Consider the following 230,686-nt stretch of genomic DNA (forward strand, 5'->3'; position numbering starts at 1 on the left):
CGACCGACGCCGATCGAATCGCGCGACTGATGCCCGGCGGGCTGGCGGGCATGGGTGTCATGCCGATGGGCGGCGGGATGCCGGATATGAATGCGATGATGGCTCAGGCCATGGCCATGAGCGGCGGACGAGGCGGTTTCGGCGGCATGCAGATGCCGCAAGCTCCGAAAGAAGAGGGCGTGATCTATCTCTGTGTGGCCGATGTACAGATTACCGATCGGAAGTTGGGCAAGCCCTTAGGGCGACCCGCCGACATGACGGGCGCAGCCACCGACCGGAAGGGTGACGGCTCCCTACCCAAAGTACAACAGATGCGGACGGTGGGCCACGTCCGGCAAAAAGATCTGGACATTCCTGAAGCCACGCCGATCATTCAAGAAAAGATTTCGACCGGGATCGCCGGGCTCTTTTAGCCTACTCGCGGTATCAAGTGAACGGCCCCGGCCTTGATCGCGGCGACGACGGACGATCCGGGTGTCAGCTGCAAGTCTTCCAGCGCCCCGCGCGTCACCATCGCGGTGAGGGGGAAGCCGCAATCAATTTTCACCTGGACCATCACGCCGCACAGCGCAACCTCACCGACGACGCCGACAAGGTGATTGCGCGCACTCGTCATACCGCTTCCCGCCTGTTCCAAGACCACGTCTTCCGCACGAATACAGACATAGACGCCTGCCCCGCATAGGCCTTGCCCCAGCCCTCTCAACGTGATTCCATTCACTGCGACGGTCGCCAACCCGTTGTCATTCGCCACCACCTGACCCTGCACGACGGTTTCAACCCCGACGACTTTGGCTACTTCCGCATCGGCCGGACGACTGAACACTTCCTGCGGTGTCCCCAGTTGCAGCACGGTTCCCTCGCTTATCACCGCCATCAGATCCCCCAGCGTCAGCGCTTCCTCCCAATCGTGCGTCACGATGATCGACGGCAAGGCCAATTGTTTCAGGAGGCTTCGCAATTCACCGCGAAGCTGAAGTCTGGTCGGCGCGTCCAGCGCCGACAGCGGCTCGTCAAGCAACAGCAACTGGGGTCTCGGCGCGACCGCTCGCGCGAGGGCGACCCGCTGCTGTTGCCCGCCGGAGAGCTCACGCGGCATCGCCGACTCCAGCCCGTGCAGTTGAAGCAACTCCAGCACCTCGCTCACCCGCCGCTTTCGATCCGACACGCTGAGGTGGCTCAACCCATACGCGATATTGCCCGCAACCGTATAGGTGGGGAACAGCGCGTATTCCTGGGCCATGTACCCGATCTGGCGAGCTTGCGGGGGAACGTTGACCCGAGCCGCCGTATCCAGCCAGGTGCGCGAGATGAAGCGGATCGTCCCCTGCTCCGGACATTCAAGTCCCGCGACCGATCGGAGGACCGTGGTCTTGCCTGATCCGGACGGACCGAACAGAATCAACACCGTGGAGGCCTCGACTGGATAGCGGATCCGTGCGCGGATCGTCGCGCGGCCTGTAAAGGTCTTGCTGATGTCGATGGCTATTTCCGCGGCCATGCCGTCCACATGTTCCGATTGACTGCATACACGAGGAGCAAGACCAGATAGGAAATCACCAGAAGAAAGGCGGAGGTTTTTGAGGCCTGGGCATAATTCAGGGCCTGCACCTCATCATAGATATCGATGGAGACGGTTCGCGTCACGCCTTCGAGGTTGCCGCCTACCATCAGCACGACGCCGAATTCACCGAGGGTGTGGGCAAAACTCAACACGACTCCCGTCACGAGACCGGCGGTGGAAAGCGGCACGATCAGCTTGAAGAAGGTCTTGAGCCGAGACAAGCCCAGCGTCCAAGACGCCTCGATCAGCTTGCGGTCGACTTGATCGAAGGCCGACGCGAACGGCTGGACGGCAAACGGCAGGCTATAGAGGATGGACGCCAGCAGCAGTCCCTGAAAAGTGAACGGCAACGATTGGCCGACGACGTCGGTGTAGAATCGCCCGAAGGGACTGTGCGGGCCGATGGCGACCAGGATGTAGAATCCCAGCACGGTGGGGGGAAGCACGAGCGGAAGGGCCACCACGGACTCGACGAGAAATTTCCATCGTCGCCTTGAATAGGCCAGCCAGTAGGCGATCGGCAATCCGAGGACGAGTAGGACCGCAGACGTCAGGGAAGCCAGCTTGAAAGTGACCCAAATCGCCGTCCAATTCACGATACCGCCCCGGTCTTCATCAGAGCCGGTGCCCGTTCCCCCACAACGGGATGCCGCGGGGAAACGGGCGCCGAATGCTACTTGCCGATCATGACTTCGGTGGCCTTCACGGCGACCGTTACCGAGTCGTTGACCTTCAGGCCCATGTTCTTGACCGATCCCTCCGTGATGGCCGCAACAAATTCCAGTTGTCCGACCTTGACGATGACTTCAGCCATCGCCTGTCCGTCCGTGATCCGAGTGACGGTTCCCTGAAATTGATTCCGCGCGCTGAGCTTCATGATCAACCTCCTGTACGGTTATGAACGGTGATAATTGGGCCTTGCTGTGGCTACTTGCATCGAAACTGTATACCCCAGCGCCGCCCGGTGATCTCACCTTCCTGACCTTCCGAGCTTGACATGCCGGAGTAACCCTTCACCTCTCCGTCCCGCACGACAGTATAGCCGGAGGGACATTTCTTCTCGATGACCTTCAATGCCTCCTTTCGATGCGGTGATCCCATGGGACCTCCCCGGTCCTCTTTGAACAAATAGGTCACGACCCCTCCCGTCTCGGTCTCTCCCGCGAGTTGAACCGCGTCGGAACAGCCCGCGCAGGACAGAAACGCCAAGACGCACAGGCGAGCCGGAAGTCGCTTATGCCGGAACGGTAAAACCATAGCGCTTCATGATCTCCTGTCCTGCCGACCCTTTCATGAAGTCAAGGAACTCCTTCGCGACTTGCGGACGCTGCGACGCCTTGAGTATCACGGCGCCCTGTTCCAACGCCGGGTGCGCAGTACTCGGCACCTCCCAGTAGCTGCCCTTGGCTTTCATCGTCGGGGCAAGGGCCAGCGACAGCGCGATGATGCCGATCTCGCAGGCTCCAGACTCGACGAATTGAGCGGCCTGAGAAATATTTTCACCCAAGACCAGCCGGTCTCTGACCTGTTCATAGACGTGAAAATGCTCCATGGCGGAAACGGCGGCGCGTCCGTACGGCGCATGTTTGGGATTCGCGATGGCGATCTTCTTGATGCCCGGCTCTCGCAAGACCTCCATGCCCTTCGTCGCATCGAGCCGCGATTGGTGGCCGGCCCAAATCACGATCCGTCCGACCGCATATCGATAGAGCGACCCGGGCACGACCAAACCGGCTTCTTCCAGCTTCCGAGGATAACCGATATCGGCCGAAAAATAGAGGTCGAAGGGAGCGCCATTTTGGATCTGCGCGTAAAAGTTGCCCGACGATCCCAACGACAATTTGACCTGATGACCCGACGCCTTCTCAAATTCGCCCACGAGTTCCTTGAACGCAAAATTCAAATCCGAGGCGGCGGCGATGGTGAGTTCGTCACCGAATCCAGATGTGGGGAGAGACAAGACTGAAACAACGACCGTGATGATCAATGCAGGATATAGGCTGAAACATCCGCTCAGGCTTCTTATGACCTTCATATGCCCTCCAGTAAAGTTCACTCATAATTCTGACGATAGCAATTTGTCTGTCACCGGTTCAATTTCCCTCGATCTCCCTGGACCCAACTCCGGGCCACGGCTGGTGAGTGTGACGTGTTCATTGCGGATTTGACAATGATGAACGGTCCGGACGCGCCGGTTGATCATGGCCGAGTTCCTGGTCCTCCCCTACTTCGATGTTGTTTCGGTCGTGTGGTCCTCCTCCGTTGGAGGCACTCGTCTCGGTTAGACATGGCGATTCCGGTTCCCGCACATCTGCCTTAGAAAAAGATCTGATACTGAACCCGGATCAGATTCTCGATCAGCGTCCCGCCTCGCGCATCGAGCGGAACCGTCCCTGCTTGTGGGGGAAGGGGTGCGCTCCGACCGATCGCATATCCGCCGGTACCCATCTGAATATTGCTATAGGTGATCATGATTTGATGGTCGTAGGTGCCACCGAGGAACCAGTTCAGTGAGGCGTCGGTCTCGTATATGAGGTCGCCGCCTGAATGGGTATCCGGATCCCAATAGGCAAACCGACCTGCGACTTCCAAGTACCGAGGAATGACATAGTAGCCGCTCTGCACGTACCAGCCGGTGGCGTTCCCTATGAGTCCCGGCGCCGTCACCGTGCAGGCGGTATTCATGCAGGGCAGGCCCTTCTCGTGGCGGTCGATGTTCTTGAAGTACCATTCTGCTTGCAGGGAAAAGCCTCGATACTTGAACACGGCGTCTACCCCATAGCTGAGGAGATCCACCACGCCCCAGCCGAGTTGTCTGCCGTTGCCGAACGCGGCGATCTGCCGGCGGAAATTCAGATTGGCCAAGTCCGTGCCGATGTAGGAGCTGTTGGAGCTGGCATTGACGGCTGGGTTATAGGAGATATCACCGCCGAGAGCCATCTGGGGTTTCTCCGAATACGCATTGTCTCCCTCTCCGTATCCGGGCCTTCCCAATATGTTCCAATTGAGCCGAGCCGTATACATCAACTGGTTGACGTCGAACCGCAGGTTCGCATTGATATTCCGCTGGGGAGGCGGACAACCTGCGGGCGAAGGAAAAGGAGGTTGCCCCGTCGTCCCTCCCGGACACCCCTCCGTCGGCTGCTCGCTGAAGAATCCCCCGAATCGGTTGAAGCTCGGCCCGGCGCCGTTGAAAATTCCGAAGTAATAATTGAGGGGGTACACTTCCTCATCGTTCATGAGAGTGATCCCGATATCCCGCCGATCCAAGCCGCTGGCGGTGAAGGCGTCCATCACCAACGCGCGTTCGGCAAATTGCATGGAGGCGGTGCTGTTGATCTGCGACCGATTGAAGAAGACCTTGTATTGACCGAACATCACATTGAAAAGGGGATAGTGGGTGCTCTGAAAGGCCAGGTCCAGAAGCCGGACGGATCCCGGCGTCTGCGAATTTTCAGCTGTCTCTCCAGACAGCTGAATGAGGTACTTGAAATCGGGATTGAACAAATGCCCCATGAAGTAGAGGCGCGCGCGCCGCACGTTGAACGAGGAGCCTTCGGCGTCCGACCGGTTGGCCCGGTAATCGCCGAACACTCCCAGCAGTTCTGGAAAATTCTTCGCGTCCCCCGGATCACGCCAGGCCTCGTTGCGAGCCCGTTGCGTGAACCGGAATTGGGCGCGGAAGCGGATCTTGAGAAAAAAGGCGTTATCGTTCATCGAGAAATTGAAACCGCGGTCGTACCAGATCTTTGAACTCGGTTGCAGGAGGTAGGCCCGTTCTTCCGACTCCCTTACCACTTGGGAGTACTCTTCCTGTGTGATGACTCCCTGCTTCACCGCCCGGTCGAGCAGGAGCTTGGTGGCCGGGTCCATACTCTCCACAAAAACATGCTTCCCATCCTTCTCCACCAACTTGCCGGTATCCGCCGCGAGCGCGGATCCCGCCCAAGTCATCAAGCCACAGACGATGATCAGAACCCGACGGGCCATCTCCCCAGATGTGATCCGCCGGCGACAGTATAACGTATTATTACGTAATGGTGTTGTCACGGGCATGCTCCTGTGTTGTCTGCCGTTGGGCATCGAACTGCTGTCGGTTGCTGTTACTGGGCGACGGGGGGCGGTTTCGGAGCGCTGGTCGGGCCCGCCTCCCCCGATCTGAGGAATTGCCGGAACTCGACGGCGTGGTTGCCTTTGCCGTCATTGGTCCAGAAGCGGCCCGGCTCGAAATAGAGAATGTAATCGCGCGGCGGAGGGGGCGTGGTGGGATAATTACGATAGTAGAGATCGGATGTTCGAATCGGAATCGGCGTCCTGAACTGTTCGATGGTGAGATAGAGATAGGGGTCTCGAATCGCGAGCCACCCCTCCACGACCACTCGGTCATACTTGGTCAACTGCGGCGTTCGAGTCTGAAAATATACCCGCTCGTTCGGACCGGCTTTCTGCAGGGCCTCTGAAAGGTACGGCGCCAATTCGCGTAGTTCATCCTCCCGCAGCAACGGATTCGGCGGCATCTCCTCGGCAAACCAACGTAGGGGCAGCCGCTGCTGCTCGCGAATCGAGAAGCCCTTCAGGATAGCCGCCATTTCGGCGGGGGGAACCTGCACCGGATGGGTATAGCCGCGGGACTCGACTTCCCGTTGAAGGGTCACCAGGATCTGTTCATCCTCCTGGACCGTTGCCGTCGTGTAGGGCAGCCTGGCGCATCCCACGTTCATGGATCCCACCCCCGCCAGAAGCGACAGACTCAGTAACGCGACCGATCGCACATTCCGCTCAAACCATCTCCCTCGCATTGCACTCCTCCTCCACTGGCACAAGACCTTAGCTTCCCGGCACCGCATAACCGGCCCGGCGCACAGCCGACTGTCCTTCGGCGCTTTGGATAAAATCGAGAAATGTTTCGCAGAGCGTGCGATTCGGGCAATACCGTTCCATGGCCATCGAATGCACGGCCGGTTGGTACCCGTCTTGTATGACCGCAACCACCCGTAACCGCTCCTGTTCTTTGACCGCCTCATGACCGTAGACAATTCCCGCGTCTGCCTGGCCTCCGAGTACATGGTCCACGACTCCTCGTGAATCAGTGGCTTCATGCAGTCGGCCCGCAAAGGTAGAGCCAAGCCCTAGAGAGCTCAGCGCTTCCTGCGTTTGTTTGCCGAGGTAGGTGAGGCCATGGTCTGCGACCGCCAAGCGGGCGGTGCTCCGACTCATCGCTTCCAGGGATTCCGGCGCTTCGACCAACGATTCCGGCACGACTAAGACGAGTTGGTCTTTCGCATAGGATCGTTTCGTGCCCGGCAGCACATAATATTTCGTCTCCAATCGTGAGATGAGCTCATCGCCTCCCGGCGCGACCAGATGGATCGGGCCCGTCTCTATGAAATAGCGGCCCACCATGCTGTTTTGCATTCCTGCAATGCCTTGTCTCATGGCCAATGCCGCATTGAAATGGAGCTTGACCCGAATACCGGGATGAGACCGCTCGAAACTCGTGGCGAGTTGCTCCAAGACCCCCTTAAGGCTGGGGGAAGCCGCGATCACCAGTTGTTCGAAGGCGTGCCCGGAAGTCGCAGAAACGGGAAGGAGAGCGACGGCGAGGAGGAGGAACATGAGCCGAACGAGCTTCATCGGCGGTCTCCCGGGGTGACCCGATTCATGATCGCAAGATGTGCACCTTGCCGGTCTCGCTCGTATCGTAGCCACCGAGGGCTTCGATCTCGTTGCGAAACGGACGGCTGACGATCGTCTCGAAGAGATTGGCCAACGTAGGATGAGACTTCAGATAGGTCTTGGGTACGACGAGGTCGTAGCGGGCCGACTGCAGCGGCACGAAGTCCAGATCGAAGTATTGCGCCGCCGAGCGAATACCGATGCCGACATCCGCGTGGTGCCCCGCAATCGCCCGAGCCACTTCGAAGTGAGAGAACACCATTCGGTCATAGCCCCGCACCTGTGCGGGGTCGACCCCTGCCTCGCGCAATTGCCGATCGAGAAGGAGACGCGCCCCCGACCCTTCTTCCCGATTCAGGAATGTCACCGTGGCGTCGGCAAGGTCGACGGCTGCGCGAATCGACTTGGGATTCCCCTTGCGAACAAGAAACCCTTCCTCCCAGGTTGCGAAGGTGACCACGTCGTAGGCGGAACCTTTTAGGGCACGCCGAACAAAGGGAAGGTTTGACTCTCCGGTGGCGGGATCAAATAAGTGCAACCCAGCGACGTGAACCTCTCCACGCTGGAGCGAACGAAGCGCCGCCATACTGCCCATAGTCCAGCCGACGACCGACGTCTGGTCCTTCCGCCTCCTCATATGTTCGCCCGCGAGGAAGATGGCCGGATCGCAGCCGGCCACGGAAATTTGCTGTTCGATCACGTGGCGGTCACGCGACAGCATGACTTCCACCGTGGCTCCTTCACCCGGGGAAAGAGGCTCGCTCAGATAGCCATCCGCGCCCACGGTGCAGGACAGGACGTCGCCAAGCCCTGTCACGGGACGCACGACGATTCGGGACCCCACCATCGCGACCTTGACGCGAACCGGCGGGCGTGAAGGATCTCGTTCGGAGACCGTGCCGATGAAAGTGCCCCGGATCGGTTCGATGGGCCGGGCAAGACTAAACAGGTCTTCGACTCGACAGGAGAGAACGGCTGCAAGCCTGAGGGCGACAGCAGTGGTGGGCAGATAGAGGTTGGATTCGATCGACGACACAGCCTGACGGGTGACGCCGGCTCTTGAGGCCAACTCACCTTGCGACAGACCGCGCGCCGTGCGCAGCTTCTTCAACTCGTTCCGAAAATGGTCGGCGGATTCAGCCTGGTGTCTGACGCCCATGACGGGGCCATATAGCAAGTATACATTTATAATGTCAAGTATACTGTCCTATTTTTTTCTTGTCTCTCCACTTTCGTCCTCAAACAGTGGTTGTACTTTCTGTCTCTTGCTTGGTTGAACAGAATCTATTGTTGACAAACTAGATTCAGTTAATTTATAAATGGCGAACTTAATTCCAATCGGAATAGTAGGAATTATGCTGCATCAAGCCAATATTGCTCTTCGGAAGCATCCGCTCCGACTCGTGCTCCTCGTCTTCGTTGTATTGGCACTCACGATTTCGCCACAACCGGCCATCGCGTTCAATTGGGTCCCGACTGACGAGGAATTAAAGAAGTACCGCCAGGGTTGGAATCCATTTTCCGAGGGACCGTTGCTGATCCAGTCCGTGGATATTCATCCAAAGGGCCAGCTCTCAGTCCGCCCCTTCGTCTTTTCGTCGATCTCCGAGAAGAGCTACGGCAATACGCTGTCTTTGCCGAACCATGCCAATCCGGGACCGGTCCACACCTACGCGGTGTCGCCTTTGATTACAGGCGCCTACGGCCTGACCAATCACGTGGAGCTCGGTCTGGCCACCTCGATGATTGCGTTCTGGTCCAAGGACTCTCAGGCCTACAACGAAGGAAAAGGCGGCCCCTGGTTTACCGACACGGGCATGGGCGATACCTCGATCGTCATGAAGTACCGACCGGTCGTCCAGGATCCCGATACCGCGCGACCTTCGTTTACGCTGTACTCGCAAATCGTGCTCCCTACCAGTCGATGGACCGATACCAACCGGCCTCCCGGCGGTTTCGCGCCTCTTGGCCGTCTCCCCGCCACAAGGTTCGGGGAGTTGGGATTCACCGAAGGGTTGACGTTCAGAAAGAACTTGAAGCCCTTCAGGATCAGCGGAGGGGTCTACTACACCTTTTCGGCACCGGGCAGCGATAACGGCACGACCACCTATGTCGGCGACGTCATCAACACCAGATTGATCTTCGAGCACTTCCTCAATGATAAGCAGGGTCTGGCCTACAACCTCGAATTCGTCACGGTCAGCACCGCGACCTGGCGCGCAGACGGCCACGCGATCAATCGCGGTCCCATCAACGGATCCACCGTGATCGGCGTGGAGCCGGCCATTCAGTTCAAATTCACCGACTCTCTGGTCGGAGCGGTCGGCGTGCTGTTCACGGTTGCGGGCCAGAACGCGGGGGATGCCATTTATCCTAATTTTTCCATGCAGTGGTACTGGAACAAGGGCAAGAAGGTCATCATGCGGTAACCAGTCGCCGACTTGGGATGGGACGCCGGCCGGCTTGATTATGGACGAGCAATCTGGGACACATACGCAGAATCACGCCGGTGTCGAACAGGCCATGCCGGCAGCTTTGAAGGGCATCCGCTTTGGTTCCGTGGAGATCCTCGTTCATGACTCCAACGTGGTCCGGATCGAACGGAAGGAAAAGACACGATTCGACAAGTAGGACGGAAAGACATATGACGGACACTCCTCTTGAGCGGCCCCCTCACATCGGCATCATCGCCGGGACGGCCGAAGGTGCGGCGCTCTGCTATCGGACCTTGTGTCACGAGGCGGAGAAGTTCATGGGCCGTCATGCCCATCCTGAAATCACGCTGCATACGTTCTCGCTGCGTTCGTACTTCGATCTCATCGACCGTGACGATTGGTCCGGTGTCGCAGATCTCTTATCGCGATCGGCGAGCACACTGGCGAACGCGGGGGCAGACCTGATCATCTGCCCGAACAATACGTTGCACCGCGCCTACGATCTGGTCCATTCACCGGTACCCTGGCTCCATATCGCGGCAGTGGTGTCGGAAGAAGCGGCCGGCAGAAAGTTTCAACGCGTGGGACTCCTGGGCACCCAGACCGTGATGGAGGGCACGATCTATCTTCCACACCTGACTCGAAGAGGAATCGAACCGGTGATTCCGGATACTCAAGCGAGGATCCGCATTCAACACATTATCCGGACCGAACTGATCGGAGGGTACAGCAATCCCGAATCACGCTCATATCTGCGGGAAGTCATTGCCGAGCTTGCGGCCACGGGAGCCGAGGCCGTCATCTTGGGCTGCACGGAGCTCCCGTTGATCCTGTCGGACGAGCTGTCGCCGATTCCGCTCTTGGATTCCACACGGTTGCTGGCCGGGTCCGCGCTGCAGCGTGTCACGTCGCGCCGAAGGGATCCTGCCGTTCGTAACAATAGGCCTGTCATCGCCGGACATGAGGAATATTCACGATAAGGAGCACCATGCCTCTCATCATCTCGATTGCATGTGCCGCTTGGTTTATGGTTATCCTTCCGACCTTCGTCGCCGCAGGCGATACGATCCGCGTGGGCCACTTTCCCAACGTGACGCATGTCCAAGGCGTGGTCGCACAGCATCTTTCGCGGACCGGCCGCGGCTGGTTTGAAGAGCGGCTGGGAAAGGACGTCAAAATTGAATGGTACGTCTATAATGCAGGGCCGAGCGCGATGGAGGCGATCCTGGCGGATTCCATCGACCTCGCCTATGTCGGTCCGAGCCCCGCGTTGAACACCTATACGAAATCCGGCGGAGAGGAAATTCGCATCATTGCGGGAGCGGCTGCCGGAGGGGCCGCCCTCGTCGTCCAACCGGATTCCGGCCTCGCGAAGCCGGCGGATTTTCGCGGAAAGACCATCGCCACGCCGCAGCTCGGCAACACCCAGGACGTCGCCTGCCGGGCGTGGCTGAGCAACGGGGGATTGAGGATCACGCAGACCGGCGGTGATGCCTTTATCGTTCCGACGGCAAACCCGGAGCAGTTCGCGCTCTTCAAAAGCAAGAAGCTCGACGCCGTCTGGACCGTGGAACCGTGGGTCTCCCGGTTGGAGCGCGACGCAGGAGGAAAAATCCTCGTGGAGCAATCGAAGGACAGCATCACCGTCCTCGTGTCGAGCGTGAAGTTTCTGAAATCAAAGCGGGAACTGGTCAAACGGTTCGCACAGGCCCATCGAGAACTGACCGCGTGGATTGTCGAGCATCCGGACGAAGCGAAGCGAATGATCCAGCAGGAACTGGTCGCCGAGACCCGCGCAGAGGTGTCCGCGGATTTGATCGGGCTGGCCTGGAAACGGATCGCACTGACCGGCGACGTCGCGCTCGACGAATACCAACACTTCCTTGCGAATGCACAGCGCGCCGGCTTCATCCGTCAGACACCCGACCTCTCCCGGCTCATAGAAAGGCTGCGCTGACATGCTCGCGCCCGAACAGGCTCCTGTACGAGTCGCGGACACGAAACTGGTTCTCGAACACGTGTCGAAGTGGTTCAAGACCCGCTCGTTGAACGTCCACGCGCTCGACGATGTCACGCTTCGGATCGCCGAGGGGGAGTTCGTCTGCCTCGTGGGACCGAGCGGCTGCGGGAAATCGACCTTGCTCAATATCATTGCCGGCCTCGACCGAGCCGACCGCGGCCTCGTGCAAGCCGACGGACAGCCGATCACCGGCCCAGGTCCGCACCGCCTCATGATGTTCCAGGAAGCCGCCCTCTTCCCTTGGCTCACGGTGCTGGGCAACGTGCTGTTCGGTCTGAAGCTCAACAGCGGATTGAATGCGGCAGAACGCCGTGAGAAAGCCGAGTATTTTCTCGAACTCGTCGGCCTGAAGCGCTTCATGCACTCCAACGTCCACGAGCTCTCCGGCGGCATGAAGCAGCGTGTGGCGCTGGCCCGCGCGCTGGCGCCGCAACCGAGCGTGTTGCTGATGGATGAACCGTTCGCCGCGTTGGACGCCTTGACGCGCGAACAACTGTACGGCGACCTCCAGCGCATTTGGAGCCACCATCGTAAAACCATCGTCTTCGTCACACACAACGTGCGCGAAGCCGTGTGTCTCGGAAGCCGTGTCATTCTCTTTTCCCCGCATCCCGGACGGATTCGCGAAGAATTCGCCATTCCCCTGCCGCGGCCCCGCGACATCAACAGCGTCGAACTCGCCCGCTATGCAACGGAGATCACACGGGTCTTGAAAGGATACGTGCAGTCGGAGGTGGCAGGATGATCGTACGATGGCTGGCCGCCATGCTCTTCTTCGTCGGACTGGTCCTGGCGTGGCACCTGGTGGTGCAGGCTCATATTTGGTCCCCGCTCCTGCTCCCTTCCCCGGCCGGCGTCTTCGAGTATCTCCGGAGCGCCGCCCAGGACGGTTCGCTCTTGGAGGCCACGGTCGTGACCGTCCGACGGCTGCTCATCGGGTACGGTTTGGGTATTGTGGTCGGTCTTCCGCTCGGCCTCCTGACGGCATCCTCCCGATGGAGCCACGACACGATCGGCATTCTGGCGCTTGGACTCCAGACGCTTCCCAGCGTCTGTTGGGTGCCGCTGGCCTTGCTCTGGTTCGGGCAGACTGAATCCGCCATGCTCTTTGTGGTCGTGATGGGAACCCTGTGGTCGCTCATCATCGCGACCGACAACGGCGTGAGGACCATCCCGCCCATCTACACACGCGCGGCCCGGAGCATGGGCTCGACCGGCCTGCACACCTGGACTCACGTGGTCCTGCCCGCCGCGCTCCCCTTCCTCCTGAGCGGGATGAAGCAAGGCTGGGCGTTCGCCTGGCGCTCCCTCATGGCCGCCGAAATCTTCGTGACGATCCTGACGGGGTTCGGCCTCGGACATCTGTTGCACTACGGTCGGGAATTGAACGCGATGGATCAAGTCATCGGAGTCATGCTGGTGATCGTGGTGATCGGTCTCGCCGTGGACAAGACCTTGTTCGCTCCGATCGAACGGTTCCTCCATCGACGTTGGGGAACCGCCCAACACTAACCCCAATTCGAACGTAATTCCATCGGCCTGGCCGTGCGCCGCAGCGGGTGTTGCGGCGATTGGGCGCCCATCTCACCCGCCCGCCCCGACCGCGCCAACACGCGGTCTCTACCCGAAGCGCCCAGCGGAAGGAATACGGCGACTCAGGTCGTCGGGTAGCAGGTCAGTGTCCCCTTGCGTCATGCCCGCGAAGGCGGGCATCCACTCCTCGATCAAGACTCCATACGGAGGAGAAGACCTTGACTGGATTCCCGCTTCCGCGGGAATGACAAACTTCAGTGGATCTGATGGCAAACTGACCCGCTGCCGGTCACCGGTTCAACTGGCACCCAATTTGTCGGTATGATACGGTAGCGCCATGAACCGCTCTCCGACGGGGTGGTTTCGCCATCTCTCGATCGGACAAAAGTTTCTCGTCTCCTTTGGGCTGATCCTCTCGCTCTTGGCGCTGAGCCTGACGGCGCTCTTGTTCTATCTCTCCCGCATCAACAGCTATGTCGACCGACATAAGCGGATCACCGTCCCCGCCATCGTCACCGCCGCCGACATGCAGCGGGATGCCTATGACCTGAAGCTGGCCCTGCATCTTCACGTTGAACGGAACTCCTCCGATTCTCTGACCGAGACGCTCGCCGAGATGGATCGCCACACCGCGGATATCCGAAACGCGCTGGACCTTTACAAGCGCACTCATGCGGCGCGCACCCATCCCGTCCTGTACGGGATGTTGGAGGAGCATCGGCGCATCGATCTGGCGGACAGGGAGGATCGGGCGATCGAGGATATCGCCGCGTCGCTGGCTGAACTGACCGCCGCGTGGAAGCGTTTGCCCGTGCAGATCGCCCCAGCCCGACCGGACATGGCGTTGACCGATCGGCTCATGACGCGAGTCCTCGACGGCCTCAATCAACTCGTCGAAGCCCACACACAGATCGACATTGAAATGAAACACGAAGGGGATCGTCTGCTCGGCCGTGCGCGCCTCATCGCGTTGGCTCTGACCCTGTTGCTGGGCCTGGTCATCGCCGCCACCTATGTGCTGGCCACCAGGCACATTGCCCGTCCGCTCACGACGTTGGCCGCAACAGCCGATCAAGTCGCCCATCACGATCTCACAGCCCAGTTCATGCCTTGGCCCAGTCGCGACGAGGTCGGCACGCTCGCGGGCTCGCTGGCTACCATGCTGGCCGGCTTGCGGGAACACAGCACCGCGCTCATCCGCAAAACCAAAGAGCTCGAAGCCTTCACCTATTCGATCGCGCACGACCTCAAAGGTCCATTGCGCGAGATCGAAGGCTTCTCGTCGCTGCTGGAGAAGCAGTTCGCCGATTCCGGAGACGCGCAAGCCAACCATCACATCGGGGTGATCAGGTCCTCGGCCATCCGGCTGACGCACATGATCGACGCGTTATTGAAATATTCCCGGCTCGAGCAGCAGGAACTCCCCAAACAACGGTTCAACGTGCGGGACATGATCCAAAACCTGGTCAACGACCGGTCGGCTTCCGGGCAGATCGCGGATCGGGCGGTTCACGTCGATCTCCCGTTCGATGAGCTCTACGGAGAGCCCGTCAGCGTCCGACAGGCTCTCGCCAATATATTCGACAACGCGGTCAAATTTTCCCGCGGCCGACCGAATCCAGACATTCGTATCAGCGGCGCGGAAGACCCCGTGCAACAGGTGATCCGAATCACGGATAACGGGATCGGCATCGAAGCGGCTCAGACCGAGAAGATCTTCGGGCTATTCGAGCGCCTGCACGGCCCTCAGGACTACGAAGGCACCGGGGTCGGACTGGCGATCGTGAAACTGGTCATGGACAAGCATCACGGTCGAGTCTGGGTCGAATCGACGCCAGGCACTGGGAGTACGTTTTCTCTCGCGTTCCCTCACGGGAACATCGGCACGTGAGTTTTTGAAACCGTCGCTCCGTGCGGGAAGACAGAAAGAGAATAGGAACGGCGACAGACGACATGCGCGCCCTCATCATCGACGACGAAGAATATGTCCGCCTGGTGCTCCAGCAGGCCCTGCGGGAGGAGGGCTGCGAGGTGACCGCGGCCAAGAACGGCAAGATCGGCATCGAACTGCTCCAATCGACCACGTTCGACTTCGTCGTCACCGATCTCCGCATGCCGGGCATCGACGGCAAAGCCGTGTTGAAATGGGTCAAGGAGCACCAGGCCGAGGTCGATGTCGTGGTGCTGACCGGACACGGCGACGTCAAGGATGCCGTCGAGGCCATGCGACGAGGGGCGTGGGACTTTCTGATCAAGGACACGCCGTTCGATGCGACCGTCGTCAAGTCGGCCCTGGCCAAACTGCGCACCATGCGCGCGCTGCGAAAAGAGAATCTCGCGGCTCGCCACGGGGGATTCAGTCGCGACGTGATCGTGGAGGGAACGAGCCACGCCTGGCGGCAGCTCAGAACTCAGATTACGAAGGTCGCTCCCTCGAATGCGCCGATCCTCATTCAGGGCGAGACCGGCTCCGGCAAAGAAGTCGTGGCGCGGCTGCTGCATGATCTCAGCACCCGGGCGAGCGGCCCGTTCTTGTCCGTCAACTGCGGCGCCGTGAACCGGGAACTGCTGGAAAGTGAGCTGTTCGGGCACGAGCGAGGGTCGTTCACGGGCGCAACATCGCCCAAGCAGGGTCTCGTCGAAGCCGCTGAGGGCGGCACACTTTTTCTCGACGAGATCGGCGAGATGCCGGGACCGATGCAGGTGACTCTCCTACGATTTCTCGATCGAGGCGAGTACCGACCGGTGGGCAGCACGAGAACTCTGCACGCCGACGTGCGCCTCGTCGGAGCGACGAATCAGGACATCCAGGCGCTGGTCGGGCAAGGACGCTTCCGCGAAGATCTGTTCTATCGGATCAATACCGTGACCCTGCAGGTCCCGCCGCTTCGTGAGCGCACGGAAGACATTGCGCCCCTGGCCGAACATCTTCTCCACAACGTCCGGGCTCCGGGATCTTCGATCCGCCGACTTTCGGCGAATGCGCTCGGACGGCTGACATCCTACCGGTGGCCCGGCAATATTCGAGAACTGCGCAACGTCATTGAACGCCTCGTGATGCTGGGCACAGGCACGGACGCCATCACGGACGAAGAGGTCAGGCAGGTCTTGCCAAAGCCCCACGACAGGCTTCCGCGAGAGGAGCTGTCGCGCGCCTCGCTCGAGGAAGTCGAACGCCGGCACATCAAGCTGGTGCTCGATGCCTGTGACGGCAACAAGACACAGGCGGCCAAGATCCTGGCCATCGATTACAAGACGTTGCTGAGTAAGTTGAAGAAAGACGACCCGGACCGTTGATTCGACGTCTCTCGCGTTTCGCTCCTTCGGACGGAACGGGGTGTTTCGCTGTTGCGGCTTGCAGAAGATATTCACTTTTTCAATGAGACGCCTGCCTACCGGCCAAACCCATTTTCAGACGTTGCTCTCGCTTCTTGCGTCAGTCTCCCTGTTCGGGACACTCGGCTCATCGCTGTCGCCGGTGTACGCGCAACGCGGGGGCGACGTGTTTTCCAGCGACAGCGGGACCGGCAAGACCTGGTGGGACGTCAAGCGGAAGGACTATCCCGAATGCAAGGGGCTCGTGGACCAGCATGAGGAGATGACCGGTGATCTGTATCGGCTCGATGCCGAGGCCAAGCAGGCGGTCGAGCCCGAACGAAAGCAGATCGTTCAACAGATCAACGATCTCAGCCGTCAACGCACGAAGGTGCAGAAGCAGATCTTTGAGTGCATTCGTAAGCCCAGCAGCAAGGAATCGACCTCGCCCCCCTTGCTGAAAGGCAAAGTCGAGAAGGACGATTCACCTTCCGGCGAACCGGATAGGCCCCAAGCCAAACCTCCTTCCACAAGGGACAACGCGCCTCCTCCAACACGGAAGAGTCCTCCGCCTAAGAGCCCGCCATCTTCGACCAAGCAGGTACAGCCGCCAGGCCACCAACGGGAGCCGGAATCACCGGAATACGGTCTTTTTGGGCCGGGACAGCCTGACCCGATTTTCCTCTTTGCGGACGGCACCTCGAAAGGGATTGCGGAGTGCTTCGAAGAGGACGTGAAGCCTGAAAATATCCTGACCGGCGCCGTGATCGGGAGACTCAAGAAGTTTCAACGAATCGGACAAGCCGTCTCGACCATAGGAAAGGCGAACAACCTCGCGTCGATCTACGACCAGCTGAGGCAGTTCGACCCGACCATGAACGATTACCAGCTTGGCCGGTATCTCGCTCGGCTGTTGTGCGAAGGGCGAGACCTCCCCGACATTGGAGGCGGCACTCGTCGAAACCCGAACGGGTCGGATTCGGGCACACCAGGCAAATCGGCCGGAGTCGAAGACGTCCACAAGAAACGGCCGGATGACGAGGGGCCAGAAACCGGAGACAACGGCAACAACAGGCTCTGGAAGCCGAAGACGCACTTTCCGCCCGCTCGGCCTCCACTCGATCGAGGCATGCCTTTGGAAGACCACAAGCAGCTGATGAAGCTTGCGGTAGAGGAAAAGAAGATCATCATCGTCCGGGATTCGAGTCCCGCGGCCATGCGGTGGGTAGGCCGGCCGCGGCACATCCCGAAACCACAGGACGTCAAGGCCAAAACGATTCCCTATGACCCCGGCAAGACGTGGCAGGAGAATCAGTTCGCAGGTCTGGCCTCGGCCAAGGGACTTTCAGATGCCGATCGGAGAGAGTTACTCAAGAAACGCTACACGATCCGCGGAGAACATGAAATCATCGTGGACCCAAAGGGCAACCGTCTGTACAGCGATACCGATCTTCATGGTGTCTATGACATGAACGGGCAGGATGCCTGGTCGGATGGCATGAAACAGAGGATGAACGATGCATTCCTGGAAAATATGGTCCAGCACGGCCCGCATGACAATTGGCCCATCCGAAACGACAAGGAACTTGCCGGCTCGAACGCCGGGCCACAGATCGGTCAAAAAGACGGCCGACCGCACACGGTCACGGCCTACCTGCCTGACGGCACGACTCAACGCATGGAGACACTCCCCCAATTGAAACAGTTTTACGAAGCCAACGGGATCGATTGGAACTCGATCTACCCAGGCTATTGAAGGCGAGCGTTGGCTTCGGAGGCTCTGAGGATTCACGATGGCGCCATCTCTGTCATTCCCCTTCATAGGCTGGGTTGTCGCAGGGATCTGGCTGCTCGCTTGGCCGGTTTTTGCCGAGCCGCAGGGCTCGGATCAGTTCAGCACATCAGGGGAGTACGATCGATTCGCCGTCGGCAACGCTCACCGCTGGTACGACAAGCACTCCACGGGCGCCAAGCAGAAATCCAGCCACTGTCTTGCGATCCTGGATGAAGCGAAGACGTTTCAAGACAACGGCTTGGCTCTCGATGAAGCAGCGAGACAGCCCGGTTTGGACAGTCGCCAGGCCACTGCGCTCCGTAAGCAGGCCAACGAACAGTTCGGACTCAGAGACAAGAAGATACGCGCCTTTATCGATTGCTTCAATCAAGCGAATCGGAAAAGCAGCCCGGGCTCAGATCAGTTCGCAACCGGCGGAGACGCTCCACGCGGCGACAACCGGCAGGCACAACCAGGAACGCCATCCTCGCCGAGATCTCGCAAGGATGGCGACAACGGTCAGACACAGCCGCCTCGTCCCACGCACAAGCCAGGCAGCACCGATCAGAGGACACCGTCTGATGTCTTCTCTACCAAGGGAGACAAGACACCTTCCGAGGGCATACCGACACAGAAACCATCGGAACAGCCCTACGGATCGGGATCGGACCAGATACGAACAAGACCGGACCCCACTGGAAAGACTCCGCCTGACATCTTCCACACCAGCCCCGGTAAACAGCAGCCCGGTGATGTCTTTGAGACGAATTCATCGGATCGCGCCAAGCCCACCGAACAAAAATCAAATCCGGTACACATTGATACGCAGCCTCGAGAGAAAATCTGGAACCTGCAGCAGCTGGCCGTCTGGGTGTTTGAGAACTACAAGAGCAGCATCGGTCCCATCTCCACCGTTCCCATTAAGAATGCTGCCGAACCGACCTATCTCGTTTTGCTCTCAGGTTTGGATCTCTTCAAGCTTGGCCGAGCCACCAGCACGTTGGTGGATGCAAGAATGGCGTTCACCAATATCGCCGTACTCGACGCCTATTTGGACGCAATATTGGTCGCAACGAAGTCGCTGCCACACAAAGCCAACCTGATCATCGCCGGCCACAGTTTGGGAGGCATCGAAGCACAGAAGGTCGTATCTCGTCTCAGAGAAGCAGGTTTCCATGTGCAGCAGGTCATTACGTATGGTTCGCCCATCACCGCCTTTCGTGATGGCACAACGCAGTATCGCTACGTCACAGCCAAGGGCGACCAGATTGCCGAAATCTATCAGCTTCAGGATAATAATCCTGCGATCGTCCGAATTCCTGGAGGTACGGATCCGTTACCTTTCTCTCCCAACAGCAGCCACCAGATTTATCCTCGTTCTCTGCAGTTGACCTATCGCACGGTGCCCAAGGTCGCCCACATCAGCGCGCCATGCTGGGAGCTCGATCTCCATCAGGTGGTGGAATATTCCGCCCCAGACCTGGCGTCACGAATTCTGCGACTCCCTTCCGGGGACTATAAACGGGCGATGCGAATCTGCCCGCGCAATCCGGGCTCTAGTGATCCCCATTGCGGTTGCGCACGTGACTCAAGGGGCGGACACATGAGCAGCAATTGTTTTTGGGCATCGCTTGCGGAAGATTTGACTCAGGAAACAGGCGGTCGGATTCAATACTGGGCTCCTTGCGAGCCGCAGGGGACACAGGAGGCGGTCATTAATGAGGCGTTGCTCCGGCACTATGGAAGAAATCACCAACAAGTAGTTCACAATCGGAAAGAAATCGACGACGCCTTGAAGAGCCCGGGGAGCAGAGGCGTCGTCTTCTTTACCAACCTCACAAGGGTCCAACCCATCGATCGCTCGGCTCCACGGGAGCCTGGAGCCACCTACAGAGAACTGAGCGGGCAGCTCTATAAAGAGGAGCCTGGGAAATACTACCACGCGATCGGCCACGAGCTCTTCCAAAAGCACCGTCACGTTGTGAACGCCAGAAACAACGGAGTGAAGGTCGTCATTTATGATGCGCAGTCGTCTTCGCCGGAATTTATGTGTGACGCCGGCGACTATTTCAATATGAGAACGCTTGAGATCAAATTCTTCCAGACGAAGTTCGCGCCTCGGGACAACCGGCACAGCGCCAAGCCCACATCACAATCTCAGTAAGCGGGGTCTTCCAAGTTCTAATGCCCTCCCTGAATGTGATCGATCGCCGATCCTCACCTGCACGCTGGCTCTTCTTGATCCTCGTGCTCGTACCTCTTGTTCCAACCTTGATCTCGTCGATCGATACCGTGCGCGCGCAACCCACCGGCGGCGACGTGTTTTCGAGCGACAGCGGGACCGGCAAGACCTGGTGGGACGTCAAGCGGAGGGACTATCCGGAATGCAAGGCTCTCGTGGACCAGCATGAGGAGATGACCGGTGAACTGTATCGGCTCGATGCCGAGGCCAAGCAAGCGGTCGAGCCTGAACGAAAGCAGATCGTTCAACAGATCAACGATCTCAGTCGTCAACGCACGAAGGTGCAAAAGCAAATCTTCGCCTGCATTCGCGAGTCCAGCCGCTCGCGTCGATCAGACCCGCTCGCGGGGGACGCCAATGACGAAGGATCACCAGCCGAGCGATCCGACGGCGCGATTCGGGGTCAGGAGATCCTGACGCCGCAAGGCAGGAAGCTCCTGTTTCAATTGAGCGCCGAGATGAATGAGATCGCCAAGGATCAAGCCGGCCACAGTGACCCAGGCAGCGAATTCCTTGGGGGCTTGGCCGAGTGGGCCGGCGAAACCCTTCAGCTCTTGGCGCAGAAGCCCGGCGCGCCGGTCGAGCAGATGGCCAAGGGCATCATGGACTACCTCACCAATGACAACGCCGCCAATCACGCCGCACTTCGCGCCGCCGCCGAGCAGGCTGTCCGCGAATTCCAGGAGAACCCGGCGCGATTTCTTGGGAAGAATCTGCCCGACGTGCTGCCCACTCCGGGAAGCGCCGCCAACAAGGCCCGCGCGCTTCAGCGGGTTTCGCAAGCTGAGAAGGCCGCCGCCCGCATCAAACGCATGGCCGACGCCAAGAATAAGCTGAAAGAGTTCTACAAAAAGGTCGGCCCACCTGGTCAGGGCTACGGGCCGGACGCCCGGATTCGTGCCTGTTCGGCGATCAACTCGTGCGTGGACAAAGCGCTGGCTGAAGCGCAATTGTTCAAGACCGGAGGCCCTATCGGTGATGGAACGCCCTGGGATATCGTGGGGGTGCACAACCTCCAGACGCCGAAATTCCCCGATGCGCCGAGCGGAAGGCCACCCCTGACGCCCGACTCGCCGAACTGGCCGAAGGGCAGGCCATACGACCCGAACCAGCCGCTGCTCGACTTGCACCACACTCGCGAGCAGCTGTACGCCAAGCTGAAGCCTTACGGTGACGGTTTCAAGCCGCGGCAGACAGGCACCTACAACCCTGAGCAACTCGACATGATCTGGAACGGCGAGCCGATTCCCATGAAGGGACCAGAACACATCGCGACGATCCTGGAGCGCGAGGGTGTCGGAAGTCAGGGGTTGGTGATGGTCGAGTTAAAGCGACCACAAGGCGATGTGGCCGGCCACGTGGTCAATTTCCAGAACCCAAATGGAAAAGTCACTGTCGTCGACAGAACTCGTTTACGAATCGACAGCTCGGAAGTGGAGAACTGGTTCTTCTTCCCAATCTATTAGCCCACATAGTTCCGTGTGCCGTGAAGGGGAAGCGTCCCACCCGTGCGGGTCCTCTCGCAACAAGAGGAACAATTCGTCTGCGTCTACTGCAGCAATCCGCTGCCACGGTTCACGAACCGCGACTTGGCTGGCCCGCTGAATTGATCCCGGATACCGCAGTTGAATTTGGGCCTGAAGTCCCGGACGAGCGATGAGGGCTCCTCCAGTTTGGACATCAGGCGATCAGTCACTGATCGCGTTGTCATTTCGATGATCGGTTGGTCATTTCGAACGGAGTGAGAAATCCTTGTCTCGAGCACAGCGTGAGATCAAAGCAAAGGGGTCGGATCAAAGCAAAGGGGTCGGGAGTCTTTTCTTGACGGTCTACCGAGGAATTAAGACTCCCGACCCCTTTTCCGTCCCTTTTCGTCCCCCTCACCGCAGGGCAGGATCGCCGCAGTTAGACCCTCCCCCTTTAATACAGCTCTCATAGGCACGCTTTCGCGAGATTTGATTCTGTTCAGCCCGTACCGCCTCTTCTTCCCGGTCCGCCTGATGACTGGCCTGGCGCAGGTAGGCCATCCGTTCGGCCGAATTGTTGAACGTCCGGCCGGCCGGTTCGATGTTGAGAACGACCGAGCGCAGCCGGTTGCCCACCACTGCGGCTTGCTCTTGGTCGTTTCGGAAGCCCACGTAGCTGTTCCGTCCTTTCAGATGATTCGAAAAATAATTGGCTTGACTGTGGCCCTGGTCTCCCGCCAGGTCGAACCAGCGAATCGCCTCCTGCCGATTCTGCGGAACGGTCATGCCGAATTGGTAGACACGACCGAGCAGGAATTGCCCCTCGGCATTTCCTTGCTCCGCGCTCTTGCGAATCCACCGGACGGCCTCGGCCCAATCTTCTTTCACGCCGGTCCCGTTTTCATAGATTTGCCCCAGATAGTTTTGCGCTTCCGCATACCCCTGCTCTGCCGACTTGCGATACCACCGAACGGCTTCGTCGTTGCTCTGACGGACCCCCTCGCCGCGTTCATACTGATAGGCGAGCAGATATTGTCCCCTGGGATGGCCTTGGTCGGCTAACTTTTGAAAGACCTTGGCTGCTCCGCCGAAGTCCTTCGCCTTGTACAGCCGTAACCCTTCGTTAATCTGTTCCTGGGTCGGCGTGAGCGTCGCTGGTGCTCGACCGAGACCGGCAAGCGCCAACGAGGCGTCCCGCGCTCCCGCGGTTTCCGCTTTGGTGTAGTAGATCCTCGCTTGCGTCAGATCTTTCGAGACGCCGATACCGTGTTCATACGCGCGCCCCATGTGGAAGAGGCCGTCGGGATTGTTCTGGTCCGCCGATTTTCGATACCATTTCACGGCTTCGACAGGATCAGCTTTCACGCCATTGCCTTTCTCGTAGAAAAAGCCGAGCCACGCTTGCGCGGCAGCGTAGTTCTGCTCAGAGGCTTTCCGAAACCACGTGGCGGCCTTTGCAAAGTCCTTCTTGTGATTGAGGCCATACGCGTACGAAAGCCCCATACAATATTGATCGGCAGGAGCTTTCGAATCATCACCGAGGCGGACAATGATCCGACGACAGGCGGCCAGATCGTCACTGGCGTCGGCATAGGCAATGGCAGGAAGGATGACGCACGACAAGACCAGCCACACGACGATTTGCATAACCACCTCCGATCACCGATCGAGGATCAAAACAACAAAACACCGGGGTCGGGAGTCTTACTTCTTCGCTGGGCCGTCAAGAAAAGACTCCCGACCCCTTTTCTTTGGCCTTTTCTTCTGGCCCGCCGGCGGGTCTTTCCGGCTAATTGCAAGATCCGCCGAAAGTGGCCTGCCTGTCCGGTGTCCATCTGCCGCCGGCCATCGTGCACCCGGTGTCTGTCGTTTGGCTTGAGAGGGCAGCTTGGGCCATCGCCTGCTCGGCTTCGATGCGATCGAACTCTTTGGCCATTCGTCGAATGTAGGCAGTCCGCTCGCCGCTGTTGTGGAATATCACTCCGACCGGATCGGCGGGGCAGCGGAGGCCGCCGATGGCATTCCGTTCCTGCTGATCGCGAAAGCCGATGCAGTTGCTATAGTCGTTCAGCCATTTGGCCCAATAGGCGCCTTTGGGATGTCCGAGCTTATCGGCTTTCTTGAACCATTCAATCGCGATCGCGCGGTTTTGTGGCACGGCCATGCCAAACTCGTACATGCGGCCCACCGCGAAGGCCGAATCTTGGAATTTCTCAGCCCCCTTGAAGTAAAGACGGAACGCCTCGGCCCAATTTTCTGGAACGCCCTTTCCGAGTTCGTAGAGCAATCCAAGTGTCTTCTGGCCGATCGGATTGCCCTGGTCGGCCGATTTCTTGTACCAGAATGCTGCTTGCTTCTCGTTCTTCGGCACCCCGTCGCCGAATTCGGTCAATTGTCCCATAGCCAGCTGACAATCATCGTTACCCATTTCCGCGCATTGTTGATACAGTTTTGCCGCCTGCTCGAATCTTTTCTGCTTATATGAGCGATAGGCTTCGGCTTTGATATTCATGCCCGGCCTGGTGTCCTTCAGATCCTGCTCTCGTTTCTCTATGAATTTCGGAGCGGCCCTGTCACCCATCTCAACCGCTTTCTTGAGGAGTTCGGTGGATTTCGCTTCGTCATGCGGTACGCCGGTCCCGAGATGATACAGATTAGCCAGTCGGCGCGCCGCGGCCGCGTTGCCGTTGTCGATGCCCTTTTGATACCACTTGGCTGCCGTCGCCGGATCTTCCTTCACGCCGCTTCCTTGCTCATAAAGGATTCCCAACACGAGCGGGGCGCGCATGTGACCGGCATTGGCGGCCTGTTCCAACCAAGGTATCGCGTTGTGATATTCCTTCGACACGTACAGTTTGATCGCGCCCGCGCAGAACATCGATTGCGCGTCGCCCGACTTGGCTTCGGCGATGTGCCCTTGCAGCGCAATGCCAGCCGGAGCTTTGTGCAGGCACTCCGTATCAAGAAAGCTCTCGGTGACCTTCGGATCGGAACTGACAATACCTCGGGGAGAGTCAAATGGAGCTGGGCCTTTTTTTTGTGAACCTGTCAGAGGGATGGAAGGTTCAATCGGGCCTGTTCCGCCAGGTTGTCCAGTGGGCCGGCGAGATGACGGTGGGGAGCTGTTCGTGTCCTGACGGGTCAATAAATCAGCGAGCGCCCCTTCTTGGTTGATTCTGGTTGCCTTCACGAAGGACTGGGAAGGGTCCGTACTCACTAGTTTCGTCCCCCCATCGGCAAGAGCAAGCCGGTTGAGGTATCCACCGTGTTTCCATTTGAGCGCGACAGCACCCTTAGCCGCATCCAGGCATTCCCAAGTGCCCGCGTTCCCGGACTGTTGCGTGAACGTCCCGTCGGCGTTGATCGTCACCTCACCGCCGACGAACCAGGCCCACTTGCCGACGACGGCATCACACGAAGCTGTGTACGCAGGGTTTGGGAAAAAGAAACCGGCCAGTCCAGCGGCCAACACGACGAGGGCTGTTCCCGTTCTGATGCTAATCATGGAGAGTCTCTCTTACGGCTTCGACCACCACAATCCGAGTCCAACGCAGGCACGAGCCTTCCCTCCAGTTCCCGCACGACATGTCCTTGGTTGAACGTCGAAACAAATGGGCCGGGCGTCTTAATTGATCGCTGGGCCATCAAGAAACGACTCCCGACCCCGTTTCGTTATCCTTGTGCGCACAGGAGAGCGCAAGCGCCATCGCTGCTGGAACTGTCCAACCACCATTCAATGAGATGGCTCGCGAGGCCGGCATGGTCAACCTCCTGAGCGGGAAGAACGGAAGCCAGGCTACTGCGTTGCCGGAGACCTGTCAATCAGAGAAGCCTCAGAGAAGCCCCGATACCGCCAGTCCCTCGAAAGGGAGGTCATTGAAGTTCGCCGAAAGCGAGAAGTACCATTCCGCCCGGTGCAAAAGCACTCATCGATTACCATCACGCCCAACGCGGGCTTCACGCAGCCGGTCACGTTCAGTTGCGGTGGCTTACCGGTCGGCGCAGCTTGCAGCTTTAACCCGGCCTCGGTCACGCCGGCCGGTGGACCGATCAATCCCACCCTGACGATCAGCTCGAACGGCGGAGCGGTGGCGCTGCTTCCCGGCGCCTCGCCGACGATGTTTGCCTGGCTGCTCCCGGCCATCGGCCTGATCCCGATTGGCTTCCTCGCGCGACGACGTGGGACCGATCATCGCCTGCTTGGCATCCCGGCAGCCTGGTTGATTGCGCTGGCCGTGATCGGTACCTTGAGTTGTAGCAACAGCGATTCCTCGCCGCCGCCTCCGGCAACCAATTCAGGCGGAGGTCCGGCTGCGACCGGAACGTCGGCGGGCACATCGAATGTGACCGTGACTGCGAATTTCGGCTCGGGCAGCAGCGGCGTGCCGGTCACGCTGGTGGTGCCGCGCTGAAGCGGAAAGAGGAAACCGGTGTCAGCAACCGTTTTTGCCTTCGCCCACGTCGTATTGACAGGCTTGATTCGGAAGGCGCATGATGATCAGTTGCTAACCAAGAGGCCACGAATGGAACCGGGGTAACCCTCAAGATTCCTACGAGGCTGAGTCGTTCCGGCACACCATCACGCCCTCGCGGAGGTCTCATCCGCGAGGGCGTTCGCGTTTTCAACACCTTCTCACTTGCTCACTTGAAGCGGAATTCCTACGTACTCAAGGAGGACTGTATGAGATCGGTGCTGACTTTGCTGCTGGGACTGGCCGTCTGGTGGCCTGCATTCGCCTTCGCCGAAGGAGCCGGAGGCGGCTATCGAGGAATCGGCTCCATGTACTACACGCTGATGTGGGTCGTCCTTTGCTACGGGCTGTACGACACCTTCGGCAAAACCGTCATGTACATCGGTGCTCCGATTCTGGCGGTGACCTTTTACTTTCTACTGCCTCCGACATAAGTAACGGCAACGAAGGGTTGAGGGAGACGGCATTCGTCTCCCTCGCTCCTGTATCACCCTCCCGAGCGTAAGAAACCACCGAAGATGTGCGCCGCGGCAATGATTGGGGACGCCGATCATGATGAAGCCCGTCCGCGATTACCGAGCAAGGGCCTTCAGGCGGTCACTCAAGCGGAGATTCTCTTCATAATCCACGGTGCAGTCGATTACGATCGGCTGGGGGCTTTGCAACGCCTCCATTAGCGCGGGGCGAAGTTCCGACAGCTCCGTGACTCGATATCCCCGTGCCCCGAAACTCTCGGCATAGCGAACCAGATCGGGGTTGCCGAAGTCCACCGACGCGCTGCGGCCGAACCGCACCATCTGTTTCCAGCGGATCACCCCGTATCCGTTGTCACGCCAGACCAGTATGACCAGCGGCAGACGAAGCCGCACGGCGGTTTCCAGTTCTTGAGAATTCATCAGAAACCCGCCGTCTCCCGTCACGGCGACCACTCGCCGCTCAGGATGCAGCAGCTTCGCCGAAAGGGCGCCCGGCACGGCCATGCCCATCGCGGCAAAGCCGTTCGAGATGATGCAGGAATTGGGAATCTCACAAGGAAACATCCTTGCCATCCACAGCTTATGCGCGCCGACATCGCAGATGATGAGGTCGTCCGGCCCCAGCGCGGCGCGCAGTTCTTTCATGAGCCACTGAGGTCGTATGGGACCGGACGACCCGCCTTGGAGTTCAGCGGCAAATCCGTCGACGACTGTGGCACGCGCCTCGTTCACCCAGGCGGAGCCGAACGGCTCGAGGTGCGGCGCAATCTGTCCCAACGCGAGCCGGATGTCGCCCAACAGGCCCACGTCCACGATGTAATGTTCGTCCACTTCGGCGGGCGAGGGGTCGATATGCACAATGTGCTTGTTGCGATCCGGATTCCAAAAGCATGGCGCATACTCGACAAAATCGTACCCAAGCGCGATGACGACATCGGCTCGTTCCATCACCGAGGCCGAATAATCTCTGGCTTGCAGCCCCAGCGTATACAGGGACAGCCGATCGCTGTCCGGCATGACCCCCTTGGCCATGAAGGTATGCAGGACGGGAATGTCTAGCTGACGGGCAAACCGTCGAACTTCTTCATGCGCTCGGCCCCGGACGACTCCGTTGCCCGCGAGGATCAGCGGCCGCTGTGCCCGGCGAATCGACTCCGCGGCGCGGGCGACCTGTGTGGGCGACGGCTCCGGCGCAGCCGGCGCCTGCACGAACAGCGGCTTCGATATTCGCTCTGCATCCGTGATCGATTGGTCCGCCACGTCCTCGGGCAATTCCAGGTGCGTTGACCCGGGTTTTTCCATCTGGGCCACTTTGAACGCCTTGCGAATCGCCTCCGGAATGACCTCGCTCTTCGGAATCGACGTATTCCACTTGGTGACCGGCTTCAGCATGGACATGACGTCGATATACTGGTGGGATTCCTTGTGGCGACGATTGAGGGAGGCTTGACCGGTGATGGCGACAAGGGGCGCCCGGTCCAGGTACGCGTCCACTATTCCGGTCATGAGATTGGTGGCCCCGGGCCCCAATGTCGACAGACAGACGCCCGCCTTCCCGGACAGGCGGCCGTACACATCCGCCATGAAGGCGGCGCCTTGCTCGTGCCTGGTGTGCACGACGTGAATGCCGGAGTCGAGAAGCGCGTCGATTAATCCCAGAGTTTCCTCTCCCGGCAGCGCAAAAACGAACTGCACCCCTTCATTCTCCAAACAGCGAACCAACAGTTCCGCAGCCGTCATCTTCTACGAGGCTCCTTTACGTCGCTTCATTCTATCAAGCTCACGGCAAACCGAGCAAAGCATCACGCGGCCCGATTCGCGACGGGCGAGCCGTGGATCGCTCTGAGTCACCGGCGCACATGTGGTCCGACGACGAAGGGATCGAGATCAATCAGGCAGGCGACCGGGCGGCATCCATGCTCCAGATTCCGGATCCTTGCGCGGAGATGGAGAGAAACACGAAGCAGTACAGGGCGGCCAGCTCGCCCATATTTTGAATCGGCAAGGGTGTCTGGAGGCCGTGAGCCATCCAATAGGCGAAGGCCATGAGCCCGCTGCAGAGAAAGGCGGCCCAGCGGGTGAACAGCCCGATCATGATCAGCGTCCCTCCGATCAGCTCGATCGGACCGGCGATGGCGATCACGAAGGAGGGAATCTGCGGAGGCGGCGGCATTGGGAAACTGAACAGCTTCTGCGTGCCGTGCCACAAAAACAGGAATCCGGCCACGATACGCATGAGAGCGTAGGTCTGCTGGGCATAGGCCTGCGGGATCGGGGACATACTCACCTCCTCGGTAGGGCTCGGTAGAAATGAAACCGTCGATCATGACACGGAGGATGTCTCAAGCTACCCAGTTGCTCTGGATCTGTCAACGCCTCCCGCCCCGATACGCCATGATCTCAGCCTTCAAGGCCTGCACCGAATCCCGCCTGGCGGTGATCGAACCCGTATGGTAGGGTGGACAGACTATCCACCCTGTCGGCCGAGCGAGCCGTGACAGGACCGAAAACCACATGAACAGATCACGAATCGGCTCTCTCATCCTCACCGGCGTCCTGCTCCTGCCGGCGGTTCTCACCAGTTGCGCCACATCGCTCCTTTACAACCATGCGGATTGGCTGATCACGCGTCAGATCGACGCCTACTTCGATCTCAACCGTTCGCAACGTTCATTCGTCTCTTCCCGGTTGAACGGAATCCTGAGCCGCCATCGCCGGGAGGCTCTCCCTCAATATGAAACGGTGTTGCATGAGATGGCCGCCAGGGTGCAGCGCGGTCTGACCGATGTCGACGTGCAATGGGCGGCCGCGGAGTATGATCGGTTGAGGGCCGACCTGTTTGGCCGATTCTCCACGGACGGAGCTGAATTCATCCGCCTGGTGAACGATCCACAGATTCCGCACCTCAAGCAATCCCTGCAGGCGCGCCTCTCGAAAGAAGAAGCGCTCTTGCATGACGATCACCGCACGAGACTGTCGAAGCGCACGGAGCGGCTCCTGTCATTGGCGCGCGAGTGGCTTGGAGACCTTTCCCCGTCGCAAGAACGGGACATTGCCGGGGCCGCGATGGATTTGCCGGACATTCTGCCCTCCTGGTACGCGCATCAGATGGAGCGCAATCGGCAACTCATCACCCTGATCGAATCGAGGCGAAACGAAGACACCCCGGGGCGCATGAACGAATGGCTGGTGAATCAGGACAAGACCGCCGATCCGGAGTTCCGAGAGCAGTTGCGCCAGTTCAAAGTACGCATCGGGGACCTGCTCCTCATGATCGATCGGTCGGCGACCGCGGAGCAGCGGCGCCGCGTCGTCGCCAAGCTCGACGACCTGGCTCAGACCGTCCACGGTCTCAGCCGCATCTAGGAGTCTGTCCGCATGATCCCGGATTCCGCAGTTGGATTCGGGCCTGTGGTCGTGAAAGAGCGATGAGGGCTCCTCCAGTCATCACATCAGAGACGATCAACCCCTGATCGCGAGGGCACAGGTTTCTCCCGTTGGCCGTAGCTCCCCCAACCTACCGCTCCGCGCACCGTTGTCCGCCGACACCGTCCGTCGTACAGGGTCTCGATTCGTGGGGGGAAGAGACGGTCGCCGATCGGCCGGACTGATCGGCCTGCATCGCCCGGATCGCGTCAAGGTTTTTCTGTTCGTTGGTTCCGGACTCGACGTCGATCTTCTCCGCCGCCGGGCCGATCATGATCAATCCGCAGCCTGAGGACAGCGCAGACAGGATCAGCACAATGGAGACTCGGACCGCCACCTTGCCTTTCAGCAGCACCATCGCTCACTTCATTCCCACGACCATGCCGTCCGGACCGGCCAGACGCTTCACTTTCGTGCGCTTGAATCCGACTTCCTTCATCCATTTACAGCAATCAGCCCCGGTAAAGTCGAACCCACCCGGGGTCTCGATCAGCATGTTCAGGCTCATCAGGAGACCGAAACCGTTCGTCTTCCTCGCATCGTCGATCAAGGCCTCGTGCACGATCAACGCGCCGCCGGGGGGCAACGCCTCGTAAGCCTTTCGCAGCAACATCATCTTCTCGTCCAGGTTCCAATCATGAAGAATATGCCCCATGATCAAGACATCGGTCCGAGGCAGCGGGTCCTTGAAGAAATCGCCCGGGTGGAACCGCAGCCGTCGATCGAGAGCTTTGCCCTTCACATAGGCTTCGAACACCGGCTGAACGACCGGCAGGTCCATGCCGGCGCCGGTGAGATGCTTGTGAGCCATGGCGATTTCTCCGGCAACGCCGCCCTGCGCGCAGCCGACGTCGACGAACGTCCGGTAGCGTTTCCAGGGAAATGTTCTCGCAAGGACCTGGGCCGTTCCGAGGCTGAGGCCGGTCATGGCCTTGAGAAAGTTCTCGAGCCTGATCGGATCGGCATAGAGGGTTCCGAAAAAATCATCCCCGGTCTTGGCTTCGTTCTGCGGCTGGCCGGTGCGCAGCCCCTCGGTGAGCGCTCCCCAGAACCGGTAGAGCCGGGCATTGGCCATCTCAAGGATGCCACCGACGTATGACGGTTTCGTCCGATCGAGAAAGAGCGCCGCCTCCGCACTGTTGGCGTACCGCATTCCGGTACGTTTGAGCAGACCCAGCGCCACCAACGCGTCGAAGAAATCCCGCGCGCTTCGCTGATGGAGGCCCAGCCTCGTTCTCAACACTTCTCCTTCCAGCGGACCCTGTCGAAGCTCGGTAAAGAGCCCCAATTCCACGGCGCTCAGCAGCGTCTTCGAAGCCAAAAATCCGAGCCCGATCTCCATAATCTTCGCTGGATTGACCCGATGAGCCGCCATACTCCTCCTTTGCTTCTTCAGAAGCGGTGAACTGACGCGCGCAACGCCCCGACCGCCGTCATGAGTCACGCGACCGACGTGCGTAGGACACGTTCGCCGCGGCCGTCATGCCAGTCCATGCTGTTCGCGGCCGATCCGGCCGTCATATCGATTTGTGGACTTGAACAGTTCGAACCGGCCGTCCGCGGCATACCGAGCCGCGCGCGTCCGCAACGCCTCCATGTCGCCGGTCGAGAGCGGACTGAACCGGCGGGCAATGTCGAGATTCTGTCGAAGGACCTGCGCGGAATCCATCCCGCTCACGACAGACGCGATCGGCAGCGTCAATACATACCGCAGCGCTTCTTCCGGGGTGAGAATGCCCTGTTTGATGGGCTCGGCGCTTCCGCTCATGCTCTTCATGCCGATGGGGGCGACCCCGCGCTGATTCAGCACCGGGAGGACCTCGTGTTCGAAACTTCGATAGGTGGCGTCGAAGACGTTCAGCGGCATCTGACAGGTATCGAACGGAAAATCGTGTGAGAGCATCTTCAGATGGATGCGAGGGTGCTTGTGGCCGGTGAATCCGATAAACCGCACCTTGCCCTGCTGTTTGGCCTGGAGCAGAGCTTCAGCGGCTCCACCCTCGGCAAAATGCCGGTCCGGATCGTCCTCATACACGACTTCGTGGATCTGCCAGAGGTCCAGATAGTCCGTCCTGAGACGTCGCAGGGACTCCTCAAGCTGCTGCATCGCCACATGCTTGTCCCGTCCATGCGAGCAGAGCTTGGTCATCAAGACGACCCGCTGCCTGCGCCCCCGGAGCCCCTTCCCCATCAGCTCTTCGGACCGTCCCTGATGGTATTCCCAGGCATTGTCCAGGAAGTTGATCCCGCTGTCGATGGCCTCGTGGAGCAGTCGAACGGCTTCAGCATCGTCCTCGACGCGACCCAAATGGGCTCCCCCGAAACAGATGGCTGAAACCTGGAGCCCGGTCTTTCCCAAGGCACGAGCGGGAATGTTTCCCGTGGAAGGACCGGCCGAAGAAGGCGCCGGCTCAAGCCAATCAACCAGTCCGGAAGACCCCCCGAACGCGAGCGCCGAACCGGCTACACCGAGTATCCTCAGCACCTGTCGGCGATCGATCTCCTGTGACAAGGCGCCTCCTTCCCGGCTCGCGCGTTCGGCATTTCCAGGAGCTGCGGTCCGGCTTCCCCGCACCGCCCTTCGTACCCTTGGGTATCTCTTATCCTCGCCCGGGGCGGTCTGGCCCCATCCCTCATTTCGCGCATCGACCACCCACTCTCACCCCTCGTCCTCACGTCTCCATCATCTCCAAGCGCGCATCGAACTCGTGACCGCAGCTCACGCAGCGAATGCAATCGGACTCAACGGTAAATTCATCGCTCCTGATTCCCATCCCTCCGCAGTCCGGGCATCGGGCCAGGTGGACCCGCCGATCGTCCACCGTTTCGTATTGGCTGCCTCGATAGCAATAGATCGGCTTGCCGTCGAGCAGCCAGGCGTTGCCCGCATTGTCGATCACCGGCAACGCGAGATAATGATGTTTGACATACTCCTCGATTTCATGCCGGCTCGCGAAGCCGTCCTTGATGAATTTGCCCGTAGCGGCTTCGTAGAGGGCTTGATCCCTGATGATGGCTTTCGTCGGTCCCATGGTCCCTCCTCTCCCATCGTAGGAGCCTATCCCGGATAGCTGATGGCGTACGGCGCGAGCGCTCAAGAATCGTCTCGTTCGCGCTCCTGGCTATACGCCGCTCGCTCCCCTTGTTTGATGTCACACGACGCCGGAGTAGTACCGCAGAATATTCGAAACGGAGATGACCCCGATGATCTCTCCGTCTTGCGCCACTGCCAGATGTCTCGTGGCCTGTTCCTTCATCAAACGCACCGCTTCAATGAGCGGGCGATCGCCGCGGATTGCGACTAACGGCGTCCTCGCGCATGTCTGCACCGAAGTCCTGGTCGGGTCAAGGCCGTTGGCGACGACATCGCGTGCGAGAGCGGAATCCGTAATCAACCCGATGTAGGTCCGGCTGTCGGTAACCAATAGAGAGCCGGTCTTCCATTTCTGCATCAATTGGCCCGCTTCGCGTAGGGTGGCGGACTGAGGAATACTCCTCAATTCCGGCGACATATGTTCCGCCACCTGCGGTCCGGTCAGGATCTGCCGTCCGGATTGTCTCTTGGGCACCGCGGCTCGCCGCGCCTCCAATTCTGATACGCAACTCTCCAGTACTCGGCCGCGCTGCATGAGACTTTGTCTTTCGCTGTCCAGACCGACACTTTCCGGAGCTTCCTCCGTCATGTTGACAAGCCCCGCGGCTTCACCCAACTGTGCATACTCGTATGCGTCCACCAACGGAGAGGTTTCTCCGAGCGAATCGGCAATCAGACGCACGGTTTCCAGATCAAATTCCTCCAAAGTACGGCTCGGCTTTCTTTTCTTCACATGTTGCGCAAGATCCGCCAACTGCTTTCGCATGCGCTCGATGCTGAGCTCGATGGAAATGCGAGGTTTTCTGGACATGGTGCGGGCGGCCATGGCACCTCCTCCATATAGGTGAGGGCCCGATATTACGCCCGCCAAGATTGCCTAGGCAAGCAGTCCGATGTCATGGCTCTCTACTATCGAAGGGTCACACCGCGTGATATTTATGCGACGTTCGTGGACTGACAACCGCAATGCTTGGGCGGCATCACACGATTACTCGACCGCGCACAGGGCTTGAACCGGCGGAAACTGCGCACAAAAACATCGTCGATGCCCGCACCGATCATTCCGGTACGGTGATTGCGTAAGTCACGTGAGGCAAAGGAGGCCATATGCGCGACGTCACCGTATGGGCCGCATGGTATCTCTTTCTTCTGGCCGTTCCCCTGTTCATTGTCGCCTCGCTGGTGCGCGAACACCTGCTGCACCGCCGGTCGGTCCGGCGAGCGGGCCTGTTGAAACCCTCGTAAGCTCCGGGCACCCGTTGCCTTGATCCGTTCCAATTTCGGATCACACAAGCGCCGGGAGACCAGCGACAGCATCGGCAACGAACACAACGCCACCCCATCGAATCACGGGATCACGGCCGGAGAGACCTGCCGTCCTGTGCCGCCTTATCCGTCGTGCCTCGGGACGACAAAGGAGCGGCAAGCTCTTCAAGCGGTCGCCCTTCGGCTTGCACCCCCAGCCAGAGTTCTGCCGCCGCGCCCACGAACATCATTCCCGCCCCCAGCAGATACCCGTAAGCGACGCTGGTGGTTGAGGATTCGATCATCTTGCCGTATAGCCAAGGCGCGAGCACGCCGGCCCCCTGGGCGACCATGAAGAAGAAGGCGATCGCCATCGCGCGGATTTCTATCGGGAAGATTTCGCTGACCGTCAAATAGGCGGCGCTCGCTCCCGCCGACGCAAAGAAAAAGACGAGAGACCAGAGCACCATGTGGGTCGACAGTGTGAACGTTCCCTGCGCGAACAGGTAGCCGGTCAGGACCAAAAGCGCACCGGCCACTGCATAGGTCAGGCTGATCATGGGTTTCCGCCCGATCGTGTCGAACAATCGGCCGAGCAAGAGGGGGCCAAGAAAATTGCCCAGGGCGAAGGGCACCACGTACCAGCCAATCCGGTCGGCCGGCACCGCATAGTGCTTCGTCAGGAGGAGCGGATAGGTGAAGGAGACCGCATTGTACATGAAGGATTGGGTCACCATGAGGGCGATGCCCAGCGCCGTCCGTCTGGGGTAGGTCGCGAAGAGTTCCCGTGCCACTGTCGCCGGCGTGGCATGAGTTCTCGGCCGCACGATGAGCGTCCCCCGAGGTTCCGGCAGCGGGCCCTGCTCCCGCACCAGCTGTCTCTCGATGCCGGAGACCACCGCCTCCGCTTCGGCAACCCGACCATGAGTGACGAGCCAACGGGGGCTTTCGGGGATCATCCGGCGGACCAGCGCCACTCCCACCCCGAGCACGCCGCCGAAGAGAAAGCAGAGGCGCCAGCCGAGGTATTCAGGGAACAGCGTCGGGTCCAGCAGCACAAGGGTCAAGAGCGCGCCTCCCGCGGATCCCAGCCACCAGCTGCCGTTGATCGCCAGGTCGGTTTGGCCCCGACGTGACGCCGGAATCAGTTCGTCGATGGCCGAATTGATCGCCGCGTATTCGCCTCCGATGGCCGCACCGGTCAGAAAGCGAAAGACCATGAAGCTCGCCAGGTTCCAAGAGAGAGCGGTCAGCACCGTGGCGGTCAGATACAGCGTCAACGTGATCATGAACCATTTTTTTCGTCCCTGCCGGTCCGTGAGATAGGCGAAGAGGAGCGCGCCGAGCACGGATCCGAAGAGATAGGCCGAGGCCGTGAGTCCGACCTGGGATTCGGTGAGATGCAGGGTCGTCGTGCTCGTCAACATCGGGCCGAGCGAGGCCACGATCGAGACTTCCAGGCCGTCCAGAAGCCAGGTCACGCCCAGCGCGGTGACCACCAGCCAATGCCAGCGCGACCAGGGAAGACGATCCAGACGCTGCGGGATATCGGTGGTGACGGAGACGGCTTGTTCGGCCGGCATGACCTCCTACCACCCCAACTGCCAGCGATGTCCGTTACGTTCCACGACCGCATCCGCTTCCTTCGGCCCCCAAGAACCGGCCGTATAGAAGTGCACATCGTGTTTGCCGGCCAGCAGCGGATCGTAGAGTTGCCAGGCGGTCTGCGTGAAATCCGCGCTGACGAAGAGGGTCTGATCGCCGATCATCACGTCGCGGAGCAGCGTTTCATAGGCATCACGCAGTGCGCCCCCGAACGCCCCGCCGTAGTCGAACTGCAGCGACTGAGAGGTAAAGCCCAGCCGCCTGGCCGGCGTCTTGACGGAGAAGCATAAGGCGAATCCCTCGCTCGGCTGCAACGTGATGAGCAACCGGTTGGAATCGAGGCTTCCCGGTTCGAGCGAACGGAAGACCTGAAAGGGTGCGGGGCGGAAGGTGACAGCCACTTGCGTGAGCTTGCGGGGCAGCCGCTTGCCGGTCCGCAAATAGAAGGGCACGCCCCGCCATCGCCAGTTGTGAATGTCCAGCTTCATCGCGACGAACGTTTCCGTCGTCGAGTCCGGCGATACGCCGCGCTCCTGCCGGTAGCCGGGGATCACGTGGCCGGCTGCCTCCCATGCGGTGTACTGGCCGAAGGCCACGTCTTGCGGATCGATCGGCGCGATGGACTGGAGGACCTTCAGCTTTTCGGCCTGGATCGCCGCCGCATCGAACGAGACGGGCACTTCCATGGCCACGACGGTCATCAGCTGGGTCAGGTGGTTTTGCACCATGTCGCGCAGGGCCCCGGCCTCCTGATAATAGCTCCCGCGATGCTCGACTCCGAGATCTTCGGCAACCGTAATCTGCACGCTTTCCACCATGTCCCGATTCCACAAGGTTTCGAAGATCGGGTTGGCGAATCGAAACGCCAAAAGATTTTGGACCGTTTCTTTCCCCAGATAATGATCAATACGGTAGATTTGCGACTCAGTCAGATGGCGGTGCAGCAGCGCATTGAGCCTCTGCGCGGAGGACAAGTCGTGGCCGAACGGCTTCTCGAACACGACGCGCACCCACCCGTCGCTCTTCAACAGGCCGGCCTGATCCAACCGTTCGACGGTGGACGGCACGGTGGTGGGCGGCAGCGCCAGGTAAAAGATCCGGTTCGCCGGATGCCGGCGGGTTTTTTCCAGCCGAGTCACCAGGGCCGCCAGCGCCTCATAGTCCTCGACCGTACCTTCGTGCACGGTGAGGTAATGCAGATGGTCGTCACACCACCGCCGCAGGTCTAACGCGTCGCGGGCGCCGGAATCCCGCAGGCCTTCGTAGACCCACAAGCGAAAGCCGTCCGCGCTCATCTCCGGCATGGCGGCCCCGACGATGAGGGTGTTCTCTTTGTCCAGTTGTCCCAACGTTCGCAGATGAAAGAGCGCCGGCATCAGTTTCCGGCGCGTCAGGTCACCGGTCGCGCCGAGAATCACGAACAGATGCGGTTCGACCGATTGTTCCGTCATGGTGCCGGTCCTCTGCGACATCCGTCCGGAACCGTTTCACTCTCGAAACAGCCGAACCGGAACTTTGCGCCCTTTGATTCTCGCCCGACTCAACACCTCGACAATCCCTCGCGCCAATGCCTCCGGCACGTCGACGGTCGAATAGCGTGCTTCAATCTCGATCGCCCCGATCACCTTCGGATTCACTTTCGCTTCGTTCGCAATAGCCACGACGAGGTCTCCCGGCCTGATGCCGGCTTCGCTCCCGGCCCCGACATACACTCGTGCCATGCCGGCTTCCTGTCCGCTATGGCCGGACCTTCGCTCCTGCGACCTGACTGGAGCCCCCTGATGACGACCATCAGGGTAGGCGGTGTACCGATGCGGTGGCCGATGTAATTCCGGCGGACGCATCGGCGTGGCCGGAATGTCCTGCTCCATTCGCTCTCCGCCCTGCGCCCGAAAGATCAGTTTCACGGCTGCGGCGGCCACCTTCCCCGGATCACTGGAAGCGGCAAGGGCATCGACGACGGCCTGAAAGCGATCGAGATCCCCCTCGGCCAACGCCTCCTGGACGGCCGCTCTGGTTCGCTCCAATCGCTTCGACCGGAGATCAGCCACCGTCGGCACAGGCGTGACGGTCACCTTGGCTTTCGTATGCTGCTCGATGCTGCGCAGCAACCGCTGCTCACGCGGATCCAGAATGGTGATGGCCGATCCTTCCCGTCCGGCACGGCCGGTTCGGCCGATCCGGTGCACATAGACTTCGGCTGACGACGGCAGATCGTAGTTGATGACGTGCGACACGTGCGGAATGTCCAATCCACGCGCCGCCACATCAGTCGCGACGAGCAATTCGGTTTGGCCGGTCCTGAACGCATTCATCACCCGATCACGTTGCACTTGACTCATTCCGCCGTGAATGGCCTCCGCTCTGTACCCGCGACTGTTCAACATAGCCGTCACCTCATCGACTTCCAGCCTGGTGCGGCAAAACACCAGAACGGATTTGGCGCCTGCCATATCCAAGACCCGCGCGAGGGTCGCGCCCCGGTGCGGCCTCGTCACCACGTACACGGTTTGCTGCACTCGGGGCGCGGCTCCCGCCTTGACCGGTTCCTTGGCGATCGTAATCTCGACGGGATCTTTCAAGTGTCGATGGGCGATCGACTTGATGCGCGGCGGCATCGTGGCGGACAACAACGCCGTCTGCTTGGTGGCAGGCGTCTGCACGAGGATGGCGTCGAGATCCTCGGCAAACCCCATATCGAGCATCTCGTCCGCTTCGTCCAACACCACGATCTGCACATGATTGAGCTTGAGCGTCTGCCGGCGGATATGGTCAAGCGCCCTCCCCGGAGTCGCGACGACGACATCGACGCCCCGCTTCAGCGCGTGGAACTGCGGCGCGATCGCCTGGCCTCCGTACACCGCCAGCACGCTGATCCGCAATTCTTTCCCGTACCGTTGCACCGCTTGGCTGACCTGAATGGCCAACTCACGCGTCGGCACGAGTATCAGCGCAGACGGACGCTGTCTGGTGGAATGGGCGATGCGCTGGAGCATCGGCAGGGTAAAGGCCGCAGTCTTTCCTGTTCCGGTAGCCGCCTGGCCCAGCAGATCACGTCCGGCGAGCAGCGGAGGGATCGCTTCCCGCTGGATCGGCGTGGGTTCCTCGTACCCCAACGTCTCGAGCGAGGCCAGGAGCGAGGCTTCGAGGCCGAGCGCGGCGAAACCCGGCGAAAACCCGGTGGCCGTATGGGCGGCAGGCGGATGAGTCGGATCAATCTTCATATGGAACCTTCACTCTCTTTCTGACGTGAGGCGCTGCGAACTCTTGCTAGAAACTACGATCCGGAGCGAGGGATGTCAACCGCCTTCCCCTCCTCTTGAATCTCACTTTCAGCTCGTTCCATACTTTCCGACCATGACCCCGCCTCATCAAGCTCCGCTTTCGAACATCGAAGCCGATACGGCCCTGCGCGCGATTCTGGAAGGGACCGCAACGGAGACCGGACAGCGGTTTTTCGCCGCCCTGGTGCAGAACCTTGTCAAGGCGCTCGGGACGCACGGAGCCTGGGTGACGGAATATTTCCCCGAGAAGCGCCGCCTCCGGGCCCTCGCCTTCTGGATGGACGGCCGATGGGTGAAGGACTATGAAGTGGATATCGTCGGGACTCCGTGTGAGCGCGTGATCGACACAGCCAAGCTGGTGCATTTTCCCGACCGAGTTCTGGAGATTTATCCGCACGAAGAGGAGTTGAAAGCGGCCGGAGCCGTCAGCTACATGGGCGCGCCGCTGCAGGATACGGACGGTCGCATTCTTGGTCATATGGCGGTGATCGACCGCCGGCCGATTCCGGAGGAGCCGAGGGTTCATGCGATCTTTCAGATCTTCGCCGCGCGGGCTGCGGCGGAACTTCAACGGCTGAGAGCCGAAGCCCAGGTACACGAGCGCGAGGAAAAAGTCGGGCGGCTCCTCAACAGCGCGATGGATGCCATCATCGAGCTGGACGATCACCTCCGCATCACCCGCGTAAATCCCGCCACGGAGAAAGTGTTCCACTGCCCGGCGGAGAAGATGACCGGTCTGGATTTCCGGCAGTTCGTCAGTCGTGGAGACGCAGATCGACTGGTCGCCTTCATCGCCGAACTGGACGGACGTCCTGAAGGACTGCAGGCGCGCTGGATTCCAGGCGGGCTCACCGCTCGTCGTCCCGACGGTGAATCCTTTCCAGCCGAAACGACTCTGTCACGCTTCGAACTGCATGACCGGAAATTCACCACCTTGATCCTCCGCAATGTGCACGATCGCGTGGAAGCGGAGCAGAAGATCCGGTCGCTCACCGCTGAAGCCGAACTGCTACGCGAAGAACTGCAGGCGCTGCATCGGGACGGCGCGTTGATCGGCGATAGCCCGTCCCTCAAGCGCGTCCTGCACGACATCGCCCAGGTCGCAGGCACCGACGCAACGGTGCTCATCACGGGCGAGACCGGCACCGGCAAGGAACTCGCCGCGCGCGCGATCCATGCGGCGAGCAAACGCCGCGAGCGGCCGCTGATTACCGTCAATTGCGCGGCGATTCCCGCCACGTTGATCGAGAGCGAATTGTTCGGACATGAAGCAGGCGCCTTTACCGGGGCGACCAAGAAGCGCGAGGGTCGCTTCGCCCTCGCCGACAAGAGCACCATCTTTCTGGACGAGATCGGAGAATTGCCGCTCGATCTGCAGGCGAAGCTCCTCCGCGTGCTGCAGGAGGGCGAGTTCGATCCTGTCGGGAGTTCCTCCACCAGGCAGGTGAACGTGCGCGTCCTGGCGGCAACGAATCGCGATCTGGACAAATCCGTTCGCGAGGGACGATTCCGCGAGGATCTCTTTTATCGTCTGAACGTCTTTCCGTTGCGCTTGCCCCCGTTACGCGAACGCGGCGACGACGTGGTGCGACTCGCTTCCAGCTTTGCGCAGCGGTTTGCAGGCAGGATGGGCCTGACGATTGCCCCGCTCACGGCGGACTGCGCGCGCCGGCTGAAGTCGTACAATTGGCCGGGTAACGTGCGCGAACTGCAGAATGTGATCGAGCGGGCCGTGATCACGGCCGCAGACGGATGCGTGAATCTGGACCGTGCGTTGCCCGAAGCCACGTCGGTTTCCGTGCCTGCCGCCGAAGAGATTCCCCCCTCCGCAGCGCGGATCAAAACGGCGCAGGAGGTGGAAGAACTCGAACGCGCCAATATCCTGCGCGCGCTGGAATCAGCCCATTGGAAAGTCTCCGGCAAGAAGGGCGCGGCAAGCCTGCTCGGCATGAATGCCTCCACACTCTCGTCGCGGATGAAAGTCTTGAAGCTTCAGAAGCCCCGCTGAGCACCGATCTCTCCCTTCGTTCATCCCGCGCTTCGAATTGACGCACGCCCATCTCCACGAATTACGAGATTTCACAAATCGTCTTACGAGATTTCGCAAATCACGCGTGCTCGACACCGGCCGATTTTCCCTCGCCCGATTCTAAGTCGCTGAACCTGCATGGTCTTGATCGCTTCCATCGTGCTGGCATCGATGCTGCTCTGGAAACCCCGCAGCATGGCAATCATTCACAGCAAGGAGTCGGGCCATGACGACCATTCGGGATCACGGCAGTGAAATGTGGCGAGCGATCGTCCGGGTCTTCGTGCTTGTGACGCCCTCTAGGTGCCGAGTTCTTGGAGTTGAAGCACGATCGAACATGATAGCGACATGTTGCTTACTCACAACGGCGTTTCTCCTGGGTGGTTGCGGGGCGAAGGATGCGCCAGCCATGGCGGTGGTTTCGTCCGCTACGCGGGAGACCATTCAGGCTGAAGTTGTCGAGATCACGCATGCGTCGGTCCCGGTCCGCGTCGAAGTGACCGGTCAGGTGGCGGCAAGCTTCCAGGCTGCGCTCTCCAGCCGCATCCAAGGAACCATCGACAGGCTGTTCGTTCGAGAAGGCACGTCGGTTGTGAAGGGGCAGACGCTCCTTCAATTGGATAACCGTGACGTTCGTGCCGACTTGGCGCGGGTCTCGGCGGAAGTAGAAAGCACGAAGGCTCAGCTCGCGCGCATGACCAACCTGTACGCCCAAGATGCAGTTTCAAAACAAGAACTGGAGAATGCGACTCGTGCCTACAAGGTTGCAGAAGCCGCCCGCAAGGCGGTGCTTGCCCAGCTGAGCTACACGATCGTCAAGGCGCCGTTCGACGGCGTGATCACGGAGAAAATGATGGAGGCGGGTGAATTGGCCTCGCCCGGGCAGCCCCTGGTGAGGATGGAAAATCCCCGACACCTTCAGCTTAAGGCAACCGTGGCGGAGGGAGATTTGAAATCGGTATCTCTCGGAGATGAGATTGCCGTGGTCATTGACGCATTGGATCAGCGAGCGCTGAACGGCGTTGTTGGCCAAATTCTTCCGGCCGGCGATTCGCACACGCACACATTCACCGTGAAAGTAGACTTGCCTGCGGAACCGGGGCTGAAAACCGGCATGTTCGGACGATTTCAATTGGATACGGGAACGAGCAAGACGATTCTCGTACCATGGACCGCGGTGGTCGAACGCGGCGAACTTACAGGTGTCTTTGCCGTTGGATCAGATCGGATTGCTCGTCTTCGGTGGATCAAAACCGGTCGGCGGCTCGGTCAACAGGTCGAAATTCTGTCCGGTGTGAATGTCGGCGAGTCGGTGCTGCTCGATGCGACCCGCGGCATCGACGGCGTCGCAGTCACTCTCGTCGATGCAACGGCATCGCCCGTCGTGCGGACGGCGTGCAGCGTGTCTTGTCAATCGCCGCGGTCACGAGTTGCAAGTTCTGTCTTCCGAATTTCTGAAAGCCGTCTCTCTGACGTGAAACGCCAAGCCTCAACTCCAAACTCGCCACTCGGAACTCAGACGAGAGCGACAACCGAGGATCCATGAGAGACGAACGACGAATGACAACCTACCGCCCAGGCCTTTCAGGCCGTATTGCCGGCCTCTTCATCGGAAACACGCTGACACCGCTCATCATATTGGGGATGCTGCTGTTGGGCCTATTCGCGATCCTCGCCACGCCACGCGAAGAGGAACCGCAGATCGTCGTTCCGATGGCCGACGTCTGGCTGCCCTTTCCCGGCGCTTCCGCCAAAATCGTCGAGGAACAACTGACCAAACCGTTCGAGCGCAAGATTTCCGAAATCAAGGGCGTGGAGTACGTGTATTCGATTTCAAGGCCGGGCGGCGCGCTGATTGTCGTCCGCTTCTATGTCGGCCAGCCCATGGAGAAGAGCCTGGTCGATCTCTACGACAAGCTGATGTCGAATCAGGACCTGCTGCCGCCAGGCGCCGAGCCTTTTCTGGTCAAGCCGAAGGACGTGAACGACATTTCAATCGTGACGATTACTCTGTCGAGCGGACGATATGGGGAATTCGAACTGCATCAATTGGCCGAGCAGGTGTTGGAGGAGGCCAAAAAGGTTGCGGGCACATCCGGAGGTTTCATCGTCGGCGGTCGCGCGCGGGAGCTGCAGGTCCAGATAGACCCGGCAAGGCTGAGGGCGTATGGGTTGACTCCTTTGCAAATCGCGGCCGTCATTCACGGGGAGAATCGCGCGCTGCCCACGGGGCGATTCGACAACCGCAATCAGAACTTCCTCGTGGAAACCGGACAATTCATCCGCTCCCATGAGGATTTGAAGTCGTTAGTGGTCGGAGTACGCGAACAGCGGCCTGTGTACCTCAGGCAGGTGGCCGAGATCATCGACGGACCGCGTGAAGCGACTCAGTACGTCTGGTTCGGTCTTGGCGCCGGTGGCGCGGATGCCGTCTCGCCTGACGCACCACCATTGCCGTCTCACGAATTCCCGGCCGTGACCGTGGCCATCGCCAAGCAGGGCGGCGTCAACGCAGTGACCGTGGCCGAGGACGTCATTCGCAAGGTTGAAGACATGAAAGGCGTGATCGTTCCAGCGGATGTCCGCGTCACCATCACGCGCGATTACGGACAAACCGCGCAAGAGAAGGCCGACGAACTGCTGTGGCACCTCCTTATCGCCGTCGTCGCAGTGGTCGTTTTCCTCGGGGTGACATTAGGACCGCGACCCGCGCTGGTCGTATCCGTCGCGATTCCGCTCACCCTTGCCTTGACGATTTTTACGTCCATGCTGATCGGCTACACGATCAACCGCGCAACGCTCTTCGCGCTGATCTTCTCCATCGGCATTCTGGTCGACGACGCCATTGTCGTCGTCGAGAACACGTACCGACATCTGACGTTGCGCCTTCGTCCCCACGACGAGGCGATCATCTATAGCGTCGATGAAGTAGGAAACCCGACGATTCTGGCAACCTTCACCGTCATCGCCGCGCTCCTGCCGATAGCCTTCGTGTCCGGGTTGATCGGCCCCTACATGAGGCCGATTCCCATCAATGCTTCCATCGCCATGTTCTTCTCCCTGCTCGTCGCTTTCATAGTGATTCCTTGGTTCTGCCGAACCTGTGACCGTCCTGTGGCTCCCGTCACAGGAGTAGCTCACGATGCCAATGAAGCCGGTTCGACGGCGCGACTCTATCGTCGGCTGCTCGCTCCGCTGTTGGCCAGACCGGTCTTAGCCTCCTCCTTCCTCGCCATGGTCGCCCTCTTACTGGTCGGATCATGCCTCTTGTTCTACACCCGCCACGTCGTCATGAAGATGCTGCCGTTCGACAACAAGAGCGAGATCCAGTTGGTGATCGACATGCCGGAAGGGACAACGCTGGAGGAAACCGCCCGGGCGGCCAAGGCCCTGACCCAATATGTCCGCACCGTTCCGGAAGTTCGGGACTACCAGGCCTATGTCGGCACGGCTTCTCCCTTCAACTTCAATGGACTGATGCGACACTACTTTCTGCGCTCGCTGCCGCATGAGGCGGACATTCAGATGAATCTGGTCGCGAAACAGGACCGACCCGCCCAGAGTCATGATATCGCCCGGCGGCTTCGTCCCCCGATCCAGGAGATCGCACGTCAGTATGGCGCGAATGTCAAAGTCGTTGAGGTGCCGCCGGGTCCGCCGGTGCAATCAGTGCTGGTGGCGGAAATTTACGGCCCCGACTATGGCCGGCAGCTTGTTGTAGCGAGCGAAGTTCGAGCGCTGTTCGAGTCCACAGAGGGGGTTGTTGATGTAGACGACTCTATCGAGGCGGATCAGGTGAAGTATGTCTTCGCGGTCGATCAGGCGAAAGCGGCCCTGGCCGGAATTCCATCCGAAGAAATCGTGAAGACGTTGCGCATGGCGCTGGAAGGAACGAAAGCCGGGCTCGTCCATATTCCTCAAGAGCGGAGCCCGGTTCACATCGTGCTCCGCCTGCCGCTCGCCGAACGGACCGGTCTGGAGCATCTCGGCAAGATCGGGCTGCGTACGAGCGGCGGCACCATGGTCCAACTGTCCGAATTGCTCACGATTGAGCAAACAGTCCAAGACAAAGCGATTTATCACAAGAACCAGAAGCCGGTGGTGTATGTCGTCTCCGATATCGGAGGGCCAGGCGCAGAGAATGCGGAGAGTCCCGTGTACGGCGTACTCGGAGTCGGGAAGAAACTGGAAGACTATCGGACGGCCGAGGGATATCGGATCGAGCAATTCTATGCCTCCCAACCCTGGTCGGAAGAGAAGATCGCGATGAAATGGGACGGGGAATGGCACATCACCTATGAGACGTTCCGCGACATGGGCATCGCCTTTGCCGTTGCGATGTTGCTGATCTACCTCCTGATCGTCGGGCAGTTCCAATCCTTTCTTACGCCGCTGATCATCATGGTCCCGATTCCACTCACGCTGATCGGCATTCTGCCCGGCCATTGGTTGACAGGGTCGTATTTCACGGCCCCGTCGATAGTCGGCTTCATCGCGCTCGCCGGCATCATCGTCCGAAACTCGATCTTGCTCGTGGATTTCATCCAGGTGCAAATGCGTCTGGGTGTTCCGTTGCCTGAGGCGGTCATCAGTGCCGGCGCAATCCGTATGCGGCCGATTCTCCTGACGGCCGCCGCACTCATGGTGAGCGCCCTTGTGATCATTCTCGATCCGATCTTCCAAGGGCTGGCTGTATCCCTCCTTTTTGGCGTGGGGACATCGACATTGCTCACCCTGTTCGTGATCCCCTTGCTCTACTACTGGATTGCCGGACACACGGCCCAATCCGGCCGACCTTCCATGGAAACTGCGATGGGAAACGGAGAAACAGTCGCTCATCGCGTAGGGGCAGAAGGAGTGCCGGTTTGAGCGAGCGGGTGCAGGGATGAACTGGGAGCGTTTCTGCCGGAATGCCGACCGGCTCTTATTTCGGCAATTCTTCATCAACCAACACTATAAAGGAGAGTTCCAAATGTCACAGGCAACCATCAGCGGAGCCATCAACGGAGTCGATATCGACCGGATGGGGAAGACGGTTCAAGCGATTCAAGCCGATTCAAGTCTTGCGGCGTTTCAATTCCGCGCGGCGAATCGATGGATCAGCGGCGGGCATAACCGCTCCCAGATCCGGAGTTTCTACGGCGCCGGGCAAGAAGACCGCATTCGCACTGCTCCCTTCGTCCTCGAAGCCGACGAGCCGCCGGTGCTCCTCGGGGATGACCACGGAGCCAATCCGGTGGAATATGTGCTGCACGCGTTGGCGGCCTGCTTGACGACATCGCTCGTCTACCACGCCGCCGCGCGCGGCATAAGGCTGGAATCGGTCGAGTCGAAGCTCGAAGGGGATCTCGATCTTCAGGGATTCCTCGGGATCTCGGATAAGGTTCGGAAGGGTTACAAGCAGATTCGCGTCAACTTTACGATAAAGTCAGACGCCACGCGCGAGCAACTGGCGGAGTTGACGACGTTCTCTCCTGTCCACGACATCGTGTCGAATCCGGTCCCGGTGGAAATCTCCTTCACCGTCGTCTAGGAGTCTGTCCGAGTCATCCTTCGTGGCGAGGCGAAGGAGGTGCAGGCAGATGAGCGGCGCAAGGGGCACCCACTTTCAAAGCGTTTCGTTCATGGTTCGACAGGCTCACCACGAACGAACTTCTTGGACGCAACACTAGGCTAAGGCTGCTCAGGCGCCCGGGCATCACTCCGGGCGCCTGAGTCATTGTCCGCAGTCTCAACTCGACATTCCAGCCGGCCAGAGCGACTCCAACTCGGGAAACTTCACGCGATAGTCGGCATGACTGGCGCGGATGACTTTCAGCGCTTCGTCCCGATCGTAGACGCTGGTGATTTCCACTTTATGCTGCACGGAGCCGGGCGCCTGCTTGTAGGTAAGGAAATAATGCTGCAGGCGATCGATCAGCGAGACCGGCACGTCGCCGATATCCTTGAAGTTCCCATAGGCCGCGTCCTCCTTCATGACGGCGATGATCTTGTCGTCGGCCTCACCGCCATCGGCCATGCTGAACCCTCCGATGGGGATCGCCGTCAACAGAATGTCGCTGTGGGGGATCGTCTTCTCCGTCAGCACGCAGATGTCGAGTGGATCACGGTCGCCCACCATTCCCTTCCGTCGCGCGCGCTTCGAGAAGAGGCCGGCCACCCTATCGCCGCAGTAGGTTTGCGGGACGAGCCCGTAATAGACGGGACAGAAGTTGGAGAATCGTTGCGGGCGGTCTACTTTCAGAAAACCGCTGTCCTTGTCCACCTCGTACTTGACGGTGTCGGTCGGCACGATTTCAATATAAGCGGTCACCACCTCCGGCGCCCGCTCTCCGATGGAGACCCCGTGCCAGGGGTGCGCCTTGAACATCAAACTCATCAACCGTTGTATCGGATCTCCCCCCGCACGTCTCATCTCTCACGCCTCCTGTGCTTTTCTGCTCTCTTCCCTTTCACGGTCGAGTGAAGGGTCATTCTTAGCGGGTGGCGCCAATCTGGGAGATTTTTCTCACCCGCCCAACTCAGCCGCGCCTCGGCGCGCCGTTCCCCAACCGCCGGGAGCGGGGCCCCGCATCCTATTCTTCTGGCTCCTCAATCGGCCCCGCCCATTCTAATGTACGCGCAACTATCTTCTCTTTCTCTTCTCTCGGGCCGATTGGTGCCCTTCATTGTGGGTGGCATCGATCCGGGCGCCCATGCGCCCGCAGCGAAAGGGCCCCACTGGGGGATGGGTGGAGCGAGGACGCATGGGCTGGGTCGATGACAGGACCCGCATCCTATTCTTCTGGCTCCTCAATCGGCCCCGCCCATTCCCCTTTGGCCAGCTTCACTTCCTGATACCCTCCGTCCGGCCATTGAAATTGCCCCGCTGCATCCACAAGAACAATGAACGGATCGGCTTCGTGAATCTGCCCCCGAAACCAATACCAGCCGGCTTTCGTCGGTTTCGCCGTCGTCCAGTGATATTGAGTCATGCCACTCCTGTATCGTCTCGGCTTCTGATACAGTCTCGTTTGGATGAAGGCCTGACCCTATCATGACTCGACTGCCAATAGAAGATGTGCTGCCGGCGCTACGAGCCGCCCTCATGGCCGACCCGAACGCGCTGTTGACCGCCTCGCCGGGCGCCGGGAAAACGACAGGCGTGCCTCCAGCGCTGCTCGCCGCTCCGTGGCTCAGCGGCAAGAAGCTGCTGCTGTTGGAGCCGCGCCGGCTCGCCGCCCGTGCCGCGGCTCATCGTATGGCCGCATCGCTGGGTCAACCGGTCGGCGGTATCGCCGGCTACCGCACCCGTCTCGACACCAAGGTCGGACCGGCGACCCGTATTGAAGTCGTCACCGAAGGCATCTTGTCCAGACTGCTGCTGCACGACCCCTCGCTCGCCGACTACGGTATCGTCATCTTCGACGAGTTCCACGAGCGGAGCCTGCAGGCCGATGCCGGATTGGCCCTCTGCATGGAGACTCAGCGACTCTTCCGTCCGGATCTCCGGCTCTTGGTCATGTCGGCCACGCTGGAGTGCGGACCGATCAGCGAATTGCTCGGCGGTGCACCGGTTCTGGTCTGTGAGGGTCGGCAGTTTCCGGTGGAAACCCGCTACCTCGATCAGCCGCCGGCGGGGCGCCTCGATACCGCCGTCGTCCACACGATCCGCCGATCGCTGGCGCAGGATCGAGGCAGCCTGCTGGTGTTTCTTCCCGGCATGGCCGAGATCCGTCGGGTCGAGCGCCTGCTGCAGAACGCCCGCTTGGACGCGAGCATTCGGGTCGCCCCTCTGCACGGCGACCTGCCGCAAGCGGCGCAGGACGAGGCCATCGCCCCGCCCCAACCGGGCACGAGAAAGGTGGTGTTGGCCACCTCCATCGCGGAAACCAGTCTGACGATCGACGGGGTGCGCGTGGTGATCGACGCCGGTTTATCGCGCATCCCTCGCTTCGATCCGCGCACGGGGTTGACCAGGCTGGACACCGTGCGGGTGACGCAGGATTCGGCGGATCAACGTCGGGGCCGGGCGGGCCGGCTCGAACCGGGCCTCTGCTATCGCCTCTGGCCCGAGAAAGAACAGAGGACGCTGGCGACGCGCAGACCACCCGAGATCCTGGACGCGGACTTGGCTCCGCTGATCCTGGAGCTGGCAGCATGGGGCGTACACGATCCCTTGGAATTACCCTGGCTGACCGCGCCCCCTCCCGCGGCTGTCGCCCACGCCAAGGACCTCCTCAGGCACCTGGATGCCCTGGACGCGGCAGGGTCCATCACCGCGCACGGCCGAGGCATGGCCGAATTGGCGATGCATCCCCGTCTCGCCCACATGCTGATCAAGGCCGATGTGCTCAAGCTGACCGACCTCGCCTGCGACATCGCCGCCTTGCTCGGTGAGCGCGACATTGTGCGGGCGCCGGCCGGCCGACGCCAGACGGATATGCGGCTCAGGTTGGATCTGTTGTGGGGTCACGACAGCCGGATCGGTGAGGTCACGGTCGATCACGGAGCCTGCCGGCGGGTCGCACGCACGTCCGACCTCTATCGACACCGATGGCCTGATGCCGCGAAGAGACGACCCGACGTCTCGTGCGATCCAGGATCTGCCGGCCTGTTGCTCGCCCTCGCCTATCCGGATCGCATCGCACAGCGACAACCGCAGGGCGAGGCTCGCTACCTCCTCGCAAACGGGCGCGGCGCCCTATTCGCCAATCCGGATCACCTGGCCTCGGAACCCTATCTCGTGATCGCCGAACTCGACGCAGGCGCACAATGGGCAAGAATAGACCTGGCCGCTCCCGTGACGCAGAGCGACATCGAAGCGCTGTACGCCGATCAGATCGAAGAGGTCGAGGATGTCGCCTGGGACGAACGGACCCGGAGTGTCCGCGCCGCCAGACGACGGCGGTTCGGAGCGCTGACACTGTCGGAACAGGCCTTGTCGAACCCCGATCCGACGATGATGGCCGGTGCCCTGTCGGTCGGCCTTCGCCGGGCCGGGCTGTCGACATTGGCCTGGACGCCGGAGTTGCGACAGTGGCAGGCCCGAGTTCGATTTCTCAAGGCTCTCGACGGCCCGGATGCTCAATGGCCCGATCTGTCGGACGACACGTTGCTCAAGACGATCGACGAATGGCTCCAGCCATTTCTCGCGGGACTCACCACCCTGGAGCGGGTCACGCGGATGGATCTTGCTCCGGCACTGCAGGCCCGACTCAGTCGCGATCAACAGCATCAATTGGACCGCCGGGCTCCCACACATCTGACGGTCCCCAGCGGATCGAGGCTGCGGCTCGACTATGACCAGCCGGAGGGTCCGGTGCTGGCGGTGCGGCTGCAAGAAATGTTCGGCTGCTCAGACACGCCGAGAGTCGCGGGCGGCAAGGTGCCTGTCCTCTTGCATCTTCTCTCCCCGGCCAAGCGACCGGTCCAGGTTACGAAGGATCTGGCCGGTTTCTGGGCCAATACTTATCGGGACGTCCGCAAAGACCTGCGCGGTCGCTACCCCAAACACCACTGGCCGGAAAATCCGCTCCTCGCCGCGCCGACCGCGAAGGCGAAGCGCCCGGGCCAATGATCCGTCCTGCTCGCTCGCGCCAGGCTCTCGGCCCGTCTGCGCCTCCGTGCGAATCGTCGCCCGCACTTTGGTAGGGCTAGACCGTGGCGTTCCTTCCATCATATGGTGCGGGTCATGCGCATCCTGCTGAATTCGGCCGTGACCGTCATGTGTTGCGCCACACCGTCGTTCGCCGAAACCCCGGAATCGTTGCCTCAACCGGACTTCGTCATCCCATTCGACGAAATCGACGAGGCGGATCTCCAAACGGAAATTTCCACACAGGTCGCGACTTTCCTTCAGACCGTCCACTCACATCAGGGCAAGGACAAGGCGGCGCTTCGTACCTCCGTCACCGGCGAGGCACGCGACGACCAGAGCAAGCTCATCTATCTCCGCAATATCGGCGATCATGGAGTGTTGGAAGGCTACGAGTTCAACCTGGATACGTTGGCCCGCGGCCAGTACATCCTCCTGCAGCGCCCCCTCAACCGGCTCAACGAATTCATCGGCTACTACCTGACGGTGAAACAGACCCTGACGGACACCTATGGAGCACCGGCGGATGACCAGGTCATCTGGGACAACGACCTGTACCAACCCTTACCAGATTACTGGGGCGTGGCGGTGATGATCGGCCATCTCCGTTATCATGCCGCCTGGGACATCCCCGACGGCACGGTGACCCTGGAACTGACGGGCGAGCGGCACAGCCGTCTCTCCGTGGACTACCGCATTCGCCATGCCGGCGCCCTCACCTGATCTGTATCCGGTTCGAGACCCCGCAACCCCCGCCTCTTGACCCGATCTTCGCGGTAAGGCATCTTCGTCGAATCGCAGTCGTTCGGATCATGAGCACTGGGAGGACAATGCAATGGCCGTTGAATCAGGCATGCTGCCGCTCGGGACCCCCGCTCCCGCCTTTCGGCTCCGAGACGTCGACTCCGGGCAGTGGTGGACGCTAGAGTCGTTTGAAGGACACACCGCTCTGTTGATCATGTTCATCTGCCGCCACTGTCCCTACGTCCAACATGTGGAGGGAGAACTGGCGCGGATCGGACGCGACTATCGCGAGCACCGTCTCGGCATCCTGGCCGTCAGCAGCAACGATGCAATCCGATATCCGGACGATGCCCCGCCCCGGCTCAAAGAGATGGCCGATCGGCTCGGCTTCACGTTTCCGTTCTGCTTCGATGAAACTCAACAGACGGCCAAGGCCTACCGGGCCGCCTGCACGCCGGATTTTTACCTGTTCGATCGCGAGCGGCGTCTGAGGTATCGAGGACAGCTTGATGAGAGCCGTCCGGGGAACGGCAAGCCGGTGACCGGACGGGATCTGCGCGCAGCCATTGACGCGCTGCTCGCCGGCAAGCCGGTCGACGGACACCAACGAGCCAGCGTCGGTTGCAGCATCAAGTGGAAACCGGGCAACGAGCCGACCGACTGAGCTGACCAATCCGCCGTCCGGTCTGACCTCCTACGGTCGGAGCCCGTCTATCTGTGTGGACATGACACAGGATCGTCTCTTACAACTCGTCATCGGAGCGGCGCTCCTGTCCTGCTGCGCTTGCGACGGTCCGATGCAGACCGTTTCAGTCACCGCGGAAGATTACCGGTTTGTGCCGGACGTCCTGCGCGTGAAAGCCGGCTCTCCCTTCACCCTCGCACTCTATAACGCCGGTCGCGAGGATCACGATTTCGTCAGTTCGATCTTGGCCTATGGGACCGACACCCGCGGAAAGACGGCGAAAGCTGACGCCTCCACGCCGGGCCTCCTCAGGCCGGGGCGGTCCCTGCGGTTCCTCGTCGCGGCGCCGCCCGGCACGTATCTCTACTTCTGCCGGCGTAAAGGCCATCCGGGCATGACCGGAACTCTGGTCATCGAATAGCGGGTGAGTTCGGCGTCAGACGCTTCTGAGGCCGTGATCGCGGAGCGGCTCAGAGACACGAGAGTCTTGGGCCTGTTGCTGCCGTTCGCGGACTTCTTGGAGGCCCGCCTGAATCATGGCCAGATTCACGACCCAGGATACAAATCCGAGCGCGAGATACTTGAGATAGAACGGCAAGGTCAGGGGAGAGTTCCAGAGCATGTGCAGCAGGATGGCCAGCCCGAAAATGCGGAGGAAACGGGGATCGCGGAGCATCTCGAGACTGAACGATCGATCTCCCCGCACCCGCCACAACGCGGCGCCGACCATGGCGGTCCAAAGGATATGTCCACCCACCATGCTCAACACGCCCCGCAGGGTGATACTGTCGAGCATCGCATCCAGTCCACCGCGAAGGCCGAATTGAAGCGCGTACCCGGCCGACTCGAAGGCAGAGAATCCGGCCCCCACGGCGGCTCCGAACAGGAGCCCGTTCAGCATATAGCGATATTTCAACTTGTTGATGACGAGAAACAGCGCGGCGGCTTTCCCGGTCTCTTCGATCAACCCCGCATCCATGGCTCCCAGCCACGAATCGAGATGGGCCCATCTGAACAAGAAGAGGGACAGGATGAGTGAGGTGATCCCGCCGAACAGGAACAGCTTCACAACCTGGTACAGCGACACATTGCGCAGCACGTTCATTTCGTAGAAGAAGATCAGGAGCGAGACCGGGATCAAGAAGGTGCCCGTCATGATGAGCCCTGGAACCAGGTTTTGGACCTGAAATTCTCTGAAGGCAAAGACGAAGCCCAGGTACGCGATCGCCGACAACGTGAAGGTCTTGAAGAACACCCACGGCTTGGGCCAAGCCGAGCTCACCATCGCCAGTGGAGGCGTGGTCGAAGGCGTGCCGACCGTGAAATATTCCTCGATTTCGTCATCCGTCCGCGAACGCAACACCTCCGAAAACATATCCCGTGCGTCAAATCCCTGGAGCTTGTCGACGCCGGCCACCGAGCTGATCCGGTCACTCAGGTCTCCGATCCAGCGGGACGTGCCGGGATGCGAATCCCGGTCTGTCAGCTGCCAGAGCGAGCGACCGATCCGAAGCTGCTGTTTCGGAATGACGACCGCGTCGGTAATGCGGTGCCCGTCAAGAAACAGGACACCTTGCAGGGAGCGGCAGGACAACCGGCCTTCGTTGAGGACAAGCGCGGCATGCCGTTCGGCCACCTCCTGGTCGTCGCTCAACACTTCGCAAAGCATGGAACGGCCGATAACGACCTCTCCATCGCGAAGCGCGATCCGTTTCCCTTGATCCGGGCCGGAAATACAGATGAACAGCAACGAGGGAGGAGGCGTTGTGGACTGCGTCATCAGCACACCTCGCCGCGAACACAGTGCGAACCGGTGACGGGCGAGCAGCATACACGACAACCGTGCGGGTGTTCAATCGAGCAATGTGATCGGTAGTGGGTCGGTTTGCCGTCAGAAGCACTGAAGTGTGTCGTTCCCGCGGAAGCGGGAATCCGGTCAAGACCGGCTCCTAGCATGAGTCTTGATCGAGGAGTGGATGCCCGGCGAAGCCTGTGCCCTCGACTGCGATCGGGGGCGGGCATGACGCAAGCGAAAACGGACCCACGACCGAGCGGCCTTGACGGGACTCGACGATTGACTCTACCCTCGTGACTCGATTGGGACGGAGCTTGCCGCGGTATCATCCTCGGACTGTTGCGCCATGAGGACTCATCGATCTGTCAGCGCCTTGATTCTTTCGACTGCGCTCTTCCTCGCCGGTTCGACCGATGGTGATGGAAAATCCTGGGAACAGCTCCGGATTGAGAGCGATCCGCAGTCCGCTCAGCTCACGATCCTGCACAAGGACCGCCCCGTCCTCATCTACGCGCATTCCGCCAGACAATTCAAACCGTATATCAAGGCCCTCTTCGACCTGTCGGGATACAACGTCCTACTCGATGCGCCGTCGGACCACCTGCATCACCACGGAATCATGTACGCCGTGATGGTCAACGGCATCAATTACTGGCAGGAACGAGACGATACGGGCATCCAACGTTCGCTCCGGATTGAAGAACAACGGACCGGCGTCGATGAGCGCGGACTACCCTATGCCAGCTTCGTCGATGTGATCGAATGGCTCGACCTGACCGGTCGAGGCGCGGCCGAGGGAGGGGAACCCCTGCTCCATGAACGACGGACCATCACCGTAACCGTGGACGACAAGAATAGAGAAGTTGCGGCGCAGTGGTCCGCCGACTTCGTCGTCGGCAGTCGCGTGAAGTCCGCCGTCCTGACCGGAGATCCATACAACGGGCTCGGCCTTCGACTGTCGAGGGATTTCGATTCCCGAGTTGTGCACCGCAACGCGGAGAAGACGTTGGATCCGCGGCGGGGTGACCCGAATATCTTGAAGGCTCGCTGGAGCGCGGCCAGCGTGAGCCTCCCGGCGCGTGATTCGACCGTGGCTGTATTCGGGGATCAGGCTAACCGGCTGGGAGACCCCGTCTTTTTCCTCATGTACCAGCCTTTCGCATACATCTCGGCCACACAGGCTCTTGATAAGGGCAAGCTGGAATACGAATCCGGCGCTCACTATCGATTGAATTACCTGGTCACGACCTATCCGGAAATACAAAGCTCGGAGTTCCTGCGCCTGAAGGAAGAAGAATGGGAACGCACGAACCGTTCCCGGATGGGCTCACAATAATCGGCTCTGACCGGTGGAGGACCGACCGGAGTCCGGCAGGCAGAAGACGTTGATATAATCTCCTCCCCTCAACAATTCCTTCAGCGGCACCAGCCGATCCCGATCCGCCACCCAGAGACCGTAGCCGAGTTGCCGCAGCAGAACCGCCAGCCGATCCACGGAAGAGCCCGCCCGGACCAGTTTCGGCGGATCGAACTCGATCAGCATCGTCGGAGCGGATCGCTGGATCATCTTCCTGCTCCCCAGAATCATTCTCTCCTCGAATCCTTCAACATCGACCTTGATGAAATCGATCTTGGCGATGGCCTTCCGCTCACAGAACTCGTCCAGCGTGGTGAGCTCAATGTTGTGCGCGGCAACCGATGCCTCGTCCGTAACAGCCAACGTGGCGGCGCCGGAATTATCCGCTCGAATCATCATCTTGCCGATCCCGGCGGCATCAGCCAGGCCGAGCGGATGAACGTGAATGATGCGTTCCAATCCGTTCAAACGAATATTGGTCCGCAGCCGCTCCGCATTGGCGGGAAACGGTTCAAAGGCGTGCACCTCACAGGCACGACCCAGGGCATCGGCCAGCGTGATCGCATAGTGTCCAAAATTGGCGCCGACATCGAACAGGACAGCGGCGGGGCGAATCAGTCGCTTGGCCAGAAGAATATCCCAGGTGTCACGCTCTCCCAGCCAGAAAAACTCCGTTTGCACGAAATCCGAGGGATTGAGCAGCCAACGATGTCCGTCCCGCGTTACTTCGAGATCGACATCGAGGTTGGGCTGCAACCACTTGCGCAACATTGCATGGACTTTCCATTGTCCACGATGGCGCAGACGGGTTCCGTAAAATTCAAGCGACTTGAACAGCCAGGAGTCAGGAGTCATCTCAAGAGGGGCGACACGCCAATCGAACGAGTCCCCTGCCTGTCTCTGCCGAATCGATCCGCACCATACTCCGGCAGCACCGGGAGATCAATAGAGCGGGAACCCAGCATAGTCCTGCACAGCGAAAACCATCGCGTCGCAGGTTCCAGCGGATGTAACCGGCTCACGGGCACCTATCCCGTCGAGGGCCGGACGCTCCACTTTAGTCGAACGGCCGCCACGAAAATGGCCTGTGCGGATGGCATGCGACAAGAACAGGCCTTCCTGGATGCGCTGAGGCATGTCGAAACCTGGAAGGTGATCGGGGAACATCTCGAGCTCTACGACCACCGAGGGACGACGCTGTTGCGGTTCGAAGCCACTCATCTGCGATGAGCGTCCGCCGCCCTCAGGCGACTCAGCGATCCTCTATCGCGTCTGCATCGGACTGTCCACGACCTCTTCTGCGAGTCCGGGATATCGCTGCCGGAGGGCGGCGGTCGCGGTATCGCGCGCATTGGCGATTCGAAACGTGTAGGGTGTGCCGAAACTCACACGGCGAGGCACGTCGAGGATCAACCGGCCGAGATACTGGGTGCGGCCAGGCTCCACGGTGAACTTCACCGCCAAATCTCCTCCGATTGCAGACAGCCCCTCGTGCCGGAACGTCTTGATGAGATAGCTCCCGACCGGAAGTCGGGAAACAAAGGTGCGCTCAACCTTCGGTTTCACCTCCAGCCGGTATTGTTCAGCATAGGGGTGGGACTCCCCCTTGCTATCGGTCCATTCAATCCTGACGATCTGGAACTCATATGTGAAACCCTCCGCATTGCGGCCGAACGTGCGGTTCCACCAGGAATCCGGTGGGTCGTCCTCCGCTTCCACCAACACCGATCCCACGACGACACCCCAACCTGGACCAGGAGGCTCGATCGGTTTGTCCGACATGTCGAGCGGCGTCGTTGAGCAGCCGGCGAACAGGACAAGGACGATCACCTGTATCCAGGCCGGGAGCCGTACTCTTGTGAAGAGCGTCGACATTCCGAGACCCATTCGGACATTGTCGATCTTGCCGTCCGGCCCATGTCCTGCGCGCATCATCCAGCCCCTTTCCCACGCCACGTTGTACGCATTGTACGCATTCGACTGCGAGAGGTCGAGGGGAGACCGTCGCCTTGACTGTAGGCCGGATTCGGGCTACATCCAACCGTGCGCAACGCTCCGATATCACGCTCTTTCTCGGACAGAGGCTGATGATGAGCCGAGTTTGGACTGGAGGGCGGATCACCAACCTACTCACGGCGCTGTCCCTTGCGGCAACGGGTCATGCGGTCGTCACAGCCAGGTGTACACCGGCCGAACAGCATATGATGCCCACGCCGCCCTTATGGAGACGCGCCGTGACGACGGCTCTTCCTGCTTCGCGCCGCCATGGAGCGCGCAATGAGTGAGGACACAGCCATGCCTATTGCCGCCAGGCAGATCCGCATGTTCAGATACGCCATGGTCATGCTCCGACAGCGATATCAGTGGACATCACATCGTACCCTTCCAACATTAGAAGGGCATGAGCGGGATGGGAGCAGGAAGCGGATTGCGCCTTGGCGCTCGGCCTTGTGCGTGGTTGCGATGGCGGCGCTGGCCTCCGCTTGCGCGTCACCGAAGGTCGGCTATGACTACGACCGCAGCGCCGATTTCACCACCTACAGAACCTACGCGTGGATGCCGGATTCGCGAAGTCCGACGGGAGACAGACGGATCGACAATGACCTGGTCGATGCCCGCATTCGCGCGGCGGTCGACAGGCAGCTGCGAGGGAAAGGCTATACGAACCCGGCCGCCGGGAAGCCGGATTTTTATGTGGCCTACCATGCAGCAGTCACGGACATGATGAAGGGCGCCTCAACCCAACGTTACATCGGCGACCGGGCGAGCGGCCTCTATACCACGGTCAGCGACATTCAGCCATACAAAGGCGGAGCGCTCCTGATCGACATCGTCGATGGAGCCACGCAGCGACTGGTCTGGCAAGGCACGGCATCGGCCGAAGTCGACCCGGGGATGACGGCGGCGGAGCGGGATGCACGGATCGCCCGCGTGGTCAATGCCATGTTCGAACAGTTTCCACCCCATTGACCGGAGGAGACGCATCGTGACTTGGACACATATTCTGCTTTCCTGTCTGACCCTGTGGTCGCTGTCGGGATGCGCGTCCCCCAGGATCGGCTACGATTATGACCGCTCCGTGAACTTCAGCGCCTATCGCACTTACGACTGGATGCCGGGCGAACAGGAGAAGACCGGCGACCGGCGCGTCGACAACTCGGGCACCGACCTCCGCTTTCGCACGGCGATAGCCGCGCAACTGCGTCTCAAAGGCTATACGCCCCCAAACGCCGGCCGGCCGGACTTCTTCGTCGCCTATCAACTTCAAGTCAAGGAAGGGGCGGCGGATCAGTCGCAACAGTATTTTTCAGACGGCATGGCGGGTCGACCTTTTGTCCATTCGGTCGACACCAGAAATCCGAGCGGCAAGCCTCACACCGAGCCGGAAGCTCCGTCCTACATGGCGGGTACGCTGCTGGTGGATATCATCGACGCCTCCTCGAACAAACTGGCGTGGCGCGGAACGGCGTCCGGCATGGTCGAACCGGGATTGACTTCCCAGCAGCGCGACGAGCGGATCCGCAAGATCCTTCGCGAGATGCTGGCGCCCTTTCCTCCTCAGTAGCGATCGATCGAAGCGCGTCTTAAAGGGACAGGCTGGTTTCCATCACTTTCATGGCGACCAACAAGTTGGCATGCGCCCACAACAGCGGAGTATGGTCGTTGGCGACGTAGCGCCCGCGCGAAAGATAGTAGGCCTCAGGGCATCGAAACGCCGGGATGCCCGGCGATTGTTCGGTGAGTTGGCCCAGCGCCCGATTGAAATAGTACGTCTGCCGCTCCAGATCGGCTCGGCGCCGCTTGTGGTGAAATCGCCGGCCGTAGGCGGCGGACATGACGGAGTCGAACAGACACCACTGGGCCTCTTCGCCGGGCGACAGCAGTTTGTTCCTCATCTCGACCGTGTCGCTGAAATCGACCGTGCGCTGCGAAGGGCTCAACTTCTCTTTATAGTCGGCGGCCCAGTAGGAGTCGCCGACGTACCGCTTGATGCCGTAGGGGCCTTCAAGCTGCTCGGCGATATCCGCAAGAATCTGCTTACCCATCGCCGGTCCGACGATGTCGAGCGGATAGACGAGAAACAGGAGCGCTGCGTCGGTTCGACGCTTCTTGGTCGGCGCCTTCTGGATACATTCGTGCGGCAGGATCTTTCGCAACTGCGCTCGCCCCCGGCCTTCGAGGACACCTAGCTCGGCATCCGACATGCCCGCCGCCTCGCGTCGGTGCTTCCCTGCCGACAGGAACTCCCGAAGTTTCGCCAATCCGGCGACCACCACGCCGATGCTGGAGGCTTCAATCTTACGCTCCTCCTCCCAATGACCGCAGTCCTCGTCCGTCCAATAGTGAATGGCATCGAAGTAGCGGGCGAATAACCCGAGCACTTCCACCTCTGGGAGAGTCGGTTTGAGCGCACCACGTCTGGCCAATAGGCAGTACATCCACAGAAAGTAGCCGAGCGCGTCGTTCTGCGCATGAGCCCAGGTCTCTCGCGACTCGCGCAGAGTGGCCCCCTCGAACCGCACATGAGGCCGGGACATGATGTCGTCCGGCGTGGACTCGCCGCCGATGATGCACTCGAAGCGGTGCCGATGCCGCGCAAAAAATCTCATGAGAGCCGAGAGGCAGCGACCAGCCGCGCGCACCTCACCGTCGACGTACAATGCGTGACTCACATGCACATTGTCTCTCACCCAGACGTGATGATAGCCGCTGTGTCGATTCAATCGATCGACGACGGCCGCGGGAAACAGATGCGTGCGCAGTGACCTGAACGTAAACACACCCTCACGCTCCAGAAACCGCCTGAGCCGTCTCAAACTCCCAGAATCATATCGATCGGACATGTACGGCAGCAGTGCTCCATTCTGCACGACGATGGGGGGCATGCTTCATCTCCAAATGGGTGGACGATCGGAACGCCGCCGGAATCTACCGTGAGTCGGAACCGACATCAAGAGGGCGAGCACGCGTCGGACGGACAGCGTGAAAGAGGAACGAGGCTGCCGTTACCTGGTCAAGGTTCGCACATACGCGAGGATATCTCGTGCCTGCTCTTCAGAAAGGAGGTTCTTCCAGGCCGGCATGTTGGGCTTGCCGTCATGAATGGTCTTGAGTAACTCGCCGTCGGACTTTGCAGCCGTCCGTCTGGACGTGAGATCCGCCGGATCGGGTCCGAGCAGCTTGTAGCCGTTTCCCTTCCCTTCCGTTCCATGGCAGCCGGCACAATTGCGGTCGAAGAGGACTTTGCCTTTCGACACATCTCCGAGTGCGATGTCGGATTGCGCCATACCGGGCTGAATGGCCACCCAGGCCCATGCAGCGATGAGGCAGTTGATTACAACCAGACCTTTCACCATACTCTCATCCTTTCGGCTCTTCGCGAGGCCACCGGACTATAGTCGGGCGGCAGGGTTACCGTACGCGTGGAGGAGGAGGCGAGCCGGCGTCAGGAGTCTGCAGCGTGATGGTGGCGGCTTGTCCGTCGGAGGTAAGCTGCGCGGCAATCTTGTCTCCGGTCTTGAGCCGTGCCGCCGCGCCTTCAATTTTCGTGTCCGCGGTGACCCGCATCCGGACTTCATGCCCGGACATTTCCCGAACGACCAGTTCTTCCCCCTCCCAATACAGCACATCCCCTTTCACGACGTCGTTCGCAGCCGCTTGTGATCTCGATTGCCCCTGCACCGGAATCACCGCGGCCAACATGAGGAAGAAAGCCAAAATGATCGGCATAGTACCCCTCCTATCCTGTCTATTCTGAGACTACGGATCCTCTGATGCCCTTGTCAATCTGTCGATGCGCCATACACGCCACAGTGGGTCAGCTCTCTCCTGCCTCGTGCCCGCGAAGGCGGGCATCCGCTCCTCGATCCAGTCTCCATCACCGTTCACCGTTTAGGTTTTGGTAGTGGGTCAGTTTGCTATCCAGACGCACTGAAGTCTGTCATTCCCGCCCCCGATCGGTGTCGAGGGCAGGCTCCAGCGGGAATCCAGTCAAGGCCTTCTCTTCAGCAGTTAGGCTTGATCGAGGCGTGGATGCACGCCTTCGCGGGCATGACGCAAGAGGAAACTGACCCATTACCTAGGTTTTGCATTTGGCCGGTCCAATGTCTTAGACTTTCAATTCGACCCATTTCCCCTCAACTTATGGGAGGTCCCGCCATGAGACACACCGGACTCGGAATCGCCACAGCTCTTTTTGCAGTGGTCACGTTTGCCTCATCCGCACTTGCCGGAGAAACCTCCGCCACGATGGAAAAGATGAAGGGCGAAGCCAAGGCCGCGACCGAAGAGGTCAAGGGACAGGCCAAAGGGGCCGTCGAAGACGCCAAAGGCAACAAGATGAGCGCGGAGGCGGAGCGGGCCAAGGGAAATGCGAAAGGCAGCATGGAACGAGCCAAGGGTGAAGCCAACGCCGCAAAGGAAAAGATGAAATAGACGACGAGGTCACGATGGCGGAGCCGCCTGGAACGCATCGCTGACGCCTCCCGGCGGCCCTCCTCGTCGAGGTATGGATGGATCGTTCGCTTGTTCAGACACTGAGGAACGTAGCAGACCCATCGAGGGTCCGCTTCGGGCGATCGTTGGTCAAGACGAGGTTCCTGTTCACGTTCCTGCTGTTGGGCGGATGGACAGTTTTGTCTCCCCTCCCCGCTCTCCCCGTTCCGATGGTGAACGACCCGAAAGGCTTCGAAGGGATTCCCTGGGGAGCGGCCTTTTCCGAGACGCAGGAGTTTCTGCTCGTCGAAAACGGCGCGCGCATCAAAGGCTATGAACTCAAGCAGGGACCGCCGGGTCTCGGATCCGCGAAGGTCGACTCAATGCGCTTTGTGACCTTCGACGGACAGTTCGCGCGGGTCGTCGTCCGCTATCACGGGCATCAGACGCATGAGCAGATCGTGTCGTACCTTCAATCCCGCTATGGACCGCTGGATCGGACGCCAGGCCAGATTTCGAAAGGCGCAGTCCAGCAATTCAACTGGCAGGGAGACGACAGCGAGATCGTTCTCACGTATGAAAGCATGAAAGACCGCGGCATCATCTTCTTCGAGCACCGCCCGTCCGCCTTGAAATTTTCCGAAGGGCAGATGGCTCCTGACCCGGACCTCGGCGGCGCGACCTACTGACGACGCAGCCGTCGCCAGGTCCTCATGACTGTACGGCCCTCATCCGAATCCGATCCTCCGTCTCTTGATGCACGCATCACCGTCCTGTATCACGTCGCCGGCTCAGAGACCGAGGCTCGGGCAAAGGCCGAACTAATCTGCCTGGACCAGACCGTCGAAGCCGGCGACGAGATCCTGACGCCCCCACTTCGACATCGCATCGTGGGGCGGCTTGAAGAATTCCGACCTCGATCGCCCGGCAGCTACGAAGCCCGGATCAGCTATGCCGTTGATCTGATCGGCCTCCATCTCGCCGATCTCTTAAACCTCTTGTTCGGCACCAGTAGCCTGCGCCCCGGCGTCCGGCTTGTCTCGTGGGAGCTTCCGGACTCGGTCCTGTCACAATGGCGTGGTCCCAGATTCGGTCTGGAAGGTCTCAGGAACCTGACTGGGATTCGAGACCGTCCGCTGGTCTGCGCCGTGCTGAAGCCGCTCGGTCGCTCACCGCAGGAGTTGGCGGACCTGGCCACGGCATTCGTGCTGGGCGGCGTGGACTTGATCAAAGACGACCAGGGCCTCGTCGATCAGTCGTTCTGTCCGTTCAACGAACGCATCGCACGATGCGCCGACGCCGCGCTCACCGCTGCGGCGCAACGTGGCAGACCCTGTCCCTATCTGGGCCATATCAGCGGCCCCCTCGACGTCATGAAGGAGCGCGCCTCGCTCGTCAAGAAATGCGGAGCGGGCGGCCTGCTCGTTGCGCCGGGGCTCACCGGATTCGATGCGCTCCGTTCCTTGGCAGAGGATGAGTCGCTGGCACTGCCGATCGCAAGCCATCCCGCGCTGCTGGGCGGCTACACCGTAGATCCGGATCACGGAATCGCTCCTGCAGCTCTGTACGGCCAACTCCCCCGCCTCGCCGGCGCCGATCTGTCCATCTACCCCGGCTATCGCGCCGGCTATGCGATGATGAAAGACGACTGTGCGTTGCTGAAGCAGGCGTGCCGGGCCGCCTGGGGGCACATTCGTCCCATGGCTCCGACGGCAGCGGGACGTATCACTGCCTCGGATATCCCGGAGTTCGGATCCTTCTACGGCCGAGACGTCGTCTTCATCCTCGGCAGCCGCATTCAAACGGACCCTCTCGGCCTCGTAACCGCAACACAGCACTTCGTTCGAGTGCTCCATCGGTACGCCGACGCTTGACCGGATCGACTCCGGTCGGCCCCGCCGCGTACATAACTGGCTCACCGCTCGGCTCTGGTACCGGTTACACTGGTTGTCTTCTATTTTCGATCCGGAAGCGGTCCGGTGACGGGCTTGTCTTTCGGGCCCGGTTTCGCCGCCTGTTCCAGCCTGCACTCGCCCTCTTCGCAGGACTTCGACTTGGCGTCATGTTTCTCGTGGCACGAGGCCTTGTCCTCCGCACTGATGGCGGCTTCCATGCACTGCTTGAATTCATGCTTGGCGGCCTCGTGGCATTGCGAGCACAGACTGTCTGCATAGGCGGCGGAGCCGCTCATCATCAGAAACGACGCCGATGCCAGTACCCCGAATCGTCTCATGACCGTTTCCTCCCGTAGTGAATCGAATTTCGACCCTACCCTTCATTTCCCCTGCACGGACCGCAGAGCGGCAGGCTAGAGCTTGGCCCGTCGTATCAGAAAGGCCGACAACGCGATCGACAGCGCGAGGAGCACCAGGAGGATGACGATCGTCAGCGTTCGATGAATCAGTGGGGAAAACCTGGTCCACTCCTCTCCGGCGACGTACCCGAGGCCGATGAAACTGGCGGACCAGGCCAATGCCCCTGCGTAGGCGAACCTGGCGAACACTGCTGCCGGGAGCATCGAGGCGCCCAGCAGGAGCGCGGCCAGATGGCGGACGCCGGGAATGAAGTAGGCCACGAGGAGGGAGTACTTTCCCCAACGTTCTACCCATCGCCGTGACGAGGCCAGATGCTCCGGTCTCATGTGGACCACATGGCCGAACTTCTCGAGAGCCGGGAGGCCGATGAGCCGCCCGATTGCATAGCTGAGGCTGATTCCGGTTACGCTTCCCAGAAAGGCGGCGACGAAGGCACCCTCAATCCGGAGGGTGCCCTTGCTGCTGAGATAGCCCGCAAACACCAAGAGTGTCTCATCCGACACCGGAAGGCCCAGTACGCCCAGCATCAGCAGGACGAACAAACCGCCGTATCCGTACTGCTCAATCCAATGAAGCCCGGTTTCCATGGCTCGGGTTTCTAGAGGGCATAGGAAATCCGAGATGTCTTACTTCCCGCTGTCGGACAAGGTCACCGGCGACCTGAGCGCCTCCCCTTCCTGCGCAAGAATGAATAGCAGAATTTTCGCCGACGCCTCTCGGCTGGCATTCCTCAGCACCACGTGGGCCTGTCCCGGAGGCTCATACCAGCTCTGCCCCGCGCTGTAGGTCACCGCCTTCTCTCCCTCCAATTGACAGACCATAGTCCCTTCCAAGACATACCCGAACACCGAACCGGGATGTTGGTGCGCATCGGATGCCGTTCCCGGCCCGTACTGCACGGTCAACACCGTGGCGACTCTTCCCTGAATATCCGGGAGGCTTTGCGTGATGAGCACCGATGTGGGATCTCCTGCCAGCACGGTCGTCGGGGTCGCGAGAACCAGTGCGACAAGCACCCGGAGGATCGTCCCAGCTGCAGGGCGGTCTGCGGCTGGTGCAATAGTCGTCGTCATATGAAGTCCTCATGTGGTTGAAGGTTGATGTCACGGGAGTTGCCACGCAATCGACCGACAGGATGAGCGCGCAGGCTACTTCGTGCAGCATCCTGTGTCAACAAGGAGCGGGAACAGTGGTCGGGCGATACCGCTCCGGCTGAGAAAGCTGTGGCCCATCCGTCACACCTGCGCAGTGCCTCGTCTGAGCCGCCGTTCTCGATGGCCTTCACCGGTGGCCACGAATGGACGGGACAACTTGGCCTAGGCAAACGGAGCGGTAGCAAAATCAACGAGGACAGCGTACCGCTTCGGGCATCGGCTCTGCATGCAGGAGTAGAGTGGAGTTGTGGTCCTCCCGGCGTCGATCAACAGAGAGGCATCAATATGGTCATCCGACAACAGCCCCGCTTCCAGGTATCCTTCTTCGGGACGCTGGGATATCAGAACCGCCTGCATCAGATTACCAAGTCCTTTGATCTCTCGCGGAACGGCTGCCGACTCGAAAGTCCTTTCGAAGCCTACGCCGGGATGAAAGTCAATCTCCTGCTCTCCCTCCCGGAAGGCGAGTCGCCGATCCTCATCGAACAAGCGGTGGTCCGGTGGTGCGGCGTCCGAGATATGGGCCTCGAATTTCAATCTCTCTCCTCTCCTCACCGCGAGCGTTTGTACCGGACCCTCCGGCGCTTCGAAACCGCCCTCGACCATGAATATCCCTGCCCCCCTTCCACGAGCACCATGTGACCCATTCGAGACTACCCCTACCGGCCGCCGGAGACCGGTCGGTCTGAAAACAGACCGATGGTCATACACGGGAGCAAGGGAACCTCCCAGGATCGCTTGCGCAAGTTGTTCCTGGTCGAACAAATTGTCCCGCCGCACAACAGGGCACAAACAGGACGCTATTGCCGATTTGCCGCGCGGAATGTCGCCTTCCTGTGCCTCTCCTACGATTGAGTCAGCTGTAAATCACCTCAGCTAACTCCGCACTATCTCGGTCCATTTTGTCGTTCTCCCCGTTGGCAAAGGCCTTGCGGGGTGAATCATGAGGCGAGGGTGCGCGAGCGCGTTGCGGGTTGCATGGACCGAGGAGGACAGCATGAACACATTCCACGATCTGATGATGTCAACCATCTCGGCGGCCATGCTCGGTCTGATCTGGTTGTCCCAGGCCGCGGCCGGCGAGTCCATTCCCATTAGAGAGGGATCGACCGTCACACTGCTGTATCAAATCACCGTACCGGGCAACGAGCAGTTTGAAATCCGAGACCTGAGTCAATTTGTCCAGGGGCGACATCAAATGTTGCCGGCGCTGGAACAGGTCATGGCAGGCATGAAGCGGGGTGACAAAGCGCAGATCGAACTGACTCCCGATCAGGGGTTTGGACCGTACGATCCCAGGAAGAAAACCATCGTTTCAGCCGGCGAACTGCCGGAAGGAACAAAACCCGGCGACATCCTGGAGGATCAGTCGGGGCGCCAGGCCACCGTGACTCAGCTGTCGGAGACGACGGCTGTCGTGGATTTCAATCACCCGCTGGCAGGCAAGCCGCTCATCGTCACATTGACAATCTTGGAGGTCGATAATCCGACATGAGGGGTTCCGCCGAGGGACCGAGGACTCCGGGATCCACCGGCAGTCATGCTGAGCGCGCCTTCCGATTGGCCAGCGTCGCCCCGAGCCGCGCCGCCAGGATGGATGGAATCGACAAAATCGCGAACATGACCAATCCGAGCGGCAGCAAGTTGCCGGCTCCCTGGCTGAGCAACATCCAGGATGCCTGGCCGATGAGCGGAACAATTCCCCATCGCCACGGCCGCTCCGGTTCGACATATCCAAGGATGCACGCCACCAGACAGACTGCAGGGATGCCGACCGAGAAATACAATTCGGAATCCCACGCCTCGAGCCTCCCGGAAAACGAAACGACCAGCATCCAGACGATCATTCCGGCCGCAATGGCGACGCCGTAGAGACCCCATGGCTTGCTCATGATGAAAACCCTACGCCCGTGATTGCCGGGCGTCAAGAAATGCTCGGCGGCAGGGCAGGTCGCTCATATCGCCACTCGCCACGCCGGCGTGCACCGTCCGGGAGAGAGACTGTCGGTGAGAGAGGCTGTCGGATGGACCTCAGGGAAGAATGATGGCTTGTTCGGCGTGACCGATCGCTTTTAGCACGACTTCCAGGGCGTCGACCATCATGGGAGGACCGCAGAGAAACACGACCGTGCCGGGCCCCGGCGCCGGCAGTTGCCGTCGAAGTACCTCCTCGGTGATGCGGCCGACCCCCTGCGACCACCCCGAAGGCGGCTGCTCCAGCACGTGATAGCAGCGAAAGCTTGCGTGTTCACGCGCGTTCTCGTCCCACTCGTCCCGAAAGATGATGTCGGCTTCGGTTTTGTTGGCGTAGACCAGCGACAATTCCACCTTCAGGCTCTTCGCAAGAATCCAACGAATGATCGAAATCATCGGCGTGATGCCGGTGCCACCGGCCACGAATCCGACCTGGGCGGCCATCCCGTCCACCCAGTGACCTCCGGAATAGGGCCCGCTCATGAGCACCCTGTCCCCGACCTTCCGGTCATGGAGGTACTTTGAGACCGTGCCGGTCTCGTATCGCTTCACCGTCAAATCGAAATATCCGGTGGTGCCGGGCGTGGACGACGGCGTATAGGGGCGCTTCACGGCCTTGCCGTTGATCGTCGCATGCACGTAGAGATGGTCACCCGGGAGGAGATCCAGCGTGGCCTCGTCCGGCAGAGCGAAGCAGAACGTCTTCGCGTCGTGCGTATCCTGATGGATGGCCGTCAATTCGTAAGGAGAAGGCGCGGTGGTTTTGATGCGCGCGATCTGGTTCGGATTCATAAGAGTATCTTACGGATCCGTGATGAAGCCTGCAACCGTTCTCAATTCCCTTCACCCCTGTGGCGAGAATGACCCGGTCCTTGGGGCCTCCGAGACGACAACCCAAGAAATCACTAGGAAATTTACACTTCTCGTATCCACAGCCGGTGGCATCAGCTCTGCATTGGCGATAGCATGCCCAGCACTCCATCATGCATATGCGGCTGCCGCTGCGGAAAGGATACGTGTACCACCTTGAGACAAGAACCTCGGTTTCCCGTCACATTTACAGGAACGGTTTCCTATCAGAACTATCCCCATCTCATCACCAAGTCGCTGGACCTTTCCCGAGCAGGCTGCCGTCTCGAAAGCCCTTTGCAACTCTCGGCGGGTATGAAGGTGAACTTGCTCCTGTGCTTCTCAGAGGGCAGCACGCTCATCCTGATCGAACAGGCCGTCGTCCGGTGGTGTCATGCGCGTCAAATCGGCGTTGAATTCCAGGCGGTCTCCGCAACCTATCAAACGCGGTTGAACCGGACGCTGCAGGTGCTTACGACGAGATTCAGCTAGGGCTGCTCAGTAGGCGATCCCCCTGGGCGCCTGAAGCCGATCGATACAGTCTTGCCAAAAGGTGGAGGGATCCCGGTCGAAGAGACCGGCCGAATCAGGGGGTAGTGTCGCCCAGGCCCCTTGATTCATCTCGTAAGCCAATTGCCCCGGGGCCCACCCGGCGGACCCGGCAAAGGCCCTGAATGTCTCGGTCGGTTTGGGCTGCTTGATGACCCGTTCCAACATCGTCGGCGTACCCCCCACATACACCCCGTCGAACACCGATCGTGCCTCGGCCGAAGGCTCCTTCAGACGAAAGAGCACGAGCAGCTGAGTCGGCTGCACCGGTCCTCCGGCGAACAGCCGATAGGTCGTTCCCTTGAGCGCCGCGATGTCCGGAAGGACCTCAGTGAGCAGGACGCCGGTCGGACGATTCACAATGACCCCGAGCGTTCCCTCTTCGCCATGCTCGATGATGAGCACGACCGTCTCACGAAAGTTCGGATCGCCCAGGGTCGGACTGGCCACCAGGAGGACGCCCTTCTTGACGGACGAAGGGACAAAGTTCCCCTCCGCCCCGACCGGCGCAACGACCAGCAGCGCCCAGACCACCATCCCCGCGGCGATCAACCCATACCCCCCATACGCGACGCCGGGCGGAGCGGACAACCGAACTCTCGAAACGGCGAGGACCATGATCGCGTGCTCCGGCTTGTTGATGATACGGTGATGGGACGGGTCGCAAGGCTACGACGCACCGATGCGGCTGTCAACTCGTGGGAGAACGTCCGGTCATGGCCGCTTCGCCGGCATGGACGCTCTCATGCGCGTGCAGTCTCGGAAATACCAACCCTCCGCCTCTGTGTTAAGCTGCTCAGGACGGCATGAGAGGAGCAGGATGTTCGTTTGGACTGCCCGGCTCGGATTGCGGTTCTGGCTCTATCCCGTCATCGCGGCTCTTGCTGCCGCCCACGCTCCGGTGTCCGCTGTAACGACGATCTACACCTATACCGACGACTCCGGCACCCAGAACTTCACCACAGAGCTGAGCTCGATTCCCGAGAAGTACCGGAGCCGGGTCACCCAGCTCGATCTCGGCCCCGTCTCGAATCCGCCCCTCGTACCGGCTGCGCAACGGCCCCCATCCGAACAGGTACGAGTGGTGACGGCGAGCGGCGAATACCGCATGGGAGATCACGACACAAAAAGTGATGCGACCCGCCTGGCCGTCGAAGCGGCGAAGCGCCAAGCTCTTGAACAGGTGGCCACGTATCTGGAAAGCATCACCGAGGTGACGGGGATGGAACTCACCAGGGACGAGATACGCACCTACACGGCCGGGATCGTCATGGTCGTCGATCAAAAGATCAGCACCCTCCTCGATGGGGGCACCGTCGTGATCCGAGCCGATTTGACCGCCCAGGTCGACCCCGCCGAGGTCGCGCAAGCCATCATGGCTCTTCGGGAAAACGAGAGCGCCAAGACCGAACTCATGGCGCTGCGATTGGAGACGGATCAGCTGCGCCGGCAGCTGGAGGTCGCAAACCAGACTCTGGCCGCCGCCGTCTCACCCGAAGAAGTACAGGTGGCAAGCCGCCAACGAGAGGAACTTCTCAACCAACTCCAGGCCAACGCCCTCGTGTCGCAGGCCTGGACCGATTGGGTCTACGTGACGCCGGGCATCTATCCCGCTCCGTCGATCGGCCTGCAGCAGGTTCGTGGACTCTTGGTGCAGGCTCAACGGCTCCAACCGCACAATCGTCACCTGCCCACGGTCCAGCAAGTGATTTCGGCACAATCGACCGGCTCGGCCTCCGCCCCGCTCGGCGTGCCTCCACCGGCTTCATCTTCCGGCTCATTGCTCGTTCCGCCTTCTCTCGCGCCGCCCGCTCCATCCCTGCCCTCAGCGGCGGCCGGCACGAACGCCATGCGGCCTCCGATCCCGACACAGGCGCTCCCTCCCGCCTCTTCCAATGCCGTGACCAACGCTCAAATGCGTCGAGGACCGTCGCTTGCTCCTTTGCCGCCGCTGCCGTCCCCGTTGCCTCCCACGCTGCAGCAGATTCACCCGCCGCATACCGCGCAACCCAATCCCCCGGTGCTCCGTGCTCCTTATACGATTCCCCATCACCTCCAGCAGCAGGGAGGGCGTGCCTTCGGACGGGCCGGTGGCGGCGGCCGCGCTGGAGGGCGGCGGTAGCGCACACGCGGATGCCGCCTGTCGATCCGTGACAGTGCTTCGAGCCGGCAGTAGCAATCATAGGGCCACTCTGCTAAGAAGAGCGCGTGGGGTACATTGACAATAATCTCCTGCCAGGCGAGCGCGTTCACTACCGCGCGCACTTGCACTGGAAACTGTTCGTTGGTCCTGCCCTGCTGACCATCCTCAGCTTCGCGTTCGTTGGATTCGCCATCAGCCAAGGATTCGACCCCTACTGGTCGCTGATCATCCTCGTCATCCCTGCCGGCGCCGTGCTGTCTGCCTACCTGACGTGGCGTTGCTCAGAATTTGCGGTCAGCGACAAACGCGTCTTGATCAAGACCGGCATTGTCGGACGCCGCACTCTGGAAACGCTCCTGACCAAAGTCGAACACATCGGGGTCGACCAAACCCTCTGGGGCCGCCTCTTCAATTTCGGCACGATCTACGTCACCGGCACCGGATCCACGAGAGAAACCTTCGCGGGCATTCATGCACCGCTGGAGTTCCGCAAAGCCATCGAAGCGGCAGCCGTCGCCTTCGAAGAACGGCGGCCCAGCGGACGAGCATCAACCGGCCTGACATAACCGGACCCGATGACCTCAGAGCCGTCTTGACCTGAGACCATTCCTCTCCTAATCACCTCCAGCAGCTATCCGATCGGAGCGAGCGTCGACATGAGACCGATTGGAACACCTTTTCACTCCTCCAGGCGATTGGACCAAACTCGACAGGAACTGCTGGGTTTTCAGGTATACAGGTATAGTTGTGTCATGAGATCTCGCTCGCATCCCCGCGCGAGTCGAGCTGTGCCTCGACGAAGCACTGCGGCGGCCATGACGTCAAAGCCTATCTTGCGAAGATGAACGTGATGAAACGTCAGTTCGCCAGACCGGCAGCGGGGGGCTGACATCCTGCTCTTCGGTCTCTCGCGACCGGTTTCTGTTCCCCTTCTGACGCGTTGATGCTCTCAATTTCGGTTACCCGAGGCAGATACGTAAACTTCAGAATACCTTGGTACCAACATCGATAATGAGTTGGGCAAGAGGCTTGGTGTTCCCTCTATTCGATACCGCAAACGTCTGACCAGGCAATTCCGCAGCTCGGCATAGACTGGTTAGTAGCTCCTTCTCGTTCATCAAGCGACTAGTAGGCTCAGCAGCCAAGAGGAATGCCCGCTGAGTTGGGGCGCTCCGCAATCTCCTCTCGCAGATCCACACGCCCATTGCTCCCTTGACATTTGCGAGCCGGCTGCACAGTCGAGCCATGGGTTCTTCCCCTAGTGCCGTAGGAATCAGATCTTGTCGGGTGGGCAGAGATTGGCATTCCCGCTGAATCGCTACCTGCAGATCCACCTGCTGTTCGCCGCGAAGACGCCATTTTTTCGCCAGTAGCGTGTCTCCGATGCGCAAGGCGTACGTATAGGCGACCTGACTGGCCAGAACGCCAAGGCCGGCGTCAGAGGCAATCTTATCGAGATACGTGAGTCCGCCGGGATCGTCACGCTGAAGCAAGAGACGTCCGATGGCCAGATCGGTCGCACGCTCTTGTGGGTAGACTTCATTAAACTTGCGATACAGCGGCAAGGGATCAGCCGTAGGATCGAATGCTTCCGTCCATGCCGCAAGGTTCCAACTTTCCTCCTTCGTCAGGAGGTCTTCTGGTTTTGCTCGTAGTCCTTCCAGCTGCTTCCGCATTTCAGCAACTTGCTCGTAGCGCTGTTTCCACCCAGCTGAGTTCTCCTTGAGCCACATCTGGTCAAAATCTCTAAGCACCTTCTGAAGATTGGCACCCAGCCATTCATGAGCCGCCGTCTTGCTGGATGATCGACTCATCGGCAGAGGATTTTCCGCAAGGGCTCTCAAACGATCACGTAGAGATGGATGAGTATCAGCGTAACCAGTCTCCTGTGCCATCACTTGACCAAACGCTTCAGCCCACGCGGAAGAGTTTGATCGATCACTCGTCTCAAATTGTTCCAAGCCGCTCATCGGATCTGTTGGGGCGATTGGTTCACGATCCATACGGGCTAACAAGGGTTTCCAATAATATCGATCGTTCACTATTGGTCGGACACCTGTATTCACCAACGCTGTAGCTATCGTGTGCCGTGTCGTCAGCTCAGCGGCAATCATGTCCGCTTGATACTCATTCGTACGTGCCAAGGCGAAGCTGTACGCATTGAAGTACGGCGCATACCATTCAAAGAACCGAGCTAGGATTCGAGCTGCCCAATGCTGTGTTTGACTAAAAGCGCTCATGATTCGGTACCATGAGAGCCTCACCCGATATATCCATCCGCTAAACCGACCGTGTCGTCCTGACAGGTGTCCCATCTCGTGGGCAAGGACGGCCCGCGCTTCTTCAGGCGGGAGACCGAGCAACAGCTGAAGCCCGACAATCAGCGTGTTTCGTGGCCAGCCGAATACTCCTAAGCGAGGGACCTGAGCGATTCCAGCGTTAAAATCATTCGTGAGGACGATGCGATGAATCCTGGGTGCTTTCACCTGTTGTCGAAGTACATCCGCTTCCACAAACAGCCGAGGGTACTGGTGTGACGTCAGTTCATAGCCTATGGGATCACTCATTTGTACCCATAGTGCCCGCGTAATGACATAGACGATCACCAACAGGACAAAGACAAGTTTGGTCTTCACCAGGACCCACCACACATGCCCAGCAATAGCTGCCCAAACGGCAACTGCAACGATTCCCAACAGTAGAAGCAGCATACCGAAGAGCACAGCGTATCCAAGGACCGCCAGAGCGGCCAATTTCACACGGTAGAGGCGCGGATTGGTCTCCATCAGACGTTCGGCCTGTCGGATAGAATCCTCGAAGCGGTGACGTTGCTCAGTGATAGTCATAGTGGTGACCGCTTGTGGCATGAAAAGAGTGTCGAAAACCGCTTTCCTTTCCTATGCCGGGCTGAATCTTCCACCCGCTTCACCGTGCTGCCAATCTAGAGGTGCAGCAAGCGATATACCAAGGGCTGGTCTCTTCGGTATCGGAAATTCTGTCTGAAGACAACCTCACAATTTTGCTGAAGATTAATGCAGAATCCTTCGACGAGCTTCAGGTTGTCGTGAAGAGAGAATTCGACCTTTTCCTGTCAGCTAATGCGATCCAATACTGAATCCATAGAGGTACGGCTCGGCATGCTTAAAGCAAGATTCTCCGTCTGCGGCAACCACCACGCTTTCCTCACATGTTTGTAGAAAGTCATGTACCAATTGAGGAAGGTCGGCGTCTCGCGGTGATACCGTAGGAAGCTTATCCGTTGGCCGGAGCCGCGCAGGCAAGTTGATGGGCTGACTTCGATTCTTCCTTGAAGGCCTCGGCGAGGTTGGCGGCGAGCGGAACCTCCCGCTCATAGACCGTGAAATAGTACGGATCGTCGGCCGTGAGTCCGAACTCTTCGACGAGCATGCGGTGCTGCCGCTCGCTTTGGATGTGGTAGCGCACCGTCGCCTTCAGCTTGAATCCGGCCGGCGCCTTCGGCACCCGGTATGCAAACGAATACTCACGGCTGGCCAGCGGCAGGAGACGATTGTCATAGAGTTCCACGATCGCCGGTTGCCACATGATCCAGCGCCCCATCGTCTCGCGCTGTTCCTTGACCACCTTGCCCTGGAGATCCGTCACGGTGAACTGGACGGTGAAGTGCCGGTCCGGGTCGCCGGTCGGGAGCTTATGGCCGGCCCCGGCGTTGACCAACGTCAGCGTGACCCGCACGTCTTCCCCCGGTTTGGGTTGCAGCGGTTCAGCCGTGACCTGAACAGCCACGGCGCGTTTGACCATTGCAGGATCGTGCCCACCGCGCCAGAGATGCTGGCGTCCGTGTCTGAGGGGACTGTCGGCCGCCATCGGCCTGATGATCTCAGGCATGTGGCAGCTTTGACAGATGAATCCCCGCTCTTTCATGAAATACCTGCCCTCGTACTCCGCATAAGTCCCGCAGGGCCCGACGTTGTAAAACTGCGCCGGACCGGACTGCACGTTGTGACAGCGATAACAGAGCTGCGATGTCCTGAAGTTCGGATCAAACTTGGTCGGATGCGGTGCCGCGGAGTCTTCGTAGGGACCTAGAATCACCCCATCCCGGACGTGGCAGGCGGCGCACGTCACCCCTTCCTGCTGATATTCCGGGTCGTAGTTCCGGTTCAGTTCCTGAACGGCTTTTTCGACCCGCTCGCGCGGAATCTCCTTGATCAAGGTCGGCTGCTGATTTTCCAGGGGTGAGTGGCAATTGAGACAGACCCACACATGCTTGTCCTTGGTCCAATAGGCCTGAAAGAAGGGGTCACGGTAGGCATACGAATGGATACTGGTTTTCCATTCATTGTAGATCTCGGTATGGCACGTCCCGCAGGACTCAGCCTTGAGGCTGGTCAGTCCTTTCGGAATCGTTTGGTATGGGATGGCATGCGCGTAGTCCGAGCGCAATCCGAAGATGACCGTCGGCTTCACCTCCGTGTAGTAGAGGTAGACGAGACCTGCCAGCATCCCCGCACCGAGCGTGAGCTTGACCGTGAGGGACTTCTTCACGTGTCCCGCCTCCGGCCGGGCGACGTCTGAATCAATTGCTTGTAGGCAATCGGCATCAGGAAGAGCAGCCCCAGCGCGGTGAACGCCAGCAGCAAGCGCGGGGACGCCAGCTCACCGAGCGAATTGATGGTGCCCAACTGCCGTCCGGCAAAGGTGTAGACCAGGCTGCCGGGAATGATGCCGAGAGCCGTCGCAGCGACATAGGTAAGAGCGCTGACCCGCGTGAGACCGGACAAGAGGTTCACCAGAAAGAACGGGAAGAGCGGAATCAGCCGTAGAGTCAGCAGATAGGTGAACGCATTCCGTGCAAACCCTTCCTGGAATGCTCCAAGCCGATGCCCGAACCGCCGCTCGACCCAATCGCGCAGCAGATAGCGCGCGGACAGAAAAGCCAGCGTCGCCCCGATCGTGGCTCCGATGTTGACATAGAGCGCCGCCGGCACACTGTCGAAGAGAAAACCTCCGGTGAGCGTCATGAGCGTCGCGCCGGGCAGCGAGAACGCCGTCTGTGCGATGTAGGTCAGGATGAACAGCACCACGGCCGTGACGTAGTGCTTCTCCGTGAACGCAAGCAGCCGGTCTCGATTGGCTTTGAGCAGGTCGAGCGAGAGATAGGTTTTCAGATCGAACAGGTAAAAGGCGCTGATCGCGACCAAGAAGAGCCCCGCAAGGAGGACCTTGCCCGTGATCGACGTCGATACGGGCGCGCTAGGACTCGTCACCTCTTTTTCGACAGGCATCGCGATGCTCTCCGGATCGTTGTCACAGGGCCTTCTACCCCTCAACCGTGGCGACCACCGTCCAAGGCCCGGTCCAGATTGAACGCGGCGCTGATCAACGCGATGTGCGTGAAGGCTTGCGGAAAGTTGCCGAGCGCCTCTCCGCTGTCGCCGATTTCTTCGGCATACAGACCGACATGGTTGGCATGCCCCAGCATCCGCTCGAACAGCTGCCGAGCCTCCGTCAGTTTCGAAGGGTCGAAGCGGCCGGCCCTGGTCAACGCTTCGACGAGCCAAAACGAGCACATCGTAAAGGTCCCTTCCCGTCCTTGGAGACCATCTGTTCCAGTCTCGCTGTCGTACCGATACACGAGACCGTCGGAGACCAACCCCCCGTCTTTCGGAGAACGATTGATCGCCTTCAGCGTACTCAGCATGCGGGGGTCGTTGGGGGCCATGAAAAACACCAGCGGCATGATGAGATTCGACGCGTCGAGGGCATCACCGCCGTAATATTGCACGAAGGCCTGGCGTTCTCGACTCCACCCTTTCGACATGATCTCTTCGTAGATCTGGTCGCGCACCTGCAGCCAACGCTCCTGGTCGGCGGGAAACGAGCGCTTGCCCGCGAGCCGCAGCCCCCGATCCATCGCGACCCAGCACATCAGTTTTGAATAGACGAAATGCCGCCGGCCGCCGCGGACCTCCCAGATGCCCTCGTCGGGCTGCTGCCAGTTGTCGCACAGCCAATTGAGACGCCGGCGAATGCGCAACCAGGCGTCGAACCCGATGGGCATGACGTACTTGTTGTAGAGGTAGAGGCAGTCGAACAATTCGCCGTAGATATCCAGTTGTAGCTGCTGATACGCCCCGTTCCCGATCCGGACCGGCCTTGAGCCTCGGTACCCGTCGAGATGCCCCAGCACCTCTTCCTTGAGATCATGGCGTCCGTCGATGCCGTAGACGATTTGGAGCGACCCATCGGGCTCGATCTCCCCTACCCTGGCTTCCAGCCATCGCATGAAGGCATGCGCCTCTTCGGTGAAGCCGATCCGGAGCAATCCATAGACGGTGAAAGCGGCGTCGCGAATCCACGTGTACCGATAGTCCCAGTTCCGTTCCCCGCCGAGCGTTTCGGGCAGGCTGCAGGTCGGCGCCGCCACGATGGCCCCGGTAGGCTCGTAGGTCATCAACTTCAGGGTCAGGGCCGAGCGGTAGACCATTTCGCGCCAGCGCCCGGCATACGTGCACTTTGAGAGCCACCGATGCCAGTACTCCACCGTGTGATCGAAGACCTGCTGGATTTCGGCGGCGGAGGGACCTCGCCGGCAGGCTTCGCCCGGCTGCAACCGATGCAGCACGAAGACCGTTTCCTGCCCTTCCTGGAGGACAAACGTCGCGGCGGCCGCGTCGTCGAGCGCCTGAAGGGGTACGCTGCTCGACAAGCCGAGACTCAACGGGCTTCCTTCGAAGACCGCGCCATGTTCGCCGATCACCGTTCGGTGTGCCGCACGCGCATAGTCCAGGGCCGGCCGGCATGCCACCCGGAACGCGAGCGCCCCGCGCGCCACCTTCACGCGACGGACCAGTTGATCGTGCCAGGGCGACTCCGGCGGCAAGCCGACCGGCATGAAATCCTCGATCTCCCCGATGCCGTTCGGCGAGAGAAAGCGGGTCACCAAGACATTGGTTTCCGGCCAGTAGAACTGCTTGGTCCGCACGGCCGAATCGTTCGGAGTGATTTCGAACCGCCCGCCTTTTCCATCGTCCAAGATGGCGGCAAATACGCTCGGAGAATCGAACGACGGCATGCAGAGCCAATCGATGGAACCGTTCGTGCTGATGAGGGCCGCCGTGTGCATGTTGCCGATGATGCCGTAGTGTTCGATCGGTTGATAGGCCATGTGAGTGTTCAACTCCTTATGCGTTCGAACCGATTGGCTCGTTTCCGGGCCCATCCTGGACTGTCGGGGAACGCAATAGCAACCCCCGGTTTCGCGGAAGAGGCGACTCTGAACCGCCGGCGCCGGCATTCATTCTCTCTCCGACGATTCGGGGTATAGTGTGGCCATGTCCGCCAGACCAAACCGGCGCTCCGCCACGAAGGCTTACGGGCGAGGAAGCGGTCATCGAAGGAAGCTGGCATGGGTCCGCCGCTTCGTGCGAGCACGATGGGACGAATTCCAGTTGATGAGGGCGGCCCTGGCCGCCTCCCCGTTCCCGTTCCGCCTGATCGTGGGGGGAGTCCTGCTCCTCTTGATCTGGTCCACCGTAAACTGGACCTATCACGCCATCCACAAACCGACTGAACTGTTCTTTCCGCTGGACGACTCGCTGGACAAGAATCCCGCCGACACCTGGCGGCAATACCAGCCGCTCTTCGTGGAACATTCGACGGCCGTCATCAGCCCGGAATTTCTCGCGGCGCTGGCGCAGCTGGAAAGCGGAGGCAACCCCGTGGCCCGCACATACTGGCGATGGCGTCTGACTTGGAATCCATTCGGTGTGTATCGTCCGGCGTCGAGCGCCGTCGGCCTCTATCAGATCACCGATGGAACCTTCCAGGAGGCGAAACGCTATTGCATCCACGAGCATCACGTCGCCGAAGAAGGGCCTTGGCACGATCTCCGTTCGTGCTGGTTTAACGGTCTCTACATGCGCGTGTTGCCGAGTCACGCGATCGAGATGACCGCCGCGCTCCTGGACCGTCGCGTGGCCCAAAGCCTGGGACCCCGTCGCCTCGCCGCAGTATCGCTGCGAAAAAAACAGGAGCTCGCCGCCGTGATTCATCTCTGCGGAGCCGGCGCGGGTCGTGAATTCGTCACCCGTGGGTTCCGGTTGGCGTCCAGACAGCGGTGCGGCGACCATGAGGTCCGCCGTTACGTGGCACGCGTCACGATCTTGATGCGCGAATTCGCGAAGCTGGCGGCCGGCACGGCGGCGCGGAGCGCTCCGTCAGCTATGGCATCATCGGCATCGCGGAACCGAACGTCTCTCGTTCCGGAGCCGACCGCTTGACCTTCCAATCCTTGAAGCGCATGCTTTTCACATGCCTGTCGCCGGCTGGCCTCTCTTGGGGTTTCTCCTGTCGGCCGGACTTTCCGGATGGGAGCCGATTCAGTCCCCGCCCATTCAGCTTGTGTCCTCCGCCGGCCAGTTGACGGGGGACGAGCTGCTCCGAATTGGAGAAATCCACGACCACCAGCACCACTTCCGAGAAACGCTGACCTATTACCAGCTGGCCTTGACGCAATTCCGGAAGGCCAAGCAGCCGCGCGGCGTCGCAGCCGCTCTGGTCAAAATCGCCCTGGTCCATGAGCGGCAAGGCAAGATGCAGGAGGCCTATATCGAGCTTCAGGAAGCCGTCTCGATCTATGCGCGATCGGTCGATCGGCTTGCCCATGCGAGGGCCTTGTTGGCCATGGGGCGGATCGCCGCCGGTCTCGGACAGATCGACGTCGCGCGCGACTCGTTACGACAAGCGACCACGCTCTTCGACCGCGCGAAGGACCGTCGGGGCATACAGGAGGCGGGGATTCAACTGGGGCTGCTGGAGGTCGCCGACGGCTCGGCCGAACCGGGCATGACGCTGCTACAGCAAGCATTGGAAAATGCCCGTGCGAGCCAGGATCCGGCCCAGCAACTTGCGGCGACCGTGGCGCTGGGCGACGCCCAGTGGCTTCTCGATCGGGAATCGGAAGCCCGGGCTTATTACGAAACGAGCCTCCGGTTGGCCCAGGCGGAACGCAATATGGCGATCGAGGCCTCCCTTCGCCTGCGGCTTGCCTATTTGGATAGTGCCGGAGGCCGGGTGAAGGAGGCCCTTGAGTCGAGCAAGCAGGCGATCTTACTTTCCCAGACTCTCCGCGATCCGCTCACGGAGGCAAAAGCTCTGTCGCTCCTGGCCGATCTCTACCGCCAAACGGAGGAAGCGGCAGAAGCGGAGGCCGCCGAGCAGCGCGCCATCTCGATCTATCGCCATCGTCAGATCGTCGTACACGGCATGGCAAGCGCGACTCGCCGCACGGAAGGAGTCGGTCATGCCGACGCTCAGGCGTCCGGTGGCTCACCGGATGCTTCCCGCTGATTCGTCGCCGCCCAGGCAATCGTCATGGCAAGCAGCAGCAGGCATGAGGCAAGGAGGAACGGGGCTCCCGGAAGATGCCACTTCGCCGCCGGGCTGATGAAGTACGCGAACGTTTGCGTGAACAAGCCGGGTCCGACCAAACCGGCAATGCCGATCAAGCTCGCGATGGCCCCTTGCAACCGCCCCTGCTCCATGTGACCGACTCTCCTCGTCATCAAGGATTGGATAGCCGGGCCGGCCAACCCCCAGAAGGCCATGATCGGGATGCCGAGACAATACACCCAGCCGCGCGGCGCCAGGGCATAGATGGAAAATCCCAGCGCGCCGCAGACTAATCCGGCTCGTACGGCCCGCGGCTCCCCATATGCCCGGGTGACCGGGCCCACGAGAACGCCTTGGACGACCATGGCGGAGGCGCCCACAGCGGCGAGGGTGAGTCCGACCGCGGTGCTGTCCCATCCGAACTTGTACCCCAAGTACAATACCGTGACGCTCGGCAGGACCACATGTGCGAGATTCATGAGAAAATTCGCCAAGGCGAGTCCAAAGAGTTCCCGGTGGGATCGGAGCAACGCCAGGGCGCCGATCGGATTCGCCCGCTTCCATGCAAAGGCGCGGCGCTGCTCCGGGTGAAGCGATTCCGGCAGGACGAAATATCCGTAGCAGGCGTTGACCGCGCTGGTCCCCGCCGCTCCCCAGAACGGCACCCGCGGATCGACAGCGCCGAGCAGTCCGCCGACCGCGGGGCCCAGCACGAACCCCAGACCGAACGCCACTCCCATCTGACCGAAGGCGGCCGCCCGCTGCCCGACCGCCGTGACGTCTGCGATGTAGGCCCCCGCGGTGCTGAAGCTGGACGACGCCATGCCCGACAGTACCCGGCCGAGGAACAGCCAGGTGATATCGGGAGCAAGGGCCATGAGGATGTAGTCCATACCCAGTCCGACGTTCGACAGCAGCACCACTGGACGCCGCCCGAATCGGTCGGAGAGGGCTCCTTGAATCGGCGAGCAGACGAACTGCATGAGCGCCCAGGTCGTGCCCATCAAGCCATAGACTTCCGCCGCCCGAGCCGTGTCGCCGGATGTGAATCGCTCCACCAGCACGGGCAGGACGGGAATGACGATGCCGAATGAGAGGACGTCCAACAGGACGGTGACGAGGATGAAGACCACTGCGGCTGGTCTGGGTCCTATCGGCATGGATGAGGGCGTCATGAACGCGGTCCGGCATCGAGAGGAGCGGCCGTACCGGATCAGGTTGGGATATCTCGCGTGCCGTCGTACGACGCTCTGGATTGATAGGACAGTTTCACGACATCGCCGTCTCTAACCGCGCTTTCTTCCGTGCTCACCTTCTTGTTGACGGTGATCAACACCTCCCGGTTGGCCATGAACTGGGCCAGGGCGCCGAGCGTGCCCTGGTTGACCTCGACGAGTTTCCTCACCGTGGTGGGGCCTGGACATTCGACTTCGATTTCATGCTCGCCGACGGCATCACGCAGCGTCAGCCCGAATACCAATACTTTCACCATGTCGTTCGACCTCGTCTCGGCTCCATAGCCGCACTCTCGTTTCGCCTCGCGACCCGGCCATCAGGACCCGGCACTTCGCCCGCGGGGCCGCCGCATCAGGCTCCGCGCGCATGACAACGCAGGCAGTCCTGTCGCTTGGGATGGCGGGCCGGAACCGGCCTGGCGCCGTCTGCCCGGTGACACCCCACACAATTCTTCTCGACCGTGACGGCTTGGTGTTCGGTATTCTCGGGAATTCGAGGGTTGCGGTCCCTCGGCGCCGGCAGCAGCGACACACCGGCGACAACCGCCAGAGCCGCAGCCGCGAAGATCCAATCCACCTTGCGCAGCCTCATGCCCCGCTCTCCTGCGGCGAACGATCGGCGGCTTCATAGGCGTCCTGGAGCACCTGGGCCACGTGCTTGACCTCTGCCGCCCCGCGCAACCCGGTCCGCAGCTGAATCATGCAGGCTGGGCAGCTCGTCGCCACCAGCTCCACCCCGCTCTGCTCAACGGCGCGCTGCTTTCGCTCCACGATGCGCTGGGACGTTTCGAAGTCCTTCACCAGATACGTCCCGGCTCCGCCGGCGCACCGGTCGGCGTCGGGCATCTCGACGTAGTCGACGCCGGGCAGCGCCGCCAGCAGGGCACGAGGCTCTTTCGTCACGCCCGCCGCGCGCAAATGACAGGACGAGTGATACCCCACCCGTCGTCTGCCCGGGCTTGTCGGCGCAGCCTTCGGCTTGACCGGGGACTGTGCCACGAACTCCGAGATGTGCCGCACACGACGAGCCAAAGCCTCAGCCGCCGCTTGTTCCGCTTCGCCGGCGAACCATGTGGGGTAGTCCTTAAGCATCAACGTGCAGGACGCGCAGCCGGTCACGACCGTGTCGTACCCAGCCAAGGCACGCAGATTCACCCGCGCGCCTTCCTTGGCGAGATCGCGATGGCCGTAGGTCTCGATCGGGGTCCCCGAACAGCGCTGAGGCGGCAGGTCCGGGTTGACGCCGTGCCGCCGCAGCACGGCGATGACGGCATCCCCGACTCCATCATCGAAATAATTGGCGGCGCAGCCATGAAAGTAGGCAACGGTGGACCGGGTCCCCCCCGGCTTCGGAATAAGATCCGCATGGCGTTCGCGCAACTGCCGAGTGGCGAGCTTAGGCAGCGCCACGTCGGCCGAGAGTCTGGCCTTGTCGGCCAGCCGGCGCATGATCGGCCTGGTCGCGGCGTCCAGAATTCTCCGGACGATCGGCCGGTCCCACAGCGGCTGCAGCCTGGCCAGGATTCGCAGATACCGGGCAAACTTCTCCGGTCGGGCGTGCAACGCGAAGATGCGTCCAGCCGGCTTGTTCGGACGTTCGGCGCGCCGGTCGAGGATCAATTGCGAGACGTCCACCCCGGCCGGACAGGCGGTGCGGCAGGACTTGCAGTTGAGACAGGCCTCGACCACCCGCTTCGAGTCGTCGTAGGAATAATTTTTGTCCGTCAGGATCTCGAACCAGCCCCGCGAGCTCATGTCCTCGGAGCGGAACACATCGTACACCGGACAGACGGCGTTGCACTTGGCGCAGGTGGCGCAGGGCTTCGACAGTCTGGTGTAGTCGATGTGGTCGGTAAAGGGGCGATCGCTGATCTTGACGCCGGGATTGAGCGTTCCGGCCGGATCGAAGCTCCGTTTCACCCGCACGAAGAGATCGTAGAGTTCCGGCCCGAACATCGCGCGGACGAACTCGGCCCTCACCCGTCCGTCGCCATGCTCGCCGCAAATCGAGCCGTTGAACCGGTCGAGGACGGTCTGATGGATCTCATGATAGCCCCGCACCATCTTCTCGAAATCTCCCTCGTCGTTCACGTCCAGGAGGGGAACGATATGGGCGTTGCCGTTGCCGATGTGGCCGAAGATCGCCACCGGAACGCGCTGGCCGTGAAAGAACTCCTCAAGGTAGCGGATCAACTCGCTGATACGGTCCGCGCGCACCACGACATCGTCCACGAAATTGATCGGCTTCTTGTGCGGGTCAAACCGATAGAGCGTCGGATAGAGAGCCTTGCGCGCCTTCCACAGCTCGTCCCGGCGCTCTTGATCATAGGCGATGGCGATGGCGGAGGCCAGGGGATACCCGCGGCACACCGTCGCCATGCGCTCCGCGCCATCGCGCAGGTCGGCCGCACCATCCTGCGCATCGAATTCGGCCAACAACGTCGCAGCTGCATCGGCGGGAATGCCGTGTTTTGAGCGCCCGATCAAATCGAGTGTGTTGGCATCCATGACTTCCAACGCGCTGGGCGCGAGTTCAAGCAGCTTCGGCACCGCCTCCCCCACGTCCTCCAATCGTTTGAAATGGATCAGGGCCGTGAGGGTTGCGCGCGGCTTGTCGACCAGATCGATCGTGGCTTCGCTGAAGACGCCCAACGTCCCTTCGCTCCCGACGAAAAGCTTCGGCAGATCGCACCGCCCGCGGGCCAGCCCGTCGGCAACTCCGAAGAGGTTATAGCCGCAACTGTTCTTGCTGACGGCCGGACGCGCACGTACCAGCAGGTCGGCATGGCTCCGGATCAACGACCAGGTGTCGCCGACCGGGCGATGCGCGGCCAGCAGTCCGGACAGGGTCGGATCGTCGATCGCATAGTCGCGCGCATCGAGCCAGTCTCCGGATTGGAGACAGACGCGCAGCGCCCGTACATTGTCCTTGACCGACCCGTACCGGAGAGTATGAGGACCGGCCGAATTATTCGCGAGCATCCCGCCGAGCTTGCACATGTCTCCGCTCGATGGATCGGGGCCGAAGAGCAGTCCCTGACGGGCGAGTTGCTTGTTGAGTTCCGCCAGGACAATTCCCGGCTGCACCCTGGCCCAGCGCTCCTCGCGATTGATCTCGAGAATGCGGTGCATGCGCGAGACGTCGAGAATGATCCCCGACCCGATGGCGGAACCGGTGAGATTGGTCCCGGCCGCCCTCGCGGTCACCGGAATGCCCCGCGGTACGGCATAGCGAATGACGGACTGGATATGGGATTCGGTTTCCACCAGCGCAACGGCCTGTGGTATCATCCGGTACATGCTGGCATCCACGGCGTACGCCGTCTTGGTGGCTGCGTCGTCTTTGACGGCGGACGATCCCAAAAGACGACGCAGATCATCGGCGACGGCTCGGGATTTTTCGGGCAGGATCAACGGCATGACCGCGCATTGTAACAGGATGTCGAAAATGACCGCCAGCAATTCAAGAAGGTTCAGGTTGAGGTTGAGGTTCAGGCGCACATTCGGAGTGAGTTCATAACAATGACGGTGCGCCGGACTGTGATCGGAGTCTATATGATGGTGGCGGCCTTCCTGGTCGCTCACACCGTCAATGCGGTGGTAGCCGAGGCGCTGCTTGTGCCGGCCGGTGTGGCGATCCCTCGAACCGCCGACGCCGTCGACCCATCGACGAATCAGTCGGGCGCGTCCCTGGCGAACCACGTACGAACCAGCGGGCTGTTCCCGTTGCCGCCGGACCCGGTCAGCACTGCACCGGATGGGACGCCGGGCGGCGGCGCAAGGGTGGTCCAGCAGCCGCTCAACTTGGCGTCGAAGATGAAGCTGCTGGGCGTCGTGATCGGTGATCAGGGCGGCATTTCGGCCATTGTCGAGATGATCGCCAGCAGGCAACAACTGTTTTTCCGTTTGCATGATCAGGTACCGAATATCGGGGAAGTAGCGGAAATTCGTCGCGACGGGATGTTGATCCGTGAAGGCGAGCAGCAGGAATTCCTTGGGCTCAGCATCGGCGAGGACCAGCCGCCGATGATGCCCAAGCCGCAGGCGGCATCGACACCGGCAGTCCCGGGCGCCCCCATTAAGCAGACACTCGACCGGCGAGAGGTCGACCAGGCGATCGGCGATCTACCGAAATTGCTGTCGCAGGCCCGGGCGGTCCCCGTGATGGCCAACGGCGCCATGAGCGGATTCCGCATGGACTATATTGCACCGTCGAGCTTTTATGAGAAAATCGGCCTGCGCCACGGGGACGTGCTGAAGCAGGTCAACGGGGTGGAGATTCGAGATCCCTCCACCATGCTCACGCTCTTTCAGCAGCTGCGCAACGAGCGCACGGTCAAGCTGGACGTCCTGCGTAACAATCAGCGCGCGACGTTGCTGTACGACATCCGCTGACAGGACGGCGGTGACCCGCCCGTCCGACCTACCCGGCGCGCTGGGATGCCCCCTTGCATCGGCTCAGAAGTGTGTTCGATGGGCTTCGTTACTCGTGTTCACTGCTCATGTGCCCATGCGTCGATCTGTCGATCCAGCGCACAGTGTTGAGGAATTGTGACCTCTTCTGAATCAAACGGCCCTCCGCTGTTGGGGAGCATCCTGGAAGGCAAGTTCGGCGTCCCGGAGGCGAAGCTTCTGGAGGCGCTGAACCTGCAGCAAACCAAGGGCGGCCGGCTCGGGGAACTGCTGATCCGCCTCCGCGCCATCGAGGAGGACCAGCTGCTCCAGGCGCTTGCGCTGCAATTCGGGCTGCCGTGGCTGCCCCATCTCGACACCGCTCAGATCGAGCACGACTGGATCAAGAAAGTCCCGATCCACTTTGCGCGGCGATACCGCGTGCTTCCGATCAAGGCCGAAGAGGGAGCCATTCTGGTCGCGACCATAGACCCGCTGGAAACCGCCGCCCTCGACGATCTGCGTCTCCTGCTGGGTCGGCCGGTCAAGCCGGTGCTGACGACCGCCATCGCCCTCATGGGATGTCTCAACCGAGTCTATGACGAAATCGCCAGTCCGACCGGCGCCGAGCAGGTCATGGAAGACATCGCAGCCAGCGAGAATCTGGATCAGCTGGCCCATGCAATCGACGAGCCGAAGGACCTCCTGGACGCCACCGACGAGGCACCGATCATTCGCCTCGTCAATTCCGTGTTGTTTCAGGCGGCGAGGCAGAGAGCCAGCGACATCCACTTCGAATCCTTCGAGCGCGGCCTGGTCGTCCGCTACCGGATCGACGGCGTGCTGTATCCCGTTCTGACGCCTCCGAAACATCTGCAGTCGAGCATCATCGCGCGGCTGAAGATCATGGCCGGACTGAACATCGCTGAAAAGCGCCTGCCGCAGGACGGACGCTTCGCCATCCGCACGGCCGGCAAAGATATCGATCTGCGCGTGTCGGTGCTCCCGACCTCGCACGGCGAGCGGGTCGTGCTGCGGTTGCTGGAAAAGGAGAATCGCCTTCTGAATCTCTCCGAAATGGGGTTCGCCCAGGATCGGCTCCGCACCATTCAACAACTCATTCAACTGACGCACGGCATCATCCTCGTCACGGGACCGACCGGCAGCGGCAAGACGACCACCCTGTATGCCGCCTTGAGCGAAATCAACGCGCCTGACAAGAACATCATCACGGTCGAAGATCCGGTGGAGTATCAGTTGGTCGGCATCGGACAGATGCAGGTCAATCCCAAGATCAATCTGACGTTCGCCGCCGGACTCCGGTCCATTTTGCGTCAGGATCCCGACGTCATCATGATCGGAGAAATCCGGGATCGTGAGACGGCCGAGATTGCGATCCATGCGTCGTTGACGGGCCATCTCGTGTTCTCCACGCTGCATACCAACGACGCGGCCAGCGCCGCGACGCGTCTGATCGACATGGGGATCGAGCCGTTTCTGGTCGCCTCATCGGTGGTGGCCGTGCTCGCCCAGCGGCTGATCCGCAAGATCTGCCCGGACTGCAAGAAGTCGTATGAACCCGACGACGAGGAGTTGATCCGCCTCGGCGTGGTCCCGGGCAAGAAGCGACCGACGTTCTTCCGAGGCGCCGGGTGTCCCGCCTGCTCCCAGACCGGCTACCGCGGACGAACCGGCATCCATGAACTGCTCGTGATGGACGACGACGTGCGACGCCTCATCGGCAGCAAGGCGGACGCAGCGGCGATCCGACAAGCCGCTCTCGCCAAAGGCATGATCCTGCTCAAGGACGAAGCCGGGGACCGGATCTTTCAAGGCATTACGACCACCGAAGAAGTGTTGCGCATGACCCAGCAGGAAGTGGAAGTGTAATGCCCGTCTATCAATACCGGGGCTACAAGCAAGACGGGGGATCGGCCACCGGGATCATCGACGCCGAAAGCCCCAAGGTCGCCCGGCTCAAGCTGAGGAAGGACGGAGTTTTTCCCACGGAGATGTCGGAGCAGGGCGGCGTCGGCCAAACCCCGTCCGCCTCTCACGCATCGACGAGGCCGTCGTCAGCAGGCGGCCGATCCGCGCTGGGTCCCGGCGACATCGCCATGATGACTCGGCAACTGGCCACGCTGCTCGTTGCGGGCCTGCCCCTCGTCGACGCCCTCGGCGTCCTCCTTGAGCAAACCGACAAGAAGTCCGTCAAGTCGATCCTGGCCGACATTCGCGAGGAAATTCGCGGCGGCAAATCCTACAGCGTCGCCCTCGAACGCTATCCGCGGGAGTTCTCCCAGATCTACGTCCACATGGTCCGAGCCGGCGAAGCCAGCGGCGCGCTGGATCAGATCCTGTTCCGGCTCGCGGAGTTTCTGGAGAAACAGCTCGCACTCAAACACAAGGTGACGAATGCCATCCTCTACCCCGCCCTGATGCTGTTGGTCGGCGTGGCCGTCCTGTTTTTCCTTATGACGTTCGTCGTGCCGAAAATCACGGCCGTCTTCGCAAACCTGAAACAGACGCTCCCCTGGCCGACGGTGGTCCTGATGACGCTCAGCCGCTGGTGCGCGGATTACTGGCCCGTTCTGGTCGGGAGCGCGGTCGTCCTGATGTGGACCGTGCGTCGTACCGTGAGGACGGAGACCGGCCGTATTCTGGCGGACCGCCTCATCCTCAAGCTGCCGCTGATCGGCGACGTGGCGCGGATGGTGTCGATTTCCCGATTGTCCAGCACGCTCGCCACGATGCTTGCAAGCGGCGTCCAGCTGCTGGAAGCCATGGATGTCTCCAGGAGGGTCATGAACAACCGCGTGCTCGAGCACGCGGTCGAAGAGGCGCGCCAGAACATCCGAGAGGGGGAGAGCATCGCCGAGCCGCTGAAGCGAAGCGGCGAATTTCCGTCGCTCGTCACCCACATGATCGCCGTCGGCGAACGGAGCGGCGAGATGGAGGAGATGCTGCGACGAATCGGACAGATCTACGACGGCGAGGTCGACCGGGTGATCACGCGCTTTACCTCGCTGCTTGAACCGGTCATGATCCTCATCATGGGCGTTCTCGTGTTTTTCATCGTCGTCGCCATCTTGCTTCCGATCTTCGAGATGGGCCAAATGGTACGGTGAGCCGGACGAGAGCCGACAACAACGATCACGTCAACGGAGGTGTGCGGTGAGCGACAGGATGGAAGCGAACGACGGACAGACAACAGGGCGGACCGCCCGCGGCTTTCGACCTATGGAGAGGCGGCCGCTTCCCCACCGCGTGCTGCTGGGACAGAGCGGGTTCACGTTCATCGAGATCATGGTCGTGGTGGCGATCCTGGCCATTCTCGCCGCCTTGGTCGTCCCCCGCATCATGGGGAGGACGGACGATGCGAAACGCACTGCCGCCAAGGTGCAGATCCGCAATCTCGAGGGGGCACTGCAACTGTACAAGCTGGACAACGGCGTCTACCCGACGACGGAGCAGGGCCTGAAGGCCTTGGTCGAGAAACCCTCGGTCGGGGTCATTCCCAAGAAATGGAAGCTGGGCGGGTACATTCCGAACGTCCCTGAAGATCCGTGGGGCAATCCATATAAGTATATGAGCCCGGCCCCGGTTCAACAGGGTCAATACGGCCAGATCAAGGGCGACTACCAAATTACGTCGTTCGGCACCGACGGGGAAACCGGCGGAGAAGGCGTGAACGCCGACATCACCAACTGGAACCTCGACAAGGACTGAGCGCCCGGCCGGGAATCCGGATCATCACGGAGGCCACCCCGTAGACTGCGGTGATCAGCTCGGAGCATTTCCATGACAGATCGCCTTTCTCGCGCCGCCAAGCCGGGCCTGCAGGACCGTCCCCCGGAGCGGCTCCGGAGGACGGGCGGCTTCACGATCCTCGAAATCATCATCGTGCTCTTCCTGTTGACCGGATTGCTGACCATCATCATCCCACGCATCGGGATCGGCGAAACCCTTGCATCCAACGGACGCAAGTGGGTCAGCGCCCTTCGAACATTCCAAGAGATGGCCGTCGCCGCACAGAAGCCCGTGCGATTGCACATCGATCTCGAACGAGGACAGTACTGGCCGATGATCCTCCAGGACGGTGAGGAGAGAGTGCCCCTCAATGAAGTCTGGCAGACGCCGGTCAACTTACCCGAATCGATTCACATTACGGACGTCCAGGTCGGACAGAAGAAGAGCAGCGCCGGCCGGGCTGCGCTGCTGTTTTATCCCAACGGTAAAATCGACCCCGTCGTGATGCACCTCACCGACGACAGCAACAATCTGCTCGGGATCCAAGTGGAGCCGGTGACGGCCACCATCCGCGTCAGCGATCAACGAATTGAGCCTCCCCGACCCTGGACGCTGCCGGAACGCATTCGACAGCTGCTGCAGATTCAACAGACCCCTCCTGGGGTCAAGCCCGCCGCGCCCGTGGCGCCGGGTGGGCAGTCATAAGATGCACGACGCTCGAGGTTTCACCCTGCTGGAGGTGCTGATCGCCCTGGCCATCCTGGCGATGGCCCTGCCGATTCTCCTCGGCTTGCGCAACTTCGATTTGGGGCTGTACTCGCGGGCCGACGACATTGTGGCTGCCACCATGCTCGCGCAGGAGAAGCTGATGGAAACGGAGGCGGCCACCGCCTTTCCGCTGGGCGAAACCGGCGGCGATTTTCAGAACCCTCCTCCCGGAGCTCAATCGCCGGCCGGATTCCAGAATCGGGCGGAGAAATACCGCTGGAAACGCTTGGTCACGACCACCATGCTGCCGAACGTTCGCGAAGTGAAGATCCAAATCATCTGGCCGCAGGGGGCTGCGGATGAAATGGTCGAGGTCAGCACCTATGTCTTTTCGTCCGCCTCGCTCTGAGCAGGGATTTACGTTGGTCGAGGTGCTGCTGGCGGTCGCCCTGGTGGCCGTGATCGCCACGATGGTCTTCAGCGCGCTCTATCTGACCGCCAGCGCGATCGACCGGACCCGGGCCGCGGCGACGGAGGAGCAATTGCTGCGGAGCACGCTGCGCGTCATGGCCGACGAACTGGCCATGAGCCTCCAACACCCCGCAAGTCCCTGGATCGGCATCAATGGGCAACAGGGAGGGGAACCGGCCGATACGATCGCGTTCATGACGGTCGGACCGTTTCGCGCGATGAACGCCGCAACCGATACGGAAATGGTCCGCATCGTCTATACCAGGAACGAAACCGCCCTGATGCGGATCGTCCGGCGCAATATCTTCGGCATCAACGACGAATCGCTGGAGCAAATGGAACTGGCGAAGAAGGTGCGGGGGTTCAATGTCCGTTACTACAACCGGACCGGCAATATCTGGTCAGATGAGTGGGACGGGCGGGCCAGGTCCGGGGTCCCGACGGCGATCTTGATCGAGTTGAGCCTCGAGCAGGACGCGCCGGAGCCGCGGATCATCCGCCAGTGGGTGTCCGTCGGAGCCCCGTCATGACCCTGCGCTTGCCCTGGTCCGGCATGGCAACCTCCATGAAGGAGCCGCTCCTCTGGACCGCAGCGGGAGCGCTCAGCTTCGTCGGCTTCCTGTTTCTGACCTTTCCGTTCCAGGCGCTGCAGGCCCGTATCCTGTCCGAAATTACGCGGGCTACCGGATGGGATGTACGGGCGGCAGGGTGGTCCGTCGAATTGCCGCTCGGCGTGGCCTGGCATGACGTGATGGTCTCAAGACCCAACGCCGCTCCGTTTCCGATCGAATCGATGACCATGAAGGTCGGGCTGTGGGCCCAACTCACGGGACGCCACGCGCTGGACGCTTTGGTGCATTTCCCCGGTTCGGGGCAGCCAGGCGCGGCCAGGGCCACGGGAACCATCACGGCCTCGTCCTGGTCCTTTCAAGGACCGACGGCCGTGAAAGTCCACCTCCAGCAGATCGATCTCTCGTTGTTCCTTAAGCCGCTCGTCACAAAAGGTCTCTTCCGAGCCGATGTGGACCAGGCCTGGATCGGCAACGCGGACGGAACCGTCGCATTCAAAGGCAACGGCACCTGGAAGGCAGAAGCAGCGGACCTGACCCTGGAGCAGATCCCGGCGGGGTCCAGCCGGCTTCCCTCGCTGACATTCAACCGTGTCATGCTCACGCTCATGTGCCGCAACGACCAATGCGACGTGAAGGAATTCAACGGAGAGGGTCCTGACGGGACAATTTCCGGACAGGGCCGATTCCGCCTGATGCAACCGATCCAACAAACCGAGCTGGAGTTGAGCGTCACCGTCCAAGCCGGAGCCGGTTGGGCTCAAAAATCCGCCGGACTGGCGCTCCCCCCGTTCCCGCCCGGCACCTCCCTCACGTTTAAAGTGCTCGGGACTATCGCAAATCCCAGGGTGTCGGTGTAGTATCAAAGGTTCTGGTGCCAGGAATCAGCCTGGTCCCCTTGGAACAGTGAAGTTCAGATGGTCGCCGAATGTGTGGGCCTCGATATCGGGCTGACGGCATTTAAGGCTGTGCGATTTCGCCGCCGCCTGACCGGCCGGGAGTCCGTCGAGTACTTTCATCTTCCACTCCCTTTCGGTCGTCCGGAAACCGCCGAACCGGCCAAGCGCGCCGGTCAATTACGAAGCTTCCTCTGGCAGCACGGTCTCTACGGCGGCGGCGACATTGTCACCGCTCTGCCCTGTCAGGACCTGTTCATCCGCACCCTGTCCTTTCCGTTCCGCGACGCCGCAAAACTGGCGCAGGTCGTACCGTTCGAGGTGGAAAATCTCATCCCCATGTCCCTGGAGGACGTGGCCATGGGGAGCATGGTCCTGCCTGCGAGAGAATCGCCGGACGCCCCGCAGAAACCCAAGACCGCCGAAGTCCTCGTGACGGCCGCACCCAAGGAGAAAGTCGCCGAGCATCTTCAATTCCTAGCTGCGGCGGATTTGAAGCCCTCCGCGATCGGCGTGGACGGCATGGCGCTCTATTCGGTCACTCAGTTCCTGCAAGAGGAAGGGGCCCGCGTGCCCGGCGAACTGGCGATCATTGATGTCGGAGCGACAAAGACCACGCTCTGCCTCATTCGAGAAGGGCGCCCGACCCTGCTCCGTACCCTCCTGTGGGGCGGCAATCACCTTACCCATGCCCTGGCCGTCCGTTACGCCTGCAGTTTTGCGGAGGCCGAGCGACGCAAGCGAACCATGGCCGCTCAGGACGTCAATGCCTGGTTGGAGCCTCTGTTGAAGGAACTGCGCGTAACGTTGCACGCCTATGAGGGAAACGGACGCCAGCGTCTCTCCCATTGCTGGGTCTCAGGCGGAGGGTCGAAACTGCGGGAGCTGGGCGGACACGTCGCCCAGGAGCTCGGGCTGATTCCCGTCGGACCGCGGCAGGGATTCGGTGCGTCGTGCCCCAGAGCCTTTTCGATCGCCTTCGGCCTGGCCATCCATCCCAAGATCGTCCGCCCACGCTGGAAAACCAAAGCCATCGGCTCCGACCTTGCCGTCGATCTCAACGCCGGGACTGCCGCCGCCGCCGCACAGGTGGCGGCGTTGCGTCAGGACCGCCGGCTGGCCCTGTGGGGCGCCGTGGTGCTCGGCATTCTGGCGTTGATCGACCTTTCCGTGCGGGTCTACGTCAAGGACCGGGCCTTTACCGACGTCAAGCAAGCGCTTCACGCCGACTTCGTCCGCAGCTTCGGCGAAGGAGCCGGGTCGGGCGAGGAGATCGACGTGGCACGATATCGCGTCGGACAGCTCGAGAAGGGTCTTGCCGTCATCGACGGCAGCCGTTCGAACATGCTGGCCCACCTGTCGAGCCTGGCGAAGCAACTGCCGTCCGGCGTTCCCTTGACCATCCGGGATCTGACGATCGACGGTTCGACCGTCCATCTCGAAGGCGAAACCGCGTCGTTCGACGCGGTGGAAAAAATCAAGCAAGCGTTCTCCGGGAGCGGCAAGTTCCAAGACGTCTCGGTATCGGACACCCGAGTCGGGTCGACCGCCAGCCAAGTCGTCTTTCGCCTGGCCTATGTGGTGCCGCAGCCATGATGATGCAGACCCTCAAAGAGCGATGGCGCCATCTCGCTCCTCGCGAACGGATGATCGTGAGCATCGGGGGAGCGGTGCTCCTGGCGTGCCTTCTGTTACTGGTGCTGATCGATCCGCTGCTCACCACGATGGACCAGCTGGAGAGGAAAACCGTCCGCAAGCAGAAAGAACGATCGGAGCTGACTCTGTTGGCCGCGGAATACGCCGCGAAGCAGGCCAGACTGGCTCAGCGCGAGCAACGGCTCCCACCGACCGAGAGCAATTTCTCCCTGTTGGCCTTCATGGAAGAGGCGGCCACGTCGGCTCAGCTCAGGGACCGTATCGTCGGCATGCAACCCCAGCAGCCGACCACGGTACAAGGCTATCAGGAAACCGCCGTCGATCTCCGCCTTGACGGCGTGGAACTCCCGCAGCTCCTGGCACTCCTGGTCGTGCTGGAGCAGGCACCCTACGATGTTCAAGTGCGACACATCCAGATCAAGCCGAAGTACGACAATCCGGTCAGTTTGGATGCCTCGCTGAGAATCGTCACCTATGTCAAGGTCTGACGAGCGCGGCGTCGCCCTCCTTCTCGCGCTGTTGATCCTCACCCTCCTCGTCGCCTTGATCTTGGAGTTTGACTCCGAGGCGCGGCGTGAATACCGGGACGCGGCAGCCTTCCGAGACAGCTTCAAGGCCACGGTGTTGACGCGCGCTGCGGTACAGGCGGCCAGGGCCGTCCTCCAACAGGATTTCCTCAAGGACCGGCAAGCCGGAAAATTCTACGACGCGCCGACGGACCTCTGGGCCTTTCCGATTCAGCAATACCCCATTGGAGACGGTATGTTGAGCGCACAAATTGAGGACGAGCGCGGCAAGCTGAATCTCAACGACTTGGCGGCGGGAGGGGACCCCAACGCCAGAAAAAACAAGGTGCTCCGGGTGAAGCGCCTGTTCGAACTGATGCAGATCAGCCCCGAAATCGTCGATGCGATCGTCGACTGGATCGACCCCGACGATACCCCTGAGCCGGCCGGCGCCGAAACCCTCTACTACCAATCGCTGCATCCGCCGTATCGGGCCGCGAACGCCCCGCTGCAGACTGTGGAGGAACTCCGGCTCGTCAAGGGGATGACAGCGGACAGCTTCGACAAGATCTCCCGCTATATCACGGTGTATCCTCAGGAGGGCGAGGGCCGCATGAATCTCAATACCGCCGAGTTGATCGTACTGCAGACGTTGGATGCGCGCGTCAGCCAGGCCGTCGCAGGCGAGATCATTCAAGGCCGGCCCTACAAGACCATTCAAGAACTGGATCGCGTCGGAAGCTTCGAGGCGGTGGGAAAGGAACTGCGCCTTCAGAATGCGTACGACATCAAGAGCGACGTGTTTTCCGCCCGCATGACGCTGACCGTCAACGACGTCGTCAGGCACGCCATCGTGACCCTCCGCCGGGACGCCAATACCGGCACCAGCACCGTCCTGTATTACCGCGTCCTCTAGCCTCCGCTCTGCCTTCCCAAGCCGCAGACGCCGGCTCCCCGGTCGATCGCGGCGAGAGTTAACAATCTTGTAACATTCAGGTTACCGGCCGGAAACCCCTGCCCGGTTAAGATGTGACGACGGAACTCGGTTTGATTCGGGCGACTTTACGGAGAAAGGAACCAGGAATGTTGCACACAATGCTCAAACGAGGTGTATGGCTCATCGGTGCCTGTGCGCTCGCCGCAACGGTCGATCCCGCCGCCGCCGAACAGGGAGGGCCATTCGCATCGCTGAGCCCGGACAACGAACTTGCGCGTTACACCCCTCAGAGCCAGGTGAAGGGCAGCCTCAAGATCCAGGGATCGGAAACCATGTACCCGCTGCTCTCCCGCTTGAGTCTCGAATTTCAGCGCCGCCAACCAAACGTCCGCATCGAAGTGCGCGGCGGGGGATCGTCCAAAGCGATCGAGGAATTTCTCCAACCCCCCTTAAGCAAGACCGGCAAAGTGATGCTCAAGGAGGAGCGCTCGCAATATTTCTCCCTGGTCGCGACCTCACGCGAGCTGTTCGATTCGGAACTCAAGGAATTCGTCGCGCAGCATAATTACGAACCGATGGCCGTACCGGTCGCGGTCGACGCCGTGGCCATCTACGTCCACAAGGAGAATCCCTTGACCGCGCTGACGCTCGAGCAGGTGGACGCGATGTTCTCCAGTACCCGCCTGCGCGGGCACAAAACTCCGATCACACAGTGGGGTCAACTCGGGCTTTCCGACGGCTGGACCGATGCCTCGATCCAGCTCTACGGCCGGGACAGGAAGTCCGGCACGCGGGCCTTTTTCCAGGAGCACTGTCTGGGAGGCGGTGAATTCATCCCGGCGGTGCATGAGAATCCGGGAGCGGCCTCGGTGATTCTGAGTCTCAGCCGAGATCAGCTTGGCATCGGATACAGCGGCCTCGGTCTGGAATCCTCGATCGTACGCGCCGTTCCTCTGGCCGAAGCCGCCGGCATGCCCTTCGTCAGTCCCTCGCCCGCCGCCGTCGCCGACCAGTCCTATCCGTTGCGACGCATCCTCTATCTCTACCTGGACAAGTCTCCCAAAACATCCCTCCCGCCTGCCGCCCAGGAGTTCCTGGTCTTCCTGATGAGCCAGGATGGTCAGCAGGCGGTGGTCAAGGCCGGCTTCTTCCCGTTGCCTGCGCAGCAGATCAACAAGAGCGCTGTCGCGTTGGATAGTGCGGCGGGATCGGCTCCGGTTCGGCGTTAGCGCGACAACCCTCACGGGGTGGAGCTCTTGCGGGGAGGCGCCTTGGACGGTTTGGCCTGGTCCATCTCAAGTCGAAGACGATTCATCTCCTCGGTCAACGCCTTCATTTGGTTGGCCTGATCGTCCAGCCGGCCGCGTAGTTCGAGGTTGGAGTTCGTGAGCTCGCGGACTTGGTTCTGCAGATCCTGCCTCGACGGCCCGCCGTCCCCACCGGCCGGAGTCGGCATGGCGGACTCCCGGCCGATCTGGACCGGGGGTTTCGCCGAGCGAAGCGCGATGGCTTCCTTCATATCCAGCGAGACGTGAACCGTCTCGAACGGCGCCCACTTGGGCTCTTCGGCATCGGGAACGACGGCTGCGCGGGCCGGGCTTGCCACCCACAGCTTCATACCTTTGGTATCCCGCGGATCCTTCAGGTCATCGCCGCCGGTGTCGGCACGGGTCAACGACGCATGATCGGTGAGCACGACGTGCAGATACTTGTCCCGGACGAACAGAGAGCCGATCGTTCTGTTGTCGCTGTACTTCACGCCGGGCTTGGGGAACGAAAACGTCACGCGCTCCGCCGCCCCGGCCTGCCGAAGGGCGTCTGACAGGGGACCCGAGTATGCATCAAGCTGTTCATCGGGCAACAACGGCACAGGTCTGGGATTCTCGAAGATTCCGACGATCGTCCCCGTCCAGCCGCTCACTTCGACCGCGCCCAGCAGCGTTCGCACTTCGGCCGCGGCCAAGTTGGCGGGATGAGCATTGTGAACCTCGGTCTTCGCGCGCGCGATCGACGGATCACGCTCAAGACCGACCTTCGCGCCCCCCTGATTGTAGGTCGTCCGCTCACCGGTCAATGCCGCGCAGGCGGACATTCCCGCGACCGTGACGACAAGGCATGCCACGATGACCCATCGCGTGCTCACAAACGGCGCCGTGATTACTGTCCACATGTGAATTGAATCCCCCAGATCCGTTCGGTCCCCATTTGCCCGCGCCAGTTGCGATCGGCGGTCTTGCTGATCTTGGGAATTTCCCCTTCCTTGACGATGCGCGAGCCGTTCGGACACTTGCCGGCGATCACACGAAGCGCATCCCGTCGGCCCGCGGATGACAACACATCTCCCTCGTTCTGGATCGGAAACGTGACGACTCCGCCCGTCTCGGTCTCACGGATGAGAGAGGCCCCATGACCGCAACCGGCCGCTGCAGCGCCGGCCATCAACAACAGGAGAAGCGGACAGCCTCTGTGATACCATGGCCGCATCTGCCACATCCTGGCCCGACGATCTCTATTCAATCAATTCCCACCCTCTCCCACCCTCGCCGCGGTCTCTGCGACGTTTCTATCGGGAGACGCACCACGTCTGGTTTTCGAGCGTTTCGTATCCTGCTCCGAACGAGGGGAAATCGGCAATTTCACGCCCCCCTGTATTCCAAATGTGAAGGCATTTGACCTCCAGGTTCGGAAGGCTGCGCGGAATGTCGTCCACGACGACGACCTTTGCCAATCTGGTTGTTCCAACCACGATCACTCTGTTTCCTCGTTGGAGAAACTTCGGTTCGAGGGTTCCTGAAAAGGTGGCAGCGAACTCGCCGCTCCGTTTTCCGGTATCTTTCGGCCCGTAGGCGGGATGCCTGACGATCGGAAGTTGCCTCAGCACCAGCGTGATCGCGTCGCCTTTCACGTCAGATTGCAGGATGGCGCCGCCAAGTTCCGCTTTCTTGCCCTCATCCTGGTTCGGCAGCGCCCGCCATCGAGAAAAGTCGAACTCCTGATCCACCCCCTCCATGACCTCCGGAGCGAACACTTGAGAGGGCGAGCAGGCACCCCATATCAGAGAGGCCAACAACATCGCAGTCGCTGAGACACGTTTCATATCATTCCTCCTTACTCCCTAGCCGCTTTCCGATGCAATGAGAAACTTTTCACGGACGGCTTCGGCTTCCAGGGTTACATGAACCGGACTTGAAACTGCACGAAGAACGCATTGTTGGCGAAAGGATCCGTGGCCGAATTATAGGGCGGTGTGTCGGGCCCGGTGCCCAGACCTTGGTGATGCCGGAATTCGTAATTGAGCTGGATTTTCGATTGAACCTTGGGTGGAAAATTTTCGAAATAGTAGGTGAGTCCGACGATGGTTCGTTCATACAAATCATTCCCCATGTTGGTATTGGGATCGAACTGCTCCCACATGACGGTCGGCTCGAAATTCTCCAATGGTCCCTCAGTGAAGAGATACTTGCCCAGCACATAATAGGTTCTTCTCATCATGCCGGGCGCTCCCGAACCTCCGCAAACCGCCGTGACTTGACAGTTCCCGTTCGCGCCGATTCCCACCGTGGTGGCGTTGGCGCCGTCGTGCCCTTGCCAGTACTCGCCTTGCACCATGAAGCCCGGCAGGATCTTCGAGGTATAACGGAAATCGACCGCGTAACGATCGAATATCCCCTTTCCTCGTCCGTTGATCAACGTCCCCGCGTTGTTGGATTCGCCTTGGATGGTGGTGAAGCTGACGAAGGACACGTCGTTTCCGAACAGCCGCACACGAGCGTACCAGGCCTTCGGCGAGTTAGCTCCCCCGAGTCCGGAGGTCGTATTCACCAAGGCATTGGCCTGGAAGTTATTGTTGTTCATGACACCGGTCACATACTCGATCCGGTTGGCGATTTTGCCCCGCACGTCGATGAAATAGTCGCGCTCCTGCACGAACTCGATCGATCCGCCTGTTCCATTCTGGTTCTGCGGCGGCCCGCCGCCGCCGCCGACTTGCGTCAAATACGGCGAGCTGATCACGTCCCGCAACCCACCCGACTGTTCGGTGAAGATACCGAACGGCATCCGGAAGATACCGAGCCGGATGAGGTTCAAATTTGGAGCCCAGGCCTGAATCGGCCTCACGTCGATGTAGCTTTCGCGGAAGAACGTCGAAGCCGTCGGGGTCCCGAGCTGGTTGGCTGCGGCCGGCGTATTACTCGTCAGGTTGATGCTCTGGAACTCCATGAGAATGTGCCAGCGTGGGATCGTTTCGCTGATCTTGCCCCAAAACAGCACTTCCGATCGCCGAATGGAAAAGCTGTCCTGGCTGCGTCCTTCCGGAACCTGCGTGTCCAGATGACCGTAGAGAAACTGCAACGCGTTGAGTCCGAAATTGATCTTGTCTCTGAGGATCGGCAGCAGTTCCGTCTTGTTCTTCCACTCTTCCAGTGAATCGATGCGCCGCGATTGATCCGCCACGCGATACTCCTGTTCCGCGCGGATCTGAATCCATTCGTCCATCGTAATCGCGCCCTTTTGCAGCAGCAGATCTTCAATCGCCGTACCGCCCGGCGGCAGGTCTTTCGCCGGAGCCGGCCCCTGAGTCGGCGTCGGCTCGTCGGCCTTCTGCGCCACGATCACCGGCGGCGTGGCGGACGGCGCGCTCTTCGCCGTGCCCGCCAGTGACGGCGGCGCCTGCAGGCCCAGCATCAGCGCCAGCACTCCCAACGTTGAGCTTACCTGTAATCGAACCCTCGTCATGTCGATTCCCCCCTGGTTGGTATGGGACTGGATCTCGGTCACAGTACGGGTGTAGCCGAGATGGATCACGGCGCAATTGCCGCGCGGTTACAGGATTGTTAACAAATGCTTGTCACGAGGATTCGGAATCGCGGCGGTTCTGCCGACTCAGGGCGAAGAAATTAACGCGGTGTTAACAGAGACGTCATCGAGCCGAAAGATTCCTCGCACATGCTGAGCGTTGCAGGAGGCGAACGTGCCGTCTCGAAGGAGTCATAGGAAAGGAGCCCGTCCATGAAGAGGATGCAGCAAGCCGGAAGCGCCCTCACAGGCCTTGGCCTGATCGGAATGCTCCTGTGGTTCAGCAGCCCGACCTTGTCCCAGCCCACGGCGCTGGTCAAGGTGGACGGATCGAGCACCGTCTTTCCGATCACCGAAGCCGTAGCGGAGGAATTTCAGAAAAGCGCGCGCGGATCGGTTCGCGTCACGGTGGGCATTTCCGGCACAGGCGGGGGCTTCAAGAAATTCTGCCGAGGCGAAACGGATCTGCAGGACGCCTCCAGGCCCATCCAGTCCGGTGAAATGGAGGCCTGTCGAGCCAACGGGGTGTCATACATCGAACTGCCTGTCGCCTTCGACGCGCTGACGATTGCCGTGAGTCCGCAGGCGACGTGGGTCGACCACCTCACTCTGGATGAACTCAAGCGGATCTGGGAACCCTCCGCGCAAGGCCGCATCATGAAATGGAGCCAGATTCGTCCCACCTGGCCCAACGTTCCGCTCAAGCTGTTCGGGGCCGGGTCCGACTCCGGGACATTCGATTACTTCACGGAAGCCGTGGTCGGCAAAGCCAAAGCCAGCCGCGGCGACTATACGGCCAGCGAAGACGACAACACGTTGGTCCAAGGAATTTCTCACGACAAACAAGCGCTTGGATACATCCCCTACGCGTATTTCGAGCCCAACCAGCAACGCCTTAAAGCGGTCGCGATCGATGGAGGCAAGGGGCCCGTGCTGCCCTCCCGCGTGACCGTCGAGAACGGCATGTACCAGCCGCTCTCACGCCCGCTGTTCATCTATGCCAACGCCAAAGCGGCCGAACGCACAGAGGTCAAGCGGTTCGTCGAGTTCTATTTGGCTCAGGCGGCGACGTTGGCGCCGCAGGTCAAGTACGTTCCGCTTCCCGCGCAGGCCTACTATCTGGCACTGACGCACTTTCGGAACGGAAAGGTCGGCACCGCCTTTCAGGGCGCTTCCTCAATCGGCATCAAGATCGAGGAATTACTGCGTCGGGAAGCGACACCGTAGGCCACACTGAAGGAAGGGTCATCATGGACGCCGAAGCCACCAAGCCCGATCTACTGAAGCACGCGCAAGCCATTCACGTCCCGCCTGTTTTTCCCCCACGATTCAAAGAGAAGGTCGTCGAATGGCTCTTGATGATCACCGCCCTGGCGTCGGTGGCCGTCACTGTCGGGATCGTCGGCGTCCTTTCTTATGAGTCCTTTCTGTTCTTTCGACAAGTTTCGGTCCTTGATTTCTTGACGGACAGCCAATGGACGCCTCTGTTCTCGGAGCCGCACTACGGCATTCTTCCCCTCGTGTCCGGCACCGTCGTGACCACCGCCGTGGCACTGCTCGTGGCCATTCCGGCCGGCACCGTGGTTGCCGTCTATCTGAGCGAATACGCGTCTCCCGCGCTACGCGAAGCCGTCAAGCCTGCCTTGGAACTGCTGAGCGCCGTGCCGACCGTCGTGTATGGCTACTTCGCGCTGCTCTTCGTCACGCCCGCGTTGCAGTGGATCTGGCCGGACCTGCCCGGCTTCAACATGCTCAGCGCCGGATTCGTCATCGGTATCATGATCGTGCCCTACGTCAGCTCGGTGAGCGAGGATGCCATGCGGGCCGTTCCGCTCGCCCTCCGCGAGGGCGCCTATGCCCTGGGCGCCACACGCATGCAGACGTCGCTCCGCGTGGTGTTTCCCTCCGCCCTGTCCGGCATCGCCGCCGCGTACGTGCTCGGTGTGTCTCGGGCCATCGGAGAAACCATGGTGGTCGCCATCGCCGCCGGTATGCAGCCGACTCTGACCTGGAACCCGCTGGAGCCGGCCGCCACGATGACCGCCTATATCGTTCAAGTCAGCCTGGGAGACCTCCCGCACGGCAGCATCGGGTACCGGACCATTTTTGCGACGGGTCTGACACTGTTGCTCATGACATTCATCTTCAACCTGGCCGGCCATGTCCTTAGAAAACGCTACCGCCAAGTCTATTAGTTCCGGTCCCGATCGCAGGCGCCTGGCCCGCCGCAAGCGAGTCGATGTGCTGGTTGCACGGACTGGATTTGTTGTTACGCTGACAGTCCTCAGTGTGCTGCTCGCGCTGATCGGCCAATTGGCGGTGGAAGGCGTCGGTCGCCTGTCCTGGCAGTTTCTGACTTCCTATCCGTCACGGCTCGCGGCACAGGCGGGCATTTTGAGCGCCTGGGTCGGGACGATCCTCGTCATGCTACTGACCGCGCTCGTGGCGGTTCCCTTGGGACTCGGAACGGCCGTCTACCTGGAAGAGTATGCGCCGAAAAACCGGCTGACCACCCTGATCGACATTAATATTGCCAATCTGGCCGGCGTGCCGTCGATCGTCTACGGCCTGACGGCGCTCGCGCTGTTCGTTTATGAGTTCCGCCTCGGGCAAAGCTTCCTGACTGCCGGCTTGACTCTGACTCTTCTGGTGCTGCCGATGATCATCATCGCCGCCCGCGAAGCCCTCCGGGCCGTACCGCCGCAGATCCGAGAGGCCGCCTCTGCGCTCGGCGCCACCAAGTGGCAGACGGTCAAGCACCATGTCCTGCCCTGCTCCATGGGAGGCATCATGACCGGGTTGATTCTGGCGCTGTCCCGCGCGGTGGGGGAAACGGCCCCGCTGATGACCGTCGGCGCCCTGTCCTTCATCGCATTTCTGCCGCAGCCTCCCTGGCTATCCGACGTACCGTTCATCTCATTCCAGTGGATGCTCGATCCCTTTACCGTCATGCCGATTCAGATGTTCAACTGGGTCTCGAGGCCGCAAGAGGACTTCCACGTGAACGCCGCGGCGGCAGGGCTGATTCTGCTGTTGATGACGTTGGCGATGAACGGGTTGGGGATCGCGGTGCGTGCGCGTTTTAGGAAACGAATCCGTTGGTAGAGGACATGTCCGTAACAGCACCACCGAACAGCGGATTGAAGGCGGAATCTAGAGGCCTGAGCTTCTTCTACGGCAACGTCCAAGCGCTGAAGGGGATTTCACTCGGTTTGCCCGATCGTCATGCTACGGCGCTGATCGGACCGTCCGGATGCGGCAAGACGACCTATCTCCGGTGTCTCAATCGGATGCATGATTTGTATCCGGGCAACCGGTACGAAGGCGAGCTGCTGCTCTATCCGGAGCGGATCAACTTGGTGGCCTCCAACATCGATCCCGTCGAAATCCGCATGCGCGTCGGGATGGTCTTCCAGCGGCCGAACCCGTTTCCCAAGTCCATTTATGAAAACGTGGCCTATGGCTTGAAGATCCGCGGGGGCATGAAGCGAGCCGACCTGGATCAGGCCGTCGAGCGGGCCCTCCGCGATGCAGCCCTCTGGCCCGAGGTCAGAGACCGCCTCCACGATCAGGCGTTCAACCTCTCGGGAGGACAGCAGCAGCGCCTGTGCATCGCCCGGGCGCTGGCCACGAGACCGGAAATCCTCCTGTTCGACGAACCCACGTCGGCCCTGGACCCCACAGCGACCGCGCGCATCGAGGAACTGGTCAACGATATCAAGCAGAAGGTGACGATCGTGATCGTCACCCATAACATGCAGCAAGCGGCTCGCGTGTCCGACTACACGGCCTTTATGTACGAAGGCCGCTTGATCGAGTGCGATCGAACGGACAAGATCTTCACCAACCCATCGAACATACTGACCGAAGCGTACGTGACCGGCCGGTTCGGCTAGTCATCGGAGAGGGGATACGATGCAACGGCACTTCGATCAAGAACTGGCGGAACTGAGGACGCAGATCCTCCGCATGGGTGCGCTGGTCGAACGGCAGATCGAGGGTTCGATCCAGGCGCTGGTGAATCGAGACGTGCACCTGGCCTCCCGCATCATCGAACGCGATGCCCTCGTGAACGGCCTCGACGTGGAGATCGACGAGACCTGCATCCGCCTACTCGCGTTGCAAGCGCCGGCCGCCAGCGACCTTCGATTCATCACGACGGCGATGAAAATCTCAACCGAACTGGAACGCATGAGCGACCTGGCCGAGAACATCAGCGAACGCGTCATCGAGTTGAACGGAGAGCCGCAGCTCAAACCCTATATCGACATTCCCAGCATGTCGAGCTGGACGATGCGGATGGTAGGCGAATGCCTGGAAGCGTTCGTCCGCTCGGACGCTGCGTTGGCCAGAAAAGTCTGTGCGGACGACGATGTTATCGACGACCTCACGCACCAACTGTTCCGAGAACTCCTGTCTTTCATGCTCGAAAAGCCCGGCACGATCACCCGCGCCATCCGCCTTACGTTCATCGGCAAGTACCTCGAGCGTATCGCCGACCACGCCACCAACGTCGCAGAATTGGTGATCTACATGGTAGAAGGCAAGATCATCCGCCACACGAGTGAACACGCGCGTGCGGACAACGGCGCCTGAAGCATCCAGGCTCGAAGGGGTTGCGATTCAAACGGACCCACTACCTAGTGAGTCCGTTTGCCATCAGAAGCAGTGGGGTTCGTCATTCCGACGGGAACGGGAATCCAGTCACGGCCTGCTCCTCTGCATTGAGTCGTATTCGAGGAGCGGATGCCCGCCTTCGTGGGCATCACGCAGGAGGAAGCTGACTTACGACCACCCACTACGGTCACTTGCACTCAGTTCACAACCTTCCTACAATGCAACGTGACCTGTCCTACAACTGTAACAATGTGTCGGTTCGCCTCTGCGTCGAGGCGACGGAGATTCAACACCTCAATCCGTTAGGCGCTGCTCTGCCCGGGCGATGGAATGGCCGTGCGGATATCTGCCTCGTTACCCTGGCAAGCATGAGTGTCGTCACCGCGGCCAATCCATTTCTGATGCTCCTCATGGGATGGCTCATCTTTGCCGGCTGCGACGACCGTAGCCCCAGCACCGAAGGCCACCCTGCTCCCCCGTATTCAGTCACGAAACCGTCGACCCGGACCGCCTTGGGTTATGGAAACGGCGCCTGGCAGCTTCGACGACATGCCGAACTCAACGAAATCGCTCGACGCGGCAACATCGACCTCGTGTTTCTGGGCGACTCCATTACACAGCGATGGAATGAAGCCGGCAGAGAGGTTTGGCACTCATATTACGGGAGGCGCAAGGCCGCCAATTTTGGGATGGATGCCGACCGCACTCAGCATGTGCTCTGGCGAATCGAACATGGAAACTTTGACCGAATCCATCCCAAGGCCATTGTCCTGTTGATCGGCGACAACAATTCCATCGACGGCAACAGCCCGCAAGACATCGCCGATGGGGTCGTGGCTGTCGTCCAGAAACTCCGTGAAAAGATTCCCGAGAGCAAGATTCTCCTGTTGGCCATCTTCCCGTCCGGCGAGCGACCCGACAACCCACAGCGAGCGAGAGCCATGGCTGCCAATGCGATTTTCCGAACCATCGCCGATGGGAAGATGATTCACTATCTAGACATCGGTAACCGATTCACGAATCCGGACGGTACGATTTCCCCAGTCATCATGCCCGATTTTGACCACCTCAGCGCGAACGGATATATGCTGTGGGCCGAAGCCATCGAGCCGGTGGTGAAAGACCTTCTAGGGGAGCGGTGACGGCTATGAATGAGCCGCCCGTCGCGGGTCAAACGGTCGCCCGTGATCAGAATCTAATTCCAGCTGTAGGGGGAAGCGACATCCTCAGGGAATCCAGACAGACGACCGACTCATTCTCGACTCGATCCAGGATTTCCCTGGCAGGAGATGGGAAGCTGCGTCGAATCCTCAGCGCTCGATGAGGCGCCACCCTTCTTTCTGCATGCAACGTTCGGTGGCATTCATCATGAGAAGCTTGCTGCCCTGCTGCAGCTTGGGATCGCTCAGCACGGCGTTCTGGCATTTGTTGTAATCGTTGGTGTATTCCTCTGGCGGCTTGTTGGGATGAACCCATTCCGTCGTACTGCATGCGGCCAGGGAAAATCCCATTATGGCAACCGTCAAATACCAGCGTCCCATAGCGCCTCCCCGTTGGAGTGAAAACGCCGGAAAGATAAACCGTCTGCGCCGAGAGGTCAAGAACCGGCCCACAGACAACCTTGCTTGACAGGGTGGCATGCAGTTGTTACGTTTTCCGCTACCTTCACCCCATCGGTGGCTGGCGTAGCTCAATGGCAGAGCAGCGGTTTTGTAAACCGCCGGTTGGAGGTTCAATTCCTCTCGCCAGCTCCAACCCCTGCTGGCCCCGACCATGAGCGCTTCAGATTATTCTTGGCGACCGGATAAGCATCACCAGTCAACTCTTCTGAAACTTCGACCCCGAGTTCAGCTCTACTCCGGCGCATCGGTTGGCCGTTGGCCTTGGTTACATCCTGCTAGAGATTGAGACCTTTGGCTGGACACTCTATGCCTCCTCGCTCTACACTCAGAACTCGATGGTAACTGTGGCAAACAGGTGACCGATGGACGATAGAATCATTGTTGATCGCCATATCTGCAGCGGAAAACCAATCATTCGCGGCACCCGGATCATGGTGACGAATATTCTTGGCCTGGTTGCAGGCGGGTATACTCGCCAACAGATCATCGAAGCCTATCCTGAAATCACCGTTGAGGACGTGACCGCCGCTCTTGAATATGCGAGTCACGTAGTGGATGAAGAGAGAGTCATCCCACGTGCCTGACCGGCTAACCGTTCTCCTCGACCAGAACATTCCCCGCGCAATCGCTTCTTGGCTCCGCCATATCAAGCCGACTTGGTTCATCCACCATACGAACGATGTAGGCCTCTCGGGACGGACGGACGAAGCCGTTTTCACCTGGGCTGTGCGGAATAAGGCGCTCATCATTTCGTTCGATGAAGATTTTGCTGATGACCGTTCTTTTCCCTCCAGAGAGCATTACGGTATCGTTCGACTTCGCGTCTGGCCAACGACGGTTGAAGAAACGCAAGACGCTCTTACGCGCCTCATCCAAGAAACCGGTGCGGACGAATTAACAGGCTCGCTGGTCATCGTCGATCGCACACGAATTCGTGTGCGCCTCCGCAGAAGTGACCAAGAAAATACACCGTAGATAAGTGTCATCGTAAGGGTAACCGTCGCAACCATTTTTCCTGCCAAATCGCGATACGCGACGCAACCTGGCTGGGTCATCTAACCTGCTAATGCTTCATGTGATTGTATTGCTTCTAGTGCGGTGAATGGTGGGTCTGAAATTGGCTCAGATGTCGTTGGCAAACCGCCGGTTGGAGGTTGAATTCCTCTCGCCAGCTCCAACCCCTGCTGGCCCCGACCATGAGCGCTTCAGATTATTCTTGGCGACCGGATAAGCATCACACGCCCGTCTCAGGTTTGTCGCGGCACAATGCCCGAGGTCGTGAAAGCGACGGCGAGGCACTAACCGGTCATTCTCGCCAGACTTCCTTCATAGATTTCTTGTCTGAACCCGCCAGGACAAGGGATGGAAGTTCTATCGCACCGCGACGTTGTCTTGGATATTGATGCTTGTGGGTTTGACTCAGGGTTGAGGTATGTGCAGAATTGAGACTCTGCCGATCTGCTCAGATGAATGGGGAAAAGGAGGCGCGAGAATAGCGTGGCACCAAAAACAGCCTATGAACCGTCACTTGCCAGATTTAGCTCCCTTCAGGCTATTCTCTGCTGTCCACGTACGAAAACCGACCTCCGCTTGGTGCCGCTCGAGGATCTTCTTTCATGCTTACCTGAAGATGAGCGTCAGCGTCTGCCGGATGAGACCATCGGCGCGTTCATTTCCGACGCTGATCGGAGAGCGTACCCGCTGACGGAGACAATCGCGTATTTCCTTGAACACACTTCGCTTCGAATCAGCAGCCGGTTCTCAGAAACCGGTTCCACGAGCGAGCTGCAGATTTCAGTCGATGACATCACCGAGAGTGTTAGAGATTGGTACGACCGGTTCGGATGGAAAAAAAATACGCAGAGCGTTTATAACGACTCTGCGCTTTTCTCCCAGAACAGGCTTGTCGGACATGGGACATATGAGTTGATGTCCCATCTCTCGATTCTCGATCGTTTACCAGGTGGCGACTTCATCCTCGATGCCGCAAGCGGCGCCATCCCGCACGCGGAGTACTTGGCATTTTCATGGTTTTTGAAGAGCCGGGTCTGCGTGGACATGTCGATCACCGCTTTACAGGAAGCCGGCATGAAACTACGACAAACGGATATCTGCTGCCTGGCAGATATATGCAAGCTGCCTTTTCGAGACAATTGCTTCGACGGCGCGGTCTCCGGTTACACCATCCAACATATCCCGGAATCTCTTCAGCTCGGAGCCGTTCAGGAGCTCTTCCGTGTTATTCGACCGAACGCTCATCTGTGCATTTTCACAGAGGTACGATACTCGATATGGCACACAGGTCTTTTCTTTGTCTTGAGGATCTTTCGAAAACTGTGGAAGGTCCTGCATCTAGGTAGCGCGCACACTCACATGCCCCCAAATGCCCCTGGTCGTGAACCGGCACCCCACCAGCTTTACTACTTCTTTCGAAATCGCGCATGGTGGAAACAGGTGGCCGGAGAACTGACAAACGAACACTCGGTTGAGTCGCTTCGAATCTTGAACAAGTCTGAGTTCGAGTGGCTGTTTGGACAATCGAATCGAGCAGCCAAAGCCCTACGATTGGTGGAAACCGCTTTTCCGCGTCTCACCTCCATCATGAGCGCGTACTGCCTCATTGATCTGCGCAAACCGGACCGGAGCTAAGTGGAGTCGGCCTACATCACCTGAGGTCCTTTGACCTCCATCAAGACTGCAATTCCGGGATGTCCCGCACGAACAGATCGAACATCGGGCCGTCTGGGGATTGACGGGCTTCGCATTTCGCGACGAAATCGATCGGGATCTCTAGCAATGATGGAGCTTTGCCCGTGGCCTGATTGTAGGTCAGGATGTGAAAATTCTTGAGCCTCGCGAAGTATTTTCCGATGTCCTCATCCGACGCATAGCCGACATAGTAGGCAATCCCGTCACGGCGCTTTTGCACCTCTAACGACGGCCTCCCATCCCGTTTCGGTTCAAGCGACTCGCTGCACTCGGAAAACCCGAATATTCCCATCGGTAGATTCTGAATCCTCGAACCTCGCTCTTGATCGCTGAGCGGTCGGAGATGATGCATTCGCCGCAACTCCTCCAACAGGACGTCCTGAAGAACGGTCTTTGCCTCCGCGGTCTTTTCGGTTGCGCCGCGTGTTTCCGCCGGACGGCCGTCTTGATTCCATAGACGAGACAGCTTGAACGAGGGACTCCATGCGGCGGTCAGATACGCCGTCAACACGAGCCCCAACAATACTGCAACGAGCGTTGGGTACAACCATTTCATGTCCGCAAGAATACCCTCCTTCCTTTCTCGAAGCAAAAGGACCAGGGCCACCTGGCTCTATTCGTCAGAGAAAGTGTCCATTCTATCCTTCACCCATTTATATTCTTGCCCCTGGAATCGCCAATTTCCTAAAATGCCCTCAGATGACCACACATCGGCCTGCCGGGAGCATCAGTGGGCCGACGGACGCCACCATGCGCTGAGGAGGTCAGTCATGTGGGTACTCATTGTTGCGTTTCTCGTGATGCTCGGCGGTTGCAGCAGCGGTGGCGGCGGAGCCGCGTCGGATCCAGCGCCGACCGCTTCGTCTACCCCTTCGCCTGCCGGGGTGATCTGGGGACGGTCAACCGGCTCCCAAGAATCCATCTTTCGCAGTCAAACCGACGGAAGCGGCCAGGTCACGTTAGTCGACGAATCGGGAGTCCGTGCCTCCTTCTCCAAACTTACCGGGTCGCTCATCGTGTATCAAACCCAGACTGTCCCCTTTTCGGGTGCTGACCAGCGTGACATCTGGAAAGTATCTGTCTCAGGCACAGGCCGACAAGCCCTGGCCAATGCGGCGGACGACGAGGTGGTTCGGGATGTGGTCGGATCCCGCGTCGTCTACGATCAGCTCTTCGCCTTGCCGAGCGGCGTTCATCTAAGCGATTTGACCAGCGTGGTGACGGACGGCAGCGCCCGACAGACCATTGGTCCGGCCGAGAGAACACCGGGAAGCGAATCAATCGCGTTCTACGAAGGAAGCGTGGCGGGACGAGTCGTGTACCGCCGGAACAACGAGCTTCATAGCATTCTGCCGGACGGCAGCGACTCTCGCCCGCTCGTAAATGCGACCGGCAGCCCCAGCGGCCAAATCACCCTCATCGGCACACAGGGAGCGGTCGCCACATCCGTGATCTATTCCGCTCTGCCCTCGTCTCAATCTGTCCCGGATCTCTATGCCGTACCGGTGAACGGGGGGGCGGTCGTACCCTTGTCCTCCGATCCGGACAATGACTTTCTCGGCGGGGTGAGCGGCAATCGTGTCGTGTACCACCGTTGCAGCGGCCCTTGCGATCTCTACAGCGTCAACGGCGATGGGACCGGCACCGTTCCCCTTTCCACCGATCCCGGCAATGAGTTCGTGGGTGAGATCGTCGGCGGCCGGATCGTATATACCCGGTTTGTCAACGGCCAGACGGACATCTACAGCGTGAATGCGGATGGAACGCATACGGTTCCCCTCGCGACATCGCCGTCGAACGAAGAAGTGGTGGGAGCTGTGGGCTCGCGCGTCATCTTCCGTCGCACCGTGGGAGGACTGGACAATCTCTACGGCATTCAGGCCGACGGCTCCGGCGGCGAAATCCCGCTGGCGACGTTTACCGAGGATGATTCCTACGGCGGGGTGGTCGGTTCCAGAGTGATCTTCGAACGGGTCATGGGGTCGAGCGTCATGACCAGTCCGCGCGCGCTCTATAGCGTCCAAGCGGACGGCACGGGTCTAGTGCAACTGACGCCCGGCACCTCGCTGGATGAATTTGCGGGAGCGGCGGGAGGATTCGCCTGCTTCGAACGTACCCAGTCAGGACAACGTGACCTTCTGTGCGTACTGGCCGACGGCAGCGCGCCGGCTGCACCCCTCGCGGCGACCTCGGCGGACGAGTACTTCATCGCCGGCTTGTAGGATAATGCGACGGCGCGTGGTGTCCGGTGCGACCGCCGGGTTGCAGCCGTGTGAGAATCTGGAGGTTAGCGTTCGGCCTCGGTGAGGTCACTCTCCTCGTCCAATTCCTCGACTTCCGCAGCCGCCTTACCTTTCGTCATCGACGGGTGGAGCCCATATTTCTTGAGCATCTTGTAGAAATCCGCGCGGTAACGACCGGCGAACTGTGCGGCCCGCGAGATATTCCCTCCCGTCAACTGCAGCACGTTCTTGAGATAGGTCTTTTCAAACTCCTCTTTGGCTTCGGTCAGCGGCTTCAATTGAGCATCCGGCGCGCTGCCTGTTGAAGGCAGCAGGTCCGGCGTAATCATGTCCTGTCGTGCCATGACGACGGCCTTTTCGATCGCGTTCTCCAGTTCACGCACGTTCCCGGGCCAGAGATTGGTGACCAAGCGATGCAGGGCGGCCGGCGTAAATCCCCGCATGTCCTTATTGGCGCGTTTGGTGCTTACGGCGAGAAACTGCTGGGCCATGATGGGAATATCTTCCCGCCGATCCCGAAGCGGCGGAATGAACAAGGGAACCACGGAAATTCGGTAGTAGAGATCGTTGCGAAACGTCCCGTTCTTGACGGCTTCGTCCAGATCCTTGTTCGTGGCGGCGATGATCCGCACGTCCACCTTGGTGGCGTGCTCGGCGCCGACTTCTCGCACCTCCCGCTCCTGAACGGCGCGCAGCAGCTTGACCTGCATCGAGAGCGGCATCTCCGCGATTTCATCCAGGAACAGGGTGCCGCCGTGCGCGCTCTGGAAGAGGCCCTTCTTGGAACCATGCGCGCTCGTGAACGCGCCCTTGACGTGCCCGAACAGCTCGGATTCGAACAGCGTCTCGGGAATCGCCGCGCAGTTCAGCGCGACGAACGGCCCCTTGCTCCGCCGGCTATTGGCATGCGTCACACGTGCGAACACTTCCTTGCCCGTGCCGGTTTCGCCGAACAGGAGCATCGTCGCGTCGGAATCCGCAACCTGGACGACCTGCTGCAGCAGCCGTTGCATGGCCGGGCTGCGGGCCACGACGTTCTCCATCCCATAGAGTTCGTTGACGAGCGATTTCAACCGCTGGATTTCACGGCTCATGCGCTGTGGCGACAGCCCTTCTTCGATCTTGACCTTCAGCTCCTTGTCGTCAAAGGGCTTGGTCAGATACCCGAAGGCGCCGCGCTGGACGGCTTCAACCGCGTTGGGAATGCTGCCGTGCGCAGTCAGAATGATGACGGGAAGCCCCGGATGAATGCGCAGGAGTTCTTCGGTGACGTCCAGGCCGTCTTCCCCACCCAATCGGAGGTCGGTGATTGCCAGGTCGAATCGATTGATTTTAGCCGCCGAGACGGCTTCGCGTCCGGTTGTGCAGGCCGTCACGGCGAATCCCATCGCCTGCAGTCGCATTTTGACTAGCTGCAGCAGGCCTTCTTCATCATCCACTACGAGAATGTGTTCCTGTTCCATGGTGTCCTTTACTGGGGTGTCGTCGGTTCAGGGGTCGGCAGCGGCGCCACCGTTGAGGGTGGACGAATCGGCCGAATTTTCTCTCGCGTTTCCTGATCGATGCGTTTGAGAGCCTCGAGTTGATTGTACAGTTCGTCGATCTTCTTCTCCCGCTCGGCCAATTGCTTCTGCAATGATTGGATCGTTCCACTCTCGACCGGCGCTTTTTGCGATTCCTTCTTGTTACCGATCAGCGCATCGGCTTTCCGGTCACGATCGGCCAGGTCCCGCTGCAATTGTTCCAGCACCTGCGCGTCGGCATCCCGGGTCGCCCGCAATTGCTGAATGACCAGTTCTCGATCAAGCAAGTCCCGCACCAGCCGATCGGATGCCTGGCCCAGGACAACTTGTCCCTCGGACACCGCAGGGGCCCCCACGACGGACGAGAACCAAGAGCGATCGTTGGGCGTGGGATATTGCTGCAACAACTGCAACCATAGCCGGCTCGACGAGGCCAATTGACTGCGAGGGGCGGCTGCAATCACTTTCTCGAAGTTTTTCACCGCCGCGTCGTGACTCTCGTACAGGCTCATCAGCGCGCGGGCGAAATAGGCATGGTCACACGTATTATGTTCAGCGCACCTTGTGATCACCGCGTCCTGCTTCTTGGCCAAGGCATGGATGGTTTTCGCATCCGCCGGATCGACCGTAAAGTAGGGTTGCGTCCGTGACGGCTCCGGAGCCCAGGAGGCGCAGCCGGACAGAATCAGGCAGCCGATCGCCCCGAGCTTCAGGGTCCTCATGCGACCCCTGCGCGCTTGGTCAGACGTAGGATAAACCGTACAGTCGTTCCCTTCTTCAACTCGCTTTCGATCCAAATCCGTCCTCCGTGCGCCTCAACCACCTTCTTGGCGAGGGCCAGGCCCAGGCCGCTCCCGGGAAGCACTTGCCTGCCTTTTTGACGTCCCTGGTAGAATCGCTCGAAGATGTGCGGCAATTCGTCGGGAGGGACGCCGGGACCCACGTCGGATACTGAAACCTCCAGGACCCCGGCCTTCATGTCCGGTCGCATGTGAATCTTAACAATGCCTCCTTCCGGACTGAACTTCAAGGCATTTGATAGCAGATTGTCGAGGACCTGCTCAATACGAATGGCGTCCGCCTTCACCCAGACCCGCTGTGCGGGGGACTCCACGACCAGCTGAACGTGCTTGGCATCAGCAAGCAATCGAATCTTGTTCACGGAGATGTCGGCGATCCGCCGCAGATCCGAAGAGACGATGCGGTATTCCATCATGCCGGCGTCCATCTTGGAGAGATCGAGAATGGTCGAAATCAAGTGGATCAGCCGACGGCTGCTGTCGGCCATGATCCGTAAGGTTGTGCGCTGTTCCGGTTGGAGCGGTCCGGGAATCTCGTCCAGGAGCAGATGCGTGCCTTCCTGGATCGAGGCCATAGGCGTCCTGAGCTCGTGGGACACGTGGGCGAGAAACTCCCCCTTCATATCGTCGAGTTCTTGAAGCTTGCCTCCCATCCAATTCACCGTGTCCACCAAGCTGCGGAGTTCGCTGGGGGCGCGAATGTTCAACGACTCCCGAAAATTCCCCCGCCCGATCTGCTTGATGTGACTTTGGAGTTGGCGCAACGGCCGTAGAATCGTATAGCTGGCGATGCCGGCGAGCCCGATGCCGAACAATAGGGCCAGCAAGACCAATTGTTCCGTGACGGCCTCCGCCTGCGCCGAACTTTCGCGGGAGCGCCGGACCCCCGCGCTGATACCGGATTCGTGAAAATCAACGTAATGTTGGAGGGTCGTCGTCATCTGGTCCATCACCAGATCTCGACGGCTTTCATAGTCGGGAGACGCACCTCCCTTGCCCTTCACGGGCTGTTCCAGTTCGACGTTCAACATGCCCAAGCGTTCCTGCTGAAGCCGTTGGACATGCTCCAAGAGTTGCAGCCCTTCCAGAGAAAGTTCCTGGGCAGCTAGGGCCGTCATGCCTCGACGAAACTCTTCGACCTCCTCGTCTAGATGTTTGAGAAATGTATCGTCACGCACGGCGAGGTACTTTTTCTCGCTGTTGACTTGGACATAGGCCAGCGTCAGCAAGCGCTTTGCGGCCTCGATCGCCGGGTAATGGTGGCCGGCCATCCTGGTACTCAGGGCAGAGAGCTGGCGGAGCTGGAACAGGGCGTAGAGATTCACCCCTCCCATCACTACGATGATGAGCAGGGAGGTCAGCACAATCCGCCAGAAGATCGATAGATGCACGAGGGTTGTCCTTACGTACCAGCGAGAGAGAAGGAAAATGAATCAGGTGTAGGCAATTCCATACACTATCTAGTCGTGCATCTCAAGGCAAAATAGAAAAACTCGGCCCTTGCCGGGAGCGGCTGGAGGAAGCCCGATCACCGGAGAGCAAGGCGGCTCCTCGTCGTGAGGCCGTCCCGATGCCGGTGAAACTTACTCGCCCCGGTAATGCTGGGAAGCGAAACGCCGTTGACGACGGGAGGAGCCGGATAATAAAGCAAAAAGGTGGCCACGAAAGAGCAACATACCGACCGCCGCAGGGGGCGTCAGTAGCAACATCAGATACCAACTCATCGCCGAGGGCATCCCGAGATAGTCGAGCCATCCGCCCAGGATCATGAACGGAAGCACGAGAAGCTGAAAAAAATCCAACCCCGCTCCCCTCCCCGCACGACTCGACAGGGAAAAGACCTCCCGAACGCCGGCGGGCGACAGCACGATCGGCAGCAGGAGCACGGCAATGGGCAGGAACCATTCCATCCAATTCTCCAGGACGAACTCATATGAAGTCTTCATGACATCGAGTGGAGAATCATGATGAACTTGATAGATCACCTCGGGAGCGGGATTCAGCAGAAGGAACAGCAGCAGCAGTACCGCATAGGAAAAAAACGGGCCGTACGGATTGGTTTGGGTTCCCATCTCCAGCGCCAATAGGGGCAGCCACAGGACAAATCCAACCCCGATGACATCCCAGAAGTACCGGCCGAAACTGTCGAGTACATCCTGCAGCGTCAAAGTGCGACCGTAGGAGATGGATTGCTCGATCAAACTGAGAACGGCGCCCACGAGCAGGGCATTGACCGCTCCAAGGAGAAACCCGCCGGCCACTCCCAGCGGTCCCGCCAGCTGTGTGGTCACCGCCAAGATCACCATGAACCCGATCAAAGCCACCATGATGATCCACCCTCGGACGAGCGATTGCCAGGTCCTTCGGAGAGCCTGCCGGTAGAGATCGACGGTCACGGTCACCAGTTCAGCCATGAAGGTGACAATAGCGAGGCCGAGGTCGACGGGTCAAGCGGAGGCGCCGTCTCAAGGCATTGACTTGGATGACCGCATGATTATGTGATCTACGAAGACAGTTGCACACCGGAGACCACCTGTATGGATATGAATCGCTCCACGATCAAGCTCCAGGAAGCTCTGCAATCTGCATCCTCCCAGGCCATGAGGCGGAATCACCAGGGAATGGACGTCGAGCACCTGTTGCTGGCCTTGCTGGACCAAGACGGCGGCATCGTCCCCACCCTGTGCGAACAGGCCGGCGTCTCCGTGCAAGCCGTGAAGCAGGCAGGCGAGCAGGCGCTCTTGAAGACGCCTCAGGTTCAGGGAGCGAGCGGCGGCCCAGGGCAGTTGCACATCACGCCTCGGCTCAATCAGGTCTTGACCAAGGCCGAAGACGAGCAACGGGCGCTGAAGGACGATTACCTCAGCGTCGAGCATGTGCTGTTGGCCATGGTGCAGGAGGGCGGCGTCCTCAAGAAACTGGGCCTCTCGCGAGAACGATTGCTGAGCGCGCTCCAGCAGGTGCGGGGCAACCAACGTGTCACGAGCCAGGATCCCGAAGGCACCTATCAGTCACTTGAAAAGTATGGCCGAGACCTGACCAAGCTGGCTGCGCAGGGCAAATTGGACCCCGTCATCGGACGAGACGAAGAAATCCGCCGGGTCATCCAGATCCTCTCTCGTCGTACCAAGAACAATCCGGTATTGATCGGGGAACCCGGCGTCGGCAAAACCGCCATCGTCGAAGGGTTGGCCATCCGCATCGTGAAAGGCGACGTCCCCGAGGGACTCAAGCACAAACGGGTCGTCGTCCTCGATATGGGCGCCCTCGTAGCCGGCGCCAAGTTCCGCGGCGAATTTGAAGAGCGCCTCAAAGCGGTCCTCAAGGAGATTCAGGCGTCGCAGGGACAAGTGCTGCTGTTCATCGACGAACTCCACACGGTCGTCGGCGCGGGAGCGGCGGAAGGCGCGATGGACGCCGCCAACCTGCTGAAACCGATGTTGGCCCGCGGCGAGCTTCATTTGATCGGCGCCACGACATTGGATGAGTACCGCAAGCACATCGAGAAAGACGCCGCGTTGGAGCGCCGTTTTCAGACCGTGCTCGTCGATCAGCCTACCGTTGAGGACACCATCTCCATTCTTCGCGGATTGAAAGAGCGGTACGAAGTGCACCACGGCGTCCGGATCAAGGACGCCGCGCTGGTCGCGGCGTCCAAGCTCTCGCATCGCTATATCGCGGATCGTTTCCTTCCCGACAAGGCTATCGATCTCGTCGATGAGGCGGCCGCCCGTCTACGGACGGAAATCGACAGTCTACCGGCCGAACTGGATGAAGTGTCCCGGAAGGTTCTTCAGTTGGAGATCGAACGGGAGGCATTGCGAAGGGAAAAGGATCAGGCCAGTCAGGCCCGCCTGGCGACGCTGGAACAGGAACTCCAGGAGAAACAACGAGACCTTCAGGCCTTGAAAACCAGATGGGATTCGGAAAAGGCCTCGGTCTCGCGTCTGCGAAAAACCAGAGAAGCCATCGAAGCGGTCAAGCTCGCCATCGAAAAGGCCGAGCGGGCCTACGATCTCAATCGAGTCGCCGAATTGCGCTATGGTGAACTGCCGCGGCTCGAACGAGAGCTGGCCATCGAACAGCAACAGCTCGGTAAGAAGCAGGGCGAAAGTCGCCTACTGAAGGAAGAAGTCGACGAGGACGACATTGCGGCGATCGTCAGCCGTTGGACCGGCATTCCAGTATCCAGGCTCATCGAAGGCGAGATGGAAAAGCTGTTGAAGCTCGAAGAGCTGCTCCATCAGCGCGTCGTCGGACAGGATGAGGCGGTCCGGGCCGTAGCCGACGCCGTGCTGCGCGCGCGCTCCGGCATCAAGGATCCGAATCGGCCCATCGGCTCATTCTTATTCCTCGGTCCGACCGGGGTCGGCAAGACGGAGCTCGCTCGGGCCCTGGCCGCGACTCTGTTCGACGACGAGGCGAATCTGATCCGTATCGACATGTCGGAATACATGGAAAAGCACACGGTCGCCAGGTTGATCGGCGCTCCGCCAGGTTATGTCGGATACGAAGAGGGGGGTCAGCTTACGGAAGCCGTTCGCCGGCGTCCGTTCTCGGTGATTCTCTTCGACGAGATCGAGAAAGCCCACCACGACGTCTTCAACGTGCTCCTTCAGGTCTTAGACGACGGGCGGCTCACCGACTCGCAAGGTCGGACAGTCGACTTCAAGAATACGGTGCTCATCATGACCTCCAACATCGGGAGTCCGCAGATCCTGGAGGCTCAGCGGAACCGATCGACCTACGAGGAAGTGCGCGACATGGTCATGGACGAGCTGCGGCGGCATTTCCGGCCGGAGTTCCTTAACCGCGTGGACGAAACCGTGGTCTTTCACCCACTGGAGACCGATCAGCTCACGAAGATCGTGGACATTCAACTGGAGCGCCTACGGCTGAGGTTGGCCGAGCGACGCATCGCGCTGACGATCACGCCGGAGGCTCTGAAACAGTTGGGCACACGAGGCTATGACCCAGTCTACGGAGCCCGCCCTCTCAAACGGCTGATTCAGCAGGAAATCGAAACGCCGATCGCGCGGCATCTGGTCAAAGGGGAATTGCGGGACGGCGATACCGCGGCGGTGGATCTCAAAGACAACCGGATCGTGATCGTGTCGTTGGCGGGACAGGAAGGGTCGGCTAACCGATCTTGACGGAGCCGCCGTTCACGTCCTCTGTGGCTCCGCTGCTCTTCTGTCGGTCGATCTTCCATTCTTTCGAGGACACCTCCAAGAGGTGTCCCTTGATCGAATGGAACCCCGCCTTGCTGAACACGATCTGATCCGGGGATTTCATATCGATCTGCAGTACGACGTTCTTCGATTCCGAATGAGTCAGGGTCAAACGCGTCGCTGTCCTGTCGAGTTCATACGCGCGCCGCTCGTTGAACGTCAGCGTGCTGTCCACCAATTTGGCGATCATCTTGCCGTTGGAATCGAACAGCGCAAAACTGACCGATATGGCTTTGGACGGTTCCTTCAGTTCGATTTGAATCTGCGGAATTCCCTCAATCTCAATCGTGCCGTTCGTGTTGCGGTACACATTCGAACCGATTTCCATATCCATCATAGTATCCTCATCCCCTCGCATGCCCTCGTCTTGACCGATGAATGTCCGATGACTCTATTCGCTTGTGTTGTGTCCGGTAAGGTCCGGTAATCATCCGTTCGCCCTGAGCCGGTCGAAGGGTGCCCACATTCAAGGATTTCCGTTCATGGTCCGACAGGCTCACCACGAACGACCTGCCGGAACGCAACAATAGCAGGCTGTTGAAAAACCATTTTGGAGACCCGAAAACGCCGACCCGCACGTGATCTCAGATGAAATTGGAATAGCCCGCAGGATGTTCAAAAAGTCCTTCCAGCAAGGCCGCAGCGAGCGACGAGGCGACGCGTACTCTGGGCCGTACGTTGAGCCTCTGAGCGACGCGAGAACGCAACTGGAGGACTTTTTCAACATCCTGCTAGGACTTCTTGATCCGATCGAGAATCAGGGCGATGCAGCCTCCGAGGAGCCCGCCGCCCATGATCGTTGTCAGCAATTCGACCAGTTTCAGTTCCCAGACGGAACCTTGGGCTTGCATGACCTCGCGAATGCCCCCTTGCAGCATAATGACCGCCAAGGCCATCGTCGCGCCAATCAGGAACCACCACAGAAAGACTTTGAGCGCCGATACCATGACTGTCGATCAAAGCTCCACGCGACGATCCAGGCTTCGATACTGAACCGCTTCCGCCACGTGCACGGAGTCGATCCGCTCACAACCGGCCAGATCCGCAATCGTCCGGGCAACACGGAGAATCCGGCCATGCGCCCTCGCCGACAAGCCGAGCCTGACCATGGCCCGCTCCAGCAGCTCCCGTCCCGAATGATCCAGGCCACAATACCGCTTCACCAGCCTCGGCTTCAACTGGGCATTGGTATGGATGCCGTCGTCACGATATCGCGCGGATTGCCGGGACCTCGCCTCGAGCACCCTGGTGCGGATGGCGGAGGAGGATTCGGGTTCTGCCCCCCGGTCGTGAAATTCACGAACCGGAACCGGGGGAACCTCGATGTGAATGTCGATCCGATCCTGTAGCGGCCCGGAGAGTCTGGTCCGGTATCGCCGGATCTGCTGGGGAGTGCACAGACAATCTTTCGATCGGTCGCCATAGTAGCCGCAAGGGCAGGGATTCATGGCCGCGACCAGCATGAACCGGGCGGGGTACCGCAACGACCCGCTGACCCTGGTCAGGGTCACGTGCCCGTCCTCCAACGGCTGACGCAAGGCGTCCAGCACGGGCCGGCGGAATTCCGGTGATTCGTCCAGGAACAGGATGCCGTTGTGGGCCAGCGATACTTCGCCCGGACGTGGGATCACCCCTCCGCCGATCAACCCTGCGTCCGAAATACTGTGATGGGGCGATCTGAACGGTCGAACGGTCAGCAGTGGGCTTCCAGCCGGCAGTTGGGCAGCGACGCTGTGAATGCGGGTGGTTTCAATCGCTTCATCCGCCTCCATCAGAGGCAGGATCGTCGGCAGCCGCTTCGCCAGCATCGTCTTGCCTGAGCCGGGCGGCCCGACCATCAGCACATTATGTTCCCCGGCTGCCGCAATTTCCAACGCCCGTTTCGCATGGGCCTGCCCTTTGACATCACCGTAATCCTCGTCATCCACCGGTCGAGCCGCGCTACACCCGACCCGATCCGCCACGACCGGCTCGATCGACTGAGTCCCGCGCAGAAATCCGACCGCTTCGGGAAGCGTATGAACCGGATAGACGACGACGCCTTCCACCATCGCAGCTTCATCGCCGTTGCGCGCCGGCAGAAGCAGACTGTACTCACGGCCGCAGGCGATCCCGATGGAGAGTGCGCCGGGAACCGGCTTGATGTGCCCATCCAGCGACAGCTCTCCGACCAGTACACGGTGGAGGACACGGTCAGCGGGTACGAGTTCCTCGGCCACGAGGATCCCGATGGCGATGGCCAGATCCAAACCGGCTCCCTCCTTCTTTACGTCAGCCGGCGCCAGATTGACGGTGATCTTCTTGGCCGGAAAGTGAAAACCGGTGTTCTTGAGGGCGGATCGCACCCGGTCTCGGCTCTCGCGAACCGTCGCGTCAGGGAGACCGACGACCGAAAATTGCGGGAGCCCGCCGGCAATATCCACCTCCACCTCGATCAGATGCGCGTCGAGTCCGACAAGGGCCACGCTCAGGACTTTCGCCAACATGACCAGGTCTACCCTCTCCTCGGACCGCGCCCGATACTGAGAGGATTATAGAAATCAGGGCTACACTGTGCAACCATAACATCTTGTAACTACAGGGAAATACTTCCATTTCCCGGCACCGTCTCGACAGCATGATGGACAGACTCATGAATTACGTTGAAGTTTTCATGCAGGCGAGCCGGACACCGAGCAACTCGCCGGCACACCACTGGTTCCAGAAGTCATCGACTTCTGTATAATCCGCCCATGGTGATCCGAACAGGACTCCTGCTTTCAGGAATCGCCGGCACCGCGATGGTCCTCTCCGTTGCGTCCGCCTCAGCGCAGCGTCCGGCCTCTTCGCAACATGTCGGAGCCGCCATGGCTCTGCTCGCCACGCTGGAGGACGCTCGGGTCCTGCCCCCCGAGGACACGCCGGAAGCTAACCACGTCATCAGGGTCGTCATCCAATTCCAATCGGTCTTCATGAAAAGTACCGATCCGACCGTGCGCGAATTCTTTCATCGGGCGTTGGTCATGCAATTCGGAGAGGTGCAAGCGGCAAACGCGGAGGCTGCCTTTGTCAAGGCCGGATGGACTGCGGCGGTGCTCGCCGCGCTCGCGGCACGGCGGCACTTGGCCGATCCGGCCGATCTGGAGAAGCTGACCGCCGGCTTCGCCGCCTTCAACCTCACATTACAGGATTTCGAATTTTTGACGGGACTGTTCGATCAGGCTCGTCGCGAATATCAAAATCGAGGACGGGATATCGAGGAGGTGTTCGCCGAACGCCGGCGGGACATGCCGGGAGGAAGATCATGACGACGACACAAGGAGGGGGATCATGGCGACCAAGGCCTATATCTTGATCAAGGTGAAAGCCGGGAGAACCAAGGACGTGCTCCTATCTCTCAAACGGTTGACCGGCGTGGAACAGGCCCATTCCTGTTTCGGACAACCGGATATCTTCGTGTTCATCAGCGTCAACGACGAACGTGCCTTGTCCGATGTCGTCATCACGAAAATTCACCAGATCGAGGGTGTCGAAGAAACGGACACCCACATCGTGGCCGATACGTAACCGCGTCCCGCGCCGACGGCGCAACGGCGTCAGGGCGACTCCTCCAACGAAACAGCAGCCCCACCGAGCGCGGCTGATCGATAGCAGGCGTCCGCCAATTCGACCGCGCGACAACCGTCCAATCCAGTCACCGGCGGCGTCGTATTCGTCCTGATCGCGTGGATGAAGGCGCGCAGGACGCCGACGATGGTCGGCGACGCCTCGACCGTCCACCGGCGCTGAGGCTCCTTTCCGATCCGGCAGGTCACAGTCCGTTGAACCCAATCCGCAGTTACGGTTCCTTCCGTTCCCTCCCATCGCATGGTCCCGACCCGTCTCGTATCGACGCGGGCGGCATCGATGGAACAGACCACTCCAGCGGAGGTTCGCAACACCGCCTGCGCGGCCGCTTCCGCCGTGCCATCCGGCCGATCCAGCCGACACTGTACTTCGGCCACTTCCTCCCCGGTGAAAAATCGAACGAGATCCAGCAAGTGCACGCCGATCTCGAGCAGCGCTCCGGGAGCAGGGGCACCAGAGGAGCGGGACGCAAGGCTCGCCGCCGAATCCACATGATTGACCAGATCGACCAACCGAAGAGGGCCGATCGCCTGCAACTGCCCCTTCGCCGAGAGCACCGTGGGATCGAACCGCATGGTGTGAGCAGTCATCAGTAGGACGCCGGCCCGCTCCACCGCTCGCACCATCGCCCGAGCTTCCGCACCGGAGGTCGCCAGGGGCTTCTCAATGAGCAATGGTTTGCCGGCCGCCGCCGCCGCCAGGCAAATCTCGGGACACAGCGAAGGCGGCGTAACGACCACCAGCGCCTGCACCAGCGGGTCTGCGATCAATTCGTGATAATCGGCATAGATGGAAAGGCCGGCCAATGGCCCGGTCGCCGGCATATCCGTCCGTTTCCGACAGACCGCTACGACACAGGCGTCCGGCACGTCGCTCCCCAGATGATCCAAGTATCGGCGTCCGTGCCGTCCCACGCCAATCAAGCCGATTCCGATCTGTTGGCTCGACCCCGCGCTCATGGATCAGACTCTACGCGCGCCGCATAGCAAGATCAATTGCAGGAGATTCCAACGTTGTCGGCTCAAACCATACGCACTCCGACCCGGCCTGATGCCTCAGGCCGATGCCCGCCGCCGCGCTCCGGCGGGTCGTGAGTCAGTTTGCTCCGGCGAGGCCGATTGACAAGCCGGCAGAATGATCCCTATAGTACATTTTTGGCTCCACGACGGTCTCCGGAACCACCAGTTTGAACAAGAAGGGCGCGCCGTGATGACATCAGTTTCAGCCCCGTTCACCTTGCAGCAGATCGGAACCGGTACCTCTCGGTTTCCCAGCGGAGTGGCCATTCCCACCAGCACCGATGCATCGGTCGACCCATACATCCGCACCAGGACGACCAAGGATGTTCATGTCGAATGCATCCAGTTTTGGCCTCAGGAGAAGGGGCTCTACCCTGGGATTGTCTTGCTCCACGAATGGTGGGGTTTGAACTCTCAAATCAAGGACCTGGGTGCCAGGCTTGCCTGCGAAGGATACGGCGTCATCATTCCGAACCTCTACGGCCGCCTGGGAGGGACAGTCACCGCCAACGCAGACGTCGCCGATGCTCTTATGGGTAAATTGAATGATTCGTTGATCCTGCAGGACATCAACTCTTGTTGCGAATACCTGAACACGCGGGACTATATCAAGCGGAACATCCACGGCGTCGTGGGATTCGGCATGGGCGGAACCTTCGCGCTACGGTTCGCGTGCCAGAGAAAGCGACTCAGAGCGGCAGTGTCCTACTACGGGAGGATCCCGCAGTCCGATTCGGCACTAAAAGATTTGTATTGTCCGGTCTTGTATCATCAGGGCGAGAGGGATGCGTGGGTGTCGCAACTGGACGTCGAACGCCTCAGCGCCGCCGCCCGAGAGCATCGGAAACGCGTGGAGATCCGTACCTATCCCGGTGCCGCTCATGCCTTCAGCAATGAGACACGTCCCGAGACGTATCACGCCGAAGCAACCGCTGATGCCTGGAATGCCACCGCCGCATTTCTCAAGACCTGTTTTCAAGGAACATAGGACCGGTTCCGTTCCGCTCTGTGACAGCCGGATTTCTCTTGGATCTGTCGTGTAACACATTGAGCCAGCCCTATTGCACCGGACGGCTGGTCGTCCGTGCGGTGATGATTTTCATCTGCTCGGCCTTTGGTTTGCTCGGCGCGATCGGAAGCACCGGCGCGGGCGCGACCGACTCTCGGCCGTCCGGCTTTCCGGACTGGTCACGAATCATCGACACGCATGGCGACAAGCTGGCGGCGGTGGATTCGGACCAGTCGGCGAAGGAGATCTTCGTCACGACCATCGGCGCCGCCCTTAGTCTGTCAGAGACCGCCGCCACCATCGGCGCCAAAGCCCTCCCGGCCAAAATGTCCAAAGAATTGCTGGTCGGAGAAATCACTCAATCTGCGCAGCGACTCGTGGCCGCGCTGGCCGTCTGGCACCTAGCCGAGCACGTCACCAAGTCCATGCAGCAAGCCGGCGATTCGATTCCCGCTCTACCGGACCCGTCGTCTCAACGGGTCGAATGGTTGAAGGCCAACGGCCCGTTCCCGTCCTTGGCGCGGATGTGGTCGGCCGTCCCGAGCCCTGGCCAGAACCCATCACCGGCTGCCTCCCCGCTCTTCGATCGGACGGAGTTGGCATTGGCCGCAGGCCAGACCGCCTTGGAGGCCAGCCAGCAAGCCCTATCCGAATGGTGGCGGTTGAAATCCTGGAGGGAACGGGTCCGCACGCTCCGCGGCCAGACTCGCCTCTGCGGAACGTGGCAGTGGGTGATTCACAATCATCAGCAACATCACCAGGAGCAGAAGCACTCGCTCTTGTTTCCTCCGCCAGGAAAGGACGGAACAGGCATCGCCGGTCTTGCGGAAACGATCGTGCTCGGGGATACCGTCTATCTTCGGTGGGAAATCGACGGACGAATCCAGGAGGACAGCCTCCTGTTTACCAAAGAAGCCCAGCGTCTGGAGGGTACCTTCGTGAATTCCCAAGGGGGTTGGGGCTCGATCAGCGGGAAGCGGACCGCCGGCTGTTCACCCTGACCCTCGCCGACCTACTCTCCTCCGGAGGGCCGCATGATCTCTTGCCACGCATGCCGGACCAGCAAGCTCCACCCGACGAGAAAAGCCGTCCCTCCCACGGGAGTCAGGGCTCCCAGCCAGCGGGTGCCGGTCAGCGCGATGCCGTACAAGCTCCCTGAGAACAATATGATCCCCGAGACGAAACACCAGCCCGCGGCGGAACAATATTTCGCATGCTCTCGCCGGCCGGCCCAGGCCACCACACAGAGTCCCAGCGCATGATACATCTGATAGCGAACCGCCGTTTCGAAGACGGCCAACATGGAAGCATCCAACATGCCTTTCAGCAAATGGGAGCCGAATGCGCCGGCTGCGACCGCGAGTCCGGCGGCAAGACTTCCGAGAAACAAGAACGGCGCCAGCCGAGCCCCTGAAATCATGGACATCATCCCCTTCTTCAGCTACAAAACACAGGATACCATCAGAGGACGGTACGTCCGAACATGCCGATCGAATGCCCACGCTGCCTGCTGACCAATCCCGACACGAACTATACCTGCGAGTGTGGGTATGACCTCGTGCCCCAGATGCAGAGCCGCACGCGCACCCCAGGCGGAGGCGCCCGCGGCGGCTCGGACTACGGCATGTCCAAAGAGGGCTTTTTACTCGGCGTCTTCGTCGTATGGTTTCTGCTCATCTTCGGCGAGTGGAGCAGGATCCGTCCCGAACTCAAGACGCGAAAGACCTTCAATCTGCTGACCGACAGCATGTTGCTCAGTCTGACCGACATGGCCGGAGCCCTGATCATCGGCGCGCTCGGGTGGATGGTCGTCTGGGTAATCTTGGCGTACGAAGGACGTCGCCTTCGTCCCTGTCCTAGACGCACGACGCTGGGCGTCACCGTGGTGGCTGCCGGTTTGCTCTATCTGACGCGCTGGATTGCACCGGACATCCACATGCAACATCTCGTTCAGGCCGTGGTGATCCTTGGCGTGGCGGTCTTCGCCTACTACGCCGGAACCCGCCATTGGCTCGGTAAATGGTAAGCTCGCCAGCGCGCGGGCCGGGTTTCTCTTACAATTTTCTTCGCACGTCTTTCCAAGTCTTGGCTACTTTGGCCTTTCGCGGCGCCTCTCCCTTCGCCGGCTCCGGAACCAGCACCGCATCCAAACGCCGCTGCGCGAACACGTCGGCAAACTCCTTGGACCGTCCGACGCCGATCTTGATGGTCATCCAACCGGCCGAACGCAATTCATCCAATTTCGATCCAAACGCCTCGGCGGATGCCGATACCAGCACATAGCCGACGGGAAACCCGTGCTCGGCCAGCCACTGTCGCGTGCGATCACTGGCGGCGAGCTTCCGTCCGGCATCTCCCGGTTCGGCCGCGACATACACGACGTTGTAATAGAATTGGGCCACCTTTTGGAGCTCGTCCGCAGCGTCGGGGAGCGGCTCGCCGGAAGCGGGATCACGCAAGGCGGTGACTTCGACCGTCAAGATCGGCATCCGCCGTTCCCAGACTGCGACGGTTGCAGCGGCTGCGGCCGTCACTCCCGAACCTGAAGCTGTGCGAACGACCAGCTGCTGGACTCCTCTCCTGGTCGGCACAAACCGCAACGCGGCCATTCCGCGCTCGTCCGTGACGGCCGTCGCCAGAACCTTCGCGTCCTGCACGAGTTCAAGAGAGGTGCCCACGGCCGGCAGCTGCCTTCCTCGCCGCTCCACCGTCAATCCGGCGTCGATCACGGCAGACTGCCTTGGAGAGACCAGCGCGTCGTGCGCGAACAGGCTCGCGTTCGGGACAGCTCCGGCCAGACCGAACTCCGATGGAAGGATCGCGAGACACCACAGCATCACGACCTTTGGAAGAACCGCCGAAGGCCATACGCCACGCGCGACCATGTTCAGGAAATAGGTCAGGACTTGAGTGCCGTGAGGACTTCGTCAGCGTGACCGTCCACCTTGACTTTCCGGAAGACGGCTTTGAGCTGGCCGGCGGGATCGATCACGAACGTGCTCCGCTCGATCCCCCAATACTTCCTGCCGTACATGTTCTTTTCCTTGTACACGCCGTAACTCTTCGAGATCGCCGCGTCTTCGTCGCTCAGCAACGGAAACGGCAGACCGTACTTTTTGATGAATTTCTGATGAGAATCCTGTCCGTCCATGCTCACACCGACAATCACTCCCCCGGCCCGGACGATCTGCGATTCGACATCGCGAAAATCGCACGACTCCTTGGTGCAACCGGGTGTATCGTCCTTCGGGTAGAAGTACAGCACGACTTGCTTCCCCTTAAAACTCTTCAGCGCGACCGTCTTGCCGTGCTGGTCCGGCAGAGAAAACTCCGGCGCCTTGTCCCCGACTTCCAATGTGCTTCCCATGATCCCGGCTCCTCCTTCAGAACGAAATGATCACTCCCGGGCGTCAGCGCGGTCCGCCGCCGAACGTGGGACGGCTGGTGGTGGTCTGATGCTCTTTGGCTGCCTTCGGCGATTCGGGATTCCCGAACTGATGCAGCGCCGGCGAATCCCAGATCACTTTGTCGCCGGGAGCCAGGTTCGCCGCGTCCATAAAATGCTTTCTGGCCTGCTCAGAATCCCCCAACGCATAGAGCGTAATCGCGTAATTATAGTGGGCGGGACCGGACTGTGGTGCCGCCGTAATCGCCTGGGAGAAATACGCCTTCGCCTCTTCGAATTGTCTGCCCTGATACGCCTGCGCACCCTGTTCGGTCAGCGTGACGGCCTGCGCCGTCGCCCCGGTCTCCAATGCCAGGGGGACCAATGGTTTTGGTTTGGATGTCGAGCAGGCGACCATGCCGACCAGGATCACCATGGCCAGGCAGATTATCAGACTGTTGGCTCTGTGTTTGGGTTCCATGTGCGGTCTATCCCTTCGCATATTTTTGTGTTTCTTCTTCGAAGGTCTTTCGGTAGAGCACATCCCACTCCGGACTCCCTTCCACGATACCCCTGGAATAGGACGTCAACTTGGCACGTATTTTCCTGTCGATGTCGCCTTCGGCTTCGAGCTCGGCAGCCAAGACCCGCTTGATCTGTTTCAGGACCCGTCCGTCGTCGACCGTCACGGCGACCAGGGAACTCTTCTTGACGGCCTGCAGAATCACGTGCGAGAGATGGTTGACCTTGTCGTCGCTCAACATGCAGCGTCCGCCTTCATGATGCCGCCGACCGACAAGCGAGTCTCGGTCCTCCCGTCACAACACGATGCCTCGCTCCCGGACCAGCTTCTGTTTGAGCAGGGTGAACATCTTCTGGTAATCCACGCGACCTCGCTGGATCTCCTGTTCATGGGCCTTCAGCATCTGCCGGACTTCGGCGTTCAATCGGTCCTCAACCGACAATTCATCGGTAATGACCGTTTCAAGCGACTCGGCAAACGATTTGCGAGGCGCCTGCAGCACGATATGACCCTCTGTTTCGAGCCGAACCGCCAACGACTCGGCCATGTGTCTGATCCGCTCCTTCGACAGACGCATCGGTTAGAGCTGCTCCACTCTGATGGTCCGAGCCTCCTCCATGACACGCCGCAAGATCGTCGCGTCCCCAAGGATCCGGCCGATGACGTTGACGCGGTCCGCAGGGACAGGATCCGATCCCATACTCATGGGGGTGCGCCCGAAGAACACCGCCAGGACCTGCCCCGCCCCCCAGAACGCGACATCACCCACCTTGAGCTGCGTCGTCGCGGTCTCGCGATGATCCTTCACGCCGTCGAGCTTGAAATAAAACTCCTCTCCCCAGACATTGACGGAGGCTTCAACCGGCAACGCCGCATAGACCTCCCGTGCCGTTCTGGTGGGTTTCAACTCCGCCTCGACCTGAACCGGTCCGACGGTGATGCGAATTTTCTTCGGTGGTTCAAGCGTCATTTCCGACCGGGCGACGTCAAGCGGTCCGCATGAAAACCCGCATCTATCGCGGACTCTAGCTTGTTTATCAGGTGAAATCAAGGCTACAATCGCGCCGCATGCTCACCTCGACATTCGTGCTCCTCAAAGGGGTCGGACCCGGCACCGAGCAGCGGTTCTGGCAGGACGGAATCGGCGATTGGTCCGAGTTCTTGAAGCGACCGGCCGTCTCCGGCATCTCTCCGGCAAGGAAAGCCTGGTATGATCGGGATCTCACCGAGGCTATGTCACACCTCGAAAGGGGACGGACGGACTTCTTCGCGACGGCCCTGAAACGCCACGATCATTGGCGCCTGTTCGAGACGTTTCGGCACCGGACCCTCTATCTGGACATCGAAACCACCGGATTGCCCCACGCCTCCGGGCATGTGACCATCGTCGGACTCTATCGAAACGGCCGGATGAGCAGTCTCGTGCACGGCGACAGCCTGACGGAGGATCGTTTGCAAGAAGAACTGGCACAGACCGATCTATTGGTTACATTCTTCGGCAGCGGTTTCGACATCCCCTATTTGCAAGCGACCTTTCCGAGACTGGACTTCCGAAAACCGCACTTCGATCTGTGCCCGGCTGCTAGGAGGCTGGGGTTACGGGGCGGCCTCAAGCACGTCGAACGCGAAGCGCAGATCCACCGTGACCACGATCTGGCCGGTCTGGACGGCTGGGATGCCGTTCGGCTATGGGAACAATGGCGGGGCGGCAGCGAGTCGGCCTTGAGCCTACTGCTCAAGTACAACGCCGCCGACACGCAAAACCTGGAGCCGTTGGCCCACCTGATCTTCGAGGGTTTGGCGGCTCGCTACGGGCCGCGCTCGGTCACGGGCACCGGCGGGCGCGGTCCAAAGAACCGATCGGAGGATTCGTGAATCGGCCGGAACATTGGATCGGCGCGGGCCGGACAGAAATCGGACGAGTCCGTCCGACCAATCAAGATGCGTTCGCCGCCCTGAACGAACGAATGGTCTGGCTGGTCGCGGATGGTATGGGCGGACACCCGGCCGGTGACTTGGCGGCCCACATGGCCGTCGCGTCCGTCGTGCAGGACGCCGAACGCTGTTTTCACCCCGCGTGTGGGATGACGGACGACCCTTCCCGTCTGTTGAGCGAATGGCTGATCGCGGCCAACCGGAGTATTTACGAACACGCCCAAGCTCAGCCGGGGCTCACAGGCATGGGCACCACGATCGTGGCGATGACGATCACGACCGCTCCGGCACCAGCGGCTCACATCGCCCATCTCGGCGACAGTCGTGCCTACCGTTACCGCGCCGGGACGCTGCGCCAGTTGACGCGTGACCATACGTTGATCGAGAACTATCTTCGCAGCGGACTGATCAACGAAGCGCAGAGCAAGACCCATCCGGAACGGCACGTCCTCACAGAAGCCCTCGGCATCGAGCGACACGTCACGCCGACGACAACGACGGTGCGGATCGAGCCGGAGGATCGGTTCCTGCTTTGCACCGACGGTCTGACCAAAATGTTGGACGACCGCGAGATCGCCGCCTGCCTTTCCGATGCCGAGGCAGACCCTTCGCGGATCTGCGACGCGCTTATCGACCAGGCGCTCGACCGGGGAGGTCAGGACAACGTGACCGTCATCGTCTGCATCTCCATGAGGTCAGTCAGCCGTCGACCATCGAACCATTGACAACACCAGATCGGGCATGTAGCCTCGATTCACGAGACGCGCAACGCTGAGAGGTGTGTCGGGCATGAGGATGCGACAACTGATTCGTCGAACAGCATGGGCTCTAAGCGTCGGCGCGATCCTATTGACCCCATCAGAACAACCGGCAGCCGCGGAGGACGACGGACCAGAGGCGGCAATTCGTGCCATGGTTCGCGCCAATGCCGACAAGGACATGGCCGCCCTATCGCGACTGATGGCCCACGACTCTGACATTATCAGCTACACAATCGGAGGGAGAAAATATGTCGGCTGGCCCGATATCGAGCGCGATATGCTCGAGGAGTTCGGCTCGGCCGCCAAACTTGAACTTCCGATCCGGGAATTGAAGGTTTGGACCAAGGGGGATCTCGCCTGGTACACGATGGAGTTGGATTACATCCGCACCGTCATGCAGGACAAGGGGCGCCAACGGGCCTTGCTGCCGTTGCGGGAAACCGGCGTATTGGAACGCCGCGACGGGCACTGGGTGCTCTTGTCCTGGCACGAATCGTTCCGAAACTCCGGCGGCGCCGTTCAACTGGCCGACGAGGAATCGCGTGGCTCCTCCGTGCGACCTGTCGCAGTCTCGCAGGACGGGGAAGCGGATCTGAGCGGTGAATGGGACATCCTTGAAGTCGAGGACAACAAGACGTACAAGGCCACACTGGACAAGGCCGGGAACGGACCGTACAGCCAACAAGGCGGACGTTTCGTTACGACAAAATTCGAGGACCGAGCCTGGCACGGCACATGGCACCAAACGGGTAATGACCGTGAAGGGGGCTTTGAGGTCCTGCTGTCCGAGGACGGTAGGCAAGCCAAAGGCGTCTGGTGGTATACGCGAGTGGGCGACAAGAAGAATATTCCTCCTCGGCAATGGGGGGGCACATATATATGGAAGAGGATCACCACGGCCTCGCCGAGTCAGTGAGCCTGCTACGATTTTAGCCGCAGGGTATCGATTCAGTCTCAACAAGAGCTCATGGGTTACGAGAGATTGCGGATAATTCGGCCTTAGGAGGTACCATGTTGCCAGCCTTCGTTGTGCTGTTCGTCAGCCTCTGCATGATACCGCCGGCCTCGGCATCCGGTGGACATGACGCGCACGATCACCACGCCGTTCCCACGCTGGCCAATCAAGTCACGACGAAGGTCACGATCGAAGACGATCTGGTCAGGCTGACGTTCGGGCCGATCGACCTGCCGTCGGCCCATGACGGCGACTTGGCCGCTTCCATGCCCAAGCATGTCTTTCAACTACCGAAGGACATGTATATGGTCGGATTCAAGTCCGAAGTCTTCACCAAAGACGGCACCCCGTTGCCCCGCAACTATTTGCATCATATCCTGATGCTCAACAACGATAAACCGAGCGTGTCCTGTCCCGGTGAGCCGTTGTTCTTCGGCGGTGCCGGTCTCGAAATGACCGAGGCGAAGTTCCCCGACGGCTACGGGGTGAAACTGGCCAAAGGCCAGAATCTCATGTCGGTCGTCGCCTTCTATCACAAGGCCCCACCCACGCGGGACGTGATGGCCAGCTTTACGATGTACATGGCTCGTGAGGACGCTCCGATTCAGGAGATGGACGTGTATCAAGTCGGCGTGAACGTGGTCTGTTACAGCAAGTTCGCCCAGCGCGGTCCCGATCAGACCGATGAAGGCATCGAGATCAAGCCGGGCGTCCAAGTCCATGCCGCCCCGCTGAAGTTTTCGATGGATGGTTGCGTTAAATTCGCCTATCCCCACGGACATGATGAATTGCTGTTGATCGCGTTGGAAAACAAGACTCGCATGGAGACCTTGTTACGAACCGTTCCCGATGTCTCCATGGACGGCACCTTCCTGGAGTTTCCTCCGCACCAGGTCTACAAGAACGGCCAAGGGTTTCCGGTGACGAAAACGGACGATTACGAGATGGTGATGGTCCATCATCATCCACTTCAGAAGAAAGAGGACCAGCACGGCATGGGCAACTATCTCCTGTACATGACTCCCGGTGCCTGTCCTGGCCCCAGCACGGCACAAGTCCGATAGTCCCCCGCCAGCTCCCTACCCTGGGTGCCGGCTCAGGTGAGCGCCGGTTTACCTTTCAACTCCTTCGGCCTCTGTTCGGCACCTGTCCCTTTTTGTGCAACTTTCAGTTCTGTTCACCCGCCCCCTACCAAAGCGGGAGCGGATTCCGGCCTATCTGGACTGTGTTTCCATCGAGCCCGTATGATATTCACTTACCCACCGACGCTTGCGGTCGACGACGATCTCGGACATGACCGGCCCGGCCCGGTCTCAAAATAGCCGGCACGATCGAGCGTTCTGCCGACGCGGGTCGGAACGATCTGGACGACCACGGTACGCCAGGGAATTTTTCGATGGCGCAGCGCATGCCGGTTTCGATCCTGATCGTCAACAGCCATCCTCAAGAGATCAAGCTCATCACGGTCGGTTTGCGCGGCTTTTTTTCTAACTGCCGAGTCGACGTCGCCTATTCCGCGGAGGAGGCCAGAGTCCTCTCTCAGACATACGCGATGGAATGGACTTTGATCGTCGTCGATGACGGATGTCTTCTCGGAAATGATCAGGGATTGATCGAAGAGCTCAAGCAGCAGGCCGCCCAAGCCTCGGTGATCCTACAAAGCGCTCAACCCGATACCGCCATGGCCGCTCACGCGATGCAGGCGGGCGCGGACTTTCTCCTATCGAAGCAATCTCCCGCGTTTCTCGCCGAGATCCTCTTCTGCGCCAGACAAGCATTGGAAAAGCAGGATCTCAAGATCGCCGTGGCACGCACGGAGGCGCGCTATCAACACCTGCTCGCCGCAATACCGGACATTTTCTATGAACTGAACGCCGACGGACAATTCGTGGCGCTCGGCTCGAACGTGTCGTTGTTGCTCGGTTATGCGCCGGAAGAACTCGTCGGCACACCCTATACCACGGTCTTTTCTCCGAAAGACCATGCAGCGGCCGCCTTCCGCTTCAACGAGCGGCGCTCCGGCTCCCGAACCACCCAAGGTATCGAGCTACTGTTTAGGGGAAAGCCCTCCGCAGACCAGCGCGAGAAAGTCGTGTCGGCGGAGGTGCGCGCGCGCGGTCTGTACGATCCGCACCGGCGCTTTCTGGGCACCATCGGGATCATCCGCAACCTGACCTCCGATCGAGCCGGGAGACATGCGGTTCAGGGCTCGATATCAGGAACAACCGGCGGTGACATGCCTCGGACGGTTATTCACCAGTTCATCTCGCTGTCCGAGGAGATCGTCCGACCATTGGAAGCACTGCGTCAGGAGGCCCAGATCCTCCTGGACACCGTACGTTCCGCCAATCTGGAAGACAAGTTGGTTGGTCTTGTCGAACAATCGACTGCCGCCGGCACCCTGCGGAACCGGCTTGTCGAGCTTATGCACACGACGGCTGAGCAATCCGCAGTCGGACGTACTATCAACGACCTCATTGAAGATGCGTTGGCGTCCTTGGCCGTTCACAGCGCCTGGCCGCTCACCGTCACGACGGACTATGCCTCCCAGTTGCCGTTGTTTTCAGGCGATCATGTGCAGACCGTCGAGTGTTTGCGTCAACTGCTGTCGGCCGTGCGAACCATGCTGGCCGCCAGCGGGCGGAGTCGCACGCTGGGTATTCGCACAGGCGTGGTCGGTCAAGCGGCAGAAGGAGCCGGTCCTGTGCTGTTCGCCCTACCCCCTCAGAGTGAAATCGAAATCGAATGTCTTGAGTCGGAAACCTCTCCCACGGAACAACCAGACAGAGCCGCTCAGCCGGATACACCGGATACGGTAGACTGGCCTGTTCTCTACGGTCTGGTTTCTTCACTGGGCGGCAGGTTGGACTTCTCTCTCCCCGCGACCGGGCCGCTTCGCGTCGTCATGCGTCTTCCCATAATCGCCGGAACACCGTCGGCCGAGGCCATCAAATCCGTTCCCATCACGCGCCGACGAGTCGAGGAGGACCGCCCATTGCCCCTCGCGCACCAGCGCGACGAAAAGGATCGCAGGGCCGCTCCGCGTGTCGTCGCCGCGCTGCCGGCCCGCGTGACCATCGGGTCGGCGGTCTGGCACGGCTCTCTCGTCAACTTGGGTCAGGGAGGCGCCTGTGTCACTCTGGCCTCAGACTTCCCCTCTTTCGATCAGCAGGCTGTTCAAGTCGTGCTGCGGACCATGGTCGGTACGCTGGAACTGGCCGCCTCGGCCGTCCCGCGCCAGGCCATCGATACGGCGAGGACGCAAGGAACACCGCCCGTTCGCCTGATTCTGATCTTCGAAGCGCCCAGTGATACGGAATCCTCTATTCTGGCGTCGTTGATCGAGGCCGCCCGAGAACAGTCGCTGAGCTTTTCCGTCGATGTCCAACTGACATCGACCACGGGAGATCGCGTATCTTCGGTACCCTATGGCGACGACCGACGGGAAACCGTACGGGTACCGTTGGTCCTTCCCGCTCGACTGGAAACGGAGCCGGCCGGGCAGGACCGTTTGATCGCCCGGGTGGTGGACATCAGCCGTCAAGGAGCGTACCTCGTCGTCAACGCCAGCCCCGACCGGCTTCAGGACTCTATGCTCCTCCACTTCGCTTCCGGAAAAATTTCGAGCCATTCGGGCCCTCACGAATCGGGTCCGCCGGACTTTTCCTTGCCGGTGAAGATCATCTGGTCGGCTCCGGATGTCGGCGCTTCGAGCGAGTTGCAACCGAGCCACGTCGCTCCAGCCATGCACGTCGGGGTCGGCTTCCTGCCGCTCACTCCCTATGCCGAGCGCGAATTGGCTCGCCTCGTTCGGCAACACCTTTCGGCGCCTCCCCTCACAAGAACTCGCGGCGAAACATCGATCGTCAGCATTCAACGGCAATGCCGAACTGCCCGAGGTCAGACCATCGTTATCGTCGACGATCATCTTGGACGGCCGATGGCGTCGGACGTTCCGGTGCTGATCATCGCACCAGGCTACGGTCAAACGTCGCGCGACTATGCCGGCCTGTCGTATTTTCTGCTGAGTCAGGGGCTGCGCGTGCTGCGTTACGACCATGCCAATCACCTCGGTCTGAGCGACGGGGAGCCGCAGAACACGACGCTACGAGGCATGCAAGCTGATCTCGTCAAAGTCGTCGAGTTCGTCCACCACACCTGGCCATCTGCCCGCGTCGCGGTCTTGGCCAGCGATCTGAGCGCTCGAGCGGCGTTGAAGATGACGGTTCAGACGCATCCGCTCGACTTACTGATGCTCCTGAATCCCGTCGTCGACGTCGGAGTTGCCCTGATGGCCGTCCATGGACACGATTTGATCGCGGATTATCGCTATGGCCTGCGGCGCGGGACCACAAATCTCATGGGCCTCAACGTCAATATTGACCAATTCGTGGCCGACGCCATTGCAGGCCGCATGACGGACCTTGGCTCCACTCTTGAGGACATCCGCCTCCTGCATTCTCCGCTCGCGATCATCAGCGGTCCACGGAACGAAGAAAGCCCGCTTCCTCCCTCGGATCTTCCGCATGATTTCCTGAGCGCCCTCAGCAGCCAGACACGGATCATCAGCATTCCGTCCCCCATCGCCGCCCGGTTCCATGCCGATGAGACGGAGTCCGCGGCATTCCGACAGATCCTCGAGCACATCACGGTCGCGCTGTCATGGCACCCGGTCTCCACCGACCTCGGTCCCGCGACCTCGGAGGGGCTTGCGCGCCAGCTCCGCTTGGAGTTGGAACAGACTCGCTTGCATCGCAACGTATCCCAGGTCAACCGCGACGCGCTGGGATTGGCCCATCTGCAACAACTGCCTCACCTCGCCAATGTTCATGAATACCGGAAACTCCTGGATGATCTGCATGTCCTCCTCACCCCGCTGTCCCCGGAAACGATCGTCGTGGACGCGGGTCTCGGACAGAGCGACATGACTCGGACGATACTGGTCAACCACTCCTATTGGACGAAGCAAATGATGCAGTCTCCGGAACAGGCCCCGCTCCTCATCGGATTGGGGCGCGATGCGGACCACGTACGGCAGGCGCGGCACCAGACAGTCCTACTGCAGCGAGAACTGGCCGGCGGAAAAGGCGGAGGGCTCACATCGATTCCTGCGATGAAATGCGCGTGGATGCGCACGGATTGGGCGCAGGCGCTGCCGTTCCGTTCGCAGTCGGTACACCGTATCGTCTGCAATCTCTCGTTGTCCTTTGTCAACTCGCCACATGCCGCACTTCGCGACTGGATCAGGGTGCTCCATCCGCAAGGCCGTCTCGTCTTTACGACGTTTCATTTTGACACGGACCTTTCTACCCTCTACCGACGACACCTCCGGCTGGCGAACCAGGATGAGTTCGGCGCGCAGCCTCAAGGCGTCCTCCACTACCTTGCGCGTCTGCGCGAAGCCATACGTCATGGCATCCTCCATACCTTCGATCACCACGCCCTGGCCTCTCTGCTGCGCCAGTGCGGGGCCCAGCCGTTTCGCATCAGTTCGATCTTCAATGGTCAAGCCCTAGTCGCCGTCGTAGGAAAACGGATTTCCTCTAGCTCCTTCTAGCCCCTCAGTGTATACTCCGTACATCTTTGAACATGGACTAACCTGAGCGCGCAACAGAGTCGACCAGACATTGAATTAGGACTTCTGCCTCCCGGGTGACATGTCGATACGACCTGCGAATCCCGCATCGGACAGTTTCCCGACCACTGAATTTCTCGATCAGCTGACACGATTTTCCATCGACTTGGGCGCCATGACCGATTTGGGTCCCTTGAGCAGGCGCGCCATCCAAGAACTCTGTCGAGTGGGAGGCGCAACACAAGGGGCTCTTTATCTTCTCGACCGGGAGCATGAACATTACCGTCGAGCAGCTGCGACGGACTCATCGACGGCACTCAGGTTTCCCGAATCCATAGCCTTGGACCATCCGATCCCGCATCGACTGGCGTCGCCGCAAGCGGAGGTGGCCCCGCATCATTCTCCCACCTCCGGTGGATCATTCGCCCTCGAATCTTCCGACGAGCCAACGTTGGTGGCCATGGGCATGGCGCTTGCGCTGCCACATATCAGCCGCGGACAGTTGATCGCGTTTTCCTTGTTGGACTCGGCACAGCCTCGCGGTCACGAGGCCTCGTCTGTCCGTGCGCTGTTGGCCGTCCTGACACAAACGGCGACGAATGCGGTTGATCGACTGATGCTCTATGAAGACCTGCACCGTTCCCACCTGCTCATGAAACGAACGGACCGCCTCAAGTCATTGGAGACGATCGCCGGCGGATTCGCTCACGAGATCCGCAATCCCTTAACCTCCATCAAGACCTTCATCCAACTGGCTCCCGAGCGCAAGGACGACCCGGACTTCATACGGGACTTTAGCCGTATCGTGCTCGACGACGTGTACCGGATCGAACGACTCATCGACGAGATCCTCGACTACGCACGATACATGGAACCCAAACTCACTGAAGAAGACATCAACGATATCGTGTCGTCCTGTCTCTACTTCATCGAGGTCAAGGCCGACACCAAAGGGATCAAGATCGAAAAAGAGTTGGCGTCGAATCTGCCTCGTGTCATGCTGGATCGTCAACAAGTCAAGCAAGTCTTCTTGAATCTATTCTTGAACGCCCTGGACGCCATGGGAACAGAGGGCGGCTTTCTGCGCGTCCGCACGAAACTCTTGAACAGACCCGGCGGAAGAGTTTGGGTGCAAGTGGAAACAGAGGATACCGGAGAAGGTATTCCGGAAGGCAATCTCGAGCACATCTTCGATCCGTTTTTCACAACCAAGCACGAAAGCGGCGAACACGAAGGGACCGGGCTCGGATTGACGATCGTGCACCAGATCATCCAGGAGCATCGTGGTGAGATCCAAGTCCGCAGTGTGCCGGGACAAGGAACGACGTTTCTCGTGAACCTGCCCGCCCTGTCGTCATAACCGGCTAGAGACGGAGTGATTGCCAGCGTGAAAAAGCGAGTCCTTTTGATCGACGACGAATCGCGGGTTCGCGCATCCTTGAAGGCCGTCCTCGAACCTACCTACGAAGTCATCCAGGCCGCCGACGCACAGGAAGGGCTCGACCTCTACCATAAGGAAGCGCCCCACCTGATTCTCCTGGACGTGATTCTTCCCGGTACGGACGGGCTGTCGGTACTCCAGTCGCTGCGGTCGGAAGACTGTCCGGCCCCCATCATCATGCTGACCGGCACAAAATCGGTGAAGACGGCCGTGGATGCCATGAAGTTGGGAGCGGCGGATTACCTGTCCAAACCGTTCGACGCGGAAGAACTCCGCATCGTGGTGGACCGCGCGCTCAATTCCAAGGAGCTCGAGCGAGAGGTCCGGACCCTCCGGGCGCAAGTCACGCAGCGATACGCGTTTCACAACCTCATCGGGAAAAGCCGTCCGATGCAGGAGATTTACACCAAGATCGAGCAGGTCGCCGACAGCCGAACGACGGTGCTCATCACCGGCGACAGCGGAACCGGAAAAGAATTGGTCGCCAAAGCGCTGCACTTCAACAGCGGGAGGCGAGATCGTCCGTTCGTCGCGCTGAACTGTGCCGCGCTCCCCGAAACCCTGATCGAGAGCGAATTGTTCGGTCATGAAAAGGGGTCCTTCACGGACGCCACAGCCAGACGAGTCGGCCAATTCGAACTGGCCAACAGCGGCACGCTGTTTCTGGATGAAATCGGCGACCTGAGCGCCATGACTCAAGCCAAGTTGCTTCGCGTCCTTCAAGAGCGGGAATTTACCCGGATCGGCGGTGTCCAGGCCATCAAGGTGGACGTCAGAATCGTGGCAGCAACCAACAAGAACCTCGAGGAGCTCGTCAGGAAAGGACAGTTTCGAGAGGATCTCTACTACCGCATCAACGTCATCGCGCTCTATCTTCCTCCGTTGCGGGATCGAGGCGAAGACGTCCCGTTGCTTGCCAGACATTTTCTGTCGAAGCGTATCGAAGAGGATAACCGACCGCACCAAGAGTTCTCTAAGGACGCCATCGACCTCCTGACACGGTATCCGTGGCCCGGCAACGTCAGGGAGATGGAGAACATCATCGAACAGGCCTTCATATGGTCAAAAGGATCCGATAACGTCACCCCGGAGCACCTCCCGACGATCGTTCGTAACGACAGCCGCTCCTCGTCGTTACGCGACGATACCCTGGCAGGTCGTCTGTCTCTTGAAAAGGCCGTGATGGAGTTCGAGCGTGAGATCATTCTGGATGCCTTGAAAAAGAACAACTACATCCAAACTCACGCGGCGAACCAACTGGGCATCAGCCGCCGCATGCTGAAATATCGAATGGACACGCTGGGAATCGGCAGGCCGGACAGCGACAGCAGCGGTGAAGCGGACCCTCCTGTGCAGGAATAACACATTCCTTTCATATAGTGAGTGGTTTTTGCAGCACTCGTGCGGAATTGCTCGTCTGATCGACAGCGTATTGTTCGGATTGTGAACCCATATATAGCGTTTCGATTTCGCTCGACCCCATGTGCTCGGAGTTCTTCAAGTATGCGCCATAAATGGCTGAAAAGGAATGAGAATTGCTTAGTGACACTGCAAAACCCGCATAAATGAGACAACCGATGCACGTTGCGCTTCCAGAGAATACCTCGCAGGCCAAGCCAACGGTACTCGTCGTCGACGACGAAGCTGGACCACGGGATGCGCTCAAAGTCATTTTGCGGCCTTTCTTTAATATTCAAGCAGCCGGATCGGCCCGAGCCGCGATCGACGTCCTCAACTCGCAGCGGATCGACCTCATCACTCTCGATCAGAAACTGCCCGATCGCCAAGGTCTCGACCTGCTCCAAGAGATCAAGCATGACCACGCAGATATCGAAGTCATCATTATAACTGGCTACGGGAGCCTCAAAGCCGCCATGGATGGGATCCGTCACGGGGCGGCTGGCTACCTCCTGAAGCCCTTTAATGTGACGGAGTTGGTCACCTTGGTGAACCAGACGCTTCACAAGAAACGACGCCTGGACTATCTCCGCCGCTTCGTGCAGTACCCGGAAGCGATGTGGGAGTCCGAAGCGTCCTGTGCCGCGACCTGGAACGAGATCCGGGCCGGCTATGCTGCAATCTGCCCCCAGCCGGATGAGACCGCCTCGGACGAAGGCGCAGACTTCAGATCGCTGCTTCCCATGCTCTCCGACCTCCTTGAAGCCAAGGAACGGGAGCTGCTCAACCATTGCAGCCGGGTCAGCTTCTACGCCACGCTCCTCGCCAACCGGATGGACCTGACCGAAGGGGAGCAAAAGTCCCTGGCTCTCGGGGCCTTTCTTCACGACATTGGAAGAATAGTCGCCGGTCCCTGTCATTTTGCCGACGATGCGATTCGAAGCCTCGGCGGGACACAGGATCACACACGCCACACAGAACTCGGCGTCAGAATGATCGCACCGCTGGGCTTACCGGCGGAAGTGGGGCAAATTATCGGGTACCATCATGAACGGTGGGACGGAACCGGGTACCCTCACGGCTTACAGGGTGAGGGCATTCCGCTTCTCGCACGGATCGTGTGTCTGGCGCAGGCCTTCGACCACCTGACTGTAGAGTTACCGGACCGGAGTTCTCTTTCTCTGTACGAGGCCTGTGATTTCATCACCGCTCACACCGGCGACTATTTCGACCCGACCTTGACCGCCCTGTTCGTCAGAGTGGTGCAGGAATGCCAAGCCTCCCTTCCAGCAATGGCGATCGCCACCAATCCATCGAGACCACCTCACGCCTGACGGCGTATTTCTCGGCGCTCGTTACCGGCCCCTGCAATCAATTCGGCCGCCGTTTCACGGATCTTGTTCGTCACGGTCGTCCCCGCGAGCATCCTGGCAATTTCGTCTTCGCGGCCTTGCCCGTCGAGCAAGGCTGCCCACGTCGAGGTCCGCCGGTTGTCCGTTCCCTTTGAGACCAGGAAATGGTGCTCCGCCTGGGAGGCGACCTGAGCCAGATGGGTGATGCAGAACACCTGATGATAGGATCCCAATTTTCGCAGTCTCATACCCATCGTCGCTGCCGCAGCCCCGCCCACGCCCGTGTCGATTTCGTCAAATACCAAGACCGGAACATGATCCCGTTCAGCCAGCACCGTTTTCAGTGCCAACATGATTCTGGAGAGCTCGCCGCCCGACGCGATGCGCGCAAGCGGCTTTGGAGGCTCCCCAGCGTTACTGGCCAGCAGGAATTCCACGCGATCAGCGCCGGCAGGGCCGAACTCTTGCCCTTCCCCCTCCTTGGAAACCAGCACCTCGAAGGCTGTCTGTTCCATCTTCAACACGGCCAGTTCAGCTCTGACCGACTCCGCCAGACGCCTGGACGCCTCTTTGCGCTTCTTGGAGAGCCGTTGAGCCAGTCCCTGGACTCGTTTGAAGGCTTCCTGAACGGCCGCAGCCCCTTCGGTTGTTCGGGAGTCCGATTCTTCGATCGCACGAAGCTCCGCGCGAGCCCGATTGCCCGCGGCAAGAACGTCTTCGATCGTCCCACCGTATTTTCTCTTGAGGCGTTGGATCAGGTCCAGCCGGCTCTCCACCTCGTTCTGTCTTGTCGGGTCCGCGTCCATGCCATCCGCGTACAGTCGGAGCCGACCGGCCAACTCCTTGAGCTGAATCGTGGCACCCGTCACCGGTTCGAGACAATCCTCCATGGTCTGATCCGTATGCTTCAGCTCGGCAAGCAGCCGACCCATCCGCCCCAATCGCGTCAGAACACCCTGCTCATCCACTTGCAACTCGGCATAAGCCCCTTCCGCCAGTTCACGCAGGCGATGGGCATAAAGCAGCCGCTGCCGCTCCGCCTGGAGCTGTGCGTCCTCGTCCGGATTCAAGCCTGCGTGATCGACCTCCTGAAGCTGAAAACGGAGGAAGTCTGCGCGCTGCCCCCTGTCGGCCCCCGCACGCTGAATCGCCTCCAATTCGGCAAGTCGAGATTTCCATTGCCGGTAACCGGCTTGGTACTCTTCACGCAGCCGTTCAAGAGATCCGAATGCGTCGACGGCCTCCATTTGCGCTGTTGCGGACAACAGAGATTGTTGCTCATGTTGGCCGTGAATATCGACCAACGTGCCGCCGAGTTCCTCCAGCGTGCGTAAAGGGCAGAGGCTGCCGTTCAGGTAGATGCGGTGACGTCCCGTTCGAGATAGCACCCGCTTCAAGATCAGCTCGGATTCACCGGCTGTAACCGCGCCGGCTGTGCGGAGACGTTGCAGGACCGGATGCGCATCAGAAAGGTGGAATGCAGCCTCAAGTTGCGCCTCTTCCTCTCCTGAGCGAATCTGCTCGGAGGAACCACGGCCGCCGACAAGAAGGCTGATGGCATCGATCAGCAGAGACTTCCCGGCTCCGGTTTCACCTGTGAACACGGTAAAGCCTGCTTGGAATGAGAGGCGAAGCTCGTCAATGAGCGCAAAATTCTTGATGCGCAACTCGGCGAGCATGGTGGCGAGTGAGCAATCTCCCCTGAGCCGTCGACGTCCTCTGATGTGTGAGCCCGGATGGTGTCCTCAGAAAACGGCGGGCGATACGGCGACCCACTGACCCACACGCGACGGCACGGACATCCAGACGCGAGGGGAGCCCGTTCGGAAAATCGTGTCCCGCCGTTACGCGGAGCCGGCGTGCTGTGCCAGCAGCGAATCGATCATTTCCTTGAATTGGCGCTTGGGCCTTGCACCGACCAACTTCTCCACGACCTGTCCGTTCTTAAAAAACAGGATCGTCGGAATGCTCATGACTTGATAACGTCCCGCAACCTCTGGATTTTCATCGGTATTCAGCTTGCGAACCTTGATCTTTCCGGAATATTCCTTGGCGAGTTCGTCGACAATGGGTGCAACCATTTGACACGGCCCACACCACACGGCCCAGAAATCGACCATGACCAGTTCCGAAGCCTTGATGACATCGGCTTCCCACGTTGCATCTTCGACTTTGAGCGCGTCACCTGCCACGTCACACCCTCCTTCACATGGTTATAGACTCAGTTTTTCTCATCTGTTCATCGTATACCAGCGATCTTCGACGAGTCAATCGAGCCGTTCACCCGATAGTGTGTCAGTTTGCCATTAGAAACGCTGCCGCGTGTCGTTCCCGCAGAAGCGGGAATCCGGTCAAGGCCTGCTCCTCAGCATGGAGTCTTGATCGAGCACCGGATGTCCGCCTTCGCCGGCATGACGCAACAGGAAACCGATCAACTCCCGTTCACCAGGACCACTCAGGCGGTATACCGAACCACCATCCGTCCGGTTTGGACTTCCGCCAGGCGGTCTGTTGGGGCCAGAGACGAGCCACGGCCACGGAATCGAGCCTCGTCGCCAATTCGGCGGCGATGTCGGCCTGCTGTCTTGCGCCTGATTGGATGAGTTCTTTGGCAATGCGCGACAACACGTCGGGAGAATCCACCAGGTCCTCCGGCTTCCCCGTCACCAGTCCCAGATAGAGGTGCTCCAACGGCACCCACTGATCCGTCCGTGCGAGAAATTCCACATAGGCGTCCAGCGCCTGATAGACGTACGTGAGGTACAAATACGCCTCCACGGAAGGACGTGCATCGACCTCGTGTCGACAAGCATCGATCGCGCGCCGAAAGTCTCCCGCGGCCAGATAGATCTTTGCCCGCTGAAGGTCGGTAAAATGCCCGTCCTGCCCGGCGCCTCGCGCGTCGATGGCTCCACTCCCGCAAAACAGCAACACGAGGCATACGAATGCGGCCAGCCGTCCGCCTCCCGAGCTTGAGAGAAGCCTCTGCCTCATCATGTGTCCTTTCGACGAAGGCCGGACCTCATCAACGCATTCCCGCACTGGTGTCCGGAACCACTGACTGGGGACGGCCAAAATGCCCTCCTGGAGCCGCCCACGGCAGCCCTTTTTCGCCGTAGAGCAGCGGGCTCAGAATGCTGCGAACGACTGTGGTGCCGAAGTTTTCCGTCCATCCGATCCCGGTGAGGCTGAACATGAAATTATACTGGGCGCGATCGGGAAATTGCAGATAGTACAGCCCCAATGACCAGCACTTGCAAGGGTTCTGATACAAACCAACCATGTCGTATTCGGGACTCTTTCCGGTAAGGATATCGTAATAGGCCTTCGCACCCAGAGTCCAACCCCACGGCGTACGGAATGCGCCCCCAGCCGTGACGAACTGGATTTCCTCGGTCGGAACAAAGACTTCATTGAACGAGATCGGGTTCCAGACGTCGCCTCGGCGCACAATATTTCCATTCTGCGCATACCGCTGTCCAACCTCGACATACCAGTTATTGGAATCCTGAACGCGGAAGTCCGTGTTGAATTGGCTGAAGGTGCCGCGGTAGGGATCCACGAACGCGTCGACCGTCACGTATTGGTTGATCACCGGCTTCTGCTGCGGCGCCGTGCCACCCTTGTCGAATGTGGACACGGCCAGTTGCGCAACTGTGTACTGGGGCAGATTGTTTCCGATGATGGCATGCACCCAAAAATCCGACAACTTCTTCCCGTTGATCGAAACGGTGGCCGGCTGCAGCGGCTGCGTGACCGTACCCACCGGCGGCACGGCGCCGGGGGTGAAGTTCATCGCGCTGGTCTGCACGCCGTCGACGTGGTAGCTCTGCGCAAGCGTCAGATCGAGCCAATTGAAGCTCGTGTGTCCGTTCTGCTCCAGCACGCGGCTCCGAAGCATGTACGTCAATAGGTTCTTCTTCGGCAAATCGTCGACCTGGTCGATCTGCGCAATCTGTGATTGGTTCGTCTGTGGGACATACTCATACATCGCGCTGGGTTCGAGGGTGTGCAGCACGGCATGGCCGCCACCTGCCACGAATCGGCGGCTCAGCTTTGAGCCTGCGTCCAACGCAGCCCAGAACGTCTGGCGGCTGATGTTGCTGGTACTGTCAATCCCCCGCGAATAATACACTTCCCGGAACTTGGCCTGCGGGCGGAAACCCACCACATGGCCCACGTCGATGATTTCGGTGGACAGTCCTGGCAGAAAGTCGATGCGGTTTTCCGTAAAGCCCTGTTCGCGATAAAAGTATACAAAACTCGTGTCCGTACTGAGCAGAAACGGCGATTTGAAGACAGTCGTATCAGGAAGGCTGTAGCCGATCTCTGGCAGCCGTTGAAACGTATCGCTACCTCCGGCTTGCAGCGGTTGAAGATATTGGCTCCAGAGATACATGTTCCCATAGGGCAACCGGTGCGTCCCCAACAAGTTGTTCTCGTTGCTCGGCAGCGCCCGCTGTGCGCCCGAATTGCTCAACTGTTGGAGGTACTGCGGGTCGGTCACCAGGTTCGCCTGGACGCGAAGCAGCGTATTCGGCGTGAACTGTTGGGTGTGCGTCCCGGTGATCAATGCCCGGGATTCTTGAGCTGGCGTTCCCGATGCGGCGGCGCCGGAGACGTTGGGGAGCTGCGTCTGCTGAAGCGCGCTGACGAACCATTGTCCGCGTGAGAGGCGGTCCAAGACGTATCGATACTCGAAATCGCTCCCATACCCCAGCTTCGTAAAATAAAACGGAGAAACCGTGAGATCCTGGCTCGGATTGATCGCCCAAAAGAAGCTTTCCTGAAGATGCCAGCCGAAACGATTGTCGTAGCCGATCGTGGGGATGAGAAATCCGGTCTTTCTGGGCGACAGCGGATAGGTCATCGTCGGCAACGGAAGGACCCGTGCGTCAAGGACGCACAGCCATCCTCCTTTGAACGCCAGCGCGTCTCCGGCATTGAGATCGAGATCCTTGAACTGGAACCGCCAGGCCGGCGTCTCGTCCGGCTCCGCATCGCAATTCGTGAATCGACCCTCCTTCACCCGGTAGTGATCTTCCGAGAACCGCTGCATCAAGCGTCCGTCAATCTGGGTATTGGAGGCTTTCAGATAGAGTTGGCCGTGGGTCACGATGCCCGCTTCCGTATTGATGTTGAGTTCGAGTCGGTCCGCGGTGAGGTCGCCTCGGGGATCAAGCAAACGGACATGGCCGGTCGCGATCAGCACCCCAGGAAGGGCCTGAATCGTCATATGATCCGCCGCGAGGCGCAACGTCCCCTGACGGACGAGGACCGACCCCTCGGCCTCGTATATCTCCTCCTCTTTCAGGTAGTCGATGCGGTCCGCCGTGAGGTCAAGCGGAGCGGAGCCCGACGACGGCAGTGCGGTACCGGTCGGTTCATCGGCTGCTATGGCGGCGCCGGGAAGGAACAGGAACAGCAGGATGGCGTACACCAGGCGCTTGCGTGCCCCAGCGAGAGTCTCCGCCATTTCAACCCCGAAGAGGCGACAGCCCACAGCCACGCCATGATGCCTTCACCTCTCCGATCAGCATGAGGGATCCCGTGACGCAGATTACATCCTGGGGAGCGGCCAACTGCCTCGCCAATGCCAGGGCTTCGCCCGCATCGGCCGTCACCGATGAGGGTATGGTGATCGTCCCCGCCAGTTCGTCCCGCATTTCCTCGGCCGCCGCGGACCGGGCGATCGACGCGCGCGTCAGCACCACATGATCCGCGACGCTGTTCAACGACGCCATGAATCCCCTGTGATCCTTGTCGCGCATCATTCCCAGCACCACAATGACCCGGGATCCCGGACGGGTCTCCTTCACGGATCGCAGATACGTCGCCAGGGCTGCCGATCCTGCCGGATTGTGAGCGCCGTCAAGCAGGACGTCGGGGCGGGCTTCCAGTGTTTCGAGCCTCCCTTCCCACTGAACGCCGCCCACTCCCTCGCGAATCGCCCGTTCGCATACCTGAAACCCGCTCACGGCTTCGGTGAGTGCAATTGCGCAGGCGGCGTTGTCCACCTGGTGTGCGCCCGGAAGTGCGCAGCGTAACCCCAGGTATCGACCTCGTTGACTCTCATAGGTAAACCGGTCGGGGGTGCCGTCGATGCGGAATTCCCGATCCAAGGCCGATACGGGGGATCTTCTCTCATGGGCGATAGGCTCAATGGTCCGCATGGCATCTTCCGTCATCCGACCGAGAACAAGCGGAACCTTCTCTTTGACGATCCCCGCCTTTTCGAATGCAATCGCGGACACTGTCGTCCCAAGATATTCCTGGTGATCGAGCGCCACGGTCGTGATGGCACAGGCATCGGGCTGCACGATGTTGGTCGCATCGAACCGGCCGCCGAGCCCCACTTCGAGGACAGCGACATCTACCCGCGCCTCGGCAAAATACTGAAAGGCCAACGCCGTGGTGCTTTCAAAAAATGTCGGCTGGAGATCCGCGCCCCCCGCGTCCCGCACCTCAGCGATGACCCGACCCACCGCCTCCTCCGGAATCATGACTCCGTCCACGCGAATACGCTCTCGGAATTCCACCAGATGCGGAGAGGTGTACAGGCCCACGCGATAGCCCGCAGCCCGCATAATCCCGGCGGCCATGGCCGCCGTCGATCCCTTGCCGTTGGTCCCCCCGATGTGAAGCGACCGATACCGCCGCTGAGGATTCCCCAGGCGCTGCGCGAGCGCAACCATCGTCTCCAGCCCCAATTTAATGCCGTGCTTCTGAAGACCGAGAAGGTAGGCGACCGCAGCGGAATAGGTCATGATGCGCGCCGAGGAGAAGGAACTCGCCTAGAAATGCGCGACGAGGGTGCTTAACGTTTCTTTCAGATGTTTCCGCTCGACGATCATGTCGATCATGCCATGCTCCAGCAGGAATTCCGCACGCTGAAATTGGTCGGGCAATTGCTGCTTGATGGTCTGCTCGATGACGCGCGGCCCCGCAAACCCAATCAACGCCTTGGGCTCGGCCAGAATGACGTCCCCCAACATCGCCACGCTGGCGGTGACACCGCCGAAGGTCGGATCAGCCAACAGGCAAATGAACGGCAACTTGGCTTCGCCCAGCTTGGCGACGGCCGCGGAGGTCTTGGCCATTTGCATGAGCGACAGAATGCCTTCCTGCATGCGGGCGCCGCCCGACGTCGTAACCAAAATGACCGGGAGTCTGGCTTCCAAGGCGCGATCGATGGCCCGGCAGATCTTCTCGCCGACCACCGAGCCCATACTGCCGCCCATAAAGCCGAAATCAAACATGCACAACGCGACACGCCGGCCGTTCATGGTGCCCTCGCCGATCACCATCGCGTCTTTTCGACCGGTCTTTTCCTGCTGCGCTTTGACACGGTCCTTATACGACTTGGTATCCTCGAAGCTCAGCGGATCCTGTGGAGCCAGATCGGCATCCCATTCCTTGAAGGTCCCGAAATCGATGAGCAGCGTGATGCGTTCCGTGACGGAAATGGGAAAATGATAATCGCATTTCGGACAGACCTTGTTGTTGCGGTCAACCTCTTTGCGATAGACGATTTCCCGACAATGATTGCACTTGAGCCACATCCCTTCGGCAATCTTCGATCGCTTGGGACTGTCCGTTTCGGATGGCTTTTGCTTCTTAAACCACGCCATTCGCGCTTGTCTCCTACGGGGCCGGATCGAGTCGAATCCTCGCGGCCTTCGCCGGCCACCGTGCCGGCCGATGGGAGCGGAGAATACCATAGCCGGCCAGATGACGCACGTAGTTTCCCCCTCAGTGACGCGCCACAACGGCAACGGAAGCGGCTCAGCCGAACGACGCAACGGAATAGGTCAGGCCGCGAACGTGCCGACGTTCCGGCTACAGCGGACGTTCGCCCATGGCGATGCGGAAGAGCATGGAAAGACCCAATCCGATGCTGCCGAGACCGGCGAGGCCTTGCACCGCGAGGAGAGCCTGTCGTCCGAGCGATAAGGACCAGACCACCGGAAGACTCAACAACAATCCGATCAGCATCATGCCGATGATCGAACCCAAGCCGAACACCGCGATGTAGGCGAGCCCTTCCAGAACCGTGCGCGACGCGGCCACCACGACGAGCACGAGTGCGGCGGAGCCGGCAAGCCCGTGCGCCATGCCGATACACAACGGTTTGAGGGAATCACTCCACCAATGCGCGTGCCCATGGCCGGAGGTCGCCGCATGGCTGTGCAGATGCTCGTGTCGATGCCCTCCATGATCATGGCCGTGGGAATGCCACCGCTCTCGGAGAACGCGGACGGCCAGAGTGCCGCCGAGTGCTATCAGCATGAGACCGACCGCGAACTCAGCCGCGTTCGCAACCGACTCCGGAATGCTGACCTGCAACGCCAGTGCGACCGCTCCCACAAAGAGCAGCACCAGCGTATGCCCGAGCCCCCAACTGAATCCGATGACACCGGATGCTCGCCACGAAGGTCTGGTCGCGAGCACGGTCGACACCGCAGCAATGTGGTCGGCATCGAGGGCATGCCGCAACCCCAGAACAAAACCAAGACCGAGAATCGTGAGATAAGAAGGATCCGTCATGATGCCCCGAAAACGGTAAGGGGCAGGTGGGTATCGGAAACCGGCCGGACCCGCGGCCCCGTCCACCCAAGAGTGACGATAACACGCGGGCACAGGGTAGAAATCGGCCGTACTGTGAGCTCAGAAGCAGCCGGGGTCGGCCGCCGAACCGTGGAGCGACGAGCTGACGGAGGGAACGACCGGTCGTACGGTCGACCGTGCTCAGCCTCCGCGGGCATGCATCTCCAAATGAGGATCCGCGCGCAACTGGTCGATCCCGATCAAACCGCCTTCGCGCAAACCAGCACGTTCAAGCGCCTTTCGTTCTTCCGCGCCCCGGTCCTTTCTCGACTCCCAGCCGGCCCGTATGAGTGCGCGCATATCGTCCCCCGAGAGACCGTCGCGCAGAGGCTTGCGCAGATCGGTCCCCGTGGTGCCGTACAGACAGCGATACCACATGCCGTCCGCCGTCAATCTGCTGCGGTCACAGGACGAGCAAAACGGGGTTGTCGTCGAAGGAATGACGCCGAAGGTCACGCCATCCGGAAGACGGAACCGCTGGGCCGGGGCGGAACCGCGCTCCGCAATCGGTGTAATGATGCCGTAGTGTTTCCCGAGCGCGTCCAGGATCGCATCTCGTGACAACACCTTGGCGGGCTCCCACTCGTTCGCCCCGCCTACGTCCATATATTCGATGAATCGCACTTCGGCCTGGTAATGTCGACCGAATTCGATGAGGGAGACCAGCTCGTCGTCGTTAAAGCCGCGGATGACGACGGTGTCGAGCTTGAGCCCCACGAAGCCGGCCGGTCCGACGGACTCGATCCCTTCCAACACCCGGGCATGTTCGTCGCGACGAGTCAACTGACGGAACCGTTCCGGCCGCAGGGTGTCCAGGCTGATCGTGATGCGGTGCAGTCCCGCTTCATACAACGACTGAATCTGATCCGCCAGGAGAATGCCGTTGGTCGTCAACGCGATCTCGCCGACCCGGTGATTCTGCAGCAGCAGCCGGATCAACCGCGGCAGGTCGCGCCGGAGCAGAGGCTCTCCTCCGGTCAACCGGACCTTGTTCACACCCACGTCGGTGAACAGCTCCGTCAGCACGGCCATCTCCTCGAACGAGAGTAGGTTCTGCCGAGGGAGCCACACGTACTCTTCTTCCGGCATACAGTAGGCGCAGCGGAGATTGCAGCGATCGGTGACCGACAATCGCAAGCTGCGCAACGGCCGGCCGAACGTATCGGCCACCGCCGGATGGAGATCTGTGTGCATCCCTCCCGTTTCCATCGCAGACGTCCTACCGTCTCCCATCATGTAATCAAAGCGGAACGGGCAAGGCCGAGACTGCAACCGCCGAGACACAAAGCCGACCGAGCGCGCAACCGGGCGCAATCGGCGCGAGCTTTGTCATGGATGTTCTTCCACCCACACTTCCCCGCTCGGAGTATGTTCCAGCTTCCAAATCGGCGTGATCTGCTTGAGCTCGTCGATCGCCCACTTGCAGGCGCGGAACGCATCAGCTCGATGCTCCGCCCCCGCGATGATCAGGACGATGTTCTCTCCGATCGTGATCTCTCCGTAGCGATGGACGATCAGCAGCTCGCAAATGTCGAAGTCGGCCAGGGCGCGGTCACGAATCTCCCGCAATTTCTTCTGCGCCATGCCTTCGTAATGCTCGAACGTGATGCCATCGACATCGCGCCCCTTCGAGCGATCCCGGGCCGTGCCGAGGAATACGGCGATGCCCCCGATACGCTTCGAGCGGCTCCGAACGCGGTTGATCTCTGCGTCGATGGAGAAATCGTCGCGCTGGACACGGACGAACTGGGTCTCATCCAAATGCGGTTCCGTCGCCCCTCCCCCGGCAAACGGCGGGAGCAGGGCGACCTCGTCACCATCGCCTATCGCCGTGTGCTCGTGAACGATCTCCTGATTCACGGACACGAGAATCCTTTTCTTCCGGATCAATTCCCCGATCATCGGATAGGCCCGATCGACCAGCTCGATCAAATCCTTCACACACCGTCCGCTGGGCAACTCCAGCGATAAGGAAGACTGATTGCCTGCCAGGGATTTCGTCATGCCGAACAGCTTGACCGTGATCATGTCCCCTCTGTCCCGTCCGAAGTCTTTCTCTCGCGCTTGTATGTTCCGGACTTGCCGCCTGATTTCGAGAGCAAACAAATCTCACTGAAACTCATGTCTCTGTCGATCGCTTTGCACATGTCATAGATCGTCAGGGCCGCCACGGATGCCGCCGTCATCGCTTCCATTTCCACCCCGGTTTGGCCGGTAGTCCTGGCCGTCGCGGTGACGGTGATGGAGCATCGGCCGTCACGATCGGGTTGAGAGTGTTCCGCAAAGCATATGTCCACACTGGAAAGGAGAATCGGATGGCACATCGGAATGAGGTCTGGAGTCCTCTTGGCTCCCATGACCCCGGCCACCTGGGCGACCGCTAAGACATCGCCCTTTGCGATCTTCCCTCGCTGAATTTTTTCAAGGGTTTCGGGCTGCAGGAAGACTTTGGCTTGAGCCGTGGCAAGACGCTCGGTTTGAGCTTTGGCGCTCACGTCGACCATCCGCGCGCGGCCTGCTTCGTTGAAATGTGTTAACTCAGCCATTTTCCTCGCGGAATCAGCCGGTTACGACTGCGCCAGTCGGTTATTATAGGAGCCGGCCCAAAACGGAGTCAAGAGACGCACTCCGGAGGTAATGGGTCAGTTTCCTCTTGCGTCAAGCTCGCGAAGGCGGGCATCCACCCCTCGATCAAGGCTAACTGCTGAAGAGAAGGTCTTGACTGGATTCCCGCTTCCGCGGGGATGACAGACTTCAGTGCGTCTGGATGGCAAACTGACCCACTGTCACTCCGGGCCCTGCCACATGGGAAGCCCTGCGTAAGAATATCCGTATTCTCGCTCTTCGGTTGACACCCAGAAATCCAATCCCGGACAATGCCCCCCATGGTCGGCAAGATCGTCATTGAACGGTTGGAATTCCAAGGACGGTGCGGTGTGACGAGTGAGGAGCGCGATCGGCCCCAACCGTTGGCCGTGGACCTGGAGCTGGATTGCGACACAACATCAGCGGCCGCTTCGGAGGATCTGGCCGACACGATAGACTATGCCAAGGTCCTGGAGCGGGTCGAAACTATTGGTGCAACAGGGGATTGCGCACTGCTCGAAAGTTTGGCCGAGCGGCTTCTGGCCATGTTGTTTACGGAATTCCCCATTGAACGAGCCAGACTCTGGCTGAGAAAACTGGCTCCGCCGGTCGCGCAAACTACCGCATCAGTCGGCCTGAGAATCGATCGGGTACGGCCTGCCTACCCTGTCGCCTCACAGATCTTGACCCCCTCACGCTTTCTGCTGCAGCACATTCATCGTTTACCGAAAGGCCGCGTGCTGGATGTGGCGTGCGGAACAGGCCGCCACGCTCTCTATTTGGCGAATCTGGGATTCGAGGTTGAGGCGCTCGACCGGGATGCCGACGCCCTCTTCCATCTGGCATCGACCGCGAAGCAACAAAGTCTGACGAACCTCATCGTAAAAACCGTCGATCTGGAACGTGCGACCGACGATCGGCCGGAATTCGCCCCGAACCGGTATGACGTGATCGTCGTCTGTTTCTATCTGCATCGGCCCCTCTTTCCCTGGTTCGTCGACGCGCTCAAGCCGAACGGGGTCCTGCTCTATGAAACCTTCACGATCGACAACTACCGGCGCCATCGTCACCCGCGCCGTTGGGAATTTTGCCTCGCGCACAATGAACTGCTGCGTCTGACTTCCGCCCTTCAGGTGCTTTCGTACGACGAAGGAGAACATGTGACGAATTCCGGCATCGACACGGCTTTCACTGCGCAATTGCTTGCGCGGAAGACGCCCTTCCTCTATTCGGACGGTGGATCGGCGTCATGAGTCGCATCGATCTGCACCTGCACACCACTCATTCGGACGGAAGTCTCCGGCCTTCCGAGGTCCTCGCACGGGCGAAGGCCGCATCCGTCACAGCCCTGGCCATTACGGATCACGACATCACATCCGGGCTCCCCGAGGCCATTGCGAGCGGTGAGACACTCGGCATCGAGGTCGTCCCGGGAGTTGAGATCAGTTCATTCGATGGCAGAAGTGAATTGCACATCCTGGGCTACTTTGTCGATTGGCAAGACCCGATCTTCAACGACCGGTTGGCGTCGTTGCGCGCCAGCCGCCACCGCCGCAATCCTCTTATTGTGGAACGCCTCCGGACCGCAGGGCTGGAGATAACCTACGAAGAGGTTCAAGCACTGGCCGGAACGGATGCCGTCGGCAGGCCGCACATCGCTCAACTGCTCATGAAAAAACGCTATGTGACCTCGGCCAAGGAGGCGTTCGACCGGTATCTGGCGGAAGGCCGCCCGGCCTATGTGGCCAGAGAACTCCCGTCCCCCTCGGAGGCGATCGGCTGGATCCGAGAAGCCAAGGGTCTGGCGGTCCTGGCTCATCCTACCTGGGTCAAAGCAGTCGGTTCCGAACTCGCCGTCTGCATTGCAGAGCTAAAAGATCAAGGTCTGGCCGGTATTGAGGTCCATTACAGCACCCATACGAAATCGCAAACCGCTGCCTACCTGAACCTCAGCCGCCAATTCAATCTCCTTGTCACCGGAGGGAGCGATTTTCACGGCGTCACCAAGCCAGACATCGAAGTCGGAGCGGGACGGGGCGATTTGCACATCAAGCCGAACCTTCTGACGGCAATGAAAGAAGCGGCAATTCGTTGACTCTCCAACCCGTTTCGCTACACTGAACCCGGTTCAACATCACCGAGACCCTACCCGATGTCGATGGCCTGGAACTGGCTGGTTCCGCACATTGTCGGTATGCTGGTGGCGCTCCTTGCAGGACCGATTCTCGGCAACCTGGCGGCCATTCAGAGTCTTTCCGTACCGCCTTTGTCTCTCAGTGGCGGTGCGGCCGTTCGCCTGGGCGCGGATGTGGTCGCGCTGGCGCTGCTCCTGTCCCTCGCCTTGAACGCCTATCGGGAGATCCCGGACAACGGCCGGGGATTCGGCTTTCTCAAGCATTTGATCATCCCGCTTGCAGTCTTGACCACCGTCATTTACGGAGACAAGGCGTTTCGCGGGGTCGGATTGCCCTTGGTGGAACGCATCGGTTCGGTTCGCTATCTCTGGGCTTACACCTTCGGAATGATCGCCTCCGGTCTGTGGCTCACCGTGATGTGGCTGAGGCATCTCAACTCATTGCGGGAAACGTTCTGTCCTGTCAGGAACATCAAGCGTTCCGGCCTGCGCGCCGCGTCTAATGACGCATCGGGCGAGACGGACATCGACCGCGTGCAAGACGACGCCCCGCAGGGCGGTCCGACCGTCGTGGTTCAGATGGGAACCCCTCCCCCCATGCTCGGTCGATACAAAGTCCTGAAAGAGTTGGGACGAGGCGCCATGGGCGTCGTCTATCTCGGCAAGGATCCGACCATCCAGCGATTCGTGGCGATCAAGACCATGCGCCTGGACCAGATCGACGACAGCACGAAATTGCAGGAGGTCAAAGCGCGTTTTTTTCGCGAGGCGGAATCGGCCGGACGACTCTCCCACCCCAACATTGTCACAATCTACGACGCCGGCGAGCAGGATGAGCTCGGATACATCGCGATGGAAGTCTTGGAAGGCAGCTCTCTCAAGCCATGGTCGCGACCGCCGAACTTGCTCTCGGTCGCGGACGTCGTGCATGCCCTGACCACCGTGGCGGAAGCCTTGGACCATGCACATCAGCAGGGAGTGGTCCATCGGGACGTCAAACCGGCCAACATCATGCTGACCAAAGATCGGATCGTGAAAGTCATGGACTTCGGCATCGCCAAGATGGCCTCGAGCAGCAGGACCCAGACCGATCTCGTGCTAGGTACCCCGACCTATATGTCGCCCGAGCAGATCGCGGGCAAGAAGGTGGACGGACGGTCCGATATCTTTTCGCTCGGAGTGGTCCTCTTCGAGCTGCTGACCGGCCGCCCGCCGTTCACCGCAGACAACCTCTCGGCGCTGCTCTTTGCCATCGCCCACCAGCCTCACCCGCCATTGAGCGAGCTGCGAAGGGATCTGCCTCCGATGTTCCAGGAAGTGCTCGACCGCGCACTGCAGAAGGATCTCCCGCAGCGATATCGCCGCGCTGGGGAGTTCGCGTGGGATCTCCGAGCCTGCCTCCAGAGCCTTGCGGCCTGAGCGGGGAACCCATGTCCATCCGGACCGTCCATAGTGTCAGATCAGATGTGGGACTGAAGCGGACGCACAACGAAGACCGTTTCCTGGCCGACCCTGCGCTCGGGGTCTACGCCGTCTGTGACGGGATGGGCGGCGGCAACGCGGGAGAGGTGGCCAGCACGCTGGCCATCGAGACCATTCGTACTCGTTTCCGAACCATTCGACAGGATGACGACCGCGTTTCGCTTGTTCCAGACGCCAATCTTTCCCCGAATACCTATCGACTGGCTGAGGCGATCCGCGCCGCAAACGAAACGATCCATGAAGCCTCGTGGACCAACCCAGCCTATGCCGGCATGGGCACCACCATTGTGGCCGCCGGCCTGTCGGAAGGCCTCCTCTCGATCGCCCATGTCGGAGACAGCCGGCTCTATCTCATCCGCAACGGCAGAATCGACGCCTTGACGGCGGATCACTCCTGGGTCGCCGAACAGGTCAGGCGAGGTCTGATGACGGAGGACGAAGCCGAATGCTCCTCCAAGCGCAATATCGTCACCAGAGCGTTAGGCGTGGGGCGAGTGGTCGACATCGATCTCGGAGAGATTCCGGTCCGACACGGCGACCGGTTCCTTCTCTGCTCCGACGGACTGACCCGGGGAGTTCGTCCGCCGGACATCCTTCGCACCGTCGAAATGGCGTCGGACATGGAAGACTCCACCGATCGGCTCCTCACCATGGCCAATGCGGCAGGAGGCGACGACAACACGACCGTGCTTCTGCTCAGCCTGTTCGACGAAGTATCGAGCCCGTTTTGGCGGCGCTTGACGCAACGATGGTTTCCCATGGCTTCCTAATCCGGCGCGAGGAGACTTCCCATGCCCGACACGGCGGCCGCACAGGCCAAACTGCTGGTGAAATTGCAGGGACAAGGGTCGCGCACGATCCAGATCGTGAACGAGCTGTTCACCATCGGCCGGAAAGCCGGGAACGACCTGTCGATCGACGATCACACCGTGTCAGGCCATCATGCCCGGATCGTCAAAGTCCAGGCCGTCTACTTTCTCGAGGATCTCAAGAGTACAAACGGGTCTTCGGTCAACGGCATGCGCGTGGACCGACATCAGTTGCGGGACTCGGACGTCATCACGATCGGCCAGCATCGGATCATTTTTCAGGAGCCGGCGGCTCCGACCGCAGCGGCATCGCCACCGTCTCCCGTCGTGGATGAAACCATGGTCATCAGCGCCGGAGAGTCGCGCGCCACGACCGCATCTCCCTCCCCGAAAGTCATCGTGACCCACGGCAGCACGGACCAGCCGGAATATCTCCTGATCAAGCCCGTGAGCTCGATCGGTTCCCAGCCGGGCGCGGCCATCCGACTGACCGGCTGGTTCGCGCCGAAATCAGCCGCTCAAATTATCCACCGGGGAGGGGCCTATTTTGTGAGCCTGGCACAAGGGGGGAAGGCACTGCTGGTCAACGGACGCGGCGTGACGGGGCAGCAACAGCTCAAGAACGGCGATCACATCCAGGTCGCGGGCGTCAGTCTGACGTTCTATTGGCTTGGCCCAACCAGATAGCTGCGATCGCACTTACGGCTGGCGGAACAACAACACGCCTTTGGGCAGCGTTTGGTAGCAGCGGTCGGACACGTCCTGCGCGTGATCCTGTAAACACTGCATCACTCGGCCGTCCCCGGGTCTCATCGTCGCACACAATCGCCTCACATCGTCTCGACAGGCAGACAGGGTACGGCTCCGATCCTCTTTCCATTTCACAAGCCGCTCGCGGACCATCACTTGGCAAGGCGGCAGCAGGTCTTTCATGCGCCGCTCGAGGCATCTGAATGCTCCTACCCCTTCCATCCCATCGGGACACACCTGCGCGAACTCCGCATCACATTTCAATCGCGTAATCTGCGCCGTGCGGGCATCGCCGATTGGGAGACTGCTTCGGGCCTCGCCGGACGGATCGGAAGGGCTCTGCTCGGCCGGTTGTGCGGCGGGCGGGATGGGAGCGACGACACCGGGAATGGACAGGTCCAGGCTCGGCTCGGCGGGAACCACCGGAGCCGCGGAGGCGGCCCGTGCTTGATGCAACGCGTCTCCGGCCAATTCCTCCTGCGTCGGAAGACTCGTGGCCACGGCAAGCCAAACCGAGGTCAGTCCAACTGCGGTGATCGCCCCGGCCGCTATCCGACTCCACGCATCCTGTCGCGCCACGATTCTCCCCTGCCCTGTTATGGGCCAGCATAAGACAGAGGTTCTGAAAAATCGATGAAATGTCGGGATTCCGCTCGAGTCGAATCGGCTTCTACGGGTGTGGAGGGAATCGCGGTCTCGGTAAGACGATGAACCTCGCCTATCGGAGCAGCAGGGACCGGAACGGATCGTCAGGAGTCGTGATGCAAGTCGGCTAGTTTTCCGGGGCCTCTACGATATGGTTCTCGAATCGCGTACAACCTTCGGCGAGAAGCCGATTGGTGAGCATTTCGCCGGGCCATTCGATGGGAAGATCGGCCGTGAATACCCACACGTCCGGCGAGGTCCAGACCGGCCCGTGTTCATCCGGGAGTTCCGGATCGAACAAATCCGTCCAGACCGGCATATAGACGCCATTGCCGCACTGCGTATGGAGATGGACGATCGTCCGTGCCCGGACCAAGGGATCGAGATCGCGCCAGACGGCGGCCGTTTCGTCCGCCAGTCGGTGGAGCCGCACGGCATTCTGAGCGTCGAACATCGCGTAGGCGGCATAGACGGGGGCTTCGATCGAATCCGGCGCATGCGCAAGCTCGGGACACTGTTCCACCAAACCTTCCAACAGAGCCCGCCGATGAGGATCCTCGAGAGAATCTGGCAGCCCCGCGTCTGGGACTCCGATCAGTTCGAACAGCAGAAACGCCGTGTTCTCGACCGGTGGATACAACCGGGCGGCAAACGAATGGACGCGCTGGGAATCGGCCACGGTGCTGAGATGTTCATTAAGGGACTGCAGGCTTAGCGGTTCCAAAGTCGCATCCGTGAGCAACCGAGCTTCGACGCGCACGACAGTTCCGGACGGAAGCCGCAGATGACGGTGCAACAGATCAGCCGTCGCCACGGGGTCGATCTTCAGCTTCAAGGGATGGGTGAGATTCGCCTGCAGCGGCAGTTCCAAGGCGGCCATCACGGCATAGGACAACTTTTCATCCGCTGGGCCGTCCATCAGAATGGCACAAGAGGCCTCGGCGACCAGGTCGAAGAGCCATTCCGCCATGTCTTCGTCGAGCGCCGCCAGTACCGTCAACAGGTCATGCTCGCGTCCCTGCTCGAGAAAGGCTTGCAAGGTGTCGATGGCCGCATCGGTATCCCCGTGATCGTGGCGGCGGGCGTTGATCAAGTGAATGAGATCTCTGGTCAACGGATCGGGTCGGGACCAACCGAGCATCATAGCTTCCTCGGGATGTGGGGACTCACTCACAGTGAACCATGTTGCCAAACTTTTGCCCGGGGAGCAAGCGTCGGAGCGGTTCGGCATCGCTCCCCGTACGGCCGCGACCAAGCTCCGCTACTCGCCGATAACTTTCACAAGGACCCGCTTGCGCCGCCGCCCGTCGAACTCCCCGTAGAAGATCTGTTCCCATGGCCCGAAATCAAGCCGGCCGCCGGTGATCGCCACCACGACCTCCCGTCCCATCAGCTGACGTTTGATATGGGCGTCCGCATTGTCTTCACCGGTTTCATTGTGGCGATAGGAGGCGCCGTGGGGAGCCAAGTCCTCAAGGAATCGATCATAGTCCTGCAGAAGCCCCGCCTCGTCGTCGTTGATGTACACGCTTGCGGTAATGTGCATGGCATTGACGAGCACCAATCCTTCGGTGACGCCGCTCTTCCGCACGACCGCTTCCACTTGCCGAGTGATGTTGATGTACTCCCGACGCGTCTTGGTTTCGAACCAGAGCTCTTCACGATAGGACTTCATGCCGTACTCCCCATCCTAGCCCGATATTGTCGTCAAACGAACGGGACGGATGCAAGACCGGGCACAATCGGCGAACTGCGGGCTCAAAAACGATATAATGGTGATCAGAATGTCCGATACATCTTCGGCAGCCTTTCCGAGTCATGAGGGATCGCTCTCGCGCGGGGCCCGCCTGGTCCTGCGTCAGCGATACCTCGCGCGGGACCGTAAAGGACGAGTCGTCGAAACTCCCGCTCATATGTTCAGGCGCATCGCCGCGGACGTGGCTCTGGCAGAACGACGCTATCCGGCCGGGGATCGCCTTCCTCGGTCTGCATCGCGTTTCTCCCATTTGATGGCGAGCCTCGACTTCCTTCCCAATTCACCGACGTTAATGAACGCCGGCCGGTCTCTTCAACAACTCTCCGCCTGTTTCGTCCTGCCGGTGGAGGACTCACTGTCTGCCATTCTCGAGAGCGTGCGTGACCAGGCGCTGATCCATCAATCCGGCGGAGGAACCGGATTCTCCTTCAGTCGACTCCGTCCGCACGACGACCTCGTGGCCTCTACCAGCGGCGTCGCATCCGGTCCTATCTCCTTCATGCGCATCTTCAACCTCACCACCGACGTCATCAAACAGGGAGGGATGAGACGCGGCGCGAACATGGGGGTGCTTCGAGTCGATCACCCCGATATCCTCGATTTCATCGAGTTGAAGAACAATCCGAGGGAAATGACCAATTTCAATCTATCGGTCGGTCTGACAGACGCCTTCATGGAAACTCGGCGCCGTAACGGACGCTACGCCCTGTTGAATCCCAGAACCGGTCGGCCCGTCCGACGGCTCCCCGCACGTCTGGTGTTCGACCGCCTGGTGGCCGCGGCTTGGACCGCCGGCGAGCCGGGCGTCCTGTATTTGGACACCATCAACCGAGCGAACCCGGTCGCTCACCTGGGCGAGATCGAAGCGACGAATCCTTGTGGTGAACAGCCCCTGCTGCCCTACGAATCTTGCACGCTGGGATCCATCAACGTGGCGCGGTACCTCTTGCGGAGAAATGGCCGAGCGGAGATCGACTATGCTCGCCTGGCCGAAACCATCCCGCTCGCCGTCCGCTTCCTGGATAACGTCCTCGATCGCAACCGCTATCCTCTGCCCGACATCGAAGCGGCCACGCTGCGGACCAGAAAAATCGGTCTCGGGATTATGGGCTTCGCCGATCTGCTGATCGCATTGGAGATTCCATATGACACGGAAGAGGCGCTGCGCACCGCTTCGCGATTGATGGCCTTCGTCCAATCTCATGCGCATGAAGCCTCTCGACGACTCGCCGACGAGCGAGGGCCGTTTCCCGCCTACCCGGGCAGCGGTCTCGCTCAGCGGCGCGATCCGCGACGTCACGCCACCGTCACCACGATCGCCCCCACCGGGACCATCAGCATCATCGCGGGATGTTCTCCCGGCATCGAGCCTCTCTACGCCGTCCGAACTGTCCGGACCATCATGGACGGGACTCGCCTTATCACGCTTCATCCGGCTTTCCGCAGGATGGCACGAGCGGCCGGTCTGGATATGGACCGCTTGGTGCCGCGACTGAGCGAGGAACCTTCGATCCGGCATTACTCCACGATTCCGTCACATCTTCGTCGTCTGTTCGTCACAGCCCACGACATCGACCCGGCTCATCACGTCAGAATGCAAGCCATTTTCCAGCACTACAGCGACAGCGGGGTATCCAAGACCATCAATCTGCCGGCCACCGCCACCCAAGCTCAGGTCGCCGATGCCTTCCTGCTCGCCTATCGATTGGGATGCAAGGGCCTCACCGTCTTTCGAACCGGCAGTCGCGCGGAACAAGTCCTATCCTGTGCGGTGAGTCAGACCTGCTGAGAACGGGTCCGCCGTGGAAATCACTGCATAAATTGACAGGGTTTGAGGTTGGTGATAAGTATTTCCCTCGCGTGAGGGGACCGAATTCGATTGTCCTGCCTGGAGGTGTTGGATGGCCGCCCGTCAACCGGAACCGGATCTGGAGTTCACGGAAGAAGAGCTGGATCAAACCGCCGCCACCAAATCGACGGCTTCGATCAAACCGCCCAAGAAGAGCGGAGGGGGTCGGCCGCTCCTGTGGATGTTGCTCCTTCTCTTGATCGGGGGAATTGGCTACATCGCTATGGAACCGGAGCAATTGACCGAGTGGCTCGCCCCGCTGCTTGGCGACAGCGTTCCCAAGCAGAATGTGCCTCCTATTGCGGCTTCTCCACGCCCCCAACAAGAAGACCTTCCCGGTGGGCTCCCGACACCCGCACCGACGGCGCCCACTGAGACGGCTCCGGCTTCTCCCGATGACCAGGCATCCATGCCGCCTACCTCTGCCACTTCGCCTCCGGCCGCACCTCACGCTGTTCCACCGATGGACGCACCTGCCTCAATCACACCGGGACGGATGCCTTCATCCCCGCTGTTCGCGGAGGGACAGCGAGTCACCGTCATGGGTAATCCGACCGCCCCGGGAGAAATGGTCGTGCTGACTCTGGATCCGGCTGGTGCGAAACCCGGTCCGTCGATTCGTCCTGGATCCACTCTCAGCATCCTTGACGGAGATCTCCAACCGAGCGGCTGGGTCTATTCCGTTCGCTCGGACGACGGGGTGAAAGGTTGGGTCTCGGAGAAGCGGCTCCGTATGAAATTCTAGCCCTCCTCGCGTGATTGAGCCGACCCTCCCCCGGAGGGCACGACCTTCTTTCCGACCGCTCTATGCTATAATCCTCCCCGCGTCAACCTCGCTCTTCCGGCAGTACGGCCTTGTTCATGAATCAGCTTCGTGCCCTCATTTTCGATTTCGACGGTGTGATCGCCGATACCGAACTCCTGCACTTTTCCGGCTTGCAGAAGACGCTCCAGGAGATCGGTATCAACCTGACCGAATCCGATTATTTCACCAATTACTTGGGCTATGACGACCGCGGGTGTTTCCTCGCAGCCCTGATGGCCCACGGCAGACCGATCGACCCGGCGACGCTCGGACAGTTGATGGAGCGAAAGGCCACGGCCTATCTGGAATCCGTAAAGGACCACCCCGTCATGTTTGCCGGGGTGGCCGAACTCGTCCGGGAAGCCGCGGCACGCCATCCATTGGCGATCGCCTCCGGCGCACTTCGTCACGAGATCGAATACATCCTGGAGCAGGCCGGACTCCGGAAGGAGTTCAGCCACATCACCAGTGCGGAGGATGTGACCAGAGGCAAACCAGATCCGCAACCGTTTCTGCTGACCCTGGAGGCTCTGCGTCGATTGCACGATCCCACGTTGACCGCTGGCTCCTGTCTCGTGATCGAAGATTCCCTGCCGGGGATCCGAGGCGCCAAGGCTGCAGGCATGAAGGTACTGGCCGTCGCGAACACCCACACGCTCCAAGATTTGCACGAAGCCGATGCCACGGCTCCGAATTTGGAACAGATGGGCCTGTCGGAAATCCACTCCCGTGTGTGGCCTTCACGATAAGGACGGCCACAGAATGAGAATCTGCTCGCTGGTCCCCGGAGCAACAGAAGTCGTCGCCGCACTCGGCCAGGCGAGCCGGCTTGTCGGCATCAGCCACGAGTGCGACTTCCCCCTCTCCGTACGTCACGCCGCCGTGCTGGTGGAGCCTTGCATCGAGACCGCCTCTGCCTGCAGCGCGACCATCGACCGCGAGGTCAGGACATTGGTCTCGACCGGCCGGCCGCTCTACCGCCTGAACGAGCGCGCATTCGTCGCCTCCGAGCCTGACGTGGTCCTGACCCAAGACCTGTGTCATGTGTGCGCGGTCACGCCCGATCAGCTGACGCGGGCGGTTGATTCCCTGCCCGCCCCCCCGACCTGGGTGACGCTCAACCCAACCACGTTCGAAGACGTCATCTTCGACGTCGAACGGATTGGTCTGGCCATCGACCGGGCGTCGGAAGGCAAGCAGCTCGCCGCGTCGCTCCGCACACGCCTCGCGCTGGTTCGGAGCGGCCACGGAATCCGAAAACCGCGAGTCGCCTGTCTGGAGTGGTTGTCTCCGCTGTATGTGGGAGGTCATTGGGTTCCGGAAATGGTCGACCTGGCCGGAGGCCTCGACGCGCTCGGCCAGGTCCATCACCCGTCCCGGCCGGTGACGTGGGAACAGGTTGAGTCCGCGAAACCCGACATCGTGATCCTGATGCCCTGCGGTTTTTCCGTCGAGCGGGCATGGAGCGAACTCGCCGCGTTACGGCAAACAGACCGGCAATGGTCTTCCGCGCTCGCCTCCTGGCCGCTGACCTTCGTCGTGGATGCCGCGTCCTATTTCAGCCGACCAGGCCCCCGGCTGGTGGACGGAGTCGAATTGCTTGCGGCCCTTTTCTCAAACAGGTCCGTCGCGAAACTCGACGACGCGATGGTTCGAGTCGTACCATGCTCCGTTCCGGGTACCACCTCATCCCTATGACGATGACGGCCAAAGAAGCTCAGGCGTTCTGTACGGAGCTGACCAAGAGCAGCGGGAGCAACTTCTACTACTCCTTTCTCTTTCTTCCTAAGGCCCGGCGCAACGCGATGTATACGATTTACGCCTTCTGCAAAGGGGTCGACAGCGCGGTCGACGAACCTCCGCCCGGCAGCGATCCCAAGGAGGAACTGCGGCGCTGGCGGACCGAACTCGACGCCGCCTATGAGGGGACACCGACCTGGCCGCTGATGATCAGCCTGGCGCATCATGTCGAGCAGCTGTCGATTCCCAAGGCGTACTTCGAAGAACTCATGAAGGGCGTGGAGATGGATCTGAGCACGACACGCTACGCCACCTTCGACGAGCTCTCGCTCTATTGTTATCGGGTCGCGTCGGTGGTCGGCCTGATATGCTTGCACGTATTCGGACCGACCTCGGCGCATGCTCAGGACTATGCAGTCGATCTCGGTATGGCCTTTCAGCTCACGAACATCTTGCGTGATTTGGGCACGGACGCCGAGCTGGGCCGTATCTACCTGCCACAGGAGGATCTAGCCCGTTTCGGCCAAACAGAAGCCGATATCCTGGGGCGCAAGCCCACCGCGGAACTCTGCGATCTCGTGGACTTTGAAGCAGCCCGCGCACGCAGCTATTACGCAAAGGCGCAAGCCTCACTGGACGGCTTACCGTCCTCGGATCGCCGCGCGTTGACTGTCGCGGAAATCATGCGCGCCATTTATTCAGAAATTCTCCGACGCATCGAACAAGGGGACCAGGTCATCTTCGGTCCTCGTGTCAGACTCACCACCTCGGAGCGCCTGCGATTGGCGGCCGGCGTCTGGCTTCGCAGCCGCTTCTCGTGACCGGTGCCGGCCATCAGACCGTCCTCGTCCTCGGCGGCGGACCGGCCGGACTCGCTGCAGCCTACTATCTGGCGGAACAGGGTCTTCGAGTCGTGTTGCTTGACCAGGCCTCGAGCCTGGGAGGCGGGTTCGTCGACGAACGGCAGCCGCCGCCGGCCCTCCTCGGATGCCACCACGCCACCTGGCGGCTGTTGGCGGCCTTGGGGTCGACCCCGCGTTCGCCGGAGTTTCAGCAAGCCGGCCTCGAGTTCCGCCTCCCCGGAGGCCGCATCGTCCGGTATCCGCACAGCCGGTTTCCCACTCCGTTGCACAGCTTGTTCACCATCGGACGCTTTGCCGGACTCTCGTGGTCTGCCCGGTGGCGCCTGCTCTCGTGGCTTGAGGAACTCTGGGAAGGGTCGTCCGAACTGGGAGCGGATCTCGAACATCGTACTGCGCAGGAATGGCTGACGTCGCTCGGTCACGAGGTCTCTCTTCAACAAGCCATTTGGAATCCGCTTGCTCAATGGCTCACGGGGAGCGATCTGCGGATGCTGTCCGCCGATGCACTGACCGGTGCCCTGACGCCGGTTTTTCTGCGGCGATCATCGGACAGTCGAATCATGATTCCGCTCCGATCGCCCAACGGCTTTTTCATCGAACCGGTCGTCGACCGCCTGCGCCGAGGGGAAGCAACCTTGCGCCTGGAGACGCAGGCCTCGCAACTGCTCTATCATCAGGAACGTGTGACGGGGATTCGGCTCGTGGACGGCACAGTATTGGAAGCCGACTGGTACGTGTCAGCCATCTCCTACCGTCGTCTCACCGCCCTCTTGCCCGAACGCTGGCTGACACGCTTCTCCTACTTCCAACAGCTCAGCGAACTGACCCCCATTTCCCGCGGTGTCGTCCGCCTCGCGGCTCGAACGGTCATCAACACTCCAAGGTTCATGTTGCTGAGCGAAGGACCGTTCCAACGGGTTCAGGCTCAGTCCACGGAGGACCGGCATACCCGCTTCACGCTGGTCAGGAGCCATGACGGAAACCGGCATTCGGCCACCGGAGAACAGGCCGCGGATCTTCTCCGAGCTACTGGACTGCTTGATCCGTCCACCGTCGTCCCGACGATCGTGAGCGATGAGGTCGGCGATTCGGCGTTGTCGCTGACGCCAGGAACCAAAGTGCGCCGCCCCATCCAAACCAGTCCCATCGCCAACCTACTGATCGCGGGAGCTTGGACCGACACAGGCTGGCCGGCGAATCTTGAGAGCGCGATCGTCAGCGGAGAGCGTTGTGCTGCAATCATTTCGGGCAAGGGACTCCCGGCTTATTGACAATCTGCGTGCCGCCTCCTAGTATGCCTTCGCGCTTCTTCTCCGGCTGAGAAACATGACTCTCCCAGAGCTCGCCAAATCCCTGCACAACTGCCAGCAATGCAAGCTTGCAAAGCTCGGCCGCACACAAGTGGTCTTCGGCGTCGGAAATCCGCACGCCAGCATCATGTTCGTCGGTGAAGCGCCGGGATTCAACGAGGATCAAAAAGGGGAACCCTTTGTCGGCGCGGCGGGAAAACTCTTGAACGACCTCCTCCAATCAGCCAATCTGTCCCGCGATCAAATCTACATCGCCAATGTCATCAAGTGTCGTCCTCCGAACAACCGCGACCCGGAACCGGACGAAGTCGAAACCTGCAAGCCGTTTCTCATGCAACAGATTCAAATGATCCGTCCGAAGCTGGTCTGCACGCTCGGAAACTGGGCGACACAGACGCTGCTGGAGCGGAAGGTCGGCATCACGAAGGTCAAGGCCCAGGCCTTCTACATGAAGGACTTCGTCATCTTCCCGTTGCTCCACCCGGCCGCCGCGCTGCATCAGGGCAATCTGCTCGACACCCTGAAAGAAGACTTCAAGAAGCTCAAGGAGTTTCTCGACCGACACACGCACGCAGCTCCACCCGAATCCCCTCAACCAACCGCCTCGACGCTCAACATCGAACCGACGCAGCCGGCGCAGATGGATCTGTTCGGTACTTAATTCCTCATTCCTCTCTCCCTGTTCGCCAATTATCAGTCACATCCAAGTTGGTCGCTTGTAAATCCAGAGACTCGCCGCTATTCTTATAAACAGAGGCTCGCGAACCGATATCCTTCAAGGCGAGGTCATCATGTCTTCCGCAAAAGAACAGATCGTCAAAATCCTTCAAGACCAGCCGGACGACAGCTCATACCACGAGATCGGGTCAGGTCTTGCAATCGAACAAACAGTCCTACCGAGCTTGCTGATCACCTTCCTCAAAGTCGTCCGCGGTGCTGACCCGTGCATCGGGGCTGGGTTTCTTGCCGTCGTGAAATCCCGCACCCAGTGCGTTCGTTCAGGACTGCCGTCGTCCTTCACCTGTTGGGCTGGGACCCGACAAGCCGAAACGAGCGACCGTTGCTCTTCGATAGCAACGGTCGAGACTGTACTGTTCGAGGCTTGGCGAGTTTACAGGATTGAGCGAGCGAGGCTTAGACGGGTGGCCCGGCAGGTGTCTTCGACGACGCGCAGTCCTGATCGGACGTGCTTTATGTTTTGGCCGATTTTCCTTCCGGCGCTGCCGCAGAAGTGGATTCAGCCGCCTGTTCTTCACCCTCCCCATCTGATGGCTTCTCCTCCTCCGGCACGTCGAACCACTGAACCAGCATCTCGTCCCACCACGCCTCATCGACATCAGGGCCCGGATCGTTGCCGAGAAACGAGACATCGTCTTTGGTGACGGCAGAATCAACGAGGTGCGGTTGAAACTTGGCCCGATCGATCACTTCCTTCGTGGCAAAGCCGCCGATGACCCAGGAATCCGGGTCGGCACGACGGGACTTGTAGGCTTTGAGGCTCACTTTCAAATACATGAAAATCTGCTGCTGCGTCGGCTCGCTCACGCCCGACTGCGGCAGGCTCAAAGTTTTTTCGATCTTCTTTCGCCATTGCCGGTCGTCGTAGCGTGACGTGACCAGCTGCAACATTTTCTTCCCGAGGTCGGCATCGAGCGGCATGGTAGTGCGTCCTATTCTTTCTTGCGGCCGTACATCCCTGTAAATGAGGCCTTTGCGAGTGTGTTCTGGTTCAGAAAATACCCCACCATCGCGCCGGAAGCCTCAGGCTTCAGCGGCAACTGATCCACTTTCAACGCAAACACCGTAAAGATGTAGCGATGGGGTTTGTCACCCGGTGGCGGACAAGGCCCGCCATAGCCGGGCTGCCCGAAATCCGTCACGCTCTGAACGCTGCCCTGCGGCGCCGCGCTGCCGTCGGATTTCCCAGCACCGGCAGCCAATGACGTCGCGCTCGGAGAAATATTGAAGATCAGCCAATGCCACCAGCCGCTGCCGGTCGGCGCATCGGGATCGTAGACCGTCACGGCAAAACTCTTCGTGTCCTTCGGCGCATTCAACCAGCGCAACTCCGGTGAGACGTTTCCGCCGGTGCAGCCGAAGCCGTTGAATACGTGCTCGTTACCGATCGTCATCTTGTTCTTGACCGTCGGGCTATCGAGCCGAAAGTCTGCTGCGCTGCTGACGCCGGGCAGCACGGTCAGCGTGAGAAGCATCAGGCTCCATGCATATCGCATCCGTTCCTCTTCTTCCAATCTTCATCGACCCTTTTGATAGGTGCCCATCAACTGCGCCTCGGCGATGATGTGGCCTTTCATCGCCTCTTCCAGCTTGGCCTTGGTCGGTTGCTTCAAGTCCGGAAGCACGGTATCAAGCGCGTAGAGTTTATGGAAATAGCGGTGACGGCCGATCGGGGGACAGGGTCCGCCGTAACCGGTCCGCTTCCAGTCGTTCACTCCTTCTTTCGTCCCTCCGGGCAACGTCTTGGTACCTTCTGAAAGACCGCCGTTTGCTGCCGGCAGATCGTAGAGAACCCAGTGCACCCAGGTCCTCTGCGGCGCAGCCGGATCCGGAGCGTCCGGATCGTCCACGATGAGGGTGAGGCTCTTGGCGCCAGCCGGTACGTCGGTCCAAGCCAGTGGCGGCGAGATGTCGTTCCCTTCACATGTGTAGACGGTCGGAATTGAACCCTGGTGGTTGAATGCCGTCGAGGTCAGACGCATGGTTCCCTCCGCGCTTGCGACGGCGTTCCCGGGTGCAATGGCGAGTCCAAGCACTGCGGCGAATGTGCCAATCCGAACTCCTTCTCTTTTCTTCGCTGTCACTCAGCCCTCAGCACTCACCGCTCAGCACGATGTCAGCTGCCCGCGACCATCATCTCGGCAATCTTCAGCGTCGGACTGGCGATCCGGCCACGAAAACTCAGATCGTTCCCGACGATCTCAATATCCCGGAACATCTGCTTTAGATTGCCCGCGATGGTGATTTCCTCGACAGGATACGCGAGTTCACCGTTCTCGATCCAGAAACCGCTCGCGCCGCGGGAATAGTCGCCCGTGACCATATTGATACCGAAGCCGATCAATTCCGTGACATAGAGGCCGTCCTTGACCGTTCCAATAATCTCGCCGGCACTCCGGCTCCCTGGAGCCAAATAGAAGTTCGTAGGGCCGACGGACGGACTCTCTCCCACGCTGCGGGACGCGTTGCCCGTTGACGGCAATCCGAGCTTTCTACCGGAATAAGCATCAAGCAGGTAGCTGGTGAGACGGCCCTTCTCGACGACTGTGTTCTTCCTCGTGGCCAATCCCTCGCCGTCGAACGGTCTCGAACCGAGCCCCTCGACCATGCGTCCATCGTCATAGACCGTCACGTACTCGGGCGCCAACGGCTTGCCAAGTTGCCCGATCAGAAACGACGCCCCTTTGTAGAGGCTGTAACCCGACACGGCACCGCAGAGATTTCCCAGAAGACTGGCGGCCATCTCCTGATCGAAGACGACCGGCATCCGCCTGGTACCCACCTTCTTAGCTCCCAGCCGCCGAACGGCCCGCTTCGCCGCTTCCGCTCCGATCGCCTCCGGAGACTCCAACTTGCAAAATTTTCGCTGTACCCCGTACCAGGCGTCCCGCTGCATCCCGCCGGTAAGGGGATCGACCGCAATGGGAGATACGGAGAGTGAGAAGCTCGAGCTACGATATTCCCCGATAAAACCATGACTGTTCGCTAGAACGATTCGACCGGACGATGAGTCGAAGTCGGCGCCCTCGGAATTGGTGATCCGGTTGTCGGCCCCCAGCGCCGCCGATTCAGCCCGCCTGGCCAGTTCAATCTGCCGATCGGTATCGAGCCTGGTCGCATCATAGAGATCGAGATCCGGTTGCTCCTCCGCCATCTCTTCGGCAGCGGGCAAGCCTGAGACCTGATCTACCACCACCGCCCGAGCCAGCGTACAGGTTTGCTCGACCAACTGATGAAGGGAAGCGGTCGAAAAGTCCGAGGTCGACACACTGGCCGAGCGCTTGCCCATGAACACGCGAAGTCCCAGACGTTTCTCTCTGGCCTTGGTCAGCCGGTCTACCGCGGCGAGCCGAACCTGCACCGACAGGTTTTCCCCGTCGACGATAACGATGTCGGCCTCCGTGGCTCCGCTGCGTTTCGCCATGGCCAACACGTCCGAGGCGAGTTGTCGATAACCGTCAGTGGGAGTAATGGCGCCGTTCATCCGCTATTCCGATTGGGTTCCGCCGACGGTGATCTCGTCGATTCTGATGGTGGGAAGTCCGACGCCGACGGGAACGGACTGTCCTTCTTTTCCACAGGTTCCGATGCCTTCGTCCAGTTTCAAGTCGTGACCCACCATCGAGACCTTCGTCAGAATCTCCGGCCCGCTGCCGATCAGGGTCGCCCCTTTGACGGGTCTGGTCACTTTGCCGTCCTCAATCAAGTACGCCTCGCTGGCGGAAAACACGAACTTGCCGTTCGTGATATCGACCTGTCCTCCCCCGAACGACACCGCATAGAGCCCCTTGTTGACCGACCTGATGATGTCGTCCGGCTCGGATTGACCGGCCAACATGAAGGTATTGGTCATGCGGGGTAAGACGACGCTTTGATAGCTTTCTCGACGACCGTTGCCGGTCAGAGGAATCCCCATCAATCGCGCATTGAGTTTGTCGGTGATATAGCCGCGAAGGATACCCTGTTCGATCAACATGGTTCGCCCGGTCGGCGTGCCTTCGTCGTCCATGTTGAGGGAACCTCGACGGCCCGGGAGCGTGCCGTCATCCACGATCGTGCAGACATCGGATGCGACCCGCTTGCCCAGGAGGTTGGAGAACGCCGAGGTCTTCTTCCGATTGAAGTCCGCCTCCAACCCATGTCCGATGGCCTCATGCAGGAGGATGCCGGGCCAGCCTCCACCCAACACCACCGGCATCACACCTGCCGGAGCCTCCACGGCCGAAAGGTTCAAAATCGCAGTCCGTGCCGCTTCCCTGGCGTAGACCAGATGGCGTTCGCCTTCCCGGTAGAAATCAAACCCGATGCGCCCTCCGCCCCCGAAGGATCCGACCTGACGGTTGCCGTTCTCTTCCGCGATGCAGGTCACTTGGAGCCGTGATAAGGGCTGCACGTCTCCGATGATCATCCCCTCGGACGTCGCCACCATGACGATTTTGAATTCGGTATTGAACGAGGCCATGACGTTCTTGATACGGGGGTCATACTTGCGGGCTTCGGCGTCGATTTGGTTCAACAGTGCAACCCGGTCCGCCGTCGCGACTTCCAGCGCCAGTTGGGGTACCGGGTAGAGATCGTGGCGCGGCCTGGCGTGCACCGGAACCGGCAGGGTCTCGGTCCCGCCGGGGCTCATCGCAATATAGCGGGCGGTGTCGGCCGCCAACTCCAGATCCTGTTTTTGCAGCTCGTCCGAATAGGCGAACCCGGTCTTTTCGCCGGCAGTGGCCCGTACCCCGACTCCTTGTGAGATACTCTTCGTGGCCCGCTTGACCAGGGACTCCTCCATCGATACGGATTCGGTGATGGACGATTCGAAGTAGAGATCGGCATAGTCGACGGCGCGGACCTTCACACGGGCAAGAGCCGAGCAGATCTCGCGCTCGGTGAGGCCGAAGGAGTCGAGAGGAATCAGTTGTGCCATCAGGAAACTCTCTGTTGTGCGGTGGCCGTCATGAGAAGAATTCGGAGTATAGCCGATACATTTGAACAGGTGCAACGCGAACTCATCCAACCCATGGCTTTTGCAAGGAATTTAGGAAATACTGTTTGACTTTCCCAAGTCGTCTCAGTAGACTTTCCCTACCTCCCACACCTACTTTCAATGAAAGGGTCCTCCGAAAACAAGATCCTATGAATACCGGATTATCCGCTGGTATCGACCAACTTTCAGACGCAGACCTGGCTGCCAAACTCGATCCCGACCTCCTTCCCAAGCACCTGGCGATCATCATGGATGGAAACGGTCGCTGGGCCGAAGCGCGGAACCTGCCCCGCATCGCTGGCCACCGGGAAGGAATCAAATCCGTCCGGGAAATGATCACGAGCTGCCTCGAATTGGGCATCCAGGCGTTGACGATTTTCGCTTTCTCCCAGGAGAACTGGAACCGGCCGACTCAGGAAATCAACGCGTTGATGGGACTGTTGGAATACTACCTGTCCACCGAACGCAACAAGCTGATCGAGCAGGGCGTGCGGTTCCGGACGATCGGACGGGCAGAATTGCTTCCGGCCTCCGCGCTTCAATGGGTGCGCGCGGCGGAGCACGAAACCGCCCGTCTCAACAAGCTGCACCTGACGGTAGCCCTGAGTTACGGCGGCAGAGCCGAAATGGTGGATGCCGTGCGCCAGATTGCCCGGGAAGTTCGGGATGGAAAAATTCAACCGGAAGAGGTCGACGAATCGCTCGTGCATCAGTTCCTATACACCCATGATTTGCCCGACCCGGACCTGTTGATCCGCACCAGTGGGGAAGCGCGCATCAGCAATTTTCTATTGTGGCAGCTGGCCTATACCGAACTCTACTTCACGCCCACGCTCTGGCCCGACTTCAGACGGCGTGAATTGCTGCTGGCCTTGCTCGAATTTCAGCGCCGGGAGCGCCGTTTCGGCCGCGTCTTCAACAGCCTCACATCCTAAGGCGGATCGTTCGACGACACACCGTCACCGAGCATCCTGTCCGACCCTGGTGGATACGAATATGGTGGAGTGCCGCATTACGAGTCACGATCCGCCGATGCCGACGGTGGCGCGCCGATTCGACGCCCGCCGCGTCTATACGGTGCTGGTGCTGGCGCCGCTGCTTTATGCCGCGATCCGCTACTTCCCTCCCCTCGCGTTCACGGGACTCGTCTTCACGGTGGGTTCGATCGCCTTGCTGGAATTCTACCGGCTCGGCCTCATGCCCCCGGGTGAACGACCATATGTCGGAATCGGCCTCCTCGGATTCGCCGCCCTGCTCCTCGCGCCCCATCACGGTGAATTCCTGGTCCCGACTCTGCTCGCCGTGGTGATCGGAACACTGTCGATCCCCCTCGTCCTGCGACTTCCTCTGGATCACGTCTTGAGGAACAGCGCTGCGACTCTCTTGGGTATCTTGTATCTTGGCATGACGCTCAGCTTCGTGATCCGAACCAGATTGCTGGACCATGGCGAATGGCTCGTGTTTTTTCTCCTGCTCGTGACATGGGCCGGCGACACGGGAGCCTATTACGCGGGAACCATCTGGGGGCAGCATCGGCTGGCGCCACGAATCAGCCCAAAGAAGTCCGTCGAAGGTTTGGTGGGCGGGTTGCTCGCAGCCGTGACGGCCGCCTATCTGGCGCGCTGGTGGTTTTTGCCCATGCTGTCGATGATCGATTGCGCCGTACTCGCTCTGCTGCTGACCGCGGCGGGACTCGGGGGCGATCTGGCGGAATCGGCGATGAAGCGAAGCGTCGGCGCTAAGGATTCAGGCGGCGTTCTACCCGGTCATGGAGGCATGCTTGATCGCCTCGACAGTCTCTTGTTCACGGCCCCGACGTTCTTCTACTATGTGACGGTGATGACCCGCTCTGAGACTTTGGCGTGAAGGAGCCATCATGAAGACTATCGTGATCCTGGGATCCACCGGCTCAATCGGGACGAACACCCTCGATATCGTGAACCGATTTCCCGATCAGTTTCGGATCGCCGGTTTGACGGCGGGAAACAACGATGACATGTTGGACGACCAGATCCGCCGGTACAAACCGCGTGTCGTTGCTCTGGCCAACGAAGCGGCCGCAGCCCGGCTCCGCCGCCGCTGCGTCGATGTCTCCGTTGAAATTCTGTCCGGACAGGACGGCCTGACCCAGGTCGCAGCTCTCCCGGAGGCGGAGTTGGTCGTATCGGCCATCGTCGGCGGAGCCGGACTTGTCCCCACCTTGGCCGCCATTCGCAGCGGCAAGCACATCGCGTTGGCCAACAAGGAGCCGATGGTAATGGCCGGACAGTTGATGCAGGAGGAAGCCCGTCGTCATGAGGTCAAGATTTTTCCGGTCGACAGCGAACACAGCGCCATCTTCCAGTCGTTGGAAGGCCACCGGATCGAGGATGTCCGGCGCCTGATCCTGACCGCATCCGGTGGGGCGCTCTGGACGCTTACCAAGGAGCAATTGCAGGAGGTCACCCCTGAACAAGCGCTCCAACATCCCAACTGGAAAATGGGCGCCAAGATCACCATCGATTCTGCCACCCTGATGAACAAAGGTCTGGAAGTGGTCGAAGCCCGATGGCTGTTCGACATCTCGGAATCCCGCATCGACGTGCTGGTTCACCGGGAAAGCATCATCCACTCTCTGGTAGAATACGAGGATCGGTCGATGATCGCCCAACTCGGATTACCGGACATGCGGACCCCGATCTCCTATGCCATGCGCTACCCTGAACGTCTAGCACTTGATCTTCCATCGCTCGATCTCACGGAGGTGGGCAAGTTGTCGTTCTGCAAACCCGACCACGATCGTTTTCCCTGCCTCCGACTGGGCTACGAATCGCTGCGCATCGGCGGCACGATGCCGGCTGCGATGAATGCCGCCAACGAAATCGCGGTGGAAGCATTCTTGAACGGCGGCATCAGGTTCCCGGCGATCGCGGACATCATCAGACAGACCATGGATGCCCATCAGCGCCGCGAGGTCGATACGATCGAGGCCGCGCTGGAGGCTGACCGATGGGCCAGAGAAAAGGCCGAATCGCTCGCTGGATCATTGGCTCGATAACAATCCGAAATGGAGTAACCCTGTGTTTATGGCGTTGACTTGGGCTCCCGACAGCGTCTGGCTCCTGCTCCAGAAGGCTTGGTGGTTTCTCGTCGTCCTGGGGGTCCTGGTGGCCTTTCATGAACTCGGCCATTTTCTGGCCGCCCGCTGGGTCGGGGTCAAAGTGCTCAAGTTTTCGCTCGGATTCGGCCCGAAGATCTTCGGCCGGCAGATGGGTGAGACCGAATACCTCGTGTCGGCGATTCCGCTCGGCGGCTACGTCAAGCTCTTCGGGGAGGATGAGGCCGAAGCCATCACGCCGGAGGACCGGCGAAGGTCCTTTGCACATCAAGGCTTGTGGGGGAAGGTGCTGATCGTGGCGGCGGGACCGGGCTTCAACTTTATCCTCGCCTATCTGATCTTTGCAGGCTGGTTGGCCACGGGCTCCCCGCTGTTTGTACCGACCTTTAAGGACTTGAGTGCCGACGTCGAAGCCATGGTCCCGGGATCACCGGCCGCCCAGGCGGGAATGCAGATCGGGGACCGGATCACCAAGGTCAATGGACGGGACATCTCCACTCGAACGGAGCTTTTTGACGCCGTCGCAAAGGGCAACGGACAAGCGCTCTCCCTTGAGATTTTGCGCGACGGGCAGGCCAAAACGATCAGCGTCGCTCCCACCAAGGCCCCACCCCAATCCTCGCAGACCGAAGAAGCAGTCTATTCGCTGGGCATTGAAGAGACGCCCGCGTTGGTGACCTCCGTCATGCACGGTTCCCCGGCCGCGCAGGCCGGGCTTCAGGCAGGTGATCGGGTGGTGAGCATCGACGGCCGACCGATCTACACCTGGTCTCAGATGACCGGGATGGTGAAGGATCACCCCAACCAATCGCTCCAGCTGGAGGTTCTGCGGGACAGCCGACGCATGCCGCTGACCGTGACGCCTTCGGCCGAGCAGACGACGGTGAACGGCCGGCAGGTGGAAGTCGGAAAGATCGGCATCTCCGGTCCGGGCCGTTCCGTCATGCGATCGAGCAACCCTCTGCTCTCCCTCTACGACGGCCTTCTGGCAACGTGGGGCTGGACGGAGCTAACCGCGGTCGGACTGTACAAGATGGTCATCGGGGACATTTCGAGCAAGAACATCGGCGGGCCGCTGACCATCGCCAACATTTCCGGCGAAGCCGCTTCGCAAGGTGTCTCGAGCGTCATCTTCCTCATCGCGATCCTCAGCATCAATCTGGGCGTGCTCAATCTCCTTCCCATCCCCATCTTGGACGGGGGACACTTGCTTTTCTTCCTCATAGAAGGCATTCTCCGGAAGCCGCTCGGCGAGCGCCAGCGCGAAGTGGCTCAACAAGTCGGGCTGGTGCTGCTCGTCGGCGTGATGATTTTTGCCTTCTGGAACGACCTCGAACGAATCTTCTTCTCCCACTGACGACTCATGCGGACATCCCAATTCCTCCTCCCTACCCTACGGGAAGACCCGGGCGAAGCTGAAACTGTCAGTCATCGGCTGATGCTCCGCTCGGGGCTCATCCGGAAGGTCGCTGCGGGCATCTATACGTATCTGCCTCTCGGACTGCGCATCATCCGCAAAGTCGAAGAGATCATCCGCCAAGAAATGAACCGCGCGGGCGCCCAGGAGCTGCTGATGCCCGTGGCCTCGCCTGCGGAGCTGTGGCGGGAGACCGGACGTTGGGACTACTACGGCAAAGAGTTGCTGCGGTTCAAGGACCGGCACGAGCGGGATTTCTGCCTGGCCCCGACGCACGAGGAGGTCATCACCGACCTGTTCAGACGGGAAGTGCGATCCTATCGCCAACTGCCGTTGAACTTCTATCAGATCCAAACCAAGTTCCGGGACGAAATCCGTCCGCGGTTCGGTCTGATGCGAGGCCGGGAATTCATCATGAAGGACGCCTATAGCTTCGACGCCGACGAGGCCGGGGCGCGCACGAGCTATCAGAAAATGTACGACGCCTATTACCGCATCTTCACGCGATGCGGACTGACCTTCCGAGCCGTGGAGGCGGACACCGGCTTGATCGGCGGCACATCCTCTCACGAGTTCATGGTCCTGGCCGACACCGGAGAGGAAACTGTCGTCTACACCGAAACAGGCACCTATGCGGCCAACGTGGAACGCGCCGAGCTCTTGCCGCCAGAAGACGACAGCATCGAGGAGCGCCGACCGTTGCGGCCCGTGCACACGCCGAATTGCCGGACCGTCGAAGAAGTGACGAAATTCCTGAAGATCGACCCGACTCGTTTGGTCAAAACTCTGCTGTACACGACGGGGGACCAGACGGTCGCCGTGCTGGTCCGAGGGGATCACGAGGCCAACGAGATCAAGATACGGCGGGTCCTGGGTGTGACCGAAGTTGAACTGGCCGGCCAAGCCGTGGTCGAAACACTCACCGGCGCCCCGGTCGGATTCGCGGGCCCCGTCGGACTCAAAGGCCTGCGGGTGATCGCCGATCACGCCGTCAAGACCGCCCGAAACGCAGTCGTGGGCGGGAACCAGGCGGACACGCATTACGTGGACGTGAATTGGGACCGAGATTTCCAGGTCGAACAGTTCGCCGATTTGAGGAACGCCAGAGCCGGCGATCCATCACCGCGCAAGGACGGCGTCCTCAAGACCACCAAAGGCATCGAAGTGGGACACGTGTTCATGCTGGGGACCAAGTACAGCCAGTCGATGAAGGCCTCGTTCCTGGACCCGAATGGAAAGGAATGTCTTGCCGTCATGGGCTGCTACGGGATCGGGGTCGGTCGAACGGCGGCGGCGGCGGTCGAGCAAAACCATGACGACAAGGGCATCATCTGGCCTTTCCCCATTGCGCCGTTCCACGTGCATCTTCTGCCCTTGGGCGAATCTTCCGCCGTGAAAGACGCCGCCTCTCGGCTCTATTCGGAGCTGGAGGCGTCCGGATTTGAAGTCCTCTTGGACGATCGCGACGAGCGCGCCGGAGTGAAATTCAATGACGCCGATCTGATCGGCGCTCCCTATCAACTCATCGTGGGTGAGAAGGGATTGGCGAGCGGCACCGTGGAAATGAAGACCCGACGAACCGGCGAAAAACTCAAGCTGGCTCCGATCGATGTGTCCGGCACGTTGATGGATCTCTCCCGCGCGTTTTGAATTCCGAACGCTTGACGACACCGTCGCGCCGGCACGTACCCGATGTCCGTTTCTCCATCATAAAACGACCTTTTCCTTGCCTTCCACCTCCGTTCCGATAGACTGACTCGTGACCCTGCCGAAGTGCTTGCATAACTCCCGCGCAATCCTCGATCCGTGGAGTCAATTCTAACGCCAGGTGGAGCGAGTCGGAATGCAGTCGAAATCGATGCCTCAGAATCTTCAGGAGCTGCAGCAAAAAGTCGAGTTCGCAGAACACGTCAAACGGATCACCTCACAGATTCACGCCGCCAGCAATCTGGACCAAATTCTGCTCGATTTCCACAAAGACATCCTGAGTCTCTTCGATGCGGAAGATCTGACGCTCTTCGCTTTTGATTCAGAGAAGAAGGAAATCTTCTCCAAGGTCCCGCATATCGATACGGTCGAGGAAGTCCGCATTCCCATCACCGAACAAAGCCTGGCAGGATTCTGCGCGAAATATCTGCGACCCGTGAATATCGCCGACGCCTACAACGTCGCGGAACTTCAAGGCATTCATCCGTCCCTACTCCATGACACGGCCTACGACAAGCGCACGGGCTTCAGGACGAAACAGGTACTGACCTATCCGATCGTCGCCGACAACAAGTACCTCATGGGAGTACTGCAGCTACTCAACAAGAAAAGCGGCAGCCGCTTCACCAGGAAGGACGAAGAGTCGGTCGCCGAAATCGCCAAAGCGTTGGGCATCGCGTTCTTCAATTTGCGCAAGGTGGCGACGAAGAAAACTCCGACCAAGTTCGACCTCCTCGTCACAAACAACCGCATCACGCAGAACGAATTGGATCAGGCCATCGCCGAGTCTCGCAAAGGGCTCTCCGACTTGGAGGGCATCCTGATCGAAAAATACAAGGTTCCCAAGCCGGACATCGGCAAGTCGCTGGCCCAGTTCCATAAGTGTCCCTATATCGAATACAGCGAACGTACGATCGTGGACGCCGAATTGCTCAAGAATCTCAACGTCGACTATCTCAAAAAGAACCACTGGATGCCGCTGAAGCGCGATCGGACCGCCATCGAAATCCTGACGGACGATCCAGGCGATCTGGACCGCGTGGCGGACATCAAACGGACGTTTCCCGGACTCAATATCCGTTTTGCCGTCAGTCTTCGCCGCGATATCTCGCAGTTCTTGACCAGCGCGACCGGCGGAGCCGATGTCGGCGGCCGGAAACTGGACGAAAACGTCTCGGACATCCTCGGTGAACTCGTCACCGAAGCGCAAACCGAAGCGATGGAGGAATCCTCCGCCACCGGAGGACTCGATGAGAACGACAGCGCCATCGTCCGTCTCGCCAACCAGATTATCGCGGATGCCTACAGGCAGAATGCCTCCGATATTCACATCGAGCCCTACGGCGAGAAGCGGGAAACCCTCGTCCGGTTCAGAGTCGATGGGGAATGCTTCGAGTACATGAAGATTCCACAGAGCTACCGGCGCGCGATCGTCTCACGCCTGAAAATCATGGCGAGCATGGACATCGCCGAACGGAGAAAACCTCAGGACGGCAAGATCAAGTTCAACCTGGGCGGAAGCAAGGAAATTGAATTGCGCGTGGCGACAATTCCGACAGCCGGTTACAACGAGGACGTGGTCATGCGTATCCTCGCAGCCAGCGAACCGTTGCCGCTCGACAAGATGGGCTTTTCCGACCGGAATCTGAAGGCCATCAAGGATATCGCGGAGAAGCCCTATGGGATAATTCTGTGCGTCGGACCGACCGGTTCGGGCAAGACGACGACTCTCCACTCGGTGCTCGGCTACATCAACACGCCCGATATCAAGATCTGGACGGCGGAGGACCCGGTCGAAATCACTCAGTACGGGCTGCGCCAAGTTCAGGTCCAGCCGAAGATCGATTTTACCTTCGCCAAGGCCATGCGGGCGTTTCTCCGCGCGGACCCGGACGTGATCATGGTGGGAGAAATGCGAGATAAGGAGACGGCCGAGATCGGGATTGAAGCCTCGCTGACCGGCCACCTCGTCATGAGCACCTTGCACACTAACAGCGCTGTGGAAACGGTCACCCGTCTCCTCGACATGGGATGCGACTCCTTCAGTTTCGCCGACGCGATGCTGGGAGTGCTCGCTCAACGGCTGGCCCGTCGGGTGTGCAAGGACTGCAAGGAGCAGTATGTGGGCACCAAGGAGGAATACGACGAGATTCGCCTTGGTTATGGACCGGAGCTATGGGACAAGCTCGGCATCCCGCAGGACAATACGTTCCGCCTTACCAAAGGGAAGGGCTGCGAGAACTGCAACCGTTCGGGCTTCAAGGGACGCGTCGCCCTGCATGAGCTGCTGCTGGGGACCGACCGCATGAAGCGACTGATTCAAACCAAGTCCAAGACCGAGGAGATGGTCAAAGCCGCCATCGAAGACGGCATGAGCACGCTCCTGCAAGACGGCATTCAGAAATGCCTGCTCGGCCACACCACGTTCAAGGAAGTCAAGGCGGTCGCGATCAAGTAGTTCGTCTCATGACCTCCCTCCGCTGACCTCCGCCCGACAGACCGGTTACGATCCCATGCCCGGCACGACCCTTTGTCCGCGCCGAGCCCCGGTGACACAAACCGATTCAATCTCCTCTGTAGACGGAGCGATCACTCAGATTCGGGCGAGGTATTTGCGCAGGCGGGTTTCAGCACCCTGTGGAATCATGCCGAACTCGAGGCCGAATACATGCTCCTGATGCCACCTGACGGTGGCGTCCAGGCTCATCGTCGTGGGATGATTGGGCAGCCTGAGGGATATCGCCAGTTCATCTCCCTCCTTCACGGAAACCGGGCTCATGACCCTGGCGCCCCTGACCGAGAGGTCGAACACGACCCCGTGACCGCCCCGGTCTCCGAACCGCCACCGCGCCAAGCCCGTCCGGGAAAAGGAGCAGGCAAACGGCACAGGAACTCGCAATCGCGGTGTCTGACGCAGTTCCTTGACGGGATGAGTCGGCTCGGCCTGGTTTATCATACAGTCCACGGCTCCGCCCCGTTACACCGGGACGGCTCTGGAGGCGATCGCCACGTACTTTTTCAGCCGGCCGTAACATGATGCCGACAGCCTGGTAAACGCCAACCCGACAAACTGATCTTTGGTCCAGCGGACGGTTGCCAGGGAGATGTCGGCGGAGCGGATCTGTTTGGGCAAGCGGAGGCTGATCGCCACTTCGTCGCCCGGCCTCATGACCGCGCGCGTGCTGACCCGCGCCCCTCTCAACGACAGATCGTAGACCACTCCAGGATTCACCGTCGGCCTCCGCAACCAATGACGCGGCTTCAGCGATGACAGCGCGCAGGCGAACGGCGTCGTGATTCTCACCCGTGGATGACGCCGGAACCGGTTGATCCCGGACAGTCGAAATTCGTCTCGCTCATCCCTCTGATCGCTCATAGGCTCCACTCTACACAAGGCAGGGCGCTTCAAAAAATGAATTCGGGAAACCGGCAGGACGCCCCTCCTTCCACACGCTTGATTTTCAACCCGACACTCAGACACAGTAGCGCCCGTTATGGCGACGCTCATAGGAAATACGCGGCGGCGCGATATTTCAGGCTATCCTCCCGAAGGAGCCAAAGAGGGCGAGCTCGGAGGCGCAATCAGCGTCCGGATCCCGATCAGGTAATCGTTGTTCGCTGCGTCCGATGTCGGTCCTGTCGTGCAGTCCGCTGAACCGACCGCCCATGTGTGACGAGCGGGCATCTTGAAAGGAGCGCATCAATGAAGAGATGGCCCACCTTCCTACGTGTCAGTATCTCCCTAGCCGGATGGCTGTGGTGTTCGGTACTGGCCGCTCCCACCTTGTCGGCGGACGAAGGGCCGGCGGCAAATTCCGCCGTGCTTATGCGGCCGGCTTCCGATCACGGTCTGTCCACACCTCAATGCAAGGAGAGTCCGCTCGTTGTGGCCGAAGGCTCCAATTCTTGCGAGATCGTTTCCTGCGGGAGAGGACTCAAGGACACATGCAAGATCACCTGCCCTGCCGACAAGACTCCCAAGTGCAGCTGTGACTGCCTCAAGAGTTTTGGACCGATGTGCACGGAGTACAAGGCGAACTGTATCTGCGAGTAGTCGAGACGGTACGGGGAGCATGCACTATTGAGGGGCTGTCGTCGCCGGGCCAGTTGAGTCCCGTGGAAGAGGACGGCTGCACCCGACCCGCTCCGCACCGACGACGACGTCGTCCATCCACATCCGCTGGGTGACCGGAACCGTGCCTGAGAAGGTCAGTTGAAAGGCATTGATCCGGACATCCGATGAATCCCGCCACCTGATGCCGGAGACCCGGCCCTTGAGCACACCGTCGATCCACATAGTTTGGTAACCGTCGCGCCTGCCAGGACTGTTGGCCTGTACTTCAAACTCGATACAATACCAACGGCCTGGGCGCAAGACCTCCCGGGGATCGTCCTGATAAGAGAAATTCCCCCAGAATTGTCCGTCCTTGGCCCGACGCATCTCCGGATGGTAGCTGTAGAAGATGATCTCGCCCGGATCCGGTTGATGATACCAGTTCAATGTGGCCAGTCCGGCGTAGAAATAGTCCTGTCCCGTCGGGCGTATCCCCGCCTTGCCGAAACCGGACCACCGGTCGTCCACCCGATTCGCGTAGAACGCGATCAGCTTTGTGCAGGTTCCGCCGCAGCGCCAGCCTGGTTGTAACCTCACGTAGATCCGGGCGAACACATGATCGTAACCCGGCATGAACCACCGGGTCATCCACCCTCCGTCGGCGCCGGCCGGATAGACCACCTCCAACGACTGTCGGCCGCTTACCACATCCGAATCGGCGGCAGTCACCTTGTGTCGTGAGGGATCGACTCCGTCCTGCCACAGGCTCAGCGTACCGGATTCAAATCCGTCACAGAAAATGATCGCCTGATCGCTTGCGCAAAGCGTTTCAGGCACTCTCATCGCCTCCACCTGAACGGGCTGGACCGGCGAACAGCTGACACAGAGCACGAACAGGGCGGGTATTGCCAAGATTCGTTTCATAAGCCTCCCCGGCCAGCGTCCGATTCGTCGCATCGGCTCCTCGTCCACCCGGCGATCCGAGCTGACTTTACTTCAATTCCCCCCTGTCCGGCCAGCCGGACAAGCGGGAGCATCCCTTCTCCACATGATTCCCATGGTTTCTCATGAGGCGATGGTTTATCTTTTGTTGAAGGACCTCTGAACGTAGAACACCCAAGGGATGTCCAGTGCGCCGATGAACCACGATGCAGAAACCAGCGCGAGATCCCGAGTCGAGGAGATCTACCGATCGGACTTCCGGCAGGTCCTGGCGACCTTGATTCGCCTCCTCAACGATTTCGATCTTGCTGAGGAGGGACTCCACGAGGCCTTCGCCGCCGCCATGGAACAATGGCCCCGAAACGGAGTGCCGGACAACGCTCGGGCATGGCTGGTCTCGACTGCCCGTTTCAAAGCGATCGACGCCATACGGCGGCGCGCCCGCTTCGATGCCTCGTTGGTCGAACTGACCAAGGAATTGGAGTCACGCACCGGCGATCCGGAGGAGTGGGACGACGAACAGATCGACGATGACCGGTTGCGCCTGATTTTCACCTGTTGCCATCCTGCCCTCTCGCCCGAGGCGCAGGTCGCCATGACGCTTCGCGAAGTCTGCGGCTTGACGACCGAAGAGATTGCCCACGCGTTTTTGACGAAGCCGGCGACCATCGCGCAGCGCATCGTCCGGGCCAAGGCAAAGATCAGGGACGCACGCATCCCCTACGTCGTGCCGACCGAACATGAATTGCCCGATCGACTGGACGCGGTTCTCCGAGTGCTCTATCTCGTCTTCAATGAAGGATATTCTGCCTCCTCCGGCGGGGTGGTGACCCGCCACGACCTCTCGGGAGAAGCCGTGCGGCTCGCTCGGCTGCTGGTCGCGCTGCTGCCACAACCGGAAGCAATGGGGCTCCTGGGACTCATGCTGCTGCAGGACTCGCGGCGGGCCGCGCGGACCTCGACGACCGGCGAGTTGATTCTTCTGGAGGACCAAGATCGATCGTTGTGGAATCGCGAACAGATTACGGAGGGACTCTCGCTCGTACAACGGGCGTTCTCCCATGGGGAGATCGGCCTCTATACCATCCAGGCGGCAATTGCGGCGATTCATGCGCAGGCGTCGAGCGCCGCCGCCACTGACTGGGACCGGATCGTCCGGCTCTACACGCTCTTGTCACAGGCTGAACCCTCACCGGTCATCGCCCTCAACCATGCCGTTGCCGTCGCGATGCGTGACGGTCCCTCAGTCGGGCTTAAACTCATTGATGCGATCCTCGAGAATGGAGATCTGGCCACGTACCATTTAGCGCACGCGGCGCGAGCAGACTTGTGCCGGCGTCTGGGACAAACGCAAGAGGCTCGCGCGTCATACCAGCGCGCCCTGAACCTCACTCAGCAGGAGCCGGAGCGACGGTTTCTCGAGCGACGGCTGACTGAACTGCAGGACTGAACCCTCTCCCGAGCGAGATCGAAGAGCCTACGGCGTTCCGCAGTTTCGTCACGAGCCTTCATGAATGATGCGGGCTAATCGAGCGGACGTCCGCCGTCAGGATTCTGGAGCACAGACCTGGTCGGCCGTCTGGAGCGAATAAGTATTCAGGATCCCGTAGTGATCGGAGGCCGGAAATCCCTTGTCGTCCGTCTCCAGACCGAAGAGGGTTTGCCGCAGGCAGTAGCGGGGAAAGATGGTATCCACGAAAATGTAATCGATCCGGCGGGGCCGGACCATCTCCGCTCGATAGGCGGCGATGATCTGCTCCTGCACGGCCGAGTCTTCAGCGGCGATGGCGCTCATCAGCAGCGGCGGGATGGGCGCCTCCGCATCCTGGCGTATCCAGGCGTTCCTGGTCGGATCGGCTGTAAACAGTTCGTTGATCTGCAGTCCCAACAATGCCGTGTCTTTGAACCTCAAGAGTTCCAGTTCCCGGTACTCGGGAAAATCCCGCTCGAAATTCAAGTCTCCGGCGATGACGATCCCCTCGTATCCCTGTTGCCGCTTGAACCTGTTCAGCGTGCGAATCAAGACGTTCAGCTCGCTGATCCTCCGCAAACGCGTCTGATCGACCGCCCATTTGAACGACGGATACTCGCGAAACCGTCCGTCCCGGTGGAGCGCGGACAGCAGCTCCATGAACTGCCCGCCGGTTTCGAATCCGGAATGCAGATGGGTGCTGGCCAGCAAGTAGCGCCCTTTGCTGCCGGGCAAGCCGATCTCGGCAATGAGGCCGTATCGCAGCTCCCCCAGTTGAAAGCCCGAATTGCTCCGGCAGTTACCCACATCGCCGCTGAGTTGGAGTCCCACGATTTTCTTCAGCTCCAACTCTTCCTTGGCGAGGATGGCTAGTCCGTTATTGAGATCCGGGAACAGCGCCCTGTCGCCCGAGAACCGGACGCCGCACGCATCAACCTGATACACCACCCGATAATGAAGCCCCAGAGCCTCCAAGGCCTCCACGTAGTACTGGGCCCTGTCGGGCAGCGGATTGACCTCCTGCAAGAACACCACGTCCGGTCGCTCCAATTCGAGCTGCTTGATGAACAGCTGGAACCTTCGTCTGTTTTGTTCAGGGGTTTCACCGAGCGCGACGCTGACCCGGCCCGTCGCCAACCCATGCAGGGCGTTGAAGGTCAGGAACCTCAGCGTGGCGGGAGGAGACGCGGAGGCCAGAGGGGACTCGGCCCTCTCTCCGAAGAACGTCGGTGCGGACGAGCAGGCGGTCGTCCATACGCCGAACCAGAAGACGAGTAGCCATCGCCGACAGGGATTCACGGATCTTCCATCTGCGCGCTCGTCACGGCCGCGCGCAGTCGGGCCGAATACCAGTGCCGAACCGACGACGCGTTCAAGAGGATCTCCGAGGCGTTCATCGGTCGACCGAAATACAACTCATTCCAGCCGTCGTCCGGAGAGAGGATCAATCCGCGCAGCGAGATGCCTCCGTACGCACCTTCGGATCTGGCGTAGGCGACCACGTCGGCAGTCAAGGTCGGCGTTACCCCGCCTGTCAGCCCCCTCCCCACCGGTCCGACAGTCAGGTTGAGATCCCCGCCGAGCATGAATTTCGAACCGATCATGGAGTCGATCCCCTTCTTGGTCATGATGAGGGCGACAACCTGGGATCGCTTCAGACCGATCTGCAGCCCGAAACTTCCCGCCGTCACCGTGTAGAACGCCGGATCGCTCCATTCGCCCGTGCGCTCATCGTGGAGCAGCAACACCCCGGAGCCGAGCGCAGCACCGACAAAATAGCCTGCCTGCAAAACACGAGGAAGGATCAGCACCCCCCTCGCATCCTTCAAATTCTTGCGCAGCCATGCCAGGTCCGGATTGCCGGAGAACTGGGCAAACGTCAGGCGGGCGTTATCGACGACTTCTTCCAGATCGGTCAAATCCGCTCCCCGCGCCGTGACTGGAAACAGAAGAGATCCCCATCCCGTGAGCAGGCACAGTCCCATCCAGAGCGCGAAGACCACGCGCACCGGTTGCCTGAACCGATTGACGATAAGAGCTTGGACAGGGAGCATGGGCGCTGCAGGACCTACTCGCCGGCTCCATCGCCGGCCGTTAACCAGGTAAACGCCTCCTCGAAATCGCGGAAGGCCCTCAATTGGTATCCACGATTCGTCGCGCAGAGCTCGAGAAACGCCATGCGGTCGAAGTCGTCCTTGGGGCGGTTGAGCACCGCGACACGACACTCGCGGCTGAGCCCCAACGTCCCCAGATCGTTCGCCAGGGTCCATACGTCGACCGTGCTCGCGGAAGAACTCGCCTCCCGTCCGTCGATCAAGATTCGATCAAGATGTTCCTTCGCGCATATTTCGACCAAACCTTTGAGCAATTCTCGACTGGCCTTGAGGTCCACGACGCCGCTGACATCGCTCCGGAGGAACTCGCTGATGGGAATGACCTTCAGCTTATAAGCCATGAGCCACCTGGGGCAGTATGGGAAGCGTCACCTTGCACCTCACGAAGACAGATTAAGAGACTCGCCCTCTCAAGATCAAGAGAACGAGACCTCGATTGGTGCAACGCTACCTCGTGACATCGGAGAGAATCAACTGGCACGTCGGAGCGGGGTGACGCGAGGGGAGACAAGCGGAGCCCGTGGGACACCGGCGAGACTCGCCGCGGCGGGACACGGACGAACTCAACTCATAGGTGGGGAAAACCTCAGATTGTGCACATCCAGATCGGCGAGATAGTCTTTCATTCGCAGTCGCTCGTGCTGCTTGACGTATTCAATCACCTTGTCGTCGATGTCCAGCAACCCAAGACCGGGCGGAATAGATTCCGGTCGAACGACGAACAGGTTGACCCCCGTCTCCTTGGCCCTCATCTGGGCCTCCTTGAGACGGTGGTGAATATAGCGCTCGTTCAGCCGCAGGAGATCGTTGAGCTCCAACAGGTCGCGCAGTGGGTGAGGATCGATACGGACGCTGTTGGCCGGCACGTTGAGAAACATCACAACGGTATCGCAACCATGACCGAAGGCTTCTTCGACCGGGAGCGGATTGGCGAGATCGGCGTCAAGATAACGATAGCCGTCCATCTCGACCATCTCGAACAACGGATACAGGGCCATGGACGCGCGAATCCGCTTAAAAAACAGATCGTAGACGGCTTTCTGCGTCTTGGCATCCCCGCCCGTCGCCGCAACCAGATCGGCGTCTCGATTGGAAAAGACCACCGTCGCCCCGTCCTCGTACCGCTCGGTCATGATGTGCCAGGTGACGGGACTGTTGATTACTTTCTGCAAATCGATCTGCTCACCGAGTCGCGCCAGGAGAGGGAACGGATCGAGGAAAGCCTTCATCCGCTTGAACTCGAAGTACTTGTCCATCTCGTCGAAGGCTTCCAAGATTTCCGGGGATTGCACGAGACGTCGAAACGATTTCTGCTGGGATTCGAACGTGTCCATCAGCCGGAAGATGAAGCTGACCGCGCGGCCGGCGGCCCGGAACGGCATGCGCAACCCCAGGGAGAAGACCAAGGGGAAAAACCGCAGCGCCCGCTTCACATCGTGAAAGGCGGATCCCGGAACCAACCCCTTCGTCGCCCTGGGCACCACGCCCAACAAGCGCGCCAGCTTCTCCCGAAAGAACGGATGAACTTCATAGATCGCCTCGGGCGAAGTGATATAGTCTTCCCAGATGCGCAACGTCTTCTGGGCTCCGACAGAACCAGGCTCCTCGACGAACCCGAGCGCATTACAGCTTCCCGCGGAGGAACTGACGATGTGGCTCGGCATGATGCCGGCGTCGACGAACTCGGCGGCGGCCACCGCCTGTATGATGGCTTTGCAGCCTCCGCCGCAGAACACGAAGATGACCTTCCCGAATTTATCGAAGCGGCTCTGCATGCCGGTCCTCCACCCTGACGATCGCCGGTGGCTCACGGTCGCACGAATTCAGCGTCGCGTTGTCATCCATCCGCCGATCTTCCCTCATCATGCCCGGGCACGGCTCGCGCCATTCGACCTCCAACACGGGATGCCGGACGATGGACGCCTATGACGTCTGCATCGTCGGTGCCGGCGTCGTCGGCTGCGCGGTGGCACGAGAGCTCGCCACGCGCGCCGCGAACCGTCCGCTGCGCATCCTCGTCGTCGAAGAGCGCCGCGGGGCTGGAGAAGAAACCAGCTCACGCAACAGCGGCGTCCTCCACAGCGGCATCCACGAACATCCGGCCACGTTGAAGGGGCGGTTGGCACGGGACGGCAGCCGGTTGGCGGTCTCGTACGCCGTCGCACGCGGCATTCCGTTGCTCCGTTCCGGGATGGTCATTGCCGTAACCTGGGAAGACATCCGGCGCGGTCTCTGGCGGGACATCGCCATGCTGCGGAGGCTGTGGGTCAACGCCCGGCGCAGCCGCCTGCCGGTCTCGTTCGTGACGCCGAGAGGTCTGCGCGAGTGGGAGCCCCATCTCCAGGCCTGCGGGGCCATCGTTATTCCAAGCATCTGCGTGATCGATCCGGCGGCCTGGGTGTCGGCGCTCAAGGCTGACGCGGAAGCGGCGGGGGTCACGTTCGCCTTCGAACACCGGGTCGTCGGCATCGATCCCGAGGACGACGGATACCTGGTCTCGACCGATCGACAGAGGATCCGAACCGCCGGGCTGATCAATGCGGCAGGCCTCCATGCCGACGAGGTGGCCTCGTTCCTCTCAGGAAGGATCTCGTACACGATCCGTCCCCTCCGCGGCGAATATTATGAGATTGTCGCTGCCGAGAAGAAAGGCCTCATCGGACGGCTGGTGTATCCGGCATTGCCTCCCGGCGCGGCCGGCAAGGGCATTCATTTCAGCCCGAGGCCGAACGGGCGATTGTTCATCGGACCGAACGAAGTCGCCGTGCAGGACAAAGCCGACTATGTTTCGAACCCCACCCCTCCGAGCCTGTTTATTACGGCGGTGCAGAAGTTCCTTCCCTCCCTCGAAGAGCGCGATCTTCGCTGGGCCTATTCCGGAATCAGACCCTCGGTCATGACGCAAGACGGGCGCAAGCCCGATTTCATCGTCGCCGTCGACAGGGAGAAGCCGCCTTTCGTCAACCTGATCGGCATCGAATCCCCGGGACTGTCGGCCGCCATGGCCCTCGCGCAGCACGTCGTCAACCTCCCTTGCATCAGAGCCCGCTGGGCTCTGTCCGGTACCGCCGGACCGGCCTAGCTGTTCGGCTGCAGTCGAGCCCGTTCCTCCACTCGGAGCACCCGATGCAGCATCTTCCCCAGGATGGACCGGGGCAGTTCGCTGCGAAACTCGATCTTCCTCGGTACTTTGTACGCCGCCAGATAATGCCGGCAATGAGTCAAGAGATCCTCGGCCGTCAGGGCTGCGGTCTTCGGCACCACGAACGCCTTGATCGATTCGCCTCCATCTCCCGCCTGCACTCCGATGACGGCGGCGTCCTGCACGAGAGGATGGAGCTGTAACGCCCGCTCGACCTCGGCCGGGTACACGTTGAAGCCAGAATTCGAGAGGATCATGTCCTTCTTGCGGTCCACGATGTAGAAGAACCCGTCTTGGTCGGTCTTCGCCATGTCCCCCGTGGCCAGCCACCCGCCGGGTTTGACGGCATTGGCGGTTTCCATCGGATTATTCCAATACCGTTCCATCACTTGCGGTCCGCGGACCCACAACTCGCCGATCTCCCCTTCGGGCACGTCGCGGCCGGCCTCGTCCACGATTCTCGCGTCAGTGTTGGGGACGGGCAAGCCGATGGACCGCTTCACCGACAAGCCTCGCGGAATGTTGCAATGCGTCACGGGCGATGCCTCGGACAGCCCGTATCCTTCGACGATCAGATGACCCGTCTGCTCCCTGAATTTCTTCAGCAGCTCGTACGGCAGCGCCGCGCCGCCGCAGATCACGAACTTCGTGGAGATAAAATCGTTCGCATCGCACTGTTCGAGCAGCTTTCTCACGAATGCAGGCACCAGCGTGATCACCGTCGGCTGCTTCTTGCGGAGGAGGGTGAGCAGCACCGACATGTTGCGCGGATCAGGAACCAGAATCATGCATCCGCCGACCGCGAGACAGATGTTCTGCGTGACCGTCATGCCGAACACGTGGAAGAGCGGGAGCGCCGCCAGGAAGCTCTCGACTCGTTCGGCCGGCGCAAACCAGCTGATCAGCTGGCGAATATTGGCCGTCAGATTTCGATGACGCAGCTCCGCCCCCTTGGAGAGGCCCGTGATCCCGCCCGTGTATTGCAGGACGGCGATGTCCTCTGGCACCACCGCCGGCAGCCGCGCCGGTTCGACGTCCGTCAGGTTCAAGACGTCATGAAACACTCTCGTCGTCCCTCCCGTCGGGATCTCGACCGCGTGACGGCCGTTTCGATGGTGGTAGAGATATCGCGCGACGGTGGTCATGAAATCCGTGATGGACGTGACGATGACCAGCTCGAGGTCGAGGTGTCGGATCTTCTGGTACATCTGGTCGAGCACGACGATGGCCCTGGCCCCGGCATCCTGCAACTGGTGGGACAGCTCGTGCTCCGTATAGGTGGGATTGCAGGCCACGACGATCCCGCCCGCCCGCAGAATGCCGAAGTAGGCGATGACGGCCTGCGGACAGTTGGGCAGACACAAGGCCACCCGGTCTCCCTTACGCAGCCCCAACGCCGCAAGGCCGCAGGCGAACTTCTCTACGAGTACCTGACAATCATGATACGAAATGGTCTTGCCGAAAAAATAGAGCGCCGGCCTGCGAGAAAACCGCCGCGCGCTGCCGGACAGCACGTCCAGGAGTGTCTCAGAGATCAACGGAATCTGCGGCGGAACTCCCTGCGGATAATGCGACATCCAGAGGCGTTCAGGCATATGCGTTCCATCCTGCCGAGCTCTGCTCGATCTCGGACTTACCAATCTCCAGCCGCCAGGTCGGGGCAGGGCTCAAATCGCTTTCCATACCGTTGCGCCAGGGATTCCAGTTCCCCGGCAAGGGTCCGGGGCGTCATCGTATCACGGGCCCACGTCAGCAAACCGCCGCGAAACCCGGGAAATCCGATCCCGTACGTCAAAGCCAGATCGACCTCCCGAGACTGTTCGACGATCTTGTCCGTTAAGCACCGCACCGCTTCATCCACCATCGGGAGAAACAGGCGACGGTGCAACACCTCGTCCGACAAGGGCACGGCCTCCGCACCGAAGGCCCGACGATGCTCCAGGATCGCTTCGACCGCCTCAGGATTCTCCTTTCCCGACTTCCAGAACGGCAGCGGCGAGCCTCCCTCCCCAAGCAGCTTCCGCAGAAGCGCCTCGCGCGATTCAATCCTGTGACCCAGTACGGTGAGGGACGCCAGGACATGGATCGCGACCGGTAGACCGATCAGGTCGATCAGCTCGAGCGGACCCATCGGATGCCCGCTGTCCACCGCCATGCCGAAACCTTGAGCCACGCGGTCGATGCGTTGAATCGGCACGCCCTCCCCGACCAGGATGACGGCCTCCGCAAGGTAGCGCGACAGAATCCGGTTCACCAGAAAACCCGGTCCATCGCGCACCAGGAGCGGAAATTTGCCCAACCGCTTGGCCACGGTGCAAGCCTCGGCCAGCGCCCGCTCGGATGTAAACGGTGCGCGCACGACCTCCACCAGTTGCATTTTGGCCACCGGATTGAAGAAGTGCAGTCCCACGCACCGATCCGGGCAAATCGCGTTGACCGCGATGTCGGCCAGCGTATAAGACGAAGTATTGGTCGCAAATATCGCATCGGACGGCGCCTCCAACTCGAACTCCGCCAGCACCGCGCGCTTCACTTCCAGTTTTTCCGATACGGCCTCGATCACGAGCCCCGCGGAACTCACGTCGGACATCCTGGTGGTCGGGGCGATCCTCAGGCTTCGATAGCGGAGCTGGGAGGGCAAAATGATCTTCTTCCGCACCTGCGACGCCAGCGCTTTGTGAATCCGCCCCACCGCCGCGGCCAAGATGTCGGGGGCGAGATCCCGCAAGACGACGGCATAGCCCTTGTCTGCAAGCTGGCCGGCAATTTGGGATCCCATCAGGCCGGCGCCGAGCACGCCGAGGCGCGTCACCCCTTCAGCGGACGTCGCCGCCTTGCGCTTGACCGCCTCCCCGGCCAAGAACAGCCCTACCAGATGCGTGGACACGGAACTCGCCATCAACTCGATCAGGAGGGGCTTCTCGACGGTCAGCGAGGCCTCCAGCAGGTCTTTGCCCAACCCTCGTTCGACGGCGTCGATGGCGCCGAGAGGCGCCGGATAAAAATGACGGACGCGCTGGAGCACCCGGCGACGGGCAAAACGACAGACCAGCGAGCGGATCAGCGGTAGACCGGGGAGCCGGCGGCTCAGCGGCAGGGCGGATCTTCGGTCTGCAGCGCCCCGAAGCTTTCGCACCCGCGCCAGCGCCGCCTGGATGAGTGATTCCTGTTGAATCTCCTCAAGCCGCCGCTCGCGGGACGGAATCGAGGTGACCATGGCATCGATCAAACCCATGCGCAACGCCTGACGGGGGAAGATAGTCTTGCCGGTCGTAATCATCTCCAATGCGGGCACGAGACCGACCAGCCGCGGCAGCCGTTGAGTCCCTCCGAACCCGGGCAGGATGCCCAATCTCACCTCCGGCAGCGCCAACCCGGTTCTCTCGTGGGTACTGGCCACGCGTGCATGACAGGCCAGCGCCAACTCCAGACCTCCGCCGAGACAGGCCCCCTCCACAGCCGCCACAAACGGTTTTCGGGACCGTCCCATCGCATCGAAGACGGTATGGGCGGCGACCACCAGCTGGTCCAACGCCTGAAAGGACTTTCGCCGCTGCGCCTCGTGCATTTCCTCCAGATCGGCTCCCGCGCAAAAGTTGCCGGTTTTCAGGCTCAGCAACACGACGCCGGTGACGGCCGAAGACCCCTCGGCCCACTGGACCAATCGGCGCCATTCGGCCATACTCTCGACGTTGAGGACGTTGACGGCCTTCCCGTGATAGTCGAATCCAGCAAGCAGGGTTCCGTCTTCCAGAACCGCAGTCTTGAAGTGTTGCAACCCTTCGAGGCTCTCGACTGTGCCGATCCGATCGTTCGCCATGCCTATTTTCTTTCCACGATCATCGCCACACCCTGCCCGCCGCCGACACAGGCGCTGATCAGGGCTCGCTGGGCGTTGCGCCGCCTGAGTTCATAAAGCGCCGTCATCGCCAGTCGCAGACCCGAAACGCCCACCGGATGGCCGATCGCGATCGCGCCTCCGTGGGGATTGAGATCGTCGGGAGGTATTTCCCCCAAGCGTTCCGTCCATCCGTACCGGCCGAATTTCCGTTCCATGAGTGCGGAGGAATTGAGGATGCGTGTGATCCCAAGGACCACGGAGGCAAAGGCCTCGTTGATTTCACAGACGGCAAAGTCTTTCAGTGTCAGCCCCGTCCTGGCCAGCAAGGAGGCGATGGCGCCGACTGGAGCCAATCCCATGCAGGACGGCTCATAGCCGAAATCCGCATACTCCCTCACATAGCCGAGAATCGGCAGTCCAAGCGACTTGGCCTTCTCTTCTTCCATCAACAACATGGCCGCGGCCGCGTCCGTAATCTGCGACGCGTTCGCCGGGGTGACCGAACCGTGGAATCGGTCGAACACCGGCTTGACGCCGCCGAAGGTCTCGAGACTCGCATCCTCACGGATTCCGTTATCGCGGGCGACATAAGCCTGACGCTCGGGGACATACATCGTCACCACCTCGTCGGCAAAGAGGCCGTTCTTCCAGGCGCCTGCCGCGCGCTGGTGCGACCGGACCGCGTAGGCATCCTGCTCTTCGCGGCTGATGCGCAGTTCAGGGTCCTTCGAAATGTTCTCCGCGGTCAGCCCCATGATGAGGTCGCACATCGGATCGGTGAGGCCCATCACCAAGCCCACGCGGGGCGGGTAGCGTTTCAGATTGAGCAGCTTGGGAATCAACGAGAAGGCCGCGACGGTCCGTTCGCGAAGCGTCCGCCCTTTCCCATAGCGGAGCACCAGATCGGCGACGGTGCGATCATAGACGACCGGAATACGGCTCATCGCCTCCATGCCGATCGCCAGAATCGTGTCCGCATCGCCGCTTCGGATGCGAAGGCTTGCGTAGTAGAGCGCCGTCACGCCCGAGCCGCAATTCTTTCCCGCCACCGTGTCGGCGGGAATCGTCGCGGGCAGCCCGCCGGTGACGGCCGCCACCCTCGTCGGATTGACGGCGTGCATGGGGGTCGCGACGTTGCTGCCCAGGACACCATCGATCGTCGTCAGGGGAAGATTCCAACGGTGGCAACGCACGATGAGCTCGCGGACGACCCACGCCCCCAACACATCTGCGTCCGTTCCGCCAAAGTCCGTGCCTTCTTTGCAGAGAGGCGTTCGGAATGCATCAACGACGACAACCTGGCGCATCGTGCGATCTCCGTTCGATTCTCCCCCATCGTACCACGGCTGGACCATTTCCACGCACCTGCCGATCCCCATTTCGCCTCCCACAATGGAGGGAGCCGGTCCCGAATCGCCAAGCCATGGCGGCACGAGCCCTCTTCAGGTAGAATCGGTAGGGAAGGCACCGGCAACGCCGTCTCGCTCGACCGACACCCAATGACACAATCGGACGTATTTCAGGGTTCTGTCGCGGTCGCGGAAACCGCCCGAGACAAGGCGGTCTACCAGGGTTTCCTGGCAGGGCTCTTCATCCGCGACATCCGTTGGCATCTCTTTTCCTCCATCCGCATTCCCCAGACCAGCCCTTCCGCGCTGGAGTTTCTGGAGCGGTTCAAAGCCGCGCTCCTACCGCTGGACCCGGAACGCATCGACCGGGAGGGTGAACTTCCGGACTCGACCATCAAAGACCTGGCCCAACTCGGCGCCTTCGGGATCAAGATTCCCCGGTATTACGGCGGACTCGAGCTGAGCCAATCGGAATATCAGCAGGTTGCAACGCTATGCGGCAGCGTTGACGCCTCGCTGACCGTGCTGTTGTCCGCCGCGCAATCGATCGGCGTGCCGGAGCCCCTGCGCCTCTTCGGCACCGACGAACAGAAGGCCCGGTACCTCCCCCGGCTGGCTCGCGGCGAGATTTCCGGCTTCGCCCTGACCGAACGCCAGGTCGGTTGCGACATCTCCAAGGTCGACACGTACGCGGTCCGCGTGCTGGAAAAAGGCGCGACCGTGGGCTACCGCCTCACAGGCGACAAATTCTTCATCACGAATTCCGCCAAACGGGACGGCGAATTCCTCTCTTCCATGCTGATCGTGATCGCCAGGATCGTGGATGATCCGCACGACCTGAAGGATCCCCGCGCGGTGAAACGCTATGGCGCCTTCATCGTGGAAACACAGTGGCCCGGCTGCTCCGTGACGCGGCTCCGCTTCGAAGGCGTGAGAGCCATCTATAATGGAGCCCCATCGTTCGACCGGGTCTACGTACCGATCGAAAACCGTCTTGGCAGCGAAGAGGATGGCCTGCGCATCGCCCTCGCCACCTTGACCGTGGGCCGCCTGACGCTCCCCGCCGCCTGCTTGGGCGGGCTCAAACAATGCGTCGCGCTTATGCGCTGGTGGGCGAAAGCCCGGGTGCAGTGGAATAAGCCGATCGGCGAGCACACCCTGATCGGGGAAAAGCTCTGCCGGACCGCCGCCTATGCCTTGGCGCTCGAAGCCGTGATGGCCTATTGCGGAGCCTGGGCGAACAAGAAGGGCGACCTGAGGCTCGAATCGGCGGCCGCCAAGATCATCGGCAGCGAGTGGTACTGGGAAGGGGTCAACGACCTCTTTCAGGTGCGCGGCGGGCGCGGGTTTATGACGGCGGAGTCTCAGAGAAAAAGCGGAGAGGCTCCAGTCGCCGTCATGCGGATGATGCGCGACGCCCGGATCAACCTGGTCTGGGAAGGCACCAGCGAGATTCTGCGCATCTGGATGGCGCGGGAGGCGCTCGCTCCGTACATCGATCAAGGACTCGCCCTGCTCGACGGCTCGTGGCCGGAGAGGGCGGCAGCCGCGTGGTACTATGGCCGAGCTTGTCTTCGTTCATGCCTTCCCTTCCTGCATGCGGGAGGCCCTCGCGGCCTGTTTGGAAAAGATTACGCGCGCTGGACCAGGCTGATCGAATCCGCATCACGCAAGCTGACTCGCTCCACGCTGGTCGCAGCAGTGCGCCACCGGCAGGGACTGCACAACAAACAACTCCAGCTGCAACGACTGGTAGACGACGGCCTCCTGATCTTTCCCATGACCGCGGTGCTGTGGTTCGCGTCCCAGCCGGAGATACGGACCAAACCGGGCATCCGCGAGCTGGTCGATTATTTCTGCGAAGACATGGCCGACCGCCTGCGCTCCGGTTCATCCCTGACCGGCCGGTCCGGACGGCCGAGACGAGACACCGCCGTCTATCGACTCTCCAAGGCGATCATGAACGGCGACTATGCCTGGCTGGAAGAGGGGATTATCCCCGCCGTGAACGTCGACGAAACGGCCGCTGCCGCGAATTACTCCGCACAGGCGGATCCATCCCGATAGGCCGAGTTCGCTCCTCCCCGGCGGGCCACAGCATGATGAGCCACCAGACACCATCCGTCATTGTGAGCGCGGTCCGAACCCCCATGGGCAGCTTCAACGGTGCCTTCAGCACCGTCCCTGCCACCAGACTGGGGAGCATCGCGATCGCCGAGGCGCTCCGGCGCATCGGCCTGTCCCCCGACCGTGTCGACCAGGTCTTGATGGGCTGCGTGCTCAGCGCCGGCCTCGGTCAGGCCCCGGCCAGACAGGCCTCGATCGGCGCCGGAATACCGCACTCCGTCGGAGCGACGACGGTCAACAAGGTCTGCGGCTCAAGCATCGCCACGGTCATGATGGCGGCGCAAACGATCGCGTTGGGCGAAGCCCGGGTGGTCGTGGCGGGCGGCATGGAGAATATGACGCGCGCCCCCTACCTGCTCGAGAAGGCTCGGCAGGGATACAAGCTCGGCCATGCCGAATTGGTGGACAGCCTGATCAAGGACGGCCTGTGGGACGTCTACAACAATTTCCACATGGGCGACGCCGGGGAACTCTGCGCCGGACGATACGGTCTCACCAGACAGGAGATCGACGACTTTGCCCTCGAGAGTTATCGGCGCGCCCGTCAGGCCATCGAAGCGGGGCTCTTCAGGTCCGAAATTGCGCCGGTCGATGTCACTCGACGAAAAGGCACCGTGACGGTGACGGATGACGAAGAACCCAATCGGGTCGACCTGGGCAAACTGCGTCATCTGGGTCCGGCGTTCCGATCGGACGGCGTGCTCACGGTCGGCAATTCCCCATCGTGCAATGACGGAGCGGCGGCGCTGGTGGTGATGGCGGAAAAAGAAGCCGAAGGTCTCGGACTGGCTCCGATGGCGCGCATCGTCGGCTATGCGGCGGCGGCGCTGGCGCCCGAGTGGTTGACGATCGCGCCGGTGGAAGCCATCAAGCTCGTGCTGAAGAAAACCGGCCTCTCGCTCGCCGACATCGACCTCTTCGAAATCAATGAGGCGTTCTCCGCCGTGTCGCTGGCGATCAATCGCGAACTCGGCCTCGATAGTCGGAAGGTCAACGTGCGCGGCGGCGCGGTCGCGCTGGGTCATCCGATCGGAGCGACCGGCGCGCGGATCCTCACCACCCTGCTCCACGCCATGCAGGCCGCCGGCGCCACACGAGGATTGGCCGGTCTCTGTATCGGCGGAGGAGAAGCGTTGGCGATCGTCGTCGAGCGTCCCTAACCGATTCACGTCATGGATCTCTGCTGCCTCGATCCATCTCCTCGCTCCGCATGCGCTCCCTTCGATCCACGACGCCTCCCACATTCTTGACCCGATCCGTTCGCGAGTGCTAGTCTTTCGCCGCTCCCAGTAGGAGAGAATGTCCTGACGGACCTCGCACGGAACGGCGTCGTGAAGCGGGTACTCCTCACCACCGCATTATGTCTCTCCCTTGTGCTCGTTGACATTCCGACGCGGCAACCGCTCGCCGCCAACCTGCAGACCTCCGACGACCACGAACTCATTCAAACGTCGATTCTCTTGCCTTGGACGGGGGATCTCGATGGAATGATCGAGCGCCGCGTCATTCGTGCGCTCGTTGCGCCGTCCCGCACGTCGTACTGGATCAACGGCGCGAGGCAGACCGGGGCGGAATACGAGCTGCTCAAGGCGTTTCAAGAGGAAATCAACGCCCGGTTCCAGGGCAAGAACAAGCACATCCGCACGTATGTCGTCTTTATCCCGACATCCCGCGACCAGCTGATTCCCGCCTTGCTCGATGGGCGCGGCGATATCGCCGCCGGCATCTTGACCGTGACGCCGGAACGGCTAGAGAAAGCGGACTTCGGCGAGCCGTTTTTTCGCGGAGTCAAGGAGATCGTGGTGACCGGCCCCGCCTCTCCCAAGCTGGCGTCGCTGGGCGACTTGTCCGGCAAAGAAGTCTTCGTCCGCAAGTCGTCCAGCTATTGGACTCACCTGGAGCGTCTCAACGAGCAGTTCACGCAGGAGCAGAAGGCCCCGGTGGTGCTCAAGCCCGCGCCGGAAGACTTGCAGGACGACGATCTCCTGGAAATGGTCAATGCCGGACTGGTCGAGATCATCGTCGTCGACCGCTATCAAGCGCTTCTCTGGTCCAAAGTCTTCAAGAAGCTCGTCCCTCACAAGGACATCGTCGTCAACGCCGGCGGCGACTTGGCTTGGATGATCCGCAAGGATAGTCCCAAGCTCAAAGCGGAGATCGGTGAATTCGCCAAGAAATACGGCCGCAAGTCCGAGTTCGGCAACGCCCTGGTCAAGAAGTACGGGAGCGACGGCAATCCGCGGATCGTCAAGCAGGCTACATCCAGCGGCGAGATCAAGAAGTTCATCAAGACGGTGGAACTCTTCCGCAAATACGGCGCCCAGTACGATATGGACTATCTCCTGATGATCGCCCAGGGCTACCAGGAATCCCTGCTCGACCAAAGCGCGCGCAGCACTGTCGGCGCAGTCGGCGTCATGCAATTGATGCCGGCGACCGGCAATGAAATGAAGACCGGGGACATCACGCAACTGGAGCCCAACATTCACGCCGGTATCAAGTATGTCCGCCTGATTCGGGATCAGTTTTTCGAGAACGAACCGATGGACGCGCGGAACAAGATCCTGTTCTCCTTCGCCGCCTACAACGCGGGACCCGCGCGGGTGCAGAAACTCAGGACGGAAGCGGAGAAGCGAGGGCTGAATCCCAACGTGTGGTTCAACAATGTCGAGCTCGTCGCCGCGCGGCGGATCGGCGAGGAAACGGTGACCTACGTGGCCAACATCTACAAGTACTACGTCGCGTATAAGCTCATCGAAGAGCAGCAACTGCAGAAGGACAAACATCGCGCCGAGTTGCAACAGAACGCGCCCGGGCCCCGGTAACCCGCTGGTCCCGCTTGACCGCCGTCAATCGGTCAGCTGCAGTTTGCTCTGCATCAGCTCTTTGGCCACGATCCGGCGATCGCGCAACTCCTGCCGCACGCGAGGTGAGAGCGATCCGGCGATCCACATCTCGATGCGCGCGCTCCGTTTCCGATGGCGGATGGCGGACGCCAGACGGTTCACCACTGCTTCGGTCCTATCCGTCCAAATAGCGTAATCGACCGGGGCCGGAAGGATCGCTGAGCGATCTTTCGTGCGCCCCAGCGGAATCCGGCCGAACATCGTAATTTCGGCGATGGGCGATTCTTCCCTATTGTAGGCTTGCAGCAACTCGGCCGCCTGCTGATAGAAGAAGGCCTCCTCTTCGGACAAGGCATTCAACGCGATCGTAAGAAACCGGTCTCGCCGCTTGGTTTCGGATAAGGTTCCGAGGCAGGCGACGATGATGGTTTGATGACGAGGCGAGTAGTACGGATGGTCGAGAAATTTTTCGGCCAGCTCGTCCTTGATGCCCATCGCCCTGAGCTGCCGGAGATTGAGGATGCGCAGTTCGTCGGGCCCGCGCTCTTCGAGGACTCGATTCAGCATCTCGACGGTGTTCAGACCGACAAGCGCCATCGGCAGCAGATTGGGAAGCGGGACGAGCAGCGTGGCGAACGTCGTCGTGTACCCAGCCAGACTGGCCCAGGCCACTCGATCCAGTTCAACCTGTAAAATTGGGTTCGACGAATACACGTCCACGTCATAGTGCATGGCGATGCGCCGCTTATACGCCGCGACCTGGACCATGCTCTTAAAATCAGAGTCCTCGTAGGGACCGGACTCGCGGAATGCCCCGGTGATGCTGGATTCCAGTAAACGATAGACGCCGCGCGGCATGCCGGCGAGCGTATCCAGCGGATCCGAGGCGAGGCGGCCGATCGCATGGAGAGGCTTGATGACGACCTTGACCGCCGACTCGACCGCCACCTTCGGCGCGTATCGCGCCCGCAGATCCGCAATGGCGGTCAGTTCCCGACGCAGACGCCGGAACATCGTGTCGCCGTGCGCCAGATACACGCCGAAATCAGTATCGACCGTGTAGATATGCATGTAGCCGTCATGCTGAACCGGCCCGTCGATTCGACCATGCGGCACATCGCGCAACTCGGGCGGGAGTGCGTCCTCGATCGTCCTCGGCACGGATATTTCGTATCCCGGTTCCGCCGTCGCGGGCGAAACGCCGACGACAAAGAGGAGAAGTACGCAGGTAAGGCAGGTAAGGAACGACGGGCACGCACAATCCGGCCGCATACCGCCGGCATGGAGCGGAAAAAGACGAACCATCGAACGACAAGCTACGCTGGGTCTCCGCAGGGTGTCAAGCTGAGGAAGCGATCGCCGGCGCGCCCTTGCTTCCCTTCCGGTGTTTGAATATGCTGAGCTATGCGCGCCTGGCTCCTGTTCCTGGCACTGACCATGACGGCGGGATGCGCGTTCTTCGAACGGGACGACGATCCTCCCTTCCAGGATTCCATCCCCGATGTCGTCCTCACCGCCTCCTGCACCGACCTATGGAAACGCTACAGCGACGAATTGCAGCTGGTCGATGACGACGAGGCCAACTGGCAGGCGCATGACGACAAGGCCCTGCAGTACTATAGGCATTTCAGCGCGGTGTGCAACGCGGCGGACATGCGCGATGCGGCCGCGAGAGATTTGCGGTGCAAGGCCCTCTGGGGCATCTACGTGAAGGAAGCGGGCCGCATGACCAAAGAAGAGCAGACCTGGCGTGACCACGACGCGCAACAGAGCGAAGCTATGAACCGCATCAGATCGAGTTGCGCCAAGACCGCCTGCACCTTCTTCCCCGGTATCCGATGCACGGTCTCGAAAACCCTGCCGTAACACAGGAGGGGGATGGCATCCGCACTGTGCCTTCTTCGCTTGGCTCTTACACCTGCGCCGGTCTCTCGTTCGGAAACATCCGGCCCTCAGGTGATGGTCAGTTCGAAACACACGAAGACATCCCTCAACAAGACGTCGCCTGTGTCACTCTTCAGCGCATCAAAATCGGCGGATGTTGCGAGCAGCGTCCAATTTCCGACGCTCTTGTCTTGCTGGAAGCTCCGCTGACCGTACAGGGTGTCCCCATACCCGTCGCGTACGGCAAGGGCGATCCCGTCTTCCTGTTCATCGAACGAATCCCCCGGCGGCGTAACATAGAGCGTGCTGGTGTCGGATACTTTCTTTGTGAGCGTCGAGAGGAGATGCACCTTGGTCACCTTGACCTTGCCTGCGACAAACCTGTCGCGCAGGAAAAATGGAAAGCGCTCCGGCCCAAACGACAGGGTCTGTTGATGATCGCCCGTGCCGTCCGTCGTCACGCTCAGGAATCGCTGCCACTCGGTCGGAAATTCGTGGCGGAGGCTGAATAACCGGGCCACGCCCTTTCCTCCTTCGCTCGCGATCAGCTCATTGACCGCGGTCTGCAGATCACCGGCGGCGGCCGCGTGCAACCCTTCGCCTCCTTCCCGGGCCGTATAGCGGATATGCAGAATCACATCGGAGATGGAATTATAGTCAAACGACTTGAAGTCCGCCGGTAGTGCTAAACGCCAGGTGCCGACCGCGCCGGCGCCTTCGAACGGCAGATAGCGCTCGTCCCGCAAGTTCGTCTCGAACATCCCGCTGTCGCTCTGTCCGCTGCTGGTCACTATGGACTGCATCGGACCGAACAGATCCGAAAAACGCGGATCGTCGTTTTGCGCGTCCCGGCGGTACCCGCCGTCGAGCGCATTGCTGTGGCGGATCTGACTCTTCAGTAATGTGACCGTACAGGACACGGCGGCATAGGGACCCCCGATGCAGGGAATCGTGACGCTCACCGATTTCAGCCGGCGCATGTAGTGACCGGGATAGTCCATATCGAACCAGGCCTCCGGCACGGTAAACTCGCAGCGACCCGACTCGCGCAACATCACCAACGCCAGGGGGTCGAGTTGCAGCAGAGAGACATGCTTCGTGATCTCGTACTCGCGCTTGTTCTGATCCAGATACGCCACGTCCATCCGCCTGAGGTCCTGCCCCAATCGCTCTCCCGACAAGAGTCCTTTCTTCAAACTATCCCAGTAGCCGAACTGAATATAGGTTGAGCGCCTCAATCCGAGTTCAAACTGAAACGCCCGCTCGGCGCGCTTGGCGCAATCATAGGCCAATTGATACGCGCGAAAATACACGCCGGACAACTGCTGCGTCATCCACTGGTACAGCTCGTGGTTCGTGTATTTCTCGCGCATGAACCGGTCCGTCTCCTCGGCGTCCTTGATCTGTTTCTTGTGGTTGTCCAGCTCCTTGGCGGCGATATCCGCGCGAATCTTCGCCGCGATGATTTGCCGGCGGATCTGTTGAATTTCCTTGAGCGCCATGCGGCTCTGGAACACCCATTCGTCCTGGCGCCTCTGGTATTGCCCGATCGCGGCGGACCGACTCGATTGATGGACGGCGTTGCGCTCCAAAATGCTGAAGAACGACCCGATCGCATTGGCCACGGATCCCAGATTGGTTCCGCCGAACTTCGACTGAAAAAACGGCGTGCCGGCGCTGATGTCCGGAAATGCGAACAAAATCCCGGACGCGGTATTGAATGCCCCCGCGACGGCCGCATAGGTCATCGCCGTGTCCGACCACCCCATTTGGTCGATCTCCGCCTGCGTCAACCCCAAATTCGTCAGTTCGCTCGAAGAGTCGGCCTTGGCCACGGCGACGGCCGATGTCTGTTCGACATCGGCGCCGAAATCGTCGGGCACTCGCGCGCTGTTGTTACCCAGCAACCGCTGGTATTGAGCAAAGCGTGCCATGGCCGCCTGTTCGCTCTGACTCAACGCATCGATATCGGCCCTGGCTGTCGCGACCTGCGCTTCCTTGACCGCGGACACCAGATTGAGCAGATCGATCTCTTGATTCGACCGCAACCGTGACAGTTGCTCCGCGTCCTTTTTCTCCAATGCGGCCAACAAGGCGCTGCCGAGCCCCTTCACTTCATTGCACAGATCCACGGCCTTCCCCATCAAGACACCGAATCGGTAGTACGGAAGCGGCATCGTGGCGTCGGCCAACACGGCGCCGATGTCGAGGCCCGCAGCGGCGGCGCGCACCAGCAACGCAGGATCTATCGGCGGCTGGAACAACGGCAGCGGCTGCTCCACGCCGTCAATGTTTCGGCAGTGTCGGATGTTGAACAGTCGCTCATCCACCTTATCCCAATATGCCGCGAGCTTTTCATTGCGCGGCACGCAGAAATACAGCAACCCGATGCTCGATATCGTGGAGAGACCCTTGTCCCCGCGCATCGACATGCCCCACGATCCTTGTCCGCCTTTGGCCAAGTTCGCTTCCAACTCGAGCCATGCGTTTGAGAACTCATCCCATTGATCGTTCGCTCGACGATAGGTCAGGGGCCGAGGTAGCCGTGCGCGGGGGCGTGGGACGGACTGCGGACGAGGCCCCAACAACTTCGCCGCCAGGACATACAGTTGCGTCGCTTCATTGACGGATTCGGTCGTATATTGCCTGAAGAGCGAGTCGCCCCACGCGATCAAGTTATCCAGATACTTGAACACCACATTGATTTGATAGGCTTGTGGACGCATGCGCGCGACCGCATGCGGACGAAACGGGCTTCTCGACCACAAATCGATCTGCGCAGTGATCTGCTGCTTCCGGCTGTCGGTCGCCGGCACGTTGGGATCGCCCAACAATTTGAGCAATTCCTCAATCGGAGTCGTCATGCTGTGATTGCGGAACGGCAGGTAGCGCCAGTAGCGCTGGTTGCCGTTCACGGCATCTTCCGTCGTCGGATCAAAAATGAAATGCAGCCACTGCTGCGCATCGCCGAAACGTTGGTTGCTGCTCAGGAATCCGGCGACCAACATCGGCACGTGGAAGAACAGTTCCGTGTTATAGCCCGCATAGGGCGAATGCGCCTGGTCCGGTTCGAAGTACATGGCGGGCCGCGGCAGCGACCGAGTGAGGTCGACGGAAGCGCTGGGCGCATGGATGTCGAAATTGGCCGCGTGTTGCCAGGTTTGCTGAATCAAATCGAACAGTTGCGGCACTCCCCCGAGCGAGACCTCACGGCGCAACTCACTCGCACGCGGATGCCCGTTCACCACGATCTGCAGCCGGCCTTGTGAGTTCACCGGATCGGTATGCGTATTTTCCCGGCGGATGAAATAGCTGTTCTGGGCATCGCGATAGACGACGACCTCGGCGGCTTGATATTCGAAGGGAGCCGCCGGCAGCAACGAATACGACGGCGATACCCCGCTCCATACCGTCACGGCATTGCCGCCGCCATTGTCCGAGAGGGTCAACGAAGAGGACTGACTGGCCCCCGTCACCTTGAATCCCGAACCGTAGGTGAGCGCGCCGCTCGGCAGAGCCGGCAACGGCGTGGTCAGCGGCAACCATTCAGCATCGTCTGCGGTATAGATTCGGAATTTCTTGACTGGAACGATCGTGACGGGACGGTCTGCTTCACCACCCGGCGCAGCGCCGCCGATGCCGATAATAAAGTTCTGTTGAAAGCGCAACTGGCTGTGGTGCTGGTACACCTCATTCGAGGACGAGTCCTTGTACGGGAAGCTCTTGGACTGAGGCGATGCGCTGCCGAACGACACGGACAGCTCAAAGGTCGGATTTGTCCTCAGGGCGCTCTGCCGATAGTATCCTGTGTCATGATTGCCGAAAAGGTCGCTGCCATGCAGCCATGCAGCCAGACTCAATGTCAGGGTGAAGTTGCCGTTGGCATCCGTGACCGTGGAGGTGTCCTCCGTGCTGTTATAGGCGGGAGCGCCGGACAGCCCGAGTCCATGGTCCTCATCCCACTGAATGTCGTTCCTGGCCGTCGTGATCTCTTCCGGGGTTCCGTTGAGCTTGACATACACCCGTACGGAGGCGTTCGCGAGCGGACGATAGATGGTGCCGTTTGCATATGAGGCGTAGACGACACCGGACAGCGTGACCATGATCCAGGGGGCACTGCGGACCAGGGGGAAGAATGTCCGAAAGGGCAGGATATCAGCCGTCGATGGCGCATCATACAACAGCGCGCCTTCACGCTTGGCGCCGTAACAGTCGATGTCTGTCGAACCCGCCACGCTGCTCCTGACTCTGAAGGTGAAAGTCTGGTTCTCGTCCTTGCCGTAGACCCACGGATGCTCGAAGACATCGCTGCTCATGAGCCGATCGGTCCATCCCCGGCTGGTGCGGCGAATCCACGCCATCTGAACCCGCCACTTTGCGCCTGGTGCGGTCGCGCCTCCGACCCCGGGCTCCGCCGCCAGTTGCGTGATCTCCGGCCACGCGACATAGACATCGCCGCGCATCACGAACGGCAACACATGGTCCGACTTGACGCCCTCCAGCGCCACGTGCTCCCACGGCTCCCAGCGGTTCGTCCGCTGGGTCAACACCCAGCGCCGATAATAGAACCGCGACGGCCGGTTTCGCGTGCGGCCGAGCACGTGGATGCGAATTTCCGGTTCACCGTCCAACGCCTCGTTGTCCACATACATGCCGACCACGGCGAGGCTTGAGATATCCTCGAGTTGCTTGAGATACACCTTGAGGAGTTCCTCCGCCCGCTCGTTGTCGAACTCGCTCTGCTGCAACTGACCTTCCAACTCCCTAAAGAGCTCGGACTTGTCGTCGCGCAATTCAGGCTCGATCCAGTTCTCCGGATACAAGAAGACCTTCCGATTGGCCTCCCACACCCGGTAGTTCTTCATCCATTTCCAGCGATCGGCGTCGATGGCAGCAGGCGACACCCCGGTTTCAAGATTCATCAAACACCGCTGCACGAACAACTGGACGGCGCTGATCGCATGGAGAATGCGCGTACTGGTCTTGCACGCGCTCATGCGCGGATCGATCAGGAAATGCTCATACAGATCGTTCGCGTCCCTCCACAATCCCTTCGCCACCGCATTGGCCGGGGGATTGGCGATCAGATAGGCGACCAACGCGTCGCGCTGCTGGTGCCGCAGCCTATCCGAGATGGGCCTGAGCCGTTGCAACCAGGTGCGGCCGTCGGATCGTCCACGCAAGAGCTCCCGCGCGAGCATCGCTTCGTTCGGGCCGGGCCGCGCAGCGACCCCGGGGGCCGGAGCCCTGTCCTCGGCCAGCGCAAAGCACTCGCTCGCCTTGCCGCCGAGCCGCTGCACCGTGGACAACAATTGCAGCAAGTCGTCGAGCCGTGACGGGTTCTGCACATCCGCCGGCCACGCGAGGTTCAGCTTGGCCATCGCATCCGTCACATCGTCGACCGATAGGCGCATCGCTTTGGCGAGAGTCCGTTTCGCCAGCCATCCAATCGCCTCAGCAATCCTGACGGCGGCTTGATAGTCGGCCGGCCATTGTAGATTCAGTTGTGTCTGCGTCGCCCATGACACGTCCTCGGCCGAGCTGTCCAAGCCCGCCGCCAGGTAGGCGACCTGGGCGGCGACGTCCGTCTGCGCCTCGACCAGCGTGGCCGGATCGACGCACATGAGCGATTGCAGCTTGGCGATCAGTTTCGGTCCGAGAGAGGGACGATCACGCAATTCGAACAGCTGGGCCAATCGCCGCCATGCGCCGTAACGAACGTCCGCATCTCCCGGCGCACTTGGGAGCGCATCGAGCGAAAGAACGTCGAAGGCCAGAGGTTGTAGATCGGCGGACGGCAGCCATTGCACTTCATCCGGGCGCATCTTGAACGTGCGATAGACGAACGCCGCTTTATGAAGCTTGCACAGCGCGCGAGCCTGCCGCGGAAACGCGCTCGGGGTCAGGGTCACCCGCGCATCGCCGTTCGCGAATTCGTGGTCGAGCAACGCACCCAGCGTCAAGTCGCGGTCCAGTCCGGTCGACAGCAAACGCTCGACGAGCGCTCGATCAAGCTCGACGGCCTGCGCCAGGCTTTCCGCCGCCGCCTTGCGACACAGGTACGGCAACAGCCGTTGCAGGACCCGATCGACCCGTGTCGCCGGCGTCTGGTCCACCGCAAACAGCGCGCGGATATCGTTCTCCGCGGGGAAGAAACGATTCAACGCAACCGCCTCCGCATACTGATCCGACTTCAATTTGAGGGCAGCAGCGACCGGCGCGGACAGAACCGCGGCGAGCCCCGCTTGCTGAGCGTCGCTCATCCATCCGACGAAGCTGACTTGCTTCGAGCCCTTGTCGACATAGCACCGGCGCGACAAGTCCTTCGGGATGACCGGGGGTGACTGCTGGACATAGGCGACCCTGAACACCGGGAGCTCGAATGATTGCAGGCGGCGTGCGAGAGCCGGCAGAGCGACCAAGAAGGCGTCGATCTTTGTGCGCAGCATGGTGATGGCGGCCCTGGCCGACGGCGAGGCGACGTTCGCCAGATCCAATGTGCTCCATTGATTGGCGTTGAGCGCGGGGGATCCGCTCAGTCTGCCGTCGGCCCTGCGATAGACGACGAGAGCGGCGAGCGCCGGTGGAACGGCGACTGCCGGATTGCCCGGCACCGTCACTGTGAGCCGGCCATCCGATGCGAACAGGTCGACGGCCTCCTTGACCAGCTCGTCATACCAGCCCAAGCCCGCGAGCGCCTTGGCGAGATGGTCTTCCGGCCGATCGGCGCCGCCGGTGACGTCAAGGCGCACGACCTGCAGCGCCTCTCGAAGATTCATCAACGTGCCCGACAGCCACTCGATGGGAAGCAGCGGATTCGGCTCGTCACCGAGCGCATACTGCAGCAGGTATTGCAGTGCTTCGACCGAGAAACCGCTCTTCGCAATCGCCTGCGCCTGCTCGACGAAGGTGATCGCCTGGGCGGGACTGGAGAATGGATCGATCGCGATCACGCGTTTCAAGCGAATGAAGTCGACGATCGAGAGGCGCAAGGCTTTGGCCATGGAAACGTGGCGAAACAGCGCGGAGAGATTCTTGAGCTTCAAGGTGGGCGGATCATCCAACTCCTGCAGCGCCAGCAGGTGCGCGAGGAGGGCGTCGAAATCGGGCCGCGTGATGCCCAGGGCGGCGGCCACGGCAGCCGCTTTGTTCGCGAGCGCCGGAGCTGTCCCTGGCGTCGGATAGACAATTTCGGATCGTTGATCGTTCAGGGCAAAGTCATGGTCCGGCGGATTGGCGACCGCGGGATTGAGAAATACGCGTTCGTACAAGCTCTTGACCGAACGCCGTGGCGCCGCCGTGTAGTCGTCGTAACTCTCCGTCAACGAACCCCACCAGGCCGCAAGATCCGAAACGGACAGACCGAGCAACTCGTGCAGCCGTCTCAGATTCGACAGGCGCAGGAGCGCAGCCTCATTCAGGCTCGTCCGATCGACCGTCGTGGCGGCGATCGCCAGATCAAGTTCGAAGGGGGATCCGCCGACCTTTCTCCAGAGACGCACGAACCGGTGGATGCGATCGAGTTGCGCAGCGTTCAATCCCGGGAGCTTCATGCCGCTGGGGTTGCACTCTGCGCCGATCGGCGTCAGCACCGGCGCAACGGCCCGAACGAATCGCGTCTGCAGCACATTGAGCAATTCGCGGTAGCTCAGACCGGATTGTTGCAACAGGATGGACACGTTGAAGCCCAACACGTCGGTCCACAATCCGGATGCAATGTAGTGTTCGTCGTTACGATCCACGACCCGATTCCCGCTCTCCTGTAAGCCCCAGTACTCCCATTGAGGACGCGGGTTCGTCGCGGTGACGATGCTCGCCTCCGCCGGCGAGAGACCGAGCACCTCGCGCGCAATGGCTTGATCGGCCCACCGAGTCTCGGGCTTGCACCGCTCCATCAGCCCACGACGAGAGACGCCGCCCCGCTCGAGGAATGCCCTCACCTCTTCGAGCCAAAGATTGAAAGGCAAGGTCCACGGATAGACTGAGGCATCCAGCCTGTTGTAGGCCTCCGGATTTCGGTTTTCCGGAGTCGCCAGCGCATCCTCGCGCGCGTCGGACGTCTGATACGTCAGTGAAGCGATACTGAGCCGCTCGGGAACATACTGCAGCGTGACCTCCTCTGTGACCGAAATCTCCCAGTCGGCTCCGGCAGGAGCGATCCGGTACGGCAAGCCGTCCGGCAGCATGCTGCGCAGCGGTTCGACGATCTGTCCGTTCCGCAACCCAAAAAACACCATCTGCGCCATAGCGGTGGGATACTGACCCGCGTCGAGTTGTTGGCCCCCGTCCGCCGACTTTAGGATGACCACGCTCACCGGTGCGGCCATCGTAAAGGCGACCCGAACGGCCCTGGTATACGTGACGGTCCATCTGACGCCGGCTTGCACCGGCGTGACCGTCGGAGCGCCTTTGAGGGGAAGATTCCCGTTACGCGGGCTGTCTCCCGGCGGCATCAGCCAGTCAACGTTCGGCAACCGGCCTTGGTCCAGTTGACGGCGCGCCGCCTCGTACTCCGTCACGCTCAGGACCTTGGGAAGTCTGCGGAGACCCGACAGGGTCAGCGATCGCGGAAAGTGACGCAGCGTCCAATGCCGCGCCCCGTCGGTGATCATCCAGTCCGTAAACGTCCCGATCAGCAACTGCCTGGCGGACCGCTCGATGTGAAGCGGTTCACCGACCGAGATCGCGCTGCGCTCCAGCACGGCCCGCAGCGCCGTCGTCACGCGAACCGGCACCGGATTCAAGCCCAGATCGGCTTGCGGATCGAATCCGTAGGGGGCGGGAATCTCGATCGGCAAGCCGATCGCATTTTCCAGCACTTCGAGCACGAGATCGATGTAGGGGACCTCCTGCTTCGTGTTCCGGCATGTGAGCTCGATATCCGCGATATCGGGCCGTCGCGCCAACAGCGTCGACAATGCGGGCGTGACCACGCGCGTCGCGCCGCTCGGCGGATCGAGGAAACGGAGCAGATCGACCAGATAGGCGGCGGGACTCAACACCGATTGGCAGTGCTCGCATTCACAGGTCGTCAGATTACCGAAGAGGCGGCGGATATTCGGATAGTTCGATGTGTCCGGAGAGTCGGCTTCGTGCTCGCCGGCCGACTTGAAACCCGACAGGTAATTCTTATCGGCATAGGCCATGGCGATGAGCGCGACGGCCGTATCATGCACGTGCTGCGCTTCGGCATAGATGGCGCCGGCGCGTTCCGCCGGCAGGTCGGGCCCGACGGATTCTTGAAAGGCTTTTGGACCGAGTTGAACGATGTGCAGCGCCGTGGTGAGCCCTTTGTCGAGCAACAACCCCGCCTCACGCCATCCTCCGGTCAACTTCTGGGCTCGCTGGATCTTCTGCAAGCTGGTCACGAGCCGCTCTTTGTCGTTGACACCCTCGAGACGATCGACGACCGCGCGCGCATTGTGCGCCTGCAATTCCAATTCAGGATTCGACGCCAGCATCGCCGCCGCCTCCTTCAGCGCGGCATCGTGCAGTTCCACATGACCTGAGTGGATGCGCGCGGCGAGGACCGCCGTCGGATGTTGCGCTTCAACGGCTCGCTCGAGGCCTTCGGCATAAAGTTCAGGACTGGTTCCACGCGGACCGTCGGACCGGTGCTTTACGGCAAACTCCAGCCAACGGACCGGCGTCACCGATGCGAGAAACCGCAGGGACGGATCGCCGGCCTCCCCGCGCAATGTCTGTAGTTCCCGTACCAACGTCCGGTTTCCACCGGTCAATCCGCCAAGCGCCCGCGTCACTTGGACGGACGCGATCTCACCGGCGCTGAACCCCGCATCGCGAAGTCGCGCGGCAAAGCCCGTCTCGGTGACGCCGGTATCGAGGAGAGCTCCTGCGACGAGGCGCTCTTTCTTCGTCGATAACCGTCCCGGCATCGTGGCCAACAGATCGCCCAGCGACGCGGTGTGCCCGTCGGCTGCCGGCTGCAGTGCCATGTCTATCTTTTGCGCTTCGATACGAGCCGACAGCTTGTCCAACCACCCTGCAAGGTGCTGCGGGACGATGTTCCGTTCGATGGCGGCAGTGAACGCGGCAATCAGGTCATCGGCGTTGCTCGACCAGAGTGCCTTCGGTTCAGTCGGGATACCCTGTCGAAACCAGCCGTAGTAGAGTTCTGCAGGAACGGTCCGATTGTCTGCCGGCTTGTCTGACCGCTCTTTGGGTGTCGTGGTCGTCTTGTCGCGTCGAACGACTGCGGCAGATTGATGGGCCTTGACGAAGAGCGCGATCTGCTCGGAAGGAACGCCCATCTCTTGAGTCAGGAACTGGATGTCGCTGTCGGTAAGTTCGGTGATCGGCAGGTCCTGCCCTTGTTCGCCCTGCCCCACGAGGAGCGGACGTATGGCATTCAGCACGCGCTCGTACTCGGATTCCTGCTTCTCGCCGCCGGCGATCACATGGTCGATTGTGGTCTCAGCAGGCGCGTTGAATAGGACGGATGAGCGGACCAGGTCCTGCTCGTCCGCGTTGACGACCACGGTGTAGAGATCCGCGCTTGCCTTATCGGCTCTGCAGAACGCCGTCCGGCGATAAGTAATCTGATAGCGTCCCTCCGCGTCAGTCCGGGTCTCACCAAGCTTCTGCCTCGTACGAAGGTCTTGGTCATAGGCACGCACCAGGACCCCCGCCACAGGGCGATCGTTCGCGTCGCGAACGCGGCCCGTGACCACAAAGGCGCCGGCTGTGGCGGACTCCGGTTTGGATTTTCTATGACTCGATCCTTTGGCGGGAGCCTTGCCGCGGGATTGTGCAAGACGAGTCGGCTTGGTTTCGGGTTTTCTGGACATCGTTCACCTATATCCTTTTACAAGGCTCGCGTATACAGAACACTCCGCTCCGTTGAGCCGCTCGGTGCATGGTTTCACAAGTTGCGATGTTTCGTGGTGGTCTTATCGTCGTTCCGCATGCTCAGCGCCCTATCCCGCGCAAGGTCAATCATGCATTCGCTCGCCGATGAACCGCAGCGTGTCTCCCAGTTCCTCGATCGTGTCGTTCACTTGTTGTATCGTGCGGGCCGCTTCCTGCTTGGCGAGCCCGTACGAGAGCTCGAAAGCGGCCTTCATGGTTGGCCACGTGGATCGCGCACCCTTCACGTCTTCGTATGAAATCTTCAGCTTCGACGCATCAGCCGATTCACTCGGATGATCGCGGGTCTTCAGCAGCTCTCCACCAAGATAGGCCCAAAACCGACCCCCTGGCGCCGAAGCCGGCTTGGAGTCTTGATCCATGGAATTTCTGGCATGCTTCTCATCCGGTTTAGGGTGCACACGAAACGACTGGCGCTTCCTCTCGTCGTACACGATCGCGGCATAGTTACCGAGCAAGATAATTCCCGGATCGTTCGTGGCCCCCTTCCCAAGAGTGGCAACATCGAACAGGGGAGTTCTGGGTGCGAAATCTCTCCAGGCTTGAATTCTGCCGGTCAGAAAGTGATCGACGTCTCTCAAAATCACGTTCTCAGTAAGATCATGACTCGTCCGATAGGGATAGACGACCATTTGCAGAGCCATCTTCAGCAGATCGTGCTCCGACACCTCGATTCCCTTCGCTTTGACCAATGCGGACGCGGCGTCGATCGCAGCATTGACGATGGTGACGACGGCGCGATCGTGAGCCTCGTTTTCGATGTCGACGTCCATCGACTTTTCCCGCGCCGTGGTCGGCGTCGGCTCCTTCAGAAGATTGTTCTTCACGGTCTCGTTGAACTTCTCGTACGCATCAATCCAATCAGGCGTTACATTCGGCAACGCACTGAATTGTTCCACGAGCTTATCCGAATCGAATTCGGTCACTTCTTCCGTGCTGGCGAGACCGCTTGTATCCACGCGCCCTATGGGATTCGCCAATGCATACCCGATGAGATTTTCCCCGTCGATCAGACTGAAGGGATCGGCACTCACCCATCTCCCCAGCCACACGGCGTAATACCTCGCACCGTGATAGTTCAGCCCGCTCTCCTCGTCCCGCTCCATTCCGGTATACCGATACCGTTTAGCCGGCACTTCAAGCGCACCGTTCGTGGCCCGATACGCGCTCGTCCCGTAGGGGTGATACTCCTCGTAGGAAATGACCTCGCTCGCGTCGTTGAGTTCAAGGCACGCAGACCCGAGATGATTCCCATATTGGTAACGGTAGAGCGGGCCCTCCGGAATCCGCGGATGGTCGGTCCAGAGCACATCTTCCACCAGCATGATCCGCCGAGACCCGTCCATGACGTGATGGGTCTCAATCTCCTCGACGACGTTGCCGGCCACATAACGCCGATACAGTTCGAATCCGCCGAAATCCATCCGCTCCCACTGCTTCGTTCCGGTCCGGCTCTCGATGACTTTCCGGCTCCGCTGCTTGCCGCTGTCATAGTTGTAGTAGGCTCGGCCGCCCCCGCCCAGATCCAGCTCACGTATCATGTCGCGATAGTCCCAGCGGATATATTGAGCCGGCGTCACATTGATCAGATTCTGCATGCTGCCGTGGGCATCGTAGGTATACGACACCGCCTGCGTTCTGTCGCCGCCTTCCCACGTTTGCCAGAGGCGGTTGCTCGCCGGCTGCGCCGGGTCCTCAAATGCATAGGCGTAGTCCCGCGTCCAACTGCCGAGGCCCGCTTCATGACGCAGGCGCTCGATGTTCCCGACGGCGTCATAGCGATAGATCTGCCGGTACACGCTCAATGCGTTAGGATCCCCAAGTTGAATCGGAAACGACAGGCCGACGGCACCCGGTTCGCTATCGGCCGGCACGCCGCGTAATGCGCCGTTCTGGCGAGCTGTGGCGGCGATCAATCGATACAACGCGTCGTAGACGTACCGGCTCCTGGGATCGACCTGCTGGTTGGCGAAGAAGGCCGGCTCGTACGCGTCGTCCTCGACCTCCGTCAGGTTGCCCATCGGATCATAGGTATAGAACAGATTCTGCAGCACGCGGTCGTTCTTGAACTGCGACCGGCGGCTCGGGAACGTCGGGTCGTACGCCGGCCTCGTCGTGCGCAGCTGAGCCAGCCGGAACGTTTCAGGATCGTATTCATAGCGCGTGGTCGTTCCGTTCCCATACTCGATTCGCTCTCGTTGGCCTCTGGCGTTGTAGGTGACTCCCGCAATCACCGCCGTCCGTCGGCTTTGGGCAGGCTCTTGATAGCCATCCGCCGTCTTCAGCCCGCGAATGACGAGCTCTTCGCGTTGAAGCGTTCCGCGCTCGTGGTACGTCGGTTCATAGACGGCGACAGGGCCGCCGGTGCCCCGATGCCAGTTGTAGAGGCGAGTGATTCGATTCAGCGCGTCGTATTCGGTCTGCTGCACGAAGGATTGCGGATCCAAGACCGCCGTCGGACTGCCCGGTTGCCATCCGATGACCGGCTCGCGATACTTGCCGGCGAGCTGACGCGTGGCCGTCAGGACGTTTCCCTTGAAGTCATACGCCTCCGCCGTCTTGCGGCCGCTTTGGTCGAAATGCTCACGGAGCCGGCCCCGCACATTGTCCTGCTTCGCGTTCGCCGAGGTTTCTCCATACACGAACCGCTCAATCAGCTGGGGTGCGCCGCCGTTGATCGTCAGCCATCGTTCGGACGGGCGATGGAGCGCATCGTATTTCGTCTGAAACACCCGGTTCTCCACGACGACGGTGCCGTCGGACTCACGGCGCCCGTTGAGATCCCAGGCGTAGAGGGGCTCACCCGCCGCGTCGTTCAGCGTCCATCGGTCGCCGGCATCCATGCTGTGCTGATGCAACAGATTTCCGGCCACGTCGTAGCAGGGCACGGCGTCGGCGGGCACCGTTTCATCCGGCTGCTCGCTCCACCGTGTCGGCTTCGGCGGCGTGATGTACTGCATCACGAGATGGCGATTCGCGTCTCTGATCCAGAGCGGCTTGCCTTCGGGGTCAAGTTTAGTGAAGGTCACGTACCGCTCGTCTCCACTCGGACCATTGTCGGGATACACATAGGTGTTATGGGAGACCGCCACCGCTTCACGTCCCACGCCGTCGAACATCACCTGCGCCGGCGTCAGGGCGTGAGCTTTCACGAGATCGGCGGCGCGCCGATCGCCCGCGCTGTTGAACTCGGCGAACCGCCGATGACCGGGATCCGTCCGGCGTTTGTACCAGTCGCTATGGGCATTTCCCGTTGGATCATAGGCCGTGTCGCAGGGATCGAAGCTCGTGACGTGCCAGGGCGAGAATTCGACGCGGCTGAAGGCGCCGTCCGGCAGCTCGGTGCGGATGAGGCGCCCCATTGCATCGTAATACATGATCGGTGTGACACCGATCTCAGCTTCAGCCTCGGTTTCGTCGAACCGATGCTCGTTCGTGCTGAAGTACGGTTCGTATCGCTTGACCGGTTTGCCCTTGTTGTTCAAGACGGTCTTGCCCGAAGCGATCCAGCGCAGGACCGCGGAGCCCTCTGCCGGTTCTGCCTGCGATTTTTTGACCAACAACGCGCCCAGGCCGTCGGAATACTCGAACGCGACTTGCAGCCGACTTTCTTCATGCCGCCCGAGATGCGCGACGTGTCGTTCGCGCAAGATCGTCCCGGCAGCCGGCGGGTGAGCTGCGAAGACCGATTGCGTGCCTTGCCGTTCCTCTCCCAGATGGTAGACATAGCGGGCAGTGGCGTTGCCGAGCAGCCGGCGCACCTCCGTGCTGTCAAAGGCACCCTGAAAGTAGTTGCTAATTTGATCGAGCGACGGATTGAGCACCGCGGGGGTGATGCCGTCCAGGCTGTCTCCTTGATTTCCTTTTCCTTTCATCGCCATGACGGCGGGCAGACCGCGGATGTCGTAGCGCATCTCGGTCAGGTTGTCGTTCATATCTTTCAGGACCGACGGAGCGAGCACCCGATAGTCGAATGATTCGACGGCGGCGGTATTGCCCAACGCATCGGTGCTGGACTTGATGAACAGGTCGTAGGTCTGATCGAACAGCAGCGTCGTCACGTGACCGAAGGGATCGACATAGCGCTCGGGCAAGTAGAAATGTTCGGCCGCATCGTTGGAGAACCGGGCCGTCCCTGATCTGATCCAATATTCCCCGTCGGTCGTTTCATTCGGGAAGCGAGCGCTGAGTGCTTGCCCGCTGATATAGCCGCCGACTGCCGGATCATCGAGATCATGCCGAGCGGACTGCATAAGCGTGGCTCCGAAGACGGCATCGAGCAGGTCATCGGTCAACGCCAACTTGTAGTCCTCATATTTCAACGCGAGGCTGTTGAGCTCGCCGAGGGGAAGAAAGGTCGTGAGGTTCCTCTCGAAAAACAACGTGCGGAGCCGCTCGACCAGCCGTTTCTGGATCGATGTCCCATCCGCGACCTGGTGGTAGGGAATCTCCGCCACCTCGATGTCTCCGGGGACGGGGTCGACTTGATAGTGCCTGGGACTCAGCCGATAGTTCCGCAACTCGCCCAACGTGAAATAGCGACCGTTCAACGGAGTGATTCCCGTCAAGACGTAGCGGGACACCTCACAGGGAAGGCGGAGGCGATAGTCGTCCTGGCCCTGGGCATCCGACGTGTAGCATCTCTCGGTGTAGAGGAGGTGCGGTTCTTGTTGGACTGCGGCAATGAGGTCTTCGGTCCCGTTCGGCAGCGAGGCATCCCGATGCCGGCCGAATCGAGGGTACACCGCCACGACGGTTTGCTGGACGTTGCCGAACTCGTCGATGCGCAGCTTCAACGTATGGGAGATACGAGGATCAGGTGTAACGCTGTCCGTCGTGAGATCCATTTCATAGTGATAGGTGATGGACTCGCTTTCGGTGACGAGAAAGACCGCATGCGGATTGCCCTGCCGAGGCTGTAACCGCCGGACATGGCAGTTGTGGTAGGCCGTGGAGAACAGTTTGACCGGTTCATGCGCTCCACCTACGAGCTTGTCCACGTCAAGCTCGTAGATTTCCCGCCGGAGCACCATGCCCTTGCAGGCTCGCAACGCCTCGCGCCACTCCTCTGCAGACAGATCTTGGGTGATCAAATCCGGCTCGGGCAACTTGTTCTCCTGAAAGCCGCCGAACACATTGGCTTCGCCGGGCCTGAGCGCCTCGAACCATCCCGGAAAATACTCGTCCTGAAAATGGGTGAGGATTGTCTTTCGATCAAGAAACGCTCCGGTATGAAACCAGGTCACGGTCTTGACCGGCGGCTGATAGAGATCCTTGGCATCCGTGATATAGGGGCTGTCGGTGTTGCCGTCGGCGAAGATGCCGTAGTCTTCGATATCGATCTGTTCGACGCGGCCGAATCCCCGAAACTCCCGCTCGATCCCGTCGAAGTAGCCATGGTGATAGCTGTAGGTGGACGAGAACGTGGTCCTGCGCCACTTGTCTGTAATCGTGACTTTCTCCACGCAATGGACCGGAAAAGGAATTTTCGTGATCCATGGTCTGCCGGCAAGACGGTCTGCCACATAGAACTTGGTCGACGGCGCGTATTGAATGTGTGTCTCGGCTCCGAGATTGTTCGCCGTGCGGATCATGACGTGCGGCTTCCGACCGCCCATGAGGTCCACATAGCGCATCGGCTGCCGCGCGTTTCCTGGAAGCGGCGACGACCAGACAAGACACGCCGTGCCGTTGCCGAGAAGATCCGCCGTCATGATCCCCGCAAGATTGTCGATCGGAGGGAAGGCCTTCAGCGATCGGCGGACCGCCCATCCGTTGCCCGATTGGTTGAAATAGAGGTGTACGCCCTGCCCGCTCAGATACAGGATATCCGTCGTGCCGGATCCATCGATGTCGGCCAAGCGGATGCGCCGCGGATCGAAGAGATCCGGCGCCTCGAACCAGGGCGCCTGATCCATCGTGACCTTGGCGCCAAAGCGCCCATACCCCAGATTCGGCCAATAGCAGATGTCTCCGTTCCGAATGCGCACGAGATCAATGAGCCCGTCCCCCGACATGTCGGCGAGAAAGATCGATTGCGTACCGTCGGCGAAGACGAGACGCGGCCCCGCTTCCTCGTCGTTCGCCTGCCGCACGTAGGACGCCGGTCCGAATCCCTCCTCGGCCAGCGATGGATGCCAGCAGAGCACCTCGTCCTCCGTGATCATCACATCGGCGTGACCGTCGCCGGTCAAGTCGATAAACTTCAGATTGGGATCGGACCAGTTCCGGTTTGGAATCGATTGAAAGGGCTTGAAGGTCTCCCATTGCTCATCCACCGTCCGCTCGTAGAAACCCTGCACGGGACCCTGAAGTGAGACAAGGTCGAGCTGCCCGTCACCCGCCAGATCGAGCAGCTGCTGTCCACCGGCACGAAGCGCCGCCAAGGATGGCTTGGAGGCCACGAGTTCGACCGGTGCAAGACGCACCTCCGTAATCTTCCCGCCGTTGACCTCGCGCTCCGTGGCGGGACTGAGATTGCGTTTGTAGAACCAGCCGGTGGCTTGCTCGGTGAGAATACCCGACAGCCCCTCGCCGTCCAGATCCACCCATTGATAGTGACCGCCTTCCAGACCGCTCGGAAGGTTTTCCACGCTGGCCGGATCGACGTCACGAATCGTCTCGCTCACTTCCGCCGCAGCATATTCAAAGGTGACGGGTGGGAACGAGCGCCGGTCGTACGTTCCCTCTTGGTTGCGCTGGTAGGCCACCTGCTCCACGGATTCGATGAACGAGTACATGGGATTGCGAGAGTCGTCCGCCTGCTGTTCATGCGAGTAGGTGAAATTCGTGGAACGGACGAGACAATCGGCACCGATGTCCTCGTCAGGGAAATGGTGAAACATGAGCACGCGCCGGCAAAGCCGATAGGTCCGCACTTCAAAGCCTGCGCGGTAGGTGGAGAACGGATCTTGCCGGCAATCCCACTTCTTGGGCTCCACCAGCGACTGAGGCCCGTCCCAATCATGTTCTCCGTAGTCGAACACGACTTCAAACAGCCATTGGGCTTGGTCCAGATCCGGCTCGACGAGGCGAGAGCGCTGGTTCCCGTACTTGATGCGTTTGAGGTAGCGGTTCGTCCCGCGGATTGCCGTCGTCCGGTTTTTCTCGCGCGCCAGGCCGGACGCGATTCCATCCGAGTCGTCCGGTTTGTACGCGTACACGATGGCCTGGCCCTTGTCGTCAAGGCTTTCGCACATGAGCCACCTGAAAATATGGGAAGGGTCGGCTGGGTCGAAGATTCGGCTTTCGGGTGTTTTCCCATACCAGGTCGTAACGTTGTCCTTCGAAATCGAGCGCCAGAACACATCAGTGTCGTCGTCCTGATTCGTCCAACGCTCGATACGGGCAAAGAGGCCCTCGATACGAGGCCGATAGCGGCGAATGTCGTAGGTCACGGTCCCGATGGTTCTCGGCGGCACGGAATCAGGCGCCCAGGCATGGTCCTGCTCGATGAGAGACGGAACAAGATCCTCGGCGCCGGACAGGATGAACACATCGGAATCCTCCGCGTCCACGTACCGAGGCAGACCTTTGTCGGTCTTTCTGGTGATGGAAGGAAGGGAAAGGCTCCACCCCAATCCAAAGGGTCCGTTCCCGCCTCCTGAATCGTAGGACAGCATGAGTTGCGGCCCGAATCCGGCTCGGCCCGCACTGGTATAGATGGGAATCGTCAGCGACCCGGTCCCGGTAACGGGATTGACGCCGAACTTTTCGCCCATGCCGCGGATGGCACCCCCGCCTTTCGGCAGCGCGATCGCCGGCGGCGCAATCTGGAAGGAGTTTTCTCTCGGTTCTTTGCCTTGGTCTTCCGTTCTTGTCGCCTCGGGCATCTCTGCGTCCTCAGCCGGTGCACGGCGCGGACGCCAACGTGCCTGAAACCCACGAACGAGTCAATGGCGGGAGCTTCGATGGGCTTGGATCTCGGCTGCGGCTCGCAATCCGCTCTCGATCGCACCATTCATATGGCCTTGCCATCGCAGACTGGTATGCTCACCGGCAAAGAACAGACGGCGGCGCGGGCGCGCTCGACTTGCCATCCCGCCGTCATTCCACAGTGAATTCGGTCGTCATGCCGTGAAGGAAATGGGGCCGTCCAGCGACCGGATCCGGGACAAAGCAGATGAGCCCGTATCGTCCCCTCTCGAATTGCCCCGTGAAGAACACGCGCTCCCCTTTTTCAATGGCAGTAATGCCGCTCACCAATTCGCCCCGAGGCGGACCAGAGGCGCCCGGTTCGAATGAAGCGATGACATCTTTGACGGTCGCGCCGGGGGCCAACTTCACAACGACGAGCTCATGAGGTTGCCTGCCGTGATTCGTGACCTCGATGGTCTGCAAGCCGGCTTCCACTTGCTTCGAGAGCACGAACTGATAGTCGAGCTGCGTCACGGTCACTGACGGGTTGGGCTGCGAAACCTTCGTCGCCTTCCCTCCCCGGACGGACAGCGCTTTCTGCATTCCGAGCGCGACATGGGGCACACCGTTTTTATCCGGAATCCAGCACATGATCACATAGTCCCCTTCCGTCAGATTGACCGTGGCAGATGCCAGGCTGCCGGGCAGGTGCGCATTCGGGCCACCGGCATAGTGCACCCATCCAGGCAGCTTGCTTGGATCGGCAGCGATGGCCGCGCGGAAATCGGCTGCGGACTTGCCTTGCATCAGTTTCAAGAACTGGACGTGGTGCAGGTCCCGGCCTTCGTTCACGATACGCACGGTCGTGCGACCGGCCGGAATACTGTCTGGCCCCCTGAAGCCATAATCGTGGGCCACAAATACCACCGCGGTCTCTGTGCCGCGCAGTTCCGCTGCACCAGGACGGTCGCCCGACCAAGCCGGCGTTGCCCCCACCGCAATCAACACGCACACCAGAGAACCGTATAATAGTGGGTATCGCATGGGATCCTCCTTCTGTTCGACGTGCCGGGATGGCACTCCTTCATCTCAACCGATGTGACGGGACCCTAGCATGGGAATCGACGACAGGGTTCCTAAAACTATGCTAAGGTTCGCCTAAATCTTTCCTAACGGGCCGCCTCGATCTCATGATTTCCGACTCGATCGCGCAACTCCTCCAAACGGGCGTTTCGGTCATGGTCGGCACGCGCGATGCGTCTCTCATGCCGGAATGCACGCGCGCGTGGGGTATTCAGGTCGGGTCTGACCGCGACACCGTGACGATCTTTCTCTCCGAGTCCTTCGCCGGCAAGACCATCGACAACCTGCGAGCAAACGGGTTGATTGCAGTCACCTGCACTCGCCCAACCGACCACATCACTTGCCAACTGAAGGGTCGGCTGCGGAGTATCAAGCCGGTAAGGCCGACTGGGCGAGATGTGAGCATGAAGTGGCACCGGGAATTCATGGCGGAGCTAATAGCCATCGGCGTGCCGTCCCGATTGGGTGAAGCCTGGATCATCGAACCGACGGTCGCCGTGGAAATTACCGTGACCGATGTCTTCGACCAAACGCCGGGGCCTGGTGCGGGAAAGAAATTGAGGCAATGAAAACCACATCGCTGCAACTCGAGGATCTCTGGCCGTGCTTTCAAGGCATCGTCCCCGCAGCCTTGAGTACCTGCGCGGCCGACGGCACACCGAACATCACCTTTATCAGCCAGGTCTACTACGTTGACGAGAAGCACGTGGCGATCTCGTTCCAGTTCTTCAACAAGACCCATCGGAACATCCGTGAAAATCCATTTGGGTGCGTGATCGCCCTCGACCCACGAACCTTGCACGCCTATCGTTTTCGGCTCCGCTTCGATCATTCTGAATCCACCGGACCGTTGTTCGAATCGATGTCGCTGCAACTCCAAGCCGTGGCATCGTACTCGGGAATGAGTGAGGTCTTTCGCCTTCTCGCAGCCGATGTGTACGAGGTGTGCTCCGTCGAACGCTTGGAGGGCTTCACGCGACTGCCCGCCCCACCACCATCCGAACGTTCGTCTCGGCTCTTTGTCGATCCCGGCCTGGTCTCACTGCGGCTTGTAGCCGAACGGCTGAATAAGGCACAGCTGCTCGATGAAATCCTTCAGGTCACGTTGCAGCTTCTTGAGGAGCGGTTCGGATTCCAGTACTCGATGATCCTCTTCGCGGATGAGCAGAATGCGAAGCTGTTGACCATTGCCAGCCGAGGCTATGCCGAGAACGGAGCCGGATCGGAAGTGGGAATGGGTGAGGGGCTGATCGGGATGGTCGGGCGTGCCCGCCGAACCCTCTATATCTCGGCCATGGATCACGGCTTGCGATACGCGCGTGCCGTGCGGGACCGCGTCGAATCTTTGGGAAAGACGGAGGCCATCGCGCGGGAGATCCCGCTCCCCGGCCTGCCGGACGCGGCCAGCCAGATCGCCGTGCCGTTGGTCACCCGCGGACGCTTGGTCGGCGTCCTGGCAGTTGAGAGTAAGGATCCGCTTGCGTTCCTTCCGCTCGAGAACTCGCTGCTCACCACCATCGGCGCGCATCTTGCGACCGCGATCGACCAACTCAGTCGCGACCAGGACGACGCGCCGGTGAATCAAGTGACGCATGAACCGTCGACTACCGCGTCTTGTTCAACGGCAGCGCACCGCTTCGTCTATTTCCAGAAGGACGACTGCATCTTCGTCGACGGCGACTATCTCATCCGCAATGTCCCGGCCAGGATTCTGTGGCGCTTGCTGAGGCAATACCGAGACGAAGGGCGAGTCGAATTCACGAATCGCGAGTTGCGAATGGACGCCTGGTTGGGACTCCCGGAGCTGAAGGACAATCTCGAAACACGTCTGATCCTGCTTCGCCGACGGCTGGAACAAAAATGCCCGGACGTCAGGCTCGTCCATCGAGGCCGGGGTCGCTTTGCGCTGGAGACAGATGCCGCCATCGCCTTGGTGGAAAAAGAAGGCTGACGCCTTTTCGCCGCTTGCCCGAAGTTTCTCCCGATCGAGATCGCCGTTCGAAAACCGACTCTGTCCGTCGACACCGATTTTTTTCAACAACTCACCTGCCGGCGCCGTCAATCGTGTTAACATGGGGACGTTCGGCACAGGACCCGTATAATAGGGTCGATCCCGCAGTATGATTTGAACGTCAATGAAGGCTGTTTATTGAAAACGATCGTGTCGCGACGCTTCGTTGCAGCAGTGCTCTGTCTCGGTGTCGTCGTCTCTCTCAGCGTACCCCCCGCCCGGGGCGAATGGTATGTGGTCGGCCAGACCGGGGTCATCCTGCCGGGCAGTCTGTCCAATGCCACCGTAAACAGCCCCACCCTCGCAGGCGGCGTGACCGATGCTCGAGTCGCGGATATCGATCTCGAGAAAGCCTCTCTGTTCTATGGGGCCAAGGTCGGTTTCTTCTTCCCCAAACGCGAGTGGTTCGGGCTGGAAACGGAAGCCTTTTCGTCGCAGTTGAACATCAAGCAACAGACCGTCGTGGGCGGCGTGCCTGGAACGGTCTTCGCAGAGACGATGCCCGGCTCTCACATGCAGCTGACGACCTGGGCCATCAACGCGATTGTGCGCAGCCCTTCCTTGGTCGCGGAACTCGAACCCTACGGCGGAATCGGGCCGGCCCTGTTCTTTTCGACCAGCGGCGACACCAACGTCAGTGTCGGAGTCAACCTTATCGCCGGAGCCCGCTATTTTGTGATGCCGCACCTGGCGCTCTTCGGAGAGTTCAAGTACAACCGGGCGACACTCCGAACCGAGAGCATCCAGGGAGACTATTCAGCTCAAATCTTCGTCTTCGGACTCTCGCTACACTTCGACCGCCCACTGCCTGCGTCGAGCCATTGAGTTACCTCACTGCCCTCCCCGCCTGACGCTCGGCTTGACAGGCTGCCGCTCAGAGCCTAGCCTTTGTCCTCTCGAAGTAAGTGCGTTCGCTCCCCGTCACGCGCAACGACAAGAGGTGACGCATGAGGTCCTATCGAGGTCTGTTCAATGCTTTCCTGTGCACAATCCTCAGCGCCGCAGTCCTGATTGCCGAGACCGTTCACGCAGGGAGCAATTTGGTGACGAAGCCGAGCCATTACTCCGTCGCTGAGACCATGGACCGGATCGAGCGGGCTGTCACGGCCAAGGGGATGAAGGTGTTCGCTCGGATCGACCACGGCGGAGAGGCGAAGAACGTCGGTCTCACGATGCAACCGACCCAAGTGCTCATCTTCGGCAACCCGAAGGGAGGGACGGCATTGATGACGGCACGACCAACCGCCGCCATCGATCTTCCGATGAAAGCGCTGGCTTGGGAGGATGCGGAGGGGAAGGTCTGGCTCAGCTACAACTCACCAGAGCTGTTCCAGGAACGGCACGGCGTGCCGGTTGAACTGACCTCCAAACTCAATTCAGTGGGCACGCTCCTGGAGCAGGCGGTGGAGTAACGATCACCTCGCTTACTTCATGTGTTTACCGAAGAAGGCGAGGACCTTTTCCGGATGCCTTCTGAAGTAGGTGCGACGGCGCGCCGATCTCGTTCGACGATCAGAAGCTCGCGCAGATTCAACGATCGGACCTCCGCTTCACGAAAAAATAGGTCGCTTGCGGGGGCTTCGCTGGTCCGGCTTCCAGCGGCAGATGACGCCATTATCTCCAGAACCGCCGCCGACGTTGCACGCCCAGGGCGTTTGCGCCGTGGCATTGGGGAAGGCCACGCCGAACACCGCACTACCCTGATTGACCGGGAAATCGCACGGCTTGCTGTCCCTGTTCAGCCCGCCGTATTGGCTCGCATATCCGTAGATCGTCGGCAACTCGCTGCACAGGGGAATGGGACCGGCCGGCCCGGCAGCGCCGGCTCGATCATGGATACAGGTTATGGACTAGGCCTGAACACCTAAGCAGGCAGAACATCTACCAGACAGGGCGAGCCCGCTTCAAACCACTGCGATTGTCGCGACCTTCCTCACAGTCACGATGCGTAGGAAGCGATCTCTCTCAGCCGTTGCTGTTCCGTGAACCAAACATACCCGTTCCGCCCGTACGAAAACCGCTGTTTATTTTGACCTCCCGTCCTTTGCAGCCTATTCTCGTGAAGAGGTTGAATAAGCCCGGAGGTGGAATGTGAAAGCTCTTCTCATAGCATGGCTGGCGGTGCTGTTGACCGGCTGTACGGCCAGTCAGGGCTTCGACCGCGGTCCCCTGAGGAACTCGTTAGGTCAGGTCACCACGGACCAAGACATTCAGGACATCTTGGCCCTCAAGCCACAGCTTCCCGCACCGTTCAAGCTTGGGGTGTACCTCAATAGCAATAGCTCGCATTACAACAGGCGATTCTGGACCGATGAAGAGAAGAATGATCTGCTGACCTATGGCCACCAGCTCAAGGAGGCAGGAGTCGTCTCGGACATCTACCTGATCTCCGAAGAAGCCGTTCCAGGCCATCACAGTTCTGGTTCTGTCCACACGTCCGACCGAGATCACCTTCGAGACCTTCGGTTGGGAGCCGCCCGTTATGGCGCAGATGCCCTTCTCGTGATCAGCGATGTGTCATCCGTTGACCGCTACAACAACCCTTCCGCCCTACTCTATTGGACCATTGTCGGGGCGTATCTCGTGCCCGGCACCCACAGCGATGCCCTCGTGATGATGCGCTCGTCTCTGTGGGATGTTCGTAACGGCTACCTGTATGCCACGCAGGACGCAGAAGGCATGGGAAAGAGAGTCGGGCCGGCGTTCGTCACGGAGGATGTCGATTCCGTCTATGCGGCCAAGAAAATGGCGATCGCCGAGTTAGGGAAAAAGCTGACGGATCGCCTCATCCAACTGAATGCACAGATGCACTGAGCGTATCGCGAAACGTCTTGTGTCGTAGCATATCCCGCAGGTAACCGTCCCCACTTCAGCCCTACGCAGCAATCCCCGCCTCGTGTCGCACTCCGCGTGATGGGGCGAACCAGGTTCGCCGCGTGATCAGGACTTGACGAGAAGGGTATCGAGGGACAGATCTGACCGCAGTCCGTTGGCCGCAAGCCACTCCGGATTGAAAAGCTTGGATTGATACTTCGCGCCGGAGTCGCACAGCATCGTCACGATGGTCTGGCCCGGTCCGCGCTCAAGCGCCAGCCGCACGGCGCCGGCGACGTTGATGCCGGAGGACAGCCCGAGAAAAAGCCCCTCTTCACGCAGGAGTTGATACAGGATGGTGAGCGCGTCTTGGTCGGGAATGCGCCAGGCGCCGTCCACGGCGATGCCTTCGAGATTTTTGGTCACGCGGCCCTGGCCGATGCCCTCAGCGAAGGAATCGCCGTCGTTCGTCTCCGTATTGCCGTTGGTGAACCACGACCACATCGCCGCGCCATAGGGGTCGGCGCAACCGACGAAGATCTTCTGATTGCGTTCCTTGAGAGAGAGCGTGGTTCCCCCCAGCGTGCCGCCCGTGCCCACAGCGGACACAAAGCCGGTCACCTTCCCTCCGGTCTGCTCCCAGATCTCCGGGCCGGTGGTGCGGTAATGGATGAGGCGGTTGGCCGTATTGTCGAACTGGTTAGCCCAGAACCAGCCCTTCTCCTCCGCCAGCCGCCGCGCGATATGGTTGTAGTTGTCCGGATTGGAATAGGGCTTTTCCGGCACGACGCGAACTTCCGCGCCCAGCGCGCGCAGCAGATCGATTTTTTCCGGCGACTGGTTATCAGGAATGACGATGACGGAGTGGTAGCCCCTGGCGTGACCGATGACCGTGAGACCGATGCCCGTATTCCCCGCCGTACCCTCGACGATGGTCCCGCCGGGTCGCAGAAGTCCTTTGGCCACAGCGTCCTCAATGATGCCGAGCGCGGCTCGGTCCTTCACCGATCCGCCGGGGTTCATGAACTCAGCCTTGCCGAGGATTTCGCAGCGGGTCAGTTCCGAAAGGCGGCGCAGGCGGATGAGCGGGGTGTTGCCGACGTAGCGATCCACCCCATGATAGCGTGACTCGTTCATCGGAGCGGATTTTACACTGAACAGGGCGTGGAAAATCAAAGAGAATCTGCGCCCTTTGCTGTCAGCCGTGTGGCTCCTTCACAGCGTACCAAGCGTCTGTTAACGGGGACAGGTTCCTCCTGTGTCATGCTCGCGAAAGCGGGCATCCACGCCTCGATCACGACTCCATGCTGATGAGAAGGCCTTGACTGGATTCCCGCTTCCGCGGGAATGACACACGTCAGTGCTTCTGATGGCAGACTGACCCACCACCGGAAATCGCCACACAGCGACGGGAGGAGAAAGGGAGGTGCGGCGATCTAACCGGCTCTCGGCCGGAGAACGCTCCCGTGGTTTGAACTCAAAAGTGAACCACAGCTTACCGATCCCGCAAGGATGCTCGCTTTCGTACCCAACTCCATAAAGTGAATCCATTTTGATGCTGCATTAGTCCAAACGGATTCTGTTCCAGCAGCCACTTTCATCGCAATTCCTCAAGAATTGGGCCGATCGATCGCGGTCTGAAGTTTGCTCAGCAGTTATCAGTCGGACAGATGCGTTCGGACCATCAGAAATTGGAGGTGCCTATGCCTGAGGAAACAGCTAGAGCCATGGACCCCCTCGGCATTGTTGCCATTGCCCATGTCATCCCCTACGTAAACATTCCTGGAGACCTTGCTAACTGTGCTCCAGAACCTATCGGCTGTCCTGGTAATTGTGGATGCAACCCCATGTGTGGTTGTGAGAGCAAACCTGGCTGCTGCGAGGACAAGTGTGAATGTGAACGAAAACCACGTGTGGAAGATATTCTTACCACAATATCGAATCCAGCTTTTCGAGAGGTTGTGCAAGGACTGGATATCAGGAGGGTCAAGAGCGTCAATGATTTTGTGGGGCTTGCTAGCGAAATTCGCAAGAAGATCAAGACGACACTTTCGATCGATTCCTCAACTCAATCCGGTAAGACAACATAGCTATATATGTAGAAAGGGCTCTAACATGCCACATCCGCTTCTGATGCCACAGAAACGCAACCAGCTGCATTCCGCAGAGGAATTAATCGAAGAACGAATCGAGGGAGCAGGAGAAGCCTTTCTTGTCCCGTTTCTGGATGGTCATTTGTTTTATAGCCCACTCGCGAATATCAGCATGATCCTTAACGATTTTGGTGCTTCTACCCTACGGAGGTATTTTCACAAAGAGGAACTTTCGACCAAAGAGCAATCTCTGATCGATAACCTGACTGAGCGGAACGTGTTCCAAATTCAACAGTCTCGACAATCGGAGGGGTTGTTTGCACATGCCAGTTCTCGATGGGCACCAACCAGCGCGACATTCTCAACCACGCAGAAATGTACTTTGCGATGCAAGTATTGTTACGCTGAAGGTGGAAGGCTGGAAGATTTAGATATACCCTGGCCCATTGCTAAAGCGGCCATTGATCTCATCGTGAAAAACGCAAAAGATCAACGGAAGAATCCGTCAATCGGTTTTTTAGGAGAAGGCGAAGCCACGGCCAATTGGAGTGAGTTCAAGAATATCATTGAATACTTTAAGGAACAGTGCAGCCTGAACGGCTTTAGATCTACTATATCATTAAGCACCAATGGTGTGTTCGCCGAATCCCGGCTAGATTATATTGC

At 60.3% G+C, this 230,686-nt stretch carries 201 protein-coding genes, 1 tRNA gene and 1 pseudogene (1 of these 203 cut by a window edge); 105 read left to right on the forward strand and 98 right to left on the reverse strand.

Annotated features, from left to right (window positions below):
* Positions 1 to 413, forward strand: a 413-nt coding sequence (gene traT / locus P0111_17205) for a complement resistance protein TraT (protein MDF0645767.1), incomplete at its 5' end; no start/stop codon positions are given.
* Here the strand turns inward: traT and P0111_17210 are convergent.
* From P0111_17210 to P0111_17250, 9 genes are all read right to left on the reverse strand, one after another.
* A complete protein-coding gene (locus P0111_17210; GenBank protein MDF0645768.1) occupies positions 410 to 1,501 on the reverse strand; it encodes an ABC transporter ATP-binding protein in 1,092 nt (363 codons plus the stop codon). The two genes, traT and P0111_17210, sit on opposite strands and share 4 nt — an antisense overlap.
* Entirely contained in the window at positions 1,486 to 2,160 is a 675-nt protein-coding gene (modB, locus tag P0111_17215; protein ID MDF0645769.1) for a molybdate ABC transporter permease subunit, read from the reverse strand. The genes P0111_17210 and modB overlap by 16 nt, the downstream gene beginning before the upstream one ends.
* A 77-nt stretch (positions 2,161 to 2,237) precedes the next feature.
* A complete protein-coding gene (locus P0111_17220; protein MDF0645770.1) occupies positions 2,238 to 2,441 on the reverse strand; it encodes a TOBE domain-containing protein in 204 nt (67 codons plus the stop codon).
* A 50-nt stretch (positions 2,442 to 2,491) separates the two neighbouring features.
* Positions 2,492 to 2,821 (reverse strand): hypothetical protein, encoded by a 330-nt coding sequence (locus tag P0111_17225; GenBank protein ID MDF0645771.1) that lies wholly within the window; start codon positions 2,819 to 2,821, stop codon positions 2,492 to 2,494.
* Positions 2,799 to 3,599: a molybdate ABC transporter substrate-binding protein gene (modA, locus tag P0111_17230; GenBank protein ID MDF0645772.1), complete on the reverse strand. Its 801-nt coding sequence runs from the start codon at positions 3,597 to 3,599 to the stop codon at positions 2,799 to 2,801. Before modA (P0111_17230) ends, P0111_17225 begins: the two co-directional genes overlap by 23 nt.
* Before the next feature lie 281 nt (positions 3,600 to 3,880).
* The gene (locus P0111_17235) at positions 3,881 to 5,554 is read right to left on the reverse strand and encodes a porin (GenBank protein ID MDF0645773.1); all 1,674 of its coding nucleotides are present in this window, start codon (positions 5,552 to 5,554) and stop codon (positions 3,881 to 3,883) included.
* A gap of 113 nt (positions 5,555 to 5,667) precedes the next feature.
* On the reverse strand, positions 5,668 to 6,363 hold the full coding sequence (locus P0111_17240) for a hypothetical protein (protein MDF0645774.1): 696 nt from the start codon (positions 6,361 to 6,363) through the stop codon (positions 5,668 to 5,670).
* A 28-nt stretch (positions 6,364 to 6,391) separates the two neighbouring features.
* A complete protein-coding gene (modA, locus tag P0111_17245) occupies positions 6,392 to 7,198 on the reverse strand; it encodes a molybdate ABC transporter substrate-binding protein (protein MDF0645775.1) in 807 nt (268 codons plus the stop codon).
* A 25-nt stretch (positions 7,199 to 7,223) separates the two neighbouring features.
* Positions 7,224 to 8,399, reverse strand: coding sequence for a substrate-binding domain-containing protein (locus tag P0111_17250; GenBank protein ID MDF0645776.1), 1,176 nt, complete (start codon positions 8,397 to 8,399; stop codon positions 7,224 to 7,226).
* Between the two features lie 196 nt (positions 8,400 to 8,595).
* Here P0111_17250 and P0111_17255 point away from each other — a divergent pair, with 196 nt between their 5' ends.
* The 11 genes from P0111_17255 (at position 8,596) to P0111_17305 (ending at position 22,025) form a co-directional block, all read left to right on the forward strand.
* The gene (locus tag P0111_17255) at positions 8,596 to 9,669 is read left to right on the forward strand and encodes a hypothetical protein (GenBank protein MDF0645777.1); all 1,074 of its coding nucleotides are present in this window, start codon (positions 8,596 to 8,598) and stop codon (positions 9,667 to 9,669) included.
* 40 nt (positions 9,670 to 9,709) lie between these two features.
* Complete coding sequence (locus P0111_17260) at positions 9,710 to 9,871, forward strand: YezD family protein (GenBank protein MDF0645778.1); 162 nt, start codon at positions 9,710 to 9,712, stop codon at positions 9,869 to 9,871.
* A gap of 13 nt (positions 9,872 to 9,884) precedes the next feature.
* On the forward strand, positions 9,885 to 10,655 hold the full coding sequence (locus P0111_17265) for an amino acid racemase (GenBank protein MDF0645779.1): 771 nt from the start codon (positions 9,885 to 9,887) through the stop codon (positions 10,653 to 10,655).
* Between the two features lie 8 nt (positions 10,656 to 10,663).
* Positions 10,664 to 11,632: an ABC transporter substrate-binding protein gene (locus P0111_17270; protein MDF0645780.1), complete on the forward strand. Its 969-nt coding sequence runs from the start codon at positions 10,664 to 10,666 to the stop codon at positions 11,630 to 11,632.
* Position 11,633: 1 nt separating this feature from the next.
* The gene (locus tag P0111_17275) at positions 11,634 to 12,440 is read left to right on the forward strand and encodes an ABC transporter ATP-binding protein (GenBank protein MDF0645781.1); all 807 of its coding nucleotides are present in this window, start codon (positions 11,634 to 11,636) and stop codon (positions 12,438 to 12,440) included.
* A complete protein-coding gene (locus P0111_17280; protein ID MDF0645782.1) occupies positions 12,437 to 13,207 on the forward strand; it encodes an ABC transporter permease in 771 nt (256 codons plus the stop codon). Before P0111_17275 ends, P0111_17280 begins: the two co-directional genes overlap by 4 nt.
* A gap of 358 nt (positions 13,208 to 13,565) precedes the next feature.
* Positions 13,566 to 15,119 (forward strand): ATP-binding protein, encoded by a 1,554-nt coding sequence (locus P0111_17285; GenBank protein ID MDF0645783.1) that lies wholly within the window; start codon positions 13,566 to 13,568, stop codon positions 15,117 to 15,119.
* A gap of 62 nt (positions 15,120 to 15,181) precedes the next feature.
* Positions 15,182 to 16,525 (forward strand): sigma-54 dependent transcriptional regulator, encoded by a 1,344-nt coding sequence (locus P0111_17290; GenBank protein ID MDF0645784.1) that lies wholly within the window; start codon positions 15,182 to 15,184, stop codon positions 16,523 to 16,525.
* An 82-nt stretch (positions 16,526 to 16,607) separates the two neighbouring features.
* Complete coding sequence (locus P0111_17295) at positions 16,608 to 18,299, forward strand: hypothetical protein (GenBank protein MDF0645785.1); 1,692 nt, start codon at positions 16,608 to 16,610, stop codon at positions 18,297 to 18,299.
* A gap of 37 nt (positions 18,300 to 18,336) precedes the next feature.
* Positions 18,337 to 20,481, forward strand: coding sequence for a hypothetical protein (locus P0111_17300; GenBank protein MDF0645786.1), 2,145 nt, complete (start codon positions 18,337 to 18,339; stop codon positions 20,479 to 20,481).
* 20 nt (positions 20,482 to 20,501) lie between these two features.
* Entirely contained in the window at positions 20,502 to 22,025 is a 1,524-nt protein-coding gene (locus tag P0111_17305) for a hypothetical protein (protein MDF0645787.1), read from the forward strand.
* 414 nt (positions 22,026 to 22,439) lie between these two features.
* On the opposite strand, the gene P0111_17310 is transcribed toward P0111_17305, so the two are convergent.
* Entirely contained in the window at positions 22,440 to 23,672 is a 1,233-nt protein-coding gene (locus tag P0111_17310) for a hypothetical protein (protein MDF0645788.1), read from the reverse strand.
* A gap of 142 nt (positions 23,673 to 23,814) precedes the next feature.
* Positions 23,815 to 25,530, reverse strand: a complete 1,716-nt coding sequence (locus tag P0111_17315; GenBank protein ID MDF0645789.1) for a tetratricopeptide repeat protein — start codon at positions 25,528 to 25,530, stop codon at positions 23,815 to 23,817.
* Positions 25,531 to 25,939: 409 nt separating this feature from the next.
* Between P0111_17315 and P0111_17320 the strand changes: the two genes are divergently transcribed.
* Positions 25,940 to 26,437: a hypothetical protein gene (locus P0111_17320; GenBank protein ID MDF0645790.1), complete on the forward strand. Its 498-nt coding sequence runs from the start codon at positions 25,940 to 25,942 to the stop codon at positions 26,435 to 26,437.
* Between the two features lie 269 nt (positions 26,438 to 26,706).
* Complete coding sequence (locus P0111_17325; protein MDF0645791.1) at positions 26,707 to 26,931, forward strand: hypothetical protein; 225 nt, start codon at positions 26,707 to 26,709, stop codon at positions 26,929 to 26,931.
* A gap of 138 nt (positions 26,932 to 27,069) precedes the next feature.
* Here the strand turns inward: P0111_17325 and P0111_17330 are convergent, their stop codons facing one another.
* Entirely contained in the window at positions 27,070 to 28,713 is a 1,644-nt protein-coding gene (locus P0111_17330) for an acetolactate synthase large subunit (GenBank protein ID MDF0645792.1), read from the reverse strand.
* Between the two features lie 151 nt (positions 28,714 to 28,864).
* Entirely contained in the window at positions 28,865 to 29,254 is a 390-nt protein-coding gene (locus tag P0111_17335; GenBank protein ID MDF0645793.1) for a DoxX family protein, read from the reverse strand.
* 233 nt (positions 29,255 to 29,487) lie between these two features.
* Here P0111_17335 and P0111_17340 point away from each other — a divergent pair, with 233 nt between their 5' ends.
* Positions 29,488 to 30,339: a DUF6279 family lipoprotein gene (locus P0111_17340; protein MDF0645794.1), complete on the forward strand. Its 852-nt coding sequence runs from the start codon at positions 29,488 to 29,490 to the stop codon at positions 30,337 to 30,339.
* 151 nt (positions 30,340 to 30,490) lie between these two features.
* Here P0111_17340 and P0111_17345 read toward each other — a convergent pair whose 3' ends face one another.
* From P0111_17345 to P0111_17365, 5 genes are all read right to left on the reverse strand, one after another.
* The gene (locus P0111_17345) at positions 30,491 to 30,757 is read right to left on the reverse strand and encodes a hypothetical protein (GenBank protein MDF0645795.1); all 267 of its coding nucleotides are present in this window, start codon (positions 30,755 to 30,757) and stop codon (positions 30,491 to 30,493) included.
* A 3-nt stretch (positions 30,758 to 30,760) separates the two neighbouring features.
* Positions 30,761 to 31,774 (reverse strand): methyltransferase, encoded by a 1,014-nt coding sequence (locus P0111_17350; protein ID MDF0645796.1) that lies wholly within the window; start codon positions 31,772 to 31,774, stop codon positions 30,761 to 30,763.
* Positions 31,775 to 31,879: 105 nt separating this feature from the next.
* Entirely contained in the window at positions 31,880 to 32,911 is a 1,032-nt protein-coding gene (locus tag P0111_17355) for an aldo/keto reductase (protein ID MDF0645797.1), read from the reverse strand.
* Positions 32,912 to 33,071: 160 nt separating this feature from the next.
* Complete coding sequence (locus P0111_17360; GenBank protein MDF0645798.1) at positions 33,072 to 33,431, reverse strand: hypothetical protein; 360 nt, start codon at positions 33,429 to 33,431, stop codon at positions 33,072 to 33,074.
* A gap of 120 nt (positions 33,432 to 33,551) precedes the next feature.
* Complete coding sequence (locus P0111_17365) at positions 33,552 to 34,319, reverse strand: CBS domain-containing protein (GenBank protein ID MDF0645799.1); 768 nt, start codon at positions 34,317 to 34,319, stop codon at positions 33,552 to 33,554.
* Positions 34,320 to 34,600: 281 nt separating this feature from the next.
* Here P0111_17365 and P0111_17370 point away from each other — a divergent pair, with 281 nt between their 5' ends.
* On the forward strand, positions 34,601 to 34,738 hold the full coding sequence (locus P0111_17370; protein ID MDF0645800.1) for a hypothetical protein: 138 nt from the start codon (positions 34,601 to 34,603) through the stop codon (positions 34,736 to 34,738).
* A gap of 110 nt (positions 34,739 to 34,848) precedes the next feature.
* Here P0111_17370 and P0111_17375 read toward each other — a convergent pair whose 3' ends face one another.
* Genes P0111_17375 through P0111_17385 form a run of 3 tightly spaced genes read right to left on the reverse strand, consistent with a single transcriptional unit; the run spans position 34,849 to position 39,567 of the window.
* The gene (locus P0111_17375) at positions 34,849 to 36,321 is read right to left on the reverse strand and encodes an MFS transporter (protein ID MDF0645801.1); all 1,473 of its coding nucleotides are present in this window, start codon (positions 36,319 to 36,321) and stop codon (positions 34,849 to 34,851) included.
* A 6-nt stretch (positions 36,322 to 36,327) separates the two neighbouring features.
* Positions 36,328 to 37,794, reverse strand: coding sequence for a glucose-6-phosphate dehydrogenase (gene zwf / locus P0111_17380; protein ID MDF0645802.1), 1,467 nt, complete (start codon positions 37,792 to 37,794; stop codon positions 36,328 to 36,330).
* Between the two features lie 36 nt (positions 37,795 to 37,830).
* Complete coding sequence (locus P0111_17385) at positions 37,831 to 39,567, reverse strand: DEAD/DEAH box helicase (protein ID MDF0645803.1); 1,737 nt, start codon at positions 39,565 to 39,567, stop codon at positions 37,831 to 37,833.
* A 133-nt stretch (positions 39,568 to 39,700) separates the two neighbouring features.
* On the opposite strand from P0111_17385, the gene P0111_17390 reads away from it, so the two are divergent.
* The 4 genes from P0111_17390 to P0111_17405 all read left to right on the forward strand — a co-directional run bounded on the left by P0111_17390 (position 39,701) and on the right by P0111_17405 (position 47,189).
* The gene (locus P0111_17390) at positions 39,701 to 41,635 is read left to right on the forward strand and encodes a sigma 54-interacting transcriptional regulator (GenBank protein MDF0645804.1); all 1,935 of its coding nucleotides are present in this window, start codon (positions 39,701 to 39,703) and stop codon (positions 41,633 to 41,635) included.
* Between the two features lie 430 nt (positions 41,636 to 42,065).
* On the forward strand, positions 42,066 to 43,202 hold the full coding sequence (locus tag P0111_17395; protein MDF0645805.1) for an efflux RND transporter periplasmic adaptor subunit: 1,137 nt from the start codon (positions 42,066 to 42,068) through the stop codon (positions 43,200 to 43,202).
* Positions 43,199 to 46,525 (forward strand): efflux RND transporter permease subunit, encoded by a 3,327-nt coding sequence (locus P0111_17400; GenBank protein MDF0645806.1) that lies wholly within the window; start codon positions 43,199 to 43,201, stop codon positions 46,523 to 46,525. Before P0111_17395 ends, P0111_17400 begins: the two co-directional genes overlap by 4 nt.
* A 103-nt stretch (positions 46,526 to 46,628) precedes the next feature.
* Positions 46,629 to 47,189: an OsmC family protein gene (locus P0111_17405; protein ID MDF0645807.1), complete on the forward strand. Its 561-nt coding sequence runs from the start codon at positions 46,629 to 46,631 to the stop codon at positions 47,187 to 47,189.
* A gap of 198 nt (positions 47,190 to 47,387) precedes the next feature.
* On the opposite strand, the gene P0111_17410 is transcribed toward P0111_17405, so the two are convergent.
* Positions 47,388 to 48,071 (reverse strand): inorganic pyrophosphatase, encoded by a 684-nt coding sequence (locus tag P0111_17410; protein MDF0645808.1) that lies wholly within the window; start codon positions 48,069 to 48,071, stop codon positions 47,388 to 47,390.
* 361 nt (positions 48,072 to 48,432) lie between these two features.
* A complete protein-coding gene (locus tag P0111_17415; protein MDF0645809.1) occupies positions 48,433 to 48,630 on the reverse strand; it encodes a hypothetical protein in 198 nt (65 codons plus the stop codon).
* A gap of 62 nt (positions 48,631 to 48,692) precedes the next feature.
* Here P0111_17415 and hrpB point away from each other — a divergent pair, with 62 nt between their 5' ends.
* The 4 genes from hrpB to P0111_17435 all read left to right on the forward strand — a co-directional run bounded on the left by hrpB (position 48,693) and on the right by P0111_17435 (position 53,083).
* Positions 48,693 to 51,215, forward strand: coding sequence for an ATP-dependent helicase HrpB (gene hrpB / locus P0111_17420; GenBank protein ID MDF0645810.1), 2,523 nt, complete (start codon positions 48,693 to 48,695; stop codon positions 51,213 to 51,215).
* Positions 51,216 to 51,329: 114 nt separating this feature from the next.
* On the forward strand, positions 51,330 to 51,956 hold the full coding sequence (locus tag P0111_17425; protein MDF0645811.1) for a hypothetical protein: 627 nt from the start codon (positions 51,330 to 51,332) through the stop codon (positions 51,954 to 51,956).
* 112 nt (positions 51,957 to 52,068) lie between these two features.
* On the forward strand, positions 52,069 to 52,641 hold the full coding sequence (locus tag P0111_17430; protein MDF0645812.1) for a thioredoxin family protein: 573 nt from the start codon (positions 52,069 to 52,071) through the stop codon (positions 52,639 to 52,641).
* 61 nt (positions 52,642 to 52,702) lie between these two features.
* Positions 52,703 to 53,083 carry a cupredoxin domain-containing protein gene (locus P0111_17435; GenBank protein ID MDF0645813.1) on the forward strand — a complete coding sequence of 127 codons (381 nt, stop codon included), beginning with the start codon at positions 52,703 to 52,705 and terminating at the stop codon, positions 53,081 to 53,083.
* A 15-nt stretch (positions 53,084 to 53,098) separates the two neighbouring features.
* On the opposite strand, the gene P0111_17440 is transcribed toward P0111_17435, so the two are convergent.
* Entirely contained in the window at positions 53,099 to 54,442 is a 1,344-nt protein-coding gene (locus P0111_17440; GenBank protein ID MDF0645814.1) for a PrsW family glutamic-type intramembrane protease, read from the reverse strand.
* Positions 54,443 to 54,803: 361 nt separating this feature from the next.
* Here P0111_17440 and P0111_17445 point away from each other — a divergent pair, with 361 nt between their 5' ends.
* On the forward strand, positions 54,804 to 55,793 hold the full coding sequence (locus P0111_17445) for a PmoA family protein (protein ID MDF0645815.1): 990 nt from the start codon (positions 54,804 to 54,806) through the stop codon (positions 55,791 to 55,793).
* Here P0111_17445 and P0111_17450 read toward each other — a convergent pair.
* Positions 55,785 to 56,669, reverse strand: a complete 885-nt coding sequence (locus tag P0111_17450) for an FkbM family methyltransferase (GenBank protein MDF0645816.1) — start codon at positions 56,667 to 56,669, stop codon at positions 55,785 to 55,787. The genes P0111_17445 and P0111_17450 overlap by 9 nt on opposite strands.
* Here P0111_17450 and P0111_17455 point away from each other — a divergent pair.
* Positions 56,610 to 57,044: an META domain-containing protein gene (locus P0111_17455; protein ID MDF0645817.1), complete on the forward strand. Its 435-nt coding sequence runs from the start codon at positions 56,610 to 56,612 to the stop codon at positions 57,042 to 57,044. The two genes, P0111_17450 and P0111_17455, sit on opposite strands and share 60 nt — an antisense overlap.
* A 33-nt stretch (positions 57,045 to 57,077) precedes the next feature.
* Here the strand turns inward: P0111_17455 and P0111_17460 are convergent, their stop codons facing one another.
* The gene (locus P0111_17460) at positions 57,078 to 57,749 is read right to left on the reverse strand and encodes a hypothetical protein (protein MDF0645818.1); all 672 of its coding nucleotides are present in this window, start codon (positions 57,747 to 57,749) and stop codon (positions 57,078 to 57,080) included.
* Positions 57,750 to 58,091: 342 nt separating this feature from the next.
* Here P0111_17460 and P0111_17465 point away from each other — a divergent pair, with 342 nt between their 5' ends.
* Both P0111_17465 and P0111_17470 read left to right on the forward strand, forming a co-directional pair.
* Entirely contained in the window at positions 58,092 to 58,784 is a 693-nt protein-coding gene (locus P0111_17465) for a DUF4136 domain-containing protein (GenBank protein ID MDF0645819.1), read from the forward strand.
* 16 nt (positions 58,785 to 58,800) lie between these two features.
* Positions 58,801 to 59,379: a DUF4136 domain-containing protein gene (locus P0111_17470; GenBank protein MDF0645820.1), complete on the forward strand. Its 579-nt coding sequence runs from the start codon at positions 58,801 to 58,803 to the stop codon at positions 59,377 to 59,379.
* A gap of 19 nt (positions 59,380 to 59,398) precedes the next feature.
* Here P0111_17470 and P0111_17475 read toward each other — a convergent pair whose 3' ends face one another.
* The 3 genes from P0111_17475 to P0111_17485 all read right to left on the reverse strand — a co-directional run bounded on the left by P0111_17475 (position 59,399) and on the right by P0111_17485 (position 61,544).
* The gene (locus tag P0111_17475) at positions 59,399 to 60,700 is read right to left on the reverse strand and encodes a glycoside hydrolase family 15 protein (GenBank protein ID MDF0645821.1); all 1,302 of its coding nucleotides are present in this window, start codon (positions 60,698 to 60,700) and stop codon (positions 59,399 to 59,401) included.
* A gap of 120 nt (positions 60,701 to 60,820) precedes the next feature.
* Positions 60,821 to 61,171: a cytochrome c gene (locus P0111_17480; GenBank protein ID MDF0645822.1), complete on the reverse strand. Its 351-nt coding sequence runs from the start codon at positions 61,169 to 61,171 to the stop codon at positions 60,821 to 60,823.
* Between the two features lie 55 nt (positions 61,172 to 61,226).
* On the reverse strand, positions 61,227 to 61,544 hold the full coding sequence (locus P0111_17485; protein MDF0645823.1) for a hypothetical protein: 318 nt from the start codon (positions 61,542 to 61,544) through the stop codon (positions 61,227 to 61,229).
* A 429-nt stretch (positions 61,545 to 61,973) separates the two neighbouring features.
* Here P0111_17485 and P0111_17490 point away from each other — a divergent pair, with 429 nt between their 5' ends.
* The 3 genes from P0111_17490 (at position 61,974) to P0111_17500 (ending at position 64,123) form a co-directional block, all read left to right on the forward strand.
* Positions 61,974 to 62,249 carry a hypothetical protein gene (locus P0111_17490; protein MDF0645824.1) on the forward strand — a complete coding sequence of 92 codons (276 nt, stop codon included), beginning with the start codon at positions 61,974 to 61,976 and terminating at the stop codon, positions 62,247 to 62,249.
* A 77-nt stretch (positions 62,250 to 62,326) separates the two neighbouring features.
* A complete protein-coding gene (locus tag P0111_17495; protein ID MDF0645825.1) occupies positions 62,327 to 62,938 on the forward strand; it encodes a hypothetical protein in 612 nt (203 codons plus the stop codon).
* A gap of 24 nt (positions 62,939 to 62,962) precedes the next feature.
* On the forward strand, positions 62,963 to 64,123 hold the full coding sequence (locus P0111_17500) for a RuBisCO large subunit C-terminal-like domain-containing protein (protein MDF0645826.1): 1,161 nt from the start codon (positions 62,963 to 62,965) through the stop codon (positions 64,121 to 64,123).
* 80 nt (positions 64,124 to 64,203) lie between these two features.
* Here the strand turns inward: P0111_17500 and P0111_17505 are convergent, their stop codons facing one another.
* From P0111_17505 to P0111_17515, 3 genes are all read right to left on the reverse strand, one after another.
* Positions 64,204 to 64,482, reverse strand: a complete 279-nt coding sequence (locus P0111_17505; GenBank protein MDF0645827.1) for a hypothetical protein — start codon at positions 64,480 to 64,482, stop codon at positions 64,204 to 64,206.
* A gap of 75 nt (positions 64,483 to 64,557) precedes the next feature.
* On the reverse strand, positions 64,558 to 65,151 hold the full coding sequence (locus P0111_17510) for a DedA family protein (protein ID MDF0645828.1): 594 nt from the start codon (positions 65,149 to 65,151) through the stop codon (positions 64,558 to 64,560).
* Between the two features lie 39 nt (positions 65,152 to 65,190).
* Complete coding sequence (locus P0111_17515) at positions 65,191 to 65,637, reverse strand: cupin domain-containing protein (GenBank protein ID MDF0645829.1); 447 nt, start codon at positions 65,635 to 65,637, stop codon at positions 65,191 to 65,193.
* Positions 65,638 to 66,003: 366 nt separating this feature from the next.
* Here P0111_17515 and P0111_17520 point away from each other — a divergent pair, with 366 nt between their 5' ends.
* Together P0111_17520 and P0111_17525 are read left to right on the forward strand one after the other, a co-directional pair.
* Positions 66,004 to 66,360 (forward strand): PilZ domain-containing protein, encoded by a 357-nt coding sequence (locus tag P0111_17520; protein ID MDF0645830.1) that lies wholly within the window; start codon positions 66,004 to 66,006, stop codon positions 66,358 to 66,360.
* Positions 66,361 to 66,715: 355 nt separating this feature from the next.
* Complete coding sequence (locus P0111_17525) at positions 66,716 to 67,213, forward strand: FKBP-type peptidyl-prolyl cis-trans isomerase (protein MDF0645831.1); 498 nt, start codon at positions 66,716 to 66,718, stop codon at positions 67,211 to 67,213.
* Positions 67,214 to 67,256: 43 nt separating this feature from the next.
* Here P0111_17525 and P0111_17530 read toward each other — a convergent pair whose 3' ends face one another.
* Both P0111_17530 and P0111_17535 read right to left on the reverse strand, forming a co-directional pair.
* Positions 67,257 to 67,610, reverse strand: a complete 354-nt coding sequence (locus P0111_17530) for a hypothetical protein (GenBank protein ID MDF0645832.1) — start codon at positions 67,608 to 67,610, stop codon at positions 67,257 to 67,259.
* Positions 67,611 to 67,749: 139 nt separating this feature from the next.
* Entirely contained in the window at positions 67,750 to 68,484 is a 735-nt protein-coding gene (locus P0111_17535; protein ID MDF0645833.1) for an NADH-cytochrome b5 reductase, read from the reverse strand.
* A 234-nt stretch (positions 68,485 to 68,718) separates the two neighbouring features.
* Here P0111_17535 and P0111_17540 point away from each other — a divergent pair, with 234 nt between their 5' ends.
* The gene (locus P0111_17540; protein ID MDF0645834.1) at positions 68,719 to 69,033 is read left to right on the forward strand and encodes a PilZ domain-containing protein; all 315 of its coding nucleotides are present in this window, start codon (positions 68,719 to 68,721) and stop codon (positions 69,031 to 69,033) included.
* A gap of 6 nt (positions 69,034 to 69,039) precedes the next feature.
* Here P0111_17540 and P0111_17545 read toward each other — a convergent pair whose 3' ends face one another.
* Complete coding sequence (locus tag P0111_17545) at positions 69,040 to 69,708, reverse strand: YqgE/AlgH family protein (GenBank protein ID MDF0645835.1); 669 nt, start codon at positions 69,706 to 69,708, stop codon at positions 69,040 to 69,042.
* Positions 69,709 to 69,910: 202 nt separating this feature from the next.
* On the opposite strand from P0111_17545, the gene P0111_17550 reads away from it, so the two are divergent.
* Positions 69,911 to 71,212: a hypothetical protein gene (locus P0111_17550; protein MDF0645836.1), complete on the forward strand. Its 1,302-nt coding sequence runs from the start codon at positions 69,911 to 69,913 to the stop codon at positions 71,210 to 71,212.
* Positions 71,213 to 71,298: 86 nt separating this feature from the next.
* Complete coding sequence (locus P0111_17555) at positions 71,299 to 71,799, forward strand: PH domain-containing protein (GenBank protein MDF0645837.1); 501 nt, start codon at positions 71,299 to 71,301, stop codon at positions 71,797 to 71,799.
* Between the two features lie 417 nt (positions 71,800 to 72,216).
* Here the strand turns inward: P0111_17555 and P0111_17560 are convergent, their stop codons facing one another.
* The 4 genes from P0111_17560 to P0111_17575 all read right to left on the reverse strand — a co-directional run bounded on the left by P0111_17560 (position 72,217) and on the right by P0111_17575 (position 78,383).
* Positions 72,217 to 74,100, reverse strand: coding sequence for a M48 family metallopeptidase (locus P0111_17560; protein MDF0645838.1), 1,884 nt, complete (start codon positions 74,098 to 74,100; stop codon positions 72,217 to 72,219).
* Positions 74,101 to 74,485: 385 nt separating this feature from the next.
* Positions 74,486 to 75,760 carry a multiheme c-type cytochrome gene (locus P0111_17565; GenBank protein ID MDF0645839.1) on the reverse strand — a complete coding sequence of 425 codons (1,275 nt, stop codon included), beginning with the start codon at positions 75,758 to 75,760 and terminating at the stop codon, positions 74,486 to 74,488.
* Positions 75,757 to 76,500, reverse strand: a complete 744-nt coding sequence (locus P0111_17570) for a TVP38/TMEM64 family protein (GenBank protein MDF0645840.1) — start codon at positions 76,498 to 76,500, stop codon at positions 75,757 to 75,759. The genes P0111_17565 and P0111_17570 overlap by 4 nt, the downstream gene beginning before the upstream one ends.
* 41 nt (positions 76,501 to 76,541) lie before the next feature.
* Entirely contained in the window at positions 76,542 to 78,383 is a 1,842-nt protein-coding gene (locus P0111_17575; protein MDF0645841.1) for a glycoside hydrolase family 15 protein, read from the reverse strand.
* Positions 78,384 to 78,639: 256 nt separating this feature from the next.
* Here P0111_17575 and P0111_17580 point away from each other — a divergent pair, with 256 nt between their 5' ends.
* Positions 78,640 to 79,497, forward strand: coding sequence for a transglycosylase SLT domain-containing protein (locus P0111_17580; protein MDF0645842.1), 858 nt, complete (start codon positions 78,640 to 78,642; stop codon positions 79,495 to 79,497).
* Between the two features lie 31 nt (positions 79,498 to 79,528).
* Positions 79,529 to 80,566, forward strand: coding sequence for a tetratricopeptide repeat protein (locus P0111_17585; protein ID MDF0645843.1), 1,038 nt, complete (start codon positions 79,529 to 79,531; stop codon positions 80,564 to 80,566).
* Here the strand turns inward: P0111_17585 and P0111_17590 are convergent.
* The 4 genes from P0111_17590 to P0111_17605 form a co-directional block, all read right to left on the reverse strand.
* Positions 80,530 to 81,783: a TCR/Tet family MFS transporter gene (locus P0111_17590; protein MDF0645844.1), complete on the reverse strand. Its 1,254-nt coding sequence runs from the start codon at positions 81,781 to 81,783 to the stop codon at positions 80,530 to 80,532. The two genes, P0111_17585 and P0111_17590, sit on opposite strands and share 37 nt — an antisense overlap.
* 38 nt (positions 81,784 to 81,821) lie before the next feature.
* Complete coding sequence (locus P0111_17595; protein MDF0645845.1) at positions 81,822 to 82,100, reverse strand: hypothetical protein; 279 nt, start codon at positions 82,098 to 82,100, stop codon at positions 81,822 to 81,824.
* Between the two features lie 95 nt (positions 82,101 to 82,195).
* Positions 82,196 to 82,435 carry a hypothetical protein gene (locus P0111_17600; protein ID MDF0645846.1) on the reverse strand — a complete coding sequence of 80 codons (240 nt, stop codon included), beginning with the start codon at positions 82,433 to 82,435 and terminating at the stop codon, positions 82,196 to 82,198.
* Complete coding sequence (locus P0111_17605) at positions 82,432 to 85,344, reverse strand: FAD-binding and (Fe-S)-binding domain-containing protein (protein ID MDF0645847.1); 2,913 nt, start codon at positions 85,342 to 85,344, stop codon at positions 82,432 to 82,434. The genes P0111_17600 and P0111_17605 overlap by 4 nt, the downstream gene beginning before the upstream one ends.
* 21 nt (positions 85,345 to 85,365) lie before the next feature.
* Here P0111_17605 and P0111_17610 point away from each other — a divergent pair, with 21 nt between their 5' ends.
* From P0111_17610 to P0111_17665, 12 genes are all read left to right on the forward strand, one after another.
* Positions 85,366 to 86,238 carry a hypothetical protein gene (locus tag P0111_17610; protein ID MDF0645848.1) on the forward strand — a complete coding sequence of 291 codons (873 nt, stop codon included), beginning with the start codon at positions 85,366 to 85,368 and terminating at the stop codon, positions 86,236 to 86,238.
* Positions 86,239 to 86,394: 156 nt separating this feature from the next.
* Positions 86,395 to 88,125: a type II secretion system ATPase GspE gene (gene gspE, locus P0111_17615; protein MDF0645849.1), complete on the forward strand. Its 1,731-nt coding sequence runs from the start codon at positions 86,395 to 86,397 to the stop codon at positions 88,123 to 88,125.
* The gene (gene gspF / locus P0111_17620; protein MDF0645850.1) at positions 88,125 to 89,363 is read left to right on the forward strand and encodes a type II secretion system inner membrane protein GspF; all 1,239 of its coding nucleotides are present in this window, start codon (positions 88,125 to 88,127) and stop codon (positions 89,361 to 89,363) included. The genes gspE and gspF overlap by 1 nt, the downstream gene beginning before the upstream one ends.
* 46 nt (positions 89,364 to 89,409) lie before the next feature.
* Positions 89,410 to 89,964: a type II secretion system major pseudopilin GspG gene (gene gspG / locus P0111_17625; protein MDF0645851.1), complete on the forward strand. Its 555-nt coding sequence runs from the start codon at positions 89,410 to 89,412 to the stop codon at positions 89,962 to 89,964.
* Positions 89,965 to 90,036: 72 nt separating this feature from the next.
* Entirely contained in the window at positions 90,037 to 90,690 is a 654-nt protein-coding gene (locus tag P0111_17630; protein MDF0645852.1) for a type II secretion system protein, read from the forward strand.
* Position 90,691: 1 nt separating this feature from the next.
* Positions 90,692 to 91,102 (forward strand): prepilin-type N-terminal cleavage/methylation domain-containing protein, encoded by a 411-nt coding sequence (locus P0111_17635; GenBank protein ID MDF0645853.1) that lies wholly within the window; start codon positions 90,692 to 90,694, stop codon positions 91,100 to 91,102.
* Positions 91,077 to 91,694 carry a type II secretion system protein GspJ gene (locus P0111_17640; GenBank protein ID MDF0645854.1) on the forward strand — a complete coding sequence of 206 codons (618 nt, stop codon included), beginning with the start codon at positions 91,077 to 91,079 and terminating at the stop codon, positions 91,692 to 91,694. Before P0111_17635 ends, P0111_17640 begins: the two co-directional genes overlap by 26 nt.
* Positions 91,691 to 92,593, forward strand: coding sequence for a type II secretion system protein GspN (gene gspN / locus P0111_17645; GenBank protein ID MDF0645855.1), 903 nt, complete (start codon positions 91,691 to 91,693; stop codon positions 92,591 to 92,593). The genes P0111_17640 and gspN overlap by 4 nt, the downstream gene beginning before the upstream one ends.
* 57 nt (positions 92,594 to 92,650) lie before the next feature.
* The gene (gene pilM, locus P0111_17650) at positions 92,651 to 94,225 is read left to right on the forward strand and encodes a pilus assembly protein PilM (protein ID MDF0645856.1); all 1,575 of its coding nucleotides are present in this window, start codon (positions 92,651 to 92,653) and stop codon (positions 94,223 to 94,225) included.
* Positions 94,222 to 94,773: a type II secretion system protein GspM gene (gene gspM / locus P0111_17655; GenBank protein ID MDF0645857.1), complete on the forward strand. Its 552-nt coding sequence runs from the start codon at positions 94,222 to 94,224 to the stop codon at positions 94,771 to 94,773. The genes pilM and gspM overlap by 4 nt, the downstream gene beginning before the upstream one ends.
* Entirely contained in the window at positions 94,760 to 95,707 is a 948-nt protein-coding gene (gene gspK / locus P0111_17660; GenBank protein MDF0645858.1) for a type II secretion system minor pseudopilin GspK, read from the forward strand. Before gspM ends, gspK begins: the two co-directional genes overlap by 14 nt.
* A 167-nt stretch (positions 95,708 to 95,874) precedes the next feature.
* Positions 95,875 to 96,957, forward strand: coding sequence for a PstS family phosphate ABC transporter substrate-binding protein (locus tag P0111_17665; GenBank protein MDF0645859.1), 1,083 nt, complete (start codon positions 95,875 to 95,877; stop codon positions 96,955 to 96,957).
* An 11-nt stretch (positions 96,958 to 96,968) separates the two neighbouring features.
* Here the strand turns inward: P0111_17665 and P0111_17670 are convergent, their stop codons facing one another.
* From P0111_17670 to P0111_17685, 4 genes are all read right to left on the reverse strand, one after another.
* Positions 96,969 to 97,898: a hypothetical protein gene (locus P0111_17670; protein ID MDF0645860.1), complete on the reverse strand. Its 930-nt coding sequence runs from the start codon at positions 97,896 to 97,898 to the stop codon at positions 96,969 to 96,971.
* The gene (locus P0111_17675; GenBank protein MDF0645861.1) at positions 97,886 to 98,212 is read right to left on the reverse strand and encodes a hypothetical protein; all 327 of its coding nucleotides are present in this window, start codon (positions 98,210 to 98,212) and stop codon (positions 97,886 to 97,888) included. The genes P0111_17670 and P0111_17675 overlap by 13 nt, the downstream gene beginning before the upstream one ends.
* Positions 98,213 to 98,291: 79 nt before the next feature.
* A complete protein-coding gene (locus P0111_17680) occupies positions 98,292 to 98,825 on the reverse strand; it encodes a Slp family lipoprotein (GenBank protein ID MDF0645862.1) in 534 nt (177 codons plus the stop codon).
* A gap of 74 nt (positions 98,826 to 98,899) precedes the next feature.
* Positions 98,900 to 100,465 (reverse strand): hypothetical protein, encoded by a 1,566-nt coding sequence (locus P0111_17685; GenBank protein MDF0645863.1) that lies wholly within the window; start codon positions 100,463 to 100,465, stop codon positions 98,900 to 98,902.
* A 273-nt stretch (positions 100,466 to 100,738) separates the two neighbouring features.
* Between P0111_17685 and P0111_17690 the strand changes: the two genes are divergently transcribed.
* From P0111_17690 to P0111_17715, 6 genes are all read left to right on the forward strand, one after another.
* Positions 100,739 to 101,752, forward strand: coding sequence for a PstS family phosphate ABC transporter substrate-binding protein (locus P0111_17690; GenBank protein ID MDF0645864.1), 1,014 nt, complete (start codon positions 100,739 to 100,741; stop codon positions 101,750 to 101,752).
* Positions 101,753 to 101,775: 23 nt separating this feature from the next.
* Positions 101,776 to 102,720 (forward strand): phosphate ABC transporter permease subunit PstC, encoded by a 945-nt coding sequence (gene pstC / locus P0111_17695; protein MDF0645865.1) that lies wholly within the window; start codon positions 101,776 to 101,778, stop codon positions 102,718 to 102,720.
* Complete coding sequence (gene pstA, locus P0111_17700; protein MDF0645866.1) at positions 102,686 to 103,630, forward strand: phosphate ABC transporter permease PstA; 945 nt, start codon at positions 102,686 to 102,688, stop codon at positions 103,628 to 103,630. The genes pstC and pstA overlap by 35 nt, the downstream gene beginning before the upstream one ends.
* A 5-nt stretch (positions 103,631 to 103,635) precedes the next feature.
* The gene (gene pstB / locus P0111_17705) at positions 103,636 to 104,421 is read left to right on the forward strand and encodes a phosphate ABC transporter ATP-binding protein PstB (GenBank protein MDF0645867.1); all 786 of its coding nucleotides are present in this window, start codon (positions 103,636 to 103,638) and stop codon (positions 104,419 to 104,421) included.
* 19 nt (positions 104,422 to 104,440) lie between these two features.
* Entirely contained in the window at positions 104,441 to 105,121 is a 681-nt protein-coding gene (gene phoU / locus P0111_17710) for a phosphate signaling complex protein PhoU (protein MDF0645868.1), read from the forward strand.
* 239 nt (positions 105,122 to 105,360) lie between these two features.
* A complete protein-coding gene (locus P0111_17715; protein MDF0645869.1) occupies positions 105,361 to 106,284 on the forward strand; it encodes a GDSL-type esterase/lipase family protein in 924 nt (307 codons plus the stop codon).
* 168 nt (positions 106,285 to 106,452) lie between these two features.
* On the opposite strand, the gene P0111_17720 is transcribed toward P0111_17715, so the two are convergent.
* Complete coding sequence (locus P0111_17720; protein ID MDF0645870.1) at positions 106,453 to 106,683, reverse strand: hypothetical protein; 231 nt, start codon at positions 106,681 to 106,683, stop codon at positions 106,453 to 106,455.
* Positions 106,684 to 106,821: 138 nt separating this feature from the next.
* Between P0111_17720 and P0111_17725 the strand changes: the two genes are divergently transcribed.
* Together P0111_17725 and P0111_17730 are read left to right on the forward strand one after the other, a co-directional pair.
* A tRNA-Thr gene (locus P0111_17725) sits at positions 106,822 to 106,896 on the forward strand.
* Positions 106,897 to 107,126: 230 nt separating this feature from the next.
* Positions 107,127 to 107,348, forward strand: a complete 222-nt coding sequence (locus P0111_17730) for a DUF433 domain-containing protein (GenBank protein MDF0645871.1) — start codon at positions 107,127 to 107,129, stop codon at positions 107,346 to 107,348.
* Between the two features lie 4 nt (positions 107,349 to 107,352).
* On the opposite strand, the gene P0111_17735 is transcribed toward P0111_17730, so the two are convergent.
* On the reverse strand, positions 107,353 to 107,640 hold the full coding sequence (locus tag P0111_17735; protein ID MDF0645872.1) for a hypothetical protein: 288 nt from the start codon (positions 107,638 to 107,640) through the stop codon (positions 107,353 to 107,355).
* A gap of 621 nt (positions 107,641 to 108,261) precedes the next feature.
* On the opposite strand from P0111_17735, the gene P0111_17740 reads away from it, so the two are divergent.
* Complete coding sequence (locus tag P0111_17740; protein MDF0645873.1) at positions 108,262 to 109,413, forward strand: methyltransferase domain-containing protein; 1,152 nt, start codon at positions 108,262 to 108,264, stop codon at positions 109,411 to 109,413.
* Positions 109,414 to 109,453: 40 nt separating this feature from the next.
* On the opposite strand, the gene P0111_17745 is transcribed toward P0111_17740, so the two are convergent.
* Positions 109,454 to 110,029: a hypothetical protein gene (locus P0111_17745; GenBank protein MDF0645874.1), complete on the reverse strand. Its 576-nt coding sequence runs from the start codon at positions 110,027 to 110,029 to the stop codon at positions 109,454 to 109,456.
* Positions 110,030 to 110,243: 214 nt separating this feature from the next.
* On the opposite strand from P0111_17745, the gene P0111_17750 reads away from it, so the two are divergent.
* A complete protein-coding gene (locus P0111_17750; protein MDF0645875.1) occupies positions 110,244 to 111,695 on the forward strand; it encodes a hypothetical protein in 1,452 nt (483 codons plus the stop codon).
* Between the two features lie 65 nt (positions 111,696 to 111,760).
* On the opposite strand, the gene P0111_17755 is transcribed toward P0111_17750, so the two are convergent.
* The 4 genes from P0111_17755 to P0111_17770 all read right to left on the reverse strand — a co-directional run bounded on the left by P0111_17755 (position 111,761) and on the right by P0111_17770 (position 116,453).
* On the reverse strand, positions 111,761 to 113,179 hold the full coding sequence (locus tag P0111_17755; protein ID MDF0645876.1) for a sigma-54 dependent transcriptional regulator: 1,419 nt from the start codon (positions 113,177 to 113,179) through the stop codon (positions 111,761 to 111,763).
* Between the two features lie 8 nt (positions 113,180 to 113,187).
* Positions 113,188 to 113,961 carry a hypothetical protein gene (locus P0111_17760; protein ID MDF0645877.1) on the reverse strand — a complete coding sequence of 258 codons (774 nt, stop codon included), beginning with the start codon at positions 113,959 to 113,961 and terminating at the stop codon, positions 113,188 to 113,190.
* Positions 113,958 to 115,430, reverse strand: coding sequence for an ATP-binding protein (locus P0111_17765; protein ID MDF0645878.1), 1,473 nt, complete (start codon positions 115,428 to 115,430; stop codon positions 113,958 to 113,960). Before P0111_17765 ends, P0111_17760 begins: the two co-directional genes overlap by 4 nt.
* A gap of 192 nt (positions 115,431 to 115,622) precedes the next feature.
* Positions 115,623 to 116,453 carry a hypothetical protein gene (locus P0111_17770; protein MDF0645879.1) on the reverse strand — a complete coding sequence of 277 codons (831 nt, stop codon included), beginning with the start codon at positions 116,451 to 116,453 and terminating at the stop codon, positions 115,623 to 115,625.
* A gap of 123 nt (positions 116,454 to 116,576) precedes the next feature.
* On the opposite strand from P0111_17770, the gene clpB reads away from it, so the two are divergent.
* Entirely contained in the window at positions 116,577 to 119,192 is a 2,616-nt protein-coding gene (clpB, locus tag P0111_17775; protein MDF0645880.1) for an ATP-dependent chaperone ClpB, read from the forward strand.
* Here clpB and P0111_17780 read toward each other — a convergent pair.
* The 3 genes from P0111_17780 to P0111_17790 form a co-directional block, all read right to left on the reverse strand.
* The gene (locus P0111_17780; protein MDF0645881.1) at positions 119,179 to 119,607 is read right to left on the reverse strand and encodes a hypothetical protein; all 429 of its coding nucleotides are present in this window, start codon (positions 119,605 to 119,607) and stop codon (positions 119,179 to 119,181) included. The genes clpB and P0111_17780 overlap by 14 nt on opposite strands.
* 394 nt (positions 119,608 to 120,001) lie before the next feature.
* Positions 120,002 to 120,217: a hypothetical protein gene (locus P0111_17785; protein MDF0645882.1), complete on the reverse strand. Its 216-nt coding sequence runs from the start codon at positions 120,215 to 120,217 to the stop codon at positions 120,002 to 120,004.
* Between the two features lie 9 nt (positions 120,218 to 120,226).
* Complete coding sequence (locus tag P0111_17790; GenBank protein ID MDF0645883.1) at positions 120,227 to 121,756, reverse strand: YifB family Mg chelatase-like AAA ATPase; 1,530 nt, start codon at positions 121,754 to 121,756, stop codon at positions 120,227 to 120,229.
* Positions 121,757 to 122,002: 246 nt separating this feature from the next.
* On the opposite strand from P0111_17790, the gene P0111_17795 reads away from it, so the two are divergent.
* Both P0111_17795 and P0111_17800 read left to right on the forward strand, forming a co-directional pair.
* Positions 122,003 to 122,557 (forward strand): hypothetical protein, encoded by a 555-nt coding sequence (locus P0111_17795; GenBank protein ID MDF0645884.1) that lies wholly within the window; start codon positions 122,003 to 122,005, stop codon positions 122,555 to 122,557.
* Between the two features lie 22 nt (positions 122,558 to 122,579).
* On the forward strand, positions 122,580 to 122,816 hold the full coding sequence (locus tag P0111_17800) for an Lrp/AsnC ligand binding domain-containing protein (protein ID MDF0645885.1): 237 nt from the start codon (positions 122,580 to 122,582) through the stop codon (positions 122,814 to 122,816).
* Positions 122,817 to 122,845: 29 nt separating this feature from the next.
* On the opposite strand, the gene P0111_17805 is transcribed toward P0111_17800, so the two are convergent.
* Positions 122,846 to 123,835 (reverse strand): Gfo/Idh/MocA family oxidoreductase, encoded by a 990-nt coding sequence (locus P0111_17805; protein ID MDF0645886.1) that lies wholly within the window; start codon positions 123,833 to 123,835, stop codon positions 122,846 to 122,848.
* A gap of 250 nt (positions 123,836 to 124,085) precedes the next feature.
* Here P0111_17805 and P0111_17810 point away from each other — a divergent pair, with 250 nt between their 5' ends.
* Together P0111_17810 and P0111_17815 are read left to right on the forward strand one after the other, a co-directional pair.
* Complete coding sequence (locus P0111_17810) at positions 124,086 to 124,883, forward strand: dienelactone hydrolase family protein (GenBank protein MDF0645887.1); 798 nt, start codon at positions 124,086 to 124,088, stop codon at positions 124,881 to 124,883.
* 38 nt (positions 124,884 to 124,921) lie between these two features.
* Complete coding sequence (locus tag P0111_17815; GenBank protein ID MDF0645888.1) at positions 124,922 to 125,905, forward strand: hypothetical protein; 984 nt, start codon at positions 124,922 to 124,924, stop codon at positions 125,903 to 125,905.
* An 11-nt stretch (positions 125,906 to 125,916) separates the two neighbouring features.
* On the opposite strand, the gene P0111_17820 is transcribed toward P0111_17815, so the two are convergent.
* Complete coding sequence (locus tag P0111_17820) at positions 125,917 to 126,333, reverse strand: DUF423 domain-containing protein (GenBank protein ID MDF0645889.1); 417 nt, start codon at positions 126,331 to 126,333, stop codon at positions 125,917 to 125,919.
* Positions 126,334 to 126,387: 54 nt separating this feature from the next.
* On the opposite strand from P0111_17820, the gene P0111_17825 reads away from it, so the two are divergent.
* Positions 126,388 to 126,930 (forward strand): hypothetical protein, encoded by a 543-nt coding sequence (locus tag P0111_17825; protein ID MDF0645890.1) that lies wholly within the window; start codon positions 126,388 to 126,390, stop codon positions 126,928 to 126,930.
* A gap of 28 nt (positions 126,931 to 126,958) precedes the next feature.
* Here P0111_17825 and P0111_17830 read toward each other — a convergent pair whose 3' ends face one another.
* From P0111_17830 to P0111_17850, 5 genes and pseudogenes are all read right to left on the reverse strand, one after another.
* Entirely contained in the window at positions 126,959 to 127,741 is a 783-nt protein-coding gene (locus P0111_17830) for a hypothetical protein (GenBank protein ID MDF0645891.1), read from the reverse strand.
* 62 nt (positions 127,742 to 127,803) lie between these two features.
* A complete protein-coding gene (gene bcp, locus P0111_17835; protein ID MDF0645892.1) occupies positions 127,804 to 128,271 on the reverse strand; it encodes a thioredoxin-dependent thiol peroxidase in 468 nt (155 codons plus the stop codon).
* A 43-nt stretch (positions 128,272 to 128,314) separates the two neighbouring features.
* Complete coding sequence (locus P0111_17840; GenBank protein MDF0645893.1) at positions 128,315 to 128,770, reverse strand: tetratricopeptide repeat protein; 456 nt, start codon at positions 128,768 to 128,770, stop codon at positions 128,315 to 128,317.
* 7 nt (positions 128,771 to 128,777) lie between these two features.
* A pseudogene (locus tag P0111_17845) lies at positions 128,778 to 129,389 on the reverse strand (DUF507 family protein).
* Positions 129,390 to 129,392: 3 nt separating this feature from the next.
* Entirely contained in the window at positions 129,393 to 129,782 is a 390-nt protein-coding gene (locus P0111_17850; protein ID MDF0645894.1) for a cyclophilin-like fold protein, read from the reverse strand.
* 98 nt (positions 129,783 to 129,880) lie between these two features.
* Between P0111_17850 and P0111_17855 the strand changes: the two genes are divergently transcribed.
* The 8 genes from P0111_17855 to P0111_17890 all read left to right on the forward strand — a co-directional run bounded on the left by P0111_17855 (position 129,881) and on the right by P0111_17890 (position 142,211).
* Positions 129,881 to 130,687, forward strand: a complete 807-nt coding sequence (locus P0111_17855; protein MDF0645895.1) for a ribonuclease H-like domain-containing protein — start codon at positions 129,881 to 129,883, stop codon at positions 130,685 to 130,687.
* Entirely contained in the window at positions 130,684 to 131,472 is a 789-nt protein-coding gene (locus tag P0111_17860) for a Stp1/IreP family PP2C-type Ser/Thr phosphatase (GenBank protein MDF0645896.1), read from the forward strand. Before P0111_17855 ends, P0111_17860 begins: the two co-directional genes overlap by 4 nt.
* A gap of 64 nt (positions 131,473 to 131,536) precedes the next feature.
* Positions 131,537 to 132,424, forward strand: a complete 888-nt coding sequence (locus P0111_17865) for a nuclear transport factor 2 family protein (GenBank protein MDF0645897.1) — start codon at positions 131,537 to 131,539, stop codon at positions 132,422 to 132,424.
* Between the two features lie 95 nt (positions 132,425 to 132,519).
* Positions 132,520 to 133,527 carry a hypothetical protein gene (locus P0111_17870; GenBank protein MDF0645898.1) on the forward strand — a complete coding sequence of 336 codons (1,008 nt, stop codon included), beginning with the start codon at positions 132,520 to 132,522 and terminating at the stop codon, positions 133,525 to 133,527.
* Between the two features lie 332 nt (positions 133,528 to 133,859).
* Positions 133,860 to 138,020 (forward strand): PilZ domain-containing protein, encoded by a 4,161-nt coding sequence (locus tag P0111_17875; GenBank protein ID MDF0645899.1) that lies wholly within the window; start codon positions 133,860 to 133,862, stop codon positions 138,018 to 138,020.
* 100 nt (positions 138,021 to 138,120) lie between these two features.
* Positions 138,121 to 139,398, forward strand: coding sequence for an ATP-binding protein (locus P0111_17880; protein ID MDF0645900.1), 1,278 nt, complete (start codon positions 138,121 to 138,123; stop codon positions 139,396 to 139,398).
* A 27-nt stretch (positions 139,399 to 139,425) separates the two neighbouring features.
* The gene (locus tag P0111_17885) at positions 139,426 to 140,841 is read left to right on the forward strand and encodes a sigma-54 dependent transcriptional regulator (GenBank protein ID MDF0645901.1); all 1,416 of its coding nucleotides are present in this window, start codon (positions 139,426 to 139,428) and stop codon (positions 140,839 to 140,841) included.
* Between the two features lie 215 nt (positions 140,842 to 141,056).
* On the forward strand, positions 141,057 to 142,211 hold the full coding sequence (locus tag P0111_17890) for a response regulator (GenBank protein MDF0645902.1): 1,155 nt from the start codon (positions 141,057 to 141,059) through the stop codon (positions 142,209 to 142,211).
* Here P0111_17890 and recN read toward each other — a convergent pair.
* The 10 genes from recN to moaC form a co-directional block, all read right to left on the reverse strand.
* Positions 142,202 to 143,908, reverse strand: a complete 1,707-nt coding sequence (recN, locus tag P0111_17895; protein MDF0645903.1) for a DNA repair protein RecN — start codon at positions 143,906 to 143,908, stop codon at positions 142,202 to 142,204. The genes P0111_17890 and recN overlap by 10 nt on opposite strands.
* 165 nt (positions 143,909 to 144,073) lie before the next feature.
* Entirely contained in the window at positions 144,074 to 144,421 is a 348-nt protein-coding gene (gene trxA, locus P0111_17900) for a thioredoxin (protein MDF0645904.1), read from the reverse strand.
* A 250-nt stretch (positions 144,422 to 144,671) separates the two neighbouring features.
* Positions 144,672 to 145,226: a hypothetical protein gene (locus P0111_17905; protein ID MDF0645905.1), complete on the reverse strand. Its 555-nt coding sequence runs from the start codon at positions 145,224 to 145,226 to the stop codon at positions 144,672 to 144,674.
* Positions 145,227 to 145,254: 28 nt separating this feature from the next.
* On the reverse strand, positions 145,255 to 147,738 hold the full coding sequence (gene lptD, locus P0111_17910; protein ID MDF0645906.1) for an LPS assembly protein LptD: 2,484 nt from the start codon (positions 147,736 to 147,738) through the stop codon (positions 145,255 to 145,257).
* A complete protein-coding gene (locus tag P0111_17915) occupies positions 147,707 to 148,996 on the reverse strand; it encodes a bifunctional folylpolyglutamate synthase/dihydrofolate synthase (GenBank protein ID MDF0645907.1) in 1,290 nt (429 codons plus the stop codon). The genes lptD and P0111_17915 overlap by 32 nt, the downstream gene beginning before the upstream one ends.
* Positions 148,997 to 149,023: 27 nt before the next feature.
* Positions 149,024 to 149,860: an acetyl-CoA carboxylase, carboxyltransferase subunit beta gene (gene accD, locus P0111_17920; GenBank protein MDF0645908.1), complete on the reverse strand. Its 837-nt coding sequence runs from the start codon at positions 149,858 to 149,860 to the stop codon at positions 149,024 to 149,026.
* 208 nt (positions 149,861 to 150,068) lie between these two features.
* On the reverse strand, positions 150,069 to 150,776 hold the full coding sequence (locus tag P0111_17925) for a sulfite exporter TauE/SafE family protein (GenBank protein MDF0645909.1): 708 nt from the start codon (positions 150,774 to 150,776) through the stop codon (positions 150,069 to 150,071).
* A 201-nt stretch (positions 150,777 to 150,977) separates the two neighbouring features.
* Positions 150,978 to 152,030 (reverse strand): GTP 3',8-cyclase MoaA, encoded by a 1,053-nt coding sequence (moaA, locus tag P0111_17930; GenBank protein ID MDF0645910.1) that lies wholly within the window; start codon positions 152,028 to 152,030, stop codon positions 150,978 to 150,980.
* 135 nt (positions 152,031 to 152,165) lie between these two features.
* Positions 152,166 to 152,864 carry a molybdenum cofactor biosynthesis protein MoaE gene (locus P0111_17935; protein ID MDF0645911.1) on the reverse strand — a complete coding sequence of 233 codons (699 nt, stop codon included), beginning with the start codon at positions 152,862 to 152,864 and terminating at the stop codon, positions 152,166 to 152,168.
* Positions 152,861 to 153,382, reverse strand: coding sequence for a cyclic pyranopterin monophosphate synthase MoaC (gene moaC, locus P0111_17940; protein MDF0645912.1), 522 nt, complete (start codon positions 153,380 to 153,382; stop codon positions 152,861 to 152,863). Before moaC ends, P0111_17935 begins: the two co-directional genes overlap by 4 nt.
* A 339-nt stretch (positions 153,383 to 153,721) precedes the next feature.
* Here moaC and folB point away from each other — a divergent pair, with 339 nt between their 5' ends.
* The 5 genes from folB to P0111_17965 are packed head-to-tail and all read left to right on the forward strand — an operon-like array spanning position 153,722 to position 158,534.
* Entirely contained in the window at positions 153,722 to 154,675 is a 954-nt protein-coding gene (gene folB / locus P0111_17945) for a dihydroneopterin aldolase (GenBank protein ID MDF0645913.1), read from the forward strand.
* A complete protein-coding gene (locus tag P0111_17950; GenBank protein ID MDF0645914.1) occupies positions 154,672 to 155,517 on the forward strand; it encodes a PHP domain-containing protein in 846 nt (281 codons plus the stop codon). Before folB ends, P0111_17950 begins: the two co-directional genes overlap by 4 nt.
* Positions 155,518 to 155,574: 57 nt before the next feature.
* Complete coding sequence (locus P0111_17955) at positions 155,575 to 156,975, forward strand: serine/threonine-protein kinase (protein ID MDF0645915.1); 1,401 nt, start codon at positions 155,575 to 155,577, stop codon at positions 156,973 to 156,975.
* 11 nt (positions 156,976 to 156,986) lie between these two features.
* The gene (locus P0111_17960) at positions 156,987 to 157,808 is read left to right on the forward strand and encodes a Stp1/IreP family PP2C-type Ser/Thr phosphatase (GenBank protein ID MDF0645916.1); all 822 of its coding nucleotides are present in this window, start codon (positions 156,987 to 156,989) and stop codon (positions 157,806 to 157,808) included.
* A 21-nt stretch (positions 157,809 to 157,829) separates the two neighbouring features.
* Positions 157,830 to 158,534: an FHA domain-containing protein gene (locus tag P0111_17965; GenBank protein ID MDF0645917.1), complete on the forward strand. Its 705-nt coding sequence runs from the start codon at positions 157,830 to 157,832 to the stop codon at positions 158,532 to 158,534.
* Positions 158,535 to 158,546: 12 nt separating this feature from the next.
* On the opposite strand, the gene P0111_17970 is transcribed toward P0111_17965, so the two are convergent.
* The 3 genes from P0111_17970 to P0111_17980 form a co-directional block, all read right to left on the reverse strand.
* Positions 158,547 to 159,176: a cysteine rich repeat-containing protein gene (locus tag P0111_17970; GenBank protein ID MDF0645918.1), complete on the reverse strand. Its 630-nt coding sequence runs from the start codon at positions 159,174 to 159,176 to the stop codon at positions 158,547 to 158,549.
* A gap of 193 nt (positions 159,177 to 159,369) precedes the next feature.
* Positions 159,370 to 160,386, reverse strand: coding sequence for a hypothetical protein (locus P0111_17975; protein ID MDF0645919.1), 1,017 nt, complete (start codon positions 160,384 to 160,386; stop codon positions 159,370 to 159,372).
* Between the two features lie 117 nt (positions 160,387 to 160,503).
* Positions 160,504 to 160,917 carry a secondary thiamine-phosphate synthase enzyme YjbQ gene (locus P0111_17980; GenBank protein ID MDF0645920.1) on the reverse strand — a complete coding sequence of 138 codons (414 nt, stop codon included), beginning with the start codon at positions 160,915 to 160,917 and terminating at the stop codon, positions 160,504 to 160,506.
* A gap of 109 nt (positions 160,918 to 161,026) precedes the next feature.
* Here P0111_17980 and P0111_17985 point away from each other — a divergent pair, with 109 nt between their 5' ends.
* From P0111_17985 to P0111_18015, 7 genes are all read left to right on the forward strand, one after another.
* Positions 161,027 to 162,787: an adenosylcobalamin-dependent ribonucleoside-diphosphate reductase gene (locus tag P0111_17985; GenBank protein ID MDF0645921.1), complete on the forward strand. Its 1,761-nt coding sequence runs from the start codon at positions 161,027 to 161,029 to the stop codon at positions 162,785 to 162,787.
* A gap of 112 nt (positions 162,788 to 162,899) precedes the next feature.
* The gene (locus P0111_17990) at positions 162,900 to 163,592 is read left to right on the forward strand and encodes a hypothetical protein (GenBank protein ID MDF0645922.1); all 693 of its coding nucleotides are present in this window, start codon (positions 162,900 to 162,902) and stop codon (positions 163,590 to 163,592) included.
* Between the two features lie 116 nt (positions 163,593 to 163,708).
* Positions 163,709 to 164,401, forward strand: a complete 693-nt coding sequence (locus P0111_17995; GenBank protein ID MDF0645923.1) for an HAD family phosphatase — start codon at positions 163,709 to 163,711, stop codon at positions 164,399 to 164,401.
* Between the two features lie 13 nt (positions 164,402 to 164,414).
* Positions 164,415 to 165,350: a hypothetical protein gene (locus P0111_18000; protein ID MDF0645924.1), complete on the forward strand. Its 936-nt coding sequence runs from the start codon at positions 164,415 to 164,417 to the stop codon at positions 165,348 to 165,350.
* Positions 165,317 to 166,213, forward strand: coding sequence for a presqualene diphosphate synthase HpnD (hpnD, locus tag P0111_18005; GenBank protein ID MDF0645925.1), 897 nt, complete (start codon positions 165,317 to 165,319; stop codon positions 166,211 to 166,213). Before P0111_18000 ends, hpnD begins: the two co-directional genes overlap by 34 nt.
* Positions 166,210 to 167,526: an FAD-dependent oxidoreductase gene (locus P0111_18010; protein ID MDF0645926.1), complete on the forward strand. Its 1,317-nt coding sequence runs from the start codon at positions 166,210 to 166,212 to the stop codon at positions 167,524 to 167,526. Before hpnD ends, P0111_18010 begins: the two co-directional genes overlap by 4 nt.
* 55 nt (positions 167,527 to 167,581) lie before the next feature.
* The gene (locus P0111_18015) at positions 167,582 to 168,226 is read left to right on the forward strand and encodes a uracil-DNA glycosylase (protein ID MDF0645927.1); all 645 of its coding nucleotides are present in this window, start codon (positions 167,582 to 167,584) and stop codon (positions 168,224 to 168,226) included.
* A 530-nt stretch (positions 168,227 to 168,756) separates the two neighbouring features.
* Here the strand turns inward: P0111_18015 and P0111_18020 are convergent.
* From P0111_18020 to tldD, 5 genes are all read right to left on the reverse strand, one after another.
* Positions 168,757 to 169,224, reverse strand: a complete 468-nt coding sequence (locus P0111_18020; protein ID MDF0645928.1) for a hypothetical protein — start codon at positions 169,222 to 169,224, stop codon at positions 168,757 to 168,759.
* An 11-nt stretch (positions 169,225 to 169,235) separates the two neighbouring features.
* Positions 169,236 to 169,799: a YbhB/YbcL family Raf kinase inhibitor-like protein gene (locus P0111_18025; GenBank protein ID MDF0645929.1), complete on the reverse strand. Its 564-nt coding sequence runs from the start codon at positions 169,797 to 169,799 to the stop codon at positions 169,236 to 169,238.
* A 21-nt stretch (positions 169,800 to 169,820) separates the two neighbouring features.
* Positions 169,821 to 170,285 carry a YbhB/YbcL family Raf kinase inhibitor-like protein gene (locus P0111_18030; protein MDF0645930.1) on the reverse strand — a complete coding sequence of 155 codons (465 nt, stop codon included), beginning with the start codon at positions 170,283 to 170,285 and terminating at the stop codon, positions 169,821 to 169,823.
* A 134-nt stretch (positions 170,286 to 170,419) separates the two neighbouring features.
* Positions 170,420 to 171,787, reverse strand: a complete 1,368-nt coding sequence (locus tag P0111_18035) for a metallopeptidase TldD-related protein (protein MDF0645931.1) — start codon at positions 171,785 to 171,787, stop codon at positions 170,420 to 170,422.
* A 3-nt stretch (positions 171,788 to 171,790) separates the two neighbouring features.
* Positions 171,791 to 173,224 (reverse strand): metalloprotease TldD, encoded by a 1,434-nt coding sequence (gene tldD / locus P0111_18040; GenBank protein MDF0645932.1) that lies wholly within the window; start codon positions 173,222 to 173,224, stop codon positions 171,791 to 171,793.
* 209 nt (positions 173,225 to 173,433) lie between these two features.
* Here tldD and P0111_18045 point away from each other — a divergent pair, with 209 nt between their 5' ends.
* The 6 genes from P0111_18045 to P0111_18070 all read left to right on the forward strand — a co-directional run bounded on the left by P0111_18045 (position 173,434) and on the right by P0111_18070 (position 181,963).
* The gene (locus P0111_18045; GenBank protein ID MDF0645933.1) at positions 173,434 to 174,219 is read left to right on the forward strand and encodes an isoprenyl transferase; all 786 of its coding nucleotides are present in this window, start codon (positions 173,434 to 173,436) and stop codon (positions 174,217 to 174,219) included.
* A gap of 61 nt (positions 174,220 to 174,280) precedes the next feature.
* Complete coding sequence (locus P0111_18050; protein MDF0645934.1) at positions 174,281 to 175,150, forward strand: phosphatidate cytidylyltransferase; 870 nt, start codon at positions 174,281 to 174,283, stop codon at positions 175,148 to 175,150.
* A 10-nt stretch (positions 175,151 to 175,160) separates the two neighbouring features.
* Positions 175,161 to 176,321, forward strand: a complete 1,161-nt coding sequence (locus tag P0111_18055) for a 1-deoxy-D-xylulose-5-phosphate reductoisomerase (protein MDF0645935.1) — start codon at positions 175,161 to 175,163, stop codon at positions 176,319 to 176,321.
* Positions 176,322 to 176,349: 28 nt separating this feature from the next.
* Complete coding sequence (rseP, locus tag P0111_18060; GenBank protein ID MDF0645936.1) at positions 176,350 to 177,738, forward strand: RIP metalloprotease RseP; 1,389 nt, start codon at positions 176,350 to 176,352, stop codon at positions 177,736 to 177,738.
* Positions 177,739 to 177,744: 6 nt separating this feature from the next.
* Entirely contained in the window at positions 177,745 to 179,448 is a 1,704-nt protein-coding gene (locus P0111_18065) for a proline--tRNA ligase (protein ID MDF0645937.1), read from the forward strand.
* A gap of 193 nt (positions 179,449 to 179,641) precedes the next feature.
* Complete coding sequence (locus P0111_18070; protein MDF0645938.1) at positions 179,642 to 181,963, forward strand: GspE/PulE family protein; 2,322 nt, start codon at positions 179,642 to 179,644, stop codon at positions 181,961 to 181,963.
* A gap of 135 nt (positions 181,964 to 182,098) precedes the next feature.
* Here the strand turns inward: P0111_18070 and P0111_18075 are convergent, their stop codons facing one another.
* From P0111_18075 to P0111_18085, 3 genes are all read right to left on the reverse strand, one after another.
* A complete protein-coding gene (locus P0111_18075; protein ID MDF0645939.1) occupies positions 182,099 to 182,461 on the reverse strand; it encodes a PilZ domain-containing protein in 363 nt (120 codons plus the stop codon).
* Between the two features lie 21 nt (positions 182,462 to 182,482).
* On the reverse strand, positions 182,483 to 182,881 hold the full coding sequence (locus P0111_18080; GenBank protein ID MDF0645940.1) for a PilZ domain-containing protein: 399 nt from the start codon (positions 182,879 to 182,881) through the stop codon (positions 182,483 to 182,485).
* Positions 182,882 to 183,583: 702 nt separating this feature from the next.
* Entirely contained in the window at positions 183,584 to 184,483 is a 900-nt protein-coding gene (locus P0111_18085; GenBank protein ID MDF0645941.1) for a hypothetical protein, read from the reverse strand.
* Positions 184,484 to 184,697: 214 nt separating this feature from the next.
* Between P0111_18085 and P0111_18090 the strand changes: the two genes are divergently transcribed.
* On the forward strand, positions 184,698 to 185,951 hold the full coding sequence (locus P0111_18090; GenBank protein ID MDF0645942.1) for an RNA polymerase sigma factor: 1,254 nt from the start codon (positions 184,698 to 184,700) through the stop codon (positions 185,949 to 185,951).
* A 96-nt stretch (positions 185,952 to 186,047) separates the two neighbouring features.
* Here P0111_18090 and P0111_18095 read toward each other — a convergent pair whose 3' ends face one another.
* From P0111_18095 to P0111_18110, 4 genes are all read right to left on the reverse strand, one after another.
* Entirely contained in the window at positions 186,048 to 187,271 is a 1,224-nt protein-coding gene (locus P0111_18095) for an endonuclease/exonuclease/phosphatase family protein (protein MDF0645943.1), read from the reverse strand.
* Complete coding sequence (locus P0111_18100) at positions 187,268 to 188,026, reverse strand: lipid-binding SYLF domain-containing protein (protein MDF0645944.1); 759 nt, start codon at positions 188,024 to 188,026, stop codon at positions 187,268 to 187,270. The genes P0111_18095 and P0111_18100 overlap by 4 nt, the downstream gene beginning before the upstream one ends.
* A 14-nt stretch (positions 188,027 to 188,040) precedes the next feature.
* Positions 188,041 to 188,427 carry a hypothetical protein gene (locus tag P0111_18105; GenBank protein MDF0645945.1) on the reverse strand — a complete coding sequence of 129 codons (387 nt, stop codon included), beginning with the start codon at positions 188,425 to 188,427 and terminating at the stop codon, positions 188,041 to 188,043.
* A gap of 222 nt (positions 188,428 to 188,649) precedes the next feature.
* Entirely contained in the window at positions 188,650 to 189,861 is a 1,212-nt protein-coding gene (locus P0111_18110) for a patatin-like phospholipase family protein (GenBank protein ID MDF0645946.1), read from the reverse strand.
* 140 nt (positions 189,862 to 190,001) lie between these two features.
* On the opposite strand from P0111_18110, the gene P0111_18115 reads away from it, so the two are divergent.
* Positions 190,002 to 191,168 (forward strand): NAD(P)/FAD-dependent oxidoreductase, encoded by a 1,167-nt coding sequence (locus tag P0111_18115; protein ID MDF0645947.1) that lies wholly within the window; start codon positions 190,002 to 190,004, stop codon positions 191,166 to 191,168.
* On the opposite strand, the gene P0111_18120 is transcribed toward P0111_18115, so the two are convergent.
* From P0111_18120 to P0111_18130, 3 genes are read right to left on the reverse strand one after another with little or no spacing between them, the layout of a single operon-like run.
* On the reverse strand, positions 191,165 to 192,823 hold the full coding sequence (locus P0111_18120) for a long-chain fatty acid--CoA ligase (protein MDF0645948.1): 1,659 nt from the start codon (positions 192,821 to 192,823) through the stop codon (positions 191,165 to 191,167). The genes P0111_18115 and P0111_18120 overlap by 4 nt on opposite strands.
* Before the next feature lie 38 nt (positions 192,824 to 192,861).
* Entirely contained in the window at positions 192,862 to 195,048 is a 2,187-nt protein-coding gene (locus P0111_18125; protein MDF0645949.1) for a 3-hydroxyacyl-CoA dehydrogenase NAD-binding domain-containing protein, read from the reverse strand.
* Between the two features lie 2 nt (positions 195,049 to 195,050).
* Complete coding sequence (locus P0111_18130; protein MDF0645950.1) at positions 195,051 to 196,502, reverse strand: thiolase family protein; 1,452 nt, start codon at positions 196,500 to 196,502, stop codon at positions 195,051 to 195,053.
* A gap of 66 nt (positions 196,503 to 196,568) precedes the next feature.
* On the opposite strand from P0111_18130, the gene P0111_18135 reads away from it, so the two are divergent.
* From P0111_18135 to P0111_18145, 3 genes are all read left to right on the forward strand, one after another.
* A complete protein-coding gene (locus P0111_18135; protein ID MDF0645951.1) occupies positions 196,569 to 198,485 on the forward strand; it encodes an acyl-CoA dehydrogenase family protein in 1,917 nt (638 codons plus the stop codon).
* Positions 198,486 to 198,517: 32 nt separating this feature from the next.
* The gene (locus P0111_18140; GenBank protein MDF0645952.1) at positions 198,518 to 199,705 is read left to right on the forward strand and encodes an acetyl-CoA C-acyltransferase; all 1,188 of its coding nucleotides are present in this window, start codon (positions 198,518 to 198,520) and stop codon (positions 199,703 to 199,705) included.
* Positions 199,706 to 199,876: 171 nt separating this feature from the next.
* The gene (locus P0111_18145; GenBank protein ID MDF0645953.1) at positions 199,877 to 201,370 is read left to right on the forward strand and encodes a transporter substrate-binding domain-containing protein; all 1,494 of its coding nucleotides are present in this window, start codon (positions 199,877 to 199,879) and stop codon (positions 201,368 to 201,370) included.
* Positions 201,371 to 201,394: 24 nt separating this feature from the next.
* Here P0111_18145 and P0111_18150 read toward each other — a convergent pair whose 3' ends face one another.
* Positions 201,395 to 202,552, reverse strand: a complete 1,158-nt coding sequence (locus P0111_18150; GenBank protein MDF0645954.1) for a hypothetical protein — start codon at positions 202,550 to 202,552, stop codon at positions 201,395 to 201,397.
* Positions 202,553 to 202,795: 243 nt separating this feature from the next.
* Between P0111_18150 and P0111_18155 the strand changes: the two genes are divergently transcribed.
* Entirely contained in the window at positions 202,796 to 203,257 is a 462-nt protein-coding gene (locus P0111_18155) for a hypothetical protein (protein MDF0645955.1), read from the forward strand.
* Between the two features lie 86 nt (positions 203,258 to 203,343).
* Here P0111_18155 and P0111_18160 read toward each other — a convergent pair whose 3' ends face one another.
* From P0111_18160 to P0111_18170, 3 genes are all read right to left on the reverse strand, one after another.
* Positions 203,344 to 214,083 carry a neuraminidase-like domain-containing protein gene (locus P0111_18160; GenBank protein ID MDF0645956.1) on the reverse strand — a complete coding sequence of 3,580 codons (10,740 nt, stop codon included), beginning with the start codon at positions 214,081 to 214,083 and terminating at the stop codon, positions 203,344 to 203,346.
* A gap of 144 nt (positions 214,084 to 214,227) precedes the next feature.
* Positions 214,228 to 221,994: a SpvB/TcaC N-terminal domain-containing protein gene (locus tag P0111_18165; protein MDF0645957.1), complete on the reverse strand. Its 7,767-nt coding sequence runs from the start codon at positions 221,992 to 221,994 to the stop codon at positions 214,228 to 214,230.
* 214 nt (positions 221,995 to 222,208) lie between these two features.
* Positions 222,209 to 223,063: a hypothetical protein gene (locus tag P0111_18170; protein MDF0645958.1), complete on the reverse strand. Its 855-nt coding sequence runs from the start codon at positions 223,061 to 223,063 to the stop codon at positions 222,209 to 222,211.
* Positions 223,064 to 223,209: 146 nt separating this feature from the next.
* Here P0111_18170 and P0111_18175 point away from each other — a divergent pair, with 146 nt between their 5' ends.
* The 4 genes from P0111_18175 (at position 223,210) to P0111_18190 (ending at position 226,525) form a co-directional block, all read left to right on the forward strand.
* Positions 223,210 to 223,671 carry a hypothetical protein gene (locus tag P0111_18175; protein MDF0645959.1) on the forward strand — a complete coding sequence of 154 codons (462 nt, stop codon included), beginning with the start codon at positions 223,210 to 223,212 and terminating at the stop codon, positions 223,669 to 223,671.
* Positions 223,668 to 225,053: a GAF domain-containing protein gene (locus P0111_18180; GenBank protein ID MDF0645960.1), complete on the forward strand. Its 1,386-nt coding sequence runs from the start codon at positions 223,668 to 223,670 to the stop codon at positions 225,051 to 225,053. The genes P0111_18175 and P0111_18180 overlap by 4 nt, the downstream gene beginning before the upstream one ends.
* A gap of 210 nt (positions 225,054 to 225,263) precedes the next feature.
* Positions 225,264 to 225,938 (forward strand): outer membrane beta-barrel protein, encoded by a 675-nt coding sequence (locus P0111_18185; protein ID MDF0645961.1) that lies wholly within the window; start codon positions 225,264 to 225,266, stop codon positions 225,936 to 225,938.
* A gap of 122 nt (positions 225,939 to 226,060) precedes the next feature.
* A complete protein-coding gene (locus P0111_18190; GenBank protein ID MDF0645962.1) occupies positions 226,061 to 226,525 on the forward strand; it encodes a DUF302 domain-containing protein in 465 nt (154 codons plus the stop codon).
* A gap of 138 nt (positions 226,526 to 226,663) precedes the next feature.
* Here P0111_18190 and P0111_18195 read toward each other — a convergent pair whose 3' ends face one another.
* A complete protein-coding gene (locus P0111_18195; protein MDF0645963.1) occupies positions 226,664 to 226,894 on the reverse strand; it encodes a hypothetical protein in 231 nt (76 codons plus the stop codon).
* A gap of 310 nt (positions 226,895 to 227,204) precedes the next feature.
* Here P0111_18195 and P0111_18200 point away from each other — a divergent pair, with 310 nt between their 5' ends.
* The gene (locus P0111_18200) at positions 227,205 to 227,927 is read left to right on the forward strand and encodes a hypothetical protein (GenBank protein MDF0645964.1); all 723 of its coding nucleotides are present in this window, start codon (positions 227,205 to 227,207) and stop codon (positions 227,925 to 227,927) included.
* A 126-nt stretch (positions 227,928 to 228,053) separates the two neighbouring features.
* Here the strand turns inward: P0111_18200 and P0111_18205 are convergent, their stop codons facing one another.
* Complete coding sequence (locus P0111_18205; GenBank protein MDF0645965.1) at positions 228,054 to 229,040, reverse strand: cysteine synthase A; 987 nt, start codon at positions 229,038 to 229,040, stop codon at positions 228,054 to 228,056.
* Between the two features lie 590 nt (positions 229,041 to 229,630).
* Between P0111_18205 and P0111_18210 the strand changes: the two genes are divergently transcribed.
* Positions 229,631 to 230,017 (forward strand): hypothetical protein, encoded by a 387-nt coding sequence (locus P0111_18210; GenBank protein ID MDF0645966.1) that lies wholly within the window; start codon positions 229,631 to 229,633, stop codon positions 230,015 to 230,017.
* A gap of 25 nt (positions 230,018 to 230,042) precedes the next feature.
* Positions 230,043 to 230,686 carry the beginning of a radical SAM protein gene (locus P0111_18215; protein MDF0645967.1) on the forward strand. The gene runs 808 nt beyond the window's last position, so the window shows 644 of its 1,452 coding nt (coding positions 1–644); its start codon is at positions 230,043 to 230,045; the stop codon falls past the right edge of the window.

Origin of the sequence: Nitrospira sp. (genome assembly GCA_029194535.1) — a bacterium.
In the GTDB taxonomy this organism is placed as follows: Bacteria; Nitrospirota; Nitrospiria; order Nitrospirales; family Nitrospiraceae; genus Nitrospira_C.

What these genes read in the sequence shown, in the direction of transcription:
- P0111_17210 (MDF0645768.1), bottom strand. Translation starts at nt 1,501, where the DNA reads ATGGCCGCGGAAATAGCCATCGACATCAGCAAGACCTTTACAGGCCGC.
- P0111_17220 (MDF0645770.1), bottom strand. Translation starts at nt 2,441, where the DNA reads ATGAAGCTCAGCGCGCGGAATCAATTTCAGGGAACCGTCACTCGGATC.
- P0111_17225 (MDF0645771.1), bottom strand. Translation starts at nt 2,821, where the DNA reads ATGGTTTTACCGTTCCGGCATAAGCGACTTCCGGCTCGCCTGTGCGTC.
- modA (MDF0645772.1), bottom strand. Translation starts at nt 3,599, where the DNA reads ATGAAGGTCATAAGAAGCCTGAGCGGATGTTTCAGCCTATATCCTGCA.
- P0111_17235 (MDF0645773.1), bottom strand. Translation starts at nt 5,554, where the DNA reads ATGGCCCGTCGGGTTCTGATCATCGTCTGTGGCTTGATGACTTGGGCG.
- P0111_17240 (MDF0645774.1), bottom strand. Translation starts at nt 6,363, where the DNA reads ATGCGAGGGAGATGGTTTGAGCGGAATGTGCGATCGGTCGCGTTACTG.
- modA (MDF0645775.1), bottom strand. Translation starts at nt 7,198, where the DNA reads ATGAAGCTCGTTCGGCTCATGTTCCTCCTCCTCGCCGTCGCTCTCCTT.
- P0111_17250 (MDF0645776.1), bottom strand. Translation starts at nt 8,399, where the DNA reads ATGGGCGTCAGACACCAGGCTGAATCCGCCGACCATTTTCGGAACGAG.
- P0111_17255 (MDF0645777.1), top strand. Translation starts at nt 8,596, where the DNA reads ATGCTGCATCAAGCCAATATTGCTCTTCGGAAGCATCCGCTCCGACTC.
- P0111_17260 (MDF0645778.1), top strand. Translation starts at nt 9,710, where the DNA reads ATGGACGAGCAATCTGGGACACATACGCAGAATCACGCCGGTGTCGAA.
- P0111_17265 (MDF0645779.1), top strand. Translation starts at nt 9,885, where the DNA reads ATGACGGACACTCCTCTTGAGCGGCCCCCTCACATCGGCATCATCGCC.
- P0111_17270 (MDF0645780.1), top strand. Translation starts at nt 10,664, where the DNA reads ATGCCTCTCATCATCTCGATTGCATGTGCCGCTTGGTTTATGGTTATC.
- P0111_17275 (MDF0645781.1), top strand. Translation starts at nt 11,634, where the DNA reads ATGCTCGCGCCCGAACAGGCTCCTGTACGAGTCGCGGACACGAAACTG.
- P0111_17280 (MDF0645782.1), top strand. Translation starts at nt 12,437, where the DNA reads ATGATCGTACGATGGCTGGCCGCCATGCTCTTCTTCGTCGGACTGGTC.
- P0111_17285 (MDF0645783.1), top strand. Translation starts at nt 13,566, where the DNA reads ATGAACCGCTCTCCGACGGGGTGGTTTCGCCATCTCTCGATCGGACAA.
- P0111_17290 (MDF0645784.1), top strand. Translation starts at nt 15,182, where the DNA reads ATGCGCGCCCTCATCATCGACGACGAAGAATATGTCCGCCTGGTGCTC.
- P0111_17295 (MDF0645785.1), top strand. Translation starts at nt 16,608, where the DNA reads ATGAGACGCCTGCCTACCGGCCAAACCCATTTTCAGACGTTGCTCTCG.
- P0111_17300 (MDF0645786.1), top strand. Translation starts at nt 18,337, where the DNA reads ATGGCGCCATCTCTGTCATTCCCCTTCATAGGCTGGGTTGTCGCAGGG.
- P0111_17305 (MDF0645787.1), top strand. Translation starts at nt 20,502, where the DNA reads ATGCCCTCCCTGAATGTGATCGATCGCCGATCCTCACCTGCACGCTGG.
- P0111_17310 (MDF0645788.1), bottom strand. Translation starts at nt 23,672, where the DNA reads ATGCAAATCGTCGTGTGGCTGGTCTTGTCGTGCGTCATCCTTCCTGCC.
- P0111_17315 (MDF0645789.1), bottom strand. Translation starts at nt 25,530, where the DNA reads ATGATTAGCATCAGAACGGGAACAGCCCTCGTCGTGTTGGCCGCTGGA.
- P0111_17325 (MDF0645791.1), top strand. Translation starts at nt 26,707, where the DNA reads ATGAGATCGGTGCTGACTTTGCTGCTGGGACTGGCCGTCTGGTGGCCT.
- P0111_17330 (MDF0645792.1), bottom strand. Translation starts at nt 28,713, where the DNA reads ATGACGGCTGCGGAACTGTTGGTTCGCTGTTTGGAGAATGAAGGGGTG.
- P0111_17335 (MDF0645793.1), bottom strand. Translation starts at nt 29,254, where the DNA reads ATGTCCCCGATCCCGCAGGCCTATGCCCAGCAGACCTACGCTCTCATG.
- P0111_17340 (MDF0645794.1), top strand. Translation starts at nt 29,488, where the DNA reads ATGAACAGATCACGAATCGGCTCTCTCATCCTCACCGGCGTCCTGCTC.
- P0111_17345 (MDF0645795.1), bottom strand. Translation starts at nt 30,757, where the DNA reads ATGGTGCTGCTGAAAGGCAAGGTGGCGGTCCGAGTCTCCATTGTGCTG.
- P0111_17350 (MDF0645796.1), bottom strand. Translation starts at nt 31,774, where the DNA reads ATGGCGGCTCATCGGGTCAATCCAGCGAAGATTATGGAGATCGGGCTC.
- P0111_17360 (MDF0645798.1), bottom strand. Translation starts at nt 33,431, where the DNA reads ATGGGACCGACGAAAGCCATCATCAGGGATCAAGCCCTCTACGAAGCC.
- P0111_17365 (MDF0645799.1), bottom strand. Translation starts at nt 34,319, where the DNA reads ATGGCCGCCCGCACCATGTCCAGAAAACCTCGCATTTCCATCGAGCTC.
- P0111_17370 (MDF0645800.1), top strand. Translation starts at nt 34,601, where the DNA reads ATGCGCGACGTCACCGTATGGGCCGCATGGTATCTCTTTCTTCTGGCC.
- P0111_17375 (MDF0645801.1), bottom strand. Translation starts at nt 36,321, where the DNA reads ATGCCGGCCGAACAAGCCGTCTCCGTCACCACCGATATCCCGCAGCGT.
- zwf (MDF0645802.1), bottom strand. Translation starts at nt 37,794, where the DNA reads ATGACGGAACAATCGGTCGAACCGCATCTGTTCGTGATTCTCGGCGCG.
- P0111_17385 (MDF0645803.1), bottom strand. Translation starts at nt 39,567, where the DNA reads ATGAAGATTGATCCGACTCATCCGCCTGCCGCCCATACGGCCACCGGG.
- P0111_17390 (MDF0645804.1), top strand. Translation starts at nt 39,701, where the DNA reads ATGACCCCGCCTCATCAAGCTCCGCTTTCGAACATCGAAGCCGATACG.
- P0111_17395 (MDF0645805.1), top strand. Translation starts at nt 42,066, where the DNA reads ATGGCGGTGGTTTCGTCCGCTACGCGGGAGACCATTCAGGCTGAAGTT.
- P0111_17400 (MDF0645806.1), top strand. Translation starts at nt 43,199, where the DNA reads ATGAGAGACGAACGACGAATGACAACCTACCGCCCAGGCCTTTCAGGC.
- P0111_17405 (MDF0645807.1), top strand. Translation starts at nt 46,629, where the DNA reads ATGTCACAGGCAACCATCAGCGGAGCCATCAACGGAGTCGATATCGAC.
- P0111_17410 (MDF0645808.1), bottom strand. Translation starts at nt 48,071, where the DNA reads ATGAGACGTGCGGGGGGAGATCCGATACAACGGTTGATGAGTTTGATG.
- P0111_17415 (MDF0645809.1), bottom strand. Translation starts at nt 48,630, where the DNA reads ATGACTCAATATCACTGGACGACGGCGAAACCGACGAAAGCCGGCTGG.
- hrpB (MDF0645810.1), top strand. Translation starts at nt 48,693, where the DNA reads ATGACTCGACTGCCAATAGAAGATGTGCTGCCGGCGCTACGAGCCGCC.
- P0111_17425 (MDF0645811.1), top strand. Translation starts at nt 51,330, where the DNA reads ATGCGCATCCTGCTGAATTCGGCCGTGACCGTCATGTGTTGCGCCACA.
- P0111_17430 (MDF0645812.1), top strand. Translation starts at nt 52,069, where the DNA reads ATGGCCGTTGAATCAGGCATGCTGCCGCTCGGGACCCCCGCTCCCGCC.
- P0111_17435 (MDF0645813.1), top strand. Translation starts at nt 52,703, where the DNA reads ATGACACAGGATCGTCTCTTACAACTCGTCATCGGAGCGGCGCTCCTG.
- P0111_17440 (MDF0645814.1), bottom strand. Translation starts at nt 54,442, where the DNA reads ATGACGCAGTCCACAACGCCTCCTCCCTCGTTGCTGTTCATCTGTATT.
- P0111_17445 (MDF0645815.1), top strand. Translation starts at nt 54,804, where the DNA reads ATGAGGACTCATCGATCTGTCAGCGCCTTGATTCTTTCGACTGCGCTC.
- P0111_17455 (MDF0645817.1), top strand. Translation starts at nt 56,610, where the DNA reads ATGGCGCAGACGGGTTCCGTAAAATTCAAGCGACTTGAACAGCCAGGA.
- P0111_17450 (MDF0645816.1), bottom strand. Translation starts at nt 56,669, where the DNA reads ATGACTCCTGACTCCTGGCTGTTCAAGTCGCTTGAATTTTACGGAACC.
- P0111_17460 (MDF0645818.1), bottom strand. Translation starts at nt 57,749, where the DNA reads ATGATGCGCGCAGGACATGGGCCGGACGGCAAGATCGACAATGTCCGA.
- P0111_17465 (MDF0645819.1), top strand. Translation starts at nt 58,092, where the DNA reads ATGAGTGAGGACACAGCCATGCCTATTGCCGCCAGGCAGATCCGCATG.
- P0111_17475 (MDF0645821.1), bottom strand. Translation starts at nt 60,700, where the DNA reads ATGCCCCCCATCGTCGTGCAGAATGGAGCACTGCTGCCGTACATGTCC.
- P0111_17480 (MDF0645822.1), bottom strand. Translation starts at nt 61,171, where the DNA reads ATGGTGAAAGGTCTGGTTGTAATCAACTGCCTCATCGCTGCATGGGCC.
- P0111_17485 (MDF0645823.1), bottom strand. Translation starts at nt 61,544, where the DNA reads ATGCCGATCATTTTGGCTTTCTTCCTCATGTTGGCCGCGGTGATTCCG.
- P0111_17490 (MDF0645824.1), top strand. Translation starts at nt 61,974, where the DNA reads ATGAGACACACCGGACTCGGAATCGCCACAGCTCTTTTTGCAGTGGTC.
- P0111_17495 (MDF0645825.1), top strand. Translation starts at nt 62,327, where the DNA reads ATGGATCGTTCGCTTGTTCAGACACTGAGGAACGTAGCAGACCCATCG.
- P0111_17500 (MDF0645826.1), top strand. Translation starts at nt 62,963, where the DNA reads ATGACTGTACGGCCCTCATCCGAATCCGATCCTCCGTCTCTTGATGCA.
- P0111_17505 (MDF0645827.1), bottom strand. Translation starts at nt 64,482, where the DNA reads ATGAGACGATTCGGGGTACTGGCATCGGCGTCGTTTCTGATGATGAGC.
- P0111_17510 (MDF0645828.1), bottom strand. Translation starts at nt 65,151, where the DNA reads ATGGAAACCGGGCTTCATTGGATTGAGCAGTACGGATACGGCGGTTTG.
- P0111_17515 (MDF0645829.1), bottom strand. Translation starts at nt 65,637, where the DNA reads ATGACGACGACTATTGCACCAGCCGCAGACCGCCCTGCAGCTGGGACG.
- P0111_17520 (MDF0645830.1), top strand. Translation starts at nt 66,004, where the DNA reads ATGGTCATCCGACAACAGCCCCGCTTCCAGGTATCCTTCTTCGGGACG.
- P0111_17525 (MDF0645831.1), top strand. Translation starts at nt 66,716, where the DNA reads ATGAACACATTCCACGATCTGATGATGTCAACCATCTCGGCGGCCATG.
- P0111_17530 (MDF0645832.1), bottom strand. Translation starts at nt 67,610, where the DNA reads ATGAGCAAGCCATGGGGTCTCTACGGCGTCGCCATTGCGGCCGGAATG.
- P0111_17535 (MDF0645833.1), bottom strand. Translation starts at nt 68,484, where the DNA reads ATGAATCCGAACCAGATCGCGCGCATCAAAACCACCGCGCCTTCTCCT.
- P0111_17545 (MDF0645835.1), bottom strand. Translation starts at nt 69,708, where the DNA reads ATGGTCCTCGCCGTTTCGAGAGTTCGGTTGTCCGCTCCGCCCGGCGTC.
- P0111_17550 (MDF0645836.1), top strand. Translation starts at nt 69,911, where the DNA reads ATGTTCGTTTGGACTGCCCGGCTCGGATTGCGGTTCTGGCTCTATCCC.
- P0111_17560 (MDF0645838.1), bottom strand. Translation starts at nt 74,100, where the DNA reads ATGCCACAAGCGGTCACCACTATGACTATCACTGAGCAACGTCACCGC.
- P0111_17570 (MDF0645840.1), bottom strand. Translation starts at nt 76,500, where the DNA reads ATGCCTGTCGAAAAAGAGGTGACGAGTCCTAGCGCGCCCGTATCGACG.
- P0111_17575 (MDF0645841.1), bottom strand. Translation starts at nt 78,383, where the DNA reads ATGGCCTATCAACCGATCGAACACTACGGCATCATCGGCAACATGCAC.
- P0111_17585 (MDF0645843.1), top strand. Translation starts at nt 79,529, where the DNA reads ATGCCTGTCGCCGGCTGGCCTCTCTTGGGGTTTCTCCTGTCGGCCGGA.
- P0111_17590 (MDF0645844.1), bottom strand. Translation starts at nt 81,783, where the DNA reads ATGACGCCCTCATCCATGCCGATAGGACCCAGACCAGCCGCAGTGGTC.
- P0111_17595 (MDF0645845.1), bottom strand. Translation starts at nt 82,100, where the DNA reads ATGGTGAAAGTATTGGTATTCGGGCTGACGCTGCGTGATGCCGTCGGC.
- P0111_17600 (MDF0645846.1), bottom strand. Translation starts at nt 82,435, where the DNA reads ATGAGGCTGCGCAAGGTGGATTGGATCTTCGCGGCTGCGGCTCTGGCG.
- P0111_17610 (MDF0645848.1), top strand. Translation starts at nt 85,366, where the DNA reads ATGACGGTGCGCCGGACTGTGATCGGAGTCTATATGATGGTGGCGGCC.
- gspF (MDF0645850.1), top strand. Translation starts at nt 88,125, where the DNA reads ATGCCCGTCTATCAATACCGGGGCTACAAGCAAGACGGGGGATCGGCC.
- P0111_17630 (MDF0645852.1), top strand. Translation starts at nt 90,037, where the DNA reads ATGACAGATCGCCTTTCTCGCGCCGCCAAGCCGGGCCTGCAGGACCGT.
- P0111_17635 (MDF0645853.1), top strand. Translation starts at nt 90,692, where the DNA reads ATGCACGACGCTCGAGGTTTCACCCTGCTGGAGGTGCTGATCGCCCTG.
- P0111_17640 (MDF0645854.1), top strand. Translation starts at nt 91,077, where the DNA reads ATGTCTTTTCGTCCGCCTCGCTCTGAGCAGGGATTTACGTTGGTCGAG.
- gspN (MDF0645855.1), top strand. Translation starts at nt 91,691, where the DNA reads ATGACCCTGCGCTTGCCCTGGTCCGGCATGGCAACCTCCATGAAGGAG.
- pilM (MDF0645856.1), top strand. Translation starts at nt 92,651, where the DNA reads ATGGTCGCCGAATGTGTGGGCCTCGATATCGGGCTGACGGCATTTAAG.
- gspM (MDF0645857.1), top strand. Translation starts at nt 94,222, where the DNA reads ATGATGATGCAGACCCTCAAAGAGCGATGGCGCCATCTCGCTCCTCGC.
- gspK (MDF0645858.1), top strand. Translation starts at nt 94,760, where the DNA reads ATGTCAAGGTCTGACGAGCGCGGCGTCGCCCTCCTTCTCGCGCTGTTG.
- P0111_17665 (MDF0645859.1), top strand. Translation starts at nt 95,875, where the DNA reads ATGTTGCACACAATGCTCAAACGAGGTGTATGGCTCATCGGTGCCTGT.
- P0111_17670 (MDF0645860.1), bottom strand. Translation starts at nt 97,898, where the DNA reads ATGTGGACAGTAATCACGGCGCCGTTTGTGAGCACGCGATGGGTCATC.
- P0111_17675 (MDF0645861.1), bottom strand. Translation starts at nt 98,212, where the DNA reads ATGCGGCCATGGTATCACAGAGGCTGTCCGCTTCTCCTGTTGTTGATG.
- P0111_17680 (MDF0645862.1), bottom strand. Translation starts at nt 98,825, where the DNA reads ATGAAACGTGTCTCAGCGACTGCGATGTTGTTGGCCTCTCTGATATGG.
- P0111_17685 (MDF0645863.1), bottom strand. Translation starts at nt 100,465, where the DNA reads ATGACGAGGGTTCGATTACAGGTAAGCTCAACGTTGGGAGTGCTGGCG.
- P0111_17690 (MDF0645864.1), top strand. Translation starts at nt 100,739, where the DNA reads ATGAAGAGGATGCAGCAAGCCGGAAGCGCCCTCACAGGCCTTGGCCTG.
- pstC (MDF0645865.1), top strand. Translation starts at nt 101,776, where the DNA reads ATGGACGCCGAAGCCACCAAGCCCGATCTACTGAAGCACGCGCAAGCC.
- pstA (MDF0645866.1), top strand. Translation starts at nt 102,686, where the DNA reads ATGTCCTTAGAAAACGCTACCGCCAAGTCTATTAGTTCCGGTCCCGAT.
- pstB (MDF0645867.1), top strand. Translation starts at nt 103,636, where the DNA reads ATGTCCGTAACAGCACCACCGAACAGCGGATTGAAGGCGGAATCTAGA.
- phoU (MDF0645868.1), top strand. Translation starts at nt 104,441, where the DNA reads ATGCAACGGCACTTCGATCAAGAACTGGCGGAACTGAGGACGCAGATC.
- P0111_17715 (MDF0645869.1), top strand. Translation starts at nt 105,361, where the DNA reads ATGCAACGTGACCTGTCCTACAACTGTAACAATGTGTCGGTTCGCCTC.
- P0111_17720 (MDF0645870.1), bottom strand. Translation starts at nt 106,683, where the DNA reads ATGGGACGCTGGTATTTGACGGTTGCCATAATGGGATTTTCCCTGGCC.
- P0111_17730 (MDF0645871.1), top strand. Translation starts at nt 107,127, where the DNA reads ATGGACGATAGAATCATTGTTGATCGCCATATCTGCAGCGGAAAACCA.
- P0111_17745 (MDF0645874.1), bottom strand. Translation starts at nt 110,029, where the DNA reads ATGAAATGGTTGTACCCAACGCTCGTTGCAGTATTGTTGGGGCTCGTG.
- P0111_17750 (MDF0645875.1), top strand. Translation starts at nt 110,244, where the DNA reads ATGTGGGTACTCATTGTTGCGTTTCTCGTGATGCTCGGCGGTTGCAGC.
- P0111_17755 (MDF0645876.1), bottom strand. Translation starts at nt 113,179, where the DNA reads ATGGAACAGGAACACATTCTCGTAGTGGATGATGAAGAAGGCCTGCTG.
- P0111_17760 (MDF0645877.1), bottom strand. Translation starts at nt 113,961, where the DNA reads ATGAGGACCCTGAAGCTCGGGGCGATCGGCTGCCTGATTCTGTCCGGC.
- P0111_17770 (MDF0645879.1), bottom strand. Translation starts at nt 116,453, where the DNA reads ATGGCTGAACTGGTGACCGTGACCGTCGATCTCTACCGGCAGGCTCTC.
- clpB (MDF0645880.1), top strand. Translation starts at nt 116,577, where the DNA reads ATGGATATGAATCGCTCCACGATCAAGCTCCAGGAAGCTCTGCAATCT.
- P0111_17780 (MDF0645881.1), bottom strand. Translation starts at nt 119,607, where the DNA reads ATGATGGATATGGAAATCGGTTCGAATGTGTACCGCAACACGAACGGC.
- P0111_17785 (MDF0645882.1), bottom strand. Translation starts at nt 120,217, where the DNA reads ATGGTATCGGCGCTCAAAGTCTTTCTGTGGTGGTTCCTGATTGGCGCG.
- P0111_17790 (MDF0645883.1), bottom strand. Translation starts at nt 121,756, where the DNA reads ATGTTGGCGAAAGTCCTGAGCGTGGCCCTTGTCGGACTCGACGCGCAT.
- P0111_17795 (MDF0645884.1), top strand. Translation starts at nt 122,003, where the DNA reads ATGGTGATCCGAACAGGACTCCTGCTTTCAGGAATCGCCGGCACCGCG.
- P0111_17800 (MDF0645885.1), top strand. Translation starts at nt 122,580, where the DNA reads ATGGCGACCAAGGCCTATATCTTGATCAAGGTGAAAGCCGGGAGAACC.
- P0111_17805 (MDF0645886.1), bottom strand. Translation starts at nt 123,835, where the DNA reads ATGAGCGCGGGGTCGAGCCAACAGATCGGAATCGGCTTGATTGGCGTG.
- P0111_17810 (MDF0645887.1), top strand. Translation starts at nt 124,086, where the DNA reads ATGACATCAGTTTCAGCCCCGTTCACCTTGCAGCAGATCGGAACCGGT.
- P0111_17820 (MDF0645889.1), bottom strand. Translation starts at nt 126,333, where the DNA reads ATGATGTCCATGATTTCAGGGGCTCGGCTGGCGCCGTTCTTGTTTCTC.
- P0111_17825 (MDF0645890.1), top strand. Translation starts at nt 126,388, where the DNA reads ATGCCGATCGAATGCCCACGCTGCCTGCTGACCAATCCCGACACGAAC.
- P0111_17830 (MDF0645891.1), bottom strand. Translation starts at nt 127,741, where the DNA reads ATGCTGTGGTGTCTCGCGATCCTTCCATCGGAGTTCGGTCTGGCCGGA.
- bcp (MDF0645892.1), bottom strand. Translation starts at nt 128,271, where the DNA reads ATGGGAAGCACATTGGAAGTCGGGGACAAGGCGCCGGAGTTTTCTCTG.
- P0111_17840 (MDF0645893.1), bottom strand. Translation starts at nt 128,770, where the DNA reads ATGGAACCCAAACACAGAGCCAACAGTCTGATAATCTGCCTGGCCATG.
- P0111_17850 (MDF0645894.1), bottom strand. Translation starts at nt 129,782, where the DNA reads ATGACGCTTGAACCACCGAAGAAAATTCGCATCACCGTCGGACCGGTT.
- P0111_17855 (MDF0645895.1), top strand. Translation starts at nt 129,881, where the DNA reads ATGCTCACCTCGACATTCGTGCTCCTCAAAGGGGTCGGACCCGGCACC.
- P0111_17865 (MDF0645897.1), top strand. Translation starts at nt 131,537, where the DNA reads ATGAGGATGCGACAACTGATTCGTCGAACAGCATGGGCTCTAAGCGTC.
- P0111_17870 (MDF0645898.1), top strand. Translation starts at nt 132,520, where the DNA reads ATGTTGCCAGCCTTCGTTGTGCTGTTCGTCAGCCTCTGCATGATACCG.
- P0111_17875 (MDF0645899.1), top strand. Translation starts at nt 133,860, where the DNA reads ATGGCGCAGCGCATGCCGGTTTCGATCCTGATCGTCAACAGCCATCCT.
- P0111_17880 (MDF0645900.1), top strand. Translation starts at nt 138,121, where the DNA reads ATGTCGATACGACCTGCGAATCCCGCATCGGACAGTTTCCCGACCACT.
- P0111_17890 (MDF0645902.1), top strand. Translation starts at nt 141,057, where the DNA reads ATGCACGTTGCGCTTCCAGAGAATACCTCGCAGGCCAAGCCAACGGTA.
- recN (MDF0645903.1), bottom strand. Translation starts at nt 143,908, where the DNA reads ATGCTCGCCGAGTTGCGCATCAAGAATTTTGCGCTCATTGACGAGCTT.
- P0111_17905 (MDF0645905.1), bottom strand. Translation starts at nt 145,226, where the DNA reads ATGATGAGGCAGAGGCTTCTCTCAAGCTCGGGAGGCGGACGGCTGGCC.
- P0111_17915 (MDF0645907.1), bottom strand. Translation starts at nt 148,996, where the DNA reads ATGACCTATTCCGCTGCGGTCGCCTACCTTCTCGGTCTTCAGAAGCAC.
- accD (MDF0645908.1), bottom strand. Translation starts at nt 149,860, where the DNA reads ATGGCGTGGTTTAAGAAGCAAAAGCCATCCGAAACGGACAGTCCCAAG.
- P0111_17925 (MDF0645909.1), bottom strand. Translation starts at nt 150,776, where the DNA reads ATGACGGATCCTTCTTATCTCACGATTCTCGGTCTTGGTTTTGTTCTG.
- moaA (MDF0645910.1), bottom strand. Translation starts at nt 152,030, where the DNA reads ATGCACACAGATCTCCATCCGGCGGTGGCCGATACGTTCGGCCGGCCG.
- P0111_17935 (MDF0645911.1), bottom strand. Translation starts at nt 152,864, where the DNA reads ATGATCACGGTCAAGCTGTTCGGCATGACGAAATCCCTGGCAGGCAAT.
- moaC (MDF0645912.1), bottom strand. Translation starts at nt 153,382, where the DNA reads ATGGCTGAGTTAACACATTTCAACGAAGCAGGCCGCGCGCGGATGGTC.
- folB (MDF0645913.1), top strand. Translation starts at nt 153,722, where the DNA reads ATGGTCGGCAAGATCGTCATTGAACGGTTGGAATTCCAAGGACGGTGC.
- P0111_17950 (MDF0645914.1), top strand. Translation starts at nt 154,672, where the DNA reads ATGAGTCGCATCGATCTGCACCTGCACACCACTCATTCGGACGGAAGT.
- P0111_17955 (MDF0645915.1), top strand. Translation starts at nt 155,575, where the DNA reads ATGTCGATGGCCTGGAACTGGCTGGTTCCGCACATTGTCGGTATGCTG.
- P0111_17960 (MDF0645916.1), top strand. Translation starts at nt 156,987, where the DNA reads ATGTCCATCCGGACCGTCCATAGTGTCAGATCAGATGTGGGACTGAAG.
- P0111_17965 (MDF0645917.1), top strand. Translation starts at nt 157,830, where the DNA reads ATGCCCGACACGGCGGCCGCACAGGCCAAACTGCTGGTGAAATTGCAG.
- P0111_17975 (MDF0645919.1), bottom strand. Translation starts at nt 160,386, where the DNA reads ATGATGCTCGGTTGGTCCCGACCCGATCCGTTGACCAGAGATCTCATT.
- P0111_17980 (MDF0645920.1), bottom strand. Translation starts at nt 160,917, where the DNA reads ATGAAGTCCTATCGTGAAGAGCTCTGGTTCGAAACCAAGACGCGTCGG.
- P0111_17985 (MDF0645921.1), top strand. Translation starts at nt 161,027, where the DNA reads ATGTCCGATACATCTTCGGCAGCCTTTCCGAGTCATGAGGGATCGCTC.
- P0111_17990 (MDF0645922.1), top strand. Translation starts at nt 162,900, where the DNA reads ATGGCCGCCCGTCAACCGGAACCGGATCTGGAGTTCACGGAAGAAGAG.
- P0111_17995 (MDF0645923.1), top strand. Translation starts at nt 163,709, where the DNA reads ATGAATCAGCTTCGTGCCCTCATTTTCGATTTCGACGGTGTGATCGCC.
- P0111_18000 (MDF0645924.1), top strand. Translation starts at nt 164,415, where the DNA reads ATGAGAATCTGCTCGCTGGTCCCCGGAGCAACAGAAGTCGTCGCCGCA.
- hpnD (MDF0645925.1), top strand. Translation starts at nt 165,317, where the DNA reads ATGCTCCGTTCCGGGTACCACCTCATCCCTATGACGATGACGGCCAAA.
- P0111_18015 (MDF0645927.1), top strand. Translation starts at nt 167,582, where the DNA reads ATGACTCTCCCAGAGCTCGCCAAATCCCTGCACAACTGCCAGCAATGC.
- P0111_18020 (MDF0645928.1), bottom strand. Translation starts at nt 169,224, where the DNA reads ATGCCGCTCGATGCCGACCTCGGGAAGAAAATGTTGCAGCTGGTCACG.
- P0111_18025 (MDF0645929.1), bottom strand. Translation starts at nt 169,799, where the DNA reads ATGCGATATGCATGGAGCCTGATGCTTCTCACGCTGACCGTGCTGCCC.
- P0111_18030 (MDF0645930.1), bottom strand. Translation starts at nt 170,285, where the DNA reads ATGCGTCTGACCTCGACGGCATTCAACCACCAGGGTTCAATTCCGACC.
- P0111_18035 (MDF0645931.1), bottom strand. Translation starts at nt 171,787, where the DNA reads ATGAACGGCGCCATTACTCCCACTGACGGTTATCGACAACTCGCCTCG.
- tldD (MDF0645932.1), bottom strand. Translation starts at nt 173,224, where the DNA reads ATGGCACAACTGATTCCTCTCGACTCCTTCGGCCTCACCGAGCGCGAG.
- P0111_18045 (MDF0645933.1), top strand. Translation starts at nt 173,434, where the DNA reads ATGAATACCGGATTATCCGCTGGTATCGACCAACTTTCAGACGCAGAC.
- P0111_18050 (MDF0645934.1), top strand. Translation starts at nt 174,281, where the DNA reads ATGGTGGAGTGCCGCATTACGAGTCACGATCCGCCGATGCCGACGGTG.
- P0111_18055 (MDF0645935.1), top strand. Translation starts at nt 175,161, where the DNA reads ATGAAGACTATCGTGATCCTGGGATCCACCGGCTCAATCGGGACGAAC.
- rseP (MDF0645936.1), top strand. Translation starts at nt 176,350, where the DNA reads ATGGCGTTGACTTGGGCTCCCGACAGCGTCTGGCTCCTGCTCCAGAAG.
- P0111_18065 (MDF0645937.1), top strand. Translation starts at nt 177,745, where the DNA reads ATGCGGACATCCCAATTCCTCCTCCCTACCCTACGGGAAGACCCGGGC.
- P0111_18070 (MDF0645938.1), top strand. Translation starts at nt 179,642, where the DNA reads ATGCAGTCGAAATCGATGCCTCAGAATCTTCAGGAGCTGCAGCAAAAA.
- P0111_18075 (MDF0645939.1), bottom strand. Translation starts at nt 182,461, where the DNA reads ATGATAAACCAGGCCGAGCCGACTCATCCCGTCAAGGAACTGCGTCAG.
- P0111_18080 (MDF0645940.1), bottom strand. Translation starts at nt 182,881, where the DNA reads ATGAGCGATCAGAGGGATGAGCGAGACGAATTTCGACTGTCCGGGATC.
- P0111_18085 (MDF0645941.1), bottom strand. Translation starts at nt 184,483, where the DNA reads ATGAAACGAATCTTGGCAATACCCGCCCTGTTCGTGCTCTGTGTCAGC.
- P0111_18090 (MDF0645942.1), top strand. Translation starts at nt 184,698, where the DNA reads ATGAACCACGATGCAGAAACCAGCGCGAGATCCCGAGTCGAGGAGATC.
- P0111_18100 (MDF0645944.1), bottom strand. Translation starts at nt 188,026, where the DNA reads ATGCTCCCTGTCCAAGCTCTTATCGTCAATCGGTTCAGGCAACCGGTG.
- P0111_18105 (MDF0645945.1), bottom strand. Translation starts at nt 188,427, where the DNA reads ATGGCTTATAAGCTGAAGGTCATTCCCATCAGCGAGTTCCTCCGGAGC.
- P0111_18110 (MDF0645946.1), bottom strand. Translation starts at nt 189,861, where the DNA reads ATGCAGAGCCGCTTCGATAAATTCGGGAAGGTCATCTTCGTGTTCTGC.
- P0111_18115 (MDF0645947.1), top strand. Translation starts at nt 190,002, where the DNA reads ATGGACGCCTATGACGTCTGCATCGTCGGTGCCGGCGTCGTCGGCTGC.
- P0111_18120 (MDF0645948.1), bottom strand. Translation starts at nt 192,823, where the DNA reads ATGCCTGAACGCCTCTGGATGTCGCATTATCCGCAGGGAGTTCCGCCG.
- P0111_18125 (MDF0645949.1), bottom strand. Translation starts at nt 195,048, where the DNA reads ATGGCGAACGATCGGATCGGCACAGTCGAGAGCCTCGAAGGGTTGCAA.
- P0111_18135 (MDF0645951.1), top strand. Translation starts at nt 196,569, where the DNA reads ATGACACAATCGGACGTATTTCAGGGTTCTGTCGCGGTCGCGGAAACC.
- P0111_18140 (MDF0645952.1), top strand. Translation starts at nt 198,518, where the DNA reads ATGATGAGCCACCAGACACCATCCGTCATTGTGAGCGCGGTCCGAACC.
- P0111_18155 (MDF0645955.1), top strand. Translation starts at nt 202,796, where the DNA reads ATGCGCGCCTGGCTCCTGTTCCTGGCACTGACCATGACGGCGGGATGC.
- P0111_18160 (MDF0645956.1), bottom strand. Translation starts at nt 214,083, where the DNA reads ATGTCCAGAAAACCCGAAACCAAGCCGACTCGTCTTGCACAATCCCGC.
- P0111_18165 (MDF0645957.1), bottom strand. Translation starts at nt 221,994, where the DNA reads ATGCCCGAGGCGACAAGAACGGAAGACCAAGGCAAAGAACCGAGAGAA.
- P0111_18170 (MDF0645958.1), bottom strand. Translation starts at nt 223,063, where the DNA reads ATGCGATACCCACTATTATACGGTTCTCTGGTGTGCGTGTTGATTGCG.
- P0111_18175 (MDF0645959.1), top strand. Translation starts at nt 223,210, where the DNA reads ATGATTTCCGACTCGATCGCGCAACTCCTCCAAACGGGCGTTTCGGTC.
- P0111_18180 (MDF0645960.1), top strand. Translation starts at nt 223,668, where the DNA reads ATGAAAACCACATCGCTGCAACTCGAGGATCTCTGGCCGTGCTTTCAA.
- P0111_18190 (MDF0645962.1), top strand. Translation starts at nt 226,061, where the DNA reads ATGAGGTCCTATCGAGGTCTGTTCAATGCTTTCCTGTGCACAATCCTC.
- P0111_18210 (MDF0645966.1), top strand. Translation starts at nt 229,631, where the DNA reads ATGCCTGAGGAAACAGCTAGAGCCATGGACCCCCTCGGCATTGTTGCC.